We start from the raw sequence: 226,228 nt of genomic DNA, 5'->3' as shown, positions 1-226,228 counted from the left end.
CGCGGATGAAGGCGATGACGCACACGGCGTAGCCGAGGGTGACGTAACCGGCGTCGGCGGCGGAGAGGCCTCCCGCCTGCTGCAGCATCCACAGCGCCACCGTCATCACACCCACGCAGGAGTTCATGAGGAAATTCGCCAGCACGGCACCGGAGAAGGAGCGGCTGCGGAAGAGCCGGAAGTCGATGAAGGCATCCGGATTACCGGACTCGACCCGGAAGAAGACGATCAGCGCGGCGGCGGCGACAGCTGCCAGCGTGAGGATGATCGGGTGGGCCCAACCGAGGGAGGATCCCTGGGTGGCCACCACCTGGGCGGACAGGAGGGCGACGAGGAAGCTGGCGATGCCCGCGACATCGAGCCTGCGCTCCAGCCCCGCGGCGGGCCGGGACTCCGGCAGTGGCCGGATGAGGATTATCGCGGCGACGGCCACGGCCGCGCTGAGCACGAACAGCCCGCGCCAGCCGACCACAGTGCCGGTGAGCCAACCACCGACCAGGGCTGCGAGCCCGGACCCGCCGAAGGTGCCGATCGACCACATCGACACGGCGCGTTGGCGGTCCTTACCCTGCCAGTAGGTCTTCACCAGCGCGAGAGAGGTGGGCATGATGAACGCCGCGGCCAGGCCCTGCAGCGCACGGCCCAGCAGCATCATCACCGCCGACAGGTCGCTGAACGCTCCGGCCACGAGCAGGGAACCGACGATGTTGATGACGAGCCCGATCGTGAGGAACCGTACCCGGCCGTACCGGTCGCCGAAACCGCCGGCGATGACGACGAACATTCCGGCGAACAGCGCTGCCAGGGAAATGGCGGTGTTCATCAGCGGTTGCGGTATGCCGGTGTCGCCGGCCATGACGGGGCCGATGTTGAGCGCCGACTGGGCGAACAACCAGAAGGTCAGGACGGCCAGGACCAGGCCGAGCAGGGTCGGGTTCGTGCCTGTGAACTCACGGTCCGCGCCGGTGGGGCCGGTGTCTGCGGTGGGCGTTGACATTGGCATTCCTTATGGTTGTCGGGCGACGAACCACAATGACCGCTGCCCGGGAGGTGATTCCCGCAGCGGCGGTCATTGCCCGGAGCTCGCCGAAGTCTAGGCTTCCGCCTCGGCCTTCTTGCCCTTGGGGATGAAGAAGGTGATGGAGATGAGGGCGGCGATCGCCATCAGGGCATTGAAGGCGAGGCCGACGAAGCCGGCTTCACGGACCGCCACATTGTCCTGTCGGCCGGAGAAATCGATAGCCGCACCGACGATGTCGAGGCCGGAGGTCTGGAGCGCGGTGAAGATGGCTGCGGACGCGGCGACGCCGAAAGCGGCGCCCAGGGACGAGGCCATCTTGTAGATACCGGAGCCCGAGCCGACCTGGTCGTTGGGCAGGTTGGACAGTGCGGCGTCTGTCGAGGGAGTGGCGTAGAACGCCAGTCCCAGGCCGAACAGGGAGTACGAGATCACCGCGAGGATCTGGTAGGTGCCCTGCATGGTGTTGGTGGCCATGAGCAGTGCGATGGAGACCAGCACGATGAGGGTTCCCCAGATCATCGGCTTCCGCGGACCGAACTTCTGCAGCAGTTTCTCACCCACGCGGATGAACGCGATGATGAAGATGGCGTAGCCGAGGGTCAGGTAGCCCGCCTCGGCGGCCGACATGTTGCCTGCGCCCTGCAGGACCCAGAGGGAGACGGTGAGGGCGCCGGCGGTGCCGTTGATGAGGAAGTTCGAGATCGTCGCGCCGGTGAACACGGTGTTCTTGAACAGCGCGAAGTCGACGAAGGGGGTGCCGGTGTTGCGTTCCTGGTTGATGAAGACGCCGAACGCGGCGAGGAAAACCGCCAGCAGGGCCCAGGTGATCCAGCTGGTCCAGCCGATGGAGGAACCCTGGGTGACGACGATGAGCAGGGACGCCAGAGCGACCGCCAGGGAGATGATGCCTATCCAGTCGGTCCGGCCGGGCTTGCCCGCGCCCGGCGCCGCCTCGGGGATCTGGCGCATGAGGATGATCGAGAGGACGGAGACGACTGCGCTGATGATGAAGATCGAGCGCCAGCCCAGGGCGGTGGAGGCCATGAAACCGCCGAAGATGGCGGTCAGGCCGGAGCCGCCCCAGGAACCGATGGACCACATGGACACGGCGCGCTGGCGGGCGGGACCCTCCCAGTACACTTTGAGCAGCGCCATGGTGGTCGGCATGATGGCGCCGGCCGACAGGCCCTGGAGCACGCGGCCGGTGACAACCATGCCGGAGGCGGCCTCGCTGAAGGCGAAGGCGATGAGCAGGGAGCCGATGATGCCGAAGACATTGCCGAGGGTGGCGATCTTCTTCAGGCCGAACTTGTCGCCGAAGCCGCCCCACATGACGATGAACATGCCGGAGAACAGGGCGGACAGCGAAATCGCGATGTTCATCACCTCCATCGGCATGCCGATGTCGTCGGCCATGAGGGGGCCGATGTTCATTGTCGTCTGGGCGAAGAGCCAGAAGGTGATGACCGCGAGGACGATGCCGAAGAGGGAGGCGTCGTTGCCCTTGAAATCGGTCCTGACTGGTGTGGTCGTGGTGGTCATGCTCAGTTCTCCTTCAGGAGCCACGGGGACGCGGCGACGATGATGGCTTCAGCGCCGCGGTCGAGTGTGGGCTGGATGTCGGGTGCGAAGAAGGGGGAGTGGTTGCCGGGCGCGGTCGCGGTGTCGGCGAACCCGCCGAGGCCCCAGAAGGTGTACGGCACGCCCAGGGAATCCGGGATGACGGAGAAGTCCTCGGAGGCGGGCACGGGACCCATCTCGACGGAGTTCTCGCCGAAGAAGTCGTCGAAGGCGGCGGCGACAGTGTCCGTCACGTCGTCGTCGTTGTTGGTCAGCGGGTAGACGTCGAAGTACTCGAACTCCGGCTCCCGCGGGCTGCGGGAGGCTTCGCACTCCGCCTTGACGATCCTCTCGATCGCCTCGTGCAGCGAGGCGCTGACCTCGGCGTTGTAGGCGCGTGTGTTGAGCAGCAGGATCGCCGAATCCGGAATGATGTTGGATTTCGTGCCGGCGTGGAAGGAGCCGACGGTCACCACCGCGGTCTCCTTGGGCGCGACCTCGCGGGAGATGATGGTCTGCAGGCGGGTGACGATGGATGCGCCCAGGACGATCGGGTCGACGCCGAGGTTGGGCATCGCGCCGTGGGAGCCCTTGCCGTAGATGGTGATCTTGATCGAGGCCGCCTGGGAGAACAGCGGGCCGCGGCGGGTGCCGACGGCCCCGCCCGGGACCATCCCGAGCACGTGCTGGCCCAGTTAGACGTCCGGGGTGGGCATCTTGGCGGCGATGTCGTTGTCCACCATGTCCTGGGCGCCGGCCGCGATCTCCTCGGCCGGCTGGAAGACGCCAACGAAGGTGCCGGACCACTCTCCGCGGGCGGCGGCCAGGGCCTCGAGGGCGCCGAGCAGGGACATGATGTGTACATCGTGGCCGCAGGTGTGCGCGACCGGCGTTTCCACGCCGGTGTTCTCGTCGACTTGGGTCACTCCCTCGGCGGAGTAGTCCTTGCCGGACTGCTCGGCCATGGGTAGCCCGTCGATGTCGGCGCGCATCGCGACAACGGGGCCGTCACCGTTGCGGAGGATGGCGACCAGGCCGGTCCTGCCGACCGTGTTGAGCTCGTCGACGCCGATGCGGTCGAGCTCTCCCCGGATCTTCGCCGAGGTCTTGTGTTCCTGGAGGGAGAGCTCCGGGATTCGGTGGAATTCCTTGTACAGCTCTTAGCGGGCGCTTCTGGTGGTGTCGAGATGGGAAACGATGTTCTGGATCGTCATGGCTGCTCCATTTCCAGCGGAAGATAACATCTTTTATTGAACTCCGAGGGGCTCAATGATCAAAGCAATGTGGGATGTGATTTTCACCTCATCATGGATGAAGTTGTCTACGAGTAGTACCTCCATCACCAAAATACCCCGTATACATTGCGTACGGGTGTGTTTTCCGGCGGCCGGTCCCGGCCCGTTGCGCCAGTCTTCCCCGGGGCGGCTTCCCCGGGTCGGTGGGGCCGCGGAAAGCCCGACGGGACCGGTGCGGACGAGCGCCCCGCGGTGCCCTCCCCAATGTTCCGCAGAAGTGCATGGTCATGGCGGCGTTCGCGGATCGTCAGGGTGACCGAGTTGGCCAGCCCCACCGACACGACCCGCGCCTCGCCCGAACCGTGGAACTGGCTCGCCGCATTCGTCGACGGCGCGGTCCCGACAGTCATTGCAACCTGTTTTGGCCTCATAACCTTGGTCTGAGCCGCCGTGGACCCGTAGAAGATTATTAGGGTGGGAGTGTGAGATTCCCCGGCGTGAGGTTTCATGGTGGCCATGCGCAAGTTCCGTAACACCATGACCACCCTCGCCGTCGCGGGTCTCGTTGCCGCCGCTCCCGCCGTCGCCCACGCGGACGTCGTGGACACCTACCTCGCGGCCATCCCCGCCGGCCAGATCTCCTGCCAGCAGGCAAACAACTACTGGACCGACGCCGGCGATTACCAGAGTAAGCGCAGCCAGGCGCTGCTGGCCGCCAACTTCCATCCGCGCGGCGGCGAAATCCGCGACGTGCTCGCACGTGTCGACGAAGCCGCCCACCGCTGCGGCCTCATCGGGGGAGGTGCAACCGCCCCCGCCGCCCAGAACGGCCAGGCCCCGGTTCCCGTCCAGCAGGGCGGCCAGCAGGTTCAGGCCCCCGCCCCCGGACAGGCTCCCGCCCAGGCCCAGGGCAACACCGTGAGCATCGGCAGCCAGACCTTCCCGGTGCCCGAGATTCTCGCCCCCGTTGTCAACTGGCTGCGAGACGCCCTGGGCAACCTGGGCATCCGCTTCTAAACAGTCAGAAAAAACGACGCCGGGCCGGGAACATGAAAGAAGTCCCCGGCCCGGCGTCGTCGTGCCGCTAGATCTCGTACTCGGGGTGCGAGGAGACGACCATCTCGTCCCACTCGACGATCTTCTTGCGCTCCCTGCCCTCCGCCTCGCCGAGTGAACGCTCGGCGGCGTCGAGGTTGCGCCAGCCTTCCCAGGTGGTGACGGGGATCCCGCGGGCGTCGAGAAGCTCCAGGACGGCCTGGGGCTCAGGCTTCGACGGGGCACTCAGGCGGCCCGTGTTGAAGTCCTCGAGCAGCATGGTCGTCGTGTCCTTCGCGTCGGACTTGGTGTTGCCGATCAGGCCGACGGGGCCGCGCTTGATCCAGCCGGTGGCGTACAGCCCTTGGACCGGTGCCTCGGTGGAGGGGTCGAGGACCCGGCCGCCGTCGTTGGGGATGACGGCGCGCTCGGCATCGAAAGGCACGCCTTCGACGGCCTCGGAGCGGTAACCGACCGCGCGGTAGACGGCCTGGGCGTCCCAGGTGGTGAACTTACCGGTGCCCCGGACGTTGCCGGTGCCGTCGAGCTCGGTCCGCTCCGTCTTCAGGCCGACGACCCTGCCGTCCTCGCCGAGGATCTCCACCGGGGACTCGAAGAAGTGGAGGAACAGCTTGTGCTGGGCGCCCTTCGGCTCCCGGATGGCGTAGTTCTCCAGCGTCTGGCACACCAGGTCCACCGACTTGGAGTCACGGCGGGCCTGCTCCGAGGCCTCGTCATAGTCGATGTCCTCCGGGTCGACGATGACCTCGACGTTCTCCGAGTGGTCCAGTTCCTTGAGTTCCAAGGGGGTGAACTTCGCCTGGGCGGGGCCGCGGCGGCCGAAGACGTGGACCTCCTTGACCGCGGACCGGCCGAGGTTCTCGTAGACGTTGTCCGGGATCTCCGTTACCTTGAGCTCGTCGGCCGTCTTCGCCAGGATGCGGGCGACGTCCAGGGCGACGTTGCCCACGCCGATGACCGCGACCTTCTCCGCCGTGAGGTCCCAGGTACGGGAGAAGTCGGGGTTGCCGTCGTAGAAACCGACGAACTCGCCGGCGCCGTGGGAGCCCTGCAGGTCCGAGCCCTGGATGCGCAGCTCCTTGTCACCGGTCGCGCCGGTGGAGAAGATGATCGCGTCGTAGAACTCGCTCAGCTCGTCGACAGTGATGTCCTTGCCGATCTCGATGTTGCCCAGCAGCCGGATCTCGGGCTTGTCCAGCACCGCGTGCAGCGACTTGACGATGCCCTTGATGCGCGGATGATCCGGCGCGACGCCGTAGCGGATGAGGCCGAAGGGGGCGGGCATCCGCTCGAAGAGATCGATGGCCACGTCCTGACCGGACTTCACGAGCAGATCCGAGGCGTAGATGCCGGCGGGGCCGGCGCCGACGACGGCGACACGCAGGGGGCGGGACATGATCAGACGACATCCTTCGATAACGGTGGGGGAGTGTTCTCCAGAGTTTTCCTCCGCTCCATAGTACTGACCGGGGTCGCCGGCGGGGGACATCGGGGACGGTGCCAACAATGCGACGGGGGGATGGGGCGGGGGATACCTGGACGGGTGGATTCGCGGGCATTTGCAGGTCTGTGACGTGTGATCTCGGCCCCCTGGGGAGGTCGACGGGCGGGGGATCGGCATGAATCCCACACCTCCGATCCGGACGGCGATGTGGTGCCCGTCACTGCTGTTGACGTGTGTGGATGACTGGTTCCGGCCCGGCGGGGTGTGGCGGTCCGGGCTACGCTGGCGAGGCGTGCGGGTGCGGAGAGTCCGGTTATGCCTTGTTAAGTCTGAAAATTTCCGCCGCTACCAGTGTGGCGGAGGCGACATTGGTTATAGAATGGCGACCGATCCCACATGACCGGTGTCCCGTGACGCTCCCTCACCCTGAGCAACCACGTGCCTGCACCGCATTCGCGACAGAAAGGTAACGCATGTCTGACCCACGATCAGCACTGCTCAGTGTCGTCAACCGGAACTTCGACGGCGTCGACATCGAGGGCCTGGCAGCCTCTCTCGGACTCACCGTCCAGCGCCTCGACGACCACGACCCCCGGGTCGGTTCCATCGTCGCCGCCGGCCTGCTGGATGACGGTCCCGCCCTGATCGTCGGCACCGGCAACCTGCACTTCGACTCGGAGATCGCCGCCGCCCTCGGCGTCCCCGTCATCCTCCTCGCCGACGCCCAGGGCCGCCACGTCCAGCTCGCCGAGCGCCACGCCCAGGAGCTGGACGCGGTCATCGCCGCGGCGGTCACCGAGGACGGACTGCGCGACGTGGTCAAGCTGCGGGACGCGCTGAACAAGGCGGACGTCGCACCGGTCATGTCCCCGCCGGTGTTCGAGAACTGGCTGCTCGCCCGCGCCAAGGACGCCAAGGCACACATCGTCCTCCCCGAGGGCGACGATGACCGCATCCTGCTCGCCGCCGGTCAGCTCCTCGAGCGCGACATCGTCGAGATCACCATCCTCGGCGACAAGGAGGACATCCGGAACCGCGCCGGTGAGCTGGGCGTGGACCTGTCCAAGGCCCACATCATCAACCACCACACCTCCCCGCTGGCAGAGGAGTTCGCCGAGGACTTCGTCGAGCTGCGCAAGAAGAAGGGCGTCTCCCTCGAGGAGGCCCGCGAGACGATGCAGGACATCTCCTACTTCGGCACGATGATGGTGCACAAGGGCCTGGCCGACGGCATGGTCTCCGGCGCCGCCCACACCACCGCCCACACCATCAAGCCGTCCTTCCAGATCATCAAGACCACCCCGGATGCGTCGGTGGTGTCCTCGATCTTCCTCATGGTCCTGCGCGGCCGCCTCTGGGCGTTCGGTGACTGTGCGGTCAACCCGAACCCGACCGCCGAGCAGCTCGGTGAGATCGCCGTGGTCTCCGCGAAGACCGCCGCCCAGTTCGGCATCGACCCGCGGGTGGCCATGCTGTCCTACTCCACGGGTGTCTCCGGCTCCGGCCCGGACGTCGACCGCGCCGTCGACGCCCTCGGCCACGCCAAGCGCATCGACCCCTCCCTCAAGGTGGACGGCCCGCTGCAGTTCGACGCCGCCGTCGACCCGGGCGTGGCCAAGAAGAAGATGCCCGACTCCGACGTCGCCGGCCACGCCAACGTCTTCGTCTTCCCGGACCTCGAGGCCGGCAACATCGGCTACAAGACCGCCCAGCGCACCGGTGGCGCCCTCGCCGTCGGCCCGATCCTGCAGGGCCTGAACAAGCCCGTCAACGACCTGTCCCGTGGCGCCACCGTCCCCGACATCGTCAACACCGTCGCCATCACCGCCATCCAGGCCGGAGGAAAGTAAATGACCTACGCACTCGTTCTCAACTCCGGATCGTCGTCGATCAAGTTCCAGCTGCTGGACCCCTCGCTCGACGCCAACGCGGAGCCGCTGGTCTCCGGCCTCGTCGAGCAGATCGGTGAGCCGGAGGGCAACATCGTCATCAAGATCCGCGGCGAGAAGGTCACCTCCACGCTGCCGATCCCGGACCACTCCGCCGGCCTGGAGATGGCGTTCGCCATGATGGCCGAGCACGGCGTCGGCCCGAAGGACGTGGACATCTCCGCCGTCGGCCACCGCGTCGTCCACGGCGGCAAGGTGTTCTCCCGGCCGGAGATCATCAACGACCAGGTCGTCGAGATGATCCGGGACCTCATCCCGCTGGCCCCGCTGCACAACCCGGCCAACGTCGACGGCATCGAGGTCGCCCGCCAGATCCTCCCGGACATCCCGCACGTCGCGGTCTTCGACACCGGATTCTTCGCCGACATGCCCCCGGCCGCCGCCCTCTACGCCATCAACGCCGAGGTCGCCGGCGAGCACGGTGTCCGTCGCTACGGTTTCCACGGCACCTCCCACGAGTTCATCTCGCAGCAGGTCCCGGCGCTGGTGGGCAAGGACCCGGCCGACGTCAACCAGATCGTCCTCCACCTGGGCAACGGCGCGTCCTGCTCCGCCGTCCAGGGTGGCCACGCGATCGACACGTCCATGGGCATGACCCCGCTCGCGGGCCTGGTCATGGGTACCCGCTCCGGTGACATCGATCCGGGCATCATCTTCCACCTCTACCGCACCGCGGGTCTGAGCATCGACGAGATCGACACCCTGCTCAACCGCAGTTCGGGCATCAAGGGTCTGTCCGGTGTCAACGACTTCCGTGCGCTGCGCGAGATGATCGACAACGGCGACACCGACGCCTGGTCCGCCTACAACATCTACATCCACCAGCTGCGCCGCTACATCGGTTCGTACATGATCGCCCTCGGCCGCGTCGACGCGATCACCTTCACCGCCGGCGTCGGTGAGAACGCCAAGTTCGTCCGCGAGGACGCCCTGGCCGGCCTGGAGATGTACGGCATCCAGATCGACCCCGAGCGCAACGACCTGCCCAACGACGGTCCGCGCCAGATCTCCACCGACGACTCCGCCATCAAGGTCTTCGTCGTCCCCACCAACGAGGAGCTGGCCATCGCCCAGAAGGCCACCGAGCTGGCGAAGGCGTAACCCCCGCTTATCGACGCCGCCCCTCCCGCAGGAGGGGCGGCGTCGTTGCCGTTGGTGCCGAGGTGCCCGGTTGTCACGCGGATTCCCCCGGTACTCCGACGCGACCTGGGAAAACGCGACCGCCCCTGGGGAATCCGCGTGACTTCAGGGCGTCCAGGCGAGACCGCCGCCACGCCAGAACGCCGGTGCCAGCGGGATGCCCCGCTCCGCCACCCGGCCGTGCATCCCGACGATCCCGGCCACGGCCGAACCGTCCAGGTAGGTGCTCCGGTCCACCCGGAACAGGAGCACCCCGAGGTTGACGATGCGGTGCTGGCGTTCCATGTCCTGCCGGGCCGACACCTCCACCGGGACCCCGAACTCCCCGGTGAACTTCCCCTGGCCGTCGTACTCCACCCCGAACCCGATCTCCGGCCAGAAGAAGTCGAGGCGGGCCAGGAACACCCCGTCTGCGTCGAAGAGCATGACCTGCTGCTGCGGTGGCGGAAGTCCCGCTCTCCAGAGCGCGACCTTGAGGTCTGATTCGCGGGGACTCTGGGACCACGGGGTCGCGAGCCGCCCGGCCTCCCGCATGGTGCCGACCCCGGTGACCCTGTTCCCCACCTGGATAACCCGCTCGATGTCCTCCCGGGTGGTGAGGCCCGTGGCCAGCGCGTGGTCGAGGCAGCGGACACCGGCGGCGAGGTCGTGCCATCTCGCCACGTCGAGGCCGGCCATCGACGGTGGGGACACGTGGACGGGGCCGAAGCGGGTGGACACCGTCTCCACCAGCAGCTGGTGGGCGGGTGGAATGTTCCGGTACCGGAATCCGCGGGTGCTGCGTCGTCCGCTGGTGGCGCCGCATCCCGCCAGCTCGATATCGTGGGTGTCGTCGTACCCGGGCAGCGGCATGCCGTGGATGACCGCCGCGGATTTCCCGGCGACCATGAGCGTCGGCGCGGTGCGGCCGGCCGCCACGATCCGGGCGACGGCCCGGGACCGGCGATCGAGCGTCCGCCAGGTGTCCGTGGGAATGTAGATCCCCCGGGCCAACCTGACCGCATTCCCGCCCTGTCGAAACTTCCGCTGCTCCCCGTCCGACAGCGTGACGATGTCGACGAGAGGCCCCCCGGCTCCACTCATGGGTTCACCGTATCCCGGTGAGCGCCGTCGTACCTGTCGGAGCCGTCAAGGCTCCCGAGAATTCACGCGGATGTCACCGGTCTCCGGCCACGACCTGGGCAAACGTGCCCGTCGTTGTCGAATCCGCGTGACTTCCGGGGGTTCGGCCTAGAACCAGGTCACCGGCCGCACCTGATTCGCCATGTCCACCAGGGCGTAACGGTGCTTGGCGAAGGGCGCCTGACGGGCCTGCAGGCGCAGCGTCTCGGCGAGACCGGCCCGGAGGCCACGCTGGGTGAAGTGGTACTCGAACAGGTCGTTGGGGGAGGCGGAGGATTCGACTCCGGCGTCCCGGAGGAAGTTGAGGCCCGCGGACATGACGGCGATCTTGATCTGCAGAAACCGGGGCTCGTTGGTGGGGATCTCCTCGAGGCGGCGGGCGGCACGGCGGATGCGGGACTCGGTGAGGGTGCCGGAGATGAGCTGGAGAATGGTGGTCAGCTTCGCCATCCGGTGGTGACGGGAGGCCTGGGGGACCTTGTCCAGTGCGGCGACGGCCATCTCGATCTGGTTCTCGGCCATGAGTTGGCGGGCGAGACCGAAGGCGGAGGAGACGGTGGTGGCGTTGGTGGCCCAGACGAGGCCGTAGAGGCGCAGCGAGTCGAAGCGGAGGAAGTGGGGTTCCTGGGTGATGTAGGACCAGGTGGTGGACATGCCCTCGAAGTACTCGGCGTCGATGGTGTCCAGTCCGGTGCCGAGGTGGGAGGCGGCACGGGCGGTTTTCTCGGGGATGAGCTGGGTGTGGTGGAAGCCGAGCTGCTGGAGGATGAGCTCGTTGACGGCGGCGAGCGCGAGTTTGGGGGCGGGCTCTCCGGGGAGGGTGCCCAGGACCTCGGCGAAGTGGCGTTGGGCGCCGGTGTAGTCGTCGAGAAGCAGGGCGGTCACGCCGGAGTACCACTGGAAACGCCAGTCGTGGCCGAGTCTGCCCTCGAGGGAGCTGAGCCAGGTGCGGGCCTGGCCGGTGAAGCCGAGGTCGAGCATGGCGCGGACGACGCCGAGGGGGATTTCGGCGGACTGCTCGTATTCGGGGGTCTTCATCGCCTGGCGGAGGGTCTCCAGGGCTTCCTGGGGTTCGGTGTAGGAGGAGCCGGAGAGCATGGCGGCGCCGACGTCGGAGCGGTCGATGAGGGGTGCGGGCAGAGCGGAGACGACTTCGGGGGCGGTGATGCGGACGGTGCGGTCGATGCCGTCGATGAGCTGGTCGGTGCGGAACACCAGGTGCTTGGTGCCGAAGGTGGTTCGTTGTGGGGAGAACAGGGAGTGCTGGGAGGGGTACTGCAGGTTGTCCCGGACGGCGATGACCTCGCGGAGGACACCGTAGAGCTGGGTGGACAGTTCCTGGACGGAGGCGAATCGGCGCGCCGGGTCGGGGTGGGTGGCGCGGAGGAGGAGCCGGTAGTAGCTGAGGTAGCGGCGGAAGGTGGGTTCCTCGGTGGGGCTGGGCAGGCCGGGGGCGTAGATGTCGTCGACCTTGGGCAGGTGGACGGTGAGGGCGGCGAGGGTGCGGCCGACGGTGTAGATGTCGCTGGCCACGCTGGGGCCTTCGGAGGCGACCTCGGGGGCCTGGAATCCGCGGGTGCCGTAGATGAAGCCGTAGGCGCCGATGCCGGAGACGGCGCCGAGGTCGATGAGTTTGACCTGGTCCTCGGTGACGATGACGTTGTCGGGTTTGAGGTCGTTGTAGACCACCCCGCGGGAGTGGAGGTAGTCGAGGGCGGGGAGGACCTCGAGGATGTAGGCGATGGCCAGGTCGATGGGCAGGACCTGGTCGGGGTGGGCGTTGCGGCGGGTGCGCAGGGAGGGGCCGCCGACGTACTCCATGACGATGAAGCCACCGGGGACGCGGGGGTCGTCGATGAAGTTGAAGATCTTGACGATGCCGGGGTGGGTGATGTCGGCGAGGAACTCCCGCTCGGCGACGGCGGCGCCGTGCTCGTCGGCGGACTTCGCGGACTGCATGCCCTTGAGCACGACGACACGGCCGGAGACGAAGTGGTCGTTGGCCAGGTAGATCCAGCCCATGCCGCCGTGGGCGATGACGCCGAGAATCTCGTACTGGCCGGCGACCACGTCGCCGGGGTTGAGCTGGGGGGCGGGGATCCCCTTCTCCCCGATCGCCTCGGTGGGGTCGCGCAGGGCGGTGCGTGGGTCCTCGGGGATGAGGAAGGGGAGGTTGACCATGCCGTCGGCGACCGTGCGGCCGATGCGTTCGGCGGCGCGCCGTTTGCGGAAGGTGGACAGGGCGAGCTGGCGGGCGCGGGCGGAGGTGTCGTCGCGTCTGGTGGCGGCGGTGGGTTCGGTCTCGCCGTCGAGTCGGGGTGGTCCGGCCGGCCCGGTGGCGGCTTCCGTCGCGGGTTCGGTGCGGTTGTCCTGCTGGTCGCGGAGGGTGTTGAGGTCGGCGAGGAGGGCGGCGATGTCGTCGGAAGGGTCGTCCCGGCCGATCTCGTCCTCGTCGTCATCGTCGTCGGCGAAGGGGTCGAAGTGGACGGCCTGGGTGCCGGCGGGGGCGTCCTCGGCGCCCCCCTCGGGAACACTCTCGGCGGCGCCCTCGGTGTCCGCATCCCTGTCCTCATTCAGGTCCGCCGCGCGGGTCTTGTCGGCCCCGGGGTTGCGGACGGAGCCGGGCAGGTCAGGATGGTCGAGCAACGGGTCGTCGACCGGCTCATCCACCGGGTTGCCGGGGGTGTTCCTGGGTGTCATTGCTCCTCCTCCGCAGTCTCCGAGGGGTTGTCCGGGCTGTCCGTCGGTTCCGGTTCTTCCTCCCGGTAGACCAGCGGTGGTGGGCCGCTGGTGGCGAGGTAGGGGGCGAACCAGTTGTTGTACATGCGCCACCAGGTGCCGTCGCGGCGGAGGCGTTCGATGGTGGAGTTGACCTGGCGGGTCAGTCCGATGGAGTCGTCGTGGGAGTCGGGGTGGGGCATGGCGACGGCGTAGGGCTCGGAGGCGAGGGATTCACCGACGATCTCGGTGTAGGGGTCCTGGGCGTTGATGCCGGAGAGGATGGTGTCGTCGGAGAGGATGGCGTCGGCGTGGTGCTGCTGGAGGGCCAGGAGGCAGTCGGCCCAGCTGCGGGTCTTGAGGATGCGTGACTGGGGGGCGTGCTTGCGGGCCTTCTCCAGGGCGGTGGAGCCGTCGGTGACGCAGACGGTGCGGCCGGGGAGGTCGTCGACGCCGTCGATGGCGGAGTTGTACATGACCAGCAGGCGGGAGTCGGTGGCCAGGTAGGGGGTGCTGAACTGGACGTCTTCCTGGCGGGTGCGGGTGACGGTCATGGTGCGGATGACCATGTCTACTTCGCGGTTGTCCAGGGCGGAGACGCGGGAGGCGGATTCGACGAAGCGGAAGTCGACGCGGTCGGGGTCACCGAAGATGTCCCGGGCGATCTCGCGGGCGAGGTCGATCTCGAAGCCACGGAGGTCGCCGGTGACGGAGTCGCGGTAGGACAGCAGGTTCTGGGACTGGTCGACGCCGACGACGAGGCGGCCGCGTTCGACGATGGCGGGGATCCGTTCCTCGGGGGTGGCGTCGTCGGGGCGGAAGGAGCCGAGCAGGTTGTCGGTGTCGATCTCACGGGGTTCGTACTGGCCGGGGTCCTCGACGGTGGAGCCGGCGGGCAGGGGCGGGCCGTAGACGTGGGCGGCGGGCCGGTCGGGCAGGGGGTGGGGGCGTCGGTGCCGAAGCTGAAGTCGGGGGTGCCGCAGCTGCTCAACGCGAGGGCGCACGCCGTCACCAGTCCCACCGTCCGGCGGCGCATCACAGGTACTCCTGCAGGCGGGGGCGCATGCCGATCCACACGGCGATGATGGCGAGGATGGACAGGACCATGACGCCGGCGGCGACGAGCTGGGTCGCGGCGAGGCCGTCGTTGATGTAGGCGCGCATGGAGGAACGGGCGTCGGCGATGAGGCGGGAGAGGGCGCCGTCGAGACGCGCGTAGGAGCCGGCGGAGGTGGGGGGTTGGCCGGGCGCGGCGGTCGTCGTGGTGGCGAGGCGGACGGCCTCGGTGTAGTCGCCGCTGAGCATGGCGGTGGTGAATCGTTGGTGGGCGGACTCCCATTCCTGCAGGGCGGTGCGGGCCTCGTCGATGAGGACCTGGTTGTGGCCGCCGTCGCCGAGGGGGCGGTGGCCCTCGGAGTTCTCGAAGTCGTTGAGGGCGATGGTCACCCCGCGGGTGGTGGACTCGAAGAAGGCGGTGGAGTCGTCGACGGACTGGCGGCGGACCAGGGCGAGGGTCTCGGAGGTGCGGGCCTGCTGGGCCTGGATGCGGGAGGCGGTCAGCGAGTCCCAGGGCATGGACGCTTCCTCGAAGCCGCGGGTGCCGGCCTGCCAGGCGGTGAAGTTGGAGGCGCCGACCCACAGGATGGCGGTGACCATGAGGGTGGTGGCCACGAGGAAGCCCTTGTTCAGGCGGCGGCGGGTCATCCGCCACAGGGCCCACTGGGCGATGAGGAGGAAGAGCACGGCGGCGAACAGGCCGGACAGGGGGACCCACTGGGGGCGGGTGAGCTGGCGTTGCTGTTCGCGGACCTTGCTGCTGGTGCGTTCGAAGAGCTGGGAGGCGGCGGGGAGGATCTCCTCGCGCATGAGGGAGGACGCCTCGGCCATGTAGGCCACGCCGACGGGGTTGCCCACCCGGTTGTTGGTGCGGGCGGTCTCGATGAGGCCGGTGTAGATGGGGATCTGGCGTTCGATGTCGGCGATGAGCAGGAGGGAGGGGCGGTCATCGAAGCCGACGCTGGCGGAGGACTCGGTGGCGGACATCATCGCCCGGTCGATGGCGGCGTGGTAGCGGGCGCGGGTGCCGGCGGATTCGACACCACCCTGGACGAAGCCCGTGGTGGCGATGGTGTCGGCCAAGGAGAGGGAGGTGTAGAGGTTGTGCGCCGAGTAGCTCATCGGTTCGGTGGTGGTGAGCAGGACGTCGAGTTCGGACTGCCGGTCGGCGGAGGACTGCGACATGGAGTAGCCGGCGGCGAAGATGGCCATGGAGAGGATGACGGTGATGGCCACCAGCCGGCCGGGGGTGGTGATGAGGTAGGAGAAGACGCGACGGAGCCAGAGGACGGGGAGGGCGAAGGTGCCGCGCATGCGGCGCGACATGGTGCGGTGGTCGTGGTCGCTCTCGGAGGTGACCTGGTCGAGCCAGTGGTCCTGGGTGTCCTCGGGGACGTCGGCGCCGTCGTCCTCGACGAGGGCAGTGCCCCGGGAACCCCGGGAGCCGCGGGCTACGGCGGGGCCGCGCAGGCGGGTGCGGCGGTAGCGGAGCGGACCAGAGCCCGTGGACGCGCCCACAGAGGGGCCTGCGGAGGGGGCCCCGCGCTGCGCCTGCAGGTGGTGAATGCGCAGGCTCTGAGGAGTCCTTCGCGCCGGTCATTACTTCATGATAACCCCCTGGGTGTGCCCTATGCCATGCCCGCGCGGGGGTGTCGGTCGGGACCCGCGTGGGAGTCCGTGACAGGCGCTAGGGTCGAGGTCATGAACGGTGACGGAAACGGTTGGGCCGCGGGCCCGGGGGACGGGCGCGTGTGGGGTCGCTTCGGGGCGGCGGGCCTCATGTTGCTCGCCGGGACCGGCGCTGACGTGCAGGTTCTCATGCAGCACCGGGCGCAGTGGACGAATGCGGGTGGGACGTGGGCGCTGCCGGGTGGGGCGCGGGACTCGCATGAGTCGCCGACCGAGGCCGCGTTGCGGGAGGCGGTGGAGGAGTGTTTGATTGACCCCGATCTGGTGGAGATCCTCCACGCGGAGGTGACGGCGGGGCCGTTTCCGGCGGATCCGGCGCGCCCGGAGTTGGCGGGGGACTGGACGTACACCACGGTCATCGCGCGGACGGCGACGGGTGAGCCGCTGCGCACGCACGCCAACGAGGAGTCGCTGGAGCTGCGGTGGGTGCGACTCGCGGATCTGGAGGAGCTTCCGCTCATGCCGGCGTTCGCGTCATCACTGACGGGACTTAGACAGGAAGTTGCCAGGTTGTCTCCCTGAGCCGTGTGGCAGGCTGGAGTCATGATTCAGATTCAAGGGCTGACCAAGCAGTATGGTCAGGTCCAGGCCGTCGACGATCTCACCTTCGAGGTGCAACCGGGGACGGTCACCGGCTTCCTCGGCCCCAACGGGGCCGGCAAATCCACCACGATGCGCATGATCGTCGGGCTGGACACCCCCACCGCAGGCACCGCGCTTATCGACGGTCGCCTCTACCGCGACCTCGCACGCCCCCTCGTCGAGGTGGGTGCCCTCCTCGACGCGAAGGCCGTCCACCCGAACCGGTCGGCCGCCAACCACCTGCGGTGGCTGGCGCAGTCCAACGGCATCCCGCTCCGCCGGGTCGACGAGGTCCTCGGCCTGGTCGGGCTGTCGGACGTGGCGGGAAAGAAGGCCGGCGGGTTCTCCCTCGGCATGGGGCAGCGCCTCGGCCTGGCTGCGGCCCTGCTCGGTGATCCGGGCGTCCTCATCCTCGACGAACCGGTCAACGGCCTCGACCCGGAGGGCATCCGCTGGGTGCGTGGCCTGCTCCAGGCGCTCGCACGGGAGGGCCGGACGATCCTCGTCAGCTCGCACCTGCTCTCCGAGATGGCGCTGACGGCGGAGCGGCTCGTCGTCATCGGCCGCGGCCGGCTGGTCGCGGACACCACGACCCGGGAGTTCATCCGGGAGCATTCCGCGTCCACCGTGGTGGTGCGCGCTCCCCGCCTGGGGGAGGTGGCGGCGTGGCTGGGGCGGCACGGCCTGGAGACACGCGAGCGTCGAGACGCGGAGGGGCGGACGGTGCTCGATGTCGCCGACGCCACCACCGACGACGTCGGCACGCTCGCGTTCGAGGGCGGATTCGCCCTCACCGAGCTGTCGATGACGCAGGCGAGCCTGGAGGACGCGTTCATGGACTCGACCGGCCGGGACGTGCAGTACCGGGCCACGGAGGAGAGGTAGGAGATGTTCATCAACACGCTCGCCGCGGAGTGGACGAAACTGCGCACCACCCGGTCCTTCTGGTGGACCACCGCCCTGTTCATCCTCATGGGCCTCGGCTGGGCGGCGCTGAGCGGCTACACCACCGTCGACGCCGAGGAGGTTTCCCCACCCTGTGGGCCTCCTCCATCTCCACCGTCGTCTACCTGCTGGGCTTCCCGGTGCTCATGATCCAGTCGGTCATGCTCGTGACCACCGAGTACCGCTACAACCTGCAGTCCTCCACCTACCTGGCCACCCCACGGCGGTGGACCGTGGCGCTGGCCAAACTGCTGCTCTACGCCGCCATCGCGGCCGCGCTGACCTTCGTCGCCATCCTCGTCGGCTTCTACGTGGCCAAACTCACCGCCCCCGACTCGGCGGCCGAACTGTTCCGGCCCTTCGAGGACGACGCCGCCAAGGACATCATGTGGAGCTACCCGGCGTCCGCGGCCGCGGTGGTCATGCTCTCCCAGGGCATCGCACTGCTGCTGCGGCAGACCGCCGGCGCCGTGGCCCTCATGCTCATCTGGTTCATGGGGCTGGAGCAGATCTTCCGGCTCGTGCCCCGGATCGGATCCGACATCGTCCGCTTCCTGCCCTTCGAGAACCTCAACGCGTTCATCAACGACATCGCCATCGAGGGCGTGCCCTGGAGCACCCACGGTTCCGGCGCGTACTTCCTCGCCTGGGCGCTCGTCGTGTGGATCCTCGGCGTGGTCGCCCTGCACCGCCGCGACGCCTGACCCCCGAACGGGCCGGAATCCCCCGTCAACGACACATTTGTCCCGGCCGGGTCATAGGGTGGGTGGTATTACCAACCACCGTCGTCACCGCGTAAAGGGGAAGTCATGAGCAGGGTCATCGTCATCGGTGCCGGAATGGTGGGCCTGTCCACCGCCTGGCACCTGCAGGAACGAGGATTCGACGTCGAGGTCTTCGACCGGGAGGGAGTGGCCGCGGGATCATCCTGGGGCAACGCCGGCTGGCTGGCACCCGCCAAGACCATCCCGCTGTCGGACCCGAGCCTGTGGCGCTACGGGCCGACCGCCCTGCTCGATCCCGACGCCGCCCTGTCCATGCCCATCCGCTTCGACCCGAAACTGTGGATGTTCCTCGCCCGCTTCATGGCGCAGGCCACCCAGCGGGCGTGGGACGACACCATGGCCAACCTCACCCCCATCGACAAGGTGGCCCTCGAGGCCTTCGACGAGCTGGAGCTCGGCGGTGTCGACGCGGTCACCCACCAGGGGCCCTTCGTCATCGGTTTCGAGGAGGAGTCCCAGTCCGCTGGCTTCCTCCGCGAGATCGAGGGCGCTATCCGCCACGGCCAGGAGGCGCCGATGGAGCGCCTGGCCGACCCGCAGGAACTCGCCCCGATGCTCTCCGACAAGGTCAAGGTCGCCTACCGCCTCGAGGGCCAGCGCTTCATCGAGCCGGGCCCCTACATGGAGGCCCTGGCCCAGGCGGTGGAGAAGCGCGGCGGCCACATCCGCACCGACGCCGACGTCGCCCACGTCGCCCGCGCCGACGGACCGGGCCGCCCCGCGGTCATCCTGGCCAGCGGTGAGCGCATCGAGGCGGACAAGATCGTCATCGCCACCGGCGCCTGGATGTCCCGCCTGGCCCGCGAATTCGGCGTGCGCACCCTCGTGCAGGCCGGCCGCGGCTACTCCTTCACCGTGGCGACGCAGGAACCGGCGGAGCACTCCGTCTACCTGCCGTACCACCGCATGGCGTGCACCCCCTACCAGGGCCGATTCCGCATCGCCGGGACCATGGAGTTCCGCCGCCCGGACGAGCCGCTGTACCCGCGGCGGATCGAGGCGATCGTCAACAAGGCCCGCGACATCATGCAGGGCGTCGACCTGGATGACCGGCAGGACGAGTGGGTCGGCTCCCGCCCCGTCACCCCGGACGGGATGCCGCTGGTCGGCCAGACCAACGCGGAGAACATCTACGTCGCCGGTGGTCACGGCATGTGGGGCGTGGTGCTCGGACCGGCCACGGGCAGGTACCTCGCCCAGCTCATGGACACCGGCGAGGTCCACCCGGCGATCGCCCCGTTCGATCCGCTGCGTTAGGTGACCAGTCAGGTGACCAGGGTGTATCCCAGGATGACCGCCAGCGGCAGGACGAGGTAGCTGGCGGCGAGGACCGCGGCGGCCAGGGTGTAGCCGCGGGCGGCCACCCGGCCGGACACCTGACCCATCCAGAGGATGAGGGTGCGCAACGGCGGGATGAGCAGCACGAGCAGTGCGGAGATGACGTTGAAGGCCACGTGGATGAGGGCGGCCTGCACGGCGATGGATCCCATGGATCCCGGCACTGCCAGAGCGGTGAGCAGCGCCGTGAGGGTGGTGCCCACGTTGGCGCCGAGGATGACGGGCAGGACCTCCCGGTAACGCAGTGACTTCGTGGCCGCGAAGGGGAGCAGGGAGGACACGGTCACCGAGGACGAGGACACGGCCATGGTGATGAGCGCACCGGAGAGCAGGCCGAGGGCGTCGGAGGCCCCGGAGGACCGTTCCAGCAGGGTGCGGGTGGTCGCGGCGGTGAGGACGGCCAGCTGGCGGCTGATCACCCGCACGGCGACGACGATGACCAGCGCGCCCAGGGCGATGGCGACGACGGACGCGCCGCGGGGGCCCAAGAGCTCTCCCAACCAGCCGCGGATGCCCACCGTGTCGATGATCGGGGAGATCGCCTCGAGGATGATGTCACCGGTGGGGGTGTCGGCGGGACCGTCGCCGAGCACCGAGGAGGACACCAGCTCCGCCAGCCGCCGAAGCGGGTGGAAGAGCATCTCCAGCCCGAAGGCGATGACGACGAAGACGACGTTGAACGCCGCGGCAGCGACGCCGCCGAGAACGCCCGCTGGAAACGGGCCCGGCTGCCCACGAATCCGAAGGAGACGATGAGCGAGGTCAGCGTCGTTCCCACGTTGGCCCCGAGGATGATGGGCAGCGCCACCGCCACCTGCAGGCTGCCGGTACCCACGGCGGCGACGGTCAGGGCCGTCACGGTGGTGGAGGACTGGATCGTCGCCGTGGCCACGATGCCGATGAGCAGGCCGATGACCGGGTTCGTCGCCAGATCGAACAGGCGGTGGACGGTGCCGGAACCGATGCCGGAGGCGCCGTCGAAGATGAGGTAGACCGCGAGGAACATGCTCGCGATCGCAGCGGCCACCGCAAGCCACCGGACGAGTGACCCGAACCCGGACAGGGCGACGAAGTCCTCGTCGGCGGGGATGCGCTTGGGGCTGATGAAGTGCTGGGTGCCGGGCAGGGGACGGGACCGGGTCCGTTCAGCCACCATGGCTCACCCCTTCCACGCCCTGTTCATCCGCCGGACACCTGATCTCAATGGTCTGTCCATCTTGAATCTAGCACCGCCCGCCCCACGTGGCCGAGGTGGCCGTTGCCGGTGGACTAGGGTGTTCGGAATGACACGCACCCCAGCTCCGCGGCCCCACCCCGGTGATCAGCCGGGAAAGCAGCAGCTCACGATCCCGCTCCTCATGGGGCTGGCGCTGCTGTCGGCGTCGGCGCCGTTCTCCATCGACATGTACCTTCCGGCGCTGCCGGGCATCGTGGCGGATCTGACGACCACCCAGCCAATGGTCCAGCTGACACTGTCGGGCTTCCTCGCGGGCCTGGCGTTCGGTCAGCTCATCATCGGCCCGATCTCGGATGCGGTCGGCCGACACCGGCTCATGCTCGCCGGCGCGGTGGTCGCCCTCGGTGCGGCGGTGCTGGCGGCCCTCGCCCCGACCATCGAGGTGCTCATTCTCGCCCGGCTCATCCAGGGCCTGGGGTCGGGGGCGTGCGTCGTCCTCTCCCGCGCCGTCATCCCCGACCTGGCGAAGGGGCCCGCGGCGGCCAAGGCGTTCGCTCTCCTCATGACCATCCAGGGTGTCGCCCCGATCCTCGCGCCGGTGGCCGGCGGCCTGCTGCTCGAGCCGATCGGGTGGCGCGGGCTGTTCTGGGTGCTCGCCGGTCTGGCCCTGGCGCAGCTGCTCGTCGTGGTGTTCGTGGTCCGGGAATCCAAGCCGGCCGAGGAACGCAGCCCCGCGACCGTCCGCGGCATCCTGGGCAACTACGCCTACGTGCTCCGCAGCTCCGGCTACCGCGGCTATCTGGTGTGTTTCGCCCTCGCCTTCTCCACCATGTTCTGCTACATCTCCGCCTCCCCGTTCCTGTTCCAGGAGCAGCTGGGATTCACGGCCCGCGAGTACGCGCTCATCTTCGGGTTCAACGGCGTGGGCATCATCGCCGGCACGTTCCTCAACGGGCGGCTCATCGGGAAGGTGCCCACCCACCGCATCCTGCTCACCGCCTTAGGTGTTCTCGTGGCCACCACGATCGTGCTGCTCATCGTCATGGCGGTCGCCCCGGTGACGTGGCTGATCCTGGTGCTGCTGTTCATCGCGGTGAGCCAGAACGGCATCATCATGGGTAACGCCACCGCGCTGGGTACCGGTCTGGTGCGGGAGCGCGCCGGGTCCGCGTCGGCGCTCATGGGGTTCGCCCAGTTCGGCCTCGCCGGGCTGACCAGCCCGCTCATGGGGCTGGGGGATGATCCGGGCCTGACCATGGCGATCGGCATGGTCACTTGTGCGGTGCTGTCCCTGGCCGGGGCGGTCTACGCCGGCCGGCAGGGATCGTCCGGTACGGCTACTGGATCGCGGACGTCAGCTTCATGACGTTGTCCACGTAGCGGCGGAAGAATCCGCGTTTGTTCCACTCCTCGAGGGTGAGGACCCGGGACACGGCGAAGTAGGCGTCGGCGAGCCGGTTGAGATCGTCGATGATGTCGCCGTGGGTGATCATGAGCGTGGACTCGTAGTTGAGTCCGAAGCTGCGCATGTCCATGTTGGAGGAGCCGACCGTGCCCAGGGACTCGCCCGCCGAATCCGGGTCGGCGAGGATGAACTTCGTGTGCAGCACGTACGGGCTGGGGAACAGGTGGATGTGCACACCCGCCTCCAGCAGCGCCTGGTAGTAGGACGACTGGGCGTGGTGGACCATGAACTGGTCGGATTTCTCGGACACCAGCAGGTGGACGTCCACGCCGCGGTAGCAGGCGGAGGTGACCGCCTCGAGGAGGGATTCGTCGGGGATGAAGTACGGCGAGCACAACACCAGGCGGTCCTTGGCCAGGTGGACGATGGAGTTGAACATCCGCAGCACCGGTTCGGTGGTGTAGCCGGGGCCGGAGGGGACGAGCTGGACGATGTTGCGTTCTTCCTCTTCCTCGAGGGCGGAGTCGTCGCCGTCGTCCTCGGGTGGTTCGATGTCGAGGAGTTCGTCGGTCTCGGTGTACCAGTCGACGGCGAAGACGAAGGCCATCGACGCCACCACCGGGCCGGTGAGTTCGACCATGACGTCGACCCACTGCCGGCCGGCCCGGATGTTGGACGTCAGCTGGTAGGAGCGGTCGATCATGTTGATGGAGCCGAGGAAACCGAGCCGGTCGTCGATGATGAGCAGCTTGCGGTGGTTGCGCAGGTCGGGCCGGCGGAAGCGGAAACGCCAGGGCTTCAGGGGCAGCATGAGCTGCCAGTCCACGCCGATCTCGGTGAGCCGACGGCCCAGCTTGAGGTAGCCGGGGTACTTGAGGGAGCCGATCTGGTCGAAGAGGTAGCGCACCTTGACGCCGCGTTGGACGGCGCGTTCCAGGGCGCGGAAAAACACGTCGGTGGTCTCGTCCCAGGAGGTGATGTAGATCTCCACGTGGACGTGGTCGGTGGCGGTGTCCACGGCGGCGGCCATCCGCCGCATGGTCTCCTCGTAGTCGGCGTGCAGGCCCCGGTTGTGGCTGGCCACCGCGGGGATGTTGGTCAGGTGCCGGTTGAGGCGGACGATGGACTGCACGTCCCGGGACAGGTCGGCGTGTTCGGGGAAGTCGGGGACGTGCGACTGCACGCCCTCGATCATGGCGTTGGCCTCCTGCTGGATCCGGTGTCGGCGCCGGTTGATGTAGGGCGAGCCCATGAGCAGGAACAGGGGCAGGCCGATGAACGGCAGGAGGAGGATGGCGAGCAGCCAGGCGGTCGACGAACTCGGGCGCCTGCCCTCCGGCACGAAGCCGATGGCGAGGATCTTGATGGAGTAGTCGATGATCAGGCCGATCATCTGCCAGGTGTCGAGGTCGATCGAGATGTTCACGGCGGCGTCAGCGGACCTCGTCGAAGGCCGCCGAGGACTCGCGCGGCAGGTAGTCGACGACGACGGGGGCATGGTCGGAGGCGCCCTTGCCGGAGCGTTCCTCGATGTCGACGAAACCGGTGCGGGCCGTCGCCGCCAGCGCCGGGGTGGCCAGCTGGAAGTCGATGCGCATGCCCTCGCCCTTCTGGAACCGCATGCCCTTGTAGTCCCAGTAGGTGTAGTGCTCACGTGTCAGGGGGCGGGTGACCTCGGTGAGGCCGGCGTCGATAAGCGCATCGAACGCCTGCCGTTCCGGTTCGGTGATGTGGGTCTTGCCGTCGAAGAAGTCAATGTCCCACACGTCGCGGTCGAGCGGTGCGATGTTGAAGTCGCCGAGGTAGACGGCCCGGGTGTCCGGGTCGGTGCGCAGCTGGTCCTGCACGTGGAAGCGCAGGTTGTACAGCCAGCGCAGTTTGTAGTCGTAGTGCGGGTCAGCGATCTCCCGGCCGTTGGGCACGTACAGGCTCCACACGCGCACGCCGCCGCAGGTCGCGCCGATGGCACGCGCCTCGACGTCCTGCGGCTTCCCCGGGTCCTTGTCGAATCCGGGCTGGCCCGGGAACTGCTTCTCGACGTCCGCGATGCCCACCCGGGACACGATCGCGACACCGTTCCACTGGTTGCGGCCCACATGCGCGACCTCGTAGCCTGCGTCGGTGAAGCGGTCGTAGGGGAACTTCTCGTCTGTGACCTTGGTCTCCTGCATCGCCAGGACGTCCACGTCGTGGCGGTGCAGAAACTCCACGATGCGGTCCGCGCGGGTGCGCACGGAGTTGACGTTCCAGGTGACGATGCGCATGCACTACAGACTACCTACTCCACATCGAACGCCCTGAGGATGCCGAAACGGTCGCGGACCTGACCTCGGTGGCGGTCGTATGTGTCGGTCTCGTAATTACGACGTCCCCGGGCGCTCTTAGGTCCGGAAGCTCGGTGCTAACGGGACCTCAGTGTCTCGTAATTACGAGACGTACTTTTACGACGCGACCTGTTCCGCGTACCGGTGCCGGTGGTGCTCGACGAATCCGAGCTTGGTGTACAACGCCCGGCCGGCGGCGTTGGAGGCGATGACCTGCAGGTAGGCGCCATCGGCACCCGAGGCCGCGCCCCAGTGCAGCATCTCCTGGCCCAGTCGGGTGCCCAGGCCTTGTCTACGGTACGCTGCGGCGACCTCGACCGCAGAGTAGCCGAGCCAGCGTCGCCCGTCGCCGGATTCGGTGAGGGTGCCGCGGGTGATGGCCACCGTCTCGCCATTCGGGGTGAGCAGGCGGGCGAAGCCCATGCGGCCGTCGATCTGTTCGCGCAGCAGCTCGAGGGCGTGGACGGGCAGCGCTCGGCCGCGGAAGTGGTAGAGGTCCAGCCAGTCGGCGTCGGGCTGGTCGTCGATGCGGAATGACAGGTCACCGGCATTCACCTCCGGAACATCCGTCAGAGACCTGGTCATGACGATGATTTCGGGGCCGAGGTCCCATCCGCCGGCATTGATGAGTTTCTCGGCCGGTGCGCCGATGCGCTCGGGGATGAGCAGCCGGACCGGCAGATCGTGGCGGGCGTAGAACGCGGCGATCTCGTCGAGGGGGACGGCGTCGAAACCCGCGGAGGTGCCGAGCGGGGCGGCGGAGTTGGAGCGCTCGGTGATGCCGTCGCCGGCGCGCATGAGCCACTGGCCGCCGTCGGCCCAGGTGTGTTCGATGCCGGGGAAAGCTTTGGCGGTGGCGACCTCGACGGCGCGGATGTCGGAGTTGCGTACCCGCCGCGGGGATAGTTTCTTCACCACCTTGATCAGTGAAGCGGGGATCTCCACTGCCTCGGCGGAGGATTCGAACCCGCCGACGGCCTGGGGGCGCACGATGAGCGGATCGACGGACAGGACGTGGCCGATGATGTCGCTGAGGTGGCCGGGGGTGTCGGGCAGGAGGCGGCGGACGACCACCCGGTCGCCGACGTTGACCTGGTCGGAGCGGAAGATTCCCATGGGGTGCCCGGGCCTAGTGGCCGAAGGGGTCCTCGTCTTCACCGGGCATCCAGGTCAGGCCGGCCTCGGTCCATCCGTTGGCCTTGATGGCCTTCTTGGCCTGGCGCTTGTAGCGGCCGATGAGGACGTCGGTGTAGACGAAGCCGTCGAGATGGCCGACCTCGTGCTGGAGGCAGCGGGCGAAGAAGCCGTATCCTTCGACGCTGATCTGCTCGCCGTTCTCGTCGAGGCCGGTGACGCGGGCGTGGTCGGCGCGTGGGGTGGGGAAGCCTTCGCCGGGCACGGAGAGGCAGCCTTCGTCGTCGGTGCCGTCGTCGGCGGGCATGGTGGCGGGGATCTCGGAGGTCTCCAGGACGGGGTTGATCACGCAGCCCTTGCGCATGCCGCCGTCGGGTTTCTCGCTGCCGTCGGGGCCGTCGACGTCGGGGCAGTGGTAGACGAACAGGCGCTTGTTCACGCCGATCTGGTTGGCGGCCAGGCCGACGCCGTGGGCGATCTCCATGGTCTCGTACATGTCGGCGATGAGGTTCTGCATCTCGTCGGAGCCGATGGTGGCGGGGTCGACGGGCTCGGTGGGCGTGTGCAGGACGGGGTCGCCGTGGATCACGATCGGTCGGACAGTCATGGCCTACAGTTTAGGCATGCCCGACCTCAGTGATTCCGACGCCCGTCTCCTCGCCTTCGAGGAGCGTGCGCCGAGGTCGGCGGGGGCGAAGGAGGAGGCGATCCGGGCGCAGTTGGGGATCAGTCCGGTGCGTTACTACCAGCGTCTCAATCTGCTTATCGACGTCCCCGCGGCCATGTTCGCACATCCCTCCCTCACGGCGCGTCTGCGCCGTATCCGTGACCGGCGTGCCGTTGAGCGTTCGGCACGCGCCGGAGACTAGAGTGACGGATGTGACTCATGTGAATCAGGACAACCAGGACCCCCGGGACGACCACGACCAGCCGACCACTGACGGCTCCACCGCTGCCGGCGGCGGGGCTGGTGCCGGACTGCCGCTGCGCGGCCTGGCGATGGTGCTCATCGCCGTCGCCGTCCTGCTCGGCCTGTGGGGCCTCTACGCCATGACCCGGGACGACTCGGGTGACACCGCCGCCGACGCCCCGGCCGAGGAGACCACCGTCGCGGCCACCGAGACCGCGCCCGCCGAGTCGACGGAGGAACCCGCCGACCTCGAGCGGGCCGAGGAATCCGGGGAGGCCGAGCAGTCGGACGAGGCCGACCGGCCGGGCGAGTCCGCCGACGCCCCGGTGCCGGCTCCCGCTCCCACCGGCGGCGCTGACGGTGCCGACGAGCCGGCCCGCCTGCACGTCCTCAACAACTCCACCGTGCCGAATCTGGCCAACGATGTGGCCACCACCCTCGATGACCAGGGTTACGATGTCGGAGAGGTCGGCAACCTGGCCGACCAGATCCTGCCCGAGAACACCGTCTACTTCCAGCCCGGCAACCCGGACGCCGAACAGCGCGCCCGCGAGCTGGCCGACCGGGTCCGCGGCGTCGCCCGCGAGTACGACCCGGTCCTGCCCGCGGAGACCGACGGCCGCAACGACATCACCCTGGTCCTGGTGAACCAGGTCGCCCTCTAAGGAGCCCCCATGCCGATCGAGCCCATCCCGTTCCGACGCTCACCGGCCCCCACCCTGGGCGTCGAATGGGAGATCGGGCTCATCGATCCGGAGACCCGGGATCTGGCGCCGAAGGCCGTCGACGTCATCGACCACGTCGCGGCGCACCACCCCGAGGTGCACCTGGAGAAGGAATTCCTGCAGAACACCGTCGAACTGGTCACCGGTGTCCACGACACCGTGCCCGAGGCGATCGACGAGCTCGCCCATGACCTGGCCTGCGTGAAGGAGGCCGCCGACTCCCTCGGCCTGCGCCTGTGGGCCTCCGGCTCCCACCCGTTCTCGGACTTCCGGAAGAATCCCGTCTCCGCGAAGATGACCTACGCCGAGATCATCGAACGCACCCGCTACTGGGGTCAGCAGATGCTCATCTGGGGCGTGCACGTCCACGTCGGCATCAGCCACGAGGACCGGGTGTGGCCGATCATCAACGCCCTGATGACCAAGTACCCGCACATGCTCGCGCTGACGGCCTCGTCGCCGGGATGGGACGGGATCGACACCGGCTACGCCTCCAACCGGACGATGCTCTACCAGCAGCTTCCCACCGCCGGACTGCCCTACCAGTTCACCACCTGGGCGGAGTGGGAGTCCTACATGCATGATCAGGGCATCTCCGGGGTGATCAACCACACCGGGTCCATGCACTTCGACATCCGCCCGGCCGCGAAGTGGGGCACCATCGAGGTCCGCGTCGCCGATGCCACCTCCAATCTGCGGGAACTCTCCGCTGTCGTCGCCCTGACCCACTGCCTGGTGGTGCACTACGACCGGATGATCGACCGCGGGGAAAAGCTGCCGATCCTCCAGCCGTGGCATGTCGCGGAGAACAAGTGGCGCGCCGCCCGCTACGGCCTGGAGTCCCTGGTGATCACCTCCCGGGAGACCGACGAGCGCTGGGTCACCGAGGAACTGACCGACCTCGTCGACGAGCTCTCGCCCCTGGCTGCTGAGCTGGGCTGTCTCGACGAGCTCCGGCTCATCGAGGAGATCCTCGAACGCGGGGCCGGCTACCAGCGGCAGCGCCGCGGGTACCTGGTGCACCGTGACTGGAAACCGGTCATCGACGCCACCTGCGATGAGATGGAGGAGCTGAAGCCCCGTGGCCACTGACACCACCACCCTGGTCCTGCTGCACCCGGCCGGCCGGATGCCGGACACCTTCACCGGGGTCGTCCAGGCCCTGCCGGCCGGGATCACCCCGAAGTTGCCGAACCTCGGCACCGGGACGCCGGCGGAGCAGCAGCAGGCGGCGGAGACCTTCCTGGACCGCAACGAGCTGCGCCGGGTCGCCCCGGCCGGTCACGGCATCGGCGCGCTCGTCGCCGCGGGGCTCGCGGTCGCCCAGCCGCGCCGGGTCAGCCACCTCATCCTCTCCGAGCCGGTCCTCGCGGTCGACGAGGAGATGGTCAGTGCCCAGCTGCGCGCGATGAAACTGGTGCCGAAGTTCCTGTTCCGCCGGCGCGGCATGGACAAGGATCAGGCGCTGGCGAGCCTCGAGTCCGCCCGCGGCACCGATCTGCGCGGCGCAGTCGAGAGCCTGGACATCCCGGTCCTGGTGTTCACCAGCACGACCTCCCCGCTTCGCGATGCCGCGAGCGTCACCGTCCCGGCCGGTCCGGCACCGTGGTACGAGCAGGATCCGCATCGTTTCGCCGCGGAGGTCGCCGACTTCCTGCGCTGAATGCCTCGGCGGCGAATCCGAGGGCGGTGTAGCCGAGGATGACCAGCAGCCCGAAGAGGGTGAAGGCGAGGTTCCACGGGGCGGTGGGGTCGTCGGCGGCGCCGTGGAAGGACAGGTCCGGCCAGAGGATCGCACTCGCCCAGGGCAGGGACACCAGGGCGACGGCGACCAGGGAGAGTAGCGCGCCGAGCTGGGCGGACCACCACGTGCGGCCGAGCAGGTCGGTGACGCCGACGATGAGGCACACGGCCAGCGGCACGACCCAGACCCAGTGGTGGAACCAGGAGAACGGGGAGACCAGGGAGGAACCGATGCCGGCGATGACCAGGGCCATGCTGCGGTTGTCGCGACGCAGTGCCACCCACACACCCAGGGCGACGGCCGCGACTGTGAGGACCACGGCCACCAGCCACACCGCGGTGGACTCGACACCCAGGACCCGCTCGAGGACTGACCGCCACGACTGGGCGCCGGGGTTGGCGTGCACGCCGACGCGGTCGGAGTTGAACATCGCCTCGCGCCAGAAGGTCATCGCGTCGGGGACGAAGAGGAACCCGATGATGACGGTGACCAGGAAGGTGCCCACGGAGATCAGCGCCGCCCACCAGCGGCGCTGGAGCAGGAAGATGAGGCCGGTGAAGGCGGGGGTGAGCTTGAGTCCGGCGGCCAGGCCGACGCCGATGCCGGGCCAGCGGTTGTGGCGGGGCAGGATGTCGCAGGCGATGAGCAGCAGGAGCAGCAGGTTGATCTGGCCGTAGTAGAAGCTGCCGCGCACCGGCTCGAAGGCGAGCATGGCGACGGTGAGGAGGAGACCGACGGCGATGGCGGGGGCGTCGATACGCTTGCCGCGTTCGTGCAGGACGAGGAGGATGACGCCGGCCAGGGCGGCGAGGTTGGCGGTCTGCCACAGGATCGTCGCCAGGTCGGGGCTCAGGGTGGCCAGCCAGCGGAAGACCGCGGCGGCGAACGGCGGGTAGGTGAACGGCAGGTCACCGAGCAGGGGAGTGGCGTAGAGGTCGCCGCCGTCGTTGACGCGTTGGCCGCCGAGGAGGTAGACGGTGAGGTCGGAGGGGGTGTGCAGGCCGAGGTTGAAGCCCTCGGGCACCGTCGACTCGCGGTCGAGGATCCACAGCACCAGAGCCGTCAACGCGACGATGAGCGTCGGCGCTCCCCGTAACCGTGTGCTCATCGCCGGCGCAGGGACTTCTCGGCGGGAGCGTCGTTGCGCGACATGGTGTCGGCGTCACCGTAGAGGCCCTCGCGGCGGGAGACACGGCCGAGGCGCTGGGCGGTGACCGGGGAGGTCAGGGCCGCGAAGATGACCAGCAGGACGAGCACCCCGAGGTCACCGCGTTCGGCGACGCCGAAGTCCGCGGAACCGGTCACCCGCAGCAGCGCGCCGAGGATGGTGAGGATCAGGCCCGTGGTCTGCGGCTTGGTGATCGCGTGGACCCGGGACATGGTGTCCTGGAAGCGGACGACGCCGACGGCCGCGGAGAAGACCAGGAACGCGCCGGTGAGGATGAGGGCCAGGGACGCGACATCGGCGAACAGTGAGTAGGTCATGATCAGCTACCGTCCCTCTTGCGGAAGCGGGCGACGGACACCGAGGCGATGAAGCCGAGCAGCGCGATGACGAGCATGGCGTTGGCGACGGTGGTGTCCAGCGACCAGCAGATGTAGGTGGCCAGGGCACACTGCAGCATGGCGATGAAACCGTCGAGGCCGAGCATGCGGTCGAGTGAGTTGGGGCCGACGAGGATGCGCCAGGTCATGATGATGAATGACAGGGCGAACATGACGGCGGCGACCAGGAGGACGCCGTTGTAGATGGCGGGGTCCATGGGGTCAGCTCCTCTCGAAGATGTGGATGAGGCGGCGTTCCAGGGTGGCGATGGCGGCGATCTCCCGGGCCAGGGCCTCCTCGGTGCCGGCGTCGAGCAGGTGGACGGTCCACATGCGGTTGGCGATGTCGATGTCGCTGACCGAACCACCCGGCTGCAGGTTGTACAGCACCGTGGCGAACGACAGGATCAGCTCCGAGGACACCCGCATGGGCACCTGGAGCACGGCGGTCTGCGGCGGGGCCGCCGGTCGCAGGGCCAGCCACGCCACCTTGAAGGAGGCGACGAACAGGTCCTTGACCCAGATGAGCAGGTAGCCGGCCAGGGACAGCCAGCGGACCTGGAGTCCGGCGATGGGCATCGCCGGCAGGGGCAGCGCCATGACCACGACGAAGCCGACGAGCAGGCCGCTGATGACGTTGGCCCAGGTGAACTCGCCCATGAGCAGGCACCACATGAGGGTGATCCAGACGATGAACCAGGGGCGGAAGCGGCGGGAGATTCCGGCGAGCATCAGTTCTCCTCCTCCTCTGCGGGGGACTCGGTGGGCGCGGCCGGCGCGGTGGAGACGGCGGGTTCCGGTTCAGGCAGCCGGTGGTCGCGGTTCTCCAGGTCGTCGGAGCCGTCGTCGAGGCGCTGCTGGTCGAGGGTGCGGGAGGGGTTGTCGTAGTCCTCGCCGAGCACGGCGGTGCGGTAGATGCTGATGTCCTGGGCGGATTCGGCGGCGCGGCCGGTGACGCTGGAGAGCGGGCCCGCGAGGAAGGACACGGCGAGGGAGGCGGCGATGAGGGTGGTGGTGGAGGCGACCATGCCGACGGGGATGCGGCCGACGTCGTCACGCTCGCCGAACTCCACCTCGTCGGTGACGTCGGCCAGCGGGGCGGGGCGGGCCATGGCGATGTTGCCCTCGGGGGCGTCCTTGCGGTCGCGCCAGAAGCCCTTGGACCAGACGAGGACCATGACGTAGAGGGTGAGCAGGGAGGTGATCACGGCGCCGCCGATGAGGACCCACGCCTGCCAGCTGCCCTCGTTGGCGCCGGCCTCGAGGAGGATGATCTTGCCCAGGAAGCCGGAGAAGGGCGGGATGCCGCCGAGGTTGATCGCCGGGATGAAGTAGAGCACGGCGACGACGGGGGCGGTGTAGGCCAGGGAGCCGAGGCGTCGCAGCGAGGAGGTGCCGGCCTGGCGTTCGATGAGACCGACGACGAGGAACAGGGCGGTCTGCACGAGAATGTGGTGCACGGCGTAGAAGATGGCGCCGGACAGGCCCTGGGCGGAGCCGAGGGCGATGCCGAAGATCATGTAGCCGATGTGGCTGACCAGGGTGAACGACAGGAGTCGTTTGATGTCGTTCTGCGCCATCGCACCGAGGATGCCCACGATCATGGTGGCCAGCGCCACCCACATGAGCAGCCCGTCGAGGGAGCCGTCGGTGAACACCGTGGAGCGCATGCGGATGATCGAGTACACGCCGACCTTGGTCAGCAGGCCGGCGAAGACGGCGGTGACCAGGGAGGGGGCGGTGGGGTAGGAGTCGGGCAGCCAGGCGTCGAGGGGGAAGACGGCGGCCTTGATGCCGAAGGCGACGAGCAGCACGCCGAAGATGGCGGCGCGGGTGCCGGTGGGCACGTCCTCCATCCGCATGCCGATCTGGGCCAGGTTGACCGTGCCCACCGCGGCGTAGACCATGGCCAGGCCGAAAAGGAAGACCATGGAGGAGACCATGGAGACCATGACGTAGGAGACGCCGGCGCGCACGCGCGAGGGCGAGGCGCCGAGGGTGAGCAGGACGTAGGAGGCGACGAGGAACACCTCGAAGCCGACGTAGAGGTTGAACAGGTCGCCCGCGAGGAAGGACATGTTCACGCCCATGGTCAGCAGCATGTAGGTGGGCAGGAACACCGCGACGGGTTCGTCCTTGCCGCCGTCGCGCACACCCTGGCTGATGGCGTACCACATGACGCAGAACAGGACCATGGAGGAGACGGTGAGCATGAGGGCCGACAACCGGTCGGCCACGAGGGTGATGCCGACGGGGGCGTCCCAGCCGCCGATCTGCACCGTCTGGATGCCCTGCAGGTCAGCGACGAGCACCAGGGAGGCGGTGAGGACGATGAGCCCGAGCAGGGTGCCCAGGGCGATGGTGCGCTGGATGTGCGGGTGGCGCCCGGCGAGCAGGGCCAGGGCCGCGGCCACCGCCGGCAGGATGACCGGCAGCGGGATGAGGTAGGGCATGTAGGGCAGGAGGGTGTCCACGTAGCCGGTGAAGTACTCAGTCATCTTCGCCTGCCTTCACGGGTGCCTCGAAGGACCGCGGGCCGAAGCTGTCGCCCTCGGAGGTCATGCGTCCGGTCTCGGGGTCGTCGGAGGCGTCGTGGTCCGGTGCCGCGCTGGCGGTGGCTGGACGTGCCGCGATGGCGGCATCCTCCACGTCGTCCTCGATGACGTCCGCGGTGCGGTAGCGGTACTGGCGGTAGGCCAGGGTGAGGATGAAGGCGGTCATGGCCATCGAGATGACGATGGCGGTGAGGATCATCGCCTGTGCCAGCGGGTCGGCGATGACGTCGTCGTAGACCTCGCTGTCGCGCCCGACGATCGGCGGGGAGCCGGCCTCGCCGCCCGCCTGCAGGATGAGCAGGTTCGCGCCGTTGCCGATGAGCATGAGGCCGAGCATCATCTTGGTCATCGCGCGGTCGAGCACGAGGTACACACCGGCGGAGATGAGCGCGCCGGAGGCCAGCAGCAGGAAGAGATTGGCGACCATCTACTTCTCCTTTCCGGTGGGGTTCTGGCTTATCGACGCCGCTGTGGATCCAGTGGATCCGCTCGTTGCGGCCGCAGGGGGTTTCGCCGCCTGCTGTTGTCGCCGCTCCGCGGCGCGCGCCATGGACCTGGCGCGGTCGCGGGCGCGCTGCTTACGCATCTCTTCCTCCATGTCGAGCTGGCCGCCCAGGGAGTTGAGGATGTGCATGATCAGGCCGACGACGATGGCGTACACGCCGGCGTCGAACAGCAGCGCCGACGGCAGCGACATGTTGCCGATGAGCGGCAGATCCACCGAGTCGTACGCGGAGGTCAACGGCGGGTAGCCGAGGAACATCGGCCAGATGGCCGCCGCGGCGGAGAGGATGAGGCCGGTGCCGAGGATTCGGCCGGCGTCGATGGGCAGGGCCTCCTCGAGCTCCGCGCGGCCACCCGCGAGGTAGCGCAGAGTAAAGGCCAGCGCGGCGACGAGGCCGCCAGCGAAACCACCGCCGGGCGCGTTGTGGCCGGCGAAGAAGAAGTACAGCGACAGGGCCATCATCGACGGGAAGAGGATACGGGTGGCCACGTCCACCATGAGGGAGCGGTTCTGCTGCTTCTCCGTCTCCACACCCGCGGCCAGCCAGCGTCGGCCGGTGACCCGGAGGGTCGGGCGGCGCGAAGGGCGGGCGAAGGAGCGGGTGCGGTAGATGAGCGAGGCGACACCGGTGGCCGCGATGACCAGCACCGAGATCTCACCGAAGGTGTCCCACGCACGCAGGTCCACGAGCAGGACGTTGACGGTGTTGGCGCCGTGGCCGATCTCGTACGCCAGATCGGGCATGGCACCGGAGATCGGCTCGGCCGTCCGGGCGTTGATGGCGAACAGTGCGACGACGGTGACGGCCAGGCCCACCGCGACAGAGAGCCAGGCGCGCAGGCGGTCGGCCTGCGGGGACTGGGTCCACTCGGTGGAGGTGGGCAGCTTGCGCAGGACGAGCATGAACAGCACCATGACGATGGTCTCCACCAGCGTCTGGGTCAGCGCCAGGTCCGGTGCGCCCTGGAGCGCGAAGATCGCGGCGATGGAGTAGCCGGTGACACCGACGAAGATGGCCCCGGACAGGCGGTTGTCCATCCGGGTGGCCGCGATGGCGGCGACGATGATGATCACCGACGCCAGTGCCTGCCACGGCGAATCCCACAGCACCATCCGGACGTCGTTGCGGTCGCCGAGGACCAGGGCGGCCAACGGCAGGGCGATGAGGACACCGAAGATGATGGACAGGTTGGCCGAGAGCGAACCTCGCTGGGTCGACGCCGTCAGGCGCAGGGAGACCCGGCGGAAGAAGTCGAGGACCTTGTCGTAGGCGGCGTCGGCGCTGCCGAGTGCCGGGGTCTCGAACTGCGCGCGGGAGACCACGTCACGCTGCCAGTGCATGAGCACACCGCCGACGATGATGATGGCGGACAGCAGCAGCGGGAGGGTGAAGCCGTGCCACAGGGCGAGGTAACCGCCCTTCTCCCCCTCGGGCAGCGGGAACACGTTGTCCAGGTGCAGGGTGATGGCGTTCGACAGCGGCCCGGGCAGGAGGCCGAAGACGATGGTGCAGGCGGTGAGGACCGCCGGGGCCAGCCACAGGCTCGGGCCGATGGTGTGCATCTGCGCCACCGCGTCGGAGGTGCCGCCCCCGCTGACGTGCCCGGGCTTCTTCGTGGCGAAGGCACCGTAGAGGAAGTGCAGCGAGTACGCCATGGTCAGGACCGAGCCGACGACCATGGCCACGAGCATCATGCTGCGCGGCATGCCGAGGAGCAGCTCCTCGTGCAGTACCGCCTCCAGTACCGACTCCTTGGCCACGAAACCGAACAGCGGCGGGATGCCGGCCATCGACGCCGCCGAGATGATCGCCAGCACCGCGATGAACGGCTGCTTCCGGCCCAGGCCGGACAGCTCCCGGATGTCGCGCGTGCCGGAGGTGTGGTCGATGGCGCCGACGATCATGAACAGGGTCGCCTTGAACAGCGAATGCGCGAAGGTCAGCGCCAGGCCGGCGAGCATCGCCTCCCGGGAGCCGATGGCCACCGTCGCGGTGATGAAACCCAGCTGGGAGACCGTGCCGTAGGCGAGGATGAGCTTGAGGTCCTTCTGCCGCAGCGCCATCCAGCCGCCCATGAGCATGGTGCCCAGGGCCAGGGGGATGACCACGAGGTGCCAGGTGGACACGACCTGGAAGTCCGGTGCCAGCCGGGCCACCAGATAGATGCCCGCCTTCACCATGGCCGCGGAGTGCAGGTAGGCGGAGACCGGGGTGGGGGCGGCCATCGCGCCGGGCAGCCAGAAGTGCCCCGGGGCGATGGCGGACTTGGTCAGCGCACCGGCGAGGATGAGCACCACGGCGGCGGTGATGTACGGGGTGGTGGCGAACTCGGTGAACGCCGGGATCTCCGAGAGTCGCCAGATGCCGGTGAGCCGGCCCAGCAGGATGATGCCCACGAGCATGGCCAGGCCGCCGAGGGTGGTGACCATGAGTGCCTGGCCGGCGGAGCGCCGCGAGGACGCACGCTCGCCGTAGTAGCCGACGAGCAGGAACGACAGCACCGACGTGATCTCCCAGAAGATGTACATCAGCAGGAGGTTGTCGGAGGTGACCAGGCCGAACATGGCCATGGCGAAGGCCACCATCTGGGCGCCGAAGATGGACAGGCGCCGGGGGTTGGAGTCGAAGTAGCCCCAGCAGTAGAACAGCACCAGGGCACCGACGCCGAGGATGATGAGGCTGAACAGCCCAGCCAGTGCATCGAGCCGGAAGTCCAGGTTGAGGTGGGCGCTGGCCATCCATTCCATGGTGACCTGGACGTCACCTCCGTCATGGAAGGTGCCGCCGGTGAACAGGGACAGGACCCAGAAAAAACCGACCGCCGGGGGGACGGCCAGCAGGATGAAGGCGGACCGGCCCATGGTCCGGATGAGGACCGGCGCGACGACGGCGGCGACGGTCAGGGCTCCAAGTAGTAACAGCACGGCGAGCGTTGTTCCCCTTCGCGTGTGAGCGGACAGGACGGCAGAACAATGCCACGGCTCGTCCACTCGACCGCCAACGTGCGTGCTGCCCCCAGCGGCAGTTATGTCATCGTCTCCCCCGTGGTGACGGCGGACACACGAAAGGTCACTGAGAAACACCCATGATTACGGCGGCGTCGTGTACGGCGCGGCCAACGATTGACCAGTGTACAGGCCGACAGTTATATATGGTTCCCGTGCACTGGGGCAGGGGGTGTCCGGCGCTCTCAGCCGTGGATACGCTGCGCACCCGACGACAGGGCGGCGGCGATGGAGGCCTCCGGGGTGCCGCCGAAGCCCATGGCCCAGCCGGTGCGGGAGTCGTGCGTCTGGTGGGCGAGGCGGACGAAGGTGACGGTGGCCTCGAAGATGGGGAACTGGTGGAAGGCCAGGATCTCGACGTGGCGTCCGGCGTCGGCCAGCAGGTGGGTGCAGGCGGAGGCGACACCCATGGCGGAGATCTCCCGCGACTCGGTGAACGGCGGCTCGGTCTTGCTCAGGTGGGTCAGTTCGGCGGTGTAGGTGTTCCTCCCGCCCCGCCCCGGCGTGGTCTCCAGCCCGGTGATGCGGATGTCCGCGGCGGGGGCGTAGGTGGCGATGAACAGCGACCAGCTCATTCCGGCGGCTTCCTCGCGCAGTCCGCGGGGCAGTCGGTGGGTGGATCCGAAGCGCAGGCGGAAGGGGTCGTCGATCCGGGTGCCGGTGGTGGAGGGGGTGTGAGTGGCGGTGGAGTTGAACATGATTCGGTCCTCGAAATTCCAGATGGGAAACGGTGAGTGTGGACCGACTCTTCAGCGGCGGGTGGCTTAACGACTACTTCCCCAGGTGCGGGGAGTCAGTCCCTATCCCGCACTGGGGTACGTAGCCTCGGCTACTCGCTGAAGAGCAATGTTGTACGTCACACGGACACAGTAGCCACCGTCACAGGAAAAAGGCAACCCCTGACGTCAGATGTCTGAGGAAATGGTCAGAATCCGCAGGTCGCCTTACCCCCTACTTCCCGTAGGACAACAGGAACGCGGCTTCGGCGGTGGCGATGTGGATGATCTCGGCCGGGTCGACGGACTCGTCGGGGGAGTGGATCGTCGACTGCGGTTCCTCCACGCCGTAGAGCGCGATCTCCGCCTCCGGGAACGCCTCCTGCAGGGCGAGGGTGAGCGGGATGGAGCCACCAGAGCCGACGGTGACGGCTTCGTCGGCGTCGTAGGCCTCTGCCAGGCACCGCCGCAGCAGGCCGAGTGCCGGGCCGGAGGTGTCGGTGGAGAACGGCTGATTCTTCTCCTGCACCTCGACGTCGACGTGCGCACCCCACGGGGTGTGGGCCCGGAGGTGGGCGACGAGCTTGTCCATGACGTCATCGGCGTCCAGTCCGGCCGGCACACGGACGTTGAGCTTGGCCTGGGCGGTGGCGGGCACGGCGTTGACGGCCTCGGACACGGGGGTGGAGGTGAAGCCGGTGGTGGTGATGGCGGGCCGGGCCCACACCATGTCGGCGGGGGCGTCGTCGTCGGTGCCCATGATGGCCACACCGTCGAGGATGCCGGCGTCCTTCCGGAAGGTCTCGGGATCGTAGGGCTCGCCCTGCCAGGTGGCGGTGGTGTCCACGCCGTCGATGACGGTGCGGCCGTGTTCGTCACGCAGGGAATCGAGCACGCGGACCAGGGCGGCCACCGCGTCCGGGGCGGCGCCGCCGAACTGGCCGGAGTGGAGGGGGGTGCGCAGGGTGGCGACGGTGACCACGACCTGACCGCCACCGCGCAGGGAGGTGGTGAGGGTGGGCACGCCGACGGCGGCGTTGCCGGAGTCGGCGATCATGATGGCATCCGCCCGGAACAGTTCCGGCTGATCCTTGAGCAGCTGGTCCAGGCCCTCGCCGCCGCGTTCCTCGGAGCCCTCGATGAGCACGGTCAGGCCGAGCCCGGTGCCGCCTGCCTGCTCGACCGCGCGCAGGGCGGCCAGGTGCATGACGAGGTTGCCCTTGCAGTCGGCGGCGCCGCGGCCGTACCAGCGGCCGTCGCGTTCGGTGAGCTCGAAGGGTGGGGTGGTCCAGTTCGCGTGGTCGCCGGCGGGGACGACGTCGTGGTGGGAGTAGAGCAGCACGGTGGGCATGCCCTCGGCCGGCGCCTTTCGGCCGATGAGAGCGGTGGAGCCGTCGGCGGTGAGGTGAGCGGTGACGTCGAGCCCGGCGTCGATAAGCGCCTGCTTCGTCCACTCCGCGGCGCCGGCGGCATCCGCCTCGTGATCGGGCTCGTCGTGGACGGAGTCGAAGGCGACGATCTCGGCGAGGTCGCGGAAGATCCGCTCGCGCTGGCCGGTGATGTGGGATCGGAGTTCTGCGATGTTCATGGCAGTCACGTTACAGCGGCGCGCTTTCTTGCACTCGACCCCGGCGAGTGCTAGAAACGGGTCTAGCACTTGAATAGTTTGAGTGCCAGAAAACGATGACTTCAGCGGGTGAGGTTAGTTCACACTCACTGACCGTGCCGTCGCGGGCGCCTACTGGAGTGCAGACGTGAGTGTCGTCCTATAACAATAAGGAGCACAACCACATGGCTAAGATCATCGCCTTCGACGAAGAAGCACGCCGTGGCCTCGAGCGGGGCCTGAACACCCTCGCCGACGCCGTCAAGGTCACCCTCGGCCCCAAGGGCCGCAACGTCGTGCTCGAGCGCGGCTGGGGCGCCCCGGTCATCACCAACGACGGCGTCTCCATCGCCAAGGAGATCGAGCTCGAGGATCCGTACGAGAAGATCGGTGCGGAGCTGGTGAAGGAGGTCGCCAAGAAGACCGACGACGTCGCCGGCGACGGCACCACCACCGCCACCGTCCTCGCCCAGGCACTCGTCCGCGAGGGTCTGCGCAACGTTGCCGCGGGCTCCAACCCGATGGGCATCAAGCGCGGCATCGAGCAGGCCACCGCCAAGGTGACCGAGGCGCTGCTGTCCTCCGCCAAGGAGGTCGAGACCGAGGAGGAGATCGCCGCCACCGCCGGCATCTCCGCCGCTGACCCGGCCATCGGCGCCCAGATCGCCAAGGCCATGTACGCCGTGGGCAACGGCCAGGTGAACAAGGACTCCGTCATCACCGTCGAGGAGTCCAACACCTTCGGCGTCGAGCTCGAGGTCACCGAGGGCATGCGCTTCGACAAGGGCTACATCTCCGGCTACATGGCCACCGACCTGGAGCGCGGCGAGGCCGTCCTCGAGGATCCGTACATCCTCCTGGTCTCCTCGAAGATCTCCAACATCAAGGACCTGCTGCCGCTGCTGGAGAAGGTCATGCAGTCCGGCAAGCCGCTGCTCATCATCGCCGAGGACGTCGAGGGCGAGGCCCTGTCCACCCTCGTGGTGAACAAGATCCGCGGCACCTTCAAGTCTGTCGCCGTCAAGGCACCGGGCTTCGGCGACCGCCGCAAGGCACAGCTGCAGGACATCGCCATCCTCACCGGTGGCCAGGTCATCGCCGAGGAGGTCGGCCTCACCCTCGAGACCGCTGACCTGCCGCTGCTGGGCACCGCCCGCAAGGTCGTCGTGACCAAGGACGACACCACCATCGTCCAGGGTGCCGGCTCCACCGAGCAGATCGAGGGCCGCGTCAAGCAGATCCGCGCCGAGATCGACAACTCTGACTCCGACTACGACCGCGAGAAGCTGCAGGAGCGCCTGGCCAAGCTGGCCGGCGGTGTCGCGGTGCTCAAGGTCGGCGCCGCCACCGAGGTGGAGCTCAAGGAGCGCAAGCACCGCATCGAGGATGCCGTGCGCAACGCCAAGGCTGCCGTCGACGAGGGCATCGTCGCCGGCGGTGGCGTCGCCCTCCTGCAGGCCTCCCACGTCCTGGATGATGACCTCGGTCTCACCGGCGACGAGGCCACCGGCGTGAAGATCGTCCGCGAGGCACTGTCCTCCCCGCTCAAGCAGATCGCCCTCAACGCCGGCCTTGAGGCTGGCGTCGTGGCCGACAAGGTCGCCGGTCTGCCGGCCGGCCAGGGTCTCAACGCCGCCACCGGCGAGTACGTTGACCTCATGGCCGCGGGCATCAACGACCCGGTCAAGGTCACCCGCTCCGCCCTGCAGAACGCCGCCTCCATCGCGGCTCTGTTCCTCACCACCGAGGCCGTCGTGGCCGACAAGCCGCAGCCGGCCGGTGCCGGCGGTGGCATGCCGGACGCCGACGCCATGGGCGGCATGGGCTTCTAGTCCCACCCCGCTTATCGACGCCGCGCCGGCACCCGTCCCCTCTACCTCAGGGGCGGGTGCGGGCGCGGCGTTTTCGACTTTTCCGGGCAGTAGGCTGCTGGTGACCATTCGAGTTTCGGGCACAAAACAACGGTCACGGCGATGACGGTTGGGCTGGGGCGATTCGGAAACATACCCCCGCATGAGGGTAATAGGTAAGAAAGTTGCCCAGTGAAAAGGGTCATTCATCGATGGTCTGGCGGGAGCCGTTACGCCCGTAACGAGGGGTTCAGTTGTTGTTCATCTCCGAAACGGCGTTCATGCAGGTCAACGCGCTGACCTGCACAAAGTGTGACCCACGACTCATTTTCCGGTCATGAAAGGTCTAGTTGAGCGCGGAAAACTGACTCGTCGATAACGCTTGACGGGTCACGGATCTATGACAAAATGATCTCCGTGACGCCCTCTTGGGGAGTCAGCACTATCTGTCAATCGCACCAGCACCTGCTGGTTCCTCTCAAGGAGACACAACATGGATCTCGCTACCATCGGCGACCTGCTCGGCGACTTCGCTACCTTCGGCAAGAACATCGGCCCGGCTCTGCAGAACTGGCAGGACCTCGTCGTCACCATCGTCAACGGCCTGGACGGCGGCCTGTCCTCCGCTGCTGAGGATACCGGTGACGGCATCGACTCCTTCTCCTCCGTCCTGTCCTCCGGCTCCTCCGAGGCTGAGTAATTCAGCTTCAGGCTGCCTAACTGCTCGTTGTGAGTGGTTCATCCTCCCATCTAAATTCTTCTGAAGGAGAAACACATGTCTTCCTACATCGTTGATGTCGCTAACGGCCTCGAAACCCTGTCCTCCACCGGTCTCATCGGCGGCGTCCTCGACTTCCTGGGCGACGCTGGCTCCTGGGCTGACGCCCTGTCCAAGCTGATCGGCCTGGTTGCTTAATCAACCTCGCTGAGCTTGCTCAGTACCTGAGAACTCCGACCTTCGGGTCGGAGTTTTCTGCGATTCAGGGGTGAGATGCGTGCTGCGTGGGGGAGACGGGGCGTCGATACGCACTGTCGGACGATTGACGCGCGGTGACTCGTGACGCAGGATCAACACCATGAACCTCCATGATGCCCTGCGGGCGGCGACCGCCATCCTGGCCAACGCGTCGACCTCCCCGCCGTTCGGCGGCCCGGGCGAGTCCGGCTGGGTGGATGCGCTGTCGTCGGTGCTCTCCTCGATCAGCCTGTAGTTTCGCCCCGCTCATGTTCGGGACGCCCCGCGGCGGGGTAGGGGCTAAGATTATGGACATGGCTGACCACAAGGACGACGAGCTCCCCGTCATCGACCTCGCGAAAACCGAAGGGTATGTCGTCGATGACTCCGATGAGGATGATCCGGTTCTCATCCGCCCCGACGGCACCCCGATCGAGACGTGGCGCGAGAACTACCCCTACGACGAGCGGATGTCCCGCGAGGAGTACGAGAAGACCAAGCGCTCCCTCCAGATCGAGCTGTTGAAGTGGCAGAACTGGACCAAGGAGACCGGCCAGCGCCACATCATCCTCTTCGAGGGTCGGGACGCCGCCGGCAAGGGTGGCACCATCAAGCGCTTCAACGAGCACCTCAACCCCCGTGGTGCCCGGACCGTCGCCCTGGAGAAGCCCTCCCCGCGCGAATCCACCTCGTGGTACTTCCAGCGCTACATCGCCAATTTCCCGGCCGCCGGCGAGATCGTATTCTTCGACCGCTCCTGGTACAACCGCTCCGGCGTCGAGCGCGTCATGGGCTTCTGCACCGAATCCCAGCACGCCGAGTTCCTCCGCGAGGTCCCCATGCTGGAGAACATGATCCTCGGTTCCGGCATCTCACTGACCAAGTTCTGGTTCTCCGTGACGCGCAAGGAGCAGCGCACCCGCTTCGCCATCCGCCAGGTCGACCCGGTCCGCCAGTGGAAGCTGTCCCCGATGGACCTCGCCTCCCTCGACCGCTGGGACGACTACACCCGCGCCAAGGAGGAGCAGTTCCGCTACACGGACACCGACGAGTCCCCGTGGATCACCATCAAGTCGAACGACAAGAAGCGCGCCCGCATCAACGCCATGCGCTACATCCTGTCCAAGTTCGAGTACACCAACAAGGACCATGAGGTCGTCGGTGAGCCCGACCCGCTCATCGTCCTCCGCGGTCGCGACCAGATCGGCGACTGACGTTCTGTAGGTCAGCTGAGACGGCCCGCCTTCCCCTGCTCGGGGAGGCGGGCCGTTGTCGTCGAGGGGGCGGGGAGCGGGTGCCGGGAATCCACGCGGATGCGGTCAGCGTTCGGGCGCGACCTGGGAGAACGCGGGGAGTGACGTCACAACCGCGTATCTTCCCGGTGAGGTCGGGCCCTGACGGGGTCAGCCGCGCCGCACCCGCCCCTGGGGCTCGAAGTGCACCACCGAGATGGTGCCGGGGAACTGGGCGTCGATGGCGGCCTCCACCTCGTCGGACACGCGGTGGGCCTGGGAGACGGTCCAGTCCGGGGGAGTGGTCATGATGAAGGTGACCTGGCGCTGCCGGCCGAAGCTGACGGTGCGGGGTTTCTCGAAGTCCACCGGGTAGGTGTCGCGGAAACGCGCGAGGATGTCCCTGATCTGTCGCTGTTCGTCCTCCGGTAGGGCCTCGCTGATGAGGCTGGACAGGGAATCCCGGAGCAGCCGGTATCCGGTGATGAGGATGTTGACGCCGACGGCCAGCGCGATGACGGGGTCGAGCCACTCCCATCCGGTCAGCCACACCGCGGCGATGCCGACGATGACACCGACGGAGGTCAGCAGATCGGTGAGCAGGTGCTGCCCGTCCGCGGAGAGGGTGGCCGAGCGGTACTTCCGCCCCTGGCGCAGCAGGAACCAGCCGACGATGCCGTTGAGTATCGACGCCGCCGTGGTCAGCACCAGCCCGATCCCCACCGCCTCCAGGGGTTGCGGATCCAGGAGGCGCTGCACCGCGGTGACGATGATGAATGCCGCGGCGACGAAGATCATCATGCCCTCCACCAGGGCGGAGACGTACTCCGATTTGCCGTGGCCGAAGGGGTGGTTGGCGTCGGCGGGCCGCGCCGCGATCTTCAGGGCGACGATGGCGACGACCGCCGCCACCAGGTTCACCCCGGACTCGAGGGCGTCCGAGAGGAAGCCCACCGAGCCGGTGATCACCGCGGCTGCGGACTTGAGGACGATGGTGATGACGGCCGCCGCCACCGACAGGTACATGAAGCGGATGAGCAGGCGGCTCTCGTCCTGATGGGTGGTCATCACAGACCCCAGGGCTCGATCGGGTTGCCCTGCCACACGGTGTTGGCGGGGACCTGGTCGCCGCGCATGACCAGGGAACCGGGGCCGACGGTCGCGGCGGCACCGAGGGTGGAGGCCGGCAGGGCCACGGAGTGGGCTGCGAGGGTGGCTCCGTCGGCGATGGTGACGGTGTCCAGGCTCATCACGCGGTCCTGGAAAAGGTGGGTCTGCACCACGGTGCCGGGACCGACGGTGGCGCCACGGCCGACGACACAGAGGTCGGTCTCGGGGAACCAGTAGGACTCGATCCACGCACCCTTGCCGATCTTCGCACCCAGCGCCCGCAGTGCCAGGTTCAGTTCTCCCGTGCCCAGGCTGGGCACGAGGAACCAGGGGCCGGCGACGGCCTCGACGAAGGCGTCCTGCAGCTCGTTGAGCCACACGAACTCCGACCACAGCGGGTGGTCACCGGGGGTGTGCCTGCCGACGCAGAACCACTTGACCACGATCGTGATGGCCATGGCGATCAGTCCGGCGGCCATGAGGATGAGGCCGCCGAGCAGCCATGCCGCCCACAGGCCGACCTCGGTGAGCAGGACCATGAACACGCCGAGGACGCCGGCGAGCAGCATGGCGGAGGTCATCGGGGCGAGCAGGCGCATCGTCTCGATGAAACCGCGGTAGATTTTCAGTCGGCGACCCGGATGGTAGGTCAGTGCCTCGCCACCCTCGGCCTCGACCTGGACGCGGCGCATCCGCTCCGGCGGGGAACCCCACCAGTTGGAGTTGGCCTTCGCCTTCTTCGGGGTGGACGACAGGACGGCGACGAGTGAGTTCTTGGCCAGCTTGCGGCCGGGCCCGGTGATGCCGGAGTTGCCCACGAAGCTGCGCTTGCCCACGCGGGTCTCGCCGCTGAGCATCCAGCCGCCGCCGAGCTCGTAGCCGCCGACCATGGTGTCGTCGGCGAGGAAGGCACCGTCGCGGACCTCGGTGAGGGTGGGCACCATAACGGCGGTGGAGATCTCCACGTCCCGGCCGATCGTCGCGCCGAGACTGCGCAGCCACAGGGGGGTGAGCTGCCCGGCGTAGAGCGGGAAGAGGTGGGTGCGGGCGTCATCCATGAGTCGTTCGACGGCCCACAGGCGCCAACCCTGGGCCGAGCGCACCGGGGTGACACCGGGCCTGAGGCCGATGGAGAGGACCCGCACGCCGATCCACGTGAACACCATGAAGGTGAGGAAGGCGACCAGGCCCCCGAGTGGGGCGAACACCACGGCCCCGAGCAGCGGGTTACCGCCGGTGGCCTGGATGAGGGCGACGACGAGCACGGCTCCGAGCGCGATGGCCACCATCGGCTGCAGGCTGAGCCAGATGGAGGTCAGGCCGTAGATGGGCACCCAGCGGGAGCGCCGCGGCGGGTGTTCGTCGGGGAAGCGGTGCTTGGAACGCCCGACCTTGACGGCCGGGGAGCCGGACCAGCGGGAGCCCGGCTTGATGGTCTTGGCTCCGGTGACGGTGGAACCGGCCTCGACGTGGGCGTCGACACCAATGACGGTGCCGGGCAGCAGGGTGGAGCGGGTTCCCACGCGCGCGGATTCGCGGACCTCGATGGCCCCGACGCGCAGGATGTCGCCGTCGACCCAGTAGCCGGCGAGATCGACCTCCGGTTCGATGGCGACGTGGTCGCCGAGGGTGAGCAGGCCGGTGACCGGGGGCAGGGAGTGCAGGTCCACGCCCTTGCCGATGGCCACCCCCAGCGTCCGGGCGTAGTAGTTGACCCACGTGGCACCGGCGATCGACCGTGACCCGGAGGCGTCGGCCCAGCGTTCGGCGGCCCAGATCCGCAGGTGGGTGGCCCCGCCGCGGGGATACTCGCCGGGTGTGATGCCGGCGGTGAGCAGGCGGGCGCCGAGACCGCCGATGGGCAGTCGGCCGACGGGGGTGGCGAAGATGACGATGAGGGTGATGACCACCCACCACGGGGTGTGCACCGCCCAGTCGATGCCCGCGAGGTCGGCGAGATTGGAGCCGAGGAGCAGCCAGGCGAGCCAGCTGGTGGCCTGCAGGGTCATCGCGATGACCTGGATGGCCACCTGGGCCAGGCGGGTGCCCGCGCCGACGGGGCGGATGGTGCGGGGTTCGGGAGGGGTGGCGTCGTCAAGCGAGACGCCGGAGGCCGCCGCGATGGACTCGACGGTGACGGCGAGCTGGCCCAGGCGCGGGTGATCATAGAGGTCCCGGACGGCGACGGTGGGGACCTGCTCGCGGATGCGGCCGACGAGGGTCGCCGCGGCGAGCGAGGTACCGCCGAGGGAGAAGAAGTCGGCGTCGGCGTCCTGGACGGAGGTGCCCAGGACATCGACCCACAGCTCCGCGAGCCACGCCTCCGTCGGATTGAGGCCGGTGGCCTTCACCCCGACACCGGGCAGCGGCCACGGCAGCGCCTTCTTGTCCACCTTGCCGGATGTGCGGATCGGCAGCTCGTCCATGACGCAGATGCGGGGGACGAGGGCGGCGGGCATGGTCTCGGCGAGGCGTTCATGGGCGGCATCGTGATCAAAACCCGCCGCCGGGTCATCGAGGGAGACGTAGCCGACGAGCACCTTCTGGTCCGCACCGGTGGTCTGGACGGCGACGGCCGAGTTGTACACGTTCGGTAGGGCAGCGACGTTGGCCTCCACCTCACCGAGCTCGATGCGGCGGCCGCCGATCTTGACCTGGTCGTCGACGCGGCCGACGAAGTAGAGGCCGTCCTCCTCCAGGCGGACGTGGTCGCCGGAGCGGTAGGCCCGCGCCCAACCGACCGAGCGCATGGGGGCGTACTTCTCCCGGTCCTTCTCCGGGTCGAGGTAGCGGGCCAGGCCGACACCGCCGATGACCAGCTCGCCGACCTCCCCGACCGCGACGGGTTGTTCCTGGGCGTCCACCACGATCAGGTCCCACCCGGCGAGCGGCAGTCCGATGGACACCGGCTGCCCGGGGTGGAGCTGGGTGGCGCAGGCGACGACGGTGGCCTCGGTGGGGCCGTAGGTGTTCCACAGCTCGCGGTCCTCGGTGGCCAGGCGCTCGACCAGTTCCTGGGAGCAGGCTTCGCCGCCGACGATGAGCAGGCGGATGTTGTCCAGGGCCTCGGCGGGCCACAGGCCGGCCAGGGTGGGGACGGTGGACACGACCGTGATGTCACGGCGGATGAGCCAGGGGCCGAGGTCCATGCCCGAGCGGACGAGGGTGCGCGGCGCGGGCACCAGACAGGCGCCGTGCCCCCAGGCCAACCACATCTCCTCGCAGCTCGCGTCGAACGCGACCGACAGGCCGGCGAGGACCCGGTCCTCCGGACCGAGCGGGCCGCCGGGGGAATCGACCAGGAACATCTGTGCCTCGGCGTCGACGAACGCGGCCGCGCTGCGGTGCGAGACGGCCACACCCTTCGGCTTGCCGGTCGACCCGGAGGTGAAGATGATCCACGCGTCATCGTCGAGGTGCGGGCGGCGGGTGTCGCCACCCGCCCGGGGCTTGAGCATGCGGAAACCGTCCGCCTCGAACAGCCCGTTGATGTCGGCCTCGCCGAACACCATCTCCGCGCGCTCATCCGGGTCATCGGCGTCGACCGGCACGTAGGCGGCGCCGGCGGCGATGGTCGCCAGGATGGCGATGTAGAGGTCCCGGGTGCCCGAGGGCATGCGGATGCCGATGCGGTCACCGCGCCTGATGCCGTTGCGGTGCAGCTCGGTGGCCCAGGCGTGGACCTCCTCGATCAGCTCGGCGTACGTGAGGATCTCGCCGTCGTCGATGGCCGCCGCCTCCGGGTAGGTGGCGGCGGTGGTGGCGAGAATGTCGTAGAGGGTCCGCTTCGGCGGTGCCTCGCCCGCGCGGAGATACTGGCGCGGGACGTCATGGATGGACACGGAGGGACTAGGCCTCCTTCTCGTCCGGGGCGGCCGGCTCGACGTCGGTGCTCTCCGTGTTGAGGATCGCGACCGTCAGCTTGCGCAGGTGCTTGAGCTGCTTCTTCGAGGACTCGTCGAGCGCCGCGCTCTCCGCGTCGGCGACCAGCCCGGCGAGCTCCGCCTGCGCCTTCGTGCCCTTCTTCGTCGAGGAGACGATCTGGCGACGACGGTCCCGCGGATCCCGCTCCCGCTTCGCCCAGCCACGCTTCTCCAGCGAGTCAATGAGCCGCACCATGTCGGAGGCGTCGATGGCGAGCGTCTCTGACAGGGCCGACTGGGAGGCGGCGTCGCTGTCGACCAGGCAGGTGAGCACCCAGTACTCACGCATCGTGGTCTCCTGCGCACCCAGGGCGGTCTCCACCTCGTCGCGGGTACGACGACGCAGGCGCTCCAGTTGGTAGCTCGGGGACTCCAGCAGGGCGGCGGGAACGAGATCGGCGACGCTCAAGGCGCCGTTGGCGGAATCAACCTTGTCTGACATGTCATCAATTGTATTCCAGGACGGTGGCCCTGTTAAATCATGGGGAAAATCCCATTAATTCGTGTCGCGTTTTCTGCGTGGCGGTTCAGTGCTCCATCGGCAGACCGGCCTCACGCCACGCATCCGTGCCGCCCTCGACATTGACCGGGGTGATGCCCTTGACCTGCTCCAGGTACTCCGCCGCCTGCAGCGACCGGCCACCCGCCTTACAGATGAGATACACGTCCCGGTCCAGATCGATCTCATCGATCCGCGACACGAACTCCGACAACGGAATGTGCACCGCACCGGCCGCATGATCCACGTTCCACTCGTTGTCCTCCCGGCAGTCGATCAGCTGCGCATCCGACGGCACATCCTGGACAGACACATTCTTCATGGGCGTTCCTTTCACTCGGGTGTGGCCGCGAGTCTAGCGGCGCTCACTGCCCCGGGTCCGCCCATGAGGCACACTGTCACCCATGAACGACCATGAGCTGCGCCGCCTCACCGGCATGATCACCTTCCGCCTCTGGTTGGTGCTCCTCGTCGTCGGTGCGGTCGGCGCCGGCATGGCCTGGGTCGGCATCGGCATCGGGATGGCACTGCTCACCCTCGCCGTCCTCATCCTCCCCATCGCGGTGGTGGCCACCGTGGCATTCGCTTCACGACGCCCCGCCCCCGTCCTCGCCCGCTGGCTCCTCTGGGCCGGCATCGCCCTCACCGTCGGCGGGCTGGCGTGGCTGCTCATCCAGTGGGGCCGGGCCGGAATGATCGCCGTCATCATCTTCGCCGTGGGCATCTGGCTCGTCGTCGTCGGACTCATCGCGACCGTGGCCGTCGCCGTCCTGCGCAGCTGAGGCCACCCCGCCTGCAACAGATCGCACCCCGAGAATCTGGAGCAGGGTTGTTGCAGTCCGCACCCTCTCGGCGTGCATGATCTTGCACCCTCCACTCACGCGGGTTGCCCATCCGCGTGAAAAAGGGGTGGAACTATCGGGCGGTGACGGCGGGGCCGGCGGTGAGGACGGCGGCGTCGTGAAGCGAGGGGGTGGTGCGGCTGAGGATGGAGTTGAACACGGCCGACAGGACGTCGAGGGGGTCCTCCACCATGTGGTGGGCGCGCCACGCGATGTGCTTGTCGGGGCGGACGAGGATCATGCCATCCTCCTCGACCTCGCGCTGGCGCAGCCAGTCGCCGTAGAGGTCCTGGTGCTCCTGTCCTTCGCCGATGACCACGGCCTTGAGTTCGATGCCCAGGGTGGCGGCGACCTGCTCGGCGGCCTCGGCCCACGCCCGGCCGGTGATGCCGGTGAACAGGGTGAAGCCGGTGCCGGTGGCGATGTCGTGCGTCGACTGCTTGGTCATCGCGTCGCCGATCCACGCGTGCGGCAGGCGCAACCCCGGGTACGTCGACTTCTGGTGGTGGAGCATCGGGTCCTGCGTCACCTCGGGGCGCCCGAGGCCGTCGCAGAGTACCGCGGTGGACTGGTAGAACTGGCCGATCTCCGTGCCCTGCGCGTTGAACTCGTAGTCCTTGTTGTCCAGCGCCGCACGCAGTGCGCTTCGACGCCGCGCCCCCTCCGCCGTCGGCTCCTTCCGCAGCTTGAGCCGCTCGGTGAACTCCTCGTCGGTGGTCGCGTCGGCCACGCCGAGGGCGTCGAAGATGGGCTGGTACTCGCGGGAGGAGTTGTTGGCCCGGGTGACGATCTGCTTGGCGATCGGCGCCCGCTCCACCGAGTAGGTCTCAAGCAGCTCCGCTCCCGCATGCCCCTTGAGCACTGCGGCGAGTTTCCACGCCAGGTTGTAGGAGTCCTGGATGGAGGTGTTGGACCCCAGTCCGTGGCTCGGCGGGTGGCGGTGGGCGGCGTCACCGGCGATGAACACGCGGCCGTTCTGCATGTGGGTGGCCCACTGCTCGTTGTTGCCCCACAGGGAGAACCCGGTGATCTCCATCTCCAGGTCCGGGATGCCGACGAGTTTGCGGACGATCCGCTTGGCCTCCTCCTCGTCCAGCGTCGGCGGCTCCTTGGTGATGTCATAACCCCACACGCACAGCCACTCGTTCCACGGGCGTACACAGCGGACCAGGCCGGCGCCGAGGCCGCCGATGTTGGAGCCGGGCGGGAACACCCAGTAGAGGATGGATGGGCGGTGGGCGACCAGGTGGGACAGGTCCGCCGTGAACTGGATGTTCATGGAGCCGCCGATGTCCATCGCACCCTCGAAGGGGGTGTTGATGTCCTCGGCGATCTGGGAACGGGCACCATCGGCACCGATGAGGTACTTCGCGCGGATGGTGTACTCGTAACCGGTCAGCCGGTTGCGCACCTTGACGTTGACGCCCTCCTCGTCCTGCGTGTGCGACAGGTACTCCGTGGAGAACTGGGTCTGGGTGCCCCGCTTCGTGGCGTTGGACAGCAGGATCGGCTCGAGCATGGTCTGCGGGATGTCACACGGCATGGCCGGGGACGCCAGCTCATAGTCCGCGCGACGGTCCGGACGCCATCCCCACGTGGGGCGGCGGCCGATCTCCTCACCGGCGACGGATTCGGCGTAGACGGTGTCACCCATCAGCTCGTGGGGCACGGCCTTCTCCAGCACCTCCGCCTCGAGGCCGAGATCCCGGATGATCTCCATGGTCCGCTGGTTGGTGATGTGGGCGCGCGGAGTGTTCGCGGTCCACCGGTACTTGGTGATCATGATGTTGTCGATCCCGTGCGTGGACAGGAACAGCGCGGCCGAGCTGCCCGCCGGGCCGGAGCCGACGATGAGGACGTCGGTGGTGACGATGTCGGAGTTCTTCGGGGCCTCGGTGGCGGCGATTCCGTCGTGGAAAGCAGGCATTGTTCTTCTCCCTTGAAGTGAAGTGGTGACCATCGGGTGTGACCCGTCGAAGGAGAATGTATTGCCGGTCACACCCTGGGCCCAGAGGAGAAGTGGATCACGTCGGGGATGGTGGAAAACGTGTCGCTCCCGGGCCAGAATGACCCGGATGGTGCGTCATGCGAACCGCTGGCGTGCGGCGTTCTTCCGGAACTGCAACGGCGTGACCTCGTGATACCGACGGAACACCCGGCCGAAATGACTCTGCGAGGCGAACCCCGCCCGGGCCGCGATGTCCGCGACGGACAACTGCTCATGCTCCGGTGACGCCAGCAGATCAGCCGCCAACGCCACCCGACGGGCCTGGATGTGCCGCCCCACGGTCGTGTCCGCCTCCGAGAAGTAGCGCCCCAGCTGACGCTCGCTCACCCCGACCGCCGCCGCCACCATCCCCGGGCTCAGATCCGGATTACTGAGGTTGCGCTCGATGACGTCCTTCGCCGATGCCACCAGGCCACCGGCGCTGCTGCCCGGACCAGCGAGAATGAGCCGCAGCAACGCGAGTACCTCGGATTCGACGGTGGCCAGGTCAGGCGTGGAGACCCGGGACGGATCCGCCAACGCCGTCATGGTGGTGCGCAGCAGCCGCGCCAATGACCGGGCATGCGTACTCGCGCCGGGCCCGTCCCCGAAATCGATGACCGTCGGCAGCGAGCGACCGATCAGCCCGACGGACTCCTCGAAGATCGGCTTCGGGATGGTGAGCACCACCTCCCGCAGACCCCGGGAGAACCCACGGGTGAACGGCAGATCTGCGTCATAGACCACGGCCTGACCAGGCTGGAGAACCAGCTGGCCGCCCCGGTGGAAGAAGAACGCGTCACCCTCCAACGCGAAGAACACGGCCATGAGGTCGGTGGGGTTGTCGTTGATGAAGGACTCGGAACGCTCCACGATCTGCGAGGTCCCGCTCACGTCCGCCATCCGGATCGACGGCAGGTGAAGATTCGTCTGCGCCGACCGCATGGGGCTGGCGTCGAGAGTCCGGATGTCCAGCGGAATGAGCGCCCGCGCATTGTGCCCCTCCCACAACTGCACCCGTGCCTCCGGGTTGAGCCCCTGGGTGGTGAACCGCAGCAGCTGCGCCGAACGGCGGGGCGGTTCGGCAGCGGGGGAAGGCTGCGGAGTGGTCATGGTGCCCAGAACTATAGTGCCCGGCCCTGTCGGCGGGGCCTGCCTGCAACATCTGACACCCGGAAAATCTGGAGCAGGGCTGTTACAGTCCGCGGCCTCCTGGCGTGCATGATGTTGCAGTCGCGCCCGGCCCCGACAACCCCTGCATACAGCATTCAGCCCCGACACCTGGCCGGATGGGCCGGGAATCGGGGCTGGTCGGAGCTGAAGGCAGCCGCGACAGCGGGGCAGGGGGCTTACTTCTCCTCGAGCTGCTGCTCGACCTCGTTCTCCTCGTCCTTCTCCTCTTCGAGGCCCTCGCGGGAGTTGTCGCCGACCTGCTTGTAGCGCTCGATGGACTCGTCGAGGATGCGCTCGGCTTCTTCGCGGGAGCCCCAGCCGGAGCCGGTGACCTCCTTGTTGGGCTCGAGGTCCTTGTAGTGGACGAAGAAGTGCTCGATCTCGTCGCGGGTGAACTCGGAGATGTCGTCGAGTTCCTGGAAGGAGTCGAAGCGCGGGTCGTCGATGACGCAGAGGAGCTTGTCGTCGCCGCCGGCCTCGTCGGTCATCTTGAACACGCCGACGATGCGGGCCATGACGACCACGCCGGGGAAGACGGGCTCGGGCATGATGACCAGGGCGTCCATGGGGTCGCCGTCCTCGCCGAGGGTGTGCTCGATGAAGCCGTAATCTGCGGGGTACGCCATCGGGGTGAACAGGTAGCGGTCGAGGAAGACGCGGCCCGTCTCGTGGTCGACCTCGTACTTGTTGCGCGAACCCTTGGGGATCTCGATGATGACTTCAACGCCCATGCGTGTCTCCTAGCTAGTGTGTGCCGATTTCTCCTCATCCTACCGCCGGGGCCCGCCCACGTCGCTGCAGGCCCGGGTCGGGCCACTAGTCTGTTGAGAATGAGCGGAAAGAAGCTGTGGTGGGCCGTCTCGGCCGGGGTGGTGGCGCTGGCCACGGGGTCGGTCGCCACGGTGGGGGTGCTCGCGCAGCAGCATTACGGGGATCTCACGCACGCCCCGGCCTTCGCCATCGAGGAGCCGGAACCGCCACTGGTGCCCGCGCAGGCGGAGGTCCCGGTGGACAATGTGGCGCTGGCGCGGGCGCTCGACCGGTTTGTCGAGGGGTCGGAGGATCTGGGCACCCTGCACGGCCAGGTGACGGACACGGTGACGGGGGAGACGGTGTGGGAGCTCAACGCGGATGCGTCGTTGCAGCCGGCGAGTGCGACGAAGATTCTCACGGGGGCGGCGGCGATTCTGGCCCTGGGGCCGGATGATGTGCTCACCACGGAGGTGGTGCGTTCCGGTGGCACCGTGGTCATCCGGGCGTCGGGGGATGTGTGGTTGACGTCGGGGCAGCTGGATGACCTGGCGGAGCAGGTGGGGCAGGCGGAGCAGGTGATCATCGATACGTCGCTGTGGGCGGGGGAGCCGCTCATGCCGGGGTGGGATCCGCAGGACATTGACGCGGGGTACATCGCCCCGTTGGAGCCGGCGATGCTCTACGGGGCGCGGATCGGGGACACGGAGGGCGATGTGCCGCGTTCGCACACCCCGGCTCTCGATGTCGCCCGGGCGCTGGCGGACCGCGTCGGCGCGGAGACGGTCGGGCTCGGCCCGGCGCCGGCGGACGCGGAGGTGGTCGCCACGACCGGGTCCCCGGAGCTCATCGACCGGCTCACGGAGATGATGCTGCACTCGGACAATGTCATGGCCGAGGCGATCGGGCATGAGGTCGCGCTGCACCGCGGGCTGCCGGCCACCGCGCAGGGGGCGACGCAGGCCACGCTCGATGTCCTGGGTGAGCACGGCATCGACATCTCGGGTGTGAGCCTGGCGGACAATTCGGGGCTGAGCACCCTCAACCTCATCCCGCCGCGGGTCCTCGACGACGTGCTTCACGACGCCGCCGCCCACCCCCCGCTGCGTCCCCTCCTGGCCACCCTCCCGGTCGCCGGCGGGTCCGGCACCCTCACCGACCGTTATGACGACATGTCCGGTCGCGGCTGGGTCCGGGCGAAAACGGGCACGCTCACGGCGACCTCGGCACTCGCCGGGGTGGTCACCGCCGATTCGGGCCGCGTGTACTCCTTCACCCTGCTGTCCAACGGCTCGGAGATTCTGCCGGCCCGCGTCGCACTCGACGAGTTCGCCTCCGTCATCCGGGATTCCTGACATGAACTTTCCCCGCGTCAGCCCGCACTTCCTCGCGTGTCGACGCGCCGTCCGTCCCCACCGTGGCTCCACCGCCGTCACCGTGGGCCTGTCCGGCGGCCCGGATTCGCTGGCGCTGCTCGCCGCCGCTGTCGTCGAAGGCGTCGACGCCCGCGCCGTCATCGTCGACCATCAGCTCCAGGAAGGCTCGGCGGAGGTCGCTCACCGGGCCGCCGAGCAGGCCCGGGCGCTCGGTGCCCGGGCCGAGATTCGCACCGTGGATGTCGCGCCGGGCAACCTCGAGGCGCAGGCCCGCCGGGCCCGCTACGCCGCCCTGCTCGCGGACGGCCGGGACGTGTGGGTCGGCCACACCCGGGACGACCAGGCCGAGACCCTGCTGCTCGGGGCCCTGCGCGGCAACCCGGCGGGGATGAGCCCGCGGGCGGGGAGGATCGTCCGGCCCTTCCTGGGCATCCGGCGGGCCGACACTGTCGGGGCGTGCGCGGAGCTCGGACTCGAGCCCTGGCGTGACCCGTTCAACGAGGACACCGATTTCCGGCGGGTGGCCCTCCGGCGTTTCCTCGACGGGCAGCTGCACGGCGACGCCACCGATCCGCTCGCGCAGACGGCCGACCGGATCGCCGCCGACAACGCCCTGCTCGAGGAGTTGGCGGGCCCGCCGACCGACGACTGCGCGGAGCTCGCGGCCCAGCCGGGGCCGCTGCGGCGACGCCGCATCGCGGCGTGGGTGAGGGAACGCGGCGGGAAGGTGACGGGGGCGTCGATAAGCGCGATCGAGGCGTTGTGCGTGGACTGGCACGGGCAGGGCGGGGTGGCCGTCGGCGGGGACACGGGCGGAAGGTTGGAAGTGACGCGGTCAGGTGGCAGACTGGCTGTAACCCTAAAGGCCTAGGAAAGGTGCCATGAGCATGCACGACAAGAAGGACTTCACCGTCCCCGCCCACAACTACGGCAGCGACGTGGAGGCCGTGCTCATCAGCGAGGAGGATCTCAAGGCGCGGATCCGGGAACTCGCGGCCAGGGTCTCCGAGACCTACCGCGACTCCGACGACGACCTCATCCTCGTGTGCGTGCTCAAGGGGGCGGTGTTCTTCCTCACCGATTTCGCCCGTGAGCTGGACATTCCCAACCAGATGGAGTTCATGGCCGTCTCCTCCTACGGCAACTCCACCAGCTCCTCCGGCGTGGTCCGCATCCTCAAGGACCTCGACCGCGACATCGAGGGCCGCGACGTCCTCATCGTCGAGGACATCATCGACTCCGGCCTCACCCTGTCCTGGCTCATGCGCAATCTCAGGGCCCGGAAGCCGCGCTCCCTCGAGGTGATCACCCTCCTGCGCAAGCCCGAGGTGGTCAAGGCGGACATCGAGCTTTTCGACGTCGGCTTCGACATCCCCAACGAGTTCGTCATCGGCTACGGCCTCGATTACGCCGAGCGCTACCGTGACCTGCCCTGGGTGGGCACCCTCGACCCCAAGGTGTACTCCTCCTGACCCGTCGGCGGGTACGGCCCGCCGGAACAAAAGGCGCACCTGGCGCGTTGTGCAGTCATAGCTGACTGACCGTCTCTCCGCACACGAAAGGCACAGGTCGCGGGCGGCTGACGAGTCGGCCCAGCGACTGCATCCATGAAGAACAAGAGAATCCTCCAGATCGGCCTCGTCGCGTCGGTCCTCCTCATCACCCTGTTCGTGTTCACCCTGCTCACGGACGACACCCGCTCCTTCCAGCGCGTGGACACCTCCGTGGCCATGAGCCAGCTCGCCGAGGGCAACGCCGAGAAGGTGCAGATCGACGACCGCGAACAGCGCGTCCGCATCGACCTGCGCGAGCCGATCACCTACGAGGAACGCGAGGGCGTCGAGGAGATCCTCGCCCAGTACCCGGCCCGCACCGCCCCCGACGTGTTCGAGGCCGTGCGCACCTCCGGCGCCGACTCCTACACCACCGAGGTCACCCAGGACAGCTTCCTCGGCAGCATGCTCAGCTTCCTGCTGCCCATGCTCATCCTCTTCGGCCTCCTCTTCTTCTTCCTCACCCGCATGCAGACCGGCGGCATGTTCGGCTTCGGCGGCTCCAAGGCCAAGGAACTGACCAAGGACATGCCCACCAACACCTTCGCGGACGTCGCCGGCGCTGACGAGGCCGTCGACGAACTGGAGGAGATCAAGGACTTCCTGCAGGACCCCACCCGCTACCACGCCCTCGGCGCGAAGATCCCCCGCGGCGTCCTGCTCTACGGCCCGCCCGGCACCGGCAAGACCCTCCTGGCACGAGCCGTCGCCGGTGAGGCCGCGGTGCCGTTCTACTCCATCTCCGGCTCCGACTTCGTGGAGATGTTCGTCGGCGTCGGCGCCTCCCGCGTGCGTGACCTGTTCAAACAGGCCAAGGAGAACAGCCCCTGCATCATCTTCGTCGACGAGATCGACGCCGTCGGCCGCCAGCGCGGATCCGGCATGGGCGGTGGCCACGACGAACGCGAACAGACGCTCAACCAGCTGCTCGTGGAGATGGACGGCTTCGGCGATCGCGAGGGCGTCATCCTCATGGCCGCCACCAACCGCCCCGACATCCTCGACCCCGCCCTGCTGCGCCCGGGCCGTTTCGACCGCCAGATCCCGGTGACCAACCCCGACCTGGCCGGCCGCGAGCACATCCTCGAGGTCCACGCCAAGGGCAAGCCGCTCGGCCCCGACGCCGACCTCAAGGCCCTGGCCAAGCGCACCGCCGGCATGTCCGGCGCCGACCTGGCCAACGTGCTCAACGAGGCCGCCCTGCTCACCGCCCGCATCGGCGGCAACGTCATCACCGCCGACGCCCTCGAGGAGGCGACCGACCGCGTCATCGGCGGCCCGCGTCGCTCCTCCAAGATCATCTCCGAGAAGGAGAAGAAGGTCACCGCCTACCACGAGGGCGGCCACACCCTCGCCGCGTGGGCGCTCAAGGACATCGAGCGCGTGTACAAGGTGACCATCCTCGCCCGCGGCCGCACCGGCGGTCACGCCATGACCGCCGCCGAGGATGACAAGGGCATGTACAACCGCGACGAGCTCTTCGCCCGCCTCGTCTTCGCCATGGGCGGCCGCGCCGCCGAGGAACTCGTCTTCGGCGAGCCCACCACCGGCGCCTCCGCCGACATCGAGCAGGCCACCAAGATCGCCCGCGCCATGCTCACCGAGTACGGCATGTCGCCGAGCCTCGGCGTGGTCAAGTACGGCCAGGAACAGGGCGACCCGTTCTCCGGCCGCGGCGGCGGCGGCACCCTCGAGGTCTCGCCCGCCGTGGCGGCCAAGATCGACGAGGAGACCCACCGCCTCCTCGACTCCGCCCACCGCCAGGCGTACGAGATCCTCCGCGACCACCGCGACTACCTGGACACCCTGGCCACCAAGCTCCTGGAGAAGGAGACCCTGCGCCGCCCGGACCTGGAGCAGATCTTCGACGGCATCGAGCCCCGCGCCGCCGAGGACGTCTTCCCCGGCGAGGACGCCCACTTCCCGCGCCAGGCCGACCGCGAGCCGGTGAAGACCCCCGTCGAGCTGGCCATCGAACGCGGTGAGGAACCCCCGAAGCGCTTCTCCCTCCTGGAGATGTCCAAGGAGGCCCGCGCGAAGCGGGAGGCCGAGCGCAAGGCAGAACAGGAGGCCGGCCAGGCCGACACCGGCCGCCACCGCGCCCCCGACGCCGGGCAGCCTGGCGACTCCGCCCCCGCCACCGCCCCGCGCTACGGCGGCACCCCGCCGCCCGCCGACTGGTCCGCCCCCGGCTGGCCGCCGAAGGACAACCCCTACGCCGGCGCCGGCTCCACCAAGGCGAGCACCCTCGAGCACCCGGGCATGAAGAACTACGAGGCCGACCGCGCCCCGGAACCGGAGGCCACAGGTCAGCCGGAGCAGTCGGAGCAGCAGGACGGGAAGCCGCAGAACACCGAGGTCATCGGTTTCCGCCTGCCCGAGCACGAGCGCCCGGAGTATGACCGGAAGCCGGCCACGGACGGCGTGGAGGAGAAGCCCGCCGCCGACGCTGCGGATGCCGCCGCCCCGGAGGAGACGCCCGAGACCCCGTCGGACGCGCCGACCACCCAGTTCCCCAAGGAGAGTTAAGTGAGCGTAAACCCCCGCGAGTTCGACCGGGAGCGCGCCGAGGCCGCCGTCCGGGAACTGCTCATCGCCATCGGTGAGGACCCCGACCGGGAGGGCCTGAAGGACACCCCGGCCCGGGTGGCCCGCTCCTACGAGGAGATCTTCGCCGGGCTGCGCACCGACCCGACGGAGGTGCTGGCCAAGACCTTCTCGGAGAACCACCAGGAGCTGGTCCTGGTGCGGGACATCCCCATCTACTCCACCTGTGAGCACCACCTCGTGCCCTTCTACGGCACCGCCCACATCGGCTACATCCCCAGCTCGGACGGCCATGTCACGGGCCTGTCCAAGCTGGCGCGGCTGGCGGACATGTACGCCAAGCGGCCGCAGGTGCAGGAGCGGCTGACCTCGCAGATCGCGGACGCGCTCATGAACAAGCTCGGTGCGCAGGCCGCGATCGTGGTCATCGAGTGCGAGCACCTGTGCATGGCCATGCGGGGGATCCGCAAGCCCGGTGCCACGACGACGACGTCGGCGGTGCGCGGCGGGTTCAAGACCAACGCGGCATCCCGGGCCGAGGTCCTCAGCCTCATCCGGGGTTAGCGCGGGGGTTAGAGTGGCTGGCATGCGCGTAGCTGATCTCACGGTCCCGGGGCGGTGCCTGGTCATGGGCATCGTCAACGTCACCGAGGACTCCTTCTCCGACGGCGGGCAGTGGCTCGACATCGACCGCGCCATCGGGCACGGCCGGGAGCTGGTCGCCCAGGGTGCGGACATGATCGACGTCGGTGGGGAGTCCACCCGCCCGGGCGCCACCCGCGTCGACCCGGACGTGGAGGCCCGGCGTGTGGCCCCGGTCATCGAGGCACTGTCCCAGGAGGGCATCCCCACCTCGGTGGACACCATGCGCGCCTCCGTCGCCCGGGCCGCCGCCGAGGCCGGGGTGGCCATGATCAATGACGTCTCCGGCGGCCTGGCCGATCCGGAGATGTACCGCGTCATGGCGGACACGGACCTGCCGGTGTGCCTCATGCACTGGCGGACCGTCCGCTTCGGCGACGCCGCCGGTACCGCCGACCACGGCGGGGACGTGGTGGCGGACGTCCACGAGACCCTGGCCACGCTGGTGGACAACGCCCTGGCCGCCGGGGTGGACCGCGGCAACATCGTGCTGGATCCGGGGCTCGGTTTCGCCAAGTCCCGCGAGGACAACTGGGCGCTGCTGCATGCGTTGCCCGAGTTCATCGACGGGGAGTTTCCCGTTCTCGTTGGTGCGTCCCGCAAGCGTTTCCTCTCCGCCGTCCGCGACGACCGTGGCCTGCACGGGGTGCCGGCGGACGCGGATCCCGCCACCGCGGCGGTCACGGCCATCTCGGCGCAGATGGGGGCGTGGGGCGTGCGCGTCCACAACGTGCCCGTCTCCCGCGACGCCGTCGACGTCGCCGCCGCCTGGCGCGCGGGAGGTTCCCGTGGCTGACCGGATCGAACTGCGCGGCCTGGAGTGCTTCGGCCACCACGGCGTGTTCGCCGAGGAGAAGCGCGACGGCCAGACCTTCCATGTCGATGTCACCTGCTGGCTCGACACCGCCCCGGCCGCGGCCGACGACGACCTGGCCAGGACGGTCAACTATGCCGAGCTGGCGCAGCTGGCCGTCGACGTGGTCACCGGGCCGCCGCGCGATCTCATCGAGACCGTCGCCGCCGAGATCGCTGACGGCATCCTCGACCGCTTCGAACTGCTGCACGCCGTCGAGGTGACCGTGCACAAGCCCTCGGCGCCGATCCCGCACACCTTCGCCGACGTCGCCGTGGTCGCCCGCCGGTCCCGCCGCACCCGCGCCGAGTTCAGGAACGCCTGATGCGCGCCGTCCTGTCCATCGGCTCCAACCTCGACGACCGTCGCTCGCTCCTGCAGACGGTGGTCGACGAGTTCCGCGCCGAGACCGTCGCCGCCTCACCGGTCTTTTCGACGCCCCCGTGGGGCGTCGAGGACCAGGACGAGTTCCTCAATGCGGTGCTCATCGTCGACGTCGACACCAGCCCGCTCGACCTGCTGCGCCGCGGCCAGGGCCTGGAGGAAGCCGCCGACCGGGTCCGCGTCCGACGCTGGGGGCCACGCACCCTCGACGTCGACATCGTGCAGGTGATCCGGGACGGGGAGGAGATCTGCTCCGACGATCCCGAGCTCACCCTCCCGCACCCCCACGCCCATGAACGCGCCTTCGTCCTCGTGCCCTGGCTCGCCGCCGACCCGGACGCGGTGCTCCGCGGGACACCCGTCGCCGAACTGGTGGCGGGTCTCGACGCCGGGGACGTCGCGGCCGTGCGGGAGGTGCCTGAGGGATGACCAGGACGTCGATAAGCGGGCTTGTCGCCGCCGGCGGATTCGCCGCCGCGGTGCTCGCGATCATCACGTGGACGTTCTACGGGTCGATGATCGCCATCCCCGTCACCGTCTCCGTCACCCTCTGGGTGATGGCGATCGTGTGCGTCGTGCTCGCGTGGAAGGTGCGTGACCGGCTCGAGGACGGGCGCATCGGCCAGGACCGCAGCCAGCTCAACCCCGTCACCGCCGCGCAGTTCCTCGTCATCGGCAAGGCGTCCGCGTGGACCGGCGCGATCGTCGGCGGTGCGTACATCGGCATCGGCAGCTACGTCATCCCGCGTGCCGACGAACTCATCGCCGCCGGCGACGATCTCCCCGGCGTCCTCGCCAGCGCCCTCGGCGGCATCGCCCTGTCCGCAGCTGGGTTGTACCTGGAACGACACTGTGAGACGCCGCCACCCGCTGACGGCGAGCCGGTTGGTTAGAGTGGAGCCCATGAGTGCAGAAACCCCGTCGGACCGTGGCCAGATTCTGCTGATCGTCCTCGTCGCCCTCGCCTTCATCGCGAGCCTGGTCATGCTGTTCACCGACAGCGACGGAGCCCTCAAACTCGCCCTCCTCGCCGCCCTCTGGGCCGCGATCCTCGGCGCCTTCCTCGTCTTCCGCTACCGCAGGGACGCCGAAGCCACCCGCGCCGAACTCGACCACCGCGAGGAACTGCACCGCGCCGAACTCGCCGCCACCGCATCCTCCACCTCCACCGAGGTGGACACCCGCGACTCCGAGGTACTCGCCGACATCCAGCGCGAACTCAGCCTCCTGCGCGCCCAGCTCGAGGACCTCGCCGGCCGCGAATTCGGTTACGAGCCCGCCGCCCTGCGCGCCGAGGCCCGCCGAGATCCTCGAGATCGAGGACGCCGCCCGCCGTGCCACCGACCACTCGGACCCCGATGACGAGGACGAGTCCGACATCGACTTCGTCATCCCCGAACCCACCCCCGACCCCCACCGCATCACCGGCGCCCCGTCCGCCGCGGCGGTCGCCGGCAAGCTCGGCCAGGACGAACCCTCCCGCCCGCACCCCAACCCGCTGGCCGACCTCATCGCCGAGAACAAGCGCCGCGCCGCCGAGCAGAAACCGGCCGGGACGACCGCGTCCCCCGCCTTCAACACCGGCTCCTTCCAGACCGTGTCCTGGGAGGACGGCGGCCTGACGGGGACCGGGGCCCCGGAACCGACTGAGTCCGCTGAGCCGGTTGAGTCCACTGAGCCCGTGGCGGAGGAACAGCCGGAGGGGTCCCGCCGGGGTCGCCGCCGCCGTGACGAGCACTCCGGCGGGGTGTCCGTCGCCGAGCTGCTGGCCCGCGCGCGAGAGAACCGGGACTCCTAGGATGCAGGCTCCCCGCATGCGGGTGGGCGTGTTCGGCGACGACGACAGCGACCCGTTGCCGGACCTGCTCCGGTCCGTCGGCCACGAGGTCATCCACATGACCGACGAGAATGCGCCGGATGCCACGGAACCGGACATGCTCGTCATCGCCGCCCACGAGGAGACCTTCCGGTCTCACGTCGAGATCGTTGCCGGCGGTGTGCGCCGAGGCCAGATCATTCTGCACACCAGCCTCGCCCACGGCGTCCAGATTCTCGACGACGCGGAGACGGCGGGCGGCGTCGTCATCGCCGCCGGCCAGCTCAGCCCCACCCGCTGGGCCGTGGCCACCGCCGATGAACTCGGCCACACCATCGCGGAACTGCTCTTCGGTGAGCTCGGCGCGAGCATCATCACCGTCACCGATCAGCAGCGCCTGCAGCTGGCCGCCGCGATCACCTATGCGAATGCGCTGGCGTTCCTGCGCCGGGACGCCGTCAAGCTTCTCGACGGCGTCCTGGACAACGTCGAGGAATCCCACGACATCGTGGACCGTGCGTCCCTGTTCACCCGCTTCCCCGACGTCGCCGGATCCGGCGGGCTGCAGGAGCAGTGGCGTTCCATCCAGGACCCGGGGCGGGCCCGGGCCTTCCGTCAGACGGTCCGTCGGGCCGCCGAACTGACCACCGTCGACGACGTCGAACTGTGGGCGATCCAGGAGGACAAACTGTGAGCTTCACCGCCGGCCAGGCCACCGAATTCAGCACCGACCAGGTCGCCGTCCTCTCCCGCGCGATGCGGCGTACCGGCCGACCTGTCGTCCTCGTGCCCCTCGGCACCGGCGTCCACGCCGGCCATGCCGCCCTCATCCGCGCCGCCCGCCGCCTGCCCCGCGCCGTCGTGATCGTTGCCTGGGCCGGGGAGGAGGTCCCTGAGACATTCGCCACCGAGCAGGTCGACGCCGTGTGGCGCTACACCGACGACGAGCTGTGGCCGAAGGGCCTGCGCACCCTCGTCCAGCCCGTCGACCATGATCTCGAGCCGGTCGACGAGTTGGCCCGCCACCTCACCCGCCAGCTCACCCTCGTCAACGCCGCCGGTCCCTCGGACGTGGTCGTCGGTGAGAAGGACTACGAACAGCTCCGCGCCCTCCAGTCCGCCGTCACCGACCTGCACCTGCCGGTCACCCTCCACGGGGTGCCCACCGTCCGCATGCCCGACGGGCTCGCTGTCTCCCTGCGCAACACGGATGTCGCCGAGGAGGCCCGCGAGCAGGCCCTGGTTCTCTCCGCGGCGCTGACCGCCGGGGCACACGCAGCCGATCAGGGTGCCGACGCCGTCCTCGCCGTCGCCCGCGACGTGCTCGAGACCGCCGGCATCCGACCCGACTACCTGGAGGTCCGGGGTCTCGACCTCGGGGAGGCGCCCGCCACCGGTGATGCCCGCCTGCTCGTCGCCGCCGAGGTCGGCGGGGTGCGGCTGCTGGACAACGTCGGCCTGCCGCTGGGGATCGGATTCCGCAACATCGAGGGGTAGAGGTAGACCAGTTCGTGCTGATTCTCCGGCGTCGATGGCCTACCATGGCGGGTATCCAGCCGCCGTTCATACTGAGGGAGAGATTCCGATGCCGCGCCACACCATGAAGAAGTTGCGATCGGAACTTTCCATTGTGGTCTCTCCCTCGACAGGACGGGAGTCAGTCGCTGTGGAGCTGCGGAAGGTCCTCGGCATCATGGCGTTCGCCAACGTCGAGTGGCTGGGGCTTGCGGAAGGGCCAGGACCAGGTGAGTTGGTCATTTATCTTCGGGCAACTGGTTCGAGTTACGGTGAAGCCCAGGACCTACTTGACGAATACATCGAAGACATGCTCCGGCGAATGACGTCGTCGCGGGACCGTTTCGAGCAGGGGAGCAATTTGCTTCTACCGGCGTAACCCGTGGAGAGGGGATGGGGAGCTCGGTGACCTTGGAATCGCGTGTCACGAAGGTGGTTGTTCCACCCAGTATCGCTTTCGTCGAGGTCTTACCTGCCGTCCTGCTTGCATTGGCGACTGTCCCTATGTGGCTACAAACGCTCTTGCCCCAAAGGCTCACAATCAATGATGACGGTGACTTCATCCCTCTGCATTGGATCCTGTTCGGGTGTTCGCTGTTGTTGCTGGGGATTGGCGGCTGGCTATCTTGGCACCGTCGGAAGAGCATCCACAAGGTTGAGGTTGAGAATGCGATGCTGACAAAGCAGGTGGCGAAAGCCGATCAAGCCATCGCCGCTCACCATGAAGAACTCGTCGACCTTATCAGTGGACTCGCGCGGGTTCTTTTAGAGGAATTTCACGATGTCGATCCTCGCGCCAACGTTGAGAATAAGCGACGGCATACCCGTTTGACCGTTTACTGCCGGGACCGTGAAAATCACGAGTTTGTTCCGATTTGTAGAGAGTCATCCAATCCAACTCTCCAAAAAATAGGACGGAAACGTTACCCCGACGGCCAGGGCATCATTGCCCGAGCATGGAAGGAAGGATTCGCCGTCGAGCTTTCACTTCCGGATGACCGTCAGCGGTGGAACGAGAACAACATTGAGAAATGGGGTTTCAGTCAATCGGAGACAAGCCGGTTGAAAATGGGTGCTGTTGCAAAGTTGGGCGGAGAGCAGCGAAGACTCAGTTTCTCATTCCCTGATGGCCGCTGCGTGTGGGCGTTCTCAGGCCGTCTCGAAGACCCGGTTGACGATCACCGCGTCCGGGTTCGGTTGCCCGTAGGCAAACATCGTGCCTTGCCCTTTCCGCAATGAGTGCATCGCCTCCATCCCTTTCAACGTCCGATATGCAGATGTCCGGTTCTTAAACGCGCCTTTCGGCCCGAGGATCCGCTTCAGCCGACCATGGTCGCCTTCCAGGATGTTGTTGAGGTATTTCACCTGCCGGTGTTCCACTGTTGGCGGGCAGATTCCCTCTGACTTCAACTCGGCGATTGCCCTGGCTAGGGAGGGTGCTTTATCGGTGTTGATCACTCTGGGATACCCGGCTGACGCATTGGATCTGAGGGCCTTGGCCAGGAAACGCTTCGCTGCGGCCACGTTCCGCTTCGGAGAGAGGTAAAAGTCCAGGGTCTGGCCACCGGCGGTGATCGCCCGATAGAGGTAGCACCACCTGCCGCCGACCCGGATATAGGTCTCATCCACCCGCCAGGAACTGGCCTGCCAGTCAGGTACCTGCCGGTACCACCGTGTTTGCTTGTCCAGATCAGGGGCGTATTTCTGGACCCAGCGGTAGATCGTGGTGTGATCGACCGGCACGGTTGCGTCCTTTAGCGTGGTGTATCTGTAGCTGCCGGTGACGACTGAGTATTCGCAGTTGTGAAGGCCACCCGATCATGCGGTTGGGGGCCAGCGGTATTGCCTGCGGGGGCCGGTGACCGTAGGGATGGGGGCCACCGGCCGACGCTGGGTGTTTCCTACTGGTTCATCGTGACGTGCTCCCGCATGTTGTGGGTGCCGGTGTCGACCCAGATGGTGTTGTGCACGATCCGGTCCATGATCGCATCGGCGTGCACCCCGGATCCGAGCCTTTGATGCCAGTCCTTCTTGGCGTATTGGGTGCAGAACACCGTCGATGCGGAGTCGTAGCGACGCTCGAGCAGTTCCAGCAGCATGCTGCGTATGGCCTCATCCGGATGATCCAGCAGCCACTCGTCGATCACGAGGACAGTGAACGCGGCGTACTTCTTGAGGAACTTCGTCGCTCCCTGGGGTTTGTCGCGTGCGGTGGCCCAGGCTTCCTCCAGATCCGGCATCCGGATGTAGTGCGCCCGATACCGGTGCTGGCAGGCCTGCTTCGCCAGCGCGCACCCCAGGTAGGACTTCCCCGACCCGGTGAAGCCCTGGAACACGACATTCTGGTGGCGTTCGATGAACCCGCAGGTCGCCAAGGTAGCCAGCAGGTTGCGATTCAGTCCTCGTTGCTCGACCAGGTCGATCCGACGCAGATCAGCAGCCGGATAGCGCAGGCCGGCCCGGCGGATCAGCCCGTCGACCTTGCCGTGGGTGAAGGTGGCATACGCCTCATCGACGATCAGTCGCAGCCGCTCCTCGAATCCCATCCCCAGGACGAGGTTCTCGTCTTCGGCGTCGATGGCCTCCAGCAGGGCGGTCGCGCCCATGTCGCGGAGTTTGCGTTTGGTTTCCATGTCGATGCCGCTCATTTCACGTCTCCTGCGTAGTAGTCGGCGCCGCGGACAAATCCGCCTTCCTCCACCGGTTCCTCCCGGGGTGGACGCTGCCGGGCGGCCTGATCCTGTCCGGTGGCCAGGATCGGGTGCAGGTGCCCGTACCGCGGGGACCGGACATGCCCGGCCAGCGCCAGCCTGCAGGCGTCCTCGACCCGCTCGGACCTGACCCCTGTTTGGTAGACACCCGACAACCCGGCTTTCTGCCGGGGAAGAAAGGTAACCTGCCACCATGCCCAGCAAGACCTACACCGAGGAATTCCGCCACGACGCGGTCGCCCTCTACGAGAATTCCCCCGGCGTATCGATCAACGCCCTCGCCACCGAACTCGGCGTCAACCGCAACACCCTCCAGATCTGGGTCCGCAAATACGGCACCGGCGCCCGCACCACCACCAGCACCGAGGCCGCCTCGCAGACCCCGACATCGGTGACCGATGCCGAACGTATCCGCCAGCTGGAACGGGAAAACGCCCGACTGAAGGAAGAGCGCGACATCCTGCGCAAGGCCGCGAAATATTTTGCGGAAGAGACGACCTGGTGATCCGCTTCCAGTTCGTTGACGACGCCAAGAACAGCCATTCGGTCAAGCGGTTATGTGAGGTTCTGAAACTCAACCGGTCCTCGTATTACAAATGGAGAAACACCTCCTCCGCCAGGACACAACGCCTGCTCAGCGACGCGATCCTCGGCGCACGGGTCAAGGCCGTGTTCGCCGCAGAACGCGGCTGCTACGGCTCCAAACGCATCACGGCGCAACTCAACGACGACTCGCCCGGCAGTCCGGTCAATCACAAGAAAGTCGCCCGGATCATGCGCTCGTTGCAACTGGTTGGCTACTCCAAGAAACGCAAGGTCACCACGACTGTCTCGGATGGGAGGAAGCCGGTGTTTCCGGATCTCGTCGGCCGGAGGTTCACCGCCCCGGCACCGAACCAGGTCTACGTCGGCGATATCACGTACCTGCCGATCGCGGACGGGTCGAATATGTACCTGGCCACGGTCATCGACTGTTTCTCCCGCCGGCTGGTCGGCTTCGCGATTGCCGATCACATGCGTTCTTCCCTGGTCCAGGACGCCCTGGTGATGGCCAAGGGCCAGCGCGGAAGTCTCGACGACGCAATTTTTCACTCGGACCATGGCAGTGTCTACACTTCCCATGCGTTCCAGGACACGTGTACGCAGCTGGGGATCCGGCAGTCGATGGGCGCGATCGGCAGCAGCGCTGATAACGCCCTGGCGGAGTCCTTCAACGCCGCGTTGAAGCGTGAGGTCCTCCAGGACGCAAAGACGTTTGCCAATCAGTTGCAGTGCCGGCGAGTTGTTTTCCGCTGGTGTACCCGCTACAACACCACGCGTCGGCATTCCTGGTGCGGGTATCTCGCTCCAGCAGTGTTTGAGGAGCAATGTCCTGTTACGCTGAGATCTGCTTCCTGATCACATCCCCCGTGTCTACTTTCCGGGGGTCGGGCCCCTCGGCGGAATACCGCCGCGTCAACCGCAACACCGCCAGGGCGGCATTCAGGCCCTGCTCGTCGACGGCCACCGATTCGAAGATCCGGTTGACCACCACCGTCGCGGACGGACCCACCCGGCCTGCCCACTCCCGCACGCGCGGGGCGTCCCACGGCTGGTAGCGCTCCCCGGCGGGTAGATCAGCGTCGTTGGTGCGGTACTGATTGGCTGATCCCTCGGGAAGCAGCACATGGCTGCTCACCCTTTGCTGGCCGGAGTAGACCTGCAGCACCCGGTCGGTGATCCGCAGATCCACACCCGTACCGATATGGGTGACTGGCACCGAGTAGAAATTCTTCTCCCACACCACGTGCCCGTTGCGCCCGACCCTCCGGCCGTAGACCCACCGGCTGATCTCATAGGCGACCTGCGGAAGCCCGGTCAGCAGGGGGTGTTCCTCGGTGGTGAAGACACTGGCCCGGGAGCCGTCCCGCTTCTGGAAAGGCTCGGCGTTGTAGGCCGCGACCTGGTCGGTGACCGCGGCCGTCAGCTCCGGAAGCGACGTGAACTGCTGGTCACGTAGCTGCGCGATGACCCGCATCGCGACATGCCAGACAGTATTTTCCACGCTCGGTTTGTCCTTCGCTTTGCGCACCCTGCCCGGTAGTACGGCGGCCGAGTAGTGTGCGGCCATCTCACGGTAGGCGTCGTTGAGGACGATCTCACCGTCGCGGGGATGTGTGATCACTCCGGTTTTGAGGTTGTCGGGCACGATCCGCGGTACCGATCCGCCGAAGGCGGTGAACATTGCGACATGGGCCCGCAGCCAGGACTCCTGCGTCATGTCCAGGCTGGGGTAGACGAACGAGTAGCGGCTGAAGGGCAGGCACCCGACGAACAGGTACACCGGCCTCGGGGCGCCGCTGACAGGGTCGAGAAGTGTCATCGTCGGCCCGGACCAGTCGACTTCGACGCTCTGGGCGGCCTTGTGTCCCACCCGCGACGCTGCTCCCGTGACCAGGACGTGGCGCTGGTAGGTCCGGCAGAACCGGTCGTAGCCCATCGCCGGGGCTCCGGTGGCGACGCATTCATCGGTGTACTCGCCGTGCAGCAGCTTCAGGGTCACGCCGACCCGGGCGAGTTCCCGGTGGACGTTCTCCCAGTCCGGCTGGGCGAAGATGCTGTGGTGCTGTCCCCGGCCCGGGAACAGCAGGTCATAGACCTCGTCCTCGGGACGCTCGGCGACATCATCCCAGCTCACACCCGCGGTGTCGGCTGCTTCCAGCACAGCGGTGATGCTTTTTCGGGACATACCCTGTGACGCGGCGATCGTGCGTCCTGACAGGCCCTCGGAGCGTAGCTGGAGTATCAGCTTCGCTCTGATCTTTCGTACCATTGGCTTGCTCCTTCCGCCGTGTGCCCTATACACACGGAGGGTGTCAGATGGTTTGTGTGTGAGGGATTCCCCTCACACCAAGGAGATGAACCAGAATGACTACCGTGGCACGACGAAACCCAGAAGACTCCGCAAAGATCAAAGCGATCGAGGAAAAGCTGCTGGCCAATCCTGAGATGGCGAAACTGATCGACGAGCTCGGCACCTCCACAACGGATGCCAACGATCTCGTCCGGGGCCTGCTCCAGGCCTCGATCAACCGCGGCCTCAACGCCGAGATGGATGCCCACCTCGGCTACCAGCACGGTGACCGGGACAGCAAGGAAGCCGCTGGTCAGAACAATTCCCGTAACGGTTCCTACCCCAAGCGGGTCGATTCGAACTACGGACCGGTCGATGTCGCTGTTCCCAGGGACCGTGACGGATCCTTCCTGCCGACAATGGTGCCCAAAGGATCCCGCCGGCTGACCGACGTCGACGACATGATCATCAGTCTCTATGCCGGTGGCATGACCGTCCGAGACATCCAGCACCACATGGTCACCGCCATGGGCGTGGACATCTCCCATGAAACAATCTCCGCGATCACCGATGCGGTCCTCGAGGAGGTGCTGATCTGGCAGAACCGCCAACTCGAGGAGTTCTACCCCGTGATCTTCCTCGATGCGTTACGCATCAAAGTCCGTGACGGGGGCCGGGTGGTCAACAAATCCGCGTACCTGGCTATCGGGGTGGACATGGACTTCGATCAAACACATCCTCGGTATCTGGCTGGCGAAAGAGGAAGGAGCCTCGTTCTGGGCCCAGGTGTGCGCCAACCTCGCTACCCGCGGCGTACACGATGTGTTTATCGTGTGCTGCGACGGGCTCAAGGGCCTGCCGGAGGCTGTGGAAGCCACCTGGCCGGATTCGATGGTCCAGACCTGTGTCGTCCATCTGATCAGGGCAGCGAACCGGTGGGTGGCCTACGGAGATCGCAAAGCGGTGTCCGCCCAGCTGAAGAAGATCTACACCGCCCCCACCGAGCAGACCGCTCTGGCGGCGTTGGCGGAGTTCGAGGCCTCCGAGCTGGGGGAAAAGTACCCGCAGTCAGTCAAGGTGTGGCGCGATGCGTGGGACCGGTTCATCCCGTTCCTGGAGTTTCCTCCCATGGCCCGGAAGGTGATCTACACCACGAACTCGATTGAGTCGATGAACAACGAGCTGCGCAAAGCCACCCGGAATCGGGTGCAGTTTACCAACGATGAGTCCGCGATCAAAACCTTGTGGTTGATGATCTGCAACATCGAGGACAAACGGGCCGCCAAGCGCGCTAAGCAGGGCAAACGGGTCGCGGCTACCAGTGGCCGGCTGATCGAGGGCAGGCGGGTGACGAACTGGAAGCAGGCCATCAACCAGATGTCTGTGGCCTACCCGGACCGCTTCGAGCCCTACCTCTAATAATCACGCCCCACACACAAACAACTTGACACGCTCTACACACGGCGGGAGGAGCGTAAGCGTGGTGGCCCCCGAGCGCACCACGAGTGGCCCCGAGGCCTACGAACCCGTCCTCAGCCTGCCGGCCCCCGGACACGCGACCGGTGGACCCCAGTGAAGCGAATATTCAACGACCTCATGAATGCACGAGGCGACCACCGCAGTACCTTTCGAATCCGTAACCACACTTCCTCGAAAGGGAAACCACGATGGCCGCTGGCCCCCATTCTATCGACCCGACCACCTACCTCGACGAACTACTGGCCCAAGCCTCCCCGGACCTGATGCGCGAGATGCTCCAAGGGTTCATCAACCAGATCCTCTCGACCCAGGCCGACCAAGTCTGCGGCGCCGACTACGCCACCGTCAGTGATGCGCGCACCAACGTCCGAAACGGCTACCGCCACCGCGACCTCGACACCCGGGTCGGCACCGTCGACGTCGCCGTGCCCAAACTCAGAACCGGCTCGTTCTTCCCGGACTGGCTGCTGGAACGGCGCACCCGGGCCGAACGTGCCCTGACCACCGTGATCGCCACCTGCTACCTGAAGGGCGTGTCGACGCGCCGGATGAACGACCTCGTCGCCACCCTGGGGATCAACAACCTCTCAAAATCGCAGGTCTCAGACATGGCCAAAGACCTCGACGGCATGGTCGAAGATTTCCGCACCCGACCCCTGGATACCGGCCCCTACCTCTATGTTTCCTGCGACGCGTTGACCATGAAGGTGCGTGAAGGCGGACGGGTCGTGAAAACCTCCGTGCTGCTGGCCACCGGCGTGAACGCGGAAGGCTACCGCGAACTACTCGGCATGCAGGTCGCCACAGCCGAGTCCGTGGCCTCCTGGACGGGTTTCTTTCGCGACCTCAAGGCCCGGGGCCTAAACGACGTCTACCTGGTCACCAGCGACGCACACTTGGGCATCCAGCACGCCATCGGCGAGGTGCTGCCGAACGCGTCCTGGCAACGGTGTCGCACGCATTTCGCGAAGAACCTCTCCGGACTGGTGCCCAAAAGCCAATGGCCGACCTTGTCGGCGATGTTCCAGACGATCTTCCAGCAACCGGACGCCGCATCGGTGTGGAACCAGGCCCGGGAAGTAGTGACTTTCTGTGAGCAGAAGTTCCCGCACGTGGCCGACTACCTGGAAGAAGCCCTGGATGAGCTACTCGCGTTCACCCACGCCCCGAAAGCAGTGTGGACGAAGGTCTGGTCGAACAACCCCACCGAGCGGTTGAACCGGGAGATCCGCCGGCGCACCGACGTCGTGGGGATCTTCCCGAACCGAGATGCCGTCGTGCGCCTGGTCGGGGCGGTGCTGGCTGAGCAGCACGATGACTGGATCCAGCAGAAGCGCTACATGTCGCTGACGGCCCTGGACCAGACGAAGACCATGATGAACGCCAACGTCATCGACGCCGGCGAAGCCACTCAGGAGGTCGCATGAGCCAGTCGCAACACCGGGCTCGTGCCGGTCCCTGAGATCGTCATGCTGCCTGTTTTATCGAAAGGGCAGACACACCACTCGCGTGGACTTGACCACCGGCACGCCCCGCTCGGTCATCATTTCCTCCAGATCGCGGTAGCTCACCCCGTAGCGGCAGTACCACCGCACTGCCCACAGAATGATGTCACGGGGGAAATGACGACCGGAGAAGATACCCATGGCTGTGATTATTTCACGTCGCTCTTCCTACTGCCCCAACTTTGCAACAGCACCCTCTGAAACGCCCAGGCCGGGGGTCAAATTTGCGAAAAAGGCTCATGATCTGTGGCTTTCCGTGACTGGACAGCGGGGTACACCTCCCACGCGAAGGTCCTCCACGGTGAATGTGTCGCGCGCAGCGTTGCCCTTGTGTCGGCCCGCTCTAGGGCCACACCTTGCCGACCATGCCGCAGCGCGCTAACATATCAATAATGGATATATCGGAGCATGATATATTCTGTTCGGATACAGGAGGTTTCCATGGCTCGGGCATCAGGATTTAGATCGGGAGAGCTTACCGACACGGCGGTGCAGGTACTTATGGCGCTGGTAACCCCCAGGCATGGTTACGCCGCGATGCAGTACCTCAGTGAGGTAAGCAACGGCGAGATCGAGATCGGCCCGGCGTCGTTGTATACGACCCTGAAAAAGCTCCTCGAGAACGGTTTCATTGAGGAGATCGACAGCGGCGAGTCAAAGCGGACCTACCGATTGACCTCGGTGGGACACGACATACTCATCCGGAATATCGACCACAGGCAGCGGCTTCTTGACGTTGCGAAGCACATCATGGAGGAACAATGATCACCACACGAAAGATGGGTAGCGGGCTTGCCTTCACCCCGGAGAAAGATCTGGCACTGTTCGCGGAGATGGCGAGGAAGGGCAAGCGCCTCTCCGGGTCCACTGCCATCGGGCAGTGGAGGTTCGAGGATGCCGAACCGGAGGACAAGGTCTTTGAGCTGCTCTACGAGGCTGACCTTGATGACGACTACGCGGAGATGATCCGGCAGTCCGGGTGGGAGCAGGTCTACCACGTCGCCGGTCTCCACATCTTCAAGGCCGACCCGGGGACGATCTCGCTACACACCAATCCGGAATCAAAACGCGCTGAACTCACGCGCCAGCAGCGGTGGTCCCTGAAGTTGGCCCTGGTTTTTCTGGTGGTCCTCGCCGCCATGGCCTGGATAGTCACCCTGGTCCAGCTTCCGGATTGGGTTGAAGTGCTCATGATCTGGGTCCCGATGGTCCCGTTCATCTATACCTTCTTCCCGTTCGTAGGCTACAGCTGGAAGCTCTGGAGGATGTGAGCCCCTTGCCCATCGCCCCGTGATGGGAGTGTCCCTTTGTTTTTGTCAAGGGTTCGGCTGAACCCACTCGGTTCTCCACTCAACTTTGCAACAGCGCCGATGAGACCTATATCCGGGTCGGCGGCAGGTGGTGCTACCTCTATCGGGCGATCACCGCCGGTGGCCAGACCCTGGACTTTTACCTCTCTCCGAAGCGGAACGTGGCCGCAGCGAAGCGTTTCCTGGCCAAGGCCCTCAGATCCAATGCGTCAGCCGGGTATCCCAGAGTGATCAACACCGATAAAGCACCCTCCCTAGCCAGGGCAATCGCCGAGTTGAAGTCAGAGGGAATCTGCCCGCCAACAGTGGAACACCGGCAGGTGAAATACCTCAACAACATCCTGGAAGGCGACCATGGTCGGCTGAAGCGGATCCTCGGGCCGAAAGGCGCGTTTAAGAACCGGACATCTGCATATCGGACGTTGAAAGGGATGGAGGCGATGCACTCATTGCGGAAAGGGCAAGGCACGATGTTTGCCTACGGGCAACCGAACCCGGACGCGGTGATCGTCAACCGGGTCTTCGAGACGGCCTGAGAACGCCCACACGCAGCGGCCATCATGGAATGAGAAACTGAGTCTTCGCTGCTCTCCGCCCAACTTTGCAACAGCACCTGAAAATGCACTCTCGAAGCCTGGTGGCCGTGCGTTTAGATTATGGCCGCGACGCAGTGGGGATCGTGGTTGTGGAGTCTGAGAAGGCACGGGGTGTTGATGCTCGAACAACCGAGCTCATTCAAGAATCGCAGTCGCACAGAGAACTGAGTGCCATGTTACGGCTGCTGTGGACGAACGGGCTCGCCGTCATACGTGAGAAGCATGGACCCGATTGGGCGATTGTCCGCTCGACTCCTGAGTCTTCTCCCGTTGACTCAGAGCAGCCGGGCGAAGGCCTCCAGGCCTGACGCTCCCGTGACCTCGGTGGGCTGGAGGGGGAGATGGACCACGGGGGCGTCGATACGCAGGGTGGTCAGCGCCTCCTCCTCGTGGGTGCGGCGCTGCGCCAGGAAGCCACCCTGGTCCGCAGGGGAGCGGCGGTTGACCACCAGGCCGCCGACGCGGACGCCGGAGGAGCGCAGTTCGGCGTGGAACTCGGCCGTCTCGAGGACGGGGAGTCGCTCGGCGGTGAGGACGATGAAGAAGACACACTGTGCCGGGTCGGTGAGGACGTCGCGCAGGTGGGTGAAGCGTTCGCGGCGTTTGAGCAGGATGGAGCGTAGCTGCTGGTTGCGGCGGTCGACGGGGTCGACGGCCCCGGTGACCACGTGGTCGCGGCCGGTGGGGGACAGGCCGCGGACGACCGCGGAGAGGTGCTCGGATTTCGCGCGGCGGTCGAGCAGGCCGTCGGTCCAGGCGGCCATGAGCTCCGGCAGGGCCATGAGGCGGGAGGTGTGGCCGGAGGGGGCGGTGTCGAAGACGACGTGGTCGTAGCGGTCGGATTCCTCGGCGACGAGGGTGGCGATGCGTTCGAGAATCGCCGCCTCGTGGGTGCCGGGGGACTGGGCGGAGAGTTCGAGATGCCTGCTCACCTCACCGTGGAGGTGCTCCGGCATCATCTGCCGCATGGTGTGGCCGACCTCGGCGAGGTGCTGCCGGGTGGTCTCGGCGGGGTCGAGCTCGATGACGTCGAGATGCTCGCGGACGGTGGTGATGCGGTCACCGATGCGCACGCCCCACAGGTGACCCAGGTTGTGGGCCGGGTCGGTGGAGACCAGCAGGACGCGGCGTCCGGCGGCGGCCAGGGCGGTGGCAGTGGCGGAGGCGACGGTCGTCTTGCCCACGCCGCCCTTGCCGCCGAAGAAGACGATCCGGGTGTCGCCGATGAGCTCTAGCAGCACTGTATGTTCTCCAGGGGTGAGTGCTCCATGCCCATGCGGCGGTGCCAGGCGTGGAAGTCCTCGTAGACGATGGGCAGCAGCTCGAGGGTGTAGTAGCTGGCCGGGTTAGGGACGCCGAGGGCCTCCGACATGACCAGCATCATGAACAGGTCGTCCTCCTGCTGGCGGGCCTTGACGAAGGTGGCCCGGTACGGGCCGGCGTAGTACTCCGTCAGCCCGTCGCTGAAGGCCTTCAGCCGGTCCCGGATCCCCATGACCGCCCTAGAGCTTCTTGGCGGGGACGACCGGCGCGGGGGCGTCGGTGTCCTCGTCGGACCAGATGGTCGGGTCCTCGTTGCGGGCGCGGTTCATGGCGGCGAACGCCTCGACCGTGACCCAGACGGCGCAGATGAGGATGATGATGTCCAGGCCGAGCAGCAGCCAGTTCTGCGCCTCCCAGAACTGTCCGATCTGGACGATCGCCGCCCACAGGGACATGACCAGGACGAAGATGAGCGGCACGAGGACCGGCCAGGTGGGTCGGCGCAGGCGGGTGAGGATGACGCAGAGGATGGACAGTGTCAGCGCCGCCATGAGCTGGTTGGTGGTGCCGAACAGCGGCCAGATGAGCATGCCGCCGGAACCGTCCCCGCCCGCGGAGAACGTCAGCGCCAGGGCGACGACCACGACGATGACGGTGGCCACGAGACCGGAGAGCTTGACGCCCATGATCTCGCCGATCTCCTGGACGACGAATCGCTGGAGGCGCACGCCGGTGTCCATCGTGGTGGCGGCGAAGAGGACGGCCATGGTGGCGAGGATGGTGGCGGACAGGGAGGTGGGGATGCCCAGGCCCTGGTTGATGAGATTGCCGCCGCCCTCGACGAATGCGTTGACACCGCCCTGGTTGAACGCGGTGTACACGGCCTCCCAGTCCTGCAGGGTGCGGTAACCGGAGGTGGTGGCGATGATCGTGCCCAGGGCGAGCAGGCCCTCGCCGACGGCGCCGAAGTAACCGACGAAACGGGAGTCGGTCTCCTTGTCCAGCTGCTTGGAGGAGGTGCCGGAGGAGACGATGCCGTGGAAGCCGGAGATCGCGCCGCAGGCGATGGTGACGAACAGCAGCGGGAACATCGACGGGGTGCCGTCGGGGACGTTGTTGTTGATGGCCGGGGCGACAACGGTCGGGGCGGTGACCAGGAACGCACCGTAGAGGATGCCCAGGCCGACGAAGAGCTGCAGGCCGTTGATGTAGTCACGGGGCTGGAGCAGGACCCACACCGGCAGGAGGGAGGCGATGCCGCCGTAGATGAACAGGACGATGATCCAGAAGGCGTTGGGGGACAGGCCCAGGATGGAGTCCGGCAGGACGACGGGGAAACGGTCGCCGATGATCATCAGGGCGTAGAGGACGACGACGCCGACGACGGAGACGACCGGCAGGTTCCACTTGAAACGGTAGATGGCCTGGCCGACGAACAGGGCGACGATGATCGCGCCCCAGGTCGGGATGACCGCGGTCGGGGTGGAGACCAGCAGGCCGGAGATGACCACGGCGAACGCGGCGACGACCATGAGCAGCAGCAGGAAGATGACCACGAGGAAGAGGTTGCGGCCGCGGGCGCCGATGTAGCGTCCCGACAGGGTGCCGATCGACTGGCCCTTGTGGCGTTGCGACGCCCACAGCGCACCGAAGTCGTGCATGCCCGCGATGAACACCGTGCCGATGGTCACCCACAGGAAGGCGGGGAACCATCCCCAGATAACGGCGACGGCGGGGCCCACGATGGGGGCCGCGCCGGCGACGGAGGTGAAGTGGTGCCCCCACAGGACATACTTGTTGGTGGGGACGAAGTCCACACCGTCGTTCATCGTGTGGGCGGGCGTCTTGTACGCGTCGGACAGCTGGTACACCCTCTTGCCCAGGAAACGGGAATAGAGGAGGTATCCGCCGATCATCATACCGACACCGATGACGGCAAGGATGAGTGAGTTCATGGGTGCATCCCTCGACTGGATCTGATAGTGACGGTGTTAACTGTCTCACAGCTCATGGCCAGGGTCACCCCAGGGGGTATGTGTGGATCAGGACACGTAGGAAACCCCAGGCAGTCAGACGTCTGCTGTCTGACGGCCCGGGGTGGGGGTGATCGCTACTCGACGCCGATCTGCCCGCCGTCCGCCTTCCACACCTGCGCCACAGCGGGGCGCGGTGCGGAGTTCCCGCCGTCCGGCCAGTGCGAGGCCGGGTTCTCGACGGTCGCGTCATCCGTCTCACCGGGGTGCTGGACGTTGACCAGGGCCCGCTCGCGCTGCACGATCGGGCCGCAGGTCTCCGCGGCGTAGGGGACGGTGAGGAAGCACTTGAGCTCACCGCGGTTGGGGCCCTCGACGGTCATGGCGTAGAGGCCGTCGTTGGAACCGAAGGCGTTGCCGTCGGTGGAGATCCACAGGTTGCCGAACTCGTCGAAGTCGAGGTTGTCCGGGCAGGAGATCGGGGACACCTTCGCCTTGTCGAAGCCGCCGAAGTAGGTGTACGCCTCGTCCGGGTCACCGCAGACGAGGATGAGGTTCCACGTGAACTGCTCACCGGCGTGATCGTCGACGATCTCCATGACCAGGCCGTTCTTGTTCTCCTTGACGGGGGCGTACTCCATGACGCCCTCCTTCGACTTCTCCGCGGCGCCGCGGTAGGAGTTGTTCGTCAGCGCCATGTAGACCTTGCCGGTGACCGGGGAGATCTCCACGTCCTCGGGGCGGTCCATCTTGGTGGCGCCGACGGCGTCGGCGGCCTCGCGGGTGAAGATGGCCACCTGCTCGCCGGTGAAACCGTCGACGTGGGACTGCGCGTTGCCCGCGGCGTCGACGGTCATGAGCTTCGCCCAGTGGCCGGCGCCGTCGAAGGCCCCGTCGGAGGGGAGCTCGCCGGAACCGTCGATCTCGGACTGCGGGGAGTTGCCCGCCATGACGGCGACGTAGAGGGTGCCCTCGTCGAGGATGGTCATGTTGTGGGCCATGTCGCCCTCGATCATCTTCTTCGTGGAGACGAACTTGTACAGGTACTCGAAGCGGGCGTCGTCGCCGGAATAGCAGACGACGGTGCCGTCGGCGGTGAGGTGGATGTTGCCGGCCTCGTGCTTGAAAACGGCCACACGCCATGTGCTTGACGGGGGTGGAGGTCGGGTCGTAGGGGTTGATCTCCACGAGGTAGCCGAAGCGGTTGAACTCGTTGGGCTCGCGGCCCAGGTCGAAGCGGGGGTCGAAGCGCTCCCACTTGCGGTCGGACTCGCCCTCGGCGGCGCCGAAGCGGGCGACGGAGGTGCGGGCCCGCTTGTCGGCGACGGCGTCGGCGTTGCCGAAGTAGATGTCGAAGTTCTCCTCGCCGGACAGCATGGTGCCCCACGGGGTCAGGCCCCCGGCGCAGTTGTTGAAGGTGCCCGCCACGCGGGTGCCGGTTGGGTCGGCGGAGGTCTTGACGTAGTCGGAGCCGGCGCCTGGGCCGACGAGGCGGAACTCGGTGGTGCCGGTGATACGGCGGTTGAGCGGCCCGAACTCGCGGGTAAGCTCACCGGTGCCCTCGGCCGTGGAGACCTCGAGGATGGTGTGGCCGTGGTCGGCGATGCCGATGCGGACCTGCTCCTCGGTGGGGTTGTCGGCGTCGTAGTTCGGGAACATCTGCGGCTCGGTGGTGTACTCGTGTGAGCAGACGTAGAGGAGGCGGTTCGCGTCGGTGGGGTGGGGGAGCAGGCCGGCGAAGTCGTTGTTGAAGCCGAACTGCTGCTCGGCGGCGGCCAGGGTCTGGTTGTGGATGTCGAACTCCGGTGCCCCCTCGATGACCGGGTCGCCCCAGGCGATGAGGACGGACTGCTCGTAACCGGCGGGGACGGTGACCTTGTCGTCCTCGTTCGGGGCGACGGCCTCGAACTGCAGGCCCCGGTCGGACACGTGGCCGGTGGTGCCGGAGGATCCCGGCAGGGACGATCCGAACGCGGAGGAACCTGAGGACTGGGCGGCCGCGGACGGCGCCAGGGACGCCATCGCCGCGCCACCGCCGACGGTGAGGACGGTGAGGCTGCCTGCCTTGAGAGCGGCGCGGCGGGAGACGAGGTCGCCGAAGTAGGGGTTGTCGGAGGTGTTCTCGCATTCGCCGAAACAGGCGTTGCCGCATTTGTAGGTGCAGGTCAGGGAGCTGCGGGATGAGGTGAACTGCTTGCTGAGAAGGTTGAGGCCCTTCAGTGCCATGGTGCCCTCCAGGGAACTGGGTGAGGAGTCGGTCTGCTGCATCCCGGACGCTATGAGGGGGGCATGTACAGACCCCAACAAAGAATTAACACGGTTAAACCTGTGTAATATAGGAACGCAGTCACCCCACCCCGTCCTCCGAGGAGATCCGCTCTTGTTCGTCACCACCGAACCCACCGCCCGTGACCGCCGCCTGACCCCCGGGCACGAGGGGACCGTCAGGGCCACCCTGCCCCTCGTCGGCGCGAACATCGGCACCATCGCCCAGACCTTCTACCGCACGATGTTCGGCAACCATCCGGAACTGCTGGCCAACACCTTCAACCGCGGCAACCAGAAATCCGGTGAACAGCAGAAGGCGCTGGCCGCCTCCGTGGCCACCTTCGCCACCATGCTCGTCGACCCCGACGCCCCAGACCCGGTCGACCTGCTGGCACGCATCGGCCACAAGCACGTCTCCCTGGGCATCACCGAGGATCAGTACCAGATCGTCCACGACAACCTCTTCGCCGCGATCGTCGAGGTCCTCGGCGAGGACGTGGTCACCGCCGACGTCGCCGAGGCATGGGACGAGGTCTACTGGATCATGGCGGATGTCCTCATCGCCTACGAAAAGCAGCTCTACGCCTCCGACGGCGTCGAGGCCGGCGACGTCTTCCGTGACGTGACGGTCGTGGAGAAGAAGGAACTCACCGACACCGTGACCACCTACACCCTCGACGGCGACCTCACCGCCGCCCGCCCGGGCCAGTACACCTCCATCGGGGTCGTCCTGCCCGACGGGGCCCGCCAGCTGCGCCAGTACTCCATCGTCGGTCAGGCGCCGGGCAACTACACCATCGCCGTGGAGACCGAGGGTGAGGTGTCCACCTTCCTCCGGGACAACGTCGAGGTCGGCGACACCATCCAGGCCACCCTCGCCGCCGGCGATCTCGTCCTCGAGGACGGCGACAGCGCGGTCGTGCTCGTGTCCTCCGGCATCGGCTCCACCCCGATGGTGGGCATGCTCTCCTACCTCGCCCGCACCGGCTCGGAACGCCCCGCCACCTACTTGCACGCCGACGCCTCCGAGGACACCCACGCGCAACTCGGCCACACCACCGCCCTGCTGGAGAAGCTGCCGTCCGTCACCGTCGCCCACAGCTACCGCGACAACGGCCAACTCATCGACATCTCCGCCCACGAGGTCGCCGGCTCCGACGTCTACCTCTGCGGCGGCAACGAGTTCCTCCGGGCGATCCGCCGTGACCTCGAGTCGCTACCCGCGGAGAAGGCCCCGAAGTCCGTCCGCTACGAGCTGTTCTCCCCGAATGACTGGCTGCTCGGATAGTCAAGACAACGCTCGTCCCACATGAGAGTTCCTTTAGAAAGAATGTGGGATCGGACCAATCACGGGATTGTCTCCACTTTTCGTCCTATAGTGAACGAATGGTTAACAACAGCACGACACAGGGCATGGCCGAGCGACAGATCGACGGCCTGAGCTCCCGCCAACTGGTGTGGGCCATGGCCGTCGGCCAGGCGGTCCTTGTACTCATCTTCATCGGCGGCAACATCATCCATCTGGGATACAACCACCCGGATGAACCGTTCCACCCGGTGTTCTCCCACCCGGGGTGGAACGGTGACTACGACGGTTCCCATGTGGAGATCCTCGGCCACATCCAGATGGCCCTGGCATCGGTCTTCCTGCTCTTCGCCGGGGCGATCAGACGCATCGGCGTCTACGCCGCCTGGGGTGTGGTCATGGCGGCCATCGTCATCGACGACATGCTCCAGCTCCACGAGCGCGTCGGCGAGGTCCTGGTCCGGGAGTTCGACCTGCCCGCCATCGGCGGCCTGCGCCCGCAGGACAGCGGCGAACTCGCGGTGTGGGGCGGGCTGGCGGGTGTCCTCGGGATCGGGCTGCTCATCGCCCACATCCGGGCGCCCCGCCCCGCGCGCCGGGACTCCTGGCTGTTCATCGGCGCCGCCGCCATTCTCGTGGCTTTCGGCGTCGTCCTCGACCAGCTGCTCATCCTCATCCCGGAGGGATCCTCGGTGTCGGTGATCCAGACGGGGATCCTGCTGGAGACCACCGGTGAGGTCTCGGCCATGGGCCTGCTGCTGGTACTGGCGTTCTGGATCATCGTCCGTCGCCGCCCGGTCGCCCCGGTGCCGGCCTCAACCGCTGAAGTGCAGGAACGTCCCGACGGCGAAAGCGAAGACCGCGAGCGAGGCGAAGGCGAACTCCAACAGCATCCCGAGTCCCAGGGACTTCAGCGCCTCCACTGAGGAACGCCACGCCGCCGCGAGGTCCCTGCGGCGGACGTACTCGGCCACGAGGAGGCCGAGGGCGAAGCCGAGGAAGAGCCCGACCACCGGCACGAGGAACATGCCGATGATGCCGACGACCACACCGAAGATGACGGGGCCGTGGGGGATCTGCTCCCGGCGCATCTTCCGCCCGGTGAGAATCGCCGATGAGCTCATGCCGATCACCGCGAGCACGATGCCGATGATTCCGGTCGTCCATGACACCGCCGACCCGAGCACCCACGCCCACACCAGCAGAGTGCCGATGACCAGGAGTGATCCGGGCAGGATCGGGATGATCGTGCCCAGGACGCCGACGATCAGCAGCAGGCCGGCGACAACGGTGACGGTCGTCTCGACCGTGGTGGTGTCCATGACGGACACACTAGTCCTCCGTGGCGTCGCCCTTCGGGGGGCGGCCGCGGCGGGGCAGCTCGCCGACGTTGCGGGGCAGTCGACCGGCGCGGCGCAGGGCGTCGCGAAGCATCACCTCGATCTGCGCGTTGACGCTGCGCGCCTCGTCGTCGGCCCAGCGGACGATGGCCTCGTGCACGGCCGGGTCGATCCGCAGCGGAATGTTCTTGCGGGCCATGGTCTAGGTGTACAGGCTGCCCGTGTTGATCATCGGCTGGGCGTTGGTGTCCGAGCACAGGACGACGAGCAGGTTCGACACCATGGCGGCACGGCGCTCCGGGTCGAGCTCGACGATCTGCTTCTTCTCCAGCTCGGCCAGGGCGGACTCGACCATGGACACGGCACCGTCGACGATGGTCTCGCGGGCGTCGACGATCGCGCCGGCCTGCTGGCGCTGCAGCATCGCCTGGGCGATCTCGGGGGCGTAGGACAGGGCGGAGATGCGGGCCTCGATGATCTCCAGGCCGGCGATCTTCACCCGGGCCGCGACCTCGTCCGCGAGCTCCCGGGAGACGAGGTCCGTGGAACCTGACAGGGACGGCAGGTGGGCCGTGCCGCCGTCGTAGGGGTGGCTCGTGGCGGTGTGGCGCAGGGCGGACTCGGCCTGGGAGTGGATGAACTCCTCGACGTCCTCGACCGCGAAGGTGGCCTTGGCGGTGTCGGCGACCTGCCAGACGATGATGGCGCCGATCATGACCGGGTTGCCGTTGAGGTCGTTGACCTTGAGCTCGCTGGTCTCGAAGTTGCGCACGCGGACGCTCATCTTCTTCGAGGTGGCCAGCGGCGGGACGAGACTGAGGCCCGTCGTGCGGTTGGTGCCGAGGTAGCGGCCGAAGAACTGGACGACGTGGGTGTGGCCGGGGGAGATGATGCGGACCATCGGCAGTGCGACGGCGCCGAGGACGATGAGGAGGATGCCGATCGGGAGGAGGACGCTGCCGACGGCGTCGCCGCCGTCGATAAGCATGCCGGCCCAGATGGTCAGGGCGGGACCGGCGATGATCGCCAGGATGCCGCCGACGAGGACGGCGGCGGCCAGCGGCGTGGAGCCGGACCAGGCGGGGGACTCGACGATCTCGACCTTGGCGCCGTCGTGGCCGACGGGGCGCTCGGCGACCTCGGCCTCGGGGACGTGGGACTGGTCGGGGTCGTGGTGGGTGTGCGGGGTGCTCATGATGCGGGACCTTTCGTGACGGGTTAATCTGATATCAGAATAGCAGAATCTGATATCAGATTAAATGGCCGGGCGGATCACGGCGGTCGCCGACTGTCTGCCGGGGTGCGCGATGGACTACCCTTGGAACCCGTGACCGAGCAGAAGAATACCCAGGACCTCCCCGAACAGCTGCGCATCCGCCGCGAGAAGCGGCAGAAGCTCATCGACGCCGGTGTTGAGCCGTACCCCGTCACCGTTGACCGGACCACGTCGCTGCGTGACCTGCGGGAGAGGTTCGCGGTGCTGGCGGAAGACGCGGACGTCGAGAAGCGGGAGGGTGTCACCTACCTGCAGCCCGGCGAGGAGACCGACGTCGAGGTCGCCGTCGCGGGCCGGCTCATCTTCATGCGCAACACCGGCAAGCTGTGCTTCGCCACCCTCCAGGACGGCGACGGCACCCAGCTGCAGGCCATGCTCTCCCTGGCGGAGGTCGGCCAGGAGGCGCTCGACGCCTGGAAGGCCGACGTCGACCTCGGTGACTTCGTCTCCGTCCGCGGTCGCGTCATCGCGTCCCGACGCGGCGAGCTGTCCATCATGGCCACCACCTGGACCATGGCCGCGAAGGCGCTGCGCCCGCTGCCCGTCGCCTTCGCGGACATGTCCGAGGACACCCGCGTGCGCCACCGCTACACCGACCTCATCATGCGCGAGCAGGCCCGCGCCAACGCCCTGACCCGCATCAGGGTGATGCGGGCCCTGCGCCACCACCTGGAGGGCGAGGGCTTCCTCGAGGTGGAGACCCCGATGCTGCAGACCCTGCACGGCGGCGCGGCGGCCCGCCCCTTCGAGACGCACTCCAACGCCCTCGACATCGACCTGTACCTGCGCATCGCGCCGGAGCTCTACCTCAAGCGCTGCGTCGTCGGCGGCATCGACAAGGTCTTCGAGGTCAACCGCAACTTCCGTAACGAGGGTGTCGACAGCTCCCACTCGCCGGAGTTCGCCATGCTCGAGACCTATCAGGCGTGGGGCGACTACAACACCGGCATGGACACCATCAGGGGTCTCATCCAGGCCGTGGCCATGGAGGTCTTCGGCTCGCACGTGGTCACGCTCGCCGACGGCACTGAGTACGATCTCGGCGGACAGTGGCAGGTCATCGAGATGTACCCCTCCCTCAACGAGGCCCTGCAGCGCAAGTTCCCCGGCCAGCCGGAGGTCACCATCGACTCCAGCGTCGAGGAACTCAAGGCCATCGCCGACGCCATCGGCCTCGACGTCCCCGCCAAGGGCGGCTGGGGCCACGGCAAGCTCGTCGAGGAGATCTGGGAGCTGCTGTGCGAGGATCAGCTGGACGGCCCCATCTTTGTCAAGGACTTCCCCGTCGAGACCTCCCCGCTCACCCGCCAGCACCGCAGCAAGCCCGGCGTCACCGAGAAGTGGGACCTCTACGTCCGCGGGTTCGAGCTGGCCACCGGCTACTCCGAGCTCGTCGACCCCGTCATCCAGCGGGAGCGTTTCGAGGATCAGGCCCGCCTGGCCGCCGGAGGCGACGACGAGGCCATGGTCCTCGACGAGGACTTCCTCGCCGCCATGGAGCAGGGCATGCCGCCGACCTCCGGCATCGGCATGGGCGTCGACCGCCTCCTCATGGCCCTGACCGGCCTGGGCATCCGCGAGACCGTGCTGTTCCCGATCGTCAAGCCGGAGCAGCACAACTGACGATCGGCCGTTTCAGGACCGCAGTGAGCGGGGCCGCGCGGTGGCCTGACTGTCCACCGCGCGGCCCCGCAGACGATCCCCGCACCTGAGTGTGGGGCCGCTCTCCTCCCTGGGGGAGGGGGAGGGGCCTGGGCGGACTAGTTGTCGTCCTTGTTGCGGCGCTTACGTTCCTTGCGTGCGAGTCTCTTGGCGCGCTCCATTTCTTCGGCGTCCGCCTGAGCGCGCTCGGTGGCCTCGAGCTGCTTGCGCTCCTTGCGCCCCGGGCCGTCCCACAGGGTGATGGCGACGCCGACGAGCGCCGCGACGGGGTAGAGCCACAGGATCCAGTCGTCTCCGAGGAGCGCGGTGGTCAGGAACATGACGAAGAGAATGCCGAAGATGACCAGGGCGGCCAGTTGCCAGACTTTGAGTGTCTTCATGGGTTTCAGAGTGTAGGGCACTGGCCGCTGTCGGCGCGCCTTTGCACCGCCGTCAGGAGCGCGACGGGAACTTTGGCAGGTACTTGTACGTTAAAACTCTTGACAAAGCTGAACTGCCACCAAAAAACGTTTCGACTGTGTCTCTGGCTGCGGCTTCCTGCCTGTTGCCTGAATGGATACTTGAAAAATGTCCCAGTTTGGCGGGGAGTTCGATTTCAAGGGCCGAGGAACCGCGGAGGGCGATTTGAGGGCCTGACGATTCCACCCCCATATTAGGGTGGGAAAAGAGCCTTGAAAAGTATAAGGTGCAACTATATGGCGACAAGAGGGCCATCAAGTTGAAATAGTATAAGCGTGCTGTAAATAAAGATTTGGACAATGATCTGGATTCTGGGGAAATGCCTGCTAGCCTCTCTAGTATGACCAATCAATCGACGGCCGGGAGCGCGGCGGTACACCCCTCCCTGCAAAAGAATCCGGTAACGACGATCGGCCACTCGCAGGCCGTTATCATCCTTCTGATCGGCACCCTGTTCCTGTCTGGCACTCCGCTGTGGGTCAAGGCGTCCAACATGGACCCGGCCACCCAGGCATTCCTCCGCGTCGCTATTGGCGCCCTCATCCTCCTCCCGCTGGCCATCCACGAGATGAAGAAGAAGATGAGCCTGCCCAAGCAGGGCATCATCTACTCCGTCATCGCCGGCATCTTCCTGGGCATCGACTTCGTCGCCTGGAACTTCTCCATCTTCCTGATCGGCTCCGGCATCGCCGCGATTCTGCTGAACCTGCAGGTCGTCATCGTCCCGATCCTCTCCACGATCTTCGACAAGTACAAGCTGCCGAAATCCTTCATCGTGATTCTGCCGCTGATGATCGTCGGCGTGCTGCTGACCGGCGGCGTCTTCGAGCCCACCGAGGCCATGCCCGGTCCGGACCAGATCTCCGGTGTCAAGACCTCCGTCCTGGGCACCATCTTCGGCCTGACCTCCGGTATCTGCTACTCCTTCTACCTGTACTTCTCCCGGAAGGCCTCCACCACCGCACCGCGCAAGGACCTTTACGTCCAGCCGATGATGTGGACCATGATCGCCCAGATGGTCGCCCCGATCATCGCCATGATCTTCGGCAACGGCTTCGCCGTGACCACCGGCGTCCTGACCAAGGACCCGGAGACCGGCCAGATGGTTCTGCCGGACATGCCGGAGGACATCGGAGATCTTCGACGCCGTCCAGATGGGTGACCCGATCAACGGCAACAACTGGTTCAACCTCATCGTGCTGATCGTCATCGGTCAGGCTGCCGCCTGGACCCTGGTCCAGATCGGTTCCGTCTGGCTCGAGCCGGTCCTGTCCGCAGGCATCCTGCTGCTGTCCCCGGTGACGTCCGTCATTGTGGCATGGCCGCTGTTCGGTGAGATCCCGTCCCTGCTGCAGTGGCTGGGCATCCTCATCATCCTCGGCTGCGTGGCGTTCCAGAACGGCCTGTTCGACGCAGTCTTCAAGAAGAAGGCCGTCGACACGGCCCAGGCAAACGAAGACGTGGCCGTCTAAGACGGCCCACGGCGTCCCGCCGCCAGGGAAAACAGCACCCAGCACCTAATTGAAAAGCCGGCGATCGGCAGGCACCCGCCGTTGATCGCCGGCTTCTCTGCACAACGGTTCAAGTTTCGGCAGTATGGGTTGCAGGATCCATATTGCACTCACCTCTAACAAGCATTTCAAGGAGAACTCATGCACCTCACCCAGCGTGAACAAGAGAAGCTCATGATCGTCGTGGCCGCAGACGTGGCCCGTCGTCGCAAGGAGCGTGGCGTCAAGCTCAACCACCCGGAGTCCGTCGCCTACATCACCGCAGAGCTGATGGAAGGCGCTCGCGACGGCAAGACCGTCGCCGAGCTCATGAGCGAGGGCGTCAGCATCCTCACCCGTGATGACGTCATGGAGGGTGTCCCGGAAATGATCGCCGACGTTCAGGTCGAGGTCACCTTCCCTGACGGAACCAAGCTTGTCACCGTTCACAACCCGATCCGCTAAACATCGACTCGCAACTGTCGCAAAAAGGAGAGTTTGACATGATTCCTGGTGAAATCTTCGTCGCGGAAGAGGGCCCGATCGTCCTCAACGAGGGCCGCGAGGCCATCACCATCGAGGTGACCAACAAGGGCGACCGTCCGGTCCAGGTCGGTTCCCACTTCCACTTCTATGAGGCCAACAGCGAGCTCGAGTTCGACCGCGAGGCGGCCAAAGGCAAGCGCCTAGACATTCCGGCCGGCACCGCCGTCCGCCTCGAGCCGGGCGACTCCCGCACCGTCAACCTCGTTGACTTCGGTGGCACCCGTGAGGTCTTCGGCTTCAACAGCAAGGTCAACGGTTCCCTGGCCTAGGCGGGTGCACGGGTCCGGCTTACCCGGGCCAACCGCACACCGTTTCCTGCAGGGGATACGACTCAACCAACGCACTGAATAAACGAGAAGTAGCGAGCTAAGAGGAGAACTTAGACAATGTCTTTTGAAATGGAGCGCCGCCAGTACGCTGAGCTGCACGGCCCCACCACCGGCGACCGCATCCGTCTGGCTGACACCGAGCTGATCGCTCGCGTCGAGAAGGATTACACGAAGTACGGCGAAGAGGTTTCCTTCGGCGGCGGCAAGGTCATCCGCGACGGTATGGGCCAGAACTCCCGCACCTCCACCGATGAGACCCCGGACCTGGTCATCACCAACGGCACCGTCATCGACTACACCGGCATCTACACGGCCGACATCGCCGTCAAGGACGGCAAGATCATCAAGATCGGCAACGCCGGCAACCCGGACATCCAGGATGACGTGGACATCATCGTGGGCGTGAACACCGAGGTGATCGGCGGCGAGGGCAAGATCGTCACCGCCGGCGCCGTGGACACCCACATCCACTTCATTTCCCCGGAGCAGGTCGAGGCAGCCCTCGACAACGGCACCACCACCCTCATCGGCGGCGGCACCGGCCCGGTGGACTCCACCAACGCCACCACCGTCACCGCCGGCCCGGCCAACATCAAGCACATGATCCGCGCGACGCGTGACTTCAACGTCAACGTCGGCTTCCTGGGCAAGGGCCACGCCTCCGATCCGGAGAAGCTGCGCGAGCAGATCCGGGCCGGCGCCATCGGCCTGAAGATCCACGAGGACTGGGGCGCCACCGCCAACTCCATCGACACGGCCCTGACCGTCGCCGATGAGATGGACATCCAGGTCGCCATCCACACCGACACCCTCAACGAGGGCGGCATGGCCGAGAACACCATCGCAGTCATCGGCGACCGTGTCATCCACACCTTCCACACCGAGGGCGCCGGCGGCGGCCACGCTCCGGACATCCTGAAGGTCGCTGGCCTGCCGAACGTTCTGCCGGCGTCCACCAACCCGACCCTGCCGTACACGATCAACACCATGGACGAGCACCTGGACATGATCATGGTCTGCCACCACCTGAACCCGGATCTTCCGGAGGACGTGGCCTTCGCGGATTCCCGCATCCGCAAGGAGACCATCGCGGCCGAGGACGTCCTGCACGACCGCGGCATCCTGTCCATCACCTCCTCCGACTCCCAGGCCATGGGCCGCGTCGGCGAGGTCGTCCTGCGTACCTGGCAGGTCGCGCACCGCATGAAGGAGCAGTTCGGTGCTCTGGAGGGCGACGACGCCAACGCCGACAACGAGCGCATCAAGCGCTACATCGCGAAGTACACGATCAACCCGGCCATCGCCTCCGGCGTCTCCGACACCGTCGGTTCCGTGGAGGAGGGCAAGCTGGCCGACCTGGTCATCTGGGAGCCGGCGTACTTCGGCGTCAAGCCGAGCATCGTCCTGAAGTCGGGTTACATCGTCCGTTCCATCATGGGCGACTCCAACGCCTCCATCCCGACCCCGCAGCCGCGCACCATGCGTTACTCTTTCGGCGCCCGCGGCGCTGCTGCCGGCCGCACCTCCGTCACCTTCCTGCCGACCGCCGCCATCGAGGCCGGTATCGAGGAGGAGCTGGGCGTGGACCGCACCTTCGTCGAGGCGAAGAACATGCGCACCATCCGCAAGGCTGACCTGAAGCTCAACAACGCCACCCCGGACATCAAGGTTGATCCGGAGACCTACGTGCTGAGCGTCGACGGCGAGGAGATCACCTCCGAGCCGGCAACCGAGCTGCCGATGACGCAGCGTTACTTCCTGTTCTAGTTCCGTACTAGTCTCAGGGGTTAATCGACGCGGCGCGCTCTGCCTGGAGCGTCGCCGGCCGATGTCAACACTGGCGGGGCGGTTCACACCGACCCCGCCTTTGTTGTCCACACACCTGCTTTCTACACAATCTGGAAGAAAGAGTCCCATGATTATCACCGAGATCTCCGGTAACCTCGCCGATCTCACCGAGGCCGAGCGCGACGGGCTGAACATCGACTACGCCGTGTTCGACAATGAGAGCCGTCTCAAGCGGGTCCAGCGAGTGACCACCGAGGGCGGCAACGAGGTCGCCCTGCGTCTTTCCAACGACTTTCGTGAGCTCTACGACGGTGACGTCCTGCAGCGCGAGGGCGAGAACGCCGTCGTCGCTCGCATGGCCGCCTCCGACGTCCTGGTGATCGCCCCGGCCTCCATCCGCGAGGCGCTGGCCGTGGCCCACACCCTGGGCAACCGTCACCTGCAGGCGCAGTTCTTCGGCGCCGACAGCGAGTTCGGCAAGGAAGTCATGGTCGTCCGCTACGACCACACCGTCGAGCACACCCTGGAGCACCTCAATGTGGCGTTCTCCCGCGGTGAGCACGTGATGCCGGAGGCATTCCGCCATGCTGAGCACTCTCACTAACCGTCGCGCAGAGCTGGTCATCTGGCACCTGACCGACTCCGCTTTGCCGACCGGTGGTTTCGCCCATTCCGCCGGCCTCGAGACCTATGTCCTGGCCGAGGACATCATCGACGCCGAGGGCTACGGCCGGTGGCTGCACGGCTACCTGCGTCAGGCCAGCTACAACGAGGCTTTGGCCGTGAAGTTCGCCGTCGAGCTGCAGAAGAGCGAGCTTGACGACGCCACGAAGCGTCAGCTCCTGGTCGAGCTGGACCAGCTGGCCCACGCTTGCCAGACGCCGAAGGAGGTCCGCACCTCCATGAACTCGATGGGCAAGCGCTGGTCGCGCGTCGCCGCCATCGTGGCGCCGGAGGACCACCTGGTCACCGAGTACGTGGCCGCGATCAATGCCCGCGAGCTCAAGGGCAACCCGGGTATCGCGGCGGGCCTGGTGCTCGGCGCTCATGGCGTCGACGTCGAGGACGCGGTCGCCGCGTACCTGATGCAGATGGCCAACTCGATGACCCAGAACGCCATCCGAGCCATCCCGCTGGGCCAAGACGCCGGCCAGCGTGTGCTGGTCGGCGCCTATGAGGCGATCGAGCAGGCCATCGAGATGACGATGCGCCACCAGACGAGCGATTTCGGTGTCGCGGCGCCCCGCCTCGAGGTGGCCCAGATGGCCCACGAGGCCCTTCACTCCCGCATGTTCATGTCCTAAAATTGGGACGATCAAACAGAAGTTAGACGAAAGGAATGACACAATGGTTGCAATCAAGATTGGCGTCGGCGGCCCGGTGGGTTCCGGCAAGACTGCCCTGATCGAGCGCATCACCCGTGCACTCGACGGCGAGATCTCCATGGCGGCGATCACCAACGACATCTACACCACCGAGGACGCCAAGATCCTCGCCCGCGAGGGCCTCCTCCCGGAGGACCGCATCATCGGCGTCGAGACCGGCGGCTGCCCGCACACCGCCATTCGTGAGGACACCTCGATGAATGACGCCGCCTACGAGGAGCTCCTGGAGCGCCACCCGGATCTGGAGCTCGTCTTCGTCGAGTCCGGCGGCGACAACCTGTCCGCCACCTTCTCCCCGGAGCTGGTCGACTTCTCCATCTACATCATCGACGTCGCCCAGGGCGAGAAGATCCCGCGCAAGGCGGGCCAGGGCATGATCAAGTCCGATCTGTTCATCATCAACAAGACCGACCTGGCCCCGCACGTCGGCGCCGACCTGAAGGTCATGGAGGACGACTCCAAGGTCTTCCGTGGTGAGAAGCCGTTCGTGCTGACCAACCTCAAGACCGATGAAGGCCTGGACAAGGTGATCGACTGGATCCGTCACGACGTCCTCATGCTGGATCTGGCCAACTAATGGGCTGGGATCTACCGTCGGGCGTCTTCCACCATGAGCCTCCGCGCGAGGAGATGGGCGTCCTGGAGCTCGGCATCGAGGTCAGCGGCGGCAAGTCCATCGCGACCTCGCAGTACCACTCCCGCGCGCTGAAAATCATCCGCCCGCACTACCTCGATGACTCCGGTCAGGTGTACTACATCATCGTCAACCCGGGTGGCGGGTACGTCGGCGGCGACGCCTACCGCATCAAGGTCGACGTCGCCGAGGGTGCGTCCGCGCTGCTGACCGACCAGTCGGCGGCCAAGGTCTACCGCACCCCGGACGATTATGTGGTGCAGAACGTGGAGTTCAACGTCGCCGAGGGTGCGGTCCTGGAGTACATCCCGGATCAGCTGATTCTCTACCGCGACGCGGACTTCCGTCAGCACCTCACCGCCAACGTGCACCCGAACGGTTCGCTGTTCTTCTCGGACATCGTCACCCCGGGCTGGTCCCCGGACGGCGGGCACTTCCTGTACAAGCAGGCGCACCTGCGCAACGTGGTCAACGTCGGCGGCGAGCTCGCGCTGGTCGACAACATCAAGCTCCAGCCGCTCTCCAGCGAGTTCGGGCAGGAGAAGGAGTTCTACATGGGTGGCCGCACCCATGTGGCGACGGCCATCTGTTTCGCCCCGGGCGTCACCGAGGATCTCATCCGTGACGTGCGTGCGAAGATCGACGAGCATGCCGCGGCGGACGAGTCGATGATCGCCTCGGTGACCGCGACCGAGCGTCCCGGCTTCGTCGTGCGTGCCCTGGGCAACCGCACCGAGGAGCTGCTCCAGCTCATTCTCGACGTCGCGGGGGAGGTGCGCGGCCAGCTCCGCGGCCACCGCGACATCACCCTGCGTCAGTACTGACGCGACGCCGCCCGGCTCGACTGCCTGACCCGCCCCGGACCCTCTCGGGGCTGGGCGGGCAGGTCGCCGTCGGACCCGGACTTTTCACGCGGCCCGAGGGTTGCGGTGAATTAGGTATTCCCACACCGTATTATCAAATAACCAATTGAATGATTGAAGTCGACGCCCGGAGGAACCCTATGTCCCGACGCTCAACCGCCCTCGCCGGTCTGGTGGCCGTGGCCGCCCTGACCCTGGCGGCCTGCTCCGGAACGGACTCGACCACGGCGGGCCCCACCGCACAGACCCGCGCCGAGGACGAGCTGGTGCTCGCCGTCGGCGACGTCGGGGAGGGCGAGTTCGACCCGCTGCGCGGCTGGGGCAACCACCAGGAGCACAAGGTGCTGCATTCCTCCCTGGTGCAGTGGAACCGCAGCGCGGAGACCGGCGAGATGGAGCTGGTCGGCGACCTGGCGAGGGACTTCTCCCACAAGGGCACGGTCTGGACCTTCCACCTGCGCGAGGACTTCATGTTCTCCGACGGTGAGCCGGTCACCGCCGCCGACGTCGTCTTCACCTACGACCTGCTCAAGGAGGACGGCACCCAGTTCGACCTCACCAACGTCGCCGAGGTCCGCGCCGTCGACGAGCGCACCGTCGAGATCGAGCTGGTCCAGCCGGACTCCCTCTTCGGCCCGCAGGCGGCGACCATCGCCATCCTGCCGGAGCACGCCTACGGCGAGGGCTACTCGCAGAACCCGATCGCCTCCGGCCCGTACCGGGTCGTCGAGTACCAGGACGGCGAGCAGCTGATCATGGAGGCCAACCCGCACTACCCGGAGGAGCTGACGTACCGGAAGCTCACCTTCTACCTGGCCGACGAGGAGGCCGCCCTCAGCGCGGCCCAGGCCGGCACGGTCGACGTCGCGAAAGTCCCTTACACCAACGCCGACCGCCAGTTCGAGGGGATGACCCTCGAGCAGCTCGAGTCCGTCGAGACCATGGCCATCACCCTGCCCACCGAGCCGGCCGGCGGCACCGCCGAAACCATGGGCATCGAGGGGCCGGGCGGCAACGACGTCACCTCCGACCCCGCCGTGCGCAAGGCGCTCTCGCTGGGCGTCGACCGCCGGGAACTCAACGACATCGTCGTCGCCGGCTACGGCGAGCCGGCCTACTCCGTCGCCGACACGCTGCCGTGGGGCACCGAGGACGTCCGCTTCGCCGACGCCGACCCCGAGGGCGCGAAGAAGCTGCTTGCCGACGCCGGGTGGATCGACACCAACGGCGACGGCACCGTCGACAAGGACGGCGTCGAGGCCGTCGTCGGCCTGATGTACACCACCAGCGACCCGGCGCGCGCCGACCTGGCCGAGTCCTTCGCCGCACAGGCCGCCGAGCTCGGCATCCGTTTCGAGCCGGAGGGGGCGACCTGGGACGACATCTACGCCGAGGGCAAGTCCAAGGCCGTCGTTTTCGCGCTCGGCTCGCTGAGCCCGAAGGAGCTGTGGGACACCTACTCCTCCGAGTCCGTCGGCGTGAGCTACAACAACATGCCCAACTACTCCGACCCGGAGGTGGACGAGCACCTGACCAGGGCCCGCCTCGCGGACACCCTGGGTGAATCCATCCCGGAGTGGCAGGCCGCCCAGGCCGCGGGCGCCTCCTCCCACCCGGAGACCGGTGACGTGTCCATGCTGTGGATCCTGCGCCGCGATCACCTGTACTTCATCAACGACCGCGTCGACATCGGCGAGCAGATCACCCACGGCCACGGGCACGGCATGCAAATCTTCCAGAATCTGACGCAATGGCGTTAAAACGGCTCTCCTGGACGCTGGCCAGGATGCTCTTCCTGCTGATCAGCGTCACCTTCGTCGCCTTCGTCCTGGTCGAGGCCTCCCCCCTGGACCCGGTCGCGCAGTACGTCGCGTCCATGCAGCGCGGCGTCAGCGCCGACCAGGTCGAGCGCATCACCGCGCTGTGGGGCCTGGACCGGCCCTGGTACGAACGCTACGTCAGCTGGCTCGGCGGCATGCTCGCCGGTGACTTCGGCGTCAGCAACCTCTACCGCGCCGACGTCGCGGGCATCATCGGCCACGCCATCGCCAACTCCCTGCTGCTGATGTCGATCGCCTGGGTGCTCTCCGGCGTACTCGGCTACCTGCTGGGCGTCGTCTCCGGCGCGACCCGGGGCACGCTGCTGGATCGCGCCATCGTCGCTGCCTGCTACGTGCTCACCTCCACGCCGCCCTACGTCGTCGGCCTGGTGCTCATGCTCGTCTTCGCGGTGCAGCTGGGCTGGGTCCCGCTGGGGCTCTCGCAGCCGCTGGGCATGGTCTCCGCGGACGTCACCTTCCTCGACCGGCTGCGCCACGCCGTCCTGCCGGCGATCACCGTGGCCATCGTCGCCATCGCCAACGTCACCCTGCACACCCGCCAGTCGGTGAGCCAGGTCATGGAGTCCGACATGGCCCGCTTCGCCCGCACCCGTGGCCTGGGCACCTGGGGGATCGTCCGCCACCACGGTCTGCGCAATACCCTGCTGCCGGCGGTGATGCTGCAGTTCACCTCGCTGTCGATGCTCTTCGGCGGCTCCGCCCTGGCCGAGGTCGTTTTCTCCTACCACGGTCTGGGCGCGCTGATCACCAAGGCGGCGATCGCCTCGGACGTCCCGCTGCTGCTGGGCGCGGTCACCCTGTCCGCGGTGCTGGTGTTCGTCGGCAACCTCATCGCCGACGTCATCGCCATCCTCGTCGACCCGCGGGTGAGGAGGAGCGTCGATGCCTGAGTTCCTCCGCGCCGACGTCCTGCACACCAACCGCTGGGGCCGGGCGCTCGGCCTGCGCTGGCTGCGCTTCGGTCGGCTCGTCCACCCGCGCAACAACCGCGGGCGTCTGCTGGTCCTGGTCAGCGTCGCGTTCCTGCTGATCCTCGGGATCGCGCTCGCCTCCGGCCTCTACCCGCAGTCCGCCATCCAGCCCACCGGGGGTCAGCGCAACCTCCCGCCGAGCTGGCAGTTCCCGCTCGGCACCGACTGGGTCGGGCGCGATCTGGCCGCCCGCACGATGAAGGGCATGTGGCTGAGCATCCGCATCGGCGCGCTCACCGCGCTGGTGTCCACCGCAGTCTCCGTCCTCTTCGCCGTGCTCGCCACCGCCGGGTCACGGTGGCTCGACCGCATCGTCTCCTGGCTTGTCGACGCCACCATCGGCCTTCCCCAGATCGTGCTCGCCATCCTCATCGCCTTCGCCGTCGGCGGAGGAACGCGCGGCGTCGTCCTGGCCGTCGGTCTGACCCTGTGGCCCCCGCTGACCAGGCTGCTGCGCGCCGAGATCCTCAAGCTCAAGGAAGAGCCCTTCGTCGCGATGTCGCGCGCCCAGGGCCACGGGAGCGCCTGGGTCATCCGCCACCACCTCCTGCCGGCACTGACCCCGCACATCCTCGTCGGCCTGGCGATCATGTTCCCGCACGCCATCCTCCACGAGTCGACGCTGACCTTTCTCGGCTTCGGCATCGAACCGACCACCCCCTCGCTGGGCATCATCCTCGCCGAGGGCATGCGCTACCTCTCCAACGGCCAGTGGTGGGCCGTCCTCGGCCCGATCGCCGTGCTGGTCACCCTGGCCACCGTGCTCGACGCCTGCGGGGACCTGCTCCGCAGCCTGCTCGCCCCCGTCTCGAGGCACCAATGATCACCGACCCGCTCCTGACCGTCACCGACGTCTCGGTCGCCTTCCATCAGTACGTCGGCCTGCTGCGCCGCCGCCACGTCGTCCAGCTCGACAACGTGTCAATGGACCTGGCCGCCGGCGAAATCCTCGCCGTCGTCGGCGCGTCCGGCGCCGGCAAGTCCCTGCTCGCCGACGTCATCCTCGGCCTGCTGCCCCCCAACGCGCACGTCTCCGGCGAGGTCCGCTTCCACGGCCGCGAGCTTGTCGACGCCGACCGCAAGGGCAGGGTCCGCTACGTCCCCCAGGGCACCGGCCACATCGACCCGACCATGAAGATCGGCGACTTCATCGCGCTCTCCGGCTCCGACCCGATCGCGCAGCTGGCCCGCTTCGGCCTCGGCCCCGAGATCGCCACGCGCTTCCCGCACGAGCTCTCCGGCGGCATGCTGCGCCGGGTGAGTCTGGCGGCGTCGGTCAGCGACGACATGGAGCTGCTCATCGCCGACGAACCCACCCCGGGCCTGCACCCGAAGGCCGTCACCGAGGTGACGGACTACTTCCGCCAGGTGCGCACCGACGGGGCGTCCATCCTTTTCATCACCCACGACATGATCACCGCGGCCTCCGTCGCGGACCGGATCACCGTCATGCGCGACGGCACCATTGACACGGTGGCGGCGGGCGTCGACGAGCTCACCGGGTATGCACGCCAGCTGTGGCGTGCCCAGCCCGCCCACGATTTCTGGGAGGCGCTGTCATGAGCCTGACCGGGGAGAACCTCTCCTTCAGCTACGGGGCGACCCCGCTGATCCGCGACTACTCGATCACGCTCGCCGAGGGCCGAGATCCTCGGCCTGCACGGCTACAGCGGCACCGGCAAGTCCACCCTGGCCCGCCTGCTCACCGGGTACCTAACCCCGACCGGCGGGCGGGTGCTCGTCGACGGCGCGCCGGTCGCCCACGGCACCTTCCACCCGGCGCAGCTGATCCAGCAGCACCCGGAACGCGCCGTCGACCCCCGGTGGCGCCTGTCCCGGGTGGTGGAGAACATCGACCGCGACACCCTGGACCATCTCGGCATCCAACCGGAGTGGCTCACGCGCCGGGCACTCGAGGTCTCCGGCGGGCAGCTGCAGCGCATCAGCATCGCCCGGGCCCTGGACCCGCGGACCCGCTACCTGGTGGCCGATGAAATCACGACGATGATGGACGGCCTGCTGCAGGCCGACATCTGGGCCAAGCTGGTCGCTGCGGTGCGCGAGTGCAACCTCGGCATGCTCGTCGTCTCCCACGACCGGGACCTGATGCGCCACGTCTGCGACGAGGTCATCGAATTCGACTCCGGCATTCCGCGTGAATTCAAGTAGTCGTTGCAACACTTTCCCCACCGAGAGGTTGCCCGATGACCACGACAGGCCCGTTTCATTCCCTGACCGACCCGACTTTTATCAAATTAGTGCGGAAGTCAGTCGCCCTGGATCCCGGCGATCAGTTCGGCAATGTCTGTGGGCACCGGTGACGCCGCGTGGATCGTCTGCCCCGCGACCTGCACCTGGAAGGTCCGGTACTTCCTCAACGTCCGCACCAGCCGCTTCAACGACAACCCCGAGCGTTCCTCCAGCAGATGGCCCACAGCCATCGCGGCCATCACCACGCTCAGGTGTGCCTCGATGGATTCTCGTTTGTGGTGGTAGATCGGCCGGGCCTTGAGATCGGACTTCGACATCCGGAAAGCCTTCTCGATCTTGAGCAGCTGCCGGTAGGCGTGGATGACCTGTTCCGCGGGCAGGTCCACCCGGGAGGTCTCGTACCCCTTGATCCCTGCCAGGGCTTTGTTCTTGTCCACCAACGTCCAGTTGACCTGTTTGTTCGGTGCCTTGAGATCCACGAACCGGTTGCGCTTGACTGGCAGCTTGCCGGCCACGGCCTTCTCCGCTTTGGCGACCTGCTCATCAATACCCTTGAGCGTGCGGCGTGCCCTGTCCCAGGAGTACTGGTAGTAGGTAACCGAGTGCGGCACGCCGTCGGGGCCACGCCCTGTCCGGTCGGCGTAGGTCCAGATCTGTTTGTCCTCGTAGTCCTGGCCGGGATGGTGTTTACGCCACTGCGCCACCGGGTAGGGGATGTCTTTGAATTTCACACCGAGGATGTAGTGCAGGCCGGCCTCGATGATCGCGGCCTTGTTACCGGCAGAGAACATCCCAGCGTCCGCGACGACGGTGACATCCTCCACGCCGTAGGCATCCTGGAAGTTTCTGATCATGGGCAGCATCGTGCGGGTTTCGGCCATGTTCCCTTCAAACGCACCCACGGCCAGCGGGAAGCCGTGGGCATCGGAGAGCAGGCCGACGGTGATCTGCGGTTCGAGTCGGCGTTCCTTGGAAAAGCCTGGTTTGCGGAAGTCATCACCTTCGTCGGTTTCGAAATACAAGGTGGTGACATCAAAAAGAACCAGGACTCCGGGGCCGATACCGGCATGCGTGGCGCAGGCCCGGGTGAGAGCATCCCTGAAGCCACCGGTCGCGTAGGCCGGTAGCCGCCGGTTGATGGTGGGATAGCTGGCGGAGGCCACGCCGAGTTCCGCGAGGGTTTCGATGCTGTCGAATACTGAGCCTGGCTGCACGATCCGGGCGATGAGCAGATCCCGGAACACCTGGTCACCGCCGGTGGCTGTATCCAAACCCAGTTCGGTGTAGGCATGGTGGATGACGTCGAGGAGGTGACCAGCGCGTTCCGAGGTGATCGGGACCGGCGCATCCACCGACCCGCTGCCGGAAGGTGTGGTGTCCACACCAAGAGCCAGGCTCATCTGGTCGCCGTCGACCAGGCGTCGGGCCTGGGTCTTCAACAGGGCAAGATCTTCGTCGGTGTGCGCCGAGCCGAGGTGCTTCATGCTCTTAGAGCCACGCTTTTCCGAGTAGACGACCTGCACGGCAGTCGCCCCGGAGGCGGTGCGCACAGTGCGGATGTACGGGCTCATGAAAATCAATCTAACCGCCCACCCCGAACCCCACCCCCTTAGTGCGGCAATTTCTTCCCGGAGCACGCGAATCTACTGGCCTACGCGTCAATATGTTCCGCGTCACACCATTTTGATAAAAGTCGGGTAATAGGGGCACCTTTCTGCCCCGTCTGTGCAGCGCAAAGGGGCGACAACGGGCCCTGGCGTTCAGTCAGCTTTCAGGAATCGGCAGTCGGGTGTCGGGGACTTCCCAGGCGCCCATCGTAGGTTTCACCCATGACCACGAACACCGCCCGGCGACGCATCATCGCCCTCGACGTCCTCCGGGGAATCGCCATCCTGGGCACCCTGCTGACCAACATCTGGATCTTCTCCCAGTCGGCCTGGGACGACGACGGCGACCGGGCGCAGGGGGCACTCGCCGTGTTCAACCGCGTCGCGGACGTCGGCCTCAACCTCTTCACCGACGGCGAGTTCATCGGCCTGCTGACCATCATGTTCGGCATCGGCCTGGAGATCCAGCGCCAGTCGGCGATCCGCCGGGGTGAACCGTGGCCCGGGCGCTACCCCTGGCGCGCACTGGTGCTCATTCTCGACGGCCTGCTCAACTACATCTTCATCTTCGAGTTCGACGTCCTCATGGGTTACGGCCTCACCGGCCTGGTCGTCGCCGCGGTCATGGCCACGAGCCCGAAGACGCAGAAGATCTGGATGGTCATCGGGCTCGGCGCCCACCTGCTCATGATCGGCGTCTTCACCGCCCTGCCACGATTTGTCGGGGAGTCCGATCTCCCGGCCGACCAGCCGGTCCCGGCCGACGCCAACCGACTCGACGCCGCACTCGGGGCCACGGGGACGGAGTCCTACTGGGGCATGGTCGGCGAACGCCTGCAGACCTTCATCGGCGGGCGCGGCGAGATTCCCATCATGTTCGTCATGGGGCTCAGCCTCTTCCTCGTCGGCGCGCACCTCTACCGGGCGGGACTGTTCCTGCCGGAGGGCAGGCGTCTGCGCAGGATCGTCATGGCCGTCGGCTTCGGCGTCGGGTTCCCGCTGGACTGGGCGCTGCGGTTGTCCGACAACGGCGGCGGCTTCATCACCCGCTACGGCACCTCCACGATCGTCGCCTTCGGTCTCCTCGCCGCCGTCGCCGCCTTCTACGCCCACCGCGACCGGGTCGGCATCGTCGGTCACGGCCTCTCCCTGGTCGGCCGGATGGCCCTGACCTGCTACATCCTGCAGAACCTCATCGCCTCGATCATCTTCTATGACTGGGGCCTCGGTGTCGCGGCGAAGATCCCCGACGCCTGGAACACGGTGATCACACTCGGCATCTACCTGGGCATCAGCGCCTTCCTCATCGCACTCTCCGCGATCTGGTTGCACCACTTCCGGCGGGGTCCGGTGGAGTATGTGCGGCACAAGGGGGTGGACAGGCTTGCCGACGCCGCCGAATCCGCCCGCGCCGCACGGCGGCGGCGTCGAGAAGCAGTGGCTCCGGCCACAACCGGGGTATCAACGGGGTAGTGTCGGCTTATGCGGCGACGGGCCACCAACCTATGGTGTGATCTTCCCCGTTCAGCGCACATAAATCAGGACCGTGCAGGACCGCAGTGCACACCGCCACACCGGCCGACACCACCCACCCCGCACCGAGGACGGGGTGGGTGCTCACCGTTCTCGTCGTCTCGGCGATGGTGATGATCCTCAACGAGACGATCCTGTCGGTCGCCCTGCCGTCGATCATGGCGGACTTCCGGGTTCCCGCCGCCACTGCCCAGTGGCTGACCACTGGTTTCATGCTCACCACGGCGGTGGTCATCCCGACGACCGGTTTCCTGCTGCAGCGGTTCACCACCCGACTGATCTTCCTCACCGCCATCGTCCTGTTCCTGCTGGGCACGGTGTTCGGTGCCCTCTCCCCGGCCTTCGGGGTGCTGCTGGCCGCCCGCGTCATCCAGGCGTGCGGCACCGCGCTCATCATGCCGCTGCTCATGACGGTCACGCTCACCGTCGTCGCCCGGGAGAAGCGCGGCATGATGATGGGCGTCAACTCCATCGTCATCTCCGCCGCCCCGGCGATCGGTCCCACACTGTCCGGCTTCATCCTCAACGCATGGTCCTGGCACATGCTCTTCTGGGTGATGGTGCCCATCGCCGCGCTCTGTCTCGTTGGCGGCTGGTTCCTGCTCGGCAACGGCTCCGAACCGCGGAACACCCCCTTCGACGTCGTCTCCGTGGTCCTCTCCGCGCTCGCGTTCGGCGGCATCGTCTACGGGCTGTCCACCATCGGCTCCCTCATTGACGGCGGTTCCTCCGCACCGGTCATCGCGCTGCTCGTCGGCGTGGTGTTCCTCGCGCTGTTCATCCACCGCCAGCTCCTGCTGGGCCGTCGTGGACGCGCGCTGCTGGATCTGCGTCCCTTCGCCGTCCGCACCTTCGCCGTCGCCGTCATCGTGGTGGTCATGGCGATGGGCATGATGCTCGGTACCGTCATGGTCCTGCCGATCTACCTGCAGACCTCACTGGGTGTCTCTGCCCTGGCCACGGGCCTGCTCCTGCTGCCGGGCGGCCTCATCCAGGGCATCGTCTCGCCGTTCATCGGCCGGATCTACGACACCGTCGGCCCCCGCCCGCTGGCCGTGCCCGGCGCGATCCTCATGTTCCTCGCCTGCTGGTGGCAGTACTTCGCCTACACCTCGTCCACCTCGGTGTGGGTGGTCGTCGCCGCGAACGTCACCTTCGGTGTCGGCATGGCCCTGGTGATGACCCCGCTCATGACGGTCTCCCTGGCCTCCCTGCCGATGGACCTCTACGGTCACGGTTCCGCGATCATGAACACCCTGCAGCAGCTCGGCGGTGCCATGGGTACCGCGGTGCTCATCGCCGCGATGTCGGTCGGGGCAGCCCGGGCGGACGCCCCGCTGGTCGACGCCCAGGCGGCCGGCACCTCCGAGGCCTTCCTGGCCGGCGGCATTCTCGCCCTCATCGCCGTCATCGCCGCCCCGTTCGTCGGCCCGCTGCCGGCGACGAAGGTCGTCAGCTCGCAGGCGCCGCACTGATCGGGGGTTACTCCTCCTCGAGCCACTCCGCGAGCGCCGCGGCGGCCTGCCGCGCCTGGTGGACGACCATGCCCAGCTGGGTGTCCCGGGCGAACAGGCAGAGCACGAGGTGGCCGACGGGGCTGTGTTCGATCTTGGCCATGCCGATGTACTGGTCATTGGGCAGGGCGACGGCGACGACGGTGTCCTGGTTGTCCGGGTCGATCGGGTCGATGACCCCGGCCTGTGCCCCGGAGATCCCCAGCATGGAGGAGTTCAGGGCGGCGAGGCGGGCGGCGTCGACGTTGTCGCTCAGGCCGATGGAGCACACGTGGATGCCGTCACCGGTGCCCAGCACGATGGAGTGGATGCCAGGTACCTGGTGGCGCATCCGGGACATGTAGGGCAGCGCCGCCGCGGCGATGTCGTTGGTGCCGAAGTTGCGGCCACGGACCCGGCGGTGGCGGGCGTTGAGAAGTTCAGCGGTGGTCATGAGTGCAGCTCCTTGAGAAATCCGATCGCCTGCGAGACGACCCGGGCGACGTCGTCGTGTTCCCGGGGGTTGGCCACGATGACGGGAATGGCGGACAGGTCACGCGCGGCCAGGATGCGGTCCATCTCCTCGACCGCGCCCTCCTCGACGAAGTTGAGGGCGATGCACATGCGGTGTGCCTGGTCCCGGCCACCGGCCGGTCCCAGCCAGTCGTCTAGCTGTTCCTCCAGCAGGTCGGGCTGGCCGTAGAACCACAGCACGACGCCGGCGTCGGGGTTGTTGAGCGGGGCGCGGGAATCGTCGAAGCGCTCCTGCCCCGCGGTGCCGAACAGGCCCACGACCGAGCCGTCCGGGTGTTCCCACATCCCGTAGTCGATGCCCACGGTGGTGGTCTTCTTCCACGGTGAGGTGAACTCGTCGGGGGCGGCGGCGACAACCTCGGTGTTCACGGGGACGACCGAGGAGAGGGTCTCGACGGCGGTGGTCTTGCCCACGCCGACCGGGCCGATGAAGATGACCTCCGCATCCGTGGCGGAGCCGACGAGGGCGTCATCGGGCACGGTGAGGTACGGGTCCAGGTCGGGGACCGTGAGTTCCTCGAGCTTGCCGTGGCGGCGACGTCGAACAGGGGGCAGTTTCATATCACGCTTACTTTTCCGGGGACGGAGACGACACGCTCAAGTATTGAAAAGTTTTCCCGGTTTGTCTAGTCTCGTTCTCAATGGGTAATGCCTGATAGATAGGTAATTTTCCCAGGCCATGCCTCAGGAAACACACATATAACGAAGGATATATACGACATGTCTCAACAGGAGCAGCTCAACAACTTTCTCAACAACATCGCCGAGGATCTCAACGGCTTCATTGGCGCCTCCGTCGTCGACCTCGACACGGGCATGTCGCTGGCCTCCATCAGCCGCTCCCACGACTTCGACCTGGACATCGCCGCCGCCTACAACGGCGAGATGGTCAAGGCGAAGTTCAAGACCATGAACGCCCTCGGCCTCGAGGGCGGCCTCGAGGACATGCTGCTCACCCTCCAGAACCAGCTCCACCTCATCCGCATGCTGGACAACAACATCTTCGTCTACGTGGCGGTGTCCTCCGAGCACTGCAACCTTGCCCTCCTGCGCGCGGCGGTCAAGGCCAACGTGCGCAAGCACCAGCTCGCTTGAACGGGGCCCGGCGCCGGGAACACCGCCGAACAACCGCCCCCTGAGCCGCCACCGGCGGAGCCGCCTCCGGAACCGCAACCGGAACCCGACCCACCGCCGGAACCGGATCCCGGGTCCCCTCCCGTGGAGTCCCGGCCGGCGGCCATGGTGCGGCAGGCGGAGTACATTCCCGAGCCGCCGCACACCCGACAGTCCGAACGAAAATGGTGGAAACTCTGGACCTGAACGGCGGATTCGCGCGACAGGGCCGCACCGGCTAGTCTGATCCTCTTTGTTTCGACATAGTGATTCGACATTGTTCTGAGAGGCCCTTTCCGTGAGTTCCCCCGCGTCCACCGACCGCCCGGCAGACCGGACCCTGTCCGCCGAAGTGAAGATCATCCTCACCGTCCTGGTGGCGTCGGCGTTGGTGATGTTCCTCAACGAGACGATCCTGTCGGTGGCACTGCCGTCGATCATGGCGGACTTCGACATCCCCGCCACCACCGCTCAGTGGCTGACCACCGGATTCATGCTCACCATGGCCGTGGTCATCCCCACCACCGGCTGGGTGCTGCAGCGCTTCTCCACCAAGCAGGTGTTCCTCGCTGCGGTGGCGAGCTTCCTCGTGGGTACCGTCGTCGCCGCCGCCGCGCCGACGTTCGCGGTGCTGCTCACCGGCCGCATCGTCCAGGCGGTGGGCACGGCGCTGATCATGCCGCTGCTCATGACCGTCGCGCTCACCGTCGTGCCCGCGAATCGCCGCGGATCGATCATGGGCATCATCTCGATCGTCATGTCCGTCGCCCCGGCGCTCGGCCCGACGGTCTCCGGTTTCGTCCTCAACCGTCTCACCTGGCACTGGCTGTTCTGGCTGGTCGTCCCGCTCATCGCTGTCGCCCTCGTCCTGGGCGGCTTCTTCATCCGCAACATCGGGGAGACCACCCGCGCGCCCTTCGACCCGCTGTCGGTCGTCCTCGCCGGCCTCGCGTTCGGTGGCCTCGTCTACGCGCTGAGCTCCCTGGGCACCAACCCGGGCACGGCGGTCATCGTCGCCGTCGTCGGTGTCATCGCCCTGGCCCTGTTCGTCTGGCGTCAGCTCCGGCTCGAGACCCCGCTGCTGGATCTGCGCCCGTTCACCATCCGCAACTACACCGTCTCCGTCGTCGTCGCGCTGCTGGTCATGGGTACCCTGCTCGGCGTGATCATGGTCCTGCCCATCTACCTGCAGACCGCGCTCGGAGTCTCCGCCCTGGTCACCGGCCTGCTGGTCATGCCCGGCGGCCTCGCGTCCGGCCTGCTGGCACCGTTCATCGGCCGGCTTTACGACGCCGTCGGTCCCCGCCCCCTCCTCATCCCCGGCGCAGTGCTGCTCACCGCCGGCGTGTGGGCGATGACCCGCCTGGACATCGACTCCACCATCACCGAGGTCATCATCATGCACCTCGTGTTCTCCCTCGGTCTGGCGCTGATGATGACCCCGCTCATGACCACCGCACTCGGCTCCCTGCCGTCGCGGCTCTACGGTCACGGTTCGGCGATCCTCAACACCCTCCAGCAGCTGGCCGGCGCGACCGGCACCGCAGTGCTCATCGCGTCGCTGTCCTTCGGCACCCAGGCCTCCCTTGACGGGGGCGCGGAACTGGCGCAGGCCACCGCCGACGGTGCGCACACCGCGTTCGTCGTCGCCGGGATCATGGCCGTCTTCGTCCTGCTGGCCAGCCCCTTCGTCACCAAGGTGGCGGAGAACCAGCAGGAGGACGGTCAGGCCGCGTGACCTGCTAGACGGCGGACCAGCCGCCGTCGACGGCCAGGACGGCACCGTTGACCGCGGCGGCGTCGTCGGAGAGCAGCCACAGGATGGTCGCCGCCTGCTCCTCCGCCGTGGTCATGGCGGGGATGTTGGGGCGGTAGGAGGTCATCCGCTCGTTGCCGAACTCGCCCACGTCCTTCGGTACCGCGATGCCGGTGGCCACCGCGCCAGGCACGGTGACGTTGGTGCGGATACCGGCCTGGGCGTACATCACGGCCATGGACTTGGTGATGCCGACCACCGCGTGCTTCGACGCGGTGTAGGCCGTGCCCGCAGCGGAGCCGCGCAGCGCCGCCTCGGAGGCGACGTTGACGATCGACCCGCCACCGTTCTCCAGCATCCGGGCGCTGACCGCCCTCGTCAGACGCATGAGGCCGGTGACGTTGACGTTGAACACCCGCGCCCACACCTCGTCGGTGACCTCATGGATGGCGGCGAAGTTGTCCATGATGCCGGCCACGTTGGCCAGCCCGTCGATCTGACCGTCCGCAGCGGCGACGATCTCGTCGACGGCGGCGGCGTCGGAAAGGTCGGCGGTGACGGTGATGACCTGCCCGGATCCGAGCTCTTCGGCGAGTGAGGCCAGGCCGTCACCGGAGATGTCGGTGGCGATGACCTTCGCGCCCTCCGCCACGGCCCGGCGGGCGGTGGCCCGGCCGATGCCGTTGGCGGCGCCGGTGACGATGATCGTCCTGCCCTCGAAGCGGTGACCGGAGGACGATGCCGACTGCTCCGCGGCCGCCGGGATCTCGCCGCCGTTGGCGTCGCGCACGATGGCGTCGATCGCCTCCTGCGACATCTTTCCGCCGGAGAGGTCGACGAGCTTGCCCAGCGGCAGGCCGTAGGCGGGGGCGAGCTGGTCGACGTCGGACCCGGCCCGCTCCAGGAAGCCGCGGAGCGCGGGGCCTCCGGTGGGGTGCTCCAGCCAGGTCTGGATGGTGTCGCGGTCGGTGATCGGGGTGCTGCTCATCAGAGGTCTCCTCAGGATCGGGGTGGGCAACTACCCACCGAGCCTAGGCGCGCCTGCTCCAGCGGGCTGTTCGCTACCGGCGTACATGGCTCTGACCAGGAAAGATGACCGTTTTCTGGCACTTCGGAAAGGCGAGTGCAAATAGATTCGGGGACGCGGGCGTTACAGTGGGTGACAAGTTAGGAACAAACGGTTAGGGGTAGTCATGTTCGAACGGTTCACCGACCGGGCACGTCGCGTCATCGTCCTCGCACAGGAGGAAGCGCGCATGCTCAACCACAATTACATCGGCACCGAGCACATCCTGCTCGGCCTCATCCACGAAGGTGAGGGTGTCGCCGCGAAGGCCCTGGAATCCATGGGTATCTCCCTGGACGCCGTGCGTTCCGAGGTCGAGGAGATCATCGGCCACGGCACTCAGCCGCACACCGGCCACATTCCCTTTACTCCGCGCGCCAAGAAGGTCCTCGAGCTCTCCCTGCGTGAAGGCCTGCAGATGGGGCACAAGTACATCGGAACCGAGTTCCTCCTCCTCGGCCTCATCCGTGAGGGCGAGGGCGTGGCGGCTCAGGTGCTGGTCAAGCTCGGCGCCGATCTGCCGCGCGTGCGCCAGCAGGTCATCCAGCTGCTCTCCGGTTACGAGGGCGGCCAGGGCAGCAACCCGGAGGGCACCCCGGATCAGGCCGCCGGTGGCGCCGTCGGTGCCGGTGCCGGCGCCGGCCGCGGTGGCCCGCAGGGGCAGGGTGGCCCGGGCGAGCGCTCCAACTCGCTCGTGCTCGACCAGTTCGGCCGCAACCTCACCCAGGCCGCCCGCGACGGCAAGCTCGACCCCGTCGTCGGCCGAGGCCAGGAGATCGAGCGCATCATGCAGGTGCTCTCGCGTCGTACCAAGAACAACCCGGTGCTCATCGGTGAGCCCGGCGTGGGTAAGACCGCCGTGGTCGAGGGCCTGGCCCTCGACATCGTCAACGGCAAGGTCCCGGAGACTCTCAAGGACAAGCAGGTCTACTCCCTCGACCTCGGCTCCCTGGTCGCGGGCTCCCGTTACCGCGGTGACTTCGAGGAGCGCCTGAAGAAGGTGCTCAAGGAGATCAACCAGCGCGGCGACATCATCCTGTTCATCGACGAGATCCACACCCTCGTCGGTGCCGGCGCCGCTGAAGGTGCCATCGACGCCGCCTCGCTGCTCAAGCCGAAGCTGGCCCGAGGTGAGCTGCAGACCATCGGTGCCACGACGCTGGACGAGTACCGCAAGCACATCGAGAAGGACGCCGCCCTCGAGCGTCGTTTCCAGCCGGTGCAGGTGCCGGAGCCGTCCGTCGAGCTGACCATCGAGATCCTCAAGGGTCTGCGCGACCGCTACGAGGCGCACCACCGAGTCTCCATCACCGACGGTGCCCTCACCGCGGCCGCCAACCTGTCGGACCGGTACATCAACGACCGCTTCCTGCCGGACAAGGCCGTCGACCTCATCGACGAGGCCGGTGCCCGCATGCGCATCAAGCGCATGACCGCTCCGGAGGGGCTGCGCGAGATCGACGAGCGCATCGCCGACGTCCGCCGCGAGAAGGAGGCGGCGATCGACGACCAGGACTTCGAGAAGGCCGCCGGCCTGCGCGACAAGGAGCGCAAGCTCGGTGAGGAACGCGCCGAGAAGGAGAAGCAGTGGCGCTCCGGTGACCTCGAGGAGATCGCCGAGGTCGGCGAGGAGCAGATCGCCGAGGTCCTCGGCGCCTGGACCGGCATCCCCGTGTTCAAGCTCACCGAGGAGGAGTCCTCCCGTCTGCTGCGTATGGAAGATGAGCTGCACAAGCGGATCATCGGCCAGAACGAGGCCGTCAAGGCCGTCTCCCGGGCCATTCGCCGCACCCGTGCGGGCCTCAAGGACCCGAAGCGTCCGTCCGGTTCCTTCATCTTCGCCGGCCCGTCCGGTGTGGGTAAGACCGAGCTGTCGAAGGCGCTCGCCGAGTTCCTCTTCGGCGAGGACGACGCCCTCATCCAGATCGACATGGGTGAGTTCCACGACCGCTTCACCGCGTCACGTCTGTTCGGTGCACCTCCGGGTTACGTCGGCTACGAGGAGGGCGGCCAGCTCACGGAGAAGGTGCGCCGTAAGCCGTTCTCCGTCGTGCTCTTCGACGAGATCGAGAAGGCCCACAAGGAGATCTACAACACCCTCCTGCAGGTCCTCGAGGACGGTCGCCTCACCGACGGCCAGGGTCGCGTCGTCGACTTCAAGAACACCGTGCTCATCTTCACCTCGAACCTGGGCACGCAGGACATCTCCAAGGCCGTGGGCATGGGTTTCTCCGGGTCCGCGGAGTCCGACTCCGACGCCCAGTACGAGCGGATGAAGAACAAGGTCAACGACGAGCTGAAGAAGCACTTCCGCCCCGAGTTCCTCAACCGTATCGACGAGATCGTGGTCTTCCACCAGCTCACCCGCGACGAGATCGTCCAGATGGTCGAGCTGCTCATCGGCCGCGTGGAGAAGGCCCTGGCCGCCAAGGACATGGGCATCGAGATCACGGACAAGGCCAAGGCACTCCTGGCCCAGCGTGGTTTCGACCCGGTCCTCGGTGCCCGCCCGCTGCGTCGCACCATCCAGCGTGAGGTTGAGGACGCCATGTCCGAGAAGATCCTCTTCGGTGAGCTCGGCGCCGGCGAGATCGTCACCGTCGACGTCGACGGCTGGGACGGGGAGTCGAAGGACACCGACGGTGCCACCTTCACCTTCACCCCGCGCCCGAAGCCCCTGCCGGAGGGCACCTTCTCCGAGATCTCCCCGGAGGCCGCTGAGGCGGTCCGCGACGTGGAGAACGCGGAAGACGACTCCGAGGTCCTCACCCCGGACGTGCCCACCGAACTGGGCACCCCGGGTGAGGGTCCGGACGACGGCCCGGCCCCGGCCGGCGGCGCACAGCCGCAGCCGCAGAGCTGACCGTGAGTTGGCGGCGCCCGCTTCCCCACTAACGGGGGAGCGGGCGCCGTCGCGTCAGAACCGTCCGCAGGTGTCGGGGGCCGGGGCGCCGTTGAAGCGGTCGACCATGTAGCCCATCGAAGTCGGTAGATCCCCGACCATCGGGGCCCCGTGATTGATGCCCCACCCGGGCATGACCGGCGGGGTGAGATTGGCCAGATAGGACACGGTGCCACCGTGGCCGCAGAGATCGCGGCCGAGTTGGGTGGCCTGCGAGGCGGGGATGATGTCGTCGTGGACACCGTTGCTGATCATGATCGGCCCGGTCACCGGCGCCCGGCCCAGCCGCTGCGCGGCGAGCACGCGGGAGATCCGCGGGTCGCGTTCGCTGACCTCGGCGAAGGATTCGCCGGTGGTGGTCAGGGTCCGGGAGTCGGTGAACGCCTGGGTGAGCACGGAGTCGATGATGCAGCTGGCGGCGGCGTCGGCGAGGAATGCCCGGCCCCGGTCGTTGAACACCTCGTCGATGGCGTGGGCGAACTCGGGGTCGCGCTCGGCGAAACCGTTGACGGCGTAGCCGAGGACGCCGACGATGCTGCTGCGGTCCACCGCGGGCATGACCACCTCGAGGTCGGCGGGTGGGGCGCCGGCGAAGGTGCCGCGGAGGTTGAGCTCCGGGGCGTAGGTGGCGTGCAGTTCGGCGGCGCCGGCCGCGGCACCACCGCCCTGGGAGTAGCCGTAGAACCCGACGGGGGAGTCGTCGGGGACGCCGGCGACGGCCAGCCCGGCCCGCGCACCGTCGAGGACGGCCCGGGCGGATTCCCAGGTGTTGACGTAGGCGTGGATGCCGGGGGTTCCCAGCCCGATGTAGTCGGGGACGATGACCCGCATGCCCGCGGTGGTGGCCCAGTACACCGACATCAGGTCGTAGTTGAAGGCGACGGTCTGTTCCGGAAGGTCGACGTTGCCCGTCATCAACGGGCCCTGCGACGGGGCGCAGGAATCGGCCTGCCCCCGGGTGCCGGGCGCGATGACCACCGTCGGGGTGGGGCCCTTTCCGGACCAGGGGCGGGTGGGTTCGATGACGGTGCCGGATGCGGCCACGGGGTCATCCGCCTCGGTGAGGGTGGTGTACAGCATCCGGGTGGCGTGCCCCGGGAAGTCGGGGCCGAGGACGTTGAACAGGTGCTGGGTCGGCTGCGTGCGCATGACCGTCCCCGGGGTGGCGGGGACCGCCGCAGGAGGGGAGTAGAAGGGGTCGACCACTGATGACGCTTCCGCGGGTGCCGCAGTTGCGGGTGCCGCCCCCACCGCCAGAATTGTCCGCATCATCCGAGCCATGATCCATTAATGTAGCAGTGCTGCGGTGTAAACTTGCACGTCATGGGCATCACGTACCGCAAGCGTAAGAAGGTCGGCAAGAACAGCTGGATCAACATCTCCGGCTCGGGTGCGTCCGCGTCGACCAGGATCGGGCCGCTGACCATCAACAGCCGCGGTGGCCTGTGGGTCAACCTGCCCGGCGGCCTCAACTTCCGGGGCCGCTGGAAGTAGGTCACCCGAGCATCGTCGTCGGGGTGGCGTCGTCGACGATGATCAGCGCGTCGTACCACTCGGAGGGGACACCGGCGACGAGGTGGAACAGCGGTATGAGCTGTTGCAGGCGGGTGAACCGTTCGCCGGCGCTGCCCATGGTGATGAGTGTGTCGACAAGTTCCCGATTCTTCCCGGAGGTGTCCGCGAAGTCCAGGTAACCGACGTCGGTGCCCGCGAACACGCCCGCCAGGGGAGTGCGGTTGTGCAGTGTCCAGGCCTGCCGTTCCTCGGGGGTGCCGGAGAGGAATTCCGTGTCGATGAAGTCGGTGCCGATCACCTGATAGTCGTCTCCCCAGGTCTCGGCGGCCATCGCACCGACCGGTTGCGTCAGCATCCCCTGCTCGGCCTTTGCCACGTGCCCGTTGTGGGCGAACAGCAGGACCGGCGTCGTCGACTGCTCCACGAGGCGGGTGAGCATGTCGAACATCGCCTCCTCGCGGACCGTGGAATAGTCACCCGTCCGCATCAGCTCGACGTGGTGGTGCAGCGCCAGTGCGGCGTTGTGCGGATGCGGGCTGCCCGGGAGGGTGCGGGTGGCGTCGACAAGCTCCCGGGTGGCGGTGGCGTGAGCGTCGGTGACCTCACCGTCCTCCAGCCCGCTGAGGACGGCCCCCAGGCGTTCGGCGGCGGCCGGGTCGTGGTGGGCCAGACCGTCGAGGGCGATGCTTCTCGACGCCGGCACCCGTTGCACGTCCATCCCCACCAGCTGCACTCTCCCGCCCGCGGGCAGGTCCGCGTTGTAGTCGCGGAGCCACTCGAGCCAGCGGGCGTTCTCGGCGGTCTGGTTGAGGCGGAAGCCGAATCGGAGGGCGGCCTCTTCTGCGGTGCCCTCCCCGCCCTGGATGTAGTCGTTGACCAGGGAGGTCGTTCCGTAGTCCTCCTCCATCACGATGGTGCGGGTGCCGTGCGGCAGCACCTTCCGGCTCAACTCCAGGCGCAGGTTCTGGTAGTCGGCGTTGCCGTGGGTGGCCTCGCCGAGGGCGAGGACGCGGGCGTCGAGAAGCGGGGCGGACAGCTGTGCGGTGGCGAACTCGACGGCCTGCGGTTCGCCCTGCGGGCGGGTGCTCCACCGCCAGGGAGACGATGGTGGCGGCGATGAACACCACCACAACGGTGAGGAGGATGATCAGCGCGAGGCGCCGGCGACGGTGACGGGGACGATGTGATGTGGTCATGCCTTCATTCCACTGCCTGGCGACGCCGCGATCATCGGCCGTGGGTAGCCGGATGACCGCGACCTTCGGCCACGGAATACGAGCCGAAGGTCGCTACCGGCGGCCCGGACCGGTGGATAACGTCATTGCCATGACCTCTGCAACCTCGCTGCGTCTGTTGTTCTGGCTCCCGGTTCTCACCGCCACGCTCTACTACCTCACGCCCTTGGCGCTGGCGCCCTCCGATCCCGGTATCTGGCTGCTCCTGCTGCTCCCGGCGCTGCTCGCCCTGGCCGTGCTGCCGCTGCGGCACACCCGACCGGTGGTGGCCTCGGTGATCACGCTCGCCTGCCTGGCGGTCAGCCCGGCGGCGATCGGCGGTGTCATCGGCATGGTGGGTTCCCTGGCCCGGCGCACGGGCGTCGGCCGCGGCCTGCCCGGCCCGGTGGGCCTGGTCGCGGCGGGCACGGCGGTGAAGGCGGTGCAGCTGGCCGCCGGCGGGTGGACCAGCACGTCGTCGGTGGAGATGGGTATCTCCGTGTCCATGCTCGTCATCGCCCTGTTCGTCGGCCTGCTGCTCAATGCGGTCGCCGACTCCCGGGACTCCCGCGCCGAGGCGGATGAGTACCGGGCCACGCAGATCCGGATGGCGGAACGTGCCCGCATCGCCCGCGAGATGCACGACGTGGTGGCCCACCGGGTTTCCCTCGTCGCCATGATGTCCGGGGCGTTGGCCTACCGGGAGGACCTGCCCGCCGACGTGCGCGACGCGGCCGGGGTCATCCGGGACAATTCCCGCCGGGCCCTCGACGAGCTCCGCGTCGTCCTCGCAGACCTGCGCAGCACGGACGACCCGGAGGCTCCGCAACCCACCCTGGCGAACCTCGACGATCTCCTCGCCGAGGCGGAAGCGGCCGGTTCCGCCGTCGACCTGCAGCTCGACCCGGCGCCCGAGGACGTTCCTGAACGCCTCAGCCGCCACCTCTACCGGATGGTCCAGGAGGGGCTGACCAACGCGCGGCGGCACGCCCCGGGCCAGGAGGTCACCGTCCGCCTGGCGGGGTCTCCGGGGAGGGCGTCGCCCTCCGGATGAGCAACCCGGCACCGGACCCCGGGGCCGGGGAGGGCGGTTACGGCCTCGTGGGCATCGAGGAACGTGCCCGCCTGTTGGGTGGCACGGCCCGCGCCGGCCGGGTGGACGGTACATTCACGGTGGATGTGACCGTTCCCTGGAAGGTGGGCTGATGAGCGAGCAGATCCGGGTGATCGTCATCGACGACGACCCCATGGTCCGCGCCGCCGTGCGCATGATCATGGCCACCGCGGCGGACGTGGAGGTGGTGGCCGACGCCGGCGACGGCCGCGCCGGGCTCGACCTGGTGCGCGAGCACCTCCCCGACGTCGTGCTCTGCGACATCCGCATGCCCTGCATGGACGGCCTCGCGGTGCTCACGGAGCTGCAGGCCTCGGGCGACGCCACCCCAGTGATCATGCTCACCACCTTCAACACCGACGATTACGTGGTCCGCGCCTTCCAGCTCGGTGCCGCGGGCTTCCTGCTCAAGGACGCCGACCCCCGCGAGATGGTGGCTGCGGTCCGGGACGTCCACGCGGGCCGCCCGGCCCTGTCCGCCGGGGCGGTGGAGACGCTGATCGGCACGGTCCACTCGACTCCCGCCCGCGACCACCGTGCCCGCGCGCTGGTGGACACCCTCACCGAGCGCGAACGCGAGGTCGCCGTCCTCCTGGCCTCGGGGGCGAGCAACGCGGACATCGCCCGGCAGTCGCACATGGCGGTGGCCACGGTGAAGGCGAACATGTCGCGTATCTTCACCAAACTGGGCGTGGACAACCGCGTCTCCGCGGCCATGCTCATCCGCGACGCCGGCCTGGCCTGACCTACCGGGGCAGCCGGAACAGCCCCGCATCGTCCTGCTCCGCCAGGCCGTCCGCCAGCAGGGAGAACAGGGCGCGGGAGCGCTGGACGTCGTCGGGCCACACCACGTCGATCTCAGACTGCGGCACCGGCGCCTCCGCGCCCCGGAGCACGTCCATGATCAGTCCGCGGACCTGCCGGTCGGTGCCGGCGAACTTCTGCACCTTCTTCTTCGCCAGCTCCTCAGCTGTCGGGGGCGGGGAGCCGGCGGCCACCCAGGCGCACTCTTTCCGCAGGGGGCACTCCCCGCACCGCGGGGACGTCGCCGTGCACACCAGCGCACCGAGCTCCATGAGCGCCGCCGAGAACCGTGGTCCGTCCTCCGCCGGCAGCAGCCCGGCCACCGCCGGCAGCTCGCTTTTCGACGCCGTCCCCGCCAGGAACCTCCCCTCCACCGCGCGCCGCACCACCCGGCGGACGTTCGTGTCCACCACAGGAACGTTGTGGCCGTAGGCGAAGCAGGCGACGGCGCGGGCGGTGTAGTCGCCGACACCGGGCAGGGCGAGGAGGTCGTCGACGTCGTCGGGGACGCGGCCGTCGTGACGCGAGACAATGACCTGCGCGCACTCCAGCAGGCGCAGAGCACGCCGCGGATAGCCGAGCTTGCCCCAGGCGCGGAGCACCTCGGCCGGGGAGGCCTGTGCGAAGGCGGCGGGATCCGGCCAGCGTTCCATCCATTCCCGCCACACGGGTTCGACACGCGACACCGGGGTCTGCTGGCTCATGACCTCGCTGAGCAGGATCCCCCACGCGCTGGTGCCGGGTTCGCGCCACGCCAGGGGGCGTTCGTGGAGGTGGAACCAGGTGAGCAGCGTGGGAACCATGGTGGGCCAGTCTACAATCATGGGCATGCCCATGAAGAATGTCGCCAACCAGCCGCAGGCCGTGTGGGAGGCGCTGAAGGCCGGTAATGAACGGTTCGTCTCAGCGCAGCTTGAACGCCCCAACCAGGACGTCATCCGCCGGGCGGAGCTGCGCGCCGGGCAGAACCCCCGCGCCGTCGTGTTGTCCTGTTCCGACTCGCGGGTACCCGTCGAGCTCATCTTCGACGTCGGCCTCGGGGACCTCTTCGTCGTCCGCACCGCCGGCGAGATCCTCGACCCCGCGGTCCTCGCCTCCATCGAGTACGCCATCAAGAGCCTCGGCGTGGAGCTGGTCGTGGTCATGGGGCACGAGTCCTGCGGTGCGGTCGCGGCCACCAATGAGGCGTTGACCGGCGGGAAGATCCCCAATGGTCTGGAGCGCATCCTCATCGAGAAGGTCGCCCCCTCCATCCTCGAGGCCCGCGCCCGCGGCATGAACACTCTGCCGGCCTATGAACGCCAGCACGTCATCGAGATCGTCGAGCAGATCAAGCACCGCCTCTCCGCGCTGCAGACGCGTATCGACGACGGCCGCTGCGGCATCGTCGGCCTGCGCTATCTGCTGTCCACGGGGCAGACCCAGCTGGTCACCGCCGACGGCGTGGAGTAGACACGCGCCCCGGGGTCACGCAGGTCACCGGCCCGAGGTTTTAGAGTGGGGGACGTGAGCAACCGTCGCCTTCCCGAAGAGATCTACGTCCGCCGTCGAGTGGCCGCCGTTGTGGTCCTTCTCGTGGTCATCGGCCTGCTGGTGTGGGGCATGGTGGCCTTCGCCAATCGGGGGGATGAGCCGGAGGCGCCGGTCGCCAGCGAGACCACCACCACGGAGACGACGGCGACGACCGCATCGTCGGAGGAGAGCACGACGGAGACCACGGCGGCGTCGACAAGCGAGGAGGCGAGCGAGGAACCCTCCGAGACCACCGTCGCTGCGGAAGGAGCGGAAGGCAAGGAGACCTGCGAGCTGGCGGATCTGCGGATCACCGCCACCAGCGACCGGCCGAGCTACGGTCCGAACGTGCAGCCGACGTTCTACATGACGGTGGCCAACCCCACCGACGCGGACTGCGAGATCAACCTCGACGACGAGCAGCTTCGTTTCGAGGTCTACAACCTCGAGAGCAACAACCGCGTGTGGGCCGACACCGACTGCTACCCCTCCGTGCTTGGCGGCGACGAGACCTTCGAGGCCGGCGACGAGCGCAGTTTCCAGGCCGTGTGGTCCCGCCTGGAGTCCCAGCCGGGCCAGTGCTCCAACCGCACCCCGGTCGAGGCGGGCCCGTACTTCCTCCACGCGGTCATCGGCTCCAACCCCTCCGACGCCCACCCCTTCAACCTGGGTTAACCGTTCATCCGCCGTAGGCCCTCATGGATGTGACGGGCCCACAGGGTGCCCACGTTGTCGATCGCCGCGAGTTCCTCCTCGCTGGCCGCCAGCAGTGCGGTGAGGTCGCCGACGCCCGAGATGATCTTGTTCATCAGGAACATCTGCACCCGCGGCACCCGGCTGAGTACCCGGTAGCCGCGCGGCACGATCCACTGCGTCAGTGACTCCTCCGTGGCCGGCAGGCCGAGCGCCCGGGCGACGTTCGCGGGCTTGAGCAGATCGGCGTCGTCGAGGCCGTCGAGCGCCTCCGACACGGCACGCACCTCCTCGGTGCCGGGGGTACCGTCCGCGGCGAGGTAGTCCCGGATGAGCAGGTCGATCTCCCGGTCATTGTCACCCCGCAGCTCGGTGAGCTGGAGGTCCAGCTGCCGGCCGTCGGTACCCAGCTCCAGCACGCTCTGATCCAGTTCCAGGCCGACCCGCTTGACCAGCAGTTCGCGCTGCAGCACCGCCGCGACATCGGAGACGGTGGCGTAGTTGTTCACCTCGGCGACGAACAGCCGCTGATTCGCCAGGTCGAGGCGGGACCGGTAGCGCTCCAGCGTGCCGATAGCCTGGTTCGCCCGGTTGAGGATCGTCGCCGGATCATCGAGCACGTGCCGGTCCCCGTCCACGTAGAGGGTGATCACGTTCATCGACTGACTCACCGCCACCACCGGACGCCCCGTCTGCAGCGCCGTGCGCTCCGCCGAGCGGTGGCGGGTGCCGCTTTCCGACGTCGCGTACGCCGGCGACGGCACCAGCTGCACGTTCGCCCGGCGGATGCGGGTGCCGTCGGTGGAGAGGATGACCGCACCGTCCATCTTCGACAGCTCCCGCAGGCGGGTGGGGGCGAAGGGGACGTCGAACTCGATGCCGCCGTCACACAGTTCAGTGACCTCGGGGCCGTCACCCAGCACGATGAGTGCCCCGGTGCGCCCCTTGACGATCCGGTCGAGCCCGTCCCGCAACGCCGTTCCAGGGGCCAGATTCTGCAGGGCCTCCGACAGGGTGGCGGGGGTGATGCTGCCTTCGCTCATGACGATCAAGTCTAGCTGGGCCGGGCCAGCCCGATCGCCTCCCGCAGCGTCGCCGCCTGGGCGACCCGCATCCCGGGCACCCGGACCTTCTCACCCGCCGGGACGATGGCGTACTCGTAACCCAGCCGTGCCGCCTCCGCGAGCCGGCGCTCCAGGCTGGGCACCCGACGCAGCTCCCCGGCCAGGCCGACCTCGCCGACGACCACCGTCTTCGGCGGCAGGGGTTGCTCGTGCAGGCTCGACCACGTGGCCAGGGCGACGGCCAGATCGGTGGCGGTCTCGGAGATCCGCATGCCGCCGACGGTGGCGACGTAGGCGTCCTTCTCGTTGGTGCGCTCACCCGCCCGCGCCTGCAGGACCGCCAGGACCATGGGCACGCGGTTGTTGTCCAGGCCGGTGACCACCCGACGCGGGTTCTTGGCCACCGGGTCCACCGTCAGCGACTGCACCTCGGCGAGGATGGGGCGCACCCCGTCCATCGCCACCGTCACGGCCGAGCCGTCCGGGGTCTGCCCCCGGTGGGAGAGGAACAGTCCCGAGGGGTCCGGCACCTCCCGGATGCCGCCGGCGGTCTGCTCGAAACAGCCCACCTCGTCGGTGGCGCCGAAACGATTCTTGATGCCGCGCAGCATCCGCAGCGACGACTGCCGGTCACCCTCGAAGTTGAGCACCACGTCCACCAGGTGCTCCAGCACCCGGGGGCCGGCGACGTTGCCGTCCTTGGTCACGTGCCCCACCAGCAGCACGGGGATGCCGGAGGTCTTGGCCAGGGTGGTCAACGCCGCGGTGACGGCCCGGGACTGGGCGACACCACCGGCGACCCCCTCCACCCCGGGGGCGTGCATCGTCTGGACGGAGTCGACGATGAGCAGTGACGGCTTGAGCTGCTCCACATGGCCGAAGACCACGTCGAGGTTCGATTCCGCCGCCAGGTAGAGGGTCTCCTTGAGGGCGTCGGTGCGTTCGGCCCGGACGCGGACCTGGCCGACGGACTCCTCCGCGGTGACGTAGAGGGCGGTGCGGCCCAGGGAGGCCCAGCGGCTGGCCACCTCGAGCAGGAGAGTGGATTTGCCCACGCCGGGCTCGCCGGCCATGAGGACCACGGACCCGGGGACGACCCCGGAGCCGAGGACACGGTCCAGCTCGCCGATGCCGGAGGGCAGGGAGGTGGACGCGGCGGCGTCGATACGCGTGATGGGTGTCGCGGGAGCCGCGGGAGTCAGGGAGGAAGGCACCCTCGCCGATGAGGAGGAAGCCGGCGTGGCGCCGGATTCGACGAGGGTGCCCCAGGAGCCGCATTCCGGGCAGCGGCCGAGCCACTTGGGGGAGGAGTAACCGCACTCCGAGCAGGTGTGCAGCGTCCTCGCTTTGCGGGCCAAAGGCTAGTGGGCCTCGGGGACCGAATCGCGGACGAAGGTGCCCGGGGTCTGCTGCGGGGCGGCGATGGTGGCGGTGACCTCGACCTCACCAGTGTCGAAGGAGAACACGACCGGCAGGTTGCCGCCGATGGCGAAGTCATCGTTCGGCAGGGAGGTCTCGGTGTACTCGATGCAGCCGGTGTTCTCGGCCTGCGGCATGGAATCCAGGCCCTCGGCGGAGTCACCGACGAGGACGCAGTCGCGGCCCAGGGTGGCGGAGTCCATCTCCACGGCCGCGCCGTCGACCTCCACGGAGTCGAGCGTGTGCTCGGTCATGGAGGGATCCTGGTTGATGGCGGTGAACTTGAGGGCGGCGTCGCCCTCCTCGTCCACCACGACGGTGACGTCACGGACGGCGACGGTGCCGTCCTCCGAGTCGGCCGACGCGCCGTTGACGGCGGCAACCTGCGAGGAGGTCTGGGTGATCTGACCTGCGGAGCAGGATGCCAGTGCCAGCGCGGACAGGGCGGCGGCGGAGATGATGCCGGCCGACTTCAGGGACTTCACGAGGGTGTCCTCCATCAGTAATGGGTCACAGAAAAAGCTGTATCAGCGTCCTACCTTAGTATCTTTCCCTGCCCCACACACAGTTCCTGGGAAAACTGCCCGCACACACCCCCACCCCCGGGCGCGCGGGAGGGCGGCGGGGTGGCGATAAGCGCAGGTGGCGGGCGTGGTAGTATGTGCCGTCGAGTGTGCACCAACAGCACCGCAAGGAGTGGGAATGGATTTCAAGGTCGGGGACGTCGTCGTCTACCCGCACCACGGCGCAGCCGTGATCGCGGACATTGAGACTCGGATGATGGGCGGGGAGGAACTGGAGTACCTGGTCCTCAACATCAACCAGTCCGACCTGGTCGTGCGGGTCCCCACCACGAAGGTGGAGCTGGTCGGCGTCCGGGACGTCGTCGGCGAGGAGGGCCTGCAGAAGGTCTTCGGTGTCCTGCGTGAGACCGACGTGGAGGAGGCGGGCAACTGGTCCCGCCGCTACAAGGCCAACCAGGAGCGCCTGGCCTCCGGTGACGTGAACAAGGTCGCCGAGGTCGTCCGTGACCTGTGGCGCCGCGACCAGGACCGCGGCCTGTCCGCCGGCGAGAAGCGCATGCTTGGCAAGGCCCGCCAGGTGCTCGTCGGTGAGCTCGCGCTCGCCGACACCGTCGACGAGAAGAAGGCCGACGAGTTCATGGTCAAGGTCGAGGCCGTCATCGAGGCGGACCCGGACACCACGCCGGAGCAGCCGCTCGAGGACGACATCGACGTCGACCTCGACGACCTCACCTTCGACGACGACGACAACTAGTCCGTGAGGGTCGTCGCGCTGGTGGCCGCGGCGGGGCAGGGAACCCGCCTCGGCGCCAGCGTGCCCAAGGCGTTCGTCCCGCTGCGGGGCCGGTCCCTGGTGGAACGGTCCGTCACCGCGATGATCCATTCCGCGGTCGTCGACGAGATCATCGTCCTGGTCAGCCCGGACATGGAGGACGTCGCCCGCCGGATGCTCGGGGAGCTTCTCTGCGCGGAGGTGCCCGTCCGCATCGTCCACGGCGGCGGCGAACGCGCCGACAGCGTGTGGGCCGGCCTGCAGTCCATTCCGGATGACGACGCCGTGGTGCTCATCCACGACGCCGCCCGCGCGCTCACCCCGCCCGGCATGATCGCCCGCGTCGCCCGCGCCGTACTGGCCGGATCGCCGGCGGTCATCCCAGTGATGCCGGTGGCGGACACCATCAAGCGGGTCGACGGGGACACGGTCCTGGACACCCCGGACCGCTCCGCCCTGCGGGCCGTCCAGACCCCGCAGGGATTCTCCCTGGCTCAGCTGCGGGAGGCGAACGTCGCGTACTTCGCCGACACGGACCCCGGTTTCACCGCCACCGACGACGCCAGCCTCATGGAGTGGGCCGGCGTGGAGGTCCGCACCGTCCAGGGTGATCCCATGGCCTTCAAGGTCACCACCCCCATCGACATGATGCTCGCCCGCACCATCACGGACGAGGCCGAACCGACAATCTTCGAGGTGCCCTCATGATCATTCCCCGCGTAGGCGTGGCCACCGATGCCCACCAGATCGAGGCGGGTAAACCCTGCTGGATCGCCGGTCTCCTCTTCGACGGCCAGGACGGCTGCGAGGGGCACTCCGACGGTGACGTGGTCGCCCATGCCGTCGTCGACGCGCTGCTGTCCGCCTCCGGGCTCGGCGACCTCGGCTCCTTCGTCGGCGTCGGCCGGGCCGAGTATGACGGGGTGAGCGGGGCGCAGCTGCTGCGGGAGTGTCGGGCGTTGCTGGAGGAGCACGGCTTCGTCATCGGCAACGCCGCCGTCCAGCTGGTCGGCCAGACCCCGAAGATGGGGCCGCGTCGGGAGGAGGCGCAGCGGGTGCTCTCCGATCTGGTGGGCGCCCCGGTGTCCGTCTCGGCGACGACGACCGACCACATGGGTTTCACCGGGCGCGGCGAGGGTCGGGCGGCCGTGGCGACCGCCGTGGTCTGGCAGGGTGACCTCTAACCCCGTTTGCGGGTGACCGTGAGGTGGGCCACTCGCGGTGGGTGCGACTGGATTTCGCAGGTCAGACGTCTGTTGTCTGGTAAGCGTGTGACTGCCGATGCCCGATTGTGACCCTCCCGGGTCTGGATTCTGGCACGTCAGGGCGATAATCTCAGAACTGTCCTTACCCCTCCGGGTGTCACTGATCCGATCAGGCATGACTGGAAAACGGGTACGCTGCCCCCACCCGGGTGTGTCGTGCCCCTTGCCTAGGAGCCATCGTGGTCGAATCCGATCCCCGAGTCGTCCGAGTACTGAGCAACAACGCCGTACTCGCACGCGTCGGGGGCAGTGACTCCGACGAAGGTGGTCTCGTACTCGTCGGGCGTGGAATCGGTTTCGGTCGCCAGGTGGGCGACGCCGTCTCCGCCACCGCCGTGCAGCGCCGGTACACCGAACTGACCCCGGACCAGGTCCGCTTCCTCAGTTCGCTCAACGCCATCGACCCGTTCGTGATGGAGACCATCTCCACCGCCGTCGATCTGGCCGCCGACCTGCTCGGGGAACTCCACCCGTCCGTGTATGTGGTGCTCGCCGAACATCTCTCGTTCGCCGTGCACCGACTGGAGCAGGGTGAGGCGATTCGCAACTCCCTCATCGCCGAGATCCGTGCGGTCTTCCCCGCGGAGCTCGGTGCCGCGGAACTGATCGTCCAGTACCTGAACACGCACCTCGACATCAACCTCCCGGTTGACGAGGCCGCGTTCATCGCCCTCCACCTCAACGCCGCCCGCACCGGCGACCACGTCAAGCGGCCGCTGGCCCGCGCCAACGAACTGGCGGGACTGTCCGCCCTCGTGCGCCGGGAACTGCCCCGCGACGGCGGTGCCGATGACGGGCTGGCCATCATGCTGTCCCTGACCACCCGGCAGGCACGCACCGGTGCCTGGCGTCCCAACTCCGCCCAGCGCTCCATCGAGCGTGACCTGCCCCATGAATTCGACGTTGCCCGGCAGGTTCTCTGCCGCATTCTCGATCTTCCCGACCTGCCCCGGTACGCCGTCGGCGAGGCGGCCTTCCTGGCTGTCTTCCTGCACGGCTGGCGGCAGTCCACCATTGTGAGAAAGGAATCCTCGTGAGTACCACCATCACCACGGACCGTCCCCGCCGCACCGTCGGCACGACGGTCATGACCAGCCTGCAACGGCTGGGTAAAGCCCTCATGGGCGCGGTCGCCGTCATGCCCGTCGCCGCCATCCTCATGGGCATCGGCTACTGGCTCGACCCGGAGGGCTGGGGTGCGGACAATATCCCCGCCGCCGTCCTCATCTCCGCCGGCGGCGTCGTCCTGGACAACCTCGGCGTCATCTTCGCCATCGCCATCGCCTTCGGCCTGGCCAAGGACTCCAACGGCGCCGCCGCCCTGTCCGGCTGGCTCGGCTTCACCACCCTGACCAAGCTGCTCGGGGAGGAGGCCGTCGCCGGATACCAGGGCGTCGACCTCGAAGCCCTCGACGGACAGGCCGCCATCGACTGGGCGTCCCACGGCTGGGCCGCGGTCGGCCCCAGCAACGTCCTGTTCGGTATCGCCGCCGGTGTACTCGCCGCCTGGGTGTACAACCGCTTCCACGCCACGCGCCTCCCGGATGCCCTGGCGTTCTTCTCCGGCCGTCGGCTCGTGCCCATCCTCACCGCGCTCCTCGCCATCGTGCTGGCCGGCATCTTCTACTTCGTGTGGCCGCTGGTCTACGGTGTGCTCTTCGACTTCGGCACCTGGATCCAGGGCATGGGCGCGGCGGGTGCCGGCATCTACGGTTTCGCCAACCGCCTGCTCATCCCGACCGGTCTGCACCACGCCCTCAACTCGATCTTCTGGTTCGACATCATCGGCATCAACGACATCGGCAACTTCCTCGGTGGCGGCCAGACCATCGAGGCCGCAGCGGCAGCCACCTCCGCCGCAGAGTGCCCCGGCATCTGGGAGAACGGCGTCTGTACCGTCGAGGGCATCGTCGGCCGCTACCAGGCCGGCTTCTTCCCGATCATGATGTTCGGCCTCCCGGGTGCGGCTCTGGCGATGTACCTGCGTGCCGACACCCCGCGTAAGAAGGCCGTCGGCTCCCTCATGATGGCCGGCGCCCTGGCCTCCTTCTTCACCGGAGTCACCGAGCCGCTCGAGTTCTCCTTCATGTTCGTCGCCCCGCTGCTCTACCTGGTGCACGCCGTCCTGACGGGTATCTCGGTGGCCATCGCCGCTGCCTTCGAGTGGACCGCCGGCTTCGGCTTCTCCGCCGGCTTCGTCGACATGTTCCTCTCCGCGCAGAACCCGCTGGCCAACGAGTGGTGGATGCTGCTGGTCATGGGCGTGATCTACTTCTTCCTCTACCTGGGCATCTTCTACTTCCTCATCGGGCTGTTCAACCTGAAGTCCCCGGGTCGCGGTGAAGAGGAGGCTGACGCCGAGGCACAGCTCGACGAGGATGCCGAGGTGTCCGACGTCGCCCGCCAGATCGTCACCGGTCTCGGTGGTGGCGACAACATCGACTCCATCGACTACTGCGCCACCCGCCTCCGCGTGACCACGAAGGACTACGTCAAGGTCGACGAGGGCGAGATCAAGCGTGCCGGAGTCGCGGGTGTCATCCGCCCGTCGCAGAACAACGTCCAGGTCGTCATCGGCCCGAACGTCCAGTTCGTCTACGACGAGGTCGCCCGCCAGCTCGAGCGCACCGACGCTACGCTCGAGGGTGAACAGCCCGTCTAAGGAGTGATCGTGTTCGGATTCGGAAAAACCAGAGTCGACCTCCAGGCCCCCTTCGCCGGCCGGATCATTCCGGTCAGCGAGGTCCCCGACCCGGTGTTCAGCCAGGGGATGGTGGGGGACGGCTTCGCCGTCGTGCCTGACGACGCCGCCGAGGTCATCGAGGTGTGCGCCCCCGCCGACGGCACCCTGGCCAAGGTGTTCAAGACCCGCCACGCCTTCGCCCTGGCCACGGCCGACGGCCTCGAGGTCCTCGTCCACATCGGACTCGACACCGTCGAACTCAAGGGCGAGGGGTTCGAGTCTCTCGCCGCAGACGGTGACCTCATCACCGCCGGCCAGCCCATCATGCGTGTCGACGCCGCCGCGCTCCGCACCGCCGGCGTCTCCCTCATCACCCCGGTGGTGATGACCAACAAGAAGCAGGTCGGCAGCCTCAGGGTCAGCACCGGCCCGGCGGCGGTGGGTGACACCGCAGCCACCGTCACCATGGCCTGACCCAGTCAGCCCGCAGGTTTCCACCTGCGGGCTTCTGGCTCTTGCGCTATTCGATAGTGTGTTCTATTGTATGGATAACGCAGGGGACGTCATGAAGGGAGGGGCATCATGGAGATGGACCTGTCACAGGTCGAGCGGGCACTCACCGCCGAGCTGTACCCGGAGAACTTCTACGCCGTGAGCTCGCCCTACAACGACGTCGCCATCCGGGGCAAGCGTATCCGGCGGGCCGACCACACGATGTGGCAGTCCATCCTCCCCGAGGAAGACGAGGACGTGGACATGATCCTCGCCAGCCTCCGCGCGAGCACCGGGCACGGGGACCGCTACCTCACCTCGGCCATCTACGCGCACCAGCGCCTCCGGGAACTGCCCCGGCTGAAGAAGCAGCAGGAGCGCCACTTCCACCTGGACCTGACCCGTCTCAAGGCGATCGATGCGGTGCTGTGCAAGGTCGACGCCACGGATGCGGATCTCATGGCGTTCCTCGACGAGGAGATCACCGCCTACCTCACCGCCACCCGTCCGAACCAGCTGCTGCCCACTCCGGCGCAGATCCGGAAGAAAATCAACACCCTCATCCAGACCCGGGACACCTCCGTCTCCGAGGAGGACTCGGACGAGCGGCCGACGGAGTTCCTCGAGGTGTCCACGGACGGGGACTCCAGCGTCCTCGCCGCCGGGATGGACACGGCGACCGCCCTGGAGATCGACGCCCGGGTCCATGCCCATGCCCGGGCCCATGACCTCACCCCGGTGGCGGCACTGGTCGCCCTCATCCGCGGTGAGGGAACCACTGATGTGACCCTCAATGTCTACCGTGCCCACGATGTCCCGGACGCCCCGGCGTGGATCGACGGCGTCGGCTGGATCACCGCCGACGCTGCCGAGAAGCTCGAGGAGATGACCACCAGCATCCGCGACATGGACCTGGTCCTGGGCAAGGTGTCCAAGGCGTATCACACACCCGAGGACATCCGGGCGGCCGTCATCGGCCTCGACGGCGGGTGCTCCTACCCGTGGTGCACCCGGCCCGGTTCCTGCTCCCAGATGGACCACCGGATCAACTTCGCGGACGGCGGAGAGACCAGTTCCACCAACCTCTCGGGGTTGTGTCCGCGCCACCACAACATCAAGACCGACGGCCGGGCGAGATACATCATCGATCCGGAGACCCGGGAGAAGATCTGGCTGTTCGACAACGGCACGTGGATGATCAGCCAACCCACCGGCCCACTGGCCCCGGAACAACGACGATGGGTACAGACCATCGGGCAACGGACCCAGAAGAGACGGAATCGGATCAGGGAGGAGGCCCAGGAACGGAAGTCACGGAAGGTGCCGCACGACTGGGGAGATGATCCGCCACCGTTCTAGAGCAGGGACGGGGTGGCCGCGAGCAGGGTCCGGGTGTAGTCGTGGGAGGCGTTGGTGAACAGCTCCTCCGTGGGCTTTTCCTCGACGATCTCACCGGCGAGCATGACGCAGATCCGGTCGGAGACGTAGCGGACGGTGTTGATGTCGTGGCTGATGAACATCAGCCCGAGGCCGAGTTCCTTCTTCAGGTCGAGCAGGAGGTTGAGCACCTGGGCACGGACGGAGACGTCGAGGGCGGAGGTGGGTTCGTCCGCGATGATGATGTCCGGGGCCAGAGCGAGGGCGCGGGCGATGGCCACGCGCTGACGCTGGCCACCGGAGATCTGGCGGGGAAGTACCTCGAGGGCGGACTGGGGGAGGCCGACGAGGCCGATGAGGTCGCGGACGCGCTTCTCACGTTCCGGGCCACGTCCGACGTGATGCACGGCGAGGGGTTCCAGCAGCTGGTCGCGGACCGTCATTCTCGGGTTGAGGGAGGTGGAGGGATCCTGGAACACCACCGAGATGGCCTTGCCCAGCTCGGTGCGCTGTTTCCCGCGGCCGGTCATGGGCTGACCGCGGAAGAAAACCTCGCCGGACGTGGGTTTCTGCAGGCCGACGACGACGCGGGCGAGGGTGGACTTCCCGCAGCCGGATTCGCCGACGACACCGACGACCTCGCCGCGGTGGAGGTGGAAGTCGATGTTGCGGTTGGAGTGGACGAGGTTGGGGCGGAAGAGGGTGCCGGTGCGAGATCTGTGGACGACGGAGACGTCGCGAAGCTCGATGACGGGGGTCATGTCTGCTCTCCCTCCATTTCGCGGAGCAGGGCGTCGGTGGCGGCGTAGGAGTGCTCGGTGCCGTCGATGTGACGCATAGTGGGCTTTTCGTCCAACCCGATGCCGGGGTAGGCGGAGCGAGGGGCGAAGCGGTCACCGGCGACGAAGTCGGCGGGGAGGGGACGGTACCGGGCACCTGGTACAGGCGGTCCGCGCCGGCCTCGATGGAGAGGACGGAACCGAGGAGCCCGCGGGTGTACTCGTGCCGCGGGTCGGTGAGGATCTCGCGGGTCCGGCCCTGCTCGACGACCTGGCCGGCGTACATGACGGTGACCTTGTGGCTGAGCCGGCCGACGAGGGCGAGGTCGTGCGAGACGAAGACCATGGCGAAGCCGAGTTTCTCGCGGAGGTCGTTGAGCAGGTCGACGACCTGGGCCTGGACGGTGACATCGAGGGCGGTGGTCGGTTCGTCGGCGATGAGCAGGCGCGGGTCGCGGGTCAGGGCCATGGCGATGAGGACGCGCTGTCGCTGGCCGCCGGAGAGTTCGTGCGGGTAGGACTTCAGGGTGCGTTCCGGATCAAGGCCGACGAGTTCCATGAGTTCCTCGGCGGTGCGGGTGCCGCCGCGGCGGGTGAGCTGCCTGAGCTGGCTGCGGATGAGCATCGAGGGGTTGAGGGAGCTCAGGGCGTCCTGGTAGATCATGGCGATGTCGTGGCCACGCAGGGCGTTGTGCTGCTTCGGGGTGAGGGTGAGCAGGTCCTGTCCGTTGAAGAGGATCTCGCCGGTGATGCGGGCGGTCGGGGGCAGCAGGCCCATGATCGCCATGGCGGTGATGGACTTGCCGCAGCCGGACTCGCCGACCAGGCCCATGGTCTCGCCGGGGGAGACGGTGAAGCTGACGTTGTCCACGATGGGGACGTCGCCGTGGGCGCCGGGGAAGGCGATGGAGAGGTTGCGGACCTCGATGAGTGGGGTGGGGTCGCCGGTGAAGGTGAGGCGGCGGTCGTCGCCCAGCTCGGCGTCGCGAGGCGAGGTGAGGGCGAGGTTGAGGGTGGCGCGGGCCTCGTCGGCGCTGAGCTGGCCGAGGGCGTTGGAGGTGTCGACGGTCTCCTCGTCGCGCTCCACGTTGCGCCGGGTCGTGATGGTGGGGGACGCGAGGGCGTCGGTAAGCCCCTCGGAGAGGGTGTTCAGCGACAGGACGGTGATGAGGATCATCAGGCCCGGGAAGAACGTCGGCCACCAGGCGCCGGAGAGCAGCAGTTGTTTGCCGTCGGCGAGGATGTTGCCCCAGGACGGCTCCGGCGGTTTCACGCCGGCGTTGATGAACGACAGCGACGCCTCGAAGACGATGGCGTCGGCGACGAGCACCGTGGCGAACACCGCGATGGGGGCGATGCAGTTCCGGGCGACCTGTTTGACCAGGATGCGGGCAGTGGAGGCGCCGAGGACCTGGTTGGCGGCGACGTAGTCCTCGCCGAACTCGCTGAGCACGTTGGCGCGGACGACGCGGGAGAGCTGCGGGACGTAGAGGAACGCGATGGCGAAGACGAGGACCGGCAGGGCGTTGCCGAAGACCGCGACGAACACGGCCGCCAGGGCGATGCCGGGGAAGGACATGATGATGTCCAGGACGCGCATGAGCACCTCGGAGACGACCTTCCCGCCGGTCGCGGCGACGGAACCGAGGACCGCCGCGACGACCAGCGCGGAGCCGGTGGCGGCCAGGCCGATGATGAGCGAGGAGCGGGCGCCGTGGACCACACGGGAGAAGATGTCGCGGCCGATGGCGTCGGTGCCGAACCAGTGCTCGAACTCGGCGGCTGCACCGGCGGGCCCGAGGTGAGTGGATCGTACGTCGACAGCAGCGGGGCGACGAGGGCGGCCAGGCCCACGAAGGCGAGGACGACCATGGCGATCTTCGACGCCGTGGACATCGACCGGATGCCGGTGAACCGGGCGCCCGCCTTGTTCTCCAGGGTCGTGGTGGTGTTCCCGCGCAGCATCAGATGCTCCTGATTCGTGGGTTGACGAGGACGTAGAGCATGTCCACGACGATGTTGACGAGGATGAAGGCGATGGCCACGGTGAGCGTGACCCCCTGGACGAGGAAGACGTCGTTGCGGGTCACGCCGTCGAGAATGAGCTGGCCCATGGCCTGGATGTTGAAGATGATCTCGATGATCACCGCGCCACCCATGAGGTAGCCGACGCGCAGGCCCAGCACCGTGATCGGGGTGATCAGGGCGTTGCGCAGCACGTTGCGGGAGATGACCTCCCCCGTGGGGATGCCGGCGCCGATCGCGGTGCGCACGTAGTCCTTGTCCAGTTCCTCCACCATCGCGGTACGCACCACCCGGGCCAGTGATCCGGCGACCGGGACGGCGAGCGCGAAGGCGGGGAGGAAGATGTTGTTGAGGTAGGTCGCCGGATCCTCTGTGAACGGCACCCACCGGGTCACCAGCGCCGGGAACACACCCCACCCGCCGGGGATGGTGCCCAGCCACTGGATGAGCAGGATCGCCAACCAGAACGACGCGGTCGCCAGCGCCGCGATGGAGAACACGCGGATGACATGGTCGGGCCAGCGGTCACGGTAGAGCGCCGCGAGGACACCGAAGACCAGGGCGAGGAGCACCGCGATGGCGAGGCCGAGGAAGGTCAGCTGCAGGGTGATGGGGAAGGCCCGCGCAACGACATCGGTCACCGAGGCGTTGCCGGTCGTCGTCCCCAGATCGCCCTGGAGCATGCCGCCGAGGAAGCCGACGTAGCGGACCAGCAGCGGGTCGTTGAGGCCGTTGGCCTCGCGGTAGGCCTCCAGGGCCGCCGGGGACGCCGACTCGCCCAGTGCCAGGCGCGCCGGGTCGGCGGGGCTGAAAGACATGATGAAGAAGACGAGGAACGTGACGCCGAGGATCATCACGGGCAGGGCGATGAGGCGGCGGCCGATGAGTCTGAGCAGGTTGGACAAGGTGGCTCCTGGCAGGGCGGGTGGGAGGACCTATTCGGTGGTGCCCACGTCGACGAAGCTGAGCCCCGTCAGGGAGATCGGCTGGAAGTCCACCAGGGTGTCGCCGTTCCAGGCGGTCGGCGCCTTGCGGTGGAACAGCGGGTAGAGGGGGACCTCCTCGGAGAGCAGGTCGAACAGCTGGTTCCAGGAGTCCTGGGCGACGTCGGCGTCGGTGGCGGTGACGCCGGCGTCGAGAAGCTCCTGGACGCGGTTGTAGGAGTCGGTGCCCTTCCAGTGCATGCGGGTGTCGGTCCAGGTGTCGCCGGCGTACCACCAGCGCATGAGCAGGTCGGGGTCGTTGCCGAACACGGAGGGGTCACCCGGGGCGATGACCACGTCGTAGGACTCCGGGTTGCCGTCGATGGTGTTGTACACGTCGGAGGACTTGCGTTCGGTGAAGTCGACGGAGATGCCCAGGTTGCTCAGGGACTCCTGGATGAGCGGGGTGCAGTTCTTCACCCAGTCATGGTCGGTGCACAGCAGGCGCAGGCTGGTGACGCCGGCCTCCTCGAACAGCTGCTTCGCCTTCGCCTCGTCGTAGGTGTAGACGGTGGCGGCCTCCTGGTAGTTCGGGTGCTCCTTCTGCAGGAAGCTGGTGGCGGCGGTGGCCTGGCCGTGCATGGCGGTCTCGAGGACGCGGTCCATGTCGATGCCGTAGAGGAACGCCTGGCGGGCCCTGACGTCGGCGAACTTGTTGGACTCGTGGTTGTTGAACATGGCGAACAGGAGGCCGAAGCCCTGGATCGACTCCACCTGGGAGGTGGACTCCAGCTGTTCGATGTTGAGGTAGGGCACCGAGTCGATGGCCTGGGTGGAGCCGGACTGGATGGAGTTGATGCGGGTGGAGGCGTCGGGGATGATCTGCCATTCCATGGTGGCGGCGCGGGCGGGCCTGGGGCCGTTGTAGTCGTCGTGGCGCTCGAACCTGACCACCTTGGAGGTGCCGCCGTTGTCGGTCATCCTGTAGGGGCCGGAGCCGGTGGGGACGGCGTCGAAGGCGGTGGCGTCGGCCTCGACGACTGCCCTGGGCACGATCTTGACCACGGAGAGGCGGTCGGCGAACAGGCCGGTCGGGTTGGAGAGGGTGAAGGTGACGGTGGTGTCGTCCTTGGCCTCGACGCTCTCGATGAAGGGGATGAAGGAGGCGTAGAGGGACTGGTTGGCCTCGTCCATGACGCGTTCGAAGGAGAAGACGACGTCGTCGGCGGTGACGGGGGAGCCGTCGTGGAAGGTGGCGCCCTCGCGGAGGGTGACGTCGACGGTGGTCTCGTCCCCGGAGTCGAGTTTCTCGGCGGCCAGTGCCACGTGGGTCTCGCCGGTGGCGGGGTCCATCTCGGTGAGGGCTTCGAGGGTGTGCCAGTTGGCGGCGATGGTCAGGGCCGCGGTGGTGGTCATCGGGTCGTAGCCGTTGGTGCCCAGTTCGTAGGAGATAGCGGCGTGGATGGTGCCGTCCTCGGCGGCGGTGCCACCCCCGCCTTCCCCGGTGGTCTGACCGCCGCTGCTGGAGTTGTCGTCGGGGGCGCAGGCGGCGAGACCGGCGGATACTCCGGCTGCGGCGGCGAGGACACCGGTCAGTCGGAGGAACTGACGACGGGAGACGTGGGGGCTCATGGTGGGGGTCCTTTTCGGTTGTCGGAGCTTTCCCCTGGCACAAACATACATCAGACATCTGATGTGTTCTATGCTTTTGTCAGAAGCCGGAGAAATGCACGTCACACCGTCTGGTTATATGGACAACAGGAACAACAGGAAGAGGGACACCATGGTTCGTCGAACCCGGAACGCCGCGCGCGATGCCGAGGAGGGCATCAAGGACTACATCCGCGCCCACGGCCTGCGCACCGGCGACATGCTCCCCTCCGAGGCGGTGCTGTGCGAGGAACTGGGCTGTTCCCGCTCCTCCCTGCGGGAAGCCGTCCGCACCCTGTCGAGCCTGGACATCGTCGAGGTCCGGCACGGCCACGGCACCTTCGTCTCCGACATGTCCCTGGCGCCCCTGCTGCGCGGCCTGGTTCTGCGCATCACCCTCGACTCGGACCACTCGCTGGCCAACCTCAACCATGTCATCGACACCCGGGAGGCGCTCGACCGGTCCGTGGGTGATGAACTTGCCCGTATCTATGAGGGGCAGCCGGTCGACCATCTGCACCGGATCGTCCAGGCGATGCGTGACCGCAACAACGCGGGCGAGTCCTTCGCCCAGGAGGACCACCGTTTCCACGCCACCCTGCTGGAGCCGTTGGGCAACCCGCTGATCAAGGAGATCTCCGAGGCCCTGTGGAAGGTCCACATGCAGGTCCTGCCGCTGCTCGACCTGTCCATGCCGGAGGACATCAAGTTGACCATCGAGTCCCACGCCGACATGATCGACGCCCTCGTCGCCGACGATCCGGCCCTGTACCGGGAGGTGGTCACCCGCCACTACGAGCCGCTGCGCCGCCTGGTCAGCGCAGCTGCTGCGCGACACGGGCGGTGATCCAGCCCGGGTCCGCACCGGCCCGCAGCCCCTCGGCGGCGTCCGCACCGCTGCGGTAGCGCCCCTCGCCGATGAGGAAGGGCTCCGGGCCGAGCAGGGCGCGGGCCGCCCGGACGCACTCGAGGTCCGGGCCCTCCGTGGCGGCCCGGTCAGGCGTGTAACCGGCCAACGTGGTGGAGAAAAGGTCCAGCCCGCCTCGAGGGCGGCGCGGGCCTCGTCGGGGGTGGCGCAGTCGGCCATGATGAGCACCCCGGCGTCGTGGGCGGCGGTGACCTGGTCCTCCAGGCGGCTGCCGTCCTGCCGGGGGCGGAAGGTGGCGTCGACGCAGACGACGTCCGCGCCGGCCTCCGCGACCGCCCCCACGGAGGCGACCGACGGGGTGATGTACACGCCCTCGGAGCCCTCCTTCGTCAGGCCGAACACGGGCACGTCCACCGCGCCGGCGATCGCCCGGATGTCGTCGAGCCCGCCGTAGCCGCCGCAGCGGATCGCCGCCGCCCCACCGTCCACGCAGGCCCGTGCCACGTGGGTGAGGGTGTGGGTGTCGCGCATGGCGTGGCCGTCGGGGGCCTGGACGGAGACGATGAGCCGCCCACGCAGATTCTCGATGGTCATCATGCTCCTTCCGCCCGGGCGTATTCGGCGGCGGCGATGAGCGGGGCCGCCGGGCCCAGGGTGGTGGTGAGGACGGGGACATCCGCCTGGATGGCCAGCGTGCCGGCGCGCAGGCCGCGGGCGAAGGGCTCCCGGATGATCTCCCCGAGCGAGCCGACCCCGCCGCCGAGGACGACCGCGGACAGGTCCAGCAGGGTCACCAGCGCGCCGACGGCGTACCCGAAGCCGCTGAGGTTGCCGTCGATGACCGCGGCGGCGTCATGCCGTCCGATGATCTCCGGCAGCGTGAGGTCCGCGCCCGCACGTTCGTTGTAGTACCGCGCCAGCCCGGGGCCGCTCACGGCGTCCTCGCACCGCACCGCGCGCCCGTCGAGGTCGGCGCACACCAGGTTCGCGGACTCCCCGGCACTGCCCGTGGGGCCCGGCAGCAACCCGTGCGTATCGACGATCGCCCCACCCACCCCCGTACCCAACGACAGGTAGTACACCCTCCCGGACGTTCCCTGTCCGGCACCGAGCCGGTGTTCGCCGAACGCCCACACGCGGACGTCGTTGTGGCAGGCCACCGGCACCCCGGCCAGGCGTTCGACCGTGCCGGCCACGTCCGACCCAGCCCAGCCGGGCACGGTGTCACCGTTGTAGGTGATCTCCCCGTCGCGCACGACGCCGGGGCAGCCGACGCCGGCGCGGACGATGTCCACGCCCGGGGTGTCCAGGGCCCGTTCGACGGCGACGGCCAGCTGGTCCAGTGTCCGGCCCTCCCGGGCGAGGCTGGGCACGCGGCCCTCGCCGAGCACCGTGTCGGGCGCGTCGTCGGGGACGATGCCGTAGGCGATCTTCGTGCCCCCGATGTCGACGGCCAGGGACGCGGGCCTCATGCGGTGAGCCCCGCGTCGTCGATGATGCGGGCGATGGTGGCCAGCTCGGCGTCGTCAAGCGGCTGGTGCGGCGGTGCCATCCGGCCGGAGGTGAACACGCCGAGGTGGGCGAGCGCGGCCTTGAAGCCGCCGAGGCCGGCCGAGGAACCACCCATGCGCGCCGGGTCGCCGGCGGTGGCGATGCCGAACAGCTGCGTGATCCGGGTCTGCAGCGCCGCCGCCTCCGCCCAGCGGCCCTGCGTGCACAGGCGGGCGAGGTCGACGTAGGACCACGGGTCGACGTTGCCCAGGCCGGGGACCACACCGTCGACGCCCGCGAGGTAGGCCAGGTCGACGGTGGTCTCGGAACCGGTGAGGACCTGGAAGTCGGTCAGGCCGGCGGCGTCGCGGGCGTCGACGATCAGGCGGGTGGCGGCGTCCACGCCCCCGGAGTCCTTGACGCCGGCGAGCACACCCTCCGTGGCCAGCTCGATGAGCAGCGGGGCGTCGAGGACGACGTGGACGCACTCGGGGATGTTGTAGGCCAGCAGCGGCAGGTCGGGGGCCATGTCGTGGATGCGGCGGAAGTGCTCGGCGATCTCGGTGCGGTGGGTGCGCACGTAGAAGGGGGCGGTGGCCACGAGTCCCTGCACGCCGGATTCGACGGCGTCGGCGACCAGCGGGGTGGTCATGTCGATGACGCCCGCGGTGACCGGGACCCGCCCGGCGGCCTGGTCGACGATGGTGGACACCACCGCCCGCCGGTTGTCGCGGGTGAGGAACGCGGCCTCCGCGGAGGAGCCGAGAGCGAAGAGGCCGTCCACGCCGGCGTCGATGAGCCGGTCCACATGGCGGCGGAGGCTGTCGGTGTCGACGGTGAGATCGTCCCGGAACGGGGTGACGACGGGCGGGATGACACCGCGGAACTGGACCGTCATGGGGGGACTCCTCGGGAGATGGGTTCATCAGACGTAAGACATCATACCTCTGCCGGGAGTATGATGGGCCAGGTGAACGAACTCACCGGACAACTGGTCACCCCCGTCGGCGCCGCCCCCGCCCGGATCACCGTCGACGGCGGCATCATCACCTCGGTCACGGAGGACCCCACCGCCTGGGAACCGGGCGGCCTCACCCTCGTCCCCGGCTTCGTCGACCTGCACAACCACGGCGGCCACCGCGGCTCCTTCCCCGACGGCACCGCCGACGACTGTCGCCGCGCCGCCCGGTTCCACCGCCGGCACGGCACCACCACCATGCTCGCCAGCCTCGTCTCCGCCACCGAGCAGGCCATGACCGCCCAGGTCCCCGTCCTCGCCGACCTCGCCGACGAGGGCCTGCTCGCCGGCATCCACCTCGAAGGCCCCTTCATCAACTCCGGGCGCTGCGGCGCCCAGGACCCCGCCGCCATCATCCCCGGCGACCCCGACATGCTCGACCGCGTCGCCACCGCCGCCCGCGGCCACGTCCGCGCCGTCACCTTCGCCCCCGAGACCGCCCACGCCCACGAGCTTCTCGACGTCTGCGCCGCCCACACCATCATCGCCTCCCTCGGCCACACCGACGCCACCTACGAGCAGACCCTCGAGCTTGTCGACGCCGCCGTGGACAGGAACGTCACCGTCACCGCCACCCACCTGTTCAACGCCATGCCACCCCTGCACCACCGCGCCCCCGGTGCGGCCGCCGCAATGATCACCGCCGCCGCCACCTCCCACGCCCACGTGGAACTCATCGCCGACGGCGTCCACCTCGCCGACGGCACCGTCGACATGCTCCGCCACTCCGTCGCCGACGGCGCCTTCTTCGTCACCGACGCCATGCAGGCCGCCGGCATGCCCGACGGCGACTACACCCTCGGCACCCTCGACGTCACCGTCGCCGACGGCGTCGCCCGCCTCTCCGCTCCAGACGGTGCTGTCGGGGCCATAGCCGGCGGCACCACCACCCTGGCCGACCAGTTCGCCCGCCACCTGCGCCGCGGTGTCGGGCTGAGCGACCTGGTCAGGGCCACCTCCACCACCGCGGCCGGGCTGCTCGGCCTCGGCGACGGCGGCATCGTCGAGGGCGGACGCGCGGACCTCGTCGGCCTGGACGACAATGGACAGGTCATGCTCGTCGTAGCCGGCGGCGAGATCATCACCGACAACCGTTAAGGACACCCGACAGTGGACATCCTCCTCCGCCCCACCGCCACCGACGTGGCCGTCGCCGCCGCCGACATCCTCGCCGACTTCGCCCGCCGGGGCGCCACCCTCGGCCTGGCCACCGGCTCCACCCCCGTGGCCACCTACCGCGAACTCATCCGCCGCTACGACGCCGGCGAGGTCAGCTTCGCCGACTGCCGTGCGTTCCTCCTCGACGAGTACATCGGCCTGCCCCGCGACCACGAGCAGAGCTACCACCGCACCATCCGCCGCGAGTTCACCTCCCACGTCGACATCCCCGACGAGGCGGTCCACGGTCCCGACCCCGAGCAGGGCGGCCAGGCCTACGAGGACGCCATCACCGCCGCCGGCGGCGTGGACATCCAGCTGCTGGGGGTGGGCACCAACGGTCACGTCGGCTTCAACGAACCCGGCTCCTCCCTCGCGTCACGCACCCGGATGAAGACCCTGCACCCGCAGACCGTCGCCGACAACGCCCGCTTCTTCGACTCCGCCGACGAGGTCCCCATCCACGTCCTCACCCAGGGCCTGGGCACCATCCGACGCGCCGGCCACCTGCTGCTGCTCGCCACCGGCGCAGGGAAGGCCGACGCGGTGCACAAGCTGGTCGAGGGGCCGGTCACCGCCTCCTGCCCGGCGTCGGTGCTCCAGCTGCACGAGTACGCCACCGTCATCGTCGACGAGGCCGCCGCCTCCCGCCTCCACGACCTCGAGTACTACCGATTCATCGAGGCCCACCAGCCCCGCCGCTAGACTGGGCGCCGTGACGTTAAGAATCTTCGACACCGCCAGCCGCGAACTCCGTGACTTCGTCCCGGTCCGCCCGGGACACGCCTCGGTCTACCTCTGCGGCGCCACCCCGCAGGCGCAGCCCCACATCGGGCACGTGCGCTCCGGGGTGGCCTTCGACATCCTCCGCCGCTGGCTGCTGGCCTCCGGCTACGATGTCGCCTTCGTCCGCAACGTCACCGACATCGACGACAAGATCCTCACCAAGGCCGCCGAGAACGGCCGCCCCTGGTGGGAGTGGGTGGCCACCCACGAACGCCACTTCACCTGGGCCTACGACCAGCTCGGTGTCCTGCCGCCCTCGGTCGAACCCCGCGCCACCGGGCACGTCACCCAGATGGTCGACTACATGCAGCGCCTCATGGACCGTGGCTTCGCCTACGCCGTCGGCGGATCCGTCTACTTCGACGTCGCCGCCTGGGTCGCCGCCGAGGGCTCCGACTACGGCTCGCTCTCCGGTAACCGCGTCGAGGAGATGGAACAGGGCGAGTCCGACAACACCGGCAAACGCTCCCCGCAGGACTTCGCCCTGTGGAAGGCCGCCAAGCCCGGCGAGCCGTCCTGGCCCACCCCCTGGGGTGACGGTCGCCCCGGCTGGCACCTCGAGTGCTCCGCCATGGCCACCTGGTACCTGGGCGACACCTTCGACATCCACTGCGGCGGCCTCGACCTGCAGTTCCCGCACCACGAGAACGAGATCGCCCAGGCGCACGCCGCCGGCGACGACTTCGCCCACTACTGGATGCACAACCACTGGGTCACCATGGCCGGCGAGAAGATGTCCAAGTCGCTGGGCAACGTCCTCTCCGTCCCGCACATCCTCGGACTCGTCCGCCCCGTCGAGCTGCGCTACTACCTGGGCTCCGCGCACTACCGCAGCGTGCTGGAGTACTCTGAGGCGGCGTTGCAGGAGGCCGCCGCCGGGTACCGTCGCATCGAGGACTTCCTCCACCGCGTCGGCCCGGTCGAGATCGGGGAATGGACCCCCGAGTTCGAGGCCGCCATGGACGACGACATCTCCGTGCCCCGCGCACTCGCCGAGATCCACACGGCGGTCCGCGCCGGCAACACGGCTCTCGCCTCCGGCTCGCTTGTCGACGCCCAGCGCATCGCCGCCACCGTCCGCGCCATGACCGCGGTCCTCGGCGTCGATCCGCAGGACCCGCAGTGGGCGGAGGAGACCCAGACCAGCGAGGGCGCGATGGCCGCGCTCGACGTGCTCGTCGACGCCGAACTGGAACGACGCACCACCGCCCGGGCCGCAAAGGACTGGGCCACCGCCGACGCCGTCCGCGATCGCCTGATCGCCGCCGGTATCGACGTCACCGACACCCCCGACGGCCCGCAGTGGTCGCTGAAGAATTAAGGAATCACATGGCTCACCAGGGACGACCCGGGGTACGCAAGACCAACAAGAAGGGCGCCGTCAAGGGCTCCGGCGGCCAGGCCCGCCGTGGCCTCAAGGGCAAGGGCCCCACGCCCAAGGCCGAGGACCGCGTCTACCACGCCGCCCACAAGCGCAAGAAGGAGGCCGAACGACGCGCCCGCGGCCGCCACGTCAAGGAGGAGACCACCGAACTCGTCGTCGGCCGCAACCCCGTCATCGAGTGCCTCCACGCGAAGGTGCCCGCCTCCGCCCTCTTCGTCGCCGAGGGCACGGGTGCCGACGACCGCCTCTCCGAAGCCGCCACCATCGCCGCCTCCCGGGGCATCCCCACCATCGAGGTCCCTCGCTTCGAGCTGGACAAGATGACCGGCAACGGCCTCCACCAGGGCATCGGCCTGCAGATCCCGCCCTACAAGTACACCGACGTCCACTCGCTCATCGCCGCGGCCGCCGACAACCCCGAGCCGGGCATGTTCGTCATCCTCGACAACATCACCGACCCCCGCAACCTCGGCGCCGTCATCCGCTCCGTCGCCGCCTTCGGAGGTCACGGCGTGGTCATCCCGGAGCGCCGTTCCGCGGCCGTCACCGCCGTGACCTGGCGGACCTCCGCCGGCACCGCCGCCCGCCTGCCCGTCGCCCGCGAGACCAACCTCACCCGCACGATCCAGGAGTTCAAGAAGAACGGCTACCAGGTCGTCGGCCTCGACGCCGGCGGCGAGCACACCCTGGACACCTACGACGGCGGCACCGACCCCGTCGTCATCGTCGTCGGTTCCGAGGGCAAGGGCATCTCCCGCCTGGTCCGCGAGAACTGCGATGTCATCATGTCCGTCCCCATGGTCGGCTGGGTCGAGTCGCTCAACGCCTCCGTCGCCGCCGGCGTCGTGCTCTCCGAGTTCGCCCGCCAGCGCCGCGCGAAGTAGGGCCCGCCAGATTGAGTATTCGCAGGTGTGAAGGCCACCCGATCGTGTGGTTGAGGGCCAGCGATAGTGCCCGTGGGGGCCGGCGGCCGTAGGGACGGGGGCCACCGGCCGGCGCTGGGTGTTTCCTACTGACTCATCGTGATGTGCTCCCGCATGTTGTGGGTGCCGGTGTCCACCCAGATGGTGTTGTGGACGATCCGGTCCATGATCGCATCGGCATGCACCCCGGATCCGAGCCGTTGATGCCAGTCCTTCTTCGCGTACTGGGTGCAGAACACCGTCGACGCAGAGTCGTAACGACGCTCCAGCAGTTCCAGCAGCATGCTGCGCATCCCCTCATCCGGATGATCCAGCAGCCACTCATCGATGACGAGGACGGTAAAGGCGGCGTACTTCTTCAGGAACTTCGTTGTCCCCTGGGGCTTGTCGCGTGCGGTGGCCCAGGCTTCCTCCAGATCCGGCATCCGGATGTAGTGCGCCCGGTACCGGTGCTGGCAGGCCTGTTTCGCCAGCGCGCACCCCAGGTAGGACTTCCCCGACCCGGTGAAACCCTGGAACACCACGTTCTGGTGACGTTCGATGAACCCGCAGGTCGCCAAGGTGGCCAGCAGGTTACGATCCAGGCCGCGTTGCTCGACCAGGTCGATCCGACGCAGGTCAGCTGCCGGATAGCGCAGGCCGGCCCGGCGGATCAACCCGTCGACCTTGCCGTGGGTGAAGGTGGCGTACGCCTCATCGACGATAAGACGCAGCCTCTCCTCGAACCCCATCCCCAGGACGAGGTTCTCGTCTTCGGCGTCGATGGCCTCCAGCAGGGCGGTGGCACCCATGTCGCGCAGCTTGCGTTTGGTTTCCATGTCGATACCGCTCACTGGTCTCCTCCTGCGTAGTAGTCCGCACCGCGGACAAATCCGCCTTCCTCCACCGGTTCCCCCCGGGGTGGGCGCTGCCGGGCGGCCTGATCCTGCCCCGTGACCAGGATCGGGTGCAGGTGCACATAGCGCGGGGACCGGACATGCCCGGCCAGTGCCAGCCGGCAGGCATCCTCGACCCGCTCGGCGGAATACCGCCGAGTCAACCGCAGCACCGCCAGTGCGGCATTCAGGCCCTGCTCGTCGACGGCGACGGACTCGAAGATCCGGTTGACCACCACTGTCGCGGACGGGCCGACCCGGCCCGCCCACTCCCGTACACGCGGGGCATCCCAGGGTTGGTAGCGCTCCCCGGCCGGCAGATCAGCGTCGTTGGTGCGGTACTGATTCGCTGAGCCCTCGGGCAACAGCAGGTGGCTGCTCAGCCGCTGCTGGCCGGAGTAGACCTGCAGGACCCGGTCGGTGATCCGCAGATCCACACCCGTGCCGATGTGGGTGACCGGTACGGAGTAGAAGTTCTTCTCCCACACAACGTGCCCGTTGCGTCCGACACGGCGACCGTAGATCCACCGGCTGATCTCATAGGCGACCTGCGGCAGCCCGGTCAGCAGGGGCTGTTCTTCGGTGGTGAACACACTGGCCCGGGAGCCATCCCGCTTCTGGAACGGCTCCCGGTTGTAGGCCGCGACCTGGCCGGTGACCGCGGCTGTCAGCTCCGGAAGGGATGTGAACTGCTGGTCGCGCAGCTGGGCTATGACCCGCATCGCCACATGCCACACGGTGTTTTCCACGCTGGGCTTGTCCTTCGCCTTCCGAACCCGCCCGGGTAACACCGCGGCCGAGTAATGTGCGGCCATCTCCCGGTATGCATCGTTGAGCACAACCTCGCCGTCGCGGGGATGTGTGATCACCCCGGTCTTGAGGTTGTCAGGCACGATCCGCGGCACTGAACCGCCGAAGGCCTCGAACATCGCGACATGAGCCCGCAGCCAGGACTCCTGCGTCATGTCCAGACTCGGGTAGACGAACGAGTAGCGGCTGAACGGCAGGCACCCGACGAACAGGTACACCGGCCTCGGGGTGGCGTTGACCGGGTCAAACAGTGTCATCGTCGGTCCGGACCAGTCGACCTCAACGCTCTGGGCGGCCTTGTGTCCGACCCTCGATGCCGCCCCGGTGACCAGGACGTGGCGCTGGTAGGTCCGACAGAACCGGTCGTAACCCATCGCCGGGGCACCGGTGGCCGCACACCTGTCGGTGTACTCGCCGTGCAGCAGCTTCAGTGTCACCCCGACCCGGGCGAGTTCCCGGTGGACTGTTTCCCAATCCGGCTGGGCGAACACGCTGTGGTGCTGACCCCGGCCCGGGAACAGCAGGTCATAGACTTCGTCCTCGGGACGCTCAGCGACATCATCCCAGCTCGCACCAGCTGCGTCTGCGGCTTCAAGCACGGCGGTGATGCTTTTTCGGGACATGCCCTGTGACGCGGCGATCGTGCGTCCTGACAGACCTTCGGAGCGTAGCTGGAGTATCAGCTTCGCTCTGATCTTTCGTACCATTGGCTTGCTCCTTCCGCCGTGTGCCCTATACACACGGCGGAGGAAGCGTAAGCGTGGTGGCCCCCGAGCGCACCACGAGTGGCCCCGACGTCTACGAATGTCTCCTCAGCCTGCCGGCCCCCGGACACACGACCGGTGGACCCCAGTGAAGCGAATATTCAGCCAGATTGAGCCAGATGCGCGGATCTGCACCACCTGGTCCCAGGTCCGCGCATCCTGGCGGATTCAGAGCTCAAACTGGTGCTGTTGCAAACTTCAGGCGGAGAGCCGTGACGACCCAGTCTTCATCCTCTGATGCTCGCTGCGGGTCGGCGTTCTCAGGCAGCCTCGAACACCCGGCTGACGATCACCGCATCCGGGTTCGGTTGCCCGTAGGCAAACATCGCTCCCTGGCCTTTCCGTAATGAGTGCATCGCTTCCATCCCTTTCAACGTCCGGTACGCCGAGGTCCGGTTTTTGAACGCCCCCTTCGGTCCGAGGATCCGTTTCAGCCGCCCATGATCTCCTTCAATGACGTTATTGAGGTATTTCACCTGCCGGTGTTCCACGGTCTGCGGGCAGATTCCCTCTGACTTCAACTCGGCGATTGCCCTGGCCAGGGAGGGTGCTTTATCGGTGTTGATCACCCGCGGGAACCCGGTTATCGTGTTCGACCTCAGGGTCTTGGCCAGGAAACGCTTCGCTGCGGCGACGTTACGCTTTGGGGACAGGTAAAAATCCAGGGTATGCCCGCCCGCGGTGATGGCCCGATAGAGGTAGCACCACTTTCCCCCGACCCGGATATAGGTCTCGTCCACCCGCCAGGACCGGGCCTGCCAATCCGGGACTTGTCGGTACCACCGGGTCTGCTTGTCCAGCTCAGGAGCATATTTCTGGACCCAGCGGTAGATGGTGCTGTGATCGACCGGTACGCCGCGTTCGGTCATCATTTCTTCCAGATCGCGGTAGCTCACCCCGTAGCGGCAGTACCACCGGACCGCCCACAGGATGATTTCACGGGGGAAATGACGACCGGAGAAGATGCCCATGGCTGTGATTATTTCACGCAGGTCTTTCTACTGCCCCAACTTTGCAACAGCACCGCTGGGATCAACTATTGTTACAGGTATCCACTAAACCTAATTTTGGAGGCTTCTCTGTCATGCGACACAAACTGCGGGTTCTCACTATTTGCGCAACTAGCGCCGCAACTCTCTTCGTCGGAATGCACACGGCCGGTGCTGCGCCCGTTTCAAACGTCTCGCTGGTTTCTAATCCAAACTTCACTCCTTATGGTCATAAAGAAAATTGCGACAAGTTGTATAAAAGCCTTTCCCGAAAGTGTCGAGTGATTCCACATCCAGCAGGCCGTGCGCTTTGCTGGGCAGCAGCAGCGGCTACGTATGCTGACTGCTTGCGCTAGGTAGAGCTCACATGGCTTTTATCGAAACTCCAGTGCTTCAACGAGTTCTTCAAAAACTTGATGGAAGCAGCATTGAGATCCTTGTTAGTGCACCTGTCCTAGAGGGACAAGATTGGTTTACAAATTGGTCTATAAAAGGCCTGGAAGACGGTGATGTAAACCTGAGTTCGGGCGGAATCGATTCAATGCAATCGATGATGTTCGCATTATCGGCGATTGGCGATCGTATTGCTGCTGAGCAGCAAGAACTGTTGTTCATGGGAAGCGAATCTCTACAACTTCTCAGGACTGCGCCACCCATAGAACCCGATCTGTGGTCGGCGTCTGTGCAAGCTCCTACAGCTTAGAGTCTTAAGCGCTTGCTTCGATATCTTTCGCGTATCGATGAACCGTTCCTACTGAATAGCCTGTTTTGGTTGCAATAGCGCGGATAGATAGACCTTTGGCTCGCAGCTCCTGGACTCGGGTGCGCTTTTCATTGGCCTGCGCTAGATAATATTCGCGAGAGGCAGATGTCCAGCGTTCGATTGTCGCAGTCGACAGGCCAGTTCCTTCGGCTACTTCGCGGATAGTTTTACCGTTGGGTCTGCTGCACGATCAGGTGACAACCGAGCAGCAGACCCGGATGCCCTCAATAAGTCCACGCTCACGGATGCGCACGACGACGACCAGGGCGAGTAGGACTAGGAAGATGACCTGCCACAACTGTAGCTGGCTCATGGGTTCTTGTCCTTTCTGAGTGCGCGGTAGAGAGTAGCACGCGACACGCCAAGATCGTTGGCGATGGAGGTTCTGGCTTCGCCGGCCTGTACGCGTTCGTGTGCTTGCTTGATCTGCACTTCCGTCAGTGCCCTCGGTCGACCTTTGTAGCGACCGGCCTTCTTTGCCAGAGCGATCCCCTCGGCCTGTCGCTCGCGGATGATCGCCCTCTCAAACTCGGCAAAGCTGCCGAGAATACCGAGCATGAGGGTGGCACGCGGGTCTTCTCCATCCGGGGCGAAAGTGAGATTCTCTTTGAGAAAATGGACGGTGGCGCCCTTCGCGGTGATCTGGTCGATAACATTGCGGAGGTCCACCAACGACCGAGCCAGACGGTCAATCGACGCAACATGAAGGCCATCTCCGTCGCGGAGATAGGCGATGCAGTCTTCAAGGCCCGGACGATGTGCTCGCGTACGAGCTGACAGCTCATCAATGAACTCCCTATCGACCTGGCCGATAGCTTCACGCTGGCGGGCCAGGTTCTGGTCCTTGCTGGAAACGCGAAGGTAAGCGACATTTTGCCCGCGAGCTTGTACTCCGCGCTGCTTCTCCCGGGCTTCTCGGCGCCACTTCTCCTCGATCACATTGTTCAGCTGGTGCTGTTGCAAAGTTCGGGCGACAGGAAGACCTGCGTGAAATAATCACAGCCATGGGCATCTTCTCCGGTCGTCATTTCCCCCGTGAAATCATCCTGTGGGCGGTCCGGTGGTACTGCCGCTACGGGCTCAGCTACCGCGATCTGGAAGAAATGATGACCGAACGCGGCGTACCGGTCGATCACAGCACCATCTACCGCTGGGTCCAGAAATATGCTCCTGAGCTGGACAAGCAGACCCGGTGGTACCGACAAGTCCCGGATTGGCAGGCCCGGTCCTGGCGGGTGGACGAGACCTATATCCGGGTCGGGGGAAAGTGGTGCTACCTCTATCGGGCCATCACCGCGGGCGGGCATACCCTGGATTTTTACCTGTCCCCAAAGCGTAACGTCGCCGCAGCGAAGCGTTTCCTGGCCAAGACCCTGAGGTCGAACACGATAACCGGGTTCCCGCGGGTGATCAACACCGATAAAGCACCCTCCCTGGCCAGGGCAATCGCCGAGTTGAAGTCAGAGGGAATCTGCCCGCAGACCGTGGAACACCGGCAGGTGAAATACCTCAATAACGTCATTGAAGGAGATCATGGGCGGCTGAAACGGATCCTCGGACCGAAGGGGGCGTTCAAAAACCGGACCTCGGCGTACCGGACGTTGAAAGGGATGGAAGCGATGCACTCATTACGGAAAGGCCAGGGCGCGATGTTTGCCTACGGGCAACCGAACCCGGATGCGGTGATCGTCAGCCGGGTGTTCGAGGCTGCCTGAGAACGCCGACCCGCAGCGAGCATCAGAGGATGAAGACTGGGTCGTCACGGCTCTCCGCCTGAAGTTTGCAACAGCACCCGGCCAGGGCAGACATCGGCCCTCAGTCAGTCAGCAGAGAGGGTGCTGTTGCAAAGTTCGGGCGACAGGAAGACCTGCGTGAAGCCAAGTCTCTCGGGCGAGACCTCGAGAAGGCACACCAACAGCACCCAACTTTGCAACAGCACCTTCGAACGAATTGTTTGGCTCTTACACTATAATAAAGGTAACTCCCGGACCCGGAGTTGATGAACCGCGATGAGAAAACGGAGTTTCGCCATGCTTGGATCGAGTCGCTACAACCGTCGTCAGCTCCTGCAGGTGCTCGGCCTCGGGGCCGGAGCAACCGCCACCGCCGTAGTCAGCAGCGCCTGCTCCACCGAATCCCCGAAAATGACTGCCGGCACCGGTGACGCGGTCATTGACGGAATCAACAACTTCGAGGACGCTACCTACCCGGATGACCGGGACCTCTACGAGAACCTGGCCGAGTCGCAGTCGCCGCACACCCTCGTTGTAACGTGCTCGGACTCCCGCATCGACACCGAGACCCTGCTCTCCGCACAACCAGGCGATCTGTTCCATCTACGCAACATCGCCAACATCATCCCCCACGCCGACAATCCCGACCCGGGCGTGCTCGCCCCGGTGGAGTACGCGGTAGTCCACCTCGGGGTGTCCGCCATCGCAGTGATCGCTCACTCCAACTGTGGCGGGATGGCGGCACTCCAGCACCTCGGCGATTACAGGACTGAGCTGCCGGCCACCCACGATTGGCTCATCAGATCCGAGGACGTGCTCGCGAGCATGGGCGGCGATCATGACGCCGAGGACTTCTCCCGCAGGCTCGAACAGGCCAACGCCGCGGCACAGATCGAGAACCTGATGTCGCACAGCTACATCGCCGATCGGGTCAACGCCGGAGAGCTCGTGCTCGAGAGCTACCACTATGACATCGGCAAGGGCGACGTCACCAGGTTCGATCAGGAAAAGGACGCTTTCGTTGATGTCTGACGACGGGTGTTCCTGACCTGCTGAGCTGCGGGCCCCGCTTCCGACGGGGGTGCGGCTCTTCCTGTTCGTGCGCGACGTTACGCCGACGGGCAGTCCGACCCACAGCTGACGAGACACTAGCCCGGGTTTTTTACGGTGATCAGCTGGCACGGGCCCACAAAGAAGAGAAGTGACCCCCTGACCAGGTAAAATTTGGAGTTACCACGCTACAAATCACCAGTCAGAAAGGTCACCTTCAGGGTGAAGACGGTGCTGTTGCAAAGTTCGGGCGACAGCACCCATCATACCAACTACCAACGAGAAAACTACGCAGGCCTTCACGCCGCGTAACACGCCACTCTCAAAAATTCAGGCCGATTCACCCCCAAAATAGTCCGATCATCATATTTGGGAGTTGCCTGTACGTCAGGTGAACACTCCCTTCGCAACTCGATAGGAAAGAGTTATATGAGTATTCAGGGAAATGCTGGCGCCACGCGCGCGGGCATCGACAGCGAGACCGCCCGATGGTCGTCCCTGCTGCCCAAAATCACTGCGGCACTCATCGTCGTCGGCCTCATCCTCGGCGCCATCGTGTTCTGGACCGTCGGGACCACCGCCGGCCAGGACGTCGGCGCGCTGATCTGGGTCGCCACCTTCGCCGGTGCCGTCGCCCTGATGTCCATCCGTCAGCTCATGCTGGCAGAGCGGGAGTGACGCCACCATGCTGATGCAAGGAATTACCTACAACACGATGATGGGCCTGGTCGTCGGCGTCATCATCCTCATGGTCCCGCTGTTCATGCGCTCCCTCGACGTCAACCCCGGACGCAGCGTGAGCGGTTTCGGCTGGGGATTCATCGCCGCCGGCGGCTTCCTGGCTTTCACCGGCATGCACATGACCCTGACCTGGCCGCTGGAGCAGATCGAGGGCGTCTTCTGCTGTGCTGTGGACAACGTCACCTTCGGTGAACCCGCCGCCATCTACGGCCTCCTCACCCTGATCGCCGGTTTCGCCATCCTGCGCGCGGAGGATCGTGCGGAACGCGGCCTCCGCGAGCTGGACATGGTCGCCACCCTGCGGCCCATCCTCTACATCGCCGCCGTCGCCGGTTTCGCCATCGTGCTCTTCGGCATCGCCGGCCTGCACTTCGGCCAGTGGCGCCCGCCCACCGTCGAACCGATCGCCCGCCTCCTGGCCGGGAACATGATCGAACCGCTCATGGTGTTCTCCATGTACGTGATCACCGGTGTCGCGGCCATCCTCTCGCCCTTCGCGCTGACGAACAGGACCGTGGCCAAGGTGTTCGGCGTCCTCGCCTGGATTGCCGGCATGGCCTGGATCTTCCTCGCCTTCACCCTGTTCTACAGCCACGTCGGATTCTTCCCGTGGCCCTTCAACAACCCTGAGGTGATGCACCCCGAGCTCTAGGCTCGACCTGCCGACGGCGCACCCCGGTTGACACACCGGGATGCGCCGACGGCCCTTTCCGCTCAGCGCAGCGGGCGCCGCCGAGCCCTATAAATTCCCCACCGCCACCCGGTAGAGAATCAGCCCGACCATCAGTCGGGTGCGCCCGTAGGGCATACCCGGTGAGAATCCATGGGTGGGGTGATCTATCGTCGGAGTAGGTCCGCAGCAGACGGGGCTCCCGCTGTGGCCAGCGCATCAAGCACATCATCAATGGTCCTAGGAGGATTCTTAAACGCCGCCGCAGCGTAGGTGAGTATTCGCAGTTGTGAAGGCCACCCGATCATGCGGTTGGGGGCCAGCGGTATTGCCTGCGGGGGCCGGTGACCGTAGGGATGGGGGCCACCGGCCGACGCTGGGTGTTTCCTACTGGTTCATCGTGACGTGCTCCCGCATGTTGTGGGTGCCGGTGTCGACCCAGATGGTGTTGTGCACGATCCGGTCCATGATCGCATCGGCGTGCACCCCGGATCCGAGCCTTTGATGCCAGTCCTTCTTGGCGTATTGGGTGCAGAACACCGTCGATGCGGAGTCGTAGCGACGCTCGAGCAGTTCCAGCAGCATGCTGCGTATGGCCTCATCCGGATGATCCAGCAGCCACTCGTCGATCACGAGGACAGTGAACGCGGCGTACTTCTTGAGGAACTTCGTCGCTCCCTGGGGTTTGTCGCGTGCGGTGGCCCAGGCTTCCTCCAGATCCGGCATCCGGATGTAGTGCGCCCGATACCGGTGCTGGCAGGCCTGCTTCGCCAGCGCGCACCCCAGGTAGGACTTCCCCGACCCGGTGAAGCCCTGGAACACGACATTCTGGTGGCGTTCGATGAACCCGCAGGTCGCCAAGGTAGCCAGCAGGTTGCGATTCAGTCCTCGTTGCTCGACCAGGTCGATCCGACGCAGATCAGCAGCCGGATAGCGCAGGCCGGCCCGGCGGATCAGCCCGTCGACCTTGCCGTGGGTGAAGGTGGCATACGCCTCATCGACGATCAGTCGCAGCCGCTCCTCGAATCCCATCCCCAGGACGAGGTTCTCGTCTTCGGCGTCGATGGCCTCCAGCAGGGCGGTCGCGCCCATGTCGCGGAGTTTGCGTTTGGTTTCCATGTCGATGCCGCTCATTTCACGTCTCCTGCGTAGTAGTCGGTGCCGCGGACAAATCCGCCTTCCTCCACCGGTTCCTCCCGGGGTGGACGCTGCCGGGCGGCCTGATCCTGTCCGGTGGCCAGGATCGGGTGCAGGTGCACGTACCGCGGGGACCGGACATGCCCGGCCAGCGCCAGCCTGCAGGCGTCCTCGACCCGCTCGGCGGAATACCGCCGCGTCAACCGCAACACCGCCAGGGCGGCATTCAGGCCCTGCTCGTCGACGGCCACCGATTCGAAGATCCGGTTGACCACCACCGTCGCGGACGGACCCACCCGGCCTGCCCACTCCCGCACGCGCGGGGCGTCCCACGGCTGGTAGCGCTCCCCGGCGGGTAGATCAGCGTCGTTGGTGCGGTACTGATTGGCTGATCCCTCGGGAAGCAGCACATGGCTGCTCACCCTTTGCTGGCCGGAGTAGACCTGCAGCACCCGGTCGGTGATCCGCAGATCCACACCCGTACCGATATGGGTGACTGGCACCGAGTAGAAATTCTTCTCCCACACCACGTGCCCGTTGCGCCCGACCCTCCGGCCGTAGACCCACCGGCTGATCTCATAGGCGACCTGCGGAAGCCCGGTCAGCAGGGGGTGTTCCTCGGTGGTGAAGACACTGGCCCGGGAGCCGTCCCGCTTCTGGAAAGGCTCGGCGTTGTAGGCCGCGACCTGGTCGGTGACCGCGGCCGTCAGCTCCGGAAGCGACGTGAACTGCTGGTCACGTAGCTGCGCGATGACCCGCATCGCGACATGCCAGACAGTATTTTCCACGCTCGGTTTGTCCTTCGCTTTGCGCACCCTGCCCGGTAGTACGGCGGCCGAGTAGTGTGCGGCCATCTCACGGTAGGCGTCGTTGAGGACGATCTCACCGTCGCGGGGATGTGTGATCACTCCGGTTTTGAGGTTGTCGGGCACGATCCGCGGTACCGATCCGCCGAAGGCGGTGAACATTGCGACATGGGCCCGCAGCCAGGACTCCTGCGTCATGTCCAGGCTGGGGTAGACGAACGAGTAGCGGCTGAAGGGCAGGCACCCGACGAACAGGTACACCGGCCTCGGGGTGGCGTTGACCGGGTCAAACAGTGTCATCGTCGGTCCGGACCAGTCGACTTCGACGCTCTGGGCGGCCTTGTGTCCGACCCTCGATGCCGCCCCGGTGACCAGGACGTGGCGCTGGTAGGTCCGACAGAACCGGTCGTAACCCATCGCCGGGGCACCGGTGGCCGCACACCTGTCGGTGTACTCGCCGTGCAGCAGCTTCAGGGTCACGCCGACCCGGGCGAGTTCCCGGTGGACGTTCTCCCAGTCCGGCTGGGCGAAGATGCTGTGGTGCTGTCCCCGGCCCGGGAACAGCAGGTCATAGACTTCGTCCTCGGGACGCTCGGCGACATCATCCCAGCTCACACCCGCGGTGTCGGCTGCTTCCAGCACAGCGGTGATGCTTTTTCGGGACATACCCTGTGACGCGGCGATCGTGCGTCCTGACAGGCCCTCGGAGCGTAGCTGGAGTATCAGCTTCGCTCTGATCTTTCGTACCATTGGCTTGCTCCTTCCGCCGTGTGCCCTATACACACGGCGGGAGGAGCGTAAGCGTGGTGGCCCCCGAGCGCACCACGAGTGGCCCCGAGGCCTACGAACCCGTCCTCAGCCTGCCGGCCCCCGGACACGCGACCGGTGGACCCCAGTGAAGCGAATATTCAGTAGGTAACAGCCTGGTGGACACGAGTGCCAAACAGATCAATCTGATCGCATAAAAACTCATCAGCACCCTGGATCTCGATGCCGTATCTATCCATCACGTCTTGAGGAAAATCCCGCGCGTTTTCGGTGACGATCACCTGGGCACCACATCTGATGGCAGCAGCAAGAACATGACGGTCATCAGGATCCGGTAGAGACAATGACTCAATTAAATCTTCATACCCAGTCACCAGGCAGTCATCCACAGCCCGACACATCAGCTCTCTGGTTCGGCGTAGTTTACTGGGGTCAAGATCTGACCGGTTGGCCTGGAGGTTGCGAAAGACCTCATCCAAGATGTCTTCGGTCCACCGGGCTTGGTAAATGCCCGTGCCTGCCAGTCGGATCAGGATGTCGCGCAACATAGTGGGGTATAGGACGTTGGCGTCGTAGATAACGGTGAAACCACTCACTCGTAGAGCCCCATCTCCTCGGTCAGGGCAGTGAGATCATCTGCAGCTGTGCGGGTATCGATATCTCGTTGGTGTTTGTAGGCCTGCACGTCGGCCGCATAGATGCGTCGATGCGTACCAACCTTATGTCCTGGCAAGATACCGTCATCCATCAATTTAATGACATGCGGACGAGAGACATTAAGCAGGTTAGCTGCTTGCTGGGTGGTCAGCTCGGCCCGCATAGGGATTACGCCTACTGATCTGCCGGCTGCTGAATTAACCAAGATCTCCCGGAGGACGGTGGCGACTTCTCTGGGTAGAAGAATAACGTCATCAGAGTTCTCCACCACGACCTTCACGTCTTTGTTGGTAGATGTATCGCTTAGGACGCGGTTGATTTTCTGCAAAGCCTCGCGGGCTGTGGCCGCCGTGCTAGCGAGCTCATTGTCCTGTAGGTGTGACATGCCCCCACATTACCGAATAAACGAAACAACCGAAACATGCGCCACATAAAGCTCCAAAAGGGTGTACCTCATTGCAACGTACCGCAGGTCTGGCAACCTGAGCGGTCGGGCTGTAGTGAGGGGCTACCGCGACTCCGCTTCGCGAAGCCTTGCTCAGTGTTCCCCAGCGGTAAAGGAGGCCCACACCGGTGCTGTTGCAAACTTCAGGCGGAGAGCCGTGACGACCCAGTCTTCATCCTCTTTCGAGTTTGTGATCTCCGGTCCTTGCGGTTCATGAGCCGCTCACGGTAGAGGCGATTTTGCTTGTGGCGGTGTCGCCACTTCTCGGTCGGAGACCAAATCTTAGACATGGACTCCAGGGTAGATGTTCCGGTGTTGAATAACTACGACCGAATATCAACCCTCTGCAACCACATCACCGACAGTCCCCAGCCCAAGACAGTAAAAGCCACTGACGAGACCACGAGTGCAGTCAAAGTAGAAAGGTTTAGATCTCCCGCCGTAGAAACTGCAGTGCTACCAAGGGAAATCGTATTGGTTATGAGTGCAGACGGAAGAACCCACATAAGCTTTTCAAAACCGGCGCTCACCACTCCAAAAGTAAGGATTGTGCCGCCTAGTGCTATGGCAACTGGTGCCGCGAAATTGCGGATAATCATCGAGAAGAAAGATTGCCAGGATGCCACTGCAGCTCCCGGTAGTATCGCCAATACGATTCCCGCAATATTTACCCATGGCAAAGGCCCAGGTACGCGAAGTACCATGCCGGCAATGATGCCAAATAGCAGGAGCATGAGTTGCATGAGCGAAACCAACACCACCAAAGCGCCGATCTTTGCGGCGATTGTTCCCCCAACTCCCCGTGGCATTGTCATCAACTGATTCCAGTTGAATCCGCGGTGTTCGAGACGCCACGCAGCAGAACCAAGGATCGCGATACCGATAGTCATGAAAAACAATCCATAAAACAGCACGACCTGAGAAAGATAGCTAGACCAGCCCGCAGTGAGCATTTCCTTATTTGCCGAGTAGTTTCCAGCTCCATAACCGACTGAAATTAACGGGATGAGTACTAACACCGTCCAAATGTGGGAGCGTCGGAACTTAAGGAGTTCATTTCGAAGCAGCATTGCTAGTACTCCCTTGAATTAAGTCGATGGGTCAAAAAGACAAAACTGGCCGCAGCAATCACCACGAATAAACCCCATGGAACCCATGCTTGTTGAACTGGGATGACACCAGCGTCCGTGAAGGTGTACGGGGTAATCACTGCGAAATAGCCAAACGGATTGATCATGCTTAACCACTTCGGCGAGAGCATTCCCCAGATACCTAACAGCCCACCGAGAACGCCCACACCAAGCACTACCAATTGAGATTCGAATCGGGCAGCAATCCACATGAAAATTGCCAACATCGCTGCACTTGTGCCCAAGGCACCAGCCGCGGTACCTACCCAAACTCCCCAAACTTCAGCTGAAGGCCCGGGAGCCCCCAATGTGAATGGCGCACCCAAAATCACGCCCAATTCCACGACGCGCAGTAAGACCAAAATGAACAAGAAGATCACAAACTTTCGACGGAGCAACATGCCGGGCCAGGTACCTGCAACGGCATTGAGACGCCAGCCGCCAGCCAAGTGCTCGGGATCTACAGAACGGCTAGCAAGCAGCGCGAGTTGAATAGGAGCAAGCAGCGACAGCACCAACAAATAGCCGATCAAGTACGTCGCCCATTGTTCATCTGGGTTCACGGAAAAAGAATCGATTTTCCCTGTTTTAAAAAGCCCCATGCTGGTGAACAACACAATGCCCACCGTCAACCCGATTCCAAAAAGCCCCACGTGAGAGCGTCGAAGTTTAGCGACTTCGATGGCAAGGTTTTCTATCATTGCAAGCCTCCTCGACCAGTGAGCCCGATGAAGACTTCTTCCAAGCTACGATGCTGTCGGACTACCTGAGTGATCGGAATTCCTTGCTCAACGAGACGCACGCACATTTCCGAAACGTCCTGCTCACTCAGGTTTCCGAGCAGCAGCCCACCCGAAACTGTTGCGGGGTCTAGAGCCCGCAACGCCTCAGCTGCCCGTGCCGGAGAAGGGGTCTCCACAAAGACATCAGGCAGCTTGGTTTCGAATAGCTCCCGCTGCGTCCCTTGGAATAGGAGCTGACCTTGGTGGATGATGCTTAATTCTGTCGCCATCTTTTCGATCTCGGAGAGTAGATGACTCGACACCAGTACCGTGCGGCCTTCGTCGCGAGCAAGGCTGACGATGAGCTCTCGGATTTCCTCGATGCCCGCCGGATCCAGACCATTCGTTGGCTCATCCAAGATGAGAATCTTAGGGTCGCGGAGCAACGCCAACGCGATACCGAGTCGCTGCTTCATGCCTAGCGAATAGTCTTTGACCAGCTTGTCCATGTGCTTTTCCAAGCGCACAAGGTGGATCGCACGCTGCACATTTGCCGGCTCAGCGCGCAGCAGACGCGCTGCTATCCCTAAGTTTTCAGCACCGGTGAGATGCAAATATGCCGACGGTTGCTCGATTAGAGAACCAACATGCGCCAGCACTTGGCCGCGAGTCTCGCGGTTCATTGGCCGCCCCAGCATGTAAATTTCGCCATCGGTTGGCTTGAGCAGCCCGAGCATCATTTTCATGGTGGTGGATTTGCCAGATCCATTTGGCCCCAACAAGCCATGAACGCTGCCTTCGGATACTGCCAAATTTAGCTTGTCGACGACACTAGTCGAACCATACTTCTTGGTGAGATTTCTTGTCTCAATGATTGTGGTCATGAAGACCATCTTGTCGTTTCTGAGCTGCTAAAACATCGACTCCCAGGAGGATCTTTTCGTCATACCCAGGCATGATGTCGCTAGGACTCAAGCAGGTCTTCTCTAGAAACCAAACCGGCACGATATGCCAGCAGCGCGATATGTACTCGATCTCGAGAATTGGTTTTTGCCATCACGCGGCCTACATGCGTTTTCACCGTGGGCATAGAGATGAAGAAGCGCTCACAAATCTCCGCGTTCGTCCATCCTTTTGCGATAGCCACCAGAATCTCATGTTCACGGTATGTTAGATCAGACAGTCGTTGCTGATCGGTGGCCGAAACTTTGGTTATTTGCGGTTCTTGCAACCTGTGGATAATCCGATTGGTAGCCCGTGGTGAAATAACTGCGTCGCCATGAAAGACCGTTCTGATTGATTCCAACAACACCTCTGGCTCGGCGTCCTTCAAAATGAATCCACTCGCCCCGGCAGCCAAACCTCCGAGAACATACTCTTCATCATCGAAAGTAGTGAGGATAATCGACTTTGTTTCAGGTGCAATCTCGGCAAGCTGAGCTGTTGCGGAAATTCCATCGAGAATTGGCATCTGCACATCCATTACGACCACATCTACAGGCTGCTGTTGAGCCTTATCCAAAGCGTCGGCACCATTTGTCGCCTGCCACATCAGCTCCATGTCCGACTGGGAACCAATGATCTGACTGATGCCATGGAGAAACAGCGGTTGGTCGTCGACAAGCGCAAGCTTCATGCTCGGCCTCCCAGCGGAAGTGTAGCGCGGACCTGCCATAAGCCGTCGATAGGGCGAGATTCGCAAGAACCACCGCTTAGCTCGGCTCGCTCACGCATCCCGGTAATTCCATGTCCGATTCCGCTAGGGCGCACTTCAAAGGGATTTTGCACGGTGACTTTCACTTGATCAGGCTGCCATTCCAGCTCAAGATCAGCGCTACCGGCACCATGTTTTTGGGCATTCGTCAGCGCTTCCTGCACAATTCGGTAGATCGTCAACGACACCGCACCATCTAATTGGTCCGGTGCCTCACCGATCTGGTTGTAATTCACACGCATGCCTTTGATCTGTTGTATGAGTTCAGGAATGTCGTTTGCCCCGATACTTGGCGACACCGCGTGTCCTTCACCTTCACGCAGGTAGCTCACGACGGAGCGCATCTGGCGAAGCGACTCACGGCCCACCAGTGCGATCGACACCAACGCCTCATCCTTCGCTGCTTCAGTATTGGCATAACGGCCACCATCGGCCTGCGCAGTAATAACGGTCAGAGAATGCGTGACCAGATCATGGATTTCACGAGCAATATGCTGGCGCTGCGCCTCCAGAGAACGCTGCAAGAGCTCTTTCTGCGCTTCCAAGGTTCGACGACGCAATTCACCCATCATTGCGCATGCAGCAAGGAGGGTGACGCTCCAAATAACGTAAAAGGCTCGTTTGAGCGGATCGGTATCAGTTAATCCCGGCGTGAAAATCGCTAGGCCAACGATGTCACCCAAAAACAGCACCGCAGTAGCAACAGCGCGCGTAGGTTCGACGAAGTCCCGACGGACGATATAGGCCGCTAATCCAGCCACCAAGATACATGCGACAGTTATCTCAACCCTGAGCGCCGATACTGAAAGAATTGCGAAGAGCACCAGGAATGTCGATTTTGGCCAACGCTTACGCGTGACTGGAGCAATGCCCAGTGTGATCGTGAGCCACAGATCCAAGTCCCACAGACTGGAGAACTTCGTCCCCAAAAAAGACAGGGCGACCAACACAGCAGCTGCGATGGCGTCAACCGCCCGGAAACCCTTCACGTCATAGACAGTAGCTAGATGCTAGTCATCACCGCATCATGCCGTGGTATGACTGCGCTTCGCCAGAATCCCGAACTAGTTCTTTCGAGAACTCTTCAAACCACGCCAGCGACTCCGCGTATCGGGCCTCATTCCACTCCACCGCTGGATCCGGTTCGAGGTGGCCAAGTAACACGGTCAGCATGGCGATTTCTGCTTGGGACCAGAGTGCGGCCGGCGCGTCGAAAAGCGCAAGCTCAATGCGCTGATCGAGCCAGCCGGGATCGGAGAGACCGCGGTTGAGGATGCCATTCATCGTAAGCCCGGCCAGTTCAGACAGCGCTCGGAAGCCTGCGGGGCCGACCCACGGAGCACGCTGTCGATATCCGATGAGAGTGCATAACTGCTGGTAGATCCGGGCGCGACGAGTGACAAAGCTCTGTTGGATTCGCGCGAGCTCGGCGTCCACATCGGCCTTGAGAGGTGCTGTTGCAAACTTCAGGCGGAGAGCCGTGACGACCCAGTCTTCATCCTCTGATGCTCGCTGCGGGTCGGCGTTCTCAGGCAGCCTCGAACACCCGGCTGACGATCACCGCATCCGGGTTCGGTTGCCCGTAGGCAAACATCGCTCCCTGGCCTTTCCGTAATGAGTGCATCGCTTCCATCCCTTTCAACGTCCGGTACGCCGAGGTCCGGTTTTTGAACGCCCCCTTCGGTCCGAGGATCCGTTTCAGCCGCCCATGATCTCCTTCAATGACGTTATTGAGGTATTTCACCTGCCGGTGTTCCACGGTCTGCGGGCAGATTCCCTCTGACTTCAACTCGGCGATTGCCCTGGCCAGGGAGGGTGCTTTATCGGTGTTGATCACCCGCGGGAACCCGGTTATCGTGTTCGACCTCAGGGTCTTGGCCAGGAAACGCTTCGCTGCGGCGACGTTACGCTTTGGGGACAGGTAAAAATCCAGGGTATGCCCGCCCGCGGTGATGGCCCGATAGAGGTAGCACCACTTTCCCCCGACCCGGATATAGGTCTCGTCCACCCGCCAGGACCGGGCCTGCCAATCCGGGACTTGTCGGTACCACCGGGTCTGCTTGTCCAGCTCAGGAGCATATTTCTGGACCCAGCGGTAGATGGTGCTGTGATCGACCGGTACGCCGCGTTCGGTCATCATTTCTTCCAGATCGCGGTAGCTGAGCCCGTAGCGGCAGTACCACCGGACCGCCCACAGGATGATTTCACGGGGGAAATGACGACCGGAGAAGATGCCTATGGCTGTGATTATTTCACGCAGGTCTTCCTGTCGCCCGAACTTTGCAACAGCACCATTTCATCTGATTATGACTTGCTGCTGCCACTTCCGTCCTCGGAGGGGCGCGGGTGATCTTTTCGTTCAATGGGGCGGGGCCGCGGCGGCCACTAGATGAAACCGAGGGCGTGCGGGGCACGGTGTTAAGGCATCCCCCGTCTGGTTAGTTGTACTGACCGGACACGTTGATTGACCGTCGGGGTTGACCTTGACCCAACGTCAATGTTTAGCGTCGCTGGCATGACGGTGACGATGATCGACAGTGCAGCCCGGATGCGGGCGATGGTGAGCAGCCCTCCGGAGGACTGGCAGGACGCAGCTCGTAGACTCTGGCAGCCGATGGCTGGGATGTACTTCTTCATCCCTGGTGGGCCGGACTTGGCCGAAGTCCACGCCCAGAACTTCGGGTTCGGACCCGATACCGCGAAGGACGCGATCCTGGGTGCAATCGACACCTTGGAGCGAGCCGATGCGTGGGGCCGTATTGAGCGAGGGCTCGACAGGGGGCTGCGAAATCTGGGCTCGGAGAATCCGACACTGACGCTGCCCGACCTCACCGTGCTGCTCGTGGTCGGCGAGCCCACGAACAAGCACTTCACCAATGAAATCCGCGGCTTGTCGGCCTTCGGCGGGATCAGCGGCTACATCGCCATCACGATATGGCCGACCGACGAGGTCCTGGATCGCCTGGAAGGCATTGCGCTGCACGAGCTGCACCACAATGTGCGCTACTCGCCCGGCGGTGTAGTGTGGAATCCACAGACGGTCAGCGTCGGCGAACAGGTGCTCGCCGAAGGCCTCGCGGACCTCTTCGCGGTGGACCTTGTGGGCCAGCAGGGGTTCACACACTTCGTCAGCCAGGAGACCCGCACCAGCGACGCCGTGCTGCGCCGCGTCAGTGAGGGGCTCGACGTGACCGGGATGCAGGACTTCGCGGCGTGGGTGTTGGGCGACGCGAGCGCTCGCCTCTTCGGCGCGACACCAGTCGGTCTTCCCACCGGGGCTGGTTACGCGGCGGGAGCCCGGATCGTCACGGCCTACCTGGATGCCACCGGGCAGTCGGCCGCGGCGGCGGTGGCCACGCCGGCCGCCGAGATCTTGGCGGTGGCCCTGCCACAGTTGGGTCTGGAAATGCCAACTCGCTGACAGGAGGGCCGTGCTCGTGGAGTGGACTGTCCAGGAACTCGCTGACCGTGCTGGTGTGAGCGGCCGGACGCTGCGGCACTACCACCAGATCGAGCTGCTGACTCCGGATCGGATCGGCTCGAACGGCTACCGCTACTACGGCCCCACCGCGGTGGCACTCCTTCAACGGATTCTGCTCCTGCGTGAAGCGGGGCTGAGCTTGGCTGCCATCGGCGAGGCACTCGGAAGCGACGCGAACCCAGCCGATGAGATCGCCGCTCTCGAGGAGCACCTGGCACACCTCGAGCACGAGCGAGACGCCTTGGAGCGGCGAGATCGTCTCGGTCGAACACACGCTCCAGATGCGACGCGAAGGCCTACAGCCGCGGATGGACATGATGCTCGAAGGCTTCAATGACCGGTACGAGGCCGAGGTCACCGAGCAGTGGGGCCGCGACGTGTTCGAGCAATCCAATCGGTGGTGGCACGCCAAGAACCTTACCCAGCAACGCCAATTCCAAGCCGATGCTGAACAACTGCTGGCCGGCTGGGGCGAGCTCCACCAATCCGGTGTCTCCCCGTCCAGCGACCAGGCCCAACAACACGCAGCCACCCATGCCTCGTGGTTCGCCCAGATCCCGGGCACACCACAGAACGCCGGTGACTTCAACAAGACCCGCGCCATGCTCACCGGCATGGCCAACCTCTACGCCACCAACCCAGACTTCCACCCCGCGTTCGGCGGAGCCGCAGCCGCAGACTTTGCCGCCCATGCATTGCGCCACTACGCCCAAAACCTCTGATCAGCGCCCTTCGGGATGGTGGCCGCACCCGAAGGGAATGCCATGTCGCATGCCAACGCCGCGCTCACCCCACGCCACCGCCTGATCGTTGGTCGTCTCGTCGTGGACGAGGGCTGGCCGATCAGCGAGGTCGCCGCTCGATTCCAGGTCTCGTGGCCGACCGTGAAGCGCTGGGCTGACCGCTACCGGGCCAGCGAGTCGATGCAGGACCGCTCCTCCCGTCCGCACCACTCGCCCAACAAGACCAACGCGAAGACGACCAAGCGCTGTGTCCAGCTCCGTCTCCGCCTCCGCGAAGGACCAGTGCAACTCGCGTGTCGACTCGGAATCGCACCGTCGACGGTCCATCGGATCCTGACCGACGCGCACCTGAACCGGCTCTCGCACGTCGACCGCGCCACGGGCGAACCCGTCCGACGCTACGAGCACGACCATCCCGGCGCGATGCTCCACGTTGACGTGAAGAAGCTCGGCAACATCCCCGACGGCGGCGGCTGGCGCTATGTCGGCCGCCGACAAGGAGAGAAGAACCGGGCGGCCACACCCGGCAAGCCCAGGAACAAGCATTACGACCCGTTGATGGGCAAGGCCTACGTCCACACCGTCATCGACGACCACTCCCGCGTCGCCTACGCCGAGATCCACGACGACGAAACCGCGATCACCGCCACCGCGGTCCTGGTGAGGGCCGTCGAGTGGTTCAACGCCCGCGGCGTCACCGTCGAACGCGTCCTGTCCGACAACGGCGGCGCCTACCGATCACACCTGTCGCGCGACACCTGCGCCGAGCTCGGCATCCGGCACAAGCGCACCCGCCCGTATCGTCCGCAGACCAATGGCAAGATCGAGAGATTCCACCGCACCCTGACTGACGGCTGGGCCTACGCCCGCTGCTACACCTCCGAAGCCGAACGCCGAGGCGAACTGGACGGGTGGCTGCACTACTACAACCATTACCGGCCACGCACGGCCTGCGGGAACCAGCCGCCGTTCTCACGATTGATCAACGTCCCCGGTCAGTACACCTAGCCAGGGCAATCGCCGAGTTGAAGTCAGAGGGAATCTGCCCGCCAACAGTGGAACACCGGCAGGTGAAATACCTCAATAACATCCTGGAAGGCGACCATGGTCGGCTGAAGCGGATCTTCGGGCCGAAAGGCGCGTTTAAGAACCGGACATCTGCATATCGGACGTTGAAAGGGATGGAGGCGATGCGTTCATTGCGGAAAGGGCAAGGCACGATGTTTGCCTACGGGCAACCGAACCCGGACGCGGTGATCGTCAACCGGGTCTTCGAGACGGCCTGAGAACGCCCACACGCAGCGGCCATCAGGGAATGAGAAACTGAGTCTTCGCTGCTCTCCCCCAACTTTGCAACAGCACCGTGAAACTTATGTGGTGCATTCAGCGCTCCTCCTCGAGGCTGGAAGCCTCCGGACCCCTGCTGACGTCATAGTTGTCGGCAGCAACGCCGATCAGACTTCCGATGAACATCAGCGGAACGAAGAAGATGAAGACCCAGACGGCGAGAATGACGCCAGAGCGCACAAGACCACCGACCAAGCTGTTGCGCGCTCGCATCCCCAGATACACGGCCAGAGCGCAGCCGGCGACCAGCACGCCGTCCCAAAATGCGAACTGTCCAAGGGCACTGCCAGCTGAGTCCGCCAGGAGCAGGACGTCGGTAGGGCCAGACATGGTTTCTCCTTAGTAGGCGGTGTTCGTCGGCAGCATAGCGGCCAGGGCAGACATCGGCCCTCAGTCAGTCAGCAGACCCGGGCTTTTCCCTTGATGGAAATTGTTCTGTGTAGCAATAAACGCTTTAGGAGGGGATCGTCGGCCCAATATAGAGCCACTCCGAATTGCTTCCAGGAATACAAGCACCGATACCGGCCCTACTCAGTCGATACCTCTCACATTCCCAAAAGCTATTAAAAACCTATGGACGTAGTCCCAGATACTTGCGGGCTGAGCGACGGCCGTTGTCCGTTCAGCTATCTGAACTCCTTGAGCTGACGCAACGGGGGTCGAAATTGTAGACGCCGCTGCCACGAATAATGCTGTTCCTGCGATAAAGCGCAACTTGGTTGTCATAAATTCAGTATAATGAAGGACGATCAGTTTTTCAGGACGATTGCAAAATAGTTAGGAATCCATGGCAAATTACAATCCCACCCTAGACGTACTGCGTTCAGCAAAAGACGCCATAACTCCAGACTGTAGAACCACTAAATTGATGCTGGAAGGACTGGTTTCTGCATATGAATCCAAAGCAACAAACCAAGAAGAGCCACTTGACGTTGACACTCTGGTTCGTCAATTAGTGGGAGTTATTGGAGACTTAGAGATGCGTATCTTTAACCTGGAAAAACAAAGCGAAACCCTCTAGACCCCTGCATAAAAATTTCTTACCTTACGCCCCCCACTTCGACGGGTTTGGGAAACCCTGTTCAGCATAGGTTTCTCTAGGGAATTCCATCCCTGATTCCATCGAGTTCCGTGGAAAATTCCATGGGTTCGATGGGGTGTCATTGGCGGCTTCGTCACCACAGCCGCGGTACTAGTTGACACTTTTCCTAGAGACAGTCAGCCGGACGGGATTTCCTATATACCGATCTGGCGTGTCGAGATGCCCCGACGGGACATGAACAACCCGTTTCCGAACGAACATAGCCTGCAAGGGTTGGTCAGGGTCCCCATGTGCTTTGGCTCTATTTTGCCGTCGACATACAATCAAAGCGTCCGAGCCTGGAGGGGATAGTTGACCAATCACAAGAGCTCATCGCGTCTCACCGTGTCGCCGCAATCACTGAAGCGCCTCGGCAGGATGGCAGACGCAGCTGCTTCCATGCAAGAACGCACGCGTACTGCAACTGCCCCTGCACCCGGAAGTTCACTGGCTGCAGACCGGGTTGAAGGGCTCGATGTCGAGAGCACTGTTTGGTACTTGATGTGCGTTGCTGCTGAACATCTTGGTTTCGCCTTCGACTCCATCAAGGCCACCGGCTGTATGTATCCGTCGGCCTACACTACGGTTGCACGAACAGCACTTATCGGGGCAGCGAACGCCCTATGGGTTCTAACCGGTTCGTCTCGTGCTGAACGCAGGATCCGGGCACTCCGAGTGCGAGCCAACGATGTAAACGACCAGATCAAGGCTGCCCGAGACCTCCCCATACTTGATGGTGTCCAAGGAGAGACGCACGCCGAGTACATGTCGCGGCTGGAGAAAGCGCGGTCCAACCTGGAGAGAGTCGGGGCATCCCTTGGGGTCACTACCCCCATCTCTTCGATGGGGGTTAACCAGACACAGGTCGTGCAGTTCGTCGCGGACCGATGCGATGACGACGAGCTGTTCTCCACAGGCTTGAAGTACCTCTGGAGGTCAGGAAGCGCAGCTGCTCATGCTCAGTTTCACTACGCGATGTCACGGGTCGACTATGCCGATCTTTCTGACCAGGGCGACGGGTTTCGGATGGCTAGATTCGGAGGCGATGTGGATCGGGACCTGGTTCCTTCTCTTGCCGGCCCGTTGATTCTCTTGCAAGAGGCCTTCAAATACTACGACCTGCGACGCGAGTCCCCCTTCAATTAGCTACGACTGGAGGCGCTGCAAACCAACTAGGATATCTTTGCCCCAAGGTTCCGGAGATTGCTCTGGAACCACTGGCCCCGGAATACTTTCTCCCGCCCGTACGTGAGAACAGGTCCTGTGCTTCGCTCAGGCTTGAGTATGTCTACGACTCCGTCCCCATGAACTGTCGAAGACAATCCAGTCGACATAACCAGCAAGGTCTGGGCCCGTGCCAGCCACCTCTGCAGTCATGTCCTTGAAACTAACGCGGGCCGGTAACCCCCGCAGCGGAATCACCTTTCTCGAACACTTATACCCCTAGCGAAGTCTTCATGTCTTCCCCGCCTGGTAGCTTCGCGGTATGTTGAAGTTTGGATACTGCATGGACACGAGGAGGTGGGACATGTCTGTTTGGGACGTGCTTCCAGTAGCAGCGTTCTGACGATCCGATAGCACCCGGATGAGCACCGGATAGCGGTGCTTGGTCCGGGTGCCGGCGGGGCTATTGCGCGTCGGCGAGGTGTCGGCGCATGTTCGGCCCGTCGAGTGGGAGGATCTCGGCGCCTGCCACAATCCGGTTGAGGATCGATTCGGCGATCACCGCGTCATGCAGGGATTTGTACCAGTCCTGCGGCTCGAACTGGGAGGTGACCAGGGTCGAGCCACGGCCGTCCCGGGCCGCGAGGATGTTGAGCAGCTCCGCGGCGGTGTGCTGGTTGATGGGCGTGGTCAGGAAGTCATCGATGACCAGCAGGTCGCAGTTGTGCAGGTCGGTGAGGAAGTCCAGCCGTTTCTGCGACGCGGGGTCCATGACCGCGAGCTGGTTGGCCAGATCATCGAGTCTGAAGAACCGGGCGGTGTAGAACTTCCGGCAGGCGGCGTTGAGCAGCGCCAACGCGAGGTAGGTCTTGCCGACACTGGATTTTCCCAGGATGACCAGGTTGTGGGTCTGATCGATCCATTGACAGCTGGACAGCCGTGCGATTAGCTCACGACCCACGGTTGCGGTCGGGAAGGTAGCGGATTTCTTCTACGCAGGCATCAGGGTTTGGCGATCTGGATGCCTTGAGTAGTTTCTGGGTCCGACGTTGCTCCCTGGCCGTGATCTCCTTATCCAGGGCGTGGAAGATCTTCTGCGAGAACGTCCACTCATCGCAGGCGGGGTCGTTGGCCAGGTCGATGACGGTTTTCCCGAAGGCGGTCATCCGCAGCTGGGTGAACAACGTCATGTCGGCGTCGGTGAGGTGTCGATCCATCACGCCTGACCTCCTTCATCGTGGGCAGGATCCGTCTTTCCCAGTAGAGCGTCGAGGCTGAAGTGCTCAGGGCCGGCCAGGTGCGCACCGCGGGTGTCCCGTGAGCCCGGGGCCGGGTCGATGCGTGGGGCCGGCGGCGGAGCATCTGTGGTGGTGGGCCGGGCGTGGACCTGGGCCCGCAAGGCCGCCAGGCGTTGCTTGACCGCGGTGTAGCTGACCGCCCGCGGGGAATCAGCGTCAACCAGTTGCCGGCAGGCCTGTTCCAGCAGTGCCTTGTTGTCGCCCTTGCCCAGGGCGAGGATGTTCAGGCAGGTGCGATACCCCTGGGCTTCGATCGGGCGGGCATCGAGCACGCTGGTGATCGCGGCGACGGTGTGGGGACCGACCTTGTGGGCCTGACGCAGGAAATACGCCCTGGACCACAGGTCCGAGGACTGCTGATGCTGATCGGGGACATGATCGGGGTCGGTGACGTAGACATGCTGGCGCGGGGAGACGGTATGGGTGGCGATGATGTCCCCGTCGCACATGACCGTCAGGCGGTCGCCGGTGATCTTCACATCAACGTGGCGTCCGGCGAAGGTGTGGGGCACCGAGTACTTCACCGTGGCGATTTCGATGTGGTAATCACGGTTGACCTTGGATTTCCGCCAGGTCACCGGCTGCCAGCGGGACTCCGGCAGCCCAAGCAGTTCCGGCCGCTCATACTCATCGAACAGATCCTTGCGGCTGATCTGCTGTCCGCGGAACGGTGTTCTGGTGTTGATCGCGGTGACCTGGTCGGCCACAGCAGTATTGAGGTCATCCAGGCTGGCGAATCGCTGGCCCGCGAGCCGGCCGATCACCCAGTTGGTCACGACCTTGACCCCGGCTTCGACATTGCCTTTGTCCTGTGGTTTTACGGGACGGGTCGGTACCGCAGCGGTGCGGTGGTGCTCGAGGAAATCCCGGTAGGCGCGGTTGACGTCCCGGGCCCGGTCCCCACGAGCGATCTGGTTGGATGCGGTGGAGGCGTTGTCCGGGATGACGACCTGCGGGATACCGCCGAAGAACTCGAAGGCCTGCTGGTGGGCGTCCAACCAGTTCGGGGACTTCTCATCGAGATAACCGCGGGCGAAGACCATCCCGGAGTACGGCAACGAGGCCACGAACACCGACACCTTGGTCTTGCGCCCGGTGATGGGGTCAAAGACGGCCATCTTCGTGCCCGCCCAGTCGACCTGCATCGTGTGACCGGGAACGTGGGTACGATACGGGAAAGAACTAGCCCGGCTTGAGGAACTCTCACCTACCGCTTCTCTAGAAAGCTTCTGGAGCGATTTTTCTTGAGCCTATCTATTAGCACCAGAATTTATCTAGAGCATCTAATTTCCAAAAAATATCTATTCCCCTGTTTATAAGTTGTGTCACGTCCTAGCGGTCACTATCTGATCCATCCCTAGGATCAAAAAGTTTTCCGAGGGCTAGATCTCGGTCTGTTAGCCTGATGCTTTCTAAAAAACGCGTGGCAATTATGCGCCGGAGAGTCTGACGTCCTGAAAGAGAGTGGAGATGCACCGCACCGCAGGGGAAGAACCCGAACTCGTAATGCTTTTCCCAACTGCTACTAGGTGTGTCCTTGATTCCCGTCACAGTGCAATCTGGGTGGGCGGGGTGATGCCACGATGAGGTCATTGGGTCTCGCCACGGTCTTCGCGGGGCTGGCAGGCTTCGTGATCCTGTACGTGGCCACCTGGGCACTGGAGGTGGAACAGGCCGACGAATTTCAGGCTTACTGGGGACTATTCTTCGCCGCCACCGGGTTGCTCGACGGGCTCATGCAAGAAACCGCTCGAGGCGTGTCTTCTACCAAGGGAACGGGGCGTATTCAGGGTGGGCGTCCCTGGCTGCTGGGAATCTGGGTGGGTGGGGCCACCCTGGTTATAGCGGCAGGTATCGGACTGCTCTGGATGCCGACATTAATGAGCCATTCAGGGGATGGGGGGATAGCTACTGCCTTTTTCGCCTTTGGCCTGATGAGCTATGCTTTCCAGGCTGTTCTCTCCGGTGTCTTGTCAGGTTTGAAGATGTGGCGGCAGTACTCTTGGTTGATAGCCCTAGACTCAGGAATTCGCCTCCTCCTAGCCCTCGTGGCATGGCAACTGGGATGGGGAATGCCCGCTTTTCTCCTGATTACCATCATCGGCGCACTGAGCTGGCTGGTTATCCTGGGCATGTCCCCGCAGGTGCGTGCACGGCTGCATGCTCCGGTCGATGTGTCTCCAGGCGTGCTGGCTCGACGGGCGGGATCTGCGATGCTAGCCACCGGGGCCTCGGCCGTGTTGATCACCGGCTTCCCCGCGTTCGTGAAGCTTGCGCCCGGGCCGGATATCAGCACCACGGTGACTGTCGCCGGCATCATTAACGCCGTGATGCTCACCCGGGCACCAATCCTCGTTCCCTTACAGCGCTTCCAATCCGCTCTCATCGTTCGTTTCGTGGATAACCGGGAGCACATCCTCGGAGCGCTGGCCCGGCCGATTCTTGCGGTGCTGGGACTGGGTCTGGCCGGTGGGGCAGCAGCATGGCTGATGGGGCCGTGGATTTTGGCCACCTTCTTCAAGCCAGGTTATGAAGTCCCCGGTGTCATCCTCGCGGCGCTAACCTTCGCCTCCGCGTGCACTGGTTGCCTGATGATTACTGGGACCGCCACCTTGGCCCTTGAGCAGCATCGTTGGTATGTCCTCGGATGGGTGGCAGCCTCGGTAATGGCTTTTACGGCGCTGTGGGTGTTGCCGTTTCCGTTGGAGATCCGGGTGGGCCTGTCGCTGATCGCCGGGCCGGTAGTCGGTGGGCTGCTGCATGCGATGGTGCTGAGCACGATCTCCCGAACCAAGCGCCTGCACTACCCTCGAACACCTGCCACTCACCACTCTGAGGTGTAGAAGAGATACCTAATACGGTGCTGTTGCAAACTTCAGGCGGAGAGCCGTGACGACCCAGTCTTCATCCTCTGATGCTCGCTGCGGGTCGGCGTTCTCAGGCAGCCTCGAACACCCGGCTGACGATCACCGCATCCGGGTTCGGTTGCCCGTAGGCAAACATCGCGCCCTGGCCTTTCCGTAATGAGTGCATCGCTTCCATCCCTTTCAACGTCCGGTACGCCGAGGTCCGGTTTTTGAACGCCCCCTTCGGTCCGAGGATCCGTTTCAGCCGCCCATGATCTCCTTCAATGACGTTATTGAGGTATTTCACCTGCCGGTGTTCCACGGTCTGCGGGCAGATTCCCTCTGACTTCAACTCGGCGATTGCCCTGGCCAGGGAGGGTGCTTTATCGGTGTTGATCACCCGCGGGAACCCGGTTGGACCTGACCCCTGTTTGGTAGACACCCGACAACCCGGCTTTCTGCCGGGGAGGAAAGGTAACCTGCCACCATGCCGATCAAGACCTACACCGAGGAGTTCCGCCGCGACGCGGTCGCCCTCTACGAGAATTCCCCCGGCGTATCGATCAACGCCCTCGCCGCCGAACTCGGCGTCAACCGCAACACCCTCCAGATCTGGGTCCGCAAATACGGCACCGGAGCCCGCACCAGCAGCTCGGATTCTTCCTCCAGCTCTGACACACCGACCGTGGTGACCGAAGCGGAACGCATCCGCCAGCTGGAACGAGAAGTACGCAGACTCCGGGAGGAACGCGATATTCTGCGCAAGGCCGCGAAATATTTTGCGGAAGAGACGACCTGGTGATCCGCTTCCAGTTCGTTGACGACGCCAAGAACAGCCATTCGGTCAAGCGGTTATGTGAGGTTCTGAAACTCAACCGGTCCTCGTACTACAAATGGAGAAACACCTCCTCCGCCAGGACACAACGCCTGCTCAGCGACGCGATCCTCGGCGCACGGGTCAAGGCCGTGTTCGCCGCAGAACGCGGCTGCTACGGCTCCAAACGCATCACGGCGCAACTCAACGACGACTCGCCCGGCAGCCCGGTCAATCACAAGAAAGTCGCCCGGATCATGCGCTCGTTGCAGCTGGTTGGCTACTCGAAGAAGCGCAAGGTCACCACGACTGTCTCGGATGGGAGGAAGCCGGTGTTTCCGGACCTGGTGGGGAGGAAATTCACCGCCCCGGCACCAAACCAGGTCTACGTCGGCGATATCACGTACCTGCCGATCGCGGACGGGTCGAATATGTACCTCGCCACCGTCATCGACTGTTTCTCCCGCCGGCTGGCCGGCTTCGCGATCGCCGATCACATGCGTACTTCCCTGGTCCAGGACGCCCTGGTGATGGCCAAGGGTCAGCGCGGAAGTCTCGACGACGCAATTTTTCACTCGGACCATGGCAGTGTCTACACTTCCCATGCGTTCCAGGAGACGTGCAGAACGCTGGGGATCCGGCAGTCGATGGGCGCGATCGGCAGCAGCGCTGATAATGCCCTGGCGGAGTCCTTCAACGCCGCGTTGAAGCGTGAGGTCCTCCAGGACGCGAAGACGTTTGCCAATCAGTTGCAGTGCCGGCGAGATGTTTTCCGCTGGTGTACCCGCTACAACACCACGCGTCGGCATTCCTGGTGCGGGTATCTCGCTCCAGCAGTGTTTGAAGAGCAATGTCCTGTTACGCTGAGATCTGCTTCCTGATCACATCCCCCGTGTCTACTTTCCGGGGGTCGGGCCCGTTATCGTGTTCGACCTCAGGGTCTTGGCCAGGAAACGCTTCGCTGCGGCGACGTTACGCTTTGGGGACAGGTAAAAATCCAGGGTATGCCCGCCCGCGGTGATGGCCCGATAGAGGTAGCACCACTTTCCCCCGACCCGGATATAGGTCTCGTCCACCCGCCAGGACCGGGCCTGCCAATCCGGGACTTGTCGGTACCACCGGGTCTGCTTGTCCAGCTCAGGAGCATATTTCTGGACCCAGCGGTAGATGGTGCTGTGATCGACCGGTACGCCGCGTTCGGTCATCATTTCTTCCAGATCGCGGTAGCTGAGCCCGTATGTGTGTGATCAACTCTTTGTAGGCCGGTTGAGCAACAACTCCCGGCTATCTCAGCGGCTGGTTTCCTGCCAAAAGAGCACGGAAAACCGGCCACCCCACCGCACACCCGCCTTCCACCCGTCGGCGACGGTCGCCGGTGTGTTTATCCCCGAAGACACGATCACACTCACCCCAGGTGGCCGGGCCCGCACCCCATCCACGGCTGTGACCTAAAGCCAACGGTCACAGGCCCCGCCACCGTTAGATAGGTTCCTCCTCGACGCTTCCCGACCCTTTTCACAAGCGGGAGCGCTAAGAGATAAGGAACCCGAAAGAAGATGGCGGTACCCATGACCGTTGTAGAAGATATCAGGAGACTCGACTCCCAGGGAGTCTCCGGCCGCGACATCGCCCGCCGACTCAACGTCAGCCGCGACTCGGTGGCCAAATACACCAGCATCGAGGACTTCTCCCCAACCCCGCCAACGATGAAACGTCCCGGATCGAAAGTCCTCGACGGACTCGAGGTCATCATCGACGGCTGGCTCGAGGACGATAAGAAACGCCCCCGCAAGCAACGCCACACCAGCCGACGCGTCTTCGACCGCCTGGTGGCCGAATACGACTACGCCGGCTCGTATTCACCTGTCCAGCGCTACATCAAAGCCTGGCGCCAGGCCCACCGCCAACCTGGTGACGGCTACATCGAACTGACCTGGGCACCCGGCACCGCCCAGGTCGACTTCGGGCAGGCAGAAGCCATCATCGACGGCGAACGTATGAACCTGCACATCCTCATCGTGACGTTCCCCTACTCGAACATGCGCTTCATCCAGGCCTACCGTGGGGAAACCGCGGAATGTGTCTGCCATGGGCTGCGCACCATCTTCGAACACATCGGGGGTGTGCCCGGGCAGCTGAACTTCGACAATGCCACCGGTGTCGGCCGACGCACCGGGGCCAAGGTCATCGAGTCGAAGCTGTTTGCCGCGTTCAAGCTGCACTACCGAACCTCAGCCCGCTACTGCAATCCCTACTCCGGTCATGAGAAAGGCAACGTGGAAAACGCCGTCGGGTTCCTGCGCCGCAACCTCATGGTCCCCGAACCTGTGGCCACCACCCTGACCGGACTCAACACCAACTTCCTCACCCGATGTCAGGATCTGGCGCTGACACCGCACTGGCGCAAACACCAACCCATCATCGAGCTGTTCGCCGAGGATCTCGCCGCCTGCCTGGACCTGCCCGGGGTCGGTTTTGATCCGGTGCGCTACGAATCCCGCAAGGCCGACAAGACCGGCACCATCACCGTCGACGACAACTTCTACCTCGCCGGCCCCTCCTTCGGCAGCAGGGCACTGACAGTGGCGATCCGCCATGACATCATCGACATCCTGGATGAGACCTCCCGCCCGGTGGTGACCTTCCCCAGATCCTATGACCACCAGGATCAGACGATCTTCACCCCCATATCCCTGCTGCCGGCGCTGATCGCCAAGCCCGGGGCCTGGACAAACTCACCCGTGCGCCCCCTGATGCCCGACACCGTCCGTGACGTGCTCGACGCCGCCGACGCCACCGACCGTGCCCGCATGCTGGCCGGCATCAACCAGGCCAGCACCGCCACCTCCTTCACCACCGCCATCACCGCCTGTGAACAGATGATCGCGGTGGGACAGGATCCCGCCGGCCCCGGACTGGGGATGCTCGCCCGCCGCATCGCCCACGGCACCGAGCCTGCCGCCACGGGCGTAGATCTGTCGATCTATGACCTGCTGCCGAAAACCACCCGGGCACACCTGTCCAACACTCAGGAAGTCCAGGTGGGGGGCATGACAGAACCGATCACCGCGGTCGACATCATCACCGCAGGGAAAGCCACCTCGCTGACCGCGACGGTGCTCGCGGAATGGGCTGAGAAAGGCACCCCGAAGCAACGCGAGTACCTCCACGGGCTGCTCATCGCCGAACAACACTCCCGCCACACAGCCCGTAGTACCCGGCTGTTACGCGCGGCGAAACTACCCATGATCAAGACCCTCGACGGTTACGACTGGACCAACATCGGCTTCCCTGCCGGCTACGGTCGGGATCAGCTGCGCTGTCTGGACTTCCTCGACACCGGTGGTGATCTGGTCTTCTACGGCGATGTCGGCACCGGGAAAACACATCTGGCCTGCGCGCTGGTCGCCCAGGCCTGCCAGGCGGGCATCCCCGCGAGGTTTTTCACCACCGCCTCCCTGGTTGCGCATCTTAGGCGGGCGAAAGACGCCGACAGGCTGGATAAGGAACTGGCCAGTCTGGCGAAGAATCGGCTGCTGGTCATCGATGAATTCGGCTATTTGCCTATCGATACCGAGGGCGCGAGATTGTTGTTCCAGGTCATCGCCGACGCCTATGAAAAGCGCAGTCTGATCCTGACGACGAACCTGGCGTTTTCCAAGTGGGGTGCCGTCTTCGGTGATGATCATATGGCCGCCGCGGTCATCGACCGGATCGTCCACCACGGCAGGCTCCTGCACTTCACGGGCGAGTCCTACCGCGTCAAGCATGCCCTGATGACCTGACGCTCACATGGCCGGAAAACCCGCTGAGGTGGCCGGGTTTTCCGCGCTCTTTTGGCAGGCAAAAAGTTGACAAAACACAGGCTGATGATCGATGAGGTCCTCTACGCCCGCCCTTACGGCTCAGAACAGGCCCGACGTGAGGCCCTGGCGGTGTGGGTGAACCACTACAACTACCATCGGCCTCATACCTCCTGCGGGGACGCCCCGCCGGCCTCGCTGGCCCCGGCACGAGTCAACAACGTCATGACCTCTTACAGCTAGGCGTACCCGGGGGAGTGTTGCTGCCCCTACGGTCTCGCCGTCACCTCCACATCTTCCCACGGGGCATCCTCGAGGACACCCGTGTCGGTGCGGCCGGCGAGTGTGTGCTCGAAGAAATCTGTGGTAGCGAAACGGATCACGTCGTGGGTCTCCTCGTCCTTGCCGGCCGAGGTCATCCCTGCCAGCGCCAGGAGCTGGTTCCCGTACGGGGCATCGGACAGGTCCGCATGCTTGCGGCCGGCCGCGGTGAGGTACCAGGCTGGCGCGCGGTTGGCCTCGTAGAGTGCGTGCTGACCCTCGGCGTATCGGGTGACCTCGTGTTCGGGCCAGTTCTCGGCCCGCATGTCCTCGGCAGGGCGGGTGATCCACAGTGCGGGCACGTCGAGTCCACGTTGGCTGGGGCCCGACCCCCGGAAAGTAGACACGGGGGATGTGATCAGGAAGCAGATCTCAGCGTAACAGGACATTGCTCTTCAAACACTGCTGGAGCGAGATACCCGCACCAGGAATGCCGACGCGTGGTGTTGTAGCGGGTACACCAGCGGAAAACATCTCGCCGGCACTGCAACTGATTGGCAAACGTCTTCGCGTCCTGGAGGACCTCACGCTTCAACGCGGCGTTGAAGGACTCCGCCAGGGCATTATCAGCGCTGCTGCCGATCGCGCCCATCGACTGCCGGATCCCCAGCGTTCTGCACGTCTCCTGGAACGCATGGGAAGTGTAGACACTGCCATGGTCCGAGTGAAAAATTGCGTCGTCGAGACTTCCGCGCTGACCCTTGGCCATCACCAGGGCGTCCTGGACCAGGGAAGTACGCATGTGATCGGCGATCGCGAAGCCGGCCAGCCGGCGGGAGAAACAGTCGATGACGGTGGCGAGGTACATATTCGACCCGTCCGCGATCGGCAGGTACGTGATATCGCCGACGTAGACCTGGTTTGGTGCCGGGGCGGTGAATTTCCTCCCCACCAGGTCCGGAAACACCGGCTTCCTCCCATCCGAGACAGTCGTGGTGACCTTGCGCTTCTTCGAGTAGCCAACCAGCTGCAACGAGCGCATGATCCGGGCGACTTTCTTGTGATTGACCGGGCTGCCGGGCGAGTCGTCGTTGAGTTGCGCCGTGATGCGTTTGGAGCCGTAGCAGCCGCGTTCTGCGGCGAACACGGCCTTGACCCGTGCGCCGAGGATCGCGTCGCTGAGCAGGCGTTGTGTCCTGGCGGAGGAGGTGTTTCTCCATTTGTAGTACGAGGACCGGTTGAGTTTCAGAACCTCACATAACCGCTTGACCGAATGGCTGTTCTTGGCGTCGTCAACGAACTGGAAGCGGATCACCAGGTCGTCTCTTCCGCAAAATATTTCGCGGCCTTGCGCAGAATATCGCGTTCCTCCCGGAGTCTGCGTACTTCTCGTTCCAGCTGGCGGATGCGTTCCGCTTCGGTCACCACGGTCGGTGTGTCAGAGCTGGAGGAAGAATCCGAGCTGCTGGTGCGGGCTCCGGTGCCGTATTTGCGGACCCAGATCTGGAGGGTGTTGCGGTTGACGCCGAGTTCGGCGGCGAGGGCGTTGATCGATACGCCGGGGGAATTCTCGTAGAGGGCGACCGCGTCGCGGCGGAACTCCTCGGTGTAGGTCTTGATCGGCATGGTGGCAGGTTACCTTTCCTCCCCGGCAGAAAGCCGGGTTGTCGGGTGTCTACCAAACAGGGGTCAGGTCCCTGGCCGTGCGAGACATGGGTGCGTCCAGCATCGCGCATGCCTTCACCCGCTGGTCTGTGGCGCACCACTGCGATGTGGTGAGCCCACCGAGTGACAGGCCGAATGCGCCCACCTGCTTGAGGTCAAGCCGTTCGGCGATCTCCGTCGGCAGCCCGCCGGGCAAATCGCCCGAGGCTAGCCGGTCCAGGACGACGCGAGGATCCTGAGCGAGGTAGTCGGCGATCCCGTCGGGATAGGAGACGCCGTCGAGGGTTGGGGCAGGTGAGACAGGGTCGATGGATTGGTCCACCAGCGGACGCACCACCGTGCTGCCGCCATAAGGGATGCGTCGCCCATCTTCCAGTAGGGCGGACGACACGGTCCCGGGCTGGTCGATGCCGATGACCGCGAAGCCGCGCGAGACGAGTTCCTCTACCTGGACCGTGTTCGACTGCCGGTAGCCCAGGTTCCCCGTCAGCACGAAGACGACCGGGAAACTGCCCTCTGCGATGGGCGCATCGGTGAGTGCGTGGGTTTGGGCGAGGGAGAGGTAGCCGAGGGTGGCGTGGGGCAGGCGGACTGCATCCAGTACGCCAGCGAACGCCTTGGCATCGCGGACGTAGGGCTCGGTTGGGCCCTGAATTGCGGTGGTGGGGTACCAGACCTGCACGGTGAGTGTCCGGGGATGGTCGCCGCTGGTGAATATCTCCGGTCGGTTCTCGTCCACCACCGTGAATACCGTCGTCCCGATGTGGTGCGGACCGGTCGGCCTCGGTAGAAAGTCCAGACGGAAGCAGAAGATGGCAACGAGCGCCGTCACGAGGATGACGAGGCCGAGCATCGTGAAGATGCGCCGCGCGCGATGACCGGTGTGGTGTCTCATGCCGGGGTGCCGCCGTCGAGCTGCGAAGACATGAGCGCGGCGACCTGTTCTTCCACCATTGTCAGCATCTGTGCGGCACGTTCCGGGGTCCAAGGCCGATTCGGGTCTGGCTCGAGGTGGGACAGTAGGACGCCGACGAGCTGGCGTTCCGGATCGGACCAGCCCTGGGCGCGAGACTGCCCGAAGAGGGCCACCGTGGTCCGGTCGTCGAGCAATGTGGGCTCGGGCAGGGCTCGCACGACGATCCCGGTCATCATCGACCCCGCGGCACTGCCGAGGCGGTAGAAGCCATCGTCACCGGTCAAGGGTGGGGTCAGCCGGTAATCGAGCAAGGTGCACAGACGGCCGTACACCTCGGTTCGACGGGCGTTGAACTCACCTTCGGCCCTCTGCAGCGCAGCGGCCACCTCTTCGGCAACACGACCAGCCGGAAGGCCGGGGTGCGCGGCAGAGAGGGAGAGGAACGTGCGCCAACGGGGCGAGCCAACGACGCGGCGCACATCCGCGTCCACGGCCGCGCGTAGACCCTCGACGACGACGTCACGCCGTCCCTGCTCTGTCCCCAGGGTGTCCTGGTGCTCGGCGATGACCTGCAGGATCCTCGTCAGGTCGTCAGGCGTCTCGGGGATCAACGAGGTGCGACGGACCGTCTCCACGAGCACGTCCGCCAGGAAGTCGTCTCGAGTGGACCAGCGGCGGTACGCGGTGGCACGTGAGACACCGGCTTCCTCGATCACCTTCTCCATGCGGATGTTGTCCAAGCCCACGGACATGCCTTCCGCCTCGATCCGTGTGACGGCAACGTCGATCATGCGCTGCGCGCCGGTCGCACGTCGTTCGGGCGGGGCTGTCGCTGCCGATAGGCCGGGGCTCTGTGTTGCGCGAATCATCATGTGGCATAGTGTCTCACGCGCAGGTGCGACATGGTGTGTCATTTGATTGGAGCAGACATGAGAGCGAGATGGATGACGGCGGTGGGGGTCATCGCCGTGGTGTTAGTGGTGCTGACGGCGTGGGTGCTGCTTAGGCCGTCACCCCACGCCGGAGACGAGGCCAAGTTGGAGCGATCCTTTAGCGGCTCTTCCGGAATCAGAGTGCATTGATCCGATCCTGAAGCCGGCCGGAGTGAATGAGTGACCGCAAGATGTAGTGCTTGAGGTTGCGGAAGCCCAGGGCGATCCCGCGCAGGTGCTCGAGGCGGCCGTTGATGGCCTCGACGGGTCCGTTGGAGGCACCCACGTCGAAGTAAGCGAGGATCTCGCGATGCCGTTTCCACAGTGAGCGACCGAGCTGCGCGAGCTCGGGCAACTCCGTTGGCACACCGGCCCGGATCGACTTGAGGAGCTTGTACATCGCGATCTTGCCCTCCCGCTTGCCCGAGGCCTCGTAGGCGGCGATGAGTCGCTGGTAGACGCCGTAGGTGACCTCCACCGCCGCGTGCGCATCATGGGCGGTGAACGCCTTGAACAGGCGGACCTTCTGCTTGTCGGTCAGCAGCTCAGCGCGGGTGCGCAGGATGCGGCGGATCCCGTACAGGGGGTCATCGGCCCGTCCCCGGTGCCCGGTGGTGGCCTGCTGGATCCGCTGGCGGCACACGGTGAGCTTGTCCGCGGCAAGATGCACGACGTGGAACGGATCCATCACCGTCCGTGCTGCAGGAACAGCTTTCGCCGCAGCGGAATGGTAGCCGGCGAAACCGTCCATCGTGACAACCTTGACTCGATCCCGAAACACCTGGTCACGGGCGTCCAGCCACTCGGTGAGCACCTTCGCCGAACGCCCCGGGACCATGTCCAACAGGCGGGACGGGCCAGTGCCGTCCACGACTGGGGTCAGGTCGACCAGCACGGTGACGAACGCACTGCTGCCGTCGCCGCGCACGTGCTTCCACTTGTGCTCATCGACACCGAGAACGCGGACGCCATCGAAGTGTCCGGGCTGCTCGTAGACCATCGCGCGAACCTCCGAGACCGCCAGGTCATTGACCAAATCCCACCCCAGCCCGAGGGCCTTGGCCACCGCGGACACGCTGGTGCGGTCGATCGCCAGACGCTGCAGGATCCAGCGGCTGCAACGGCGGGTGGTCTTGGCCCGCGGCTCAGCCAACGCCGGCATCCGCTGCTGGAAAATCCTCGTAGCGCACTCGGTGTTGTCGCAGGTGAAGCGCGGTACCCGCACGTGCAGTCTGGTGGGATGCCCGACGATCGGTAGATCCGTGACCTTCCGCTGGACGTGGTCCCGCAAACGGCCCGCCATCCCGCACTCGGCGCAGATCGGGTCGAGTGTGACCGGGGCGCAGAACAGGTGCGTGAGCTCGTCAGCCACAGCGGCGTCGGTGATGGTCACCCCGAGCTCGACGGTGCGGCAGATGGTGTCGGCGAGCAGGCTGGCGGTAGCGTTCAAAGCGGGTCCTGGGGATGCGAAGTGCTGGTGTAGGAACTTGCATCTTCACACGCCCCAGGACCCCTACATCTTGTGCCTCACCGCATCACCGGCGAACCCCAGCTATGCACTCCGGATCCGGAAGGGCCGGATGACGGCGGTGAGGGGCAGGTAGAAGCGTCGCCGCAGCCGCCGCAGGAACAGGGAGGTCATGCTTGTCGACGCCCCCGTCCCCACCCGCCGCAGCCAGGTCGCCGCGAGCGCGGACGGCCCAGGGTGAGCTGCCGACGAGGCGGGTCCGGCCGGCGCGGAGCAGGTCGGGTAAGCGGTGGCGTCGCAACGCGGGGAGCAGGCGGGCGGCGACGCCCAGGAGGGTCAGCGGGACCGGCCAGCCGGTGGCGACGCCGAGGAACAGGCCGGCCAGGAGGAATCCGGCGACCTGGATGAGGGACACCTGGTCGAGGCCGCGGAGTCGGCGGCGGGGGCGTTCGTGGTAGATCCAGCGCTGCTGGGACAGGGCGGCAAGTGGCAGGAGGCGTTCGCAGAGCCAGCCGGACAGCAGGAGCGCCACCACGGCGCAGGCCCCGGCCACCGGCGCGGGGACGGGGATGTCGGTGTGGGACATGAGCCACTGGAGGCCGGTCCAGCCGAATCCGGCGAGCATGGCGACGATGACCAGGGGGTAGAGCGCGGCCGAGACCGCCTCGAGGGCGCGGGTCATCCGAGCTCGATGACGTCGTGGCAGTGGGCGAGCACCGCGGGGGAGTGGGTGGCCACCACGATGACCGCGCCGTCGTCGGCGAGGGTGACCAGTTCGGCGCAGAGGACGTCGACCCAGTCGGCGTCGAGGTGGCGTTCGGGTTCGTCGATGACGATGACGTCGGCGGCGGCGGGTAGTTGGGAGGCGAGGAAGACGCGTTGGCGTTGGCCGGAGGAGAGCCAGGAGGGTGGGGCGTCGAGAAGCTCGGTCAGTGCCCACCGGTCGATGACCTCGGCGGTGGTCCCCATGAGGGTGAGGTGTTCGCCGACGGTGAGGTCGGGGTAGAAGGCGGGTTCGGCGATGCGGGTGACGGCGCCGGGGAGTCGGGTGAGACGGTGCCGGACAGCGGGTCGATCTCGCCGGCGATGGTGGACAGCAGCGTCGACTTGCCTGCGCCGTTGGGGCCGGCGAGACCGTGGAGGCCGGGGCCGAACTCCCGGGTGAGGTGACCGAGGGGGAGGTCGTGGCCGTAGGTGCAGTCGACGCGCAGCACGTTACTCCCAGCCGAAGAACCCGGCGACGACGTCGGCGGCGACGATGGCGTCGGTGCCGGGGCCGATGCTGGGCGGCAGGTCCTTGGGAGTGGGGACGACGTGGCCCATGCCGGTGATGCTCCACAGTTCGACCGGTGGGTGGCCGTCGCGGGACCAGGTGTCCACGGTGAGGGCGTCCTCGGCGCGGCGGGTGTGGTCGGCGTCGTCGAGGCCGTTGACGTCGGCGAAGTACTCGGCGGACTCGAACGCGGAGACGAGGACGCCGCGGGTGTGGGCGGGGTCGAGTCCGGCGACGCCGCCGTCGTAGTTGACGATGTGGTCGCCGGTGCCGTGGATCGCCAGGTAGGGGGTGGGGACGGGCTCGCCGAGGCCGTCGATGAGGTTGTCGGCGGCGGGCATGGTGGCGGCGAAGGTGGCGGCGCCGGCGAGGAGGCCGGGGGCGTCGTGAAGCAGGCGCAGCACCATCTGCCCACCGTTGGAGTAGCCGCAGGCGTGGATGTCGCCGATGTCGCGGCGGTCGCGGAGCTGGTCCACGATCGCGTGGGTGAAGCCGACGTCGTCGATGTCGAGATCGCGGGTGCGCTCCCGCAGGCCGCGGCGGGTGTCGTTGAAGTGGCGCTCAACGCCGTCGGGGTAGACCAGGATGGTGCCGGTGCGGGCGGCCATGTCGTCGAAGGTGCGGCCGGTGAAGTTGCGGGCGACGTTGCCGTTCTGCAGCGAGCCGTGGAAGTAGAACAGGACGTCGGGGCGGTCGCCGATGATGTCGGGGGTGACCACGGTGAAGATGCGGTCGCGGCCGCCGTGGCGCAGGGTGAGCCGTTCGGAGGTGTAGCTGGTCTGATCCGTCACGGGTCACCACTCTAGTGCCTGCTAGATTCGGGCACATGGTCAAACGCGCCCGCACCCTCGCCTCCCTGGCGGCTGAGCTGGGCGTCTCCCGTACCACCGTCTCCAACGCGTACAACCAGCCGGACCAGTTGTCGGCGGCGCTGCGGGAGAAGATCCTCGCGGCGGCGGCGGCGCGGGGTTATCCGGGGCCGGATCCGATGGCGCGCTCGATGCGGACGCGACGGGTGGGGGCGATCGGGGTGCTGCTCACGGAGCATCTGTCGTACGCGTTCGAGGATGTCGCGTCGGTGGATTTCCTCGCCGGCATGGCGGAGGCGACGTACGGCACGGATTCGGCCGTGACACTCATTCCGGCGGGCCCGGATGCGCGCGATGATGCGTCGACCCTGGTGGGGCGCGCGGTGGTGGACGGTTTCGTCGTCTATTCGGTGGCGTCGGGGGATGCGCACCTGGCGGCGGCGCAGGCGCGGCATCTGCCGGTGGTGCTGTGCGATCAGCCGAGCGACACGGACCTGCCGTTCGTGGGTATCGATGACCGTGCCGCCATCCGCCCCGCGGCCCGGGCGCTGCTCGAGGCGGGGCACCGGCGTATCGGCATCCTGTCGATCCGGCTCACCCGTCTCCGGCGGGACGGGTTCGTGCCCGCGGCCGACGTCGACGGCGCGGACCTGCACGTCCAGCGGGGTCGTGTGCTCGGGGCGCTCGACGAGTTCACGGCGGCGGGGATTGATCCGGGGCAGGTGCCCATCGTCACCCGGCACATCAACGACCAGCCCTCCTGTGTCGACGCTGCCCGCGAGCTGCTCACCACCCACCCGGATCTCACGGCCGTGCTGTGCACCACCGACTCCATGGCGTTCGGCGTCCTCGACTACGCCGCCGCCACGGGCCGCACGGTGCCGGCGGACCTGTCGGTCACGGGTTTCGACGGTGTCCGTTACGCCCTCCACCGGGGCCTGAGCACCGTCATCCAGCCGAACAAGGCGAAGGGCGCGGCCGCGGGCCGCATGCTCCAGGAGCTTATCGACGCTCGCGTCACCGACACCGAACCCTCCCTCGACGTCCCCCGGCGCATCCTGCGCACGACCTATCACGCCGGGTCGACGGTGGCCCCTCCCCGGAACTGAGGGTCCCGGCCGATGTGGGCCATGAGCCGGTCCACGACGGGGGCATCCTCGGCGACCGGGTGCGGCGGGCCGAACTGGCCGGTGGCCTGCAGCCCGTCACCCAGGGACTCGAGACCCGCGAGATTGCGGGCGGCGTAGTCGGCGTTGAGGTGGGCGTCATTGCCCTGGGAGCGGGCGAGGTCCCAGGTGTGCAGGAAGATGTCAGGGATGAGGAAGCCGCTGGTGGCCCGCGCGACGGTCTGCCCCTCATCGGGCCCGGCGGTGACGACGGCCTCCGCCCGGGCCGGGTCGGCGAGCAGGTCGGAGACGGCCGTGACGAAGCCGGCCCAGTCGGCCGCCGGATCGCCGGAGCGCGGGACCTCGAGGTCGATGTCCGCGTTGCGCAGGTTGGCGGGGTACCAGGTGAGCAGGTGGTCGACGATGTCGCGAGCGGCCCAGTCCGCGCACGGGGTGGGAGCGTCCCAGTCGGTGACGCGGGTGACCTCGCCGCTGAAGCCCGCGGCGACGACGCCGAAGCGGGCGGCGGGGTCGCGGGGGATGCCGAGGTGGTCCGCGCGGGCGTCGGCAAGCTCGGTGAGGACGCGGGCCACGTCCGGCAGGCCGTCGACGCGCATGGCGGCGGCGGTGTCCCCCTCACCGACCTTGACCCCCAGGTCCTGCGGGCGCAGGGCGTGGAAACCGTCCTCATCGGTGCGGTCGTCGCCGAGGAAGAGAGCGCGGTCGGGGGACAGGCGCCCGATCTCCGCGGCGATCCACGTCCCCTTCGTCACGTCGGCGACAGAGAACTCGATGATGTTCTTCCCGGGCGTCACCCGCGCCCCACCCGTGTCGATTCCCGCCGCCCGGGCGAGCAGCTCCGCCGCGACCTTCCGGTTCGCCACCGCCGCGACATGCGCCACCCGCTGGAACGGCTTGTGCTCCACCAGCGCACCCGGCGTGCCCGCCATGATCGGCTCGAGCTGGGCGGTGAGATGATCGAGGTGAGCCCGCATCTCATCGGTCAACTCCACCCCGTGGGAGGACTCCGCCCCGTGCGACCCCGCGAGGACCACCGGGTCACACAGCGTGCACACCTGCGTCAGCCCCTCGAGGTGGCGGCCGGACAGCACCGCGACATGCGTACCGGGCAATCCCGCCAGCCGGGTCAGCGCCGCCAGGGAATCACGGTTGACGGGCACGCGGTAGATGTCGGTGGAATGCCCGGCGAGGGTGCCGTCGAAGTCGGAGACCACCAGCAGACGGTCGGCGGTGGCGAGGTCCTTGATCTGTGGGTGCTGTGGGTTCATGGCCCCACTCTAAACAGCGGCCAGCCCGATCGCCGGGCGATCGACACCCTCGCCGCGCAGGGTGAGCACCAGCTCGGTGTCCGTGTCCTGCCGCAGATCGAACGTCGCGCCGGGCTCGAGCATGGTGGTGAGCAGCTCATGCGTCCAGGCGGCGGGGCAGTCCGCCGCGGGGACGTCGATCTCCAGGCGGTCGACGGTGACGGCGTCGGCGTCGGCGGCCTGCACGGTCTCACCGTCCCGGGTGAAGGTCACCGTCCCCTGGATCGGGGCGCACCCGGTCGACCCCGCGAGCGAGGCCTCCCCGAAGACGAGGGTGCCGCCGTCAGGGACCGCACTCGGATCACCCGGGGTGACCCACACGTCGGTGACCTGCCACGTCGAGCCGAGGACCGTCGGCTCCGGGGTGCCGCAGGCGACCAGGGAGCCGGCACCGGACACGGCCAGGAGCACCGCTGCCACAGCGCGCCTCATCGTCGGGCCTCCAGTGCCGTGAGGAAGGAGTCGGCCCAGCGGGTGACGTCGTGCTCATGCACCTGCCGGTGCATGGCGAGCATCCGCTCCCGCATCACCTCCGGCTGCTGGGCCAGACCAGTGACGGCGGTGGCCAACGCCCGCTTGATGGACTCCAGGTCGAAGGGGTTGCACAGGTTCGCCTGATGCAGCTCCACGGCCGCGCCGGCGAACTCGGAGAGCACCAGGGCGCCGGAGCCGTCACCGTGGCAGGCGACATACTCCTTGGCCACCAGGTTCATACCGTCCTTGAACGGGGTGACCAGCATGACGTCCGCCGCCTCGTAGTAGGTGCGCAGCTCATCCTTCGGCAGGGACTGGTGCAGGTAGTGCACCACCGGGTGACCGACGGACCCGAAGCGGCCGTTGATCCGGCCGACGGCCTCCTCCACCTGGGATCGGGCGACCTGGTACTGGTCGATCCGCTCGCGGGAGGGGGTGGCGATCTGGATGAGCACAACCTGGTCCGGATCGAGCGCCCCGGACTCGAGCAGCTCCTCGACGGCCAGCAGCCGCTGGAGGATTCCCTTGGTGTAGTCCAGGCGGTCCACCCCGAGGATCACCGTGGCCGGGTTTCCCAGGGACTCCCGCAGCTTCTCCACACCCCCCGGCTCCCCCGTCCCGAGCGAGCCCGGGTCGATGGAGATGGGGAACGCGCCGACCTGCGCGTCATCGATCTCCACGCCGGAGCGGCGGGCCAGGTCGAGGAAGTTCCGGGCCCCGGACTCGAGGTGGAAACCGATGAGGTCCGCCCCGCACAACCCGCGGATGATCTCCTCGCGCCACGGCAGCTGACGGAACAGGTCCGCACCGGGGAAGGGGATGTGCAGGAAGAAACCGATCCGCAGGTCGGGGCGCAGTTGACGGAGGATGCCGGGTAGCAGCTGCAGCTGGTAGTCCTGCACCCACACCGTCGCACCCTCGGCGGCGACCTCGGCGACCTCGGTGGCGAACCGCAGGTTGACGTCCCGGTACGCAGCCCACCAGTCGCGGTCGTAGACGGGGGTAACGATGAGGTCGTGGTACAGCGGCCACAACGTCGCGTTGGAGAACCCCTCGTAGAACCCCTCGAAGTCCGCGGCGGTGAGCCTCACCGGATGCAGCAGCACCCCGGCGTCGGTGCGGAAGGGCTCCGGAGCCTCGTCCGCGATCCCGGGCCAGCCGACCCAGCACCCCTGCTGGCGTTCCAGGACCGGGGAGAGCGCGGCGACGAGCCCACCCGGGCTGGGCGTCCAGGTGCGGGTGCCGTCGGGGGCGGTGTGCAGGTCAACCGGCAGGCGGTTGGCCACGACCACGAAGCTGTTGTCGCCGCTCATGACTGAAAGGGTCAGGCCTTCTTGGTGGTCTTCTTGGCGGTGGTCTTCTTCGTCGCCTTCTTGGTGGCCTTCTTCGTCGTCTTCTTCGCGGTCTTCTTGGTGGTCTTCTTCGTGGCCTTCTTCGCAGCCTTGCGGGTGCGCTTGGTGGCCTTCGGGGCGGCCTCCTCGGCCTCCGCGGCGACCTTCTTGTACACCAGGCCCTCCGGCTCGACGCCGAGCATGCACATCAGGGTCACACCGTCCAGGAAGTCCTCGGCGTAGGTGGCGACGATGCGGCGGGCCGCGGCGGCGGTCTCCGCCTCGACGGCGTGGAGAGCTTCGGGAGTCGGACGGGTATCTGTGACCTTGGGCGGCATGGATCCTCCTGGGAGTAGGTCGGGGAGTGAGGCGCACCTGATCAGGGCAGCTGACGGGCGCAATAGAGCACTTATTCTACGCTATGCCCGCGGGCCCGGCGCACCCGCCTCCGGGGACGCGGCTGCGCGGCCTGGGCCATCTGCTGGAACGTCACCCGGCGGGTGGCACGGAAATAACGGTAGGGGTTGAGCTTCGGCGGGCGGCGCAGGCGGCGGGCCACCCACTCGCCGAGGACCACACCCGCCGCCAGGCCACAGGCGATCGCCAGCGCGGTGGCGATGTTGGTGAAGCCGACGAGCATCTGCTCGTGCATCGCCGCGTACATGCCGCGGTAGACCGACAGACCTGGCAGGAACGGGGTGATGCCGGCGATGGCGGTGATGAGCGGCGGGATGAGGAAACGACGGGCGAGCAGACCACCGGCGAGGCCGATGACCACGGCGGCGACGGAGGCCGCGATGACGGAGCCGAAACCGTAGGGCACGAGGACGAAATGGTAGAAACCGGACCCCGCCAGGGCCGTGAGCGCGGAGATCGCCACCGAGGACCATTCCGCGTAACTGGCCACCGCGAACCCGGCCGCCGCCACCGCGCCGCTGATGACGCGGACCGTGACGGAGGTGAAGTTCGGCGCAGCGGTCGTCTCCAGGGGAGGCAGGGAAATGCCCAGCAGGGCCGTCAACGAGATGCCGATACCCACGCCGGCGACGATGGCACCGGTGAACAGGAGTGTCTCGAAGAAGCGTGCTGAGGCCGTCACCGGCGCCCCTGTGATCCCGTCCTGCAGCGACTGCACCAGCGTGAGACCGGCGAGCAGGACGATGATGCCCGACGCGATGATCTGCGACGGCGAGATCCGGAACCCCAGCTCCGCGGCCAGCGAGTAGATCACCGCCGCCGGCACCGTGGCCACGATCCCGCCGAAGACGTTCTGGAAGAACAACGGCAGCTGGTTGCGGCCCAGCCACGTGTTCATCGCCATGATGAGCACCGAGGTGACGAACGCGGTGAGCGCCACCAGCCAGCCACCGCCGAGCATGACGGCGACCGCGCCACCCATGACGCCCCAGCCCATGACCGCGGTCCACGCCCCGTACTCGGCGGGCTTGGCCGCGAGCTCGTCGAGGATCTTCTCGGCGACCTCCGGCGGGGTTGCACCCGCCTGAATGGAGCGGATGAGCCGGTCGACCTCGGAGAGCTTGGAGAAGTCCGTCGTCAGCGACCGCACCACCCGGAACACGTTGACCGGGGTCTTCCGGCCGTGCCCGATGGTGGTGAAGATCGTGATGGTGTTCATCGTGATGTCCACGTGGCAGTAGTGCAGGCCGTACGCGGAGGTCACCGCATGGATCTGCGCCTTGGTGTCCGAGTTGGACGTGCCGGAGGACAACAGGATGTCACCGATCCGGGCGGCCAGGTCCATGACGGCGGCCACCTGGGCGTGATCGGTGAGGTCGATCGGTGCCAGCGGGGAGGGCGGTGGGGCGGCCTTCGCGGCGTCGATCGTCGCGATGCGGCCGGAGCCGGCGAACAACGATCCGAGCTTCTCAAACATTCCGGACACGTGAGGAGACTAGCAGTCCGCGGCGGTTTCCGGAGCCGCGGGCCGCTCGGGTACCATCACACCAGCGGACCGGGTGTCCGCGACTGCTGGAGTGGCGCAATCGGTAGCGCAACGGTCTTGTAAACCGTAGGTTGCGAGTTCAAGTCTCGTCTCCAGCTCTCACGCCGCGGCGGCCCGGCCGTAGACTGGTTCCCGATCATCGGACCAGACTCAAGGAGCAGCAATGGCAGACATCAGGATCGCGATCGTCGGATACGGCAACCTCGGTAAGTCGGTGGAGAAGCTCATCAAGGCGCAGCCGGACATGACGCTCGCCGGCATCTTCTCCCGCCGCGAGACCCTGGACACGGATGCCGCCGTGTGGCCGGTCGCGGAGTTCGCCGACTACCGCGACCAGTTCGACGTCGCGGTGCTCTGTCTCGGCTCCGCCACCGACATCCCGGAGCAGGCGCCGGAGTTCATCCGCCACGCGAACACCGTGGACACCTACGACAACCACCGTGATGTCCCGCGCCACCGCGCCCAGATGGATGAGATCGCGAAGGAGAACGGCACCGTCGCCGTCGTCTCCACCGGCTGGGATCCGGGCATGTTCTCCCTCAACCGCACCATGGCGCAGGCCATCCTCCCGGGCGCGGCGCAGCACACCTTCTGGGGTCCGGGCCTGTCCCAGGGCCACTCCGATGCTTTGCGACGCATCCCCGGCGTCCACAAGGCCGTCCAGTACACCATTCCCTCTCCTGACGCCCTCGACGCCGCCCGCAAGGGCGAGGCCGGCCAGCTGACCGGCAAGGACGCCCACCTGCGTCGCTGCTTCGTCGTCGCCGACGAGGCCGACCACGAGCGCATCGAGAACGAGATCCGCACCATGCCGGACTACTTCGTCGGCTACCAGGTGGAGGTCAACTTCGTCGACGAGGCCACCTTCGACGCCGAGCACACCGGCATGCCCCACGGCGGCCACGTGGTCACCGCGGGGGATACCGGCGGGTACACCGAGACCATCGAGTACACCCTCGAGCTGGACCGGAACCCGGACTTCACCGCCGCCGTCGCGCTGGCCTACTCCCGGGCAGCCCACCGGATCACCGAGCCGGGCGCCTACACCGTCCTCGAGGTCGCGCCCTACCTCATCTCTCCGGATTCGCTCGACGATCTCATCGCCCGCGACGTGTAGTCCTGCATTCACCTCCGGAACACCGCCGTCCATGGGGGTTGGCGGTCACGTTCCGGAGGTGAAGGCAGTTTCCGGGAACCTCCGGGCCGTCGGTGGGGTCTGAGTGGGGGAAGGGGGAAGCCATGACGACATTGCCGGACGGTCGGTAGGTGTTCACCACGCGGGAGCTCGCGGAGGCCTGTTCACCTCCGACCGGCCCACCGGTCCGGTGGTGCTCCGGGCGTTGGCGCACCAGAATCCGTATGGTGCAGCTGCGCATGAACAGGCGGGTGAGTACCCCCGGTGAGCGTGCACGTGCCGCGGAACCGGGAGTTCAGGTCGATCATCGCCCCTTCGAGGTCAACGACGGACTCCGCATTGCCACGCCCCTGCGCACTGCCCTCGATGTCCCCGTGAAGGTGGATCAGTATGCGGTGCGGGAGATCGAGCGCCGCGACCGGGGGCGCCGGGGGAGAGGCGTTGGAGGAGGACCTGCTGACGTGGGGGGAAGATCCCGGTGCGGCGGCGGGAGCGGATCCGGCGGGCGTCGATAGGCGCGGACTCGGAGACCGAACGGATGCTGTTCCGGGCGCTGAAGGAGCGGGGTTACACCTTCGAGCAGAACGCCCTGCTGGGTAAGTATTTCCGGGACGGGGTCCATGAGCCGGCGAAGTTGGTGGTGAAGGACTACTGGAAGGCCAACGACGCCATGGCACGCGGCTACCGGCACCTGACGTTCTCGGATGTGTGCATTGATCTGCACCGGCCGTGAGAGGTGGAGCTGGAGGGGCAGTGGCACTCCGCGTGGACCCAGCCGCATGCGATCGGGCTGCCCTGAGCGGTGCCTAGTTCCGGGGGTCAGCGCTGGTCGGGTCCTTGACCGGCAGCAGGAGCAGGGCGCCGACGAGCAGGATGAGGCCGATGCCGAGGATGCCGGCCCGGTCGGCGCCACCGGCCAGGGAGACAAAGACACCGAAGGCCAGCGGAGACAGCCAGGAGACGGCCCGGCCGGTGGTGACGTAGAGGCCGAAGAGCTGGCCCTCGGTGCCGGCGGTGGCCACCCGGGAGAGGAAGGAGCGGGCCGCCGACTGGGCGGGGCCGACGAACAGGCAGAGGATGAGGCCGAAGATCCAGAACATCTGGGGGCCGTCGACGAAGAAGAGCGCGACGGCGGCGGCGATCATGAGGATGAGGGAGCCGAGGATGATGGGTTTGGGGCCCACCCTGTCGTCGAGCCAGCCGCCGAGCATGGCACCGCCGGCGGCGGCGACGTTGGCGGCGACGCCGAAGATGAGGACGTCGCCGGGGGTCAGTCCGTAGACGGTCACCGCGAGGATGGCACCGAAGGTGAACACACCGGCCAGGCCGTCGCGGAAGACGGCGGAGGCGACGAGGAAGAAGACGGCGTTGCGGTCGGTGTGCCAGAGGTCGCGGATGGTGGCGAGGAGGCGTCGATACGCGTCGATGACGCCCTCGGTGTCCGCGGCGCCGGACGGTGGCGCCTCGGGGACGCGGAGGAGGACGGGGAGGGCGAAGATGCCGAACCACACGGCGGCGAACACCGCCACCAGCCGGATGTTGAGGCCGCCCTCGGTGGGCAGGCCGAACATGCCGCCTTCGCCCGCGACGAAGCCGACGTAGCAGATGAGCAGCAGGACGATGCCGCCGGCGTACCCCATGCCCCACCCGAAGCCGGAGACCCGGCCGACGTTGTCGGGGGTGGAGATCTGGTTGAGCTGGGCGTAGTAGTTGACCTCGGCGAACTCGAAAAGCACGGAGGCCACGGCCATGATGATCGCGCCGAGCCAGAAGTAGACGGGGGCGTCATTGCGCACCGCGAACAACGCCGCCATGAGCGCCACGGTCACGAACGTCCACACCGCCAGTGAGCGGCGGCGGGTGCCGCGGATGTCGGAGCGTTGGCCGATGATGGGGGCGACCACGGCGATGGTCACACCCGCGACCGCCATCACCCAGCCGTAGAGCTGCGTCGGGGTGGCGGAGGTGTCCAGGGTCTGGCCGACAGAGTCGGTGAGGTAGACGGAGAAGATGAACGTGACCAGGACGGCGTTGAACGCGGCCGATCCCCAGTCCCACAGGGCCCAGGACGTGACGGTGACGCGGTCGGTGCGCACATGGTTCATGCAGGGAAGTCTAAGGGCAGTCCGGGGATCTGGCGCAGGATCGCATCCACCAGGTGTGCCCGGTCCGCCTCCGACAGGGGGGAGTGGTGGACGTGGTCGTGGGCCCAGAGGCCGTAGGCCATGAGCTGGACGGGGTAGAGCTCGCTGCGCGGATCGGCGACCATCCACTGGTCCTCCAGCGCCGCCCACATCTCCGGCAGTTCAGGATGGCGGCGGGACTCCAGGCACATGAGCAGCTCGGCGGGTTCGGCGTCGTCGCGCATGCTCAGCACCACGGCGCGCAGGCGCTGGCCGGGATCGAGGTCGGTGGCGGGGGCGCCGGCGATGTCCTCCAGCTGGGCCTCCCACGTGTCGATGAAGTACTGGTTGATCGCCAGCAGGAGGTCCTGGCGGGTGGGGAAGTGGTAGATGATGCCGGACTTGGACAGCCCGGCGGCCTCGGCGAGGGTCTCGAAGCTCAGTGCCTCCACCCCCCGGTCCTCGATGACCCGGATGGCGGAGGTGATGATCCAGTCCCGTTTACTGGTGCGCAAGGCCCGCCCCTTCGGGTTGCCGCGGAAGCACCAGGCGGTGATGCCGGCGAACACGGCCGCGGAGACGGCGAGGATGGTGAGGATCCGGAAGTAGGCGGCGTCGTGGGTGCCCAACGCGAGCTGGAGGACCGGCAGGAGGCTGCCGAAGATGGCCACCGACAGCAGGGTGCCGAACTCGTAGGACACCTCCTCCACACCCGCCGCCATGCCGGCCCGGCGCACGGGGGCGGCACCGACGATGGCGGTGGAGGACACCGACATGATCGCACCGGCGCCCGCCCCCACCAGTGCCAGCGCGGCGACGAAGGCGGGAATGTTGTCGGCGGCGCCGAAGAAGGCGGCCAGCCCGACGCCGACGGCCACGGCCACGAATCCGCCGGTGATGAGGGGGATGAACCCGACCCGGTGCAGGAACGCGCCGCCGAGGATGGAGAGGGGGAACGCCGCGACCGTCACGGCGATGATGAGCAGTCCGGCCTCCAACGGGCTGTAGCCGAGGACGAGCTGGAACCGTTGCGTGGTCATCAGCTCCAGTCCGGCGACGGCGAACATCGCGCCGCCGGCCGCCAGGACCCCGCCGGTGAAGATGCGGGAGCGGAAGACGTCGAACGCCAGCAGCGGGTCGGACAGGCGACCCTGACGGCGGGTGAAGGCGATACCGCCGCCGGCGGCGATCACCGCGGAGACCGCCAGCAGCCACCAGGTGCGGTCCGGGTTGGCCAGCTCCTTGATCGTCATCACCAGACCCGAGAGGGTGAGCAGCGCGTAGACGGAGGAGACGGCGTCCCAGTGCTTCGACGGGTTGGGCATGTTCGCCGGGGCGACGACGATCGTGGCGGCGATGGTGAGCAGCACGATGGGGACGTTGATGAGGAAGATCGACCCCCACCAGAAGTACTCCAGCAGCAGGCCACCGACGACGGGGCCGGCCGCCGCACCGATGACGGCCACCGAGCCCCACACGCCGATGGCGGTGTTGCGTTCGCGTTCCTCGGTGAAGGTGATGCGGATGAGTGCGAGGGTGGCGGGCATCATCACGGCGGCGCCGAAACCGAGGAGGGCCCGGGCGCCGACGAGGAACCACGCGCCGGGTGCGAAGGCGGCCGCCAGGGAGGCGACACCGAAGACGGTCAGGCCCACGAGGAACATGAGCCGGTGACCGATTCGGTCACCGAGGGTGCCGGTGCCCAGCAGCAGGCCGGCGAGCACGAGCGGGTAGGCGTTGATGATCCACAGTGCCTGCGTGTCCGTGGTGCCGAGTTGGGCGCGCAGTTCCGGCAGGGCGGTGTAGAGGATCGAGTTGTCCACGCCGATCATCAGCAGTCCGAGGGAGATGACCAGGAGGAAGGTCCAGCGTTGCAGGGGGTGCTCACGGCGCGTAACTGTACCGACCGTTCGTTACAGTTACAAGCCGGTGTCGGGGTACGCGAGTACGGTTGTGGTCATGGCACGCAACTACGCAGAGCAACTCATCGCCACCCTGGAGAAGCAGGGCGTGGAACGCATCTACGGCGTCGTGGGCGACAGCCTCAACCCCATCGTCGACGCGATCCGCGACTCCTCCATCGAGTGGGTCCACGTCCGCAACGAGGAGGCCGCCGCCTTCGCGGCCGGCGCCGAATCCCTCACCACCGGCCGGCTGGCCGTGTGCGCCGGCTCCTGCGGCCCCGGCAACACCCACCTCATCCAGGGGCTGTACGACGCCCACCGCAACGGCGCGAAGGTCCTCGCCCTGGCCTCCCACATCCCCAGCCTGCAGATCGGGTCATCCTATTTCCAGGAGACCCACCCGGAGATGATCTTCCAGGAGTGCTCCGCCTACTGCGAGATGGTCAACTCCCCGGACCAGGGTGCCCGCATCCTCCACCACGCCATCCAGTCCACCATGGCCGGCAAGGGCGTGTCCGTCCTCGTCATCCCCGGTGACCTGGCGGAGGCGGACGCCGGTGAGGACATGTTCCTCGACTCCGTCATCGCCACCGGTCGCCCGACCGTCTACCCGGACGCCGCGGAAGCTGCCCGCCTGGTCGAGGCCATCAACGAGGCCGACACTGTCACCCTGTTCTGCGGCGCCGGTGTGAAAAACGCCCGCGAACAGGTCCTCGCCCTGGCGGAGAAGATCAAGTCCCCCATCGGGCACGCGTTCGGCGGCAAGATGTACATCCAGTACGACAACCCCTTCGACGTCGGCATGTCCGGCCTGCTCGGCTACGGCGCCTGCCATGACGCCTCCCACGACGCCGACCTCCTCATCCTGCTGGGCACCGACTTCCCGTACACCGAGTTCCTGCCACGCGACAACGTCGCCCAGGTGGACATCGACGCCTCCCACATCGGCCGCCGCACCACGGTGACGTACCCGGTGGTCGGCGACGTCGGCGCGACGATCGAGAACATCCTGCCCCACATCGAGGAGAAGACCGACCGCTCCTTCCTGGACACCCAGCTGCGCAACCACGCGAAGATCCTCGAGGGCGTCGTCGACGCGTACACGAAGAAGGTGGAGAAGAAGAAGCCCATCCACCCGGAGTACGTCGCCGCGCTCATCGACGAGCTCGCGGACGATGACGCGATCTTCACCGTCGACACCGGCATGTGCAACGTGTGGGCGGCGCGCTACCTGACGCCGAACGGGCGTCGGGAAGAGATCGGCTCCTTCCGTCACGGCACCATGGCCAACGCCCTTCCGCACGCCATCGGCGCGCAGTTCGTCGACCGGGACCGCCAGGTGGTGTCCTTCTCCGGCGACGGCGGCCTGGGCATGCTCATGGGCGAGCTGCTCACAGTCAAACAGCACGAGCTGCCGGTCAAGGCGGTGGTGTTCAACAACTCCTCGCTCGGCATGGTCAAGCTGGAGATGCTCGTGGCGGGCATGCCCGATTTCGGTACCGACCATGACGAGGTCAACTTCGCCGCCATCGCCGAGGCCGTGGGCATCAAGGCGATCCGCATCGAGGACCCGAAGAAGCTGCGCAAGGGCCTGGAGGAGGCGTTCGCCCGCCCCGGCCCCGTGCTCGTCGACGTGGTGACCGACCCTGACGCCCTGTCCATCCCGCCGGAGATCACCTGGGACATGCTCGTCGGTTTCACCCGCGCCTCCACCCGCTCCGTCTTCGGTGGCGGTGTGGGCAAGATGATCGGCCTCGCGCGCGCCAACCTCCGCAACATCGGGGCCGCGGCGACCATCGAGACCACGTAGATGACCCCGGTCGTCCGCGTCGACCTCGACCGGCTGCACGCCAACATCTCGGCGATGGCGGCCGGGCCGATCCCGCTGCGCCCGCACGTGAAGACGCACAAGATCCCCGAGATCGCCCGCCTCCAGCTCGCCGCCGGGGCCACCGGGCTGACCGTGGCCACCCTCGGGGAGGCGGAGATCTTCGCCGAAGTCTGCGACGACCTGTTCATCGCCTACCCGGTCTGGGCCGACCGGCGCCTGCCGGACCTCGCCCGGCGGGTGCGGCTGACCGTCGGCTGCGATTCCCTCACCGCGGGACGCGCCCTCGCGCGTATCGACGCCCCGTTGAGCGTCCTCATCGAGATCGATTCCGGCCACCACCGCTCCGGCGTCCCCGTCGACGCGGTGGCGGACCTGGCCCGCGGGCTACTGTCCCTGGGCCTGGATCTCCGCGGCGCCTTCACCTTCCCCGGCCACTCCTATGCGCCGGGTCAGATGGCAGCGGCGGCCGCCGACGAGTCTGCTGCCCTGGTGGCGGCGGGCGAGGTGCTCCGCTCATTCGGCGTGACCGACCCGGTGCTCTCCGGTGGCTCCACCCCGTCGGCCCGACTCTCGGATCCGGCGGTGGTCACCGAGGTCCGCCCCGGCGTCTACGTGTTCAACGACGCCCAGCAACTCGAACTGGGCACCTGCGGATGGGAGGACATCGCCCTGAGTATCCGTACCCGGGTGGTCTCCCGGCGGGACGATCTCCACCAGCTCATCGTCGACGCCGGCTCCAAGATCCTCGGCTCCGACCGCCCCGCCTGGGCTACCGGCTTCGGCCGCGTCATGGCTGTGCCGGAGGCCCGGATCACCGCCGTGTCCGAGCACCACGGCACGATCGTCTGGCCGGAAGGGGAGGCGCTGCCGTCGATCGGCGTGGAACTCGACGTCGTGCCCAACCACGTGTGCCCGGTGCTCAACCTCGTCGACGAGGTCGAGGTGTCCGACGGTTCCCGCTGGGCCGTGGCGGCGCGGGGCATGAACTAGGGGGCAATCGCCCCTGCCCTTGTGCTTGACGCTGCGTCAACAGCCACACTGGTACCCGTGACCGACTATTCCATCGGCGAGGCCGCCGACATCCTCCACGTCACCACCCGCACGCTGCGGCACTGGGACCAGATCGGCCTTCTCGTGCCCACGTGGCGCACGTGGTCCGATCACCGCCTCTACACCGACGATGACCTGGAGCGGGCGCTGCAGATCCTCGTCTACCGCGAGGCGGGCGTGCCGCTCAAGGAGATCGGGGAGCTTCTCGACGCCCCCGGCACCGCCGCCGAGCGGCTCCGGCGGCAGCGGGAGGTGCTGGTGGAACGGATCGGTCACCTGCACCGGATGGTCCGGGCAGTCGATGACCTCCTGGAAGGAGGGGACACCATGTCCATGAACGAGAAGGTTGAGCTCTTCGGCGAGGAATGGCCGGGCTACCAGCAGGAGGCCGAGGAGCGCTGGGGGGACACCCCGGAGTGGGAGCAGTCCCAGGCCCGGCAGAAGAACATGACCAGGGCCGACTGGCAGCAGGTCAAGGACGACCAGGACGGCTTCGTGGCCACGCTTGTCGACGCCGCGGAGCGCGGCGTGGCACCCGGCTCGGCGGAGGCGGAGGCGATCGTCGCCAAGCACCGGGAGAGCATCGGCCAGTTCTATGAGGTGACCGCGGAGAAGCAGGTGCTGCTGGCGCGGATGTACACCTGCGACGAGCGCTTCAACGCCACCTACCAGGGGCACGCTGACTACCTGCTCACCCTCATCGAGGCACAGGCCGAGAAGGAGGGGGTGGACCTGGCGAACGTGCAGTGGTCCTAGGGTGGTCCACAAGTCCAGGCAACTCTCAGACTCTGCCCAGCGGGATCGTAGAGCCGGGGAGTTGACTCGTGGGCACTGACACCGGAAAGTGATGGACTATGGACCCCAAGAATGATCCCCACTCCGCCGACCGGGACGTGAAGGTCCTGGTCGTCGACGATGAGCCGAACATCGTGGAGCTGCTCACCGTGAGCCTGAAGTTCCAGGGCTTCGACGTACGCACCGCCGACTCCGGCACCGAGGCCATGCGGATCGCCCGCGAGTTCAACCCTGACGCCTACATCCTCGATGTGATGATGCCGGGCATGGACGGCTTCGAGCTGCTGTCGAAGCTCCGCTCCGAGGGGCTCGACGGCCCCGTGCTGTACCTGACCGCCAAGGACGCCGTGGAGCACCGCATCCACGGGCTCACCATCGGTGCGGACGACTACGTGACCAAGCCGTTCTCCCTCGAGGAGGTGATCACCCGGCTGCGGGTGATCCTGCGGCGTGGGCATGCGCTCGACGAGTCGCCGGAGGACGCCACGATCAGCTACGCCGACCTCACCCTCAATGACGAGACCCACGAGGTGACCAAGGCGGGCCGGATCGTCGAGCTCTCGCCCACGGAGTTCAACCTCCTGCGCTACCTCATGCTCAACGCGGAGGTCGTGCTGTCGAAGTCGAAGATCCTCGACAACGTGTGGCACTACGACTTCGGTGGCGACGGCAACGTCGTCGAGTCCTACATCTCCTACCTGCGCCGGAAGATCGACACCGGTGACGTCCCGTTGATCCAGACGGTCCGGGGCGTCGGTTACGTCCTCCGGACCCCGCGCCAGTGAATCTGCCCCCCTATCCGGAACCGGCCCGGGAGGTCCGGGCCAATCCGTACTCCGCACCGGCGGCACCGGAGGAACCGGTCCAGCCGGCCGGTGTGAAGTCGATGCCGCTGCGCACCTGGCTGGTCATCATCATCGTGCTCGTCTCCGGCATCGGGCTGGCGGCGTCCTCGGTGGCGGTGTCGTCGATCATGCGGGAGGTCATGTACTCCCGGGTCGACGAGGATCTGGTCAACTCCCTCGGCGGCTGGGCCCGCAATGACCGGATCTTCAACACCGACCGGGCGTCGCGTCCCCCGACGGACTACGTGGTGATCAAGATCTTCGCCGACGGCTCCAGCGTGGTGTTCAACGACCCGGGCACGCTGCCCCGGCTGGACACCGTCGTCGTCGGCGGTCCACCCGTCACCGTCCCCTCGGACGGCGATGCACCGATGATGTGGCGGGTGATCTCCCACCGTGAGGGCGAGGTCACCACCGTCGTGGCCAAGACCCTCGACCGGGAACGCACCCTGCTCGTCGGCCTGGCACTGATCCAGGTGGTCATCAGCGTCCTCGTCCTCGCGGTGCTGGCCCTGCTCGGCTACTACTTCATCCGCCGGGCCATGGCACCGTTGCGCGAGGTCGAGCGCACCGCCGGGGAGATCGCCGGCGGCGACCTCGACCGCCGTGTCCCGCAGTGGCCGCGGGAGACCGAGGTCGGCCAGCTCGCACACGCGCTCAACTCCATGCTCGGGCAGCTGCAGGAGTCCGTGGAGACCGCCCGGGACAAGGAGGAGCAGATGCGCCGCTTCGTCGGCGACGCCTCCCACGAGCTGCGCACCCCGCTGACCTCGGTCCGCGGTTACACCGAGCTCTACCGTTCGGGGGCGACCGACAACGTCGACATGGTCCTGACCAAGATCGACGACGAGTCCCGGCGGATGAGCCTGCTCGTCGAGGACCTGCTGGCGCTGACCCGTGCCGAAGGGGCACGTCTGGACAAGAAGCCGGTCGACCTGCTCGAGCTGTCCCTGTCAGTGGCCAGCTCCGCCCGGGCCGCCTTCCCGGGCCGGGCCGTCGAGGTGGTCAACGGGACCTCCTGTGTGCCGGTCGTCGACGGTGATCCCGCCCGCCTGCACCAGGTGCTGCTCAACCTCATCTCCAACGGGTTGACCCACGGCGGGCCGGACGCGAAGGTCACCGTCACGCTCACCCGCGAGGGCGATGACGTGGTCACCCGGGTCGCGGACGACGGCCGCGGCATGTCGCCGGAGGTGACCAGCCACATCTTCGAGCGGTTCTACCGGGAGGACTCGTCACGCTCACGCGCCTCCGGCGGCTCCGGGCTGGGCCTGGCGATCGTGCGCACCCTCGTCGAATCCCACGGCGGGTCCATCACCGTCGATTCGGCGGTGGGGGAGGGCACCACGTTCACGGTCCGGCTGCCCGACCAGGGCACCGACCATGTCACGGGGTCCACGCCAGCGCGGCGCTGATCTCCCGGGCCAGGCTCGGCAGGTACTCGTGGCGCACGCCGCGGACCTCGACGACCTCGCCGAGGTCGGAGGATTCGCGCGGCACGATCCGGTCCGCGTCCGAGATGATCGAGACCACCCGGGTGCCGGCGGGGACCTCCGCCGCCCAGGGTTCAGGAGTGAGCAGGTCGAGGGCACCGCGGCCCATGACGGTGCCGATGCCCCGGCGTACCACCGGGTTGCGCGGGGCGGGCAGGCCCCGGAAGGCGGCACCCACCCCGACGAGGGTGCGCACCGAGCCGGGGAACTGACGGGCCAGGCGCAGCCCCAGGAGCCCGCCGAGGGAGTGACCCACCATGTCGAGGGGGGAGCTGAGGTGGGGCGAGAGGGCGTCGACAAGCTCGGTGAGGGAACGTTCCACGGGGACGGTGCCACGGAGCCCGTACTCCGGGGCGATGACGGGTATGCCGGCCGCGATGAGCGCGCGGGCGGTGAGCTCGAAGTTGCCGGGCGAGCCGAGCAGGCCGTGCAGGAGCACGACCGGGGTGCCGGGCAGCGCGGGCAGCTCCGGCAGGTGCCCGCGGTGGGGCACCCAGCGCAGCAGGCTCATCGGCCTAGATGGGGTACCCGGACTCGTCGGTCTCCAGGATCGCGCGGATCCGTGCCGCGGCGTCGTCCATCGTCGCCGGGTCGGTGGCGTCCGCCGCCATCGCCTGGGAGAAGTCGTACTCGCCCATCTGGTCGGTGGGGAAGAGGTGGATGTGGGTGTGGGGGACATCGAAACCGGCGATGATGTAGCCGGCGCGGGAGGAGTCGAACGCCTCCTTGACGGCCCGGCCGATGTTCTGCGCGACCTCGTTGAGGGCACCCCACACCTTCGGGTCGAGGTCGGTCCAGCGGTCGACCTCATCGACGGGGACGACGAGGACGTGGCCGTACCGGAGGGGTTCGATGGACAGGAACGCCACCACCGTGTCGTCGCGGTAGACGAAGCGGCCGGGGAGCTCGCCGTTGATGATCTTGGTGAACACGCTACTCATGCCCGCCAGGCTACCTCTACTATCTAGAGCCATGCGCATTCTCGTCATCGGATCGGGCGGCCGCGAGCACGCCCTGCTCAAGGGGCTCGCCGCCGACCCCGCCACCACCGACCTCCACGTCACGCCCGGCAACGCCGGCATGGCGGGCCTGGCCACCGTCCACGCGGACGCCGGGAAGGTCGACGACGCGGACGCCATGGTGGCGCTCGCCCGCGACATCGCGGCAGACCTGGTGGTCATCGGCCCGGAGATCCCGCTGGTCGCGGGCGTAGCCGACGCCCTGCGCGACGCCGGCATCCGGGTCTTCGGCCCGGGCCGGCAGGCGGCGCAGCTGGAGGGGTCGAAGAAGTTCGCCAAGGAGGTCATGGAAGCCGCCGGCGTGGCAACCGCGCGAGCCGAACAGCTCCTCCCCGGCGCCGACCCGGCCGAGATCGAGGCCGCCCTCGACCGCTTCGGCCCGACCTGGGTGGTCAAGGACGACGGCCTGGCCGGCGGCAAGGGAGTCGTGGTCACCCCCGAACGGGAGGCCGCCCTGGCGCACGTCGCCGCCGTCCACGAGCTGGGCAATCCCGTGCTGCTCGAGTCCTTCCTCGACGGCCCCGAGGTCTCCCTGTTCTGCCTCGTCGACGGCGAGACCGTCGTCCCGCTGCTGCCCGCCCAGGACCACAAGCGCGCCCACGACAACGACGAGGGCCCCAACACCGGCGGCATGGGCGCCTACACCCCGCTGCCGTGGCTGCCCGCCGACGGTGTCCAGCGGATCGTCGACGAGGTGTGCGTCCCCGTGGCGAAGGAGATGGTGCGCCGCGGCACCCCCTACTCCGGGCTGCTCTACGCCGGCCTGGCCTGGGGTGCGGACGGCCCGAGCGTCGTCGAGTTCAACGCCCGCTTCGGTGACCCGGAGACCCAGGCCGTCCTCGCCCTGCTGGAGACCCCGCTCGCCGGGCTTCTCGACGCCGTCGCCTCCGGCACCCTCGCCTCCCACCCGCCCCTGGCCTGGCGCGACGCCTACGCCCTGACCGTGGTGCTGGCCGCCGCCGACTACCCGGCGTCCCCGCGCACCGGCGACGTCATCACCGGCGACATGCTTGACGACGCCGCGAAGGTCCTCCACGCCGGCACCTCCCGCACCGACTCCGGCGACCTGGTCTCCGCCGGCGGCCGCGTGCTCAACATCCTCGGCGTCGGCCCGACGTTGGCGGCGGCTCGCGAGGACGCCTACGCCACCATCGCGGAGATCGACCTCGACGGCTCCTTCTACCGCACCGACATCGCCCTGCCCGCGGTGGAGGGAAGGATCACGCTGTGACACTCATGAGCGGGATCGTCAGCCAACGGGGCCAGGTCCAGCCCTTCCGCGTCATGCAGATGCTCGACATCGTGCACCGGCGCCGCCGCGAGGGCAAGGACACCATCATGCTCTGCGCCGGACAGCCCACCACGGGCGCGCCGGGCGCGGTACTCGAGGCGGCCGAGGCGTCCCTGCACGCCTCCACCCTCGGCTACACCGAGGTCGTCGGCGACCGGGACCTCCGGGAGACGGTCGCGTCGTGGCACTCCTCGACGTACGGGGTGGAGACCTCCGCCGACAACGTCGTCATCACCACCGGCTCCTCCGGCGGTTTCGTCGCCTCCTTCCTCGCCGTGCTCGACCACGGGGACACCGTCGCCCTGTCCTGCCCCGGCTACCCGGCCTACCGCAACATCCTCGAGTCCCTCGGCGCCCGCGTCGTCGACCTCGTCTGCGACGAGTCCACCCGCTTCCAGCCCACCGCCGCCATGCTCGATGCCCTGCCGGTGGAGGACAAGCCGAAGGCCGTCATCGTCACCTCCCCGGGCAACCCGTCGGGCACCATCATCGACCCGGCCGAACTCGAGCGCATCGCACGGTGGTGTGAGGACAACGGCGCCGTGCTCATCTCGGACGAGGACTACCACGGCATGAGCTTCGGCCGCCCCCTGGCCACCGCCCGGCAGTTCTCCGACCGGGCCATCGTCGTAGGCACCCTGTCGAAGTACTACTCCATGACCGGCTGGCGCATCGGCTGGCTCATCCTCCCCGACGAACTGCTCACCCCGGTGGAGAACCTGCAGGCCTCCCTCGCCCTGTGTGCCCCGGCGATCTCCCAGGTCGCTGGCCGGGCCGCCTTCTCCGCGGCGGCGCGTGCCGAACTCGACGGCCATATCACCCACTACGCCGCCGCCCGCCGCGCCCTGCTGGAGGAACTGCCGAAGATCGGGTTCACCCGCTTCGCCGAACCCGACGGCGGCCTGTACTTCTGGCTCGATGTCTCCGACGTCACCGACGACTCCGAGGCCTGGTGCCACGAGCTCGTCGACGCCATCGGCGTGGCCTTCGCCCCCGGCATCGACTTCGACCCCGTCCACGGCCACCAGTGGGTCCGCCTGTCCCTGTGCGCACCGGAGGATCAGACCCGGGAGGCCTGCCGCAGGCTCGGTGCATATCTCGGTCGGTGACTCGTGCGATAATCAGGGCGTGGCCGATAACGTGAAGATCGCAAACGTCCTGTCCAACCGCTACGCCTCCGCCGAGCTGACCCAGCTGTGGAGCCCGGAGTACAAGATCATCCTGGAGCGGCAGCTCTGGATCGCCGTGATGAAGGCGCAGAAGGATCTGGGCGTGGACATCCCCGCCGAGGCGATCACCGCCTACGAGGATGTCATCGACCGGGTCGACCTCGTCTCCATCGCCGCCCGTGAGCGGGTCACCCGCCACGACGTCAAGGCGCGGATCGAGGAGTTCAACGCCCTGGCCGGGCACGAGCACATCCACAAGGGCATGACCTCGCGCGATCTCACCGAGAACGTCGAGCAGCTGCAGATCTTCCGCTCCCTGGAGTTCATCCGGGACAAGGCCGTCGCGGTCGTCGCCCGCATCGGGACCCGCGCCTCCCAGTACCAGTCCCTGGTCATGGCCGGCCGCTCCCACAACGTCGCCGCCCAGGCCACCACCCTGGGCAAGCGCTTCGCCTCCGCGGCCGACGAGATGCTCGTCGCCATCGAACGCGCCGAGGAACTGCTCGGCCGCTACCCGCTGCGCGGCATCAAGGGTCCCATGGGCACCTCCCAGGACATGCTCGACCTCATGGGCGGCAACCAGAACAAGCTCGCCTCCCTGGAGACCTCCATCGCCGACTACCTCGGCTTCGCCCGGATCTTCGACTCCGTCGGACAGGTCTACCCGCGCTCCCTCGACTTCGACGCCGTCTCCGTCCTCGTCCAGCTCGGCGCCGGCCCCTCCTCCCTGGCCCACACCATCCGCCTCATGGCCGGCAACGAGACCGTCACCGAGGGCTTCAAGGAGGGCCAGGTCGGCTCCTCGGCCATGCCGCACAAGATGAACGCCCGCTCCTGCGAGCGCGTCGGTGGCCTGCAGGTCATCCTCCGCGGCTACCTCACCATGGTCGCCGACCTCGCCGGCCAGCAGTGGAACGAAGGCGACGTCTTCTGCTCCGTCATCCGCCGCGTCGCCCTGCCGGACGCCTTCTTCGCCATTGACGGCATGTTCGAGACCTTCCTCACCGTCCTCGACGAGTTCGGTGCCTTCCCGGCCATGATCGACCGGGAGCTCGAGCGCTACCTGCCGTTCCTGGCCACCACCCGCATCCTCATGGCCGCCGTCCGCGCCGGCGTCGGCCGCGAGACCGCCCACGAGGTGATCAAGGAGAACGCCGTCGCCGTGGCACTGAACATGCGCGAGAACGGCGGCGGCCAGGACCTCATCGAACGCCTCGCCGCCGACGAACGCCTCCCGATGACCCAGGCCGAGCTCGAGGCCGCCCTGGCCGACAAGCACGCCTTCATCGGCGCCGCCGAGACCCAGGTCGACCGGGTGGTCAGCCGCATCGACGCCCTGGTGCAGCTGCACCCGGAGGCCGCGAAGTACCAGCCGGGTGAGATCCTCTAGCCAGCATTTCCCAACCACCACCGGCGGGTCTACACTCCATTCTCATGCGTCCTGAGCTGTCCGAGTACAACCACCTCTCCGCGGGCAAGGTCCGCGAGATCTACGAGGTGGACGATGAGACCCTGCTGATGGTGGTCTCCGACCGTATCTCCGCCTACGACCACATCCTGGATCCCGAGATCCCGGACAAGGGGCGGGTGCTCACCGCGATGAGCGTCTTCTTCTTCGACGCCATCGACTTCCCCAACCACCTCGCCGGGCCCGCGGACGATCCACGGATCCCCGAGGAGGTCCTCGGCCGTGCGCTGGTGGTGAAGAAGCTGAAGATGCTGCCCTTCGAGTGCGTGGCCCGCGGCTACCTCACCGGCTCCGGCCTCAAGGAGTACAAGGAGTCCGGCACCGTCTGCGGCATCGAGCTGCCCGCCGGGCTCGTGGAGGCCTCCAGGCTGCCCGAGCCGATCTTCACCCCCGCCACGAAGGCGGAGCTCGGTGACCACGACGAGAACGTCAGCTTTGACGCGGTCGTCGAGAAGCTCGGGGAGACCCGGGCGAACGAGCTGCGCGACGCCACCCTGCGGATCTACTCCGAGGCCGCCGCCCTCGCAGAGTCGAAGGGGATCATCCTCGCCGACACCAAGTTCGAGTTCGGCCTCGACGCCGACGGCACCCTCGTGCTCGCCGACGAGGTGCTCACCCCCGACTCCTCCCGCTACTGGCCGGCCGACTCCTACGAGGTGGGCAAGGTCCAGCCCAGCTTTGACAAGCAGTACGTGCGCAACTGGCTGACCAGCCCGAAGTCCGGCTGGAACGTCGACGACACCACCCCGCCGCCGGCCCTGCCCGGCTCCGTCGTCGAGGCGACCCGCGAGCGCTACATCGAGGCCTACGAGCGGTTGTCCGGGCAGAAGTTCGCCCGCTGGGTCGGCTGCTGCGTCTGATCGGGCGGTGACTACAGTGGGGTGCCATGACTCTGCAGCCCCCTGTCGCACCCCGCACGCCGATCGTCCGTGAATTCCACGGGCACTCCTTCACCGACAACTACGAGTGGCTGCGCGACAAGGAGTCGGCCGAGACGATCGCCTACCTCGAGGCGGAGAACGCCTACACCGAGCAGCAGACCGCGGACATCGCCGACCTCACGGAGACGATCTACACCGAGATCAAGTCCCGCATCAAGGAGACGGACATGTCCGTCCCCGTCCGCGCCGGTGACTACTGGTACTACGGCCGCACCATCGAGGGGAAGAACTACGGCCTGAGCTGCCGCATCCCCGTGTCCGAGGGCCAGGACCCGTGGGTCGCCCCCGTCATCCCCGAGGACGGCGAGGTGGAGGGCGAGCAGATCCTCCTCGACCTCAACGAGCTGGCCGAGGGCTACGAGTTCTTCTCCCTCGGCGCCTCCAGCGTCACCACCTCCGGCCGCTACCTCGCCTACTCCGTGGACACCGCCGGCGACGAACGCTTCGACCTCCACGTCAAGGACCTGGAGACCGGCGAGCTGCTCGACGACCACCTCACGGACGTCTTCTACGGCGCGACCTGGGCCGGCGAGGAGCACCTGTTCTACCAGCGCGTCGACGAGGCATGGCGGCCCGACACCGTGTGGCGCCACCGCATCGGCACCGACCCGTCCGAGGACGTGTGTGTCTACCGCGAGGACGACGAGCACTTCTTCACCGGCGTCGGCGTCACCCGCTGCGAGACCTACCTCATCATCGAGGCCGCCTCCAAGATCACCTCCGAGACCCGCGTCCTCGAGCTGGACAACCCCGAGGGCGAGTTCCGCGTCCTGTGGCCCCGCGAGTCCGGCGTCGAGTACTCCGTCGACCACGCCGTCGTCGGCGGCGAGAGCCGCTGGGTGGTCACCCACAACGCGACAGGGCCGAACTTCGAGGTGGGGGAGTGCAGCGTGGACACGTTGCCGCCGCTGCGGGACCTCCACGTCCTCATCCCCCACTCCGACGAGGTGCGCATCGAGGGCGTGGACACCTACCGCGACTTCATCGTCGCCGCCTATCGACGCGGCGCCATCGGACGCCTGTCCATCATGGAACTGGTGGACGGTGGTTACGGCCAGTTCACCGAGCTCAAGTTCGACGAAGAGCTCTACACCGCCGGCTCCTCCGGCAACCCCGAATGGGATGCCCCCGTCATCCGCCTGTCCTACGGCTCCTTCACCACCCCCGCCCGCCTCTACGACTACCGCGTCGCCACCGGCGAACGCACCCTGCTCAAGGAGCAGGAGGTCCGCGGCGGCTACAACCGCGAGGACTACACCGCCTACCGCCTCTGGGCCACCGCCCCCGACGGCGAACAGGTACCCATCTCCGTGGTCCACCGCGCCGACCTCGACCTCACCTCACCCCGCGGGTGTGTCCTCTACGGCTACGGCTCCTACGAATCGAGCATCGACCCGGGCTTCTCCATCTCCCGCCTCTCCGTCATGGACCGTGGCATGATCTTCGCCGTCGCCCACGTCCGCGGCGGTGGCGAAATGGGCCGCGGCTGGTACGACAACGGCAAGCAGCTGACCAAGAAGAACACCTTCACCGACTTCATCGCCTGCGCCGACGAACTCATCGCCACCGGCCTGACGGCCTCGGACCGGCTCGTCGCCGAAGGCGGCTCCGCCGGTGGCATGCTCATGGGCGCGGTGGCCAACCTCGCCGGCGACCGCTTCGCCGGCATCCAGGCCATCGTCCCCTTCGTCGACCCGCTGACCTCCATGCTCAAACCCGAACTGCCGCTCACCGTCACCGAGTGGGACGAATGGGGCGACCCCTTCCACGACCCGGCGGTCTACGAGTACATGGCCTCCTACGCCCCCTACGAGAACGTCGAGGCCAAGGACTACCCCGACATCCTCGCCGTCACCTCCATCAACGACACCCGCGTCCTCTACGTCGAACCCGCCAAGTGGATCGCCCGGCTACGCGAGGTGGCCACCGGTGGCGAGTTCCTGCTCAAGACCGAGATGTCCGCCGGCCACGGCGGCGTCTCCGGCCGCTACGCCCGCTGGCACCAGACCGCGTTCGAGTACGCGTGGACCATCCACACTTCCGGTGGCGGGCGGACCGAGTAGGTCTCGCCGCGACAGCCCCGCCCGGCCGTGAGATAATCCCCCCTATGCGTGGCCGCCTCCTGGTATCGATCTCCAGTATTTTCTCCGAGACCAGGGGAGCAGTGGCGGAGATGGTCGACGCCCTCGACACCGAGGGGATCCCGGTCTCGTTGCTGGTCGCACCCCATATTGACGGCAACTGGCACCTGGCCAAGGACGCCACGACCCGGGACTGGTTGCTGGCCCAGCAGGAGGGTGGCCGGGCGATGATCCTCAACGGTTTTGATCAGGCGGCGCAGGGTCGGCGGGCGGAGTTCGCCACGCTCGGTGCCCATGAGGCGCGGCTGCGGCTGGCCGGCTCGACCCGGCAGATGACCCGGATCGGGATCACCCCGGACATTTTCGCCCCGCCGCGGTGGCGGTTGTCGCCGGGCACGCTCGAGGCGTTGCCGGAGTACGGGTTCGTGTTGGCGGCGTCGACACGCGGGCTGCATGACCTGGAGCACGGCACCTTCCACCAGTGCCGCAATCTGTCGGTGGGTGAGGGTTTCGGTGCGGCGAAGTGGTGGCGGCGCAACATCATCAGGGCCGCTGAGCGCGGTGCGTCGAGAGGCAACACGATCCGCCTGTCCATCTCGGGGCGCAACCTGGGTGAGAAGAAGGTGGCGCAGGACTTCCTCCGCGCGGCGTTGGCGGCCGCCGACCACGGTGCGGTCCTGGGCGACTACCGCGACGTCATCGCCGACTGATCGGGGCTACCCTGGGCGGCATGACGAATCTGCTGACCATTCCCGTCGACCTCAACAACGGCACCGAGACCACTCTGGGGGAGGTCGCCCCCGACAACCTCATTCTCCTGGTCAACACCGCCTCCGAGTGTGGGCTGACCCCGCAGTATGAGGGGCTGCAGAAACTCCAGGACACCTACGGTGACCGCGGCCTGGCCGTCATCGGCGCGCCCTGCAACCAGTTCAACGAGCAGGAGCCGGGGTCGGACCAGGACATCGCGGACTTCACCAAGCAGGAGTTCGGGGTCACCTTCCCGCTGCTGCACAAGCTCGAGGTCAACGGCGAGCACGCCCACCCGCTGTACAGGGAACTGACCCGAGTGGAGGACACGGACGGGACGGCGGGGGAGGTGGAGTGGAACTTCGAGAAGTTCCTCATCGCCCCCACCGGCGAGGTCATCGCCCGCATCCGGCCGAAGGTGGAGCCGGAGGCTTCCGAGGTCGTGGAGCTCATCGAGCTCAACCTGCCGAAGTAGTACACAGAACGAAGAAACCGCCCGGCACCACTGGTGCCGGGCGGTTGTCTCTGTGTCCGGGAGTACCTAGGAGGACAGGCCGAAGGACGAGCCGGAGGAGACACCCTCGGACGGCTCGGGCTCATCCGGGGTCGGTTCACCGGTGGTGCGCAGCGTGAAACCGACCTTGACTGGATCGTGGTCGGAGGAACGGAAGTAGTCGTCAGCGTAGAAGTCGACCGCGTTGTAGTTGCGGCGGGAGTACTCGTAGATGACCGACTCGTCGGCGTTGATGTTCCACACGTCAGCGTCGACGGTGCGCTCGGTGGCGGCGGCGTTGCCCAGGGTGTGGTCGAGGGAGCCGAGCAGGCCACTGAACTGGTAGGTGGTGGCCTCCGGGTCGTGGGCTGCGGCGAGGTTGGTGTAGCCGGCGTTTTCCAGGACGGCCACGGCCGTCTCGCGGGAGTAGGAGTTGAGGTCGCCGATGAGGAAGACGGGCCTGTCGGCCCAGTCGGCCTGGTCGCCGAGGTGCTCGAGGAGGGCCTGGGACTGGTTGGCGCGGACGGTGGCGTTGTTGCCCTGGCCGTCGCCGGTGTCGGCGTCGCCGTTGCTCACCGATCCCTTGGACTTGAAGTGGTTGACCACGGCGACGAAGGACTCATGCTCACCGCCGACGGGGGTGAACTCCTGGGCCAGGGGCTGGCGGGCGGTGCCGGTGAAGCGGGCGTCGTCGAAGATGCGGGACTCGCCGACGGGTTCGACGGTGCCCGGGTTGTAGATGAAGCCAACGCGGATTTTGTCCTCGTCGGTGCCCACCTGCGCCGGGGACGGGACGTACGCCCAGCGGGTGGTGCCGGCGTGGGTGTTGAGGGCGTCGACAAGCGCGGAGAGCGCCTCGTCGCGGCGGGCAGGATCGCCGGTGAGTGCGGCGGTGTTCTCGATCTCCTCCAGGCCGAGGACGTCGACGTCGAGTTCGTTGACGGCGGCGACGATCTTGGCCTGCTGGTCGCGGAAGGCCTCCGGGGTGAAGGCGCCGCGGACGTCGCAGTTGCGCGCGCCGACCGGCTGGCCGTGCATGTCGGTGTAGGCCCGGCAGCCGGCCTCGGACTCACCGAGGGTGGTGAAGTAGTTGAGGACGTTGAAGGAGGCCAGCGAGTAGTCGCCGCCCACCTGCGACATGGCCCCGACCTCGGCGGCGCGGGTGTCCTCCCAGGTGATGGGCAGGTCGGCGCCGGAGGTGTGGCCGGTGACCGGGGTGGTGGGCTGGTAGCGCCACAGGTCGTGGTCGAAGTGGACGACCACCGGGTGCTGGAAGGTCACGGCCGCGCCGGTACGGACCGGGGTGGCGGGGGCGCCGTCCTGGGCGACATAGGGTAGCGGGGTGGCCTGGTCGCCGGTGAGGTAGTTGCGCGTGCGGCCGTCATCGAGGGTGACCAGCTGGGCGGCCTGCTCGGCGGCGAGCTGCTGAACCGGAGAGGCCGGGTCGGTGTCGGGGGCGTGGACGTCGGTCGGCTGGCGGAAGGGTTCGGTACCGGGGGCCAGGCCGATCTCGCCGTAGGTGTTGAGCCCGTCGTTGTCGGTCACCGTGTGGGCGCCGGTGGGCAGGACGAGCATCGATTCGTGGGCCTCACGGACCTCGTCACCCGCGGGCAGGTGCTCGAACTCGACCGGGGTGACCGGGGCGAAGGCGGTGTCCGGGACGGTGATCGTCGGGGTGAACGGTGGGTCATGTCGTAGTGCTCGCCGGCCTGGCCGGTGACGATGAGGGAGTCGCCGATCCGTGGGTAGTCGCTGCGGTTACCCAGGTAGACGAAGATGCCGTGGGAGGCGTCGCCGGCGGTCTGGGCCTGCCCGCCGGTGCCCGGGGTCTGCAGGTAGAAGCCGTTGCGCCCGCCTTCCTCGTAGACACCGGTGACCACGCCCTCGGTGGTGACGGTCTGCCCGGCCAGCGGGGTCGCGGTGCCGGTGCCCTGGATCTCGGCGATGCTCACGGTCGCGCCGGGTTCGACGGGCACCTCAGGGTCCACGGGATCGACCGGCTCCTCCGGGTCAACCGGGGCCTGCCCACCGGAGTTGGTCGGGGTCGGGGCGGCGACGTGGAAGTCCGCGGAGTTGTCGTCGGTGTCCACTGCCGGGTCGAGGCGCTGGACGGAGGTGGCGTTCGTCGTCGCGGGCGCGGGGGCGGTCTCGACGTTGACGGCGGAACCCCAGCCGAGGAGGTCGACGGTGACCCCGGCGGCGTCGACAAGCACGGCGGAGGCCTGCGTGCCGGAGAAGTTGAAGGTGCCCGCATCGTCCGGGGTGGGCAGCGGCGCGGGGCTGTTGGTGCCGGCCGCGCCCTGGATGAGCAGGTGGCCGCCGGCGGGGACCACACCGGTCAGCGTGTGCGTCGTGCCGGTGTTGCCGGCGGCGGACTGCTGGCGGATCTGCCAGCCGGTGACGTCGACGGGCGCGCTGGTGGGGTTGTACAGCTCGACGAAGTCGCTGGTGAAGACGGAGCGGCTGTTGCCGCCACCACCGTAGACCTCGGAGATGACGACGTTCGAGCCGTCGACGGCGGCCAGCGCGGGGGTGGCGGCCGCGGCGAGGGTGAGCGTGGTGGCCACGACGAGCACGCGATGGGGGTGAGGGGACATGACGGGAGACCTTCGGGTTGAGAACTATGACTACTCTCAGACACTTAACTCTCTCCGCATGGGTGCCGCCGGGCGGGGCGGGAGAATTCATCTCGCCGTCACCGGGGGGTTCACCCGGATTCACGGACTACAGGCCCCGGGCGGCGAGGGGCTAGACTGAAGCCCGACCAATGACGGCGAAGATAAGGGAATACTGTGGCCCGTGTAGTTGTGAATGTCATGCCGAAGGCGGAGATCCTCGACCCCCAGGGTCAGGCCGTCCACCGCGCCCTGGGGCGCATCGGCGTCACCGGTGTCAGCGATGTCCGTCAGGGCAAGCGCTTCGAGCTGGAGGTCGACGACTCCGTCAGCGCCGCTGACCTGGAGAAGGTCGCAGAGACGCTGCTCGCGAACACCGTCATCGAGGACTTCGAGGTCGTGGGTGTGGAGGTCGCGCAGTGACCGCGAAGATCGGGGTCATCACGTTCCCCGGCACGCTTGACGACGTCGACGCGGCCCGCGCCGTCCGCATCGCCGGCGCCGAGGTCGTCGACCTCTGGCACGCCGACGCCGACCTGCGCGGCGTCGACGCCGTCGTCATCCCCGGTGGCTTCTCCTACGGTGACTACCTGCGCTCCGGCGCGATCTCGGCGCTGGCCCCGGTCATGCGCTCCGTCATCGACGCCGCCGGTAAGGGCATGCCCGTCCTGGGCATCTGCAACGGCTTCCAGGTCCTCACCGAGGCCCGCCTGCTGCCCGGCGCCCTGACCCGCAACCAGGGTCTGCACTTCCACTGCACCGACACCTACCTCGAGGTGGTCAACGCCGACACCGCGTGGACCTCCGGGTACGAGGCCGGTCAGAAGGTCCTCATCCCCGCCAAGCACGGCGAGGGCCGCTTCCAGGCCGCCCCGGAGACCATCGAGCAGCTGGAGGGGGAGGGCCGCGTGGTCTTCCGCTACACCGACAACTACAACGGCTCCCTCAACGCCATCGCCGGCGTGACCGACCCGACCGGCCGCATCGTCGGCCTCATGCCGCACCCCGAGCACGCCGTCGAGGCCCTCACCGGCCCGTCGACCGACGGCCTGGGAATGTTCCTGTCCGCCATCGGGACGATCGCCGCCTAGGAGACTGCCACACATGACCGTTCACAACGACACCGTCGACGCCGCCAAGGCCGATCCCGACGCCACCCAGCCCTACGCCGAGCTGGGACTCAAAGACGACGAGTACGCCAAGATCAAGTCCATCCTCGGTCGCCGCCCCTCGGCCGCCGAGCTCACCGTCTACTCGGTGATGTGGTCGGAGCACTGCTCCTACAAGTCCTCCAAGGTGCACCTGCGCTACTTCGGTGAGACCACCACCGAGGAGATGGCCTCCAAGATCCTCGCCGGCATCGGCGAGAACGCCGGCGTGGTGGACATCGGCGACGGCAACGCCGTCACCTTCCGCGTCGAGTCCCACAACCACCCCTCCTACGTCGAGCCCTACCAGGGCGCGGCCACCGGCGTCGGCGGCATCGTCCGCGACATCATGGCCATGGGCGCCCGCCCGATCGCCGTCATGGACCAGCTGCGCTTCGGCCCGGCGGACGCCCCGGACACCCAGCGTGTCCTGCCGGGGGTCGTCGCCGGCGTCGGCGGCTACGGCAACTCCCTGGGTCTGCCCAACATTGGTGGCGAAACCGTCTTTGACGAGACCTACATCGGCAACCCCCTAGTCAACGCGCTGTGCGTGGGCACCCTCAAGGTCGAGGACCTCAAGCTCGCCTTCGCCTCGGGCACCGGCAACAAGGTCATGCTCTTCGGTTCCCGCACCGGCCTCGACGGCATCGGCGGCGTCTCCGTGCTCGCCTCCGAGACCTTCGAGGACGGCGCCGAGCGCAAGCTCCCGGCCGTCCAGGTCGGCGACCCCTTCGCCGAGAAGGTCCTCATCGAGTGCTGCCTCGAGCTCTACCACGCCGGCGTGGTCGTGGGCATCCAGGACCTCGGCGGCGCCGGGCTCGCCTGTGCCACCTCCGAGCTGGCCGCCTCCGGTGACGGCGGCATGCGCATCAACCTCGACGCCGTCCCGCTGCGCGCCGAGCACATGACCGCCGCCGAGATCCTCGCCTCCGAGTCCCAGGAGCGCATGTGCGCCGTGGTCACCCCGGAGAACGTGGAGAAGTTCCAGGAGATCTGCGCCCGCTGGGACGTCATCTGCGCCGAGATCGGCGAGGTCACCGACGAGGAGGACCGCCTGGTGGTCACCCACCAGGGCGAGGTCGTCGTCGACGCCCCGCCGTCCACCATCGACGACGGCCCCGTCTACGACCGCCCGTGGGCACGCCCTGACTGGCAGGACGAGCTGCAGCAGTACCAGCCCGTCTCCCGCCCGACGGACCTCACGCAGACCCTGCTGGACATGGTGTCCTCCCCGGCACTGTGCTCCCGTGACTTCATCACCGAGCAGTACGACCGCTACGTCCGTGGCAACACCGTCAAGGCCAAGTACTCCGACGCCGGCGTCCTGCGTATCGACGAAGAGACCAACCGCGGCGTCGCCGTCTCCGCCGACGCCTCCGGCCGCTACACCAAGCTGGACCCCAACACCGGCGCCCGTCTGGCCCTGGCCGAGGCCTACCGCAACGTCGCCGTCACCGGCGCCCGCCCGGTGGCCGTGACCAACTGCCTCAACTTCGGTTCCCCGGAGAACCCCGACGTCATGTGGCAGTTCCGTGAGGCCGTCCACGGCCTGGCCGACGGTTCCAGGGAGCTGAACATCCCGGTCTCAGGCGGCAACGTCTCCTTCTACAACCAGACCGGCGACGAGCCGATCCTGCCGACCCCGGTCGTCGGCGTCCTCGGCGTCATCGACGACGTCCACCAGGCCATCGGCCATGACCTGGGCACCGTCGGTGAGCCGGAGGTGCTCATCCTGCTCGGCGAGACCTTCGACGAGTTCGGCGGCTCCATCTGGCAGCAGGTCTCCGGTGGCGGCCTCAACGGCCTGCCCCCGACGGTCGACCTGGCCAACGAGCAGCGCCTGGCCGAGTTCTTCGTCGGCAACTCCGCACTCACCGCCGCGCACGACATCTCCGAGGGCGGCCTGGCCCAGACGGTCGTGGAGATGGCGATCCGCGCCGACCGGGGTGTCTCCCTCGACCTGTCCGTGGTCAACGAGGACGAGTTCGTCGCGCTGTTCTCCGAGTCCGCGTCCCGCGCCGTGGTGGCCACCACCGCCGACCGTGTCGACGCCGTCCTCGAGCGCGCCGCCGAACTCGGCGTCCCCGCCGTCCGGGTCGGCGAGACCACCGAGGAGCGCACCTTCACCGCCGGTTCCGTCTCCGTCCCGCTGGATGAGCTGGCCGCCGCCTGGTCGGGCACCCTGCCCGAGCTGTTCGGTCACGCCGTGGGGGCGAACTCGGTCGTCGAGTAGCGCCCGACGCACGCTCAGCACGCACGCTCAGCCTCCACCTCCGGGTGGAGGCTGTCGTCGTCTCGTGGGGAAGCGTAGAGTGGAACGGAACTTACGCAACCGTAGGTTATGTGTCCGTGAATGAGGATAGATGAAACACAAGATCCACGACGATGAACCGGTCGTCGAGCTGACCCGCCGGGTCCTCGACCGCGGCCCCCGGCCCGTCACCCGCGGCTGGTTCCACTTCTTCGCGGCCGTCCTCTCCGTCGTCGGCGGCTCCGTCCTCTCCACCGTCGCCTGGATGACCCTGCCCTGGGGGCAGGCCCTCGGCGTCACCGTCTACGCCGTCGGCGTCGTTCTCCTCTTCGGCGTCTCCGCCGCCTACCACCTCGGACCCTGGCGGCACCGCCGCACCGTCCAGTGGTGGCGCCGCGCCGACCACGCCACCATCGCCGTGTTCATCGCCGCGACCTACACCCCGCTGTGCCTCATCATCCTCTCGCCCACGCAGGCGACTTGGATGCTCAGCGCCGCCTGGACGGGCGCGCTCATCGGTGTGGTGCTCAACCTCGTGTGGATGCGGCACCCACGCTGGCTCGGTGTGGCCGTCTACCTCATCCTCGGCTGGCTCATCGTGCCGCTGATCCCCGAGCTGTGGAGCTCCGCCGGCCCGGCCGTGGTGTGGCTGCTGTTCGCCGGCGGCCTCATCTACTCCGCCGGCGCCCTCATGTACGGGTTCCGCTGGCCGGGCCGTGACGCCCGCGTCATCGGCTACCACGAGCACTTCCACACCGCGACGATCGTCGCAGCGGCGGTCCACCAGGTCGCGGTGTGGATGGTCGTGGTCTAGACGGGCGGGATGGGCAGGGCGCGGTTCTCCACGATCGTCCGCATGACCAGCGTCGAGGTGATCCGGGAGACCCCGGGCAGCTCCGACAGGTGCTCGTCGCGGAAACGCTGGTAGGCGGCCAGGTCCTCGGCGATGACGCGGACGAGGAAGTCCGGGTCGCCGAACAGCCGCTCCGCGTCGATGACCTGGGGCAGTGCCGCCAGCCCGTCCTCCAGGGCGGCGACGGTCGCGCGGTCCTCCCGTTCGAGGGTGATGAAGGCGATGACCTGGGTCCCGTAACCGACGGCCGCCGGATCCAGATGCGTGTGAAAGCCGGTGATCACCCCCTCCCGGCGCAGCGCCCGGAGCCGGCGCAGGCACGTCGAGGAGGAGGCGCCGGTCAGATGGGCCAGTTCCGCGGCGGTGATGCGCGCATTGTCCTGCATCGCTGACAGAATGATCCGGTCGATGGCGTCCATGTGACAGATTCTTGCACATGTCCCCACGTTGATCGCAGGAATGCACGTTTCGGTCGTGGGCTTCCCGGATCCGGCGGGCCGGGGCACGATGACCGCCATGGACATCGTGAACCTCATGAGCTTCTGGGCGGTCAGCCTCCTCCTGGTCTGCACCCCCGGCCCCGACTGGGCGTTCGTGCTCGGCGCCGCTTTCCGACGCCGCCCCATCCTCCCCGCCCTCGCCGGCCTCGGGGCCGGCTATCTCGGGCTGACGATCGTCGTCGCCGCCGGCCTCGGCGCCCTGGTCGCTCGCCACCCCGCCCTGCTCACCGTGGTGACGGTCCTCGGTGCCCTTGTTCTACTCCGCATCGGCTGGTCCATGTTCCACAGCGCCCGCTCCGGCCCCGTCGCCGTCACGATGGCGGACGAGGCTCCCGGGGAACCCCTCGGGGGCGGTCACGCGGTGACGACCCTCGAACACACGAGGGTCCGGTGGATGACGGAGGGACGGACGGTGGCCCGGGGTGCCGCCGTCAGCGGGCTCAACCCCAAGGGCCTCATGCTGTTCATCGCCCTGTTGCCGCAGTTCGTGGCGGCAGGTGACTGGCCGATCGCCGGTCAGATGGTGGTCCTGGGCTGCGTATTCATCGTGACCGCGATGACGGTCTACGCACTTCTCGGGGTGTTCGCCGGGCGGTTGCTGGCCGGGTCGGAACGGGCGTCGCGCCTGCTCACCGGGGTGGCCGGCGGCGCGATGATGTGCGTCGCAGCCGTGATGCTGGCCCAGCAGGTGCTGTAGGCGGCGGTGCTGCTAGTCCACGTGGTTCGGCCGAGCCAGTGGGATGAGCGGCATGGGCGCGTACTCGGACCGCAGTTCGCGCAGCTTCTTCGCGTGCTCTGACAGGCGGACGTCCTCGGAAGTGCGCGGGGTGAACTGGCGGGCGGGCAGGGCGTTACCGTCGGCGTCCATCGCCAGGTAGGTGACGGTGGCGTGGATGGCGGTCTGCAGGTGCTCCCGGCCGCCGCGCGGGTTGCCGGAGCGGACGTGGATGGACATCTGCATGGAACGGGAGTCGGTGCGCATCATCCGCGCGTCGACCTCGATGAGGTCACCGATGGCGATGGGACGGTAGAAGCGGATGCCGCCGGCATACACGGCGACCGTGTGTTCGCCGGACCACTCCATGGTGCAGGCGGCGCCGGCCTCGTCGATCCACTCCATGGCGGTACCGCCGTGGACCTTGCCGCCCCAGTTGACGTCGGTGGGCTTGGCCAGGAAACGGTGGACGAGGCGGGGGGCCTCGCTGGGGCCGTCGTAGGTCTGCTGCTCCATCTCGGCCTCGATGGCCTTGCGCAGGTCGATGCGGGAGACGGCGGCGTCGAGGACGCGGCGTTCCTCGTCGTTCTCGGGCACGAACTCGGGCACGGGCTGGGTCTTGCCGGTGGCGGTGTCCTTGGCCACGAAGATGACCAGGCAGTCGCAGGCGCGGGTGAACACACCCTCGCGCGGGTCGGCGGAGAACACCTCGTTGACGATGTGCATGGAAGACCGGCCGGTCATGGCGATCCGGGAGCGCACCTCCACCATGTGGCCCGAGGGGATGGGGCGGGTGAAGTGGATGTGGCCGACGTAGGCGGTGACACAGTAGGTGGCGGACCACTGGACGGCGCACGCGTACGCCGCCTTGTCGATCCACTCGAGCACCCGGCCGCCACTGACACCCTGGTTGCCCGCCATGAGCACGTCGGTGGGGGCGGCGAGGAAACGGAGGGTGACCTTCGGGGACTTCACGGTGGTATTCGGCATGCGCAACAGACTACCGCCAGTAGGATCGACTGCCATGACACGATCCGCTGACCCGAACGCCACCCGCGCCGCCGTCGATGCGGTGGGGGATTGGATTGTGGGGGACGGGGGCGTCGAAAAGCCTGCACGTGCACTGCTCGCCGACGCCGTCCGCCTCACCGCCCGCACGCTCGCCCAGGATGCGCCCGGCCATGCGGTGGAGGTGCGGGTACCCCCGTTTGTGGCGGTGCAGTGCATCGACGGCCCCGCGCACACCCGGGGGACACCCCCGAACGTGGTGGAGTGTGATCCGCGGACGTGGCTGCGCCTGGCGACCGGGCAGGTCAGTTTCGCGGACGCCGTCGCCGCTGGGCAGGTCGAGGCGTCCGGAGCGCGGGCGCATGAGGTCGGACGTTGGCTGCCGATCATTAGTCTGTGACGGGCCGACGGACTACAGTTGGGCACGTGGTAATCAAGGACCGTGCCCGGACCGATTTCGACGACCGTGGGGAGACTGAACCCCGCGAGGAATGCGGCGTCTTCGGTGTCTGGGCCCCGGGCGAGGAAGTCGCCAAGCTCACCTACTTCGGGCTCTTCGCCCTCCAGCACCGTGGCCAGGAGGCTGCCGGCATCGCCGTCGGTGACGGCGACCGGATCGTCGTGTTCAAGGACATGGGTCTGGTCTCCCAGATCTTCGACGAGTCCTCGCTCGACGCCCTCCACGGTGACATCGCCATCGGGCATACCCGCTACTCCACCGCCGGTGGCAAGAGCTGGGAGAACGTCCAGCCGATGTTCCAGACCGCGCCGGACGGCACGGATGTGACCCTGGGGCACAACGGCAACCTCATCAACTTCGTGGAACTGCACGAGGAGGCCGTGGAGAAAGGCCTGACGGACCCGAAGATCGCGTCCTCCGACTCCGCGATCATCACGGCGCTGCTGGCCTCCGACGTCACCGAGGGCCGCTCCGTGTTCGACGCGGCCAAAGATCTGCTGCCCCGGGTCAAGGGCGCCTTCTGTCTCACCTTCACCGACGGACACACCCTCTACGCGGCGCGCGACCCGCACGGGGTGCGCCCGCTCGTCCTCGGCCGTCTCGACCGTGGCTGGGTGGTCGCCTCCGAGACCTGTGCACTCGACATCGTCGGCGCCGCCTTCGTCCGGGAGATCGAACCCGGCGAGCTGGTGGCCATCGACGAATCCGGGGTCCGGACCGTGCGTTTCGCCGAGACCACGCACAAGGGCTGCATCTTCGAGTACGTTTACCTCGCCCGCCCGGACTCGGTCATCCGGAACCGCTCGGTCAACGCGACCCGAGATCGAGATCGGTCGCCGCCTGGCCCGCGAATTCCCCACCGACGGTGACCTGGTCATCCCGGTGCCGGACTCCGGCACCCCGGCGGCCGTGGGGTACGCCCGCGAGTCGGGGATCCCCTTCGGCCAGGGCCTAGTGAAGAACGCCTACGTCGGCCGCACCTTCATCCAGCCGTCGCAGACCCTCCGTCAGCTGGGTATCCGCCTCAAGCTCAACCCGCTGCGGGAGGTCATCGCCGGCAAGCGGCTCATCGTGGTGGATGACTCCATCGTCCGCGGCAACACCCAGCGGGCGCTCATCCGCATGCTGCGGGAGGCCGGCGCCGCCGAGGTGCACGTGCGGATCGCCTCCCCGCCGGTGAAGTGGCCGTGCTTCTACGGCATCGACTTTGCCAGCCCGGGTGAGCTCATCGCCAACGCCGTCACCGGCAACGGGGACAATGAGGCGGCGATGATCGAGTCGATCCGCAGCGCCATCGGGGCGGACTCCCTCGGCTTCGTCTCCCTCGAGGAGATGACCGAGGCGACCGAACAACCCGCCGATCAGCTGTGCCGTGCCTGCTTTGACGGCAAGTACCCCCTCGGACTGCCGCAGGGTAACCCCAACGCCGACCTGGTGGCCGGCCTGCTCGAATCGCAGCAGGCCTGATCACTTCCCCGCCTGACCCCGCCTGACTCCAGAACGAAAAGAGACACGACGAATCATGAGTGAGACCGACAACCAGGGTGCCTCCTACGCCGCCGCTGGCGTGGACATCGAGGCCGGCGACCGCGCCGTCGAACTGTTCGCCCCCCTGGCCAAGAAGGCCACCCGCCCCGAGGTCCGTGGCAGCCTCGGCGGATTCGCCGGCCTGTTCGCACTGGGTGAGTACAAGGAGCCCCTGCTCGCCGCCGGTTCCGATGGCGTGGGCACCAAGCTCGCCGTCGCCCAGGCCATGGACAAGCACGACACCATCGGCATCGACCTGGTGGCCATGTGCGTCGATGACCTCGTCGTGTGTGGCGCGGAGCCGCTGTTCCTGCAGGACTACATCGCCATCGGCAAGGTGGTGCCGGAGCACGTCGCCCAGATCGTGGCCGGCATCGCCGAGGGCTGTGTCCAGGCCGGCTGTGCCCTCCTGGGCGGCGAGACCGCCGAGCACCCGGGCCTCATGGCCGAGGGTGAGTACGACGTCTCGGCCACCGCCGTCGGCGTCGTCGAGGCCGCCGACCTCCTCGGCCCGGACCGTGTCCGTTCGGGCGACATCATCATCGGCATGGCCTCCTCCGGCCTGCACTCCAACGGCTACTCGCTCGCCCGCCACGTCCTCCTGGAGAAGGCCGGCCTGCCGCTCGACGGCTACATCGAGGAACTCGGCCGTACCCTCGGCGAGGAGATGCTCGAGCCGACCCGCATCTACGCCAAGGACTGCCTGGCCCTGGCCAACGAGTGCGAGGTCCGGACCTTCTGCCACGTCACCGGTGGTGGCCTGGCCGGCAACATGGAGCGCATTATGCCCGAGGGCCTGGTCGCCGACATGTCCCGCGGCACCTGGACCCCGGGGCAGATCTTCCGCACCATCGCCGACCTGGGCAAGGTCTCCCGCGAGGAGATGGAGAAGACCTTCAACATGGGTGTCGGCATGGTCGCCGTCGTGTCCCCGCGGGACCGCGACCGCGCCCTGGCCATGCTCACCGCCCGCCACATCGACGCCTGGGTCCTCGGCGAGGTCCGCACCGCCACCGACGGGGAGACCACCCGCGCCGCCCTCCGTGGGGATCACCAGGGTTACTAGAACCGGCATACGCCGAACGCCGCACCCTCCCAGGAAAGGGGAGAGGGTGCGGCGTTGTGCGTCGGAATGTCTAGCGGAGGTGGGTCACCGTGCGCGACGAGACGGTGCGCTCGAGTCATCCTCATCGTCGGACCAGTCAGCGTAGTCCGCGTACTGGTCGTAGTCCTCGTCGTCTGCGGAGTTCTGATACGTGCTGCGAGGGCTTTGCGAGGCGAGCTCGCGCTGGAGTGAATCCAGATCCATCTCGGGCGTGTTGTACTTGAGCTGGCGAGCAACCTTGGTCTGCTTTGCCTTTGCGCGACCGCGTCCCATGGCCTGACCCCCTTGAGGTATGTGAAGGCTATCCAGGGAATTCGGATGCCCCATCGGCTTTACGTCTGTGTGTATTCCTGTAGAACACAATAGCCTGTGCCGCCTGAAAATTCCTCACCGTCCCCCTGAGCTGGACTTTGGCGGGATCTATAGGGGAATACGCAAGATAACTGTGACGAATCTGGGGGCAGCCGGGGGTAGTGGAGGGCGTGCCCTTAGAGACCTTTGAGGCGGTTGATCGCCGCGCGTCCGGCCTTCTCGCCCTCCTCGGTCGGGATGGACGACGGATCCACCATCGCGGCCACCTCGCCGATGAGCAGCTGGCCGCCGAGGGCGCTGCGCTTGACCAGGGCCAGGGCGACGGGTCCGAAATCACAGTCGTGGACGACGGTGCCCAGGCGGCCGACGGCGCGGCCACCGCCCGTCGCGGTGATCGCCGTCCCCGGCGTGGGGGTCTCCGGGGCGGAGCCGTCGAGCTGGAGCATGACCAGCAGGCGGGGGGAGCGGCCGAGATTCTCCACGCGGGCGACGGTCTCCTGGCCTCGGTAGCAGCCCTTCTCCAGGTGCACGGCGCCGGCATGGTCGCCCCGGCCGATCCAGGCGGGGACCTCGTGGGGGATGGACCTGTCGTCGAGGTCGGCGGCCAGCTCCGGTTCGAGGGCACGGACCCGCTCGGCGGTGAAGGCCATGAGCCCGGCGAGGGTCGCACCGCCGTTGACCAGTGCGTCGACGGCCGCGGGCAGGTCCGCGCGCTCGACCAGCAGGTCCCGGCGGGCGATGCCACCCCAGCCCACGGTGCGGGCGGCGAGGGTGGGCACTCCCCGGTCCGCGGGGGCGTCGACAAGCGCCGGTCCGAGGAGGGTGAGCACGGCGAGATCGGTGTCGTCGACCTCCACCTGGGACCAGAAGATCATCCTGCGGAGGAAGTCGGCGAAGGTGACGGCCTGCGCGTCGGGCAGGTCGAGGTAGAAGTCCCCGCCCACGCGCACGAGGTCCGCGTGGTGGAGGATGTGGCCCTGAATGTCCAGGTCAAGGGCGGAAGCGGCGAAGCCGTCCGGGGCGTCATCCACCTTCTGGGAGAGCAGATTATTGAGGAATCCCGCGGAATCCGGGCCGGACACCTTCAGCACCCGGCGGTGGGAACGGTCCACGACGATGCCGCCATCATGGGCGGCACGCTGCTCACCCAGTGGGTCGCCGTAGTGCCAGGCGACGCCCGCGGCATCGACCACATCAGCGTCCTGGGATTCGGCGGCGCCGGGTCGGTCGAGGAGCGGGGAACGGTACGGAGCGGAGGTGGAAGTCACGATTCCGATGGTAACCCGCCGGAGCGGGCATAATCAGAGCCTATGGACTCACACGCCCCCGTCATCTACATCGTCGAGCCCTACGGCGGGTCCATTCGCCGGCACAATCCCTCCCTGCCCATGGTGTTCTGGGACGACGCGGCCGTCACCCGTGGCGACGGGATCTTCGAGACCCTGCTCATCCGCGACGGCCGTCCGGCGAACGTGGAGCGGCACATGGAACGCTTCCGGGCCTCGGCCCGCCTCCTGGAACTGCCCGACCCCGGGCAGGCCCGGTGGAAGCAGGCGACCCTCGAGGCCGCCGAGGAATGGGCCGGGCAGTCCGACGCGGACGCCACCTGCGTGTGGACCTACACCCGCGGCCGCGAGGGCCTCGACCGGCCGTCCGCCTGGTTGACGCTGCGTGGCGTCTCCCCGAAGGTCATCGCCCAGCGGGACAACGGCGTGCGCGTGATGACCGCCCCGCGCGGCTACTCCATCAACACCGCCCTGCCCGGCGTGGACGAGGCCACCTCGGGGACCGGGCCGATCCCGCCCCGTGGCTGACCGTCGGGGCGAAGACCCTCAACTACGCGGCGAACATGGCGGCCCTGCGCTACGCCCGTTCCCACGGCTTCGACGACGTCATCTACGTCGACCCCGCCTCCGGCCGCGTGCTCGAGGGGGCGACGTCGACGGTGGTGACCGTCCGCTCCGGCGGCAAACTCCGCACCCCCACCCCCGGCGGCGACATCCTCCCCGGAACCACCCAGGCCGCCCTGTTCAGCTACGCGGAGAAGCACGGCTGGCGCTGCAAGACCAAGGACATGACGGTGGACCGGCTTCTCGACGCCGAGTCGGTCTGGCTCGTCAGCTCCGTGCGGGTGGCCACCCGCGTCACCGCCATCGACGGAAAGAAACTCCCGGCCCCCGCCAACGAGGCGGAAATCAGGGAGCTGATCAACCAGGCACTGGGCTCCTAGCCGGCGACGCGCTTGAGCTGCGCGGACATCCGCGGCTTCATCTCACCGTCGACCAGGCGCTCGTCCACCCAGCCGAGGTCGTTGTTCGGCATGAGACCGTAGAGACGCTTGCCGGGGCCGAGGGTCTCCGGGCCGGTGGCGGTGACCATCGTCGAGGCGGACTCGATCTCCCAGGCGCGCTCGTTGACCGGCTCACCGTAGTAGATCTCCACCACACCGGTGGAGTGGGTGCAGGTCACCTCGATCTCATCGGACAGGGAGATCCGCCAGAAACCGGTCTCGCGCTGGTCCGGGCCGACGGGGTTGCCCTCGTCGTCGAGCTTCCACAGGCGGGACTCGAAGGTGAGGTAGTTCTCGCCGTCGTGGGCGAAGATGATCTGCTGGCCGAAGGCGTACTCGCCGTCCGCGGTGTCGGCCTGGCCCTCACCACGCCACACGCCGACCAGCGGCAGCAGGGCCAGCAGGCCGTCGTGCAGGTTCGGCCCCTGGCGGAGGTTGGCGGTGTCGTCCGGAATGGGCAGCTCGCCGAGATCCAGCGAGGGGATGTTGCGGTGCGCCGTGGACTTGGACTGCTCGGCGGCGAGGTTGACGGCGTCGTTGCCGTTGATCGGGGCAGGACCCTCAGTCGGGCCACCGGTGCCGGCGGCCGCAGCGGCGTCGCCCGGAGTGTCGTTGACGTTCTCGTTGGGGTTGTCGGGGGTGTTCGTGTCGTCGTTCATGCGCCCCAGCCTAGTGAATGGGCCACTAGGCTGAATCCGTGCGCGTCCTGCTCATCGCCAACCCGTACTCCACCACCCAGCATGCCGGCCTGTTCCGGCGGATCATCCCCGTGCTGCGGTCGGTCGAGGGGCTGCGCCTGCGGGGCGTGTTCACCCACCACCGCGGGCACGCGGAGGAACTGTGCACGGGGCTGACCCGGGAGACGGTCGACCTGGTCATCGCCGTCGGCGGCGACGGCACGGTCAATGAGGTGGTCAACGGCCTGCTCGGCCCGGCCGATGCCGGGCCCGCCCCCGATCCCCGGACCATCCCCGCGGTGGCGGTCATCCCCACCGGTTCAGCCAACGTCTTCGCCCGGGCACTCGGCTTCCCGCCCTCACCGGTGGCGGCGGCGATGATGCTCGCCGGCCTGCTGCGCCGGAATCTGCGGCGCTCCATCTGCCTGGGCACGTGGAACGACCGGTGGTTCGCGGTCAACGCCAGCTTCGGCATGGACGCCGACGTCATCGCCCGGGTGGATCAGGCCCGGGGAGGGGTTCGCCGCCACCCCGCTGCGCTACCTCGCCGTCGCGGCGCTGGCCTGGACCCGCGGCCAGCGTCATCCCCCGAGCATCGACGTGCGGGCCCGCGCCGCGGACGGGCGCACCCTGGCGCTGTCGGGGGTGCCCGCCTTCGCGGTGTCCAACACCAACCCGTGGACGTTCCTCGGCCCGCTGCCGGTGGTGACCAACCCGCGCAACTCCTTCGACGTCGGGCTGGGACTGTTCGGGATCACCGATCTCCGAGGCCCGCGGGGCGCCGCGAGCATGCTCCACCTCATCGGCTTCGGGCATCATCCCCGCGTGCGGCGCTGGCTGGACGCCCGCATCGTGCGTTTCGACGACGCCACCGACGTCACCCTCACCTGCCCCCGCCCGGAGAGTTTCCAGGCGGACGGCGAGTTCGAGGGCGAGTTCGAGCGGGCGGTCCTGGGCAGCCGGCCGGCCGCCCTCGAGGTCTACGCGCCGCAGGACCCCTACCCGGTCAGTTCCCGGACGTGGCGGCAGGTGCTGCGCGACCTCATCCGCATCCACTGACCCGGGTCAGGGCCGGGTGACCTCGACGGGGGAGAGATCGACGACGCGGACACGGACGTTGTGCCGCTGCGCCTCGAAGTAGATGGAACCCCCGCCGAGGACGACTGAGCTGGCGCGGCCCGCCAGCGGGAGGCGCCGGGTGTCCAGGGAGTAGGTGAACGCGGCGCGGACGTCGTCCTCGCGGCCTGTGGGGGCGTCGACAAGCGTCACCGGCTCCATGTGGAACATCTCGCCCACCAGGCGCAGGGAGACCACGACGGAGACGGGGTCCTCGAACCCCGGCGGGGTGCCGGTCAGCTGCGCCTCCGTCACGGAACCGCCGGCCGGGGAGATGTCGTAGGGGTTCGCGATGTCCAGGTCCGTCATGTCGAGTAGATGCCCGAAGGAGACCCCGTCCAGGCCGATGGTGCGCGACATGAGTTCGGCGGGCGCGCCCTCGATGTCCCCGGAACGCACCTGCTCCGGCGTCACCGTGACCTGCTTGACCCGGGTCGTCGCATTGACCATGCCGAGCCCGGCGACATCCACATCCAGCGCCGTGACCTCCACCGAGGGGATCTCCCCGGTGAACAACGCCAGCAGGTAGGGCACGCCACCGACATAGACGCTGGGGCTGACCTCCAGCCGGGCGACATCCTCCACCTGCGCCGAGATGTTCCGCTCCACCCTCGAGGCCGCGATACTGTCCCCGAGCCACCCGACGCCGAGCAGCACCGCGAGCACGGTGACGAGGATCAGGGGCAGACGAGGAATGCGCACCGGTCCATCGTAGCCAGCGCCTAGGGTGGGGGACATGGAGATCCAGTCCGTCCACCTGCCCGACCAGCCTGACCTCGCCGCCCGCGTCCGTGACCTGGCATCCGAGGCCGCCCGCGTCGACGGCATCTATCCTTTCTCGGAGCAGTTCCTCCTCGGTCTTGTTGACGCCCGCGTCGCCCACCGTCACCTCATCCTCACCGACGGCGACCAGCTACGCGGCGTCGCCGCCTGCGACGACTCCTCCTGCGAACTCGTCGTCGCCCCCGACGCCCGCCGGCAGGGCGTCGGCCGTGCGCTGCTCGAGGCGGTCGGCGACGCCGACGTGTGGGCCCACGGCGACCTGCCCGCCGCCCGCGCACTCGCCGAGGCGTCCGGCCGTCGTCCCACCCGCCGCCTGCTGGTCATGTCCGTCGCTGATCAGGCACTGACCGAGGCGGCGGTGTTCGAACCCCGCCCCGGCTTCGAGGCCCTGTCGCTGCGCGAATCCGCCGCCCGCTGGGGCCGCGACACCGTGGAACAGGCGTGGCTCGACGCCAACAACGAGGCCTTCTCCTGGCACCCCGAACAGGGCGGCTGGGACCTCGACCGCCTCCGCCGCGCCCAGGAGGCCGCCTGGTTCGACGAGGACGACGTCCTCTTCCACTGGGACACCTCAACCGACGGGAAGCCGGCGCTGGCCGGGTTCCACTGGACGAAGTGGCACACCGAGGACACCCCCGCCTTCGGCGAGGTCTACGTCGTTGGCCTGGCCACCGCCTACCGCGGGCAGGGCCTCGGGGATCCGCTGCTGCGCCTCGGACTCGAGCATCTGGCAGGCAAGGGGGCGCGCCGGGTCATCCTCTACGTGGAGGCCGACAATGGGCCGGCAGTCCGGGTCTACGAGGATCTCGGATTCGTCGTCGACGAGGAGCATGTGGTGTATTCCCAGCCATGATCCAGGTGACGTGCATCTCAAAACGCCGGGTCAGGTAGGGAAATTCGCCGGATCCTCGCCAACTGTTAACGATCTGTTTACCAAACCTCCCCCTTACGGTTAACCGGTGCGCCCTAGGTTTAGTTGCTGTGAGCAACAACTTCACGCGGATCCGGGATGCGAGTTCCGGATCCGCGTGGCATGTGCTCGGACTATCACCCCATATAACCGGAAAGGCTCTCTCCGTGATCCGCAACTTCAAGCGCACCGCCGCCATCCTCGGCGTCGTCGCCGCCGGCTCCGCCGCTCTCGTCGCCTGCTCCGAGTCCGAAGAGGGCTCGACCGACACCGCCACCAACGGCACCCCGGCCGCTGAGGTCGAGGGCCTGTCCGGCACCGCCGGCCAGCTCGTCGGCGAAGGCGCCTCCTCCCAGCAGAACGCCATGGACTACTTCAACGTGAAGTACCAGGAGGCCGTCTCCGGCGCCTCCCTGGCCTACACCGCCTCTGGTTCCGGTTCCGGCCGCACCAACTTCGTCGGTGGCCAGGTCGCCTTCGCCGGCTCCGACTCCCCGCTGTCCGAGGACCAGGTCGAGCCAGCCGCCGAGCGTTGCGGTGGCAACGACGCCTGGCACCTGCCGTTCGTCATCGGCCCGGTCGCCGTGGCCTACAACCTCGAGGGCGTCGAGGAGCTCAACCTCTCCATCCCGACCGTCGCCAAGATCTTCAAGGGTGAGATCACCTCCTGGAACGACGAGGCCATCGCCGCCGAGAACGAGGGCGTCGAGCTTCCGGACACCAACATCTCCGTGGTCTACCGCTCCGACGAGTCCGGCACCTCCGACAACTTCCAGAAGTTCCTCCAGGCCGCCGCGCCGGAGGACTGGGAGACCGACGGCCAGCAGTTCCCCTCCGCCGTGGGCGAGGGCGCCAACGGTTCCAACGGTGTGGCCACCCAGGTCACCAACATCGACGGTGGCATCACCTACGTCGAGTCCGGCTTCGCTGAGCAGCAGGGCCTGGGCATCGCCAACCTCGACTTCGGTGCCGGCCCGGTCGAGCTCAACACCGACTCCGTCGGTGTCGCCCTGGACAACCTCGAGTTCGTCAACGAGGGCCACGACATGGTCGTCGACACCGACGCCCTGTTCGCCTCCAACGCCGAGGGCTCCTACCCGCTCATCCTGACCACCTACGAGATCGTCTGCTCCGCCGGCTACGACGAGACCACCTCCGCCATGGTCAAGGACTTCCTCACCGTCGCCCTCAACTCCCAGGATGACGGTCTGGCCGAGCTGGGCTACATCCCGGTCACCGGTGCTCACCACGAGCGTCTGGTCGAAGCCGTCGAGGCCATCCAGTAAATCCGGTCCGCCACGTTGCAGCCCCCGTTCGCGTCTGACGCCTACGGGGGCAGCGTCACGTAAAAAACCACATGCCCGCCGTCACGGACATGTAACCTTTCCGCTCTTTTCAATCGAAGGAATCTGCGCCTCATGGCAAGCAATCGTCCGACCACGGAGGATCAGGAGACCCGCACCGGGGATCCCGCGATCGCCAACTCCGTGGCAACCATCGGAAACTCGCAGCAGCCCGACTCCACGCCGGAGATCAAGTCCGCCAACGGTTCGGTCAAGCGCCCGGGTGACCGCGTCTTCGAGTTCCTGTCCACGGCCTCCGCGACCCTGATCACCGTCATCATCGCCGCGATCGGTGCGTTCCTCATCTGGCGTGCGGTTCCTTCGCTCAACCGGAACGTCGACGGCTGGCTGGGGTTCTTCACCTACTCCGGCGCATGGAACACCTCCAACACGGAGGCCATGCAGTTCGGTATCCCGAACCTCTTCGCCGTCACCGTCCTCATCTCGGTCGTCGCCCTCCTGATCGCCATGCCGATCGCCCTGGGCATCGCCATCTTCCTGTCCAACTACGCCCCCAAGCGGGCCGTCAAGCCGCTCGGCTACCTCGTCGACATGCTCGCCGCGGTCCCGTCGATCGTCTACGGCCTGTGGGGCTGGCAGGTCCTCGGCCCGGCACTGACCGGCCTCTACGAATGGATCCACAGCTGGGGCGGCGGGTTCTTCCTCTTCGCCACCTATGCCAACTCCCCGTCGTTCGCCACCGGCCGCAACATCCTCACCGGTGGCATCGTCCTGGCCGTGATGATCCTCCCGGTCATCGCCGCCACCGCCCGCGAGGTCTTCGTCCAGACCCCGCGCGGCCAGATCGAGGCGGCCCTCGCCCTCGGCGCGACCCGCTGGGAGGTCGTCCGCATG

General features: G+C 66.9%; 216 protein-coding genes, 1 tRNA gene and 20 pseudogenes (2 of these 237 cut by a window edge). 125 read left to right on the top strand and 112 right to left on the bottom strand.

Features of this window, described 5'->3' with window-relative positions:
- The 3 genes and pseudogenes from QP029_RS02575 to QP029_RS02565 all read right to left on the bottom strand — a co-directional run.
- On the bottom strand, positions 1-997 hold the 5' portion of the coding sequence (locus QP029_RS02575) for an MFS transporter (RefSeq protein WP_284875314.1). The gene continues 518 nt to the left of window position 1, outside the view; only the first 997 of its 1,515 coding nucleotides appear in the window; it begins with the start codon at positions 995-997; its stop codon lies off the left edge, out of view.
- Positions 998-1,093: 96 nt separating this feature from the next.
- Complete coding sequence (locus QP029_RS02570; protein ID WP_284875313.1) at positions 1,094-2,563, bottom strand: MFS transporter; 1,470 nt, start codon at positions 2,561-2,563, stop codon at positions 1,094-1,096.
- Positions 2,564-2,565: 2 nt separating this feature from the next.
- Positions 2,566-3,738: pseudogene (locus QP029_RS02565) on the bottom strand (amidohydrolase).
- Positions 3,739-4,332: 594 nt separating this feature from the next.
- Between QP029_RS02565 and QP029_RS02560 the strand changes: the two are divergent.
- Entirely contained in the window at positions 4,333-4,833 is a 501-nt protein-coding gene (locus QP029_RS02560; RefSeq protein WP_284875312.1) for a hypothetical protein, read from the top strand.
- A gap of 67 nt (positions 4,834-4,900) precedes the next feature.
- Here QP029_RS02560 and QP029_RS02555 read toward each other — a convergent pair whose 3' ends face one another.
- On the bottom strand, positions 4,901-6,268 hold the full coding sequence (locus QP029_RS02555) for an FAD-dependent oxidoreductase (protein ID WP_284875311.1): 1,368 nt from the start codon (positions 6,266-6,268) through the stop codon (positions 4,901-4,903).
- A 521-nt stretch (positions 6,269-6,789) separates the two neighbouring features.
- Here QP029_RS02555 and pta point away from each other — a divergent pair.
- Both pta and QP029_RS02545 read left to right on the top strand, forming a co-directional pair.
- The gene (gene pta / locus QP029_RS02550) at positions 6,790-8,166 is read left to right on the top strand and encodes a phosphate acetyltransferase (RefSeq protein WP_284875310.1); all 1,377 of its coding nucleotides are present in this window, start codon (positions 6,790-6,792) and stop codon (positions 8,164-8,166) included.
- Positions 8,167-9,366, top strand: coding sequence for an acetate kinase (locus tag QP029_RS02545; RefSeq protein ID WP_284875309.1), 1,200 nt, complete (start codon positions 8,167-8,169; stop codon positions 9,364-9,366).
- Positions 9,367-9,510: 144 nt separating this feature from the next.
- Here QP029_RS02545 and QP029_RS02540 read toward each other — a convergent pair whose 3' ends face one another.
- The 4 genes from QP029_RS02540 to QP029_RS02525 all read right to left on the bottom strand — a co-directional run bounded on the left by QP029_RS02540 (position 9,511) and on the right by QP029_RS02525 (position 15,819).
- Positions 9,511-10,488: a hypothetical protein gene (locus QP029_RS02540; RefSeq protein WP_284875308.1), complete on the bottom strand. Its 978-nt coding sequence runs from the start codon at positions 10,486-10,488 to the stop codon at positions 9,511-9,513.
- A gap of 147 nt (positions 10,489-10,635) precedes the next feature.
- Positions 10,636-13,227, bottom strand: coding sequence for a serine/threonine protein kinase (locus QP029_RS02535; RefSeq protein ID WP_284875307.1), 2,592 nt, complete (start codon positions 13,225-13,227; stop codon positions 10,636-10,638).
- Positions 13,224-14,249: a glutamate ABC transporter substrate-binding protein gene (locus QP029_RS02530; RefSeq protein ID WP_284875306.1), complete on the bottom strand. Its 1,026-nt coding sequence runs from the start codon at positions 14,247-14,249 to the stop codon at positions 13,224-13,226. Before QP029_RS02530 ends, QP029_RS02535 begins: the two co-directional genes overlap by 4 nt.
- Before the next feature lie 31 nt (positions 14,250-14,280).
- Complete coding sequence (locus tag QP029_RS02525) at positions 14,281-15,819, bottom strand: GlnX family signal transduction membrane protein (RefSeq protein ID WP_284875305.1); 1,539 nt, start codon at positions 15,817-15,819, stop codon at positions 14,281-14,283.
- 183 nt (positions 15,820-16,002) lie between these two features.
- Here QP029_RS02525 and QP029_RS02520 point away from each other — a divergent pair, with 183 nt between their 5' ends.
- The 5 genes from QP029_RS02520 (at position 16,003) to QP029_RS02500 (ending at position 19,559) form a co-directional block, all read left to right on the top strand.
- On the top strand, positions 16,003-16,512 hold the full coding sequence (locus tag QP029_RS02520) for an NUDIX domain-containing protein (RefSeq protein ID WP_284875304.1): 510 nt from the start codon (positions 16,003-16,005) through the stop codon (positions 16,510-16,512).
- Positions 16,513-16,533: 21 nt separating this feature from the next.
- Positions 16,534-17,457 carry an ATP-binding cassette domain-containing protein gene (locus QP029_RS02515; protein ID WP_284875303.1) on the top strand — a complete coding sequence of 308 codons (924 nt, stop codon included), beginning with the start codon at positions 16,534-16,536 and terminating at the stop codon, positions 17,455-17,457.
- Between the two features lie 3 nt (positions 17,458-17,460).
- Positions 17,461-17,667 carry a hypothetical protein gene (locus QP029_RS02510; RefSeq protein WP_284875302.1) on the top strand — a complete coding sequence of 69 codons (207 nt, stop codon included), beginning with the start codon at positions 17,461-17,463 and terminating at the stop codon, positions 17,665-17,667.
- On the top strand, positions 17,664-18,221 hold the full coding sequence (locus tag QP029_RS02505; protein WP_284875301.1) for a multidrug ABC transporter permease: 558 nt from the start codon (positions 17,664-17,666) through the stop codon (positions 18,219-18,221). The genes QP029_RS02510 and QP029_RS02505 overlap by 4 nt, the downstream gene beginning before the upstream one ends.
- 105 nt (positions 18,222-18,326) lie before the next feature.
- A complete protein-coding gene (locus QP029_RS02500) occupies positions 18,327-19,559 on the top strand; it encodes an NAD(P)/FAD-dependent oxidoreductase (protein WP_284875300.1) in 1,233 nt (410 codons plus the stop codon).
- An 8-nt stretch (positions 19,560-19,567) separates the two neighbouring features.
- Here QP029_RS02500 and QP029_RS02495 read toward each other — a convergent pair whose 3' ends face one another.
- Positions 19,568-20,128 carry a Na/Pi symporter gene (locus tag QP029_RS02495; RefSeq protein ID WP_284875299.1) on the bottom strand — a complete coding sequence of 187 codons (561 nt, stop codon included), beginning with the start codon at positions 20,126-20,128 and terminating at the stop codon, positions 19,568-19,570.
- The gene (locus tag QP029_RS02490; protein WP_284875298.1) at positions 20,056-20,796 is read right to left on the bottom strand and encodes a hypothetical protein; all 741 of its coding nucleotides are present in this window, start codon (positions 20,794-20,796) and stop codon (positions 20,056-20,058) included. The genes QP029_RS02495 and QP029_RS02490 overlap by 73 nt, the downstream gene beginning before the upstream one ends.
- A 127-nt stretch (positions 20,797-20,923) precedes the next feature.
- On the opposite strand from QP029_RS02490, the gene QP029_RS02485 reads away from it, so the two are divergent.
- Positions 20,924-22,183 carry a multidrug effflux MFS transporter gene (locus QP029_RS02485; RefSeq protein ID WP_284875297.1) on the top strand — a complete coding sequence of 420 codons (1,260 nt, stop codon included), beginning with the start codon at positions 20,924-20,926 and terminating at the stop codon, positions 22,181-22,183.
- Here QP029_RS02485 and cls read toward each other — a convergent pair.
- The 4 genes from cls to QP029_RS02465 form a co-directional block, all read right to left on the bottom strand.
- The gene (gene cls, locus QP029_RS02480; RefSeq protein ID WP_284875296.1) at positions 22,155-23,648 is read right to left on the bottom strand and encodes a cardiolipin synthase; all 1,494 of its coding nucleotides are present in this window, start codon (positions 23,646-23,648) and stop codon (positions 22,155-22,157) included. The two genes, QP029_RS02485 and cls, sit on opposite strands and share 29 nt — an antisense overlap.
- A gap of 7 nt (positions 23,649-23,655) precedes the next feature.
- The gene (locus QP029_RS02475) at positions 23,656-24,486 is read right to left on the bottom strand and encodes an exodeoxyribonuclease III (protein WP_284875295.1); all 831 of its coding nucleotides are present in this window, start codon (positions 24,484-24,486) and stop codon (positions 23,656-23,658) included.
- 177 nt (positions 24,487-24,663) lie between these two features.
- Complete coding sequence (locus tag QP029_RS02470) at positions 24,664-25,662, bottom strand: N-acetylglutamate synthase, CG3035 family (protein WP_284875294.1); 999 nt, start codon at positions 25,660-25,662, stop codon at positions 24,664-24,666.
- A gap of 13 nt (positions 25,663-25,675) precedes the next feature.
- A complete protein-coding gene (locus QP029_RS02465) occupies positions 25,676-26,287 on the bottom strand; it encodes a peptide deformylase (RefSeq protein WP_284875293.1) in 612 nt (203 codons plus the stop codon).
- On the opposite strand from QP029_RS02465, the gene QP029_RS02460 reads away from it, so the two are divergent.
- The 4 genes from QP029_RS02460 to QP029_RS02445 are packed head-to-tail and all read left to right on the top strand — an operon-like array spanning position 26,286 to position 28,978.
- On the top strand, positions 26,286-26,549 hold the full coding sequence (locus tag QP029_RS02460; protein ID WP_284875292.1) for a DUF3263 domain-containing protein: 264 nt from the start codon (positions 26,286-26,288) through the stop codon (positions 26,547-26,549). The two genes, QP029_RS02465 and QP029_RS02460, sit on opposite strands and share 2 nt — an antisense overlap.
- 10 nt (positions 26,550-26,559) lie before the next feature.
- Positions 26,560-27,255: a LytR C-terminal domain-containing protein gene (locus tag QP029_RS02455; RefSeq protein ID WP_284875291.1), complete on the top strand. Its 696-nt coding sequence runs from the start codon at positions 26,560-26,562 to the stop codon at positions 27,253-27,255.
- Between the two features lie 9 nt (positions 27,256-27,264).
- Positions 27,265-28,407, top strand: coding sequence for a glutamate--cysteine ligase (locus tag QP029_RS02450; protein WP_284875290.1), 1,143 nt, complete (start codon positions 27,265-27,267; stop codon positions 28,405-28,407).
- Entirely contained in the window at positions 28,397-28,978 is a 582-nt protein-coding gene (locus QP029_RS02445) for an alpha/beta fold hydrolase (protein ID WP_284875289.1), read from the top strand. The genes QP029_RS02450 and QP029_RS02445 overlap by 11 nt, the downstream gene beginning before the upstream one ends.
- Here QP029_RS02445 and QP029_RS02440 read toward each other — a convergent pair.
- The 9 genes from QP029_RS02440 to QP029_RS02400 form a co-directional block, all read right to left on the bottom strand.
- Entirely contained in the window at positions 28,896-30,167 is a 1,272-nt protein-coding gene (locus tag QP029_RS02440) for a glycosyltransferase 87 family protein (protein WP_284875288.1), read from the bottom strand. The two genes, QP029_RS02445 and QP029_RS02440, sit on opposite strands and share 83 nt — an antisense overlap.
- The gene (locus QP029_RS02435) at positions 30,164-30,544 is read right to left on the bottom strand and encodes a monovalent cation/H(+) antiporter subunit G (protein ID WP_284875287.1); all 381 of its coding nucleotides are present in this window, start codon (positions 30,542-30,544) and stop codon (positions 30,164-30,166) included. The genes QP029_RS02440 and QP029_RS02435 overlap by 4 nt, the downstream gene beginning before the upstream one ends.
- Before the next feature lie 2 nt (positions 30,545-30,546).
- Positions 30,547-30,822 carry a monovalent cation/H+ antiporter complex subunit F gene (locus QP029_RS02430; RefSeq protein WP_284875286.1) on the bottom strand — a complete coding sequence of 92 codons (276 nt, stop codon included), beginning with the start codon at positions 30,820-30,822 and terminating at the stop codon, positions 30,547-30,549.
- A gap of 4 nt (positions 30,823-30,826) precedes the next feature.
- Positions 30,827-31,336: a Na+/H+ antiporter subunit E gene (locus QP029_RS02425; RefSeq protein ID WP_284875285.1), complete on the bottom strand. Its 510-nt coding sequence runs from the start codon at positions 31,334-31,336 to the stop codon at positions 30,827-30,829.
- On the bottom strand, positions 31,336-33,102 hold the full coding sequence (locus tag QP029_RS02420) for a Na+/H+ antiporter subunit D (RefSeq protein ID WP_284875284.1): 1,767 nt from the start codon (positions 33,100-33,102) through the stop codon (positions 31,336-31,338). The genes QP029_RS02425 and QP029_RS02420 overlap by 1 nt, the downstream gene beginning before the upstream one ends.
- On the bottom strand, positions 33,095-33,586 hold the full coding sequence (locus tag QP029_RS02415) for a Na(+)/H(+) antiporter subunit C (RefSeq protein ID WP_284875283.1): 492 nt from the start codon (positions 33,584-33,586) through the stop codon (positions 33,095-33,097). Before QP029_RS02415 ends, QP029_RS02420 begins: the two co-directional genes overlap by 8 nt.
- Positions 33,587-36,589, bottom strand: coding sequence for a Na+/H+ antiporter subunit A (locus QP029_RS02410; protein ID WP_284875282.1), 3,003 nt, complete (start codon positions 36,587-36,589; stop codon positions 33,587-33,589).
- A 266-nt stretch (positions 36,590-36,855) separates the two neighbouring features.
- On the bottom strand, positions 36,856-37,368 hold the full coding sequence (locus QP029_RS02405) for an acetyl-CoA acetyltransferase (protein ID WP_284875281.1): 513 nt from the start codon (positions 37,366-37,368) through the stop codon (positions 36,856-36,858).
- Positions 37,369-37,621: 253 nt separating this feature from the next.
- Complete coding sequence (locus tag QP029_RS02400; protein ID WP_284875280.1) at positions 37,622-38,974, bottom strand: dipeptidase; 1,353 nt, start codon at positions 38,972-38,974, stop codon at positions 37,622-37,624.
- A 203-nt stretch (positions 38,975-39,177) separates the two neighbouring features.
- On the opposite strand from QP029_RS02400, the gene groL reads away from it, so the two are divergent.
- The 5 genes from groL (at position 39,178) to ppk2 (ending at position 43,011) form a co-directional block, all read left to right on the top strand.
- Positions 39,178-40,824, top strand: coding sequence for a chaperonin GroEL (groL, locus tag QP029_RS02395; RefSeq protein WP_284875279.1), 1,647 nt, complete (start codon positions 39,178-39,180; stop codon positions 40,822-40,824).
- A 511-nt stretch (positions 40,825-41,335) separates the two neighbouring features.
- Positions 41,336-41,542 carry a PorH family porin gene (locus QP029_RS02390; protein ID WP_284875278.1) on the top strand — a complete coding sequence of 69 codons (207 nt, stop codon included), beginning with the start codon at positions 41,336-41,338 and terminating at the stop codon, positions 41,540-41,542.
- A gap of 75 nt (positions 41,543-41,617) precedes the next feature.
- Entirely contained in the window at positions 41,618-41,758 is a 141-nt protein-coding gene (locus tag QP029_RS02385; protein ID WP_284875277.1) for a porin, read from the top strand.
- A gap of 160 nt (positions 41,759-41,918) precedes the next feature.
- On the top strand, positions 41,919-42,053 hold the full coding sequence (locus QP029_RS02380) for a hypothetical protein (protein WP_284875276.1): 135 nt from the start codon (positions 41,919-41,921) through the stop codon (positions 42,051-42,053).
- Positions 42,054-42,111: 58 nt separating this feature from the next.
- A complete protein-coding gene (ppk2, locus tag QP029_RS02375; RefSeq protein WP_284875275.1) occupies positions 42,112-43,011 on the top strand; it encodes a polyphosphate kinase 2 in 900 nt (299 codons plus the stop codon).
- A gap of 189 nt (positions 43,012-43,200) precedes the next feature.
- Here ppk2 and QP029_RS02370 read toward each other — a convergent pair whose 3' ends face one another.
- The 4 genes from QP029_RS02370 to QP029_RS02355 form a co-directional block, all read right to left on the bottom strand.
- Entirely contained in the window at positions 43,201-44,097 is an 897-nt protein-coding gene (locus QP029_RS02370) for a cation diffusion facilitator family transporter (protein WP_284875274.1), read from the bottom strand.
- Positions 44,097-47,981, bottom strand: coding sequence for a Pls/PosA family non-ribosomal peptide synthetase (locus QP029_RS02365; RefSeq protein ID WP_284875273.1), 3,885 nt, complete (start codon positions 47,979-47,981; stop codon positions 44,097-44,099). Before QP029_RS02365 ends, QP029_RS02370 begins: the two co-directional genes overlap by 1 nt.
- A 7-nt stretch (positions 47,982-47,988) precedes the next feature.
- Complete coding sequence (locus QP029_RS02360) at positions 47,989-48,504, bottom strand: MarR family winged helix-turn-helix transcriptional regulator (protein ID WP_284875272.1); 516 nt, start codon at positions 48,502-48,504, stop codon at positions 47,989-47,991.
- An 85-nt stretch (positions 48,505-48,589) separates the two neighbouring features.
- On the bottom strand, positions 48,590-48,883 hold the full coding sequence (locus tag QP029_RS02355; RefSeq protein WP_284875271.1) for a rhodanese-like domain-containing protein: 294 nt from the start codon (positions 48,881-48,883) through the stop codon (positions 48,590-48,592).
- A gap of 82 nt (positions 48,884-48,965) precedes the next feature.
- On the opposite strand from QP029_RS02355, the gene QP029_RS02350 reads away from it, so the two are divergent.
- The gene (locus QP029_RS02350) at positions 48,966-49,343 is read left to right on the top strand and encodes a hypothetical protein (RefSeq protein ID WP_284875270.1); all 378 of its coding nucleotides are present in this window, start codon (positions 48,966-48,968) and stop codon (positions 49,341-49,343) included.
- 133 nt (positions 49,344-49,476) lie between these two features.
- Here the strand turns inward: QP029_RS02350 and QP029_RS02345 are convergent, their stop codons facing one another.
- The 3 genes from QP029_RS02345 to QP029_RS02335 all read right to left on the bottom strand — a co-directional run bounded on the left by QP029_RS02345 (position 49,477) and on the right by QP029_RS02335 (position 53,294).
- On the bottom strand, positions 49,477-51,330 hold the full coding sequence (locus QP029_RS02345) for an FAD-dependent oxidoreductase (RefSeq protein WP_284875269.1): 1,854 nt from the start codon (positions 51,328-51,330) through the stop codon (positions 49,477-49,479).
- A gap of 156 nt (positions 51,331-51,486) precedes the next feature.
- Positions 51,487-52,503, bottom strand: a complete 1,017-nt coding sequence (locus tag QP029_RS02340; protein ID WP_284875268.1) for a helix-turn-helix domain-containing protein — start codon at positions 52,501-52,503, stop codon at positions 51,487-51,489.
- 236 nt (positions 52,504-52,739) lie between these two features.
- Positions 52,740-53,294 (bottom strand): inorganic diphosphatase, encoded by a 555-nt coding sequence (locus QP029_RS02335; RefSeq protein WP_284875267.1) that lies wholly within the window; start codon positions 53,292-53,294, stop codon positions 52,740-52,742.
- A gap of 99 nt (positions 53,295-53,393) precedes the next feature.
- Between QP029_RS02335 and dacB the strand changes: the two genes are divergently transcribed.
- From dacB to QP029_RS02265, 14 genes are all read left to right on the top strand, one after another.
- On the top strand, positions 53,394-54,668 hold the full coding sequence (gene dacB, locus QP029_RS02330; protein WP_284875266.1) for a D-alanyl-D-alanine carboxypeptidase/D-alanyl-D-alanine endopeptidase: 1,275 nt from the start codon (positions 53,394-53,396) through the stop codon (positions 54,666-54,668).
- A 1-nt stretch (position 54,669) separates the two neighbouring features.
- Positions 54,670-55,560, top strand: coding sequence for a tRNA lysidine(34) synthetase TilS (tilS, locus tag QP029_RS02325; RefSeq protein WP_284875265.1), 891 nt, complete (start codon positions 54,670-54,672; stop codon positions 55,558-55,560).
- A 16-nt stretch (positions 55,561-55,576) separates the two neighbouring features.
- Positions 55,577-56,161 carry a hypoxanthine phosphoribosyltransferase gene (hpt, locus tag QP029_RS02320; protein ID WP_284876133.1) on the top strand — a complete coding sequence of 195 codons (585 nt, stop codon included), beginning with the start codon at positions 55,577-55,579 and terminating at the stop codon, positions 56,159-56,161.
- A 135-nt stretch (positions 56,162-56,296) separates the two neighbouring features.
- Positions 56,297-58,771, top strand: coding sequence for an ATP-dependent zinc metalloprotease FtsH (gene ftsH, locus QP029_RS02315; RefSeq protein ID WP_284875264.1), 2,475 nt, complete (start codon positions 56,297-56,299; stop codon positions 58,769-58,771).
- Positions 58,772-59,353 (top strand): GTP cyclohydrolase I FolE, encoded by a 582-nt coding sequence (folE, locus tag QP029_RS02310; RefSeq protein ID WP_284875263.1) that lies wholly within the window; start codon positions 58,772-58,774, stop codon positions 59,351-59,353.
- Positions 59,354-59,375: 22 nt separating this feature from the next.
- Complete coding sequence (folP, locus tag QP029_RS02305) at positions 59,376-60,227, top strand: dihydropteroate synthase (protein WP_284875262.1); 852 nt, start codon at positions 59,376-59,378, stop codon at positions 60,225-60,227.
- On the top strand, positions 60,220-60,609 hold the full coding sequence (folB, locus tag QP029_RS02300; RefSeq protein ID WP_284875261.1) for a dihydroneopterin aldolase: 390 nt from the start codon (positions 60,220-60,222) through the stop codon (positions 60,607-60,609). Before folP ends, folB begins: the two co-directional genes overlap by 8 nt.
- Entirely contained in the window at positions 60,609-61,097 is a 489-nt protein-coding gene (gene folK, locus QP029_RS02295; RefSeq protein WP_284875260.1) for a 2-amino-4-hydroxy-6-hydroxymethyldihydropteridine diphosphokinase, read from the top strand. Before folB ends, folK begins: the two co-directional genes overlap by 1 nt.
- The gene (locus QP029_RS02290) at positions 61,094-61,561 is read left to right on the top strand and encodes a DUF3180 domain-containing protein (protein WP_284875259.1); all 468 of its coding nucleotides are present in this window, start codon (positions 61,094-61,096) and stop codon (positions 61,559-61,561) included. The genes folK and QP029_RS02290 overlap by 4 nt, the downstream gene beginning before the upstream one ends.
- A gap of 10 nt (positions 61,562-61,571) precedes the next feature.
- Positions 61,572-62,030 carry a DUF6779 domain-containing protein gene (locus tag QP029_RS02285; RefSeq protein WP_284875258.1) on the top strand — a complete coding sequence of 153 codons (459 nt, stop codon included), beginning with the start codon at positions 61,572-61,574 and terminating at the stop codon, positions 62,028-62,030.
- A 437-nt stretch (positions 62,031-62,467) separates the two neighbouring features.
- Positions 62,468-63,178 (top strand): 6PGD fold domain-containing protein, encoded by a 711-nt coding sequence (locus QP029_RS02280; protein ID WP_284875257.1) that lies wholly within the window; start codon positions 62,468-62,470, stop codon positions 63,176-63,178.
- Positions 63,175-63,981, top strand: coding sequence for a pantoate--beta-alanine ligase (locus QP029_RS02275; RefSeq protein ID WP_284875256.1), 807 nt, complete (start codon positions 63,175-63,177; stop codon positions 63,979-63,981). The genes QP029_RS02280 and QP029_RS02275 overlap by 4 nt, the downstream gene beginning before the upstream one ends.
- Positions 63,982-64,069: 88 nt before the next feature.
- Entirely contained in the window at positions 64,070-64,378 is a 309-nt protein-coding gene (locus QP029_RS02270; RefSeq protein WP_284875255.1) for a hypothetical protein, read from the top strand.
- Positions 64,379-64,404: 26 nt separating this feature from the next.
- On the top strand, positions 64,405-65,238 hold the full coding sequence (locus tag QP029_RS02265) for a hypothetical protein (RefSeq protein WP_284875254.1): 834 nt from the start codon (positions 64,405-64,407) through the stop codon (positions 65,236-65,238).
- Here QP029_RS02265 and QP029_RS02260 read toward each other — a convergent pair.
- The 3 genes and pseudogenes from QP029_RS02260 to QP029_RS02250 form a co-directional block, all read right to left on the bottom strand.
- A pseudogene (locus QP029_RS02260) lies at positions 65,149-65,745 on the bottom strand (IS6 family transposase); the annotation flags it as partial. The gene QP029_RS02265 and the pseudogene QP029_RS02260 sit on opposite strands and share 90 nt — an antisense overlap.
- A 155-nt stretch (positions 65,746-65,900) precedes the next feature.
- Positions 65,901-66,647, bottom strand: a complete 747-nt coding sequence (locus QP029_RS02255) for an ATP-binding protein (RefSeq protein WP_284874266.1) — start codon at positions 66,645-66,647, stop codon at positions 65,901-65,903.
- On the bottom strand, positions 66,644-66,865 hold the full coding sequence (locus QP029_RS02250; RefSeq protein WP_284875253.1) for a hypothetical protein: 222 nt from the start codon (positions 66,863-66,865) through the stop codon (positions 66,644-66,646). Before QP029_RS02250 ends, QP029_RS02255 begins: the two co-directional genes overlap by 4 nt.
- 38 nt (positions 66,866-66,903) lie before the next feature.
- Here QP029_RS02250 and QP029_RS02245 point away from each other — a divergent pair.
- Positions 66,904-68,108 (top strand): IS3 family transposase gene (locus tag QP029_RS02245; protein WP_284874050.1). Its coding sequence is split into 2 segments (ribosomal slippage): positions 66,904-67,201 and positions 67,201-68,108, totalling 1,206 coding nucleotides; the frame shifts between segments, so codons are not numbered across the junction.
- Between the two features lie 28 nt (positions 68,109-68,136).
- On the opposite strand, the pseudogene istA (QP029_RS02240) reads toward QP029_RS02245, so the two are convergent.
- Positions 68,137-69,522 (bottom strand): annotated as a pseudogene (gene istA, locus QP029_RS02240) (IS21 family transposase); the annotation flags it as partial.
- Between the two features lie 95 nt (positions 69,523-69,617).
- Here istA (QP029_RS02240) and QP029_RS02235 point away from each other — a divergent pair.
- Both QP029_RS02235 and QP029_RS02230 read left to right on the top strand, forming a co-directional pair.
- Positions 69,618-70,962, top strand: a pseudogene (locus tag QP029_RS02235) (IS256 family transposase).
- Between the two features lie 248 nt (positions 70,963-71,210).
- Positions 71,211-72,449: an IS256 family transposase gene (locus QP029_RS02230; protein WP_284875252.1), complete on the top strand. Its 1,239-nt coding sequence runs from the start codon at positions 71,211-71,213 to the stop codon at positions 72,447-72,449.
- Between the two features lie 81 nt (positions 72,450-72,530).
- Here QP029_RS02230 and QP029_RS02225 read toward each other — a convergent pair.
- Positions 72,531-72,668 (bottom strand): annotated as a pseudogene (locus tag QP029_RS02225) (IS6 family transposase); the annotation flags it as partial.
- A gap of 300 nt (positions 72,669-72,968) precedes the next feature.
- On the opposite strand from QP029_RS02225, the gene QP029_RS02220 reads away from it, so the two are divergent.
- The 3 genes and pseudogenes from QP029_RS02220 to QP029_RS02210 form a co-directional block, all read left to right on the top strand.
- A complete protein-coding gene (locus QP029_RS02220) occupies positions 72,969-73,292 on the top strand; it encodes a PadR family transcriptional regulator (RefSeq protein WP_284875251.1) in 324 nt (107 codons plus the stop codon).
- On the top strand, positions 73,289-73,798 hold the full coding sequence (locus QP029_RS02215; protein WP_284875250.1) for a DUF2812 domain-containing protein: 510 nt from the start codon (positions 73,289-73,291) through the stop codon (positions 73,796-73,798). The genes QP029_RS02220 and QP029_RS02215 overlap by 4 nt, the downstream gene beginning before the upstream one ends.
- A 98-nt stretch (positions 73,799-73,896) precedes the next feature.
- Positions 73,897-74,373 (top strand): annotated as a pseudogene (locus QP029_RS02210) (IS6 family transposase); the annotation flags it as partial.
- A 335-nt stretch (positions 74,374-74,708) separates the two neighbouring features.
- Here QP029_RS02210 and QP029_RS02205 read toward each other — a convergent pair.
- From QP029_RS02205 to QP029_RS02190, 4 genes and pseudogenes are all read right to left on the bottom strand, one after another.
- Positions 74,709-75,674: an ArsA family ATPase gene (locus QP029_RS02205; protein WP_284875249.1), complete on the bottom strand. Its 966-nt coding sequence runs from the start codon at positions 75,672-75,674 to the stop codon at positions 74,709-74,711.
- Positions 75,665-75,928 carry a cory-CC-star protein gene (locus QP029_RS02200; protein ID WP_284875248.1) on the bottom strand — a complete coding sequence of 88 codons (264 nt, stop codon included), beginning with the start codon at positions 75,926-75,928 and terminating at the stop codon, positions 75,665-75,667. Before QP029_RS02200 ends, QP029_RS02205 begins: the two co-directional genes overlap by 10 nt.
- A gap of 7 nt (positions 75,929-75,935) precedes the next feature.
- Positions 75,936-77,651, bottom strand: coding sequence for a carbon starvation CstA family protein (locus tag QP029_RS02195; RefSeq protein WP_284875247.1), 1,716 nt, complete (start codon positions 77,649-77,651; stop codon positions 75,936-75,938).
- A gap of 155 nt (positions 77,652-77,806) precedes the next feature.
- Positions 77,807-79,895 (bottom strand): annotated as a pseudogene (locus QP029_RS02190) (PhoX family protein).
- A 154-nt stretch (positions 79,896-80,049) separates the two neighbouring features.
- Here QP029_RS02190 and QP029_RS02185 point away from each other — a divergent pair.
- Together QP029_RS02185 and QP029_RS02180 are read left to right on the top strand one after the other, a co-directional pair.
- Complete coding sequence (locus QP029_RS02185) at positions 80,050-81,225, top strand: globin domain-containing protein (protein ID WP_432418696.1); 1,176 nt, start codon at positions 80,050-80,052, stop codon at positions 81,223-81,225.
- Positions 81,226-81,323: 98 nt separating this feature from the next.
- A complete protein-coding gene (locus QP029_RS02180) occupies positions 81,324-82,169 on the top strand; it encodes a DUF8692 domain-containing protein (RefSeq protein ID WP_284875246.1) in 846 nt (281 codons plus the stop codon).
- Here the strand turns inward: QP029_RS02180 and QP029_RS02175 are convergent.
- The 3 genes from QP029_RS02175 to QP029_RS02165 are packed head-to-tail and all read right to left on the bottom strand — an operon-like array spanning position 82,059 to position 83,778.
- Positions 82,059-82,565, bottom strand: coding sequence for a DUF456 domain-containing protein (locus tag QP029_RS02175; RefSeq protein WP_284875245.1), 507 nt, complete (start codon positions 82,563-82,565; stop codon positions 82,059-82,061). The two genes, QP029_RS02180 and QP029_RS02175, sit on opposite strands and share 111 nt — an antisense overlap.
- Before the next feature lie 10 nt (positions 82,566-82,575).
- Positions 82,576-82,782, bottom strand: coding sequence for a type II toxin-antitoxin system antitoxin (locus QP029_RS02170; RefSeq protein ID WP_284875244.1), 207 nt, complete (start codon positions 82,780-82,782; stop codon positions 82,576-82,578).
- A 3-nt stretch (positions 82,783-82,785) separates the two neighbouring features.
- Complete coding sequence (locus QP029_RS02165) at positions 82,786-83,778, bottom strand: SPFH domain-containing protein (protein WP_284875243.1); 993 nt, start codon at positions 83,776-83,778, stop codon at positions 82,786-82,788.
- Positions 83,779-83,910: 132 nt separating this feature from the next.
- Between QP029_RS02165 and lysS the strand changes: the two genes are divergently transcribed.
- Positions 83,911-85,482 (top strand): lysine--tRNA ligase, encoded by a 1,572-nt coding sequence (gene lysS, locus QP029_RS02160; protein WP_284875242.1) that lies wholly within the window; start codon positions 83,911-83,913, stop codon positions 85,480-85,482.
- A 137-nt stretch (positions 85,483-85,619) separates the two neighbouring features.
- Here lysS and QP029_RS02155 read toward each other — a convergent pair whose 3' ends face one another.
- Positions 85,620-85,901, bottom strand: a complete 282-nt coding sequence (locus tag QP029_RS02155; RefSeq protein ID WP_284875241.1) for a hypothetical protein — start codon at positions 85,899-85,901, stop codon at positions 85,620-85,622.
- 419 nt (positions 85,902-86,320) lie between these two features.
- Between QP029_RS02155 and QP029_RS02150 the strand changes: the two are divergent.
- From QP029_RS02150 to QP029_RS02090, 13 genes and pseudogenes are all read left to right on the top strand, one after another.
- A pseudogene (locus tag QP029_RS02150) lies at positions 86,321-87,452 on the top strand (DMT family transporter).
- A 180-nt stretch (positions 87,453-87,632) separates the two neighbouring features.
- Positions 87,633-87,935, top strand: coding sequence for an urease subunit gamma (locus QP029_RS02145; protein ID WP_284875240.1), 303 nt, complete (start codon positions 87,633-87,635; stop codon positions 87,933-87,935).
- Positions 87,936-87,973: 38 nt separating this feature from the next.
- A complete protein-coding gene (locus QP029_RS02140) occupies positions 87,974-88,285 on the top strand; it encodes an urease subunit beta (protein ID WP_284875239.1) in 312 nt (103 codons plus the stop codon).
- Between the two features lie 117 nt (positions 88,286-88,402).
- Positions 88,403-90,112 (top strand): urease subunit alpha, encoded by a 1,710-nt coding sequence (ureC, locus tag QP029_RS02135; protein ID WP_284875238.1) that lies wholly within the window; start codon positions 88,403-88,405, stop codon positions 90,110-90,112.
- Between the two features lie 148 nt (positions 90,113-90,260).
- Complete coding sequence (locus tag QP029_RS02130) at positions 90,261-90,737, top strand: urease accessory protein UreE (RefSeq protein WP_284875237.1); 477 nt, start codon at positions 90,261-90,263, stop codon at positions 90,735-90,737.
- Positions 90,718-91,437: an urease accessory protein UreF gene (locus QP029_RS02125; RefSeq protein WP_284875236.1), complete on the top strand. Its 720-nt coding sequence runs from the start codon at positions 90,718-90,720 to the stop codon at positions 91,435-91,437. The genes QP029_RS02130 and QP029_RS02125 overlap by 20 nt, the downstream gene beginning before the upstream one ends.
- Before the next feature lie 43 nt (positions 91,438-91,480).
- Positions 91,481-92,095, top strand: coding sequence for an urease accessory protein UreG (gene ureG, locus QP029_RS02120; protein WP_284875235.1), 615 nt, complete (start codon positions 91,481-91,483; stop codon positions 92,093-92,095).
- A 53-nt stretch (positions 92,096-92,148) separates the two neighbouring features.
- Complete coding sequence (locus QP029_RS02115) at positions 92,149-92,976, top strand: urease accessory protein UreD (RefSeq protein WP_284876131.1); 828 nt, start codon at positions 92,149-92,151, stop codon at positions 92,974-92,976.
- Between the two features lie 179 nt (positions 92,977-93,155).
- Positions 93,156-94,775 carry an ABC transporter substrate-binding protein gene (locus tag QP029_RS02110; RefSeq protein WP_284875234.1) on the top strand — a complete coding sequence of 540 codons (1,620 nt, stop codon included), beginning with the start codon at positions 93,156-93,158 and terminating at the stop codon, positions 94,773-94,775.
- Positions 94,766-95,746, top strand: a complete 981-nt coding sequence (locus QP029_RS02105; RefSeq protein ID WP_284875233.1) for an ABC transporter permease — start codon at positions 94,766-94,768, stop codon at positions 95,744-95,746. Before QP029_RS02110 ends, QP029_RS02105 begins: the two co-directional genes overlap by 10 nt.
- The gene (locus tag QP029_RS02100; protein WP_284875232.1) at positions 95,739-96,650 is read left to right on the top strand and encodes an ABC transporter permease; all 912 of its coding nucleotides are present in this window, start codon (positions 95,739-95,741) and stop codon (positions 96,648-96,650) included. Before QP029_RS02105 ends, QP029_RS02100 begins: the two co-directional genes overlap by 8 nt.
- Positions 96,647-97,390 carry an ATP-binding cassette domain-containing protein gene (locus QP029_RS02095; protein ID WP_284875231.1) on the top strand — a complete coding sequence of 248 codons (744 nt, stop codon included), beginning with the start codon at positions 96,647-96,649 and terminating at the stop codon, positions 97,388-97,390. The genes QP029_RS02100 and QP029_RS02095 overlap by 4 nt, the downstream gene beginning before the upstream one ends.
- 84 nt (positions 97,391-97,474) lie before the next feature.
- A complete protein-coding gene (locus QP029_RS02090; RefSeq protein WP_349293722.1) occupies positions 97,475-97,996 on the top strand; it encodes an ATP-binding cassette domain-containing protein in 522 nt (173 codons plus the stop codon).
- 98 nt (positions 97,997-98,094) lie between these two features.
- On the opposite strand, the gene QP029_RS02085 is transcribed toward QP029_RS02090, so the two are convergent.
- Positions 98,095-99,609, bottom strand: a complete 1,515-nt coding sequence (locus tag QP029_RS02085; protein WP_432418695.1) for an IS1634 family transposase — start codon at positions 99,607-99,609, stop codon at positions 98,095-98,097.
- 258 nt (positions 99,610-99,867) lie between these two features.
- On the opposite strand from QP029_RS02085, the gene QP029_RS02080 reads away from it, so the two are divergent.
- Positions 99,868-101,118 carry a DUF418 domain-containing protein gene (locus QP029_RS02080; RefSeq protein WP_284875230.1) on the top strand — a complete coding sequence of 417 codons (1,251 nt, stop codon included), beginning with the start codon at positions 99,868-99,870 and terminating at the stop codon, positions 101,116-101,118.
- Positions 101,119-101,285: 167 nt separating this feature from the next.
- Complete coding sequence (locus QP029_RS02075; RefSeq protein ID WP_284876128.1) at positions 101,286-102,653, top strand: MDR family MFS transporter; 1,368 nt, start codon at positions 101,286-101,288, stop codon at positions 102,651-102,653.
- A gap of 7 nt (positions 102,654-102,660) precedes the next feature.
- Here QP029_RS02075 and QP029_RS02070 read toward each other — a convergent pair whose 3' ends face one another.
- Together QP029_RS02070 and QP029_RS02065 are read right to left on the bottom strand one after the other, a co-directional pair.
- Positions 102,661-103,125: a roadblock/LC7 domain-containing protein gene (locus QP029_RS02070; RefSeq protein WP_284875229.1), complete on the bottom strand. Its 465-nt coding sequence runs from the start codon at positions 103,123-103,125 to the stop codon at positions 102,661-102,663.
- A complete protein-coding gene (locus tag QP029_RS02065; RefSeq protein ID WP_284875228.1) occupies positions 103,122-103,766 on the bottom strand; it encodes a hypothetical protein in 645 nt (214 codons plus the stop codon). Before QP029_RS02065 ends, QP029_RS02070 begins: the two co-directional genes overlap by 4 nt.
- Before the next feature lie 159 nt (positions 103,767-103,925).
- Here QP029_RS02065 and QP029_RS02060 point away from each other — a divergent pair, with 159 nt between their 5' ends.
- Both QP029_RS02060 and QP029_RS02055 read left to right on the top strand, forming a co-directional pair.
- Positions 103,926-104,300, top strand: coding sequence for a roadblock/LC7 domain-containing protein (locus QP029_RS02060; RefSeq protein WP_284875227.1), 375 nt, complete (start codon positions 103,926-103,928; stop codon positions 104,298-104,300).
- A 316-nt stretch (positions 104,301-104,616) separates the two neighbouring features.
- Positions 104,617-106,056 (top strand): MDR family MFS transporter, encoded by a 1,440-nt coding sequence (locus QP029_RS02055; RefSeq protein WP_432418694.1) that lies wholly within the window; start codon positions 104,617-104,619, stop codon positions 106,054-106,056.
- Between the two features lie 4 nt (positions 106,057-106,060).
- Here the strand turns inward: QP029_RS02055 and QP029_RS02050 are convergent, their stop codons facing one another.
- Positions 106,061-107,062, bottom strand: a complete 1,002-nt coding sequence (locus QP029_RS02050) for an SDR family NAD(P)-dependent oxidoreductase (protein ID WP_284875226.1) — start codon at positions 107,060-107,062, stop codon at positions 106,061-106,063.
- A 205-nt stretch (positions 107,063-107,267) separates the two neighbouring features.
- Between QP029_RS02050 and QP029_RS02045 the strand changes: the two genes are divergently transcribed.
- On the top strand, positions 107,268-110,003 hold the full coding sequence (locus QP029_RS02045; protein ID WP_284875225.1) for an ATP-dependent Clp protease ATP-binding subunit: 2,736 nt from the start codon (positions 107,268-107,270) through the stop codon (positions 110,001-110,003).
- Between the two features lie 54 nt (positions 110,004-110,057).
- On the opposite strand, the gene QP029_RS02040 is transcribed toward QP029_RS02045, so the two are convergent.
- Positions 110,058-111,314 carry a lipase family protein gene (locus QP029_RS02040; protein ID WP_284875224.1) on the bottom strand — a complete coding sequence of 419 codons (1,257 nt, stop codon included), beginning with the start codon at positions 111,312-111,314 and terminating at the stop codon, positions 110,058-110,060.
- A 51-nt stretch (positions 111,315-111,365) separates the two neighbouring features.
- Between QP029_RS02040 and QP029_RS02035 the strand changes: the two genes are divergently transcribed.
- The gene (locus QP029_RS02035; protein WP_284875223.1) at positions 111,366-111,536 is read left to right on the top strand and encodes a DUF4236 domain-containing protein; all 171 of its coding nucleotides are present in this window, start codon (positions 111,366-111,368) and stop codon (positions 111,534-111,536) included.
- A 1-nt stretch (position 111,537) separates the two neighbouring features.
- Here the strand turns inward: QP029_RS02035 and QP029_RS02030 are convergent, their stop codons facing one another.
- Positions 111,538-112,689 carry an erythromycin esterase family protein gene (locus QP029_RS02030; RefSeq protein WP_284875222.1) on the bottom strand — a complete coding sequence of 384 codons (1,152 nt, stop codon included), beginning with the start codon at positions 112,687-112,689 and terminating at the stop codon, positions 111,538-111,540.
- Positions 112,690-112,883: 194 nt separating this feature from the next.
- Here QP029_RS02030 and QP029_RS02025 point away from each other — a divergent pair, with 194 nt between their 5' ends.
- The 3 genes from QP029_RS02025 to QP029_RS02015 are packed head-to-tail and all read left to right on the top strand — an operon-like array spanning position 112,884 to position 114,630.
- Complete coding sequence (locus QP029_RS02025) at positions 112,884-113,825, top strand: sensor histidine kinase (RefSeq protein ID WP_284875221.1); 942 nt, start codon at positions 112,884-112,886, stop codon at positions 113,823-113,825.
- Positions 113,822-113,977, top strand: coding sequence for an ATP-binding protein (locus QP029_RS02020; RefSeq protein ID WP_284875220.1), 156 nt, complete (start codon positions 113,822-113,824; stop codon positions 113,975-113,977). Before QP029_RS02025 ends, QP029_RS02020 begins: the two co-directional genes overlap by 4 nt.
- Entirely contained in the window at positions 113,977-114,630 is a 654-nt protein-coding gene (locus QP029_RS02015; RefSeq protein ID WP_284875219.1) for a response regulator, read from the top strand. Before QP029_RS02020 ends, QP029_RS02015 begins: the two co-directional genes overlap by 1 nt.
- A gap of 1 nt (position 114,631) precedes the next feature.
- Here QP029_RS02015 and QP029_RS02010 read toward each other — a convergent pair whose 3' ends face one another.
- Positions 114,632-115,519, bottom strand: coding sequence for an HhH-GPD family protein (locus QP029_RS02010; protein WP_432418693.1), 888 nt, complete (start codon positions 115,517-115,519; stop codon positions 114,632-114,634).
- Here QP029_RS02010 and QP029_RS02005 point away from each other — a divergent pair.
- Both QP029_RS02005 and QP029_RS02000 read left to right on the top strand, forming a co-directional pair.
- Positions 115,518-116,141 (top strand): carbonic anhydrase, encoded by a 624-nt coding sequence (locus QP029_RS02005; RefSeq protein ID WP_284875217.1) that lies wholly within the window; start codon positions 115,518-115,520, stop codon positions 116,139-116,141. The two genes, QP029_RS02010 and QP029_RS02005, sit on opposite strands and share 2 nt — an antisense overlap.
- Before the next feature lie 45 nt (positions 116,142-116,186).
- Positions 116,187-116,876 (top strand): hypothetical protein, encoded by a 690-nt coding sequence (locus QP029_RS02000; RefSeq protein WP_284875216.1) that lies wholly within the window; start codon positions 116,187-116,189, stop codon positions 116,874-116,876.
- Here the strand turns inward: QP029_RS02000 and disA are convergent.
- From disA to QP029_RS01985, 3 genes are read right to left on the bottom strand one after another with little or no spacing between them, the layout of a single operon-like run.
- Positions 116,873-117,937: a DNA integrity scanning diadenylate cyclase DisA gene (gene disA / locus QP029_RS01995; RefSeq protein ID WP_284875215.1), complete on the bottom strand. Its 1,065-nt coding sequence runs from the start codon at positions 117,935-117,937 to the stop codon at positions 116,873-116,875. The two genes, QP029_RS02000 and disA, sit on opposite strands and share 4 nt — an antisense overlap.
- Positions 117,938-117,948: 11 nt before the next feature.
- Positions 117,949-119,316 carry a DNA repair protein RadA gene (radA, locus tag QP029_RS01990; protein WP_284875214.1) on the bottom strand — a complete coding sequence of 456 codons (1,368 nt, stop codon included), beginning with the start codon at positions 119,314-119,316 and terminating at the stop codon, positions 117,949-117,951.
- Positions 119,317-119,319: 3 nt separating this feature from the next.
- A complete protein-coding gene (locus QP029_RS01985) occupies positions 119,320-119,877 on the bottom strand; it encodes a hypothetical protein (RefSeq protein WP_284875213.1) in 558 nt (185 codons plus the stop codon).
- 202 nt (positions 119,878-120,079) lie between these two features.
- Here QP029_RS01985 and QP029_RS01980 point away from each other — a divergent pair, with 202 nt between their 5' ends.
- The 7 genes from QP029_RS01980 to QP029_RS01955 all read left to right on the top strand — a co-directional run bounded on the left by QP029_RS01980 (position 120,080) and on the right by QP029_RS01955 (position 126,472).
- Positions 120,080-120,655, top strand: a complete 576-nt coding sequence (locus tag QP029_RS01980; protein ID WP_284875212.1) for a CarD family transcriptional regulator — start codon at positions 120,080-120,082, stop codon at positions 120,653-120,655.
- Between the two features lie 3 nt (positions 120,656-120,658).
- Positions 120,659-121,381: a 2-C-methyl-D-erythritol 4-phosphate cytidylyltransferase gene (ispD, locus tag QP029_RS01975; protein WP_284875211.1), complete on the top strand. Its 723-nt coding sequence runs from the start codon at positions 120,659-120,661 to the stop codon at positions 121,379-121,381.
- Positions 121,378-121,857, top strand: a complete 480-nt coding sequence (gene ispF, locus QP029_RS01970) for a 2-C-methyl-D-erythritol 2,4-cyclodiphosphate synthase (protein ID WP_284875210.1) — start codon at positions 121,378-121,380, stop codon at positions 121,855-121,857. The genes ispD and ispF overlap by 4 nt, the downstream gene beginning before the upstream one ends.
- 260 nt (positions 121,858-122,117) lie before the next feature.
- Positions 122,118-122,975 carry a PRD domain-containing protein gene (locus tag QP029_RS01965; RefSeq protein ID WP_284875209.1) on the top strand — a complete coding sequence of 286 codons (858 nt, stop codon included), beginning with the start codon at positions 122,118-122,120 and terminating at the stop codon, positions 122,973-122,975.
- A 50-nt stretch (positions 122,976-123,025) separates the two neighbouring features.
- Entirely contained in the window at positions 123,026-124,600 is a 1,575-nt protein-coding gene (gene nagE, locus QP029_RS01960; RefSeq protein ID WP_432418714.1) for an N-acetylglucosamine-specific PTS transporter subunit IIBC, read from the top strand.
- A 9-nt stretch (positions 124,601-124,609) separates the two neighbouring features.
- Positions 124,610-125,095, top strand: a complete 486-nt coding sequence (locus QP029_RS14250) for a PTS sugar transporter subunit IIA (RefSeq protein WP_432418692.1) — start codon at positions 124,610-124,612, stop codon at positions 125,093-125,095.
- Positions 125,096-125,203: 108 nt separating this feature from the next.
- A complete protein-coding gene (locus QP029_RS01955) occupies positions 125,204-126,472 on the top strand; it encodes an HNH endonuclease signature motif containing protein (RefSeq protein WP_284875208.1) in 1,269 nt (422 codons plus the stop codon).
- Here the strand turns inward: QP029_RS01955 and QP029_RS01950 are convergent.
- The 4 genes and pseudogenes from QP029_RS01950 to QP029_RS01935 form a co-directional block, all read right to left on the bottom strand.
- Positions 126,469-127,251, bottom strand: coding sequence for an ABC transporter ATP-binding protein (locus QP029_RS01950; RefSeq protein ID WP_284875207.1), 783 nt, complete (start codon positions 127,249-127,251; stop codon positions 126,469-126,471). The genes QP029_RS01955 and QP029_RS01950 overlap by 4 nt on opposite strands.
- A pseudogene (locus tag QP029_RS01945) lies at positions 127,248-129,231 on the bottom strand (dipeptide/oligopeptide/nickel ABC transporter permease/ATP-binding protein). The gene QP029_RS01950 and the pseudogene QP029_RS01945 overlap by 4 nt, the downstream one beginning before the upstream one ends.
- A 2-nt stretch (positions 129,232-129,233) precedes the next feature.
- Complete coding sequence (locus QP029_RS01940) at positions 129,234-130,199, bottom strand: ABC transporter permease (RefSeq protein ID WP_284875206.1); 966 nt, start codon at positions 130,197-130,199, stop codon at positions 129,234-129,236.
- Between the two features lie 30 nt (positions 130,200-130,229).
- On the bottom strand, positions 130,230-131,849 hold the full coding sequence (locus tag QP029_RS01935; RefSeq protein WP_284875205.1) for an ABC transporter substrate-binding protein: 1,620 nt from the start codon (positions 131,847-131,849) through the stop codon (positions 130,230-130,232).
- A gap of 151 nt (positions 131,850-132,000) precedes the next feature.
- Here QP029_RS01935 and QP029_RS01930 point away from each other — a divergent pair, with 151 nt between their 5' ends.
- Positions 132,001-132,714 (top strand): FadR/GntR family transcriptional regulator, encoded by a 714-nt coding sequence (locus QP029_RS01930; protein ID WP_284875204.1) that lies wholly within the window; start codon positions 132,001-132,003, stop codon positions 132,712-132,714.
- Here QP029_RS01930 and QP029_RS01925 read toward each other — a convergent pair.
- The 3 genes and pseudogenes from QP029_RS01925 to QP029_RS01915 form a co-directional block, all read right to left on the bottom strand.
- Positions 132,683-133,332: pseudogene (locus QP029_RS01925) on the bottom strand (N-acetylmannosamine-6-phosphate 2-epimerase). The gene QP029_RS01930 and the pseudogene QP029_RS01925 overlap by 32 nt on opposite strands.
- Complete coding sequence (locus tag QP029_RS01920) at positions 133,329-134,207, bottom strand: ROK family protein (RefSeq protein ID WP_284875203.1); 879 nt, start codon at positions 134,205-134,207, stop codon at positions 133,329-133,331. Before QP029_RS01920 ends, QP029_RS01925 begins: the two are co-directional and overlap by 4 nt.
- Positions 134,204-135,124, bottom strand: a complete 921-nt coding sequence (locus QP029_RS01915) for a dihydrodipicolinate synthase family protein (protein ID WP_284875202.1) — start codon at positions 135,122-135,124, stop codon at positions 134,204-134,206. Before QP029_RS01915 ends, QP029_RS01920 begins: the two co-directional genes overlap by 4 nt.
- A gap of 72 nt (positions 135,125-135,196) precedes the next feature.
- Here QP029_RS01915 and QP029_RS01910 point away from each other — a divergent pair, with 72 nt between their 5' ends.
- The 4 genes from QP029_RS01910 to rlmB are packed head-to-tail and all read left to right on the top strand — an operon-like array spanning position 135,197 to position 139,456.
- The gene (locus tag QP029_RS01910; protein ID WP_284875201.1) at positions 135,197-136,342 is read left to right on the top strand and encodes an N-acetylglucosamine-6-phosphate deacetylase; all 1,146 of its coding nucleotides are present in this window, start codon (positions 135,197-135,199) and stop codon (positions 136,340-136,342) included.
- A gap of 12 nt (positions 136,343-136,354) precedes the next feature.
- Positions 136,355-137,107, top strand: coding sequence for a glucosamine-6-phosphate deaminase (gene nagB / locus QP029_RS01905; protein WP_284875200.1), 753 nt, complete (start codon positions 136,355-136,357; stop codon positions 137,105-137,107).
- Positions 137,108-137,117: 10 nt separating this feature from the next.
- Positions 137,118-138,509, top strand: a complete 1,392-nt coding sequence (gene cysS / locus QP029_RS01900; RefSeq protein WP_284875199.1) for a cysteine--tRNA ligase — start codon at positions 137,118-137,120, stop codon at positions 138,507-138,509.
- An 8-nt stretch (positions 138,510-138,517) separates the two neighbouring features.
- On the top strand, positions 138,518-139,456 hold the full coding sequence (rlmB, locus tag QP029_RS01895; protein WP_284875198.1) for a 23S rRNA (guanosine(2251)-2'-O)-methyltransferase RlmB: 939 nt from the start codon (positions 138,518-138,520) through the stop codon (positions 139,454-139,456).
- Between the two features lie 125 nt (positions 139,457-139,581).
- On the opposite strand, the gene QP029_RS01890 is transcribed toward rlmB, so the two are convergent.
- From QP029_RS01890 to QP029_RS01880, 3 genes are all read right to left on the bottom strand, one after another.
- On the bottom strand, positions 139,582-140,328 hold the full coding sequence (locus QP029_RS01890; RefSeq protein ID WP_284875197.1) for an ATP-binding protein: 747 nt from the start codon (positions 140,326-140,328) through the stop codon (positions 139,582-139,584).
- Positions 140,325-141,887, bottom strand: coding sequence for an IS21 family transposase (gene istA, locus QP029_RS01885; protein WP_284875196.1), 1,563 nt, complete (start codon positions 141,885-141,887; stop codon positions 140,325-140,327). The genes QP029_RS01890 and istA (QP029_RS01885) overlap by 4 nt, the downstream gene beginning before the upstream one ends.
- A gap of 317 nt (positions 141,888-142,204) precedes the next feature.
- Positions 142,205-142,915, bottom strand: coding sequence for an IS6-like element ISCef5 family transposase (locus tag QP029_RS01880; protein ID WP_284875195.1), 711 nt, complete (start codon positions 142,913-142,915; stop codon positions 142,205-142,207).
- A 385-nt stretch (positions 142,916-143,300) separates the two neighbouring features.
- On the opposite strand from QP029_RS01880, the gene QP029_RS01875 reads away from it, so the two are divergent.
- The gene (locus QP029_RS01875) at positions 143,301-143,636 is read left to right on the top strand and encodes a DUF6968 family protein (protein ID WP_006822433.1); all 336 of its coding nucleotides are present in this window, start codon (positions 143,301-143,303) and stop codon (positions 143,634-143,636) included.
- A gap of 4 nt (positions 143,637-143,640) precedes the next feature.
- Here QP029_RS01875 and QP029_RS14245 read toward each other — a convergent pair whose 3' ends face one another.
- From QP029_RS14245 to QP029_RS01865, 3 genes are all read right to left on the bottom strand, one after another.
- Positions 143,641-143,721 (bottom strand): hypothetical protein, encoded by an 81-nt coding sequence (locus tag QP029_RS14245; RefSeq protein ID WP_432418713.1) that lies wholly within the window; start codon positions 143,719-143,721, stop codon positions 143,641-143,643.
- Positions 143,722-143,886: 165 nt separating this feature from the next.
- On the bottom strand, positions 143,887-144,009 hold the full coding sequence (locus tag QP029_RS01870; RefSeq protein ID WP_284875194.1) for a hypothetical protein: 123 nt from the start codon (positions 144,007-144,009) through the stop codon (positions 143,887-143,889).
- The gene (locus QP029_RS01865; RefSeq protein WP_284875193.1) at positions 144,006-144,635 is read right to left on the bottom strand and encodes a recombinase family protein; all 630 of its coding nucleotides are present in this window, start codon (positions 144,633-144,635) and stop codon (positions 144,006-144,008) included. The genes QP029_RS01870 and QP029_RS01865 overlap by 4 nt, the downstream gene beginning before the upstream one ends.
- 65 nt (positions 144,636-144,700) lie before the next feature.
- Here QP029_RS01865 and QP029_RS01860 point away from each other — a divergent pair, with 65 nt between their 5' ends.
- The 4 genes from QP029_RS01860 to QP029_RS01845 all read left to right on the top strand — a co-directional run bounded on the left by QP029_RS01860 (position 144,701) and on the right by QP029_RS01845 (position 147,872).
- Positions 144,701-145,411, top strand: a complete 711-nt coding sequence (locus QP029_RS01860; protein ID WP_003862074.1) for an IS6-like element ISCef5 family transposase — start codon at positions 144,701-144,703, stop codon at positions 145,409-145,411.
- Positions 145,412-145,726: 315 nt separating this feature from the next.
- Positions 145,727-146,461 carry a carbonic anhydrase gene (locus QP029_RS01855; RefSeq protein WP_284875192.1) on the top strand — a complete coding sequence of 245 codons (735 nt, stop codon included), beginning with the start codon at positions 145,727-145,729 and terminating at the stop codon, positions 146,459-146,461.
- Positions 146,462-146,908: 447 nt separating this feature from the next.
- On the top strand, positions 146,909-147,157 hold the full coding sequence (locus QP029_RS01850; protein ID WP_284875191.1) for a hypothetical protein: 249 nt from the start codon (positions 146,909-146,911) through the stop codon (positions 147,155-147,157).
- Positions 147,158-147,170: 13 nt separating this feature from the next.
- On the top strand, positions 147,171-147,872 hold the full coding sequence (locus QP029_RS01845) for a DUF981 family protein (protein ID WP_284875190.1): 702 nt from the start codon (positions 147,171-147,173) through the stop codon (positions 147,870-147,872).
- Positions 147,873-148,057: 185 nt separating this feature from the next.
- Here QP029_RS01845 and QP029_RS14330 read toward each other — a convergent pair whose 3' ends face one another.
- From QP029_RS14330 to QP029_RS01790, 12 genes are all read right to left on the bottom strand, one after another.
- On the bottom strand, positions 148,058-148,198 hold the full coding sequence (locus tag QP029_RS14330; RefSeq protein ID WP_489886006.1) for a VapC50 family PIN domain-containing toxin: 141 nt from the start codon (positions 148,196-148,198) through the stop codon (positions 148,058-148,060).
- A 79-nt stretch (positions 148,199-148,277) separates the two neighbouring features.
- On the bottom strand, positions 148,278-149,024 hold the full coding sequence (locus QP029_RS01840) for an ATP-binding protein (protein ID WP_284874266.1): 747 nt from the start codon (positions 149,022-149,024) through the stop codon (positions 148,278-148,280).
- Complete coding sequence (gene istA / locus QP029_RS01835) at positions 149,021-150,583, bottom strand: IS21 family transposase (protein ID WP_284875189.1); 1,563 nt, start codon at positions 150,581-150,583, stop codon at positions 149,021-149,023. Before istA (QP029_RS01835) ends, QP029_RS01840 begins: the two co-directional genes overlap by 4 nt.
- Before the next feature lie 158 nt (positions 150,584-150,741).
- Positions 150,742-151,197 carry a PIN domain-containing protein gene (locus QP029_RS01830; protein WP_284875188.1) on the bottom strand — a complete coding sequence of 152 codons (456 nt, stop codon included), beginning with the start codon at positions 151,195-151,197 and terminating at the stop codon, positions 150,742-150,744.
- Positions 151,194-151,643 (bottom strand): helix-turn-helix domain-containing protein, encoded by a 450-nt coding sequence (locus tag QP029_RS01825; RefSeq protein WP_284875187.1) that lies wholly within the window; start codon positions 151,641-151,643, stop codon positions 151,194-151,196. The genes QP029_RS01830 and QP029_RS01825 overlap by 4 nt, the downstream gene beginning before the upstream one ends.
- Positions 151,644-152,026: 383 nt before the next feature.
- Positions 152,027-152,722, bottom strand: a complete 696-nt coding sequence (locus QP029_RS01820; protein ID WP_284875186.1) for an ABC transporter permease — start codon at positions 152,720-152,722, stop codon at positions 152,027-152,029.
- 53 nt (positions 152,723-152,775) lie between these two features.
- Positions 152,776-153,534 carry an ABC transporter permease gene (locus QP029_RS01815; protein ID WP_284875185.1) on the bottom strand — a complete coding sequence of 253 codons (759 nt, stop codon included), beginning with the start codon at positions 153,532-153,534 and terminating at the stop codon, positions 152,776-152,778.
- Positions 153,531-154,439, bottom strand: coding sequence for an ABC transporter ATP-binding protein (locus QP029_RS01810; RefSeq protein ID WP_284875184.1), 909 nt, complete (start codon positions 154,437-154,439; stop codon positions 153,531-153,533). The genes QP029_RS01815 and QP029_RS01810 overlap by 4 nt, the downstream gene beginning before the upstream one ends.
- An 80-nt stretch (positions 154,440-154,519) precedes the next feature.
- Entirely contained in the window at positions 154,520-155,191 is a 672-nt protein-coding gene (locus QP029_RS01805) for a response regulator (protein ID WP_284875183.1), read from the bottom strand.
- On the bottom strand, positions 155,188-156,258 hold the full coding sequence (locus tag QP029_RS01800; protein WP_284875182.1) for a sensor histidine kinase: 1,071 nt from the start codon (positions 156,256-156,258) through the stop codon (positions 155,188-155,190). Before QP029_RS01800 ends, QP029_RS01805 begins: the two co-directional genes overlap by 4 nt.
- A gap of 28 nt (positions 156,259-156,286) precedes the next feature.
- On the bottom strand, positions 156,287-156,706 hold the full coding sequence (locus tag QP029_RS01795) for a hypothetical protein (RefSeq protein WP_284875181.1): 420 nt from the start codon (positions 156,704-156,706) through the stop codon (positions 156,287-156,289).
- 91 nt (positions 156,707-156,797) lie between these two features.
- Positions 156,798-157,472 carry an IS6 family transposase gene (locus QP029_RS01790; RefSeq protein ID WP_284876126.1) on the bottom strand — a complete coding sequence of 225 codons (675 nt, stop codon included), beginning with the start codon at positions 157,470-157,472 and terminating at the stop codon, positions 156,798-156,800.
- Between QP029_RS01790 and QP029_RS01785 the strand changes: the two genes are divergently transcribed.
- The 6 genes and pseudogenes from QP029_RS01785 to QP029_RS01760 all read left to right on the top strand — a co-directional run.
- Positions 157,377-157,619 carry a hypothetical protein gene (locus QP029_RS01785; RefSeq protein ID WP_284875180.1) on the top strand — a complete coding sequence of 81 codons (243 nt, stop codon included), beginning with the start codon at positions 157,377-157,379 and terminating at the stop codon, positions 157,617-157,619. The genes QP029_RS01790 and QP029_RS01785 overlap by 96 nt on opposite strands.
- A gap of 165 nt (positions 157,620-157,784) precedes the next feature.
- Entirely contained in the window at positions 157,785-158,690 is a 906-nt protein-coding gene (locus tag QP029_RS01780; protein ID WP_284875179.1) for a DUF2268 domain-containing putative Zn-dependent protease, read from the top strand.
- Positions 158,691-158,706: 16 nt separating this feature from the next.
- Positions 158,707-159,087 (top strand): MerR family transcriptional regulator, encoded by a 381-nt coding sequence (locus QP029_RS01775; protein WP_284875178.1) that lies wholly within the window; start codon positions 158,707-158,709, stop codon positions 159,085-159,087.
- Positions 159,059-159,472, top strand: a complete 414-nt coding sequence (locus tag QP029_RS01770) for a TipAS antibiotic-recognition domain-containing protein (RefSeq protein WP_284875177.1) — start codon at positions 159,059-159,061, stop codon at positions 159,470-159,472. Before QP029_RS01775 ends, QP029_RS01770 begins: the two co-directional genes overlap by 29 nt.
- Before the next feature lie 42 nt (positions 159,473-159,514).
- Positions 159,515-160,501 carry an IS481 family transposase gene (locus QP029_RS01765; protein WP_284875176.1) on the top strand — a complete coding sequence of 329 codons (987 nt, stop codon included), beginning with the start codon at positions 159,515-159,517 and terminating at the stop codon, positions 160,499-160,501.
- Positions 160,495-160,779 (top strand): annotated as a pseudogene (locus QP029_RS01760) (DDE-type integrase/transposase/recombinase); the annotation flags it as partial. The gene QP029_RS01765 and the pseudogene QP029_RS01760, both read left to right, overlap by 7 nt.
- 97 nt (positions 160,780-160,876) lie before the next feature.
- On the opposite strand, the gene QP029_RS01755 reads toward QP029_RS01760, so the two are convergent.
- Positions 160,877-161,170 (bottom strand): hypothetical protein, encoded by a 294-nt coding sequence (locus QP029_RS01755; RefSeq protein ID WP_284875175.1) that lies wholly within the window; start codon positions 161,168-161,170, stop codon positions 160,877-160,879.
- Positions 161,171-161,627: 457 nt separating this feature from the next.
- On the opposite strand from QP029_RS01755, the gene QP029_RS01750 reads away from it, so the two are divergent.
- A complete protein-coding gene (locus QP029_RS01750; protein ID WP_284875174.1) occupies positions 161,628-161,861 on the top strand; it encodes a hypothetical protein in 234 nt (77 codons plus the stop codon).
- A gap of 372 nt (positions 161,862-162,233) precedes the next feature.
- Positions 162,234-163,067 carry a hypothetical protein gene (locus tag QP029_RS01745; protein WP_284875173.1) on the top strand — a complete coding sequence of 278 codons (834 nt, stop codon included), beginning with the start codon at positions 162,234-162,236 and terminating at the stop codon, positions 163,065-163,067.
- Between the two features lie 481 nt (positions 163,068-163,548).
- On the opposite strand, the gene QP029_RS01740 is transcribed toward QP029_RS01745, so the two are convergent.
- From QP029_RS01740 to istA (QP029_RS01730), 3 genes are read right to left on the bottom strand one after another with little or no spacing between them, the layout of a single operon-like run.
- Positions 163,549-164,046 carry an ATP-binding protein gene (locus QP029_RS01740; protein ID WP_284875172.1) on the bottom strand — a complete coding sequence of 166 codons (498 nt, stop codon included), beginning with the start codon at positions 164,044-164,046 and terminating at the stop codon, positions 163,549-163,551.
- Positions 164,036-164,305 carry an ATP-binding protein gene (locus tag QP029_RS01735; protein WP_489886005.1) on the bottom strand — a complete coding sequence of 90 codons (270 nt, stop codon included), beginning with the start codon at positions 164,303-164,305 and terminating at the stop codon, positions 164,036-164,038. Before QP029_RS01735 ends, QP029_RS01740 begins: the two co-directional genes overlap by 11 nt.
- Positions 164,302-165,528 (bottom strand): IS21 family transposase, encoded by a 1,227-nt coding sequence (gene istA / locus QP029_RS01730; protein WP_284875171.1) that lies wholly within the window; start codon positions 165,526-165,528, stop codon positions 164,302-164,304. Before istA (QP029_RS01730) ends, QP029_RS01735 begins: the two co-directional genes overlap by 4 nt.
- A gap of 438 nt (positions 165,529-165,966) precedes the next feature.
- On the opposite strand from istA (QP029_RS01730), the gene QP029_RS01725 reads away from it, so the two are divergent.
- On the top strand, positions 165,967-167,226 hold the full coding sequence (locus QP029_RS01725) for a polysaccharide biosynthesis protein (protein ID WP_284875170.1): 1,260 nt from the start codon (positions 165,967-165,969) through the stop codon (positions 167,224-167,226).
- A 94-nt stretch (positions 167,227-167,320) separates the two neighbouring features.
- Here QP029_RS01725 and QP029_RS01720 read toward each other — a convergent pair.
- Positions 167,321-167,644, bottom strand: a pseudogene (locus QP029_RS01720) (IS6-like element ISCef5 family transposase); the annotation flags it as partial.
- Positions 167,645-167,716: 72 nt separating this feature from the next.
- Here QP029_RS01720 and QP029_RS01715 point away from each other — a divergent pair.
- Positions 167,717-168,924 (top strand): IS3 family transposase gene (locus QP029_RS01715; protein ID WP_284874951.1). Its coding sequence is split into 2 segments (ribosomal slippage): positions 167,717-168,017 and positions 168,017-168,924, totalling 1,209 coding nucleotides; the frame shifts between segments, so codons are not numbered across the junction.
- 33 nt (positions 168,925-168,957) lie between these two features.
- On the opposite strand, the pseudogene QP029_RS01710 reads toward QP029_RS01715, so the two are convergent.
- Positions 168,958-169,281, bottom strand: a pseudogene (locus QP029_RS01710) (IS6-like element ISCef5 family transposase); the annotation flags it as partial.
- 330 nt (positions 169,282-169,611) lie between these two features.
- Between QP029_RS01710 and istA (QP029_RS01705) the strand changes: the two are divergent.
- The 3 genes and pseudogenes from istA (QP029_RS01705) to QP029_RS01695 form a co-directional block, all read left to right on the top strand.
- Positions 169,612-171,039, top strand: a pseudogene (gene istA, locus QP029_RS01705) (IS21 family transposase); the annotation flags it as partial.
- A 54-nt stretch (positions 171,040-171,093) separates the two neighbouring features.
- On the top strand, positions 171,094-171,828 hold the full coding sequence (gene istB, locus QP029_RS01700) for an IS21-like element helper ATPase IstB (protein WP_284876123.1): 735 nt from the start codon (positions 171,094-171,096) through the stop codon (positions 171,826-171,828).
- Between the two features lie 78 nt (positions 171,829-171,906).
- Positions 171,907-172,089, top strand: a pseudogene (locus QP029_RS01695) (integrase core domain-containing protein); the annotation flags it as partial.
- A 26-nt stretch (positions 172,090-172,115) separates the two neighbouring features.
- On the opposite strand, the gene QP029_RS01690 reads toward QP029_RS01695, so the two are convergent.
- The 9 genes from QP029_RS01690 to QP029_RS01650 form a co-directional block, all read right to left on the bottom strand.
- A complete protein-coding gene (locus tag QP029_RS01690; protein WP_284875169.1) occupies positions 172,116-172,469 on the bottom strand; it encodes a hypothetical protein in 354 nt (117 codons plus the stop codon).
- A 56-nt stretch (positions 172,470-172,525) separates the two neighbouring features.
- Positions 172,526-173,733, bottom strand: a protein-coding gene (locus QP029_RS01685; RefSeq protein ID WP_284874951.1) for an IS3 family transposase whose coding sequence is annotated in 2 segments (ribosomal slippage) — positions 172,526-173,433 and positions 173,433-173,733 — 1,209 coding nt in all. Because the reading frame shifts where the segments join, the coding sequence is not laid out codon by codon here.
- 49 nt (positions 173,734-173,782) lie between these two features.
- Positions 173,783-174,667 carry an alpha/beta hydrolase gene (locus tag QP029_RS01680; protein WP_284875168.1) on the bottom strand — a complete coding sequence of 295 codons (885 nt, stop codon included), beginning with the start codon at positions 174,665-174,667 and terminating at the stop codon, positions 173,783-173,785.
- The gene (locus tag QP029_RS01675) at positions 174,664-175,560 is read right to left on the bottom strand and encodes a TetR/AcrR family transcriptional regulator (protein WP_284875167.1); all 897 of its coding nucleotides are present in this window, start codon (positions 175,558-175,560) and stop codon (positions 174,664-174,666) included. Before QP029_RS01675 ends, QP029_RS01680 begins: the two co-directional genes overlap by 4 nt.
- Positions 175,561-175,756: 196 nt before the next feature.
- Complete coding sequence (locus tag QP029_RS01670; protein WP_284874921.1) at positions 175,757-177,070, bottom strand: ISL3 family transposase; 1,314 nt, start codon at positions 177,068-177,070, stop codon at positions 175,757-175,759.
- An 85-nt stretch (positions 177,071-177,155) separates the two neighbouring features.
- Entirely contained in the window at positions 177,156-177,770 is a 615-nt protein-coding gene (locus QP029_RS01665) for a hypothetical protein (protein WP_284875166.1), read from the bottom strand.
- The gene (locus QP029_RS01660) at positions 177,767-178,057 is read right to left on the bottom strand and encodes an ABC transporter ATP-binding protein (RefSeq protein ID WP_284875165.1); all 291 of its coding nucleotides are present in this window, start codon (positions 178,055-178,057) and stop codon (positions 177,767-177,769) included. Before QP029_RS01660 ends, QP029_RS01665 begins: the two co-directional genes overlap by 4 nt.
- Complete coding sequence (locus tag QP029_RS01655) at positions 178,018-178,302, bottom strand: ATP-binding cassette domain-containing protein (protein WP_284875164.1); 285 nt, start codon at positions 178,300-178,302, stop codon at positions 178,018-178,020. Before QP029_RS01655 ends, QP029_RS01660 begins: the two co-directional genes overlap by 40 nt.
- Before the next feature lies 1 nt (position 178,303).
- Positions 178,304-179,152, bottom strand: a complete 849-nt coding sequence (locus QP029_RS01650; protein ID WP_284875163.1) for a CE1 family esterase — start codon at positions 179,150-179,152, stop codon at positions 178,304-178,306.
- Between the two features lie 35 nt (positions 179,153-179,187).
- Here QP029_RS01650 and QP029_RS01645 point away from each other — a divergent pair, with 35 nt between their 5' ends.
- Positions 179,188-180,279: a LacI family DNA-binding transcriptional regulator gene (locus QP029_RS01645; protein WP_284875162.1), complete on the top strand. Its 1,092-nt coding sequence runs from the start codon at positions 179,188-179,190 to the stop codon at positions 180,277-180,279.
- Here QP029_RS01645 and QP029_RS01640 read toward each other — a convergent pair.
- The 6 genes and pseudogenes from QP029_RS01640 to thrE all read right to left on the bottom strand — a co-directional run bounded on the left by QP029_RS01640 (position 180,243) and on the right by thrE (position 185,303).
- Positions 180,243-180,689 carry a DinB family protein gene (locus QP029_RS01640; RefSeq protein WP_284876122.1) on the bottom strand — a complete coding sequence of 149 codons (447 nt, stop codon included), beginning with the start codon at positions 180,687-180,689 and terminating at the stop codon, positions 180,243-180,245. The genes QP029_RS01645 and QP029_RS01640 overlap by 37 nt on opposite strands.
- A gap of 141 nt (positions 180,690-180,830) precedes the next feature.
- Positions 180,831-181,565: pseudogene (gene otsB / locus QP029_RS01635) on the bottom strand (trehalose-phosphatase); the annotation flags it as partial.
- Between the two features lie 9 nt (positions 181,566-181,574).
- Positions 181,575-182,036 (bottom strand): hypothetical protein, encoded by a 462-nt coding sequence (locus QP029_RS01630; protein WP_284875161.1) that lies wholly within the window; start codon positions 182,034-182,036, stop codon positions 181,575-181,577.
- On the bottom strand, positions 182,033-183,391 hold the full coding sequence (locus QP029_RS01625) for an alpha,alpha-trehalose-phosphate synthase (UDP-forming) (RefSeq protein ID WP_284875160.1): 1,359 nt from the start codon (positions 183,389-183,391) through the stop codon (positions 182,033-182,035). The genes QP029_RS01630 and QP029_RS01625 overlap by 4 nt, the downstream gene beginning before the upstream one ends.
- 11 nt (positions 183,392-183,402) lie before the next feature.
- Positions 183,403-183,747 (bottom strand): hypothetical protein, encoded by a 345-nt coding sequence (locus tag QP029_RS01620; protein ID WP_284875159.1) that lies wholly within the window; start codon positions 183,745-183,747, stop codon positions 183,403-183,405.
- A gap of 71 nt (positions 183,748-183,818) precedes the next feature.
- Complete coding sequence (thrE, locus tag QP029_RS01615; RefSeq protein ID WP_284876121.1) at positions 183,819-185,303, bottom strand: threonine/serine exporter ThrE; 1,485 nt, start codon at positions 185,301-185,303, stop codon at positions 183,819-183,821.
- A 94-nt stretch (positions 185,304-185,397) separates the two neighbouring features.
- On the opposite strand from thrE, the gene QP029_RS01610 reads away from it, so the two are divergent.
- From QP029_RS01610 to QP029_RS01600, 3 genes are all read left to right on the top strand, one after another.
- Positions 185,398-185,470: transfer RNA gene (locus QP029_RS01610), tRNA-Thr, on the top strand.
- 65 nt (positions 185,471-185,535) lie between these two features.
- Positions 185,536-186,489 (top strand): diaminopimelate dehydrogenase, encoded by a 954-nt coding sequence (locus QP029_RS01605; RefSeq protein ID WP_284875158.1) that lies wholly within the window; start codon positions 185,536-185,538, stop codon positions 186,487-186,489.
- A gap of 496 nt (positions 186,490-186,985) precedes the next feature.
- On the top strand, positions 186,986-187,240 hold the full coding sequence (locus QP029_RS01600; protein ID WP_284875157.1) for a hypothetical protein: 255 nt from the start codon (positions 186,986-186,988) through the stop codon (positions 187,238-187,240).
- 73 nt (positions 187,241-187,313) lie between these two features.
- Here QP029_RS01600 and QP029_RS01595 read toward each other — a convergent pair whose 3' ends face one another.
- The 3 genes and pseudogenes from QP029_RS01595 to QP029_RS01585 all read right to left on the bottom strand — a co-directional run.
- Positions 187,314-188,720 carry an MFS transporter gene (locus tag QP029_RS01595; RefSeq protein WP_349293721.1) on the bottom strand — a complete coding sequence of 469 codons (1,407 nt, stop codon included), beginning with the start codon at positions 188,718-188,720 and terminating at the stop codon, positions 187,314-187,316.
- Positions 188,609-189,082, bottom strand: a complete 474-nt coding sequence (locus QP029_RS01590; RefSeq protein ID WP_284876120.1) for a TetR/AcrR family transcriptional regulator — start codon at positions 189,080-189,082, stop codon at positions 188,609-188,611. Before QP029_RS01590 ends, QP029_RS01595 begins: the two co-directional genes overlap by 112 nt.
- A gap of 69 nt (positions 189,083-189,151) precedes the next feature.
- Positions 189,152-190,462: pseudogene (locus tag QP029_RS01585) on the bottom strand (MFS transporter); the annotation flags it as partial.
- Between the two features lie 127 nt (positions 190,463-190,589).
- Between QP029_RS01585 and QP029_RS01580 the strand changes: the two are divergent.
- From QP029_RS01580 to QP029_RS01560, 5 genes are all read left to right on the top strand, one after another.
- On the top strand, positions 190,590-192,344 hold the full coding sequence (locus QP029_RS01580) for a pyruvate dehydrogenase (protein ID WP_284875155.1): 1,755 nt from the start codon (positions 190,590-190,592) through the stop codon (positions 192,342-192,344).
- Entirely contained in the window at positions 192,345-193,355 is a 1,011-nt protein-coding gene (locus tag QP029_RS01575; RefSeq protein WP_284875154.1) for an alanine racemase, read from the top strand. It begins immediately after the preceding gene.
- 57 nt (positions 193,356-193,412) lie between these two features.
- Complete coding sequence (locus QP029_RS01570; protein ID WP_284875153.1) at positions 193,413-194,171, top strand: MerR family transcriptional regulator; 759 nt, start codon at positions 193,413-193,415, stop codon at positions 194,169-194,171.
- A gap of 98 nt (positions 194,172-194,269) precedes the next feature.
- Positions 194,270-194,995 (top strand): response regulator transcription factor, encoded by a 726-nt coding sequence (locus QP029_RS01565; protein ID WP_284875152.1) that lies wholly within the window; start codon positions 194,270-194,272, stop codon positions 194,993-194,995.
- Complete coding sequence (locus QP029_RS01560) at positions 194,992-196,470, top strand: sensor histidine kinase (RefSeq protein ID WP_349293714.1); 1,479 nt, start codon at positions 194,992-194,994, stop codon at positions 196,468-196,470. The genes QP029_RS01565 and QP029_RS01560 overlap by 4 nt, the downstream gene beginning before the upstream one ends.
- Here QP029_RS01560 and QP029_RS01555 read toward each other — a convergent pair.
- Entirely contained in the window at positions 196,442-197,059 is a 618-nt protein-coding gene (locus tag QP029_RS01555) for an alpha/beta hydrolase (RefSeq protein WP_284875151.1), read from the bottom strand. The genes QP029_RS01560 and QP029_RS01555 overlap by 29 nt on opposite strands.
- 4 nt (positions 197,060-197,063) lie before the next feature.
- Positions 197,064-197,489, bottom strand: coding sequence for an HIT family protein (locus QP029_RS01550; RefSeq protein WP_284875150.1), 426 nt, complete (start codon positions 197,487-197,489; stop codon positions 197,064-197,066).
- A 31-nt stretch (positions 197,490-197,520) separates the two neighbouring features.
- Between QP029_RS01550 and purD the strand changes: the two genes are divergently transcribed.
- Genes purD through QP029_RS01515 form a run of 7 tightly spaced genes read left to right on the top strand, consistent with a single transcriptional unit; the run spans position 197,521 to position 205,742 of the window.
- The gene (gene purD, locus QP029_RS01545; protein ID WP_284875149.1) at positions 197,521-198,798 is read left to right on the top strand and encodes a phosphoribosylamine--glycine ligase; all 1,278 of its coding nucleotides are present in this window, start codon (positions 197,521-197,523) and stop codon (positions 198,796-198,798) included.
- A gap of 53 nt (positions 198,799-198,851) precedes the next feature.
- Entirely contained in the window at positions 198,852-199,967 is a 1,116-nt protein-coding gene (locus QP029_RS01540) for a pyridoxal phosphate-dependent aminotransferase (protein ID WP_284876118.1), read from the top strand.
- Between the two features lie 19 nt (positions 199,968-199,986).
- Positions 199,987-201,417 carry an adenylosuccinate lyase gene (gene purB, locus QP029_RS01535; protein ID WP_284875148.1) on the top strand — a complete coding sequence of 477 codons (1,431 nt, stop codon included), beginning with the start codon at positions 199,987-199,989 and terminating at the stop codon, positions 201,415-201,417.
- Between the two features lie 44 nt (positions 201,418-201,461).
- Positions 201,462-202,355 (top strand): phosphoribosylaminoimidazolesuccinocarboxamide synthase, encoded by an 894-nt coding sequence (locus QP029_RS01530; RefSeq protein WP_284875147.1) that lies wholly within the window; start codon positions 201,462-201,464, stop codon positions 202,353-202,355.
- Positions 202,356-202,381: 26 nt separating this feature from the next.
- Positions 202,382-204,499 carry a S9 family peptidase gene (locus tag QP029_RS01525; RefSeq protein WP_284875146.1) on the top strand — a complete coding sequence of 706 codons (2,118 nt, stop codon included), beginning with the start codon at positions 202,382-202,384 and terminating at the stop codon, positions 204,497-204,499.
- Between the two features lie 44 nt (positions 204,500-204,543).
- Positions 204,544-205,227: a DUF2334 domain-containing protein gene (locus tag QP029_RS01520; RefSeq protein WP_284875145.1), complete on the top strand. Its 684-nt coding sequence runs from the start codon at positions 204,544-204,546 to the stop codon at positions 205,225-205,227.
- 20 nt (positions 205,228-205,247) lie between these two features.
- Positions 205,248-205,742 (top strand): glutathione peroxidase, encoded by a 495-nt coding sequence (locus tag QP029_RS01515; protein ID WP_284875144.1) that lies wholly within the window; start codon positions 205,248-205,250, stop codon positions 205,740-205,742.
- A gap of 66 nt (positions 205,743-205,808) precedes the next feature.
- Here QP029_RS01515 and QP029_RS01510 read toward each other — a convergent pair whose 3' ends face one another.
- The gene (locus QP029_RS01510) at positions 205,809-207,374 is read right to left on the bottom strand and encodes an ExeM/NucH family extracellular endonuclease (protein ID WP_284876117.1); all 1,566 of its coding nucleotides are present in this window, start codon (positions 207,372-207,374) and stop codon (positions 205,809-205,811) included.
- On the bottom strand, positions 207,302-208,357 hold the full coding sequence (locus QP029_RS01505; RefSeq protein WP_284875143.1) for a lamin tail domain-containing protein: 1,056 nt from the start codon (positions 208,355-208,357) through the stop codon (positions 207,302-207,304). The genes QP029_RS01510 and QP029_RS01505 overlap by 73 nt, the downstream gene beginning before the upstream one ends.
- A gap of 195 nt (positions 208,358-208,552) precedes the next feature.
- Here QP029_RS01505 and purS point away from each other — a divergent pair, with 195 nt between their 5' ends.
- The 4 genes from purS to trhA all read left to right on the top strand — a co-directional run bounded on the left by purS (position 208,553) and on the right by trhA (position 212,588).
- Positions 208,553-208,798: a phosphoribosylformylglycinamidine synthase subunit PurS gene (gene purS / locus QP029_RS01500; RefSeq protein ID WP_284875142.1), complete on the top strand. Its 246-nt coding sequence runs from the start codon at positions 208,553-208,555 to the stop codon at positions 208,796-208,798.
- Entirely contained in the window at positions 208,795-209,466 is a 672-nt protein-coding gene (purQ, locus tag QP029_RS01495) for a phosphoribosylformylglycinamidine synthase subunit PurQ (RefSeq protein WP_284875141.1), read from the top strand. Before purS ends, purQ begins: the two co-directional genes overlap by 4 nt.
- Before the next feature lie 13 nt (positions 209,467-209,479).
- Positions 209,480-211,756, top strand: a complete 2,277-nt coding sequence (gene purL / locus QP029_RS01490; RefSeq protein WP_284875140.1) for a phosphoribosylformylglycinamidine synthase subunit PurL — start codon at positions 209,480-209,482, stop codon at positions 211,754-211,756.
- Between the two features lie 130 nt (positions 211,757-211,886).
- Entirely contained in the window at positions 211,887-212,588 is a 702-nt protein-coding gene (gene trhA / locus QP029_RS01485) for a PAQR family membrane homeostasis protein TrhA (protein ID WP_284875139.1), read from the top strand.
- Here the strand turns inward: trhA and QP029_RS01480 are convergent.
- Complete coding sequence (locus tag QP029_RS01480; protein WP_284875138.1) at positions 212,585-213,046, bottom strand: Lrp/AsnC family transcriptional regulator; 462 nt, start codon at positions 213,044-213,046, stop codon at positions 212,585-212,587. The two genes, trhA and QP029_RS01480, sit on opposite strands and share 4 nt — an antisense overlap.
- A gap of 97 nt (positions 213,047-213,143) precedes the next feature.
- On the opposite strand from QP029_RS01480, the gene QP029_RS01475 reads away from it, so the two are divergent.
- Entirely contained in the window at positions 213,144-213,824 is a 681-nt protein-coding gene (locus tag QP029_RS01475; RefSeq protein ID WP_284875137.1) for a LysE family translocator, read from the top strand.
- Between the two features lie 12 nt (positions 213,825-213,836).
- Here QP029_RS01475 and QP029_RS01470 read toward each other — a convergent pair whose 3' ends face one another.
- Positions 213,837-214,832, bottom strand: a complete 996-nt coding sequence (locus QP029_RS01470) for an acyl-CoA thioesterase (protein ID WP_284875136.1) — start codon at positions 214,830-214,832, stop codon at positions 213,837-213,839.
- Positions 214,833-214,866: 34 nt separating this feature from the next.
- On the opposite strand from QP029_RS01470, the gene QP029_RS01465 reads away from it, so the two are divergent.
- From QP029_RS01465 to purM, 3 genes and pseudogenes are all read left to right on the top strand, one after another.
- Positions 214,867-215,250 carry a sterol carrier family protein gene (locus QP029_RS01465; protein WP_284875135.1) on the top strand — a complete coding sequence of 128 codons (384 nt, stop codon included), beginning with the start codon at positions 214,867-214,869 and terminating at the stop codon, positions 215,248-215,250.
- 26 nt (positions 215,251-215,276) lie between these two features.
- Positions 215,277-216,777 (top strand): annotated as a pseudogene (gene purF, locus QP029_RS01460) (amidophosphoribosyltransferase).
- 55 nt (positions 216,778-216,832) lie between these two features.
- Positions 216,833-217,903: a phosphoribosylformylglycinamidine cyclo-ligase gene (gene purM / locus QP029_RS01455; protein WP_284875134.1), complete on the top strand. Its 1,071-nt coding sequence runs from the start codon at positions 216,833-216,835 to the stop codon at positions 217,901-217,903.
- 84 nt (positions 217,904-217,987) lie between these two features.
- On the opposite strand, the gene QP029_RS01450 is transcribed toward purM, so the two are convergent.
- Positions 217,988-218,215 carry a DUF3073 domain-containing protein gene (locus QP029_RS01450; RefSeq protein ID WP_284875133.1) on the bottom strand — a complete coding sequence of 76 codons (228 nt, stop codon included), beginning with the start codon at positions 218,213-218,215 and terminating at the stop codon, positions 217,988-217,990.
- A gap of 215 nt (positions 218,216-218,430) precedes the next feature.
- On the bottom strand, positions 218,431-219,525 hold the full coding sequence (gene ygfZ, locus QP029_RS01445) for a CAF17-like 4Fe-4S cluster assembly/insertion protein YgfZ (protein ID WP_432418712.1): 1,095 nt from the start codon (positions 219,523-219,525) through the stop codon (positions 218,431-218,433).
- A 39-nt stretch (positions 219,526-219,564) separates the two neighbouring features.
- On the opposite strand from ygfZ, the pseudogene QP029_RS01440 reads away from it, so the two are divergent.
- Positions 219,565-220,484, top strand: a pseudogene (locus QP029_RS01440) (aminodeoxychorismate lyase).
- Here QP029_RS01440 and QP029_RS01435 read toward each other — a convergent pair.
- Complete coding sequence (locus QP029_RS01435; RefSeq protein ID WP_284875131.1) at positions 220,481-221,203, bottom strand: heme-binding beta-barrel domain-containing protein; 723 nt, start codon at positions 221,201-221,203, stop codon at positions 220,481-220,483. The pseudogene QP029_RS01440 and the gene QP029_RS01435 overlap by 4 nt on opposite strands.
- A 38-nt stretch (positions 221,204-221,241) precedes the next feature.
- Here QP029_RS01435 and QP029_RS01430 point away from each other — a divergent pair.
- A pseudogene (locus tag QP029_RS01430) lies at positions 221,242-222,280 on the top strand (diacylglycerol/lipid kinase family protein).
- Positions 222,281-222,286: 6 nt separating this feature from the next.
- Here QP029_RS01430 and QP029_RS01425 read toward each other — a convergent pair.
- Complete coding sequence (locus QP029_RS01425; protein ID WP_284875130.1) at positions 222,287-223,039, bottom strand: LmeA family phospholipid-binding protein; 753 nt, start codon at positions 223,037-223,039, stop codon at positions 222,287-222,289.
- 34 nt (positions 223,040-223,073) lie between these two features.
- Between QP029_RS01425 and mshD the strand changes: the two genes are divergently transcribed.
- From mshD to pstC, 3 genes are all read left to right on the top strand, one after another.
- On the top strand, positions 223,074-223,973 hold the full coding sequence (mshD, locus tag QP029_RS01420; protein WP_284875129.1) for a mycothiol synthase: 900 nt from the start codon (positions 223,074-223,076) through the stop codon (positions 223,971-223,973).
- A 224-nt stretch (positions 223,974-224,197) separates the two neighbouring features.
- Positions 224,198-225,316, top strand: a complete 1,119-nt coding sequence (pstS, locus tag QP029_RS01415; protein ID WP_284875128.1) for a phosphate ABC transporter substrate-binding protein PstS — start codon at positions 224,198-224,200, stop codon at positions 225,314-225,316.
- A 132-nt stretch (positions 225,317-225,448) separates the two neighbouring features.
- On the top strand, positions 225,449-226,228 hold the 5' portion of the coding sequence (gene pstC, locus QP029_RS01410) for a phosphate ABC transporter permease subunit PstC (RefSeq protein ID WP_284875127.1). Its footprint extends 285 nt past the window's final position; 780 of the gene's 1,065 nt are visible here — the first part of the coding sequence; the start codon lies at positions 225,449-225,451; the stop codon falls past the right edge of the window.

The sequence above is a fragment of the Corynebacterium suedekumii genome (genome assembly GCF_030252185.1).
Lineage (GTDB): Bacteria > Actinomycetota > Actinomycetes > Mycobacteriales > Mycobacteriaceae > Corynebacterium > Corynebacterium suedekumii.
This window is presented reverse-complemented; position numbering and strand designations above follow the sequence as displayed.

What these genes read in the sequence shown, in the direction of transcription:
- QP029_RS02440 (WP_284875288.1), bottom strand. Translation starts at nt 30,167, where the DNA reads ATGAGCACACGGTTACGGGGAGCGCCGACGCTCATCGTCGCGTTGACG.
- QP029_RS02050 (WP_284875226.1), bottom strand. Translation starts at nt 107,062, where the DNA reads ATGAGCAGCACCCCGATCACCGACCGCGACACCATCCAGACCTGGCTG.
- QP029_RS01770 (WP_284875177.1), top strand. Translation starts at nt 159,059, where the DNA reads ATGGACATGATGCTCGAAGGCTTCAATGACCGGTACGAGGCCGAGGTC.
- QP029_RS02335 (WP_284875267.1), bottom strand. Translation starts at nt 53,294, where the DNA reads ATGGGCGTTGAAGTCATCATCGAGATCCCCAAGGGTTCGCGCAACAAG.
- ureC (WP_284875238.1), top strand. Translation starts at nt 88,403, where the DNA reads ATGTCTTTTGAAATGGAGCGCCGCCAGTACGCTGAGCTGCACGGCCCC.
- QP029_RS02155 (WP_284875241.1), bottom strand. Translation starts at nt 85,901, where the DNA reads ATGAAGACACTCAAAGTCTGGCAACTGGCCGCCCTGGTCATCTTCGGC.
- QP029_RS02130 (WP_284875237.1), top strand. Translation starts at nt 90,261, where the DNA reads ATGATTATCACCGAGATCTCCGGTAACCTCGCCGATCTCACCGAGGCC.
- QP029_RS02425 (WP_284875285.1), bottom strand. Translation starts at nt 31,336, where the DNA reads ATGCTCGCCGGAATCTCCCGCCGCTTCCGCCCCTGGTTCATCGTCTGG.
- QP029_RS02065 (WP_284875228.1), bottom strand. Translation starts at nt 103,766, where the DNA reads ATGAAACTGCCCCCTGTTCGACGTCGCCGCCACGGCAAGCTCGAGGAA.
- QP029_RS02435 (WP_284875287.1), bottom strand. Translation starts at nt 30,544, where the DNA reads ATGACCTACTCACTGTTCGCCGATGTCGCGTCCCTGGCCCTCATCCTC.
- QP029_RS01505 (WP_284875143.1), bottom strand. Translation starts at nt 208,357, where the DNA reads ATGTCCCCTCACCCCCATCGCGTGCTCGTCGTGGCCACCACGCTCACC.
- QP029_RS02015 (WP_284875219.1), top strand. Translation starts at nt 113,977, where the DNA reads ATGAGCGAGCAGATCCGGGTGATCGTCATCGACGACGACCCCATGGTC.
- QP029_RS01805 (WP_284875183.1), bottom strand. Translation starts at nt 155,191, where the DNA reads ATGAAGCTTGCGCTTGTCGACGACCAACCGCTGTTTCTCCATGGCATC.
- dacB (WP_284875266.1), top strand. Translation starts at nt 53,394, where the DNA reads ATGAGCGGAAAGAAGCTGTGGTGGGCCGTCTCGGCCGGGGTGGTGGCG.
- QP029_RS02510 (WP_284875302.1), top strand. Translation starts at nt 17,461, where the DNA reads ATGTTCATCAACACGCTCGCCGCGGAGTGGACGAAACTGCGCACCACC.
- QP029_RS02165 (WP_284875243.1), bottom strand. Translation starts at nt 83,778, where the DNA reads ATGAGCACCCCGCACACCCACCACGACCCCGACCAGTCCCACGTCCCC.
- QP029_RS02385 (WP_284875277.1), top strand. Translation starts at nt 41,618, where the DNA reads ATGTCTTCCTACATCGTTGATGTCGCTAACGGCCTCGAAACCCTGTCC.
- QP029_RS02115 (WP_284876131.1), top strand. Translation starts at nt 92,149, where the DNA reads ATGGGCGTCCTGGAGCTCGGCATCGAGGTCAGCGGCGGCAAGTCCATC.
- QP029_RS02270 (WP_284875255.1), top strand. Translation starts at nt 64,070, where the DNA reads ATGCCGCGCCACACCATGAAGAAGTTGCGATCGGAACTTTCCATTGTG.
- nagE (WP_432418714.1), top strand. Translation starts at nt 123,026, where the DNA reads ATGACCAGCCTGCAACGGCTGGGTAAAGCCCTCATGGGCGCGGTCGCC.
- QP029_RS01855 (WP_284875192.1), top strand. Translation starts at nt 145,727, where the DNA reads ATGCTTGGATCGAGTCGCTACAACCGTCGTCAGCTCCTGCAGGTGCTC.
- QP029_RS02145 (WP_284875240.1), top strand. Translation starts at nt 87,633, where the DNA reads ATGCACCTCACCCAGCGTGAACAAGAGAAGCTCATGATCGTCGTGGCC.
- QP029_RS01620 (WP_284875159.1), bottom strand. Translation starts at nt 183,747, where the DNA reads ATGCCGCCCAAGGTCACAGATACCCGTCCGACTCCCGAAGCTCTCCAC.
- mshD (WP_284875129.1), top strand. Translation starts at nt 223,074, where the DNA reads ATGGAGATCCAGTCCGTCCACCTGCCCGACCAGCCTGACCTCGCCGCC.
- QP029_RS01525 (WP_284875146.1), top strand. Translation starts at nt 202,382, where the DNA reads ATGACTCTGCAGCCCCCTGTCGCACCCCGCACGCCGATCGTCCGTGAA.
- thrE (WP_284876121.1), bottom strand. Translation starts at nt 185,303, where the DNA reads ATGTTTGAGAAGCTCGGATCGTTGTTCGCCGGCTCCGGCCGCATCGCG.
- QP029_RS02535 (WP_284875307.1), bottom strand. Translation starts at nt 13,227, where the DNA reads ATGACACCCAGGAACACCCCCGGCAACCCGGTGGATGAGCCGGTCGAC.
- folK (WP_284875260.1), top strand. Translation starts at nt 60,609, where the DNA reads ATGCGCGCCGTCCTGTCCATCGGCTCCAACCTCGACGACCGTCGCTCG.
- QP029_RS02405 (WP_284875281.1), bottom strand. Translation starts at nt 37,368, where the DNA reads ATGTTCAACTCCACCGCCACTCACACCCCCTCCACCACCGGCACCCGG.
- QP029_RS02100 (WP_284875232.1), top strand. Translation starts at nt 95,739, where the DNA reads ATGCCTGAGTTCCTCCGCGCCGACGTCCTGCACACCAACCGCTGGGGC.
- QP029_RS02340 (WP_284875268.1), bottom strand. Translation starts at nt 52,503, where the DNA reads ATGACCACTCCGCAGCCTTCCCCCGCTGCCGAACCGCCCCGCCGTTCG.
- QP029_RS01470 (WP_284875136.1), bottom strand. Translation starts at nt 214,832, where the DNA reads ATGCCGAATACCACCGTGAAGTCCCCGAAGGTCACCCTCCGTTTCCTC.
- QP029_RS01880 (WP_284875195.1), bottom strand. Translation starts at nt 142,915, where the DNA reads ATGGGCATCTTCTCCGGTCGTCATTTCCCCCGTGAAATCATCCTGTGG.
- QP029_RS02350 (WP_284875270.1), top strand. Translation starts at nt 48,966, where the DNA reads ATGAACGACCATGAGCTGCGCCGCCTCACCGGCATGATCACCTTCCGC.
- QP029_RS02560 (WP_284875312.1), top strand. Translation starts at nt 4,333, where the DNA reads ATGCGCAAGTTCCGTAACACCATGACCACCCTCGCCGTCGCGGGTCTC.
- QP029_RS02540 (WP_284875308.1), bottom strand. Translation starts at nt 10,488, where the DNA reads ATGAGTGGAGCCGGGGGGCCTCTCGTCGACATCGTCACGCTGTCGGAC.
- QP029_RS02215 (WP_284875250.1), top strand. Translation starts at nt 73,289, where the DNA reads ATGATCACCACACGAAAGATGGGTAGCGGGCTTGCCTTCACCCCGGAG.
- QP029_RS01725 (WP_284875170.1), top strand. Translation starts at nt 165,967, where the DNA reads ATGAGGTCATTGGGTCTCGCCACGGTCTTCGCGGGGCTGGCAGGCTTC.
- groL (WP_284875279.1), top strand. Translation starts at nt 39,178, where the DNA reads ATGGCTAAGATCATCGCCTTCGACGAAGAAGCACGCCGTGGCCTCGAG.
- QP029_RS01575 (WP_284875154.1), top strand. Translation starts at nt 192,345, where the DNA reads ATGACCCCGGTCGTCCGCGTCGACCTCGACCGGCTGCACGCCAACATC.
- QP029_RS01955 (WP_284875208.1), top strand. Translation starts at nt 125,204, where the DNA reads ATGGAGATGGACCTGTCACAGGTCGAGCGGGCACTCACCGCCGAGCTG.
- QP029_RS02140 (WP_284875239.1), top strand. Translation starts at nt 87,974, where the DNA reads ATGATTCCTGGTGAAATCTTCGTCGCGGAAGAGGGCCCGATCGTCCTC.
- QP029_RS02040 (WP_284875224.1), bottom strand. Translation starts at nt 111,314, where the DNA reads ATGATGCGGACAATTCTGGCGGTGGGGGCGGCACCCGCAACTGCGGCA.
- QP029_RS02505 (WP_284875301.1), top strand. Translation starts at nt 17,664, where the DNA reads ATGATCCAGTCGGTCATGCTCGTGACCACCGAGTACCGCTACAACCTG.
- pta (WP_284875310.1), top strand. Translation starts at nt 6,790, where the DNA reads ATGTCTGACCCACGATCAGCACTGCTCAGTGTCGTCAACCGGAACTTC.
- QP029_RS01645 (WP_284875162.1), top strand. Translation starts at nt 179,188, where the DNA reads ATGGTCAAACGCGCCCGCACCCTCGCCTCCCTGGCGGCTGAGCTGGGC.
- QP029_RS02475 (WP_284875295.1), bottom strand. Translation starts at nt 24,486, where the DNA reads ATGCGCATCGTCACCTGGAACGTCAACTCCGTGCGCACCCGCGCGGAC.
- QP029_RS02200 (WP_284875248.1), bottom strand. Translation starts at nt 75,928, where the DNA reads ATGGGGATCCGGGACCGGCTGAAGGCCTTCAGCGACGGGCTGACGGAG.
- QP029_RS02285 (WP_284875258.1), top strand. Translation starts at nt 61,572, where the DNA reads ATGAGTGCAGAAACCCCGTCGGACCGTGGCCAGATTCTGCTGATCGTC.
- istA (WP_284875171.1), bottom strand. Translation starts at nt 165,528, where the DNA reads ATGCAGGTCGACTGGGCGGGCACGAAGATGGCCGTCTTTGACCCCATC.
- QP029_RS01630 (WP_284875161.1), bottom strand. Translation starts at nt 182,036, where the DNA reads ATGAGGCGCGCTGTGGCAGCGGTGCTCCTGGCCGTGTCCGGTGCCGGC.
- purD (WP_284875149.1), top strand. Translation starts at nt 197,521, where the DNA reads ATGCGCATTCTCGTCATCGGATCGGGCGGCCGCGAGCACGCCCTGCTC.
- QP029_RS02170 (WP_284875244.1), bottom strand. Translation starts at nt 82,782, where the DNA reads ATGGCCCGCAAGAACATTCCGCTGCGGATCGACCCGGCCGTGCACGAG.
- istA (WP_284875189.1), bottom strand. Translation starts at nt 150,583, where the DNA reads ATGGTACGAAAGATCAGAGCGAAGCTGATACTCCAGCTACGCTCCGAG.
- QP029_RS02465 (WP_284875293.1), bottom strand. Translation starts at nt 26,287, where the DNA reads ATGACTGTCCGACCGATCGTGATCCACGGCGACCCCGTCCTGCACACG.
- QP029_RS01935 (WP_284875205.1), bottom strand. Translation starts at nt 131,849, where the DNA reads ATGAGCCCCCACGTCTCCCGTCGTCAGTTCCTCCGACTGACCGGTGTC.
- QP029_RS02035 (WP_284875223.1), top strand. Translation starts at nt 111,366, where the DNA reads ATGGGCATCACGTACCGCAAGCGTAAGAAGGTCGGCAAGAACAGCTGG.
- QP029_RS02400 (WP_284875280.1), bottom strand. Translation starts at nt 38,974, where the DNA reads ATGAACATCGCAGAACTCCGATCCCACATCACCGGCCAGCGCGAGCGG.
- QP029_RS01750 (WP_284875174.1), top strand. Translation starts at nt 161,628, where the DNA reads ATGGCAAATTACAATCCCACCCTAGACGTACTGCGTTCAGCAAAAGAC.
- QP029_RS02430 (WP_284875286.1), bottom strand. Translation starts at nt 30,822, where the DNA reads ATGGACCCCGCCATCTACAACGGCGTCCTCCTGGTCGCCGCCGTCATG.
- QP029_RS02520 (WP_284875304.1), top strand. Translation starts at nt 16,003, where the DNA reads ATGAACGGTGACGGAAACGGTTGGGCCGCGGGCCCGGGGGACGGGCGC.
- QP029_RS02460 (WP_284875292.1), top strand. Translation starts at nt 26,286, where the DNA reads ATGGCCTACAGTTTAGGCATGCCCGACCTCAGTGATTCCGACGCCCGT.
- QP029_RS02230 (WP_284875252.1), top strand. Translation starts at nt 71,211, where the DNA reads ATGGCCGCTGGCCCCCATTCTATCGACCCGACCACCTACCTCGACGAA.
- QP029_RS02370 (WP_284875274.1), bottom strand. Translation starts at nt 44,097, where the DNA reads ATGACCACCCATCAGGACGAGAGCCGCCTGCTCATCCGCTTCATGTAC.
- tilS (WP_284875265.1), top strand. Translation starts at nt 54,670, where the DNA reads ATGAACTTTCCCCGCGTCAGCCCGCACTTCCTCGCGTGTCGACGCGCC.
- QP029_RS02110 (WP_284875234.1), top strand. Translation starts at nt 93,156, where the DNA reads ATGTCCCGACGCTCAACCGCCCTCGCCGGTCTGGTGGCCGTGGCCGCC.
- QP029_RS01465 (WP_284875135.1), top strand. Translation starts at nt 214,867, where the DNA reads ATGACACGATCCGCTGACCCGAACGCCACCCGCGCCGCCGTCGATGCG.
- QP029_RS02290 (WP_284875259.1), top strand. Translation starts at nt 61,094, where the DNA reads ATGACCAGGACGTCGATAAGCGGGCTTGTCGCCGCCGGCGGATTCGCC.
- QP029_RS01920 (WP_284875203.1), bottom strand. Translation starts at nt 134,207, where the DNA reads ATGAGGCCCGCGTCCCTGGCCGTCGACATCGGGGGCACGAAGATCGCC.
- QP029_RS02420 (WP_284875284.1), bottom strand. Translation starts at nt 33,102, where the DNA reads ATGACTGAGTACTTCACCGGCTACGTGGACACCCTCCTGCCCTACATG.
- QP029_RS02060 (WP_284875227.1), top strand. Translation starts at nt 103,926, where the DNA reads ATGTCTCAACAGGAGCAGCTCAACAACTTTCTCAACAACATCGCCGAG.
- QP029_RS02570 (WP_284875313.1), bottom strand. Translation starts at nt 2,563, where the DNA reads ATGACCACCACGACCACACCAGTCAGGACCGATTTCAAGGGCAACGAC.
- QP029_RS02470 (WP_284875294.1), bottom strand. Translation starts at nt 25,662, where the DNA reads ATGGGAATCTTCCGCTCCGACCAGGTCAACGTCGGCGACCGGGTGGTC.
- QP029_RS01950 (WP_284875207.1), bottom strand. Translation starts at nt 127,251, where the DNA reads ATGACCCCCGTCATCGAGCTTCGCGACGTCTCCGTCGTCCACAGATCT.
- QP029_RS14330 (WP_489886006.1), bottom strand. Translation starts at nt 148,198, where the DNA reads ATGATCGGGTGGCCTTCACAACTGCGAATACTCACCTACGCTGCGGCG.
- QP029_RS01980 (WP_284875212.1), top strand. Translation starts at nt 120,080, where the DNA reads ATGGATTTCAAGGTCGGGGACGTCGTCGTCTACCCGCACCACGGCGCA.
- QP029_RS02280 (WP_284875257.1), top strand. Translation starts at nt 62,468, where the DNA reads ATGCAGGCTCCCCGCATGCGGGTGGGCGTGTTCGGCGACGACGACAGC.
- QP029_RS01515 (WP_284875144.1), top strand. Translation starts at nt 205,248, where the DNA reads ATGACGAATCTGCTGACCATTCCCGTCGACCTCAACAACGGCACCGAG.
- QP029_RS02555 (WP_284875311.1), bottom strand. Translation starts at nt 6,268, where the DNA reads ATGTCCCGCCCCCTGCGTGTCGCCGTCGTCGGCGCCGGCCCCGCCGGC.
- ppk2 (WP_284875275.1), top strand. Translation starts at nt 42,112, where the DNA reads ATGGCTGACCACAAGGACGACGAGCTCCCCGTCATCGACCTCGCGAAA.
- QP029_RS02125 (WP_284875236.1), top strand. Translation starts at nt 90,718, where the DNA reads ATGCTGAGCACTCTCACTAACCGTCGCGCAGAGCTGGTCATCTGGCAC.
- QP029_RS01765 (WP_284875176.1), top strand. Translation starts at nt 159,515, where the DNA reads ATGTCGCATGCCAACGCCGCGCTCACCCCACGCCACCGCCTGATCGTT.
- QP029_RS01780 (WP_284875179.1), top strand. Translation starts at nt 157,785, where the DNA reads ATGACGGTGACGATGATCGACAGTGCAGCCCGGATGCGGGCGATGGTG.
- QP029_RS01475 (WP_284875137.1), top strand. Translation starts at nt 213,144, where the DNA reads ATGGACATCGTGAACCTCATGAGCTTCTGGGCGGTCAGCCTCCTCCTG.
- QP029_RS02515 (WP_284875303.1), top strand. Translation starts at nt 16,534, where the DNA reads ATGATTCAGATTCAAGGGCTGACCAAGCAGTATGGTCAGGTCCAGGCC.
- QP029_RS02075 (WP_284876128.1), top strand. Translation starts at nt 101,286, where the DNA reads ATGGTGATGATCCTCAACGAGACGATCCTGTCGGTCGCCCTGCCGTCG.
- QP029_RS01565 (WP_284875152.1), top strand. Translation starts at nt 194,270, where the DNA reads ATGGACCCCAAGAATGATCCCCACTCCGCCGACCGGGACGTGAAGGTC.
- QP029_RS02545 (WP_284875309.1), top strand. Translation starts at nt 8,167, where the DNA reads ATGACCTACGCACTCGTTCTCAACTCCGGATCGTCGTCGATCAAGTTC.
- ftsH (WP_284875264.1), top strand. Translation starts at nt 56,297, where the DNA reads ATGAAGAACAAGAGAATCCTCCAGATCGGCCTCGTCGCGTCGGTCCTC.
- QP029_RS02195 (WP_284875247.1), bottom strand. Translation starts at nt 77,651, where the DNA reads ATGAACTCACTCATCCTTGCCGTCATCGGTGTCGGTATGATGATCGGC.
- istB (WP_284876123.1), top strand. Translation starts at nt 171,094, where the DNA reads ATGACAGAACCGATCACCGCGGTCGACATCATCACCGCAGGGAAAGCC.
- QP029_RS02450 (WP_284875290.1), top strand. Translation starts at nt 27,265, where the DNA reads ATGCCGATCGAGCCCATCCCGTTCCGACGCTCACCGGCCCCCACCCTG.
- QP029_RS01845 (WP_284875190.1), top strand. Translation starts at nt 147,171, where the DNA reads ATGCAAGGAATTACCTACAACACGATGATGGGCCTGGTCGTCGGCGTC.
- QP029_RS01915 (WP_284875202.1), bottom strand. Translation starts at nt 135,124, where the DNA reads ATGACGGTCCAGTTCCGCGGTGTCATCCCGCCCGTCGTCACCCCGTTC.
- QP029_RS01680 (WP_284875168.1), bottom strand. Translation starts at nt 174,667, where the DNA reads ATGAGACACCACACCGGTCATCGCGCGCGGCGCATCTTCACGATGCTC.
- QP029_RS02175 (WP_284875245.1), bottom strand. Translation starts at nt 82,565, where the DNA reads ATGGACACCACCACGGTCGAGACGACCGTCACCGTTGTCGCCGGCCTG.
- QP029_RS02500 (WP_284875300.1), top strand. Translation starts at nt 18,327, where the DNA reads ATGAGCAGGGTCATCGTCATCGGTGCCGGAATGGTGGGCCTGTCCACC.
- QP029_RS02255 (WP_284874266.1), bottom strand. Translation starts at nt 66,647, where the DNA reads ATGAGCGGCATCGACATGGAAACCAAACGCAAACTCCGCGACATGGGC.
- QP029_RS02045 (WP_284875225.1), top strand. Translation starts at nt 107,268, where the DNA reads ATGTTCGAACGGTTCACCGACCGGGCACGTCGCGTCATCGTCCTCGCA.
- purM (WP_284875134.1), top strand. Translation starts at nt 216,833, where the DNA reads ATGAGTGAGACCGACAACCAGGGTGCCTCCTACGCCGCCGCTGGCGTG.
- hpt (WP_284876133.1), top strand. Translation starts at nt 55,577, where the DNA reads ATGCACGACAAGAAGGACTTCACCGTCCCCGCCCACAACTACGGCAGC.
- QP029_RS01530 (WP_284875147.1), top strand. Translation starts at nt 201,462, where the DNA reads ATGCGTCCTGAGCTGTCCGAGTACAACCACCTCTCCGCGGGCAAGGTC.
- QP029_RS01665 (WP_284875166.1), bottom strand. Translation starts at nt 177,770, where the DNA reads ATGACCCGCGCCCTCGAGGCGGTCTCGGCCGCGCTCTACCCCCTGGTC.
- QP029_RS02485 (WP_284875297.1), top strand. Translation starts at nt 20,924, where the DNA reads ATGACACGCACCCCAGCTCCGCGGCCCCACCCCGGTGATCAGCCGGGA.
- folP (WP_284875262.1), top strand. Translation starts at nt 59,376, where the DNA reads ATGCGCGTAGCTGATCTCACGGTCCCGGGGCGGTGCCTGGTCATGGGC.
- QP029_RS02085 (WP_432418695.1), bottom strand. Translation starts at nt 99,609, where the DNA reads ATGAGCCCGTACATCCGCACTGTGCGCACCGCCTCCGGGGCGACTGCC.
- QP029_RS01850 (WP_284875191.1), top strand. Translation starts at nt 146,909, where the DNA reads ATGAGTATTCAGGGAAATGCTGGCGCCACGCGCGCGGGCATCGACAGC.
- QP029_RS01810 (WP_284875184.1), bottom strand. Translation starts at nt 154,439, where the DNA reads ATGACCACAATCATTGAGACAAGAAATCTCACCAAGAAGTATGGTTCG.
- ispF (WP_284875210.1), top strand. Translation starts at nt 121,378, where the DNA reads ATGATCATTCCCCGCGTAGGCGTGGCCACCGATGCCCACCAGATCGAG.
- QP029_RS02005 (WP_284875217.1), top strand. Translation starts at nt 115,518, where the DNA reads ATGCCCATGAAGAATGTCGCCAACCAGCCGCAGGCCGTGTGGGAGGCG.
- QP029_RS01860 (WP_003862074.1), top strand. Translation starts at nt 144,701, where the DNA reads ATGGGCATCTTCTCCGGTCGTCATTTCCCCCGTGAAATCATCCTGTGG.
- QP029_RS01930 (WP_284875204.1), top strand. Translation starts at nt 132,001, where the DNA reads ATGGTTCGTCGAACCCGGAACGCCGCGCGCGATGCCGAGGAGGGCATC.
- QP029_RS02415 (WP_284875283.1), bottom strand. Translation starts at nt 33,586, where the DNA reads ATGGTCGCCAATCTCTTCCTGCTGCTGGCCTCCGGCGCGCTCATCTCC.
- QP029_RS01450 (WP_284875133.1), bottom strand. Translation starts at nt 218,215, where the DNA reads ATGGGACGCGGTCGCGCAAAGGCAAAGCAGACCAAGGTTGCTCGCCAG.
- disA (WP_284875215.1), bottom strand. Translation starts at nt 117,937, where the DNA reads ATGAGCGAAGGCAGCATCACCCCCGCCACCCTGTCGGAGGCCCTGCAG.
- QP029_RS01480 (WP_284875138.1), bottom strand. Translation starts at nt 213,046, where the DNA reads ATGGACGCCATCGACCGGATCATTCTGTCAGCGATGCAGGACAATGCG.
- QP029_RS01605 (WP_284875158.1), top strand. Translation starts at nt 185,536, where the DNA reads ATGGCAGACATCAGGATCGCGATCGTCGGATACGGCAACCTCGGTAAG.
- QP029_RS01580 (WP_284875155.1), top strand. Translation starts at nt 190,590, where the DNA reads ATGGCACGCAACTACGCAGAGCAACTCATCGCCACCCTGGAGAAGCAG.
- QP029_RS02105 (WP_284875233.1), top strand. Translation starts at nt 94,766, where the DNA reads ATGGCGTTAAAACGGCTCTCCTGGACGCTGGCCAGGATGCTCTTCCTG.
- QP029_RS01840 (WP_284874266.1), bottom strand. Translation starts at nt 149,024, where the DNA reads ATGAGCGGCATCGACATGGAAACCAAACGCAAACTCCGCGACATGGGC.
- QP029_RS01660 (WP_284875165.1), bottom strand. Translation starts at nt 178,057, where the DNA reads ATGGGGACCACCGCCGAGGTCATCGACCGGTGGGCACTGACCGAGCTT.
- QP029_RS02490 (WP_284875298.1), bottom strand. Translation starts at nt 20,796, where the DNA reads ATGGTGGCTGAACGGACCCGGTCCCGTCCCCTGCCCGGCACCCAGCAC.
- QP029_RS01875 (WP_006822433.1), top strand. Translation starts at nt 143,301, where the DNA reads ATGGCTTTTATCGAAACTCCAGTGCTTCAACGAGTTCTTCAAAAACTT.
- QP029_RS01520 (WP_284875145.1), top strand. Translation starts at nt 204,544, where the DNA reads ATGCGTGGCCGCCTCCTGGTATCGATCTCCAGTATTTTCTCCGAGACC.
- QP029_RS02380 (WP_284875276.1), top strand. Translation starts at nt 41,919, where the DNA reads ATGAACCTCCATGATGCCCTGCGGGCGGCGACCGCCATCCTGGCCAAC.
- QP029_RS01550 (WP_284875150.1), bottom strand. Translation starts at nt 197,489, where the DNA reads ATGAGTAGCGTGTTCACCAAGATCATCAACGGCGAGCTCCCCGGCCGC.
- QP029_RS02025 (WP_284875221.1), top strand. Translation starts at nt 112,884, where the DNA reads ATGACCTCTGCAACCTCGCTGCGTCTGTTGTTCTGGCTCCCGGTTCTC.
- rlmB (WP_284875198.1), top strand. Translation starts at nt 138,518, where the DNA reads ATGGCTCACCAGGGACGACCCGGGGTACGCAAGACCAACAAGAAGGGC.
- QP029_RS02220 (WP_284875251.1), top strand. Translation starts at nt 72,969, where the DNA reads ATGGCTCGGGCATCAGGATTTAGATCGGGAGAGCTTACCGACACGGCG.
- QP029_RS01755 (WP_284875175.1), bottom strand. Translation starts at nt 161,170, where the DNA reads ATGTCTGGCCCTACCGACGTCCTGCTCCTGGCGGACTCAGCTGGCAGT.
- QP029_RS02010 (WP_432418693.1), bottom strand. Translation starts at nt 115,519, where the DNA reads ATGCCCATGATTGTAGACTGGCCCACCATGGTTCCCACGCTGCTCACC.
- QP029_RS02020 (WP_284875220.1), top strand. Translation starts at nt 113,822, where the DNA reads ATGAGCAACCCGGCACCGGACCCCGGGGCCGGGGAGGGCGGTTACGGC.
- QP029_RS02095 (WP_284875231.1), top strand. Translation starts at nt 96,647, where the DNA reads ATGATCACCGACCCGCTCCTGACCGTCACCGACGTCTCGGTCGCCTTC.
- QP029_RS02390 (WP_284875278.1), top strand. Translation starts at nt 41,336, where the DNA reads ATGGATCTCGCTACCATCGGCGACCTGCTCGGCGACTTCGCTACCTTC.
- QP029_RS01540 (WP_284876118.1), top strand. Translation starts at nt 198,852, where the DNA reads ATGCAGATGCTCGACATCGTGCACCGGCGCCGCCGCGAGGGCAAGGAC.
- QP029_RS01825 (WP_284875187.1), bottom strand. Translation starts at nt 151,643, where the DNA reads ATGTCACACCTACAGGACAATGAGCTCGCTAGCACGGCGGCCACAGCC.
- QP029_RS01625 (WP_284875160.1), bottom strand. Translation starts at nt 183,391, where the DNA reads ATGAGCGGCGACAACAGCTTCGTGGTCGTGGCCAACCGCCTGCCGGTT.
- QP029_RS02345 (WP_284875269.1), bottom strand. Translation starts at nt 51,330, where the DNA reads ATGCCTGCTTTCCACGACGGAATCGCCGCCACCGAGGCCCCGAAGAAC.
- QP029_RS01555 (WP_284875151.1), bottom strand. Translation starts at nt 197,059, where the DNA reads ATGAGCCTGCTGCGCTGGGTGCCCCACCGCGGGCACCTGCCGGAGCTG.
- trhA (WP_284875139.1), top strand. Translation starts at nt 211,887, where the DNA reads ATGAAACACAAGATCCACGACGATGAACCGGTCGTCGAGCTGACCCGC.
- QP029_RS02180 (WP_284875246.1), top strand. Translation starts at nt 81,324, where the DNA reads ATGGTTAACAACAGCACGACACAGGGCATGGCCGAGCGACAGATCGAC.
- QP029_RS02070 (WP_284875229.1), bottom strand. Translation starts at nt 103,125, where the DNA reads ATGACCACCGCTGAACTTCTCAACGCCCGCCACCGCCGGGTCCGTGGC.
- istA (WP_284875196.1), bottom strand. Translation starts at nt 141,887, where the DNA reads ATGGTACGAAAGATCAGAGCGAAGCTGATACTCCAGCTACGCTCCGAA.
- QP029_RS02355 (WP_284875271.1), bottom strand. Translation starts at nt 48,883, where the DNA reads ATGAAGAATGTGTCTGTCCAGGATGTGCCGTCGGATGCGCAGCTGATC.
- QP029_RS02080 (WP_284875230.1), top strand. Translation starts at nt 99,868, where the DNA reads ATGACCACGAACACCGCCCGGCGACGCATCATCGCCCTCGACGTCCTC.
- QP029_RS01985 (WP_284875213.1), bottom strand. Translation starts at nt 119,877, where the DNA reads ATGGAGGACACCCTCGTGAAGTCCCTGAAGTCGGCCGGCATCATCTCC.
- QP029_RS01675 (WP_284875167.1), bottom strand. Translation starts at nt 175,560, where the DNA reads ATGATGATTCGCGCAACACAGAGCCCCGGCCTATCGGCAGCGACAGCC.
- QP029_RS02360 (WP_284875272.1), bottom strand. Translation starts at nt 48,504, where the DNA reads ATGTCAGACAAGGTTGATTCCGCCAACGGCGCCTTGAGCGTCGCCGAT.
- QP029_RS01815 (WP_284875185.1), bottom strand. Translation starts at nt 153,534, where the DNA reads ATGATAGAAAACCTTGCCATCGAAGTCGCTAAACTTCGACGCTCTCAC.
- QP029_RS01870 (WP_284875194.1), bottom strand. Translation starts at nt 144,009, where the DNA reads ATGAGCCAGCTACAGTTGTGGCAGGTCATCTTCCTAGTCCTACTCGCC.
- purL (WP_284875140.1), top strand. Translation starts at nt 209,480, where the DNA reads ATGACCGTTCACAACGACACCGTCGACGCCGCCAAGGCCGATCCCGAC.
- ureG (WP_284875235.1), top strand. Translation starts at nt 91,481, where the DNA reads ATGGTTGCAATCAAGATTGGCGTCGGCGGCCCGGTGGGTTCCGGCAAG.
- QP029_RS01435 (WP_284875131.1), bottom strand. Translation starts at nt 221,203, where the DNA reads ATGAACGACGACACGAACACCCCCGACAACCCCAACGAGAACGTCAAC.